Raw genomic sequence first — 224,798 nt, 5'->3', positions numbered from 1 at the left:
TCAATAAGCGAAAGCTGATTGAAATTCAGTAATGACGAATGTTCTCAGATGAAAGGCAGAAATGTCTGGAGTCGAAGAATTATTCACATTACGGCATAACGCGTCAGGTGAAAGACCTGACAAGTCCTTGAGATGACGGCGATATCTTGCAAGAGATGTCAAAGTTATAGGGTCAAGTGACTAAGAGCATGTGGTGGATGCCTTGGCGATTACAGGCGACGAAAGACGTGATAGCCTGCGATAAGCTTCGGGGAGCTGGCAAATAAGCTTTGATCCGGAGATTTCTGAATGGGGAAACCCACCTCGCAAGAGGTATCGCATACTGAATACATAGGTATGCGAGGCGAACCGGGTGAACTGAAACATCTCAGTAGCTCGAGGAAAAGACATCAACCGAGATTCCGAAAGTAGTGGCGAGCGAAATCGGAAGAGCCTTCTAGTGATAGCACGACTGTTAGCAAAACGGAATGGAAAGTCCGGCCATAGCAGGTGATAGCCCTGTATGCGAAAACAGACGTGTGGTACTAAGTTAGAGAAAAGTAGGGCGGGACACGAGAAATCCTGTCTGAATATGGGGGGACCATCCTCCAAGGCTAAATACTCGTAATCGACCGATAGTGAACCAGTACCGTGAGGGAAAGGCGAAAAGAACCCCGGGAGGGGAGTGAAATAGATCCTGAAACCGCATGCTTACAAAAAGTAGGAGCCCGCAAGGGTGACTGCGTACCTTTTGTATAATGGGTCAGCGACTTACATTCAGTGGCAAGGTTAACCGAATAGGGAAGCCGTAGAGAAATCGAGTCCGAATAGGGCGAATCAGTCGCTGGGTGTAGACCCGAAACCAAGTGATCTATCCATGGCCAGGATGAAGGTGCCGTAACAGGTACTGGAGGTCCGAACCCACTAGTGTTGCAAAACTAGGGGATGAGCTGTGGATAGGGGTGAAAGGCTAAACAAACTTGGAAATAGCTGGTTCTCTCCGAAAACTATTTAGGTAGTGCCTCAAGTATTACCTGCGGGGGTAGAGCACTGTTTAGGCTAGGGGGTCATGGCGACTTACCAAACCTATGCAAACTCCGAATACCGCAGAGTACAGCTTGGGAGACAGAGCACCGGGTGCTAACGTCCGGACTCAAGAGGGAAACAACCCAGACCGCCAGCTAAGGTCCCTAAAATTGGCTAAGTGGGAAACGAAGTGGGAAGGCTAAAACAGTCAGGATGTTGGCTTAGAAGCAGCCATCATTTAAAGAAAGCGTAATAGCTCACTGATCGAGTCGTCCTGCGCGGAAGATGTAACGGGGCTAAGCCAGTTACCGAAGCTGCGGATGTGCAATTTATTGCACGTGGTAGGAGAGCGTTCTGTAGGCCTGTGAAGGTGTCTGGTAACGGATGCTGGAGGTATCAGAAGTGCGAATGCTGACATGAGTAGCGTTAAAGGGGGTGAAAAGCCCCCTCGCCGTAAGCGCAAGGTTTTCTACGCAACGTTCATCGGCGTAGAGTGAGTCGGCCCCTAAGGCGAGGCAGAGATGCGTAGCTGATGGGAAACAGGTCAATATTCCTGTACCGATCAATAGTGCGATGTGGGGACGGAGAAGGTTAGCTCAGCCAACTGTTGGATATGTTGGTTCAAGCCTGTAGTCGTGCCTGGTAGGCAAATCCGCCGGGCTTAGATGAGGGGTGATAACGAGTCTGCTTGCAGACGAAGTGAGTGATACCCTGCTTCCAGGAAAAGCCACTAAGCTTCAGCTATTGACGACCGTACCGCAAACCGACACTGGTGCGCGAGATGAGTATTCTAAGGCGCTTGAGAGAACTCAGGAGAAGGAACTCGGCAAATTGATACCGTAACTTCGGGAGAAGGTATGCCCCAAGTAGGTGAACTCGTACGGAGGGAGCCCAAAGGGGTTGCAAAAAATCGGTGGCTGCGACTGTTTAATAAAAACACAGCACTCTGCAAACACGAAAGTGGACGTATAGGGTGTGACGCCTGCCCGGTGCTGGAAGATTAAATGATGGGGTGCAAGCTCTTGATTGAAGTCCCAGTAAACGGCGGCCGTAACTATAACGGTCCTAAGGTAGCGAAATTCCTTGTCGGGTAAGTTCCGACCTGCACGAATGGCGTAACGATGGCCACACTGTCTCCTCCTGAGACTCAGCGAAGTTGAAATGTTTGTGATGATGCAATCTCCCCGCGGAAAGACGGAAAGACCCCATGAACCTTTACTGTAGCTTTGTATTGGACTTTGAACAGATCTGTGTAGGATAGGTGGGAGGCTTTGAAGTGAGGACGCTAGTTCTCATGGAGCCAACGTTGAAATACCACCCTGGTGTGTTTGAGGTTCTAACCTAGGTCCATTATCTGGATCGGGGACAGTGCATGGTAGGCAGTTTGACTGGGGCGGTCTCCTCCCAAAGCGTAACGGAGGAGTTCGAAGGTACGCTAGTTACGGTCGGACATCGTGACGATAGTGCAATGGCATAAGCGTGCTTAACTGCGAGACTGACAAGTCGAGCAGATGCGAAAGCAGGACATAGTGATCCGGTGGTTCTGTATGGAAGGGCCATCGCTCAACGGATAAAAGGTACTCTGGGGATAACAGGCTGATACCGCCCAAGAGTTCATATCGACGGCGGTGTTTGGCACCTCGATGTCGGCTCATCTCATCCTGGGGCTGTAGCCGGTCCCAAGGGTATGGCTGTTCGCCATTTAAAGAGGTACGTGAGCTGGGTTTAAAACGTCGTGAGACAGTTTGGTCCCTATCTTCCGTGGGCGCTGCAGATTTGAGGAAGCCTGCTCCTAGTACGAGAGGACCGGAGTGGACACACCTCTGGTGTATCGGTTGTCACGCCAGTGGCATTGCCGAGTAGCTAAGTGTGGAAGAGATAACCGCTGAAAGCATCTAAGCGGGAAACTCGTTTCAAGATGAGATCTGCCGGGGCCTTGAGCCCCCTAAAGAGTCGTTCAAGACCAGGACGTTGATAGGCTGGGTGTGGAAGCGCAGTAATGCGTTAAGCTAACCAGTACTAATTGCTCGTGCGGCTTGACCCTATAACTTTGATAGCCAATGCACTTCAGTGCAAAAGCTCAAAGTCTGTTATGCCAAGTTAGACGCAGTCAAATACAAAAACCTGATTCCAAACTCTATGAATTCGCCGAGCAGTCCCAAGACTGCTTAGCACCAAGTTATGCCTGATGACCATAGCAAGTTGGTACCACTCCTTCCCATCCCGAACAGGACAGTGAAACGACTTTGCGCCGATGATAGTGCGGGTTCCCGTGTGAAAGTAGGTCATCGTCAGGCTCTTACAGCCCGCATACCCCCCCCTCTCCCTATGGAGTGGGGGGGTTTGTCTTATGGGCCTCTGATATTCACATTCACGTAACGCTTATACCCATAAGCCATCGGATATGCAGTCTATGGATGGGCAACGCCTAACCGATGAGCATTGGATGAAGTTGGCCTTGGCGGAGGCCAACGCTGCAGCGGAACTGGGGGAGGTGCCTGTTGGTGCGGTATTGGTCAAAGATAACCTGCTGCTATCAACTGGTCGCAACACCACTGTCGGGTGCTGCGACCCCGCCGGACATGCAGAAATTAATGCGCTGCGTGCGGGAGCCTTGGTTTTAGGGAATTACAGGCTCACTGAGTGCACCCTCTATGTCACGTTAGAGCCCTGTGCAATGTGTTGTGGTGCTATCCTGAACGCTCGCTTGGGAAGGCTTGTCTTTGGAGCTACCGAGCCCAAAACTGGGGCTGTGGGATCTGTTGTCAATTTGCTCGAAAGTCATCAATTAAATCACCACACTACTGTTTCTAATGGCGTACTTGCTAAGGAGTGCGCTGCGGTATTGAGAGATTTTTTTTTAAACAGGCGTTTCCAGAGCAAAAAGAGCAAAAAGTTTCCGTTGCGTGACGATGCACTCAGAACCCCCGAGCATGCGTTTGTCACTATCCCTGATTTCAGTCATCAATCCTCATACATAAGCGATTTACCTAGCTTGGACGGTTTGCGTATGCATTACGTGGACTCGGGTCCTGAAGAAAATAAATCTGCATGGATATGCTTGCATGGACCTTCAAGCTGGAGTTTTGTTTTTCAGAGTTTCTTGAATTCTATGCCAGAGTCGGAAAGAGTCATTCTTGTCGATATGATTGGCTTTGGAAAGAGTGATAAACCAAAAAGAGAGAAATTTCATCAACTGCAGCAGCATCGTCTTATTTTAAGAGATTTTGTTGAAAGACTGGGTTTGAAGTCAATCAATGTTGTGCTTGAGGGTTGGCATTCAGGATTGTTGATGAGTCTGTGTGAAGGCATATCTCCGTTGATATGCAGCTTTTTGGTGCTTCCTGAGGGGCTGAGTCGTTTGTCTGTTGGTGAGTTCGAGGATGCGATGCAAGCGCCTTTTCCAGATAAAGGCTATAAAGCTGGTGTGCGTGAGTTTTCTCGTTTGTTGCTCGAATTAAAAAAAGAAAAAAATCCAGATTTTTAAAATATTTAATAATATTTCGATATTATTATTTGATGTGTGCTGCTTTTGCTATGCTGGTGCACTTTAATAGTTGTCTAGGAGCTGGTGTTTTGCCAGGGTGCGATGTCTCAATTAAATAGCAAAAATAGTTGCAGCCTTTGTCACGCGGGGGCTAATCATATCTACATTTATTCTCCGGCTGGCACAATCCGTGATAAGGCTGCTTTCAAACGCGGTTTGTCCCGTCTGGAGGCTTTGGGCTACCAGGTCGAAGTGGATATCGATGCCCGTGCAGTTCAGACGCGTTTTGCTGGTGATGATCAAACGCGTTTGGCTGCGATTCATCGTGCTGCCGCTAGTGGCGCCGATGTGGCGCTGATTACGCGTGGTGCCTACGGTTTCACAAGACTGCTGGCGGATATCGACTATAAAAAAGTAGGCGCTGCTATTGCATCAGGCACAAAATTCGTAGGAATAAGTGATTTTACTGCGTTTCAAAACGCGGTCCTCGCAAAAACGGAATCTATCACTTGGGCTGGTCCAGCTTTGATTACGGATTTTGGTGTGGAAGGTGTACCTGACGACATCATGGAGGCTTGCTTCGATGACTTGATGACAGGTCATGGAGAGGGCGCAGGTTGGCGTTTGCCGTATCGCAAAAAAGATGTAGAGAATCAATTTGCGGATCAAGAGATTTATATAGAAGATGCCGTTCTTTGGGGTGGGAATCTTGCAGTATTAGTGGGATTGATTGGAACTCCATATATGCCTCGGATTGAAGGGGGAATTCTCTTTTTGGAGGATGTTGGAGAGCACCCTTACAGAATTGAGCGAATGTTGACGCAGCTCTTGTATGCTGGAATTTTGGCAAAGCAAAAAGCTATTGTGTTGGGTCAGTTTACTGAGTACAGGCTAGCTCCGCACGACAAGGGGTTTAATTTTCAATCCGTTGTTGATTGGATTCGGTCGAAGGTGAATATTCCTGTGTTGACAAACCTGCCTTTTGGGCACGTGCCAACCAAAGTGGTTTTGCCGGTTGGGGCTAAAGTTTCGCTGTCGGTAGAAAAAAGGGATGCTCTTTTATATTGGGGGCACTCGCATACTCATTGAGTAGTTTTAAAGATTTTGCTAAATTTCAAATTAATTAGTCTTGCAATAATATTTAAATCAAAAATTTGAGAGCTTTGCTGAGCAGGGTTAAATTTTTGGCATGAAATCGCGTTGCTGTATTAAACTGTAAGTCATGATTTATTTTGAGCCTGAAAAATCATGACTGTTCTTGCGACGGTCATCTTTGCTGACATTTCTGGCAGTGTTGCGTTGTACGAATCGTTGGGCAATGAGCGTGCAGCGGAAGCGGTTGCTCAACTGACTGATTGGATTGGTACTTGCATCGATAGCCACGCTGGTCGCGTCGTCAAAAAGCTGGGTGACGGCGTGCTCGGGGTTTTTGGAGATGCAGCGAGTGCCACAGCCGCAAGTTCTGCGATGCTTCGGGCGCACGAGCAGCGTCAAGCTCGATGGCCGCATCCCATTCGCATGGATATCCGCGTAGGCATGGCTACGGGCGATATAGTGGAAGTGGACGGTGATTGCTACGGTGATGCCGTCAATGTGGCGGCGCGGCTTTGCGAGCGCTCGGGGCCAGGGGAAATTTGGGCGACAGAAACTTTGGTTTTGCTGGCGGGTGATTCGCCTACGGTATGGTTTAAAAACCTCGGTTCCATGGAGATTCGCGGTAAGGTTGAGCCACTTGTGCTGTATCAAGCCGAGTGGCGGCAGGACCAGGAAAATGAATCGCTTACGGTGCAATCAGGGCTTGCAAGTCAGTTTGCAACGATGGATTCCATCTTGGGGGCCATCCAATTTAGTTGGCATGGAGTGGATGTCACCTTCACGTCCAACGAAGCTCCCATTCATATCGGCCGAGCGACGCATGCTCAGCTATGCATCAATGATCCCAGGGTGTCGCGCCTGCATGCTCGCATTGATTGGCGTAACAGTGGCTTTCTGTTGACCGATCTGAGCAGTTTTGGAACCTGGGTCCGTTTTGAAGGCAGCGAGTCCCCAGTGCGTTTGCGACGGGACGCCTGCATTCTTCATGGCACGGGTGATATCTCGTTGGGTGTTTCGTTCGGTGATCCTCTGGCTCCTATCGTTGGGTTTCAGGTTTCGGGCAATCGCATGTCTTTGCGTTGAATCGATTGGCCAGGCGCCCCAAGCAAAATGCGGTCATGCGAGTTGCTGCTCTCGCCTGAATCACCGCCAGGTTTCCCGGTCTTATTGATTGGCCGTTTCAGAAGATTTCTTCACCATGACCCTACATACCATTCTGAAAATGGGAGACCCTCGCTTGCTTCGCACGGCGAAAGAGGTCACCGAGTTTGATACGGATGCACTGCATTTGCTGGTGCGTGATTTGTGGGAGACGATGCGTGCTGCGAATGGCGCAGGGCTGGCGGCACCACAAATCGGAGTAGACCTGCAGGTGGTGGTGTTTGGTTCAGAGAGCGCCAATCCCCGTTACCCTGATCGGCCATTGGTGCCCAGGACGGTCTTGGTCAATCCAGTGATCACTCCGCTGGGAGTTGAGCAAGAAGATGATTGGGAGGGTTGCCTGTCTGTTCCGGGTCTGAGGGGCAAGGTGCCGCGCTGGACGCGCATTCGGTACACGGGGTTTGATCCCTACGGTGATCCGATTGATCGCGAAGCCGAAGGTTTTCATGCACGGGTGGTGCAGCACGAGTGCGACCACCTTTGGGGAAAGCTGTACCCCATGCGAGTCAAAGATTTCACCCAGTTTGGATATACCGACGTCTTGTTTCCTGGCTTGGATCGCGCGGACGCAGACGACTAGGGATGTCCTTACATGGACGTCTCCAGAAGAGCAAGATTGGGCGGCGTGAAGGTCTGAAGGGTTTGCAGTCTTACATACGGCCTGTCGGTGCAGGGTGTTCGTCCTGCTGGCCCTGATGGCATTCGCGGGTGAGGCTCCTGTCTGCACATCGGGCTTGATGCCCTGTATCCCTATCGGATTGCCCCCACCCCGGTTTAACCTGTTGACCCATCACACAAGCTTCTTGCGTGCTCTCCTTCAAAACGGTTTCCTGGCGTTTGGTGTTCTCAGTTCATTGTGGTGGTCTCAGGCTGCGGCGAGCTCGACCGGATTCCACTTCATCTGGTCAAAGGCCTTGCCTTTGACCAGGACTGCCCAGACTGTTCGGGCCAGCTTGTTGGCCAGCGCCGCGACCACCACGCTGTATGGGCGGCGCAGTAACAGTCTCTCGATCCAGCCGCTTCGCTGACTCCTGGCAATCACGGCGCGAGCGCCATGCATCAGCATGGTCCTCACATAAGGGTCTCCGCGTTTGGAGATCCCCAACTGCCGGGTCTTCCCTCCGGTGCCAGTCTGTCGGGGCGTCAGACCCAACCAGGCAGCGAATTGCCTGCCGGACTCGAAGCTGGACAGGTCGGTTGCAGTAGATACCAAGGCTGTCGCCGTCAACGGACCGATGCCCGGTATGGCTTGCAGTGCCAGCATGTGCTGGTTTTGCTTGACCATCGAGGCCAGCCGTTTGTCCAGCTGATCGATATCGCACTGCAGGCTGTCGATACGACGCAGTTGATCCTGAATGCTGACGACCACCACTTCTGGCAGCCGCTGTTCCTGGGCTTTGGCCAGTGCGTCCTGAACGATCTTGATTAATGCCCGGTGCCCCTCAGGCAGCACGATTCCGAACTCGTAGAGCAACCCGCGCAGCGCGTTGGTTTGCATGATGCGCACCTTCATGAGCTGAGCGCGCATGCGGTGCAGTGTCAGACAGGCTTGCTGCTGCTCGTTCTTGACAGGTACGGCCTTGATGTGAGGTTGCTGGGCCGCTACCCAGATGGCCTGGGCATCACGGGCGTCAGTCTTGTCGCGCAGCACAAAGGCACGAACATGCTTGGCGGGCAGCAGCTTGACCTCATGTCCCAGTGTCTGCAGCGTTCTGGCCCAGTGGTGCGCACCGCCACAAGCCTCCATCGCGACGAGCGACTTCTGACGATTGGCAAAGAAGGTGGTTACTCGATCACGCCTGAGCTTGTGCCGGGTGACCTCGCCTGTCTCGGCATCCACGACGTGCAGCTGGAACACGTGCTTGGCAATATCCATTCCGATGACTGGCAGCGTTGCAGCAAATTGCATGGTGGGGCCTCCGGTTCAAAGGTGGTTGCGACGAACTTCCACTTTGGCACTTTGATGCCGTTACCGCCAGGCCCCACCTTGTATCGGGTAACAGGCCGACGGCGGTGTAGGTGGAGACGTCCATGCCATCTGCATAACTCCCTGCGGTCCGTGATAGCGCGGCCTCGGGCTGTCCGCTGCGTTGCTTTTCTTGCCAATAGCCCGGCTATTGGCTGCAAAAAGACGCCTTGCAGCCTATCCCGATCCGCACTACCACCCGACTCGCGAGGGTTATGCAGGACATCCCTAGTGTCCTGAGTTAGAAATTCGCAGACAAAATCTCTCGATACTCGCCAGGATGTCATCGGCAGACTTGACCCACGCGAACGGTTTGGGATCTGAATTGTTCAACTCCAGGTATTGGTGGATTGCCTGCTCAAGCTGTCTTGTCGATCGGTGTGTGCCGCGACGGATGCACTTCTCGGTCAGGGTTGCAAACCAACGCTCCACCTGATTGAGCCAGGACGCGGAGGTTGGCGTGAAGTGCACGTGGAACCTGGGATGTCTTGCAAACCATGCCTTGACCGCAGGGGTCTTGTGCGTGCCGTAGTTGTCCATCACCAAATGCACATCCAACTGGGCTGGCACATTCGCTTCAATGGAGCGCAGGAACTGCAAAAACTCCGTGCTGCGATGGCGCCGGTGTAACTCTCCAATCACTTGGCCCGTGGCAATGTCCAGTGCCGCAAACAGCGTCGTCGTTCCATGGCGCATGTACTCGTGGGTTCTGCGCTCAGGGATGCCCGGCATCAGCGGCAAGATCGGCTGTGTGCGGTCCAATGCCTGTATTTGACTCTTCTCATCCACGCACAACACCATCGCCTTGAGTGGCGGGTCCATGTACAGGCCGACAATGTCGCGGACCTTTTCGACAAAAAACGGATCACTGGAGAGTTTGAACGTCTCCTGGCGGTGCGGCTGCAAACCGAAAGCCCGCCAGATTCGACTCACAGCCGTCTGTGACATGCCCATTGCGCGGGCCATGGTGCGGCTACTCCAGTGAGTCGCGCCAACTGGCACAGACTCCAGCGTCTTGGCGATCACTGCATCGACGCGCTCATCTTCAATCGTGCGCGGAGCGCCAGGGCGCGGCGCATCCAGCAAACCCTCCAAGCGCAGTTCAACAAAACGGCCCCGCCACTTGGAAACCGTCTGCTGCGTGACCCGCTGGCGCGCTGCCACCACCTTGTTGTCCAGGCCCTCAGCGCACGCGAGCACGATGCGCGCGCGCAGGGCCAAGGCCTGCGCGGTCTTACGGCGCTTGGCCAACGCAATCAATTGCTCTCGCTCCGTTGCGCTCAACACCAATGGAGTCTTTGGTCTTCCGCTCATGGCCACCTCGTCGTGTAACACCCTACACGAATGATTGCCATCAGGGAAAATAATTCAATGAATTTTTAACTCAGGACACTAGTGTGGTGTCTCAAAAGTAATCATCAAATAATGGTACTCGCTGCCCGCGCCACAGATGCCAAGATGGTGTCCGCACTTTTATGCCACACGAACGGCTTGGGATCCTCGTTGTGACGATCAATGTATTCCCGTATGGATTGCTCCAGCTGAGCAACGCTGGTGTGGGCGCTGCGCTTGATCCACTGCTCGCTGATCTGGCTAAAGAAACGCTCGACCAGATTGAGCCAGGACGCTGAGGTGGGCGTGAAGTGAACGTGGTAGCGAGGATGGGCTGCTAGCCAGGCCCGCACTGCCTGCGTCTTGTGCGTGCCGTAGTTGTCCATGATTAGGTGGATGTCTTGTTCGCCAGGCACCGCTGCATCGATGGCTTTGAGGAACTGCAGGAATTCCACACTGCGGTGACGGCGCTTGAGCTGTCCTATGACTTTGCCAGTGGCTACATCCAGCGCTGCAAACAGCGACGTTGTGCCATGGCGCTTGTAATCGTGCGTGCGCGTGCTGGGTTTGCCAAACGTCAGTGGTAACCCTGGTTGGGTGCGATCCAGAGCCTGGATCTGGCTCTTCTCGTCCACGCACAGCACCAAGGCGCGATCGGGTGGTGCCATATACAGCCCCACCACATCCCGTACCTTGTCCACGAAATGGGGATCCGTCGATAGCTTGAAGGTTTCTTGCAGGTGCGGCTTCAGCCCAAAGGCATGCCAGATGCGCTGCACCGTCGCGGGCGATACGCCAGCGTGCCGACTCATCTGGCGCACGCTCCAGTGCGTGGCGTTGTCAGGCTTGCTCTGGCGAACCTTGTCCACAATGAGCTGAACCTGCTCGTCGCCCACACTGCGCGGGCGGCCAGCGCGCGGGGCATCGGTCAAACCCGCCAGACGATACGCCCGGTAGCGCCGCCGCCACTTGGAGACAGTTTGCACCGTCGTGCCCAAGCGTTGGGCAATCATGGTGCCCGACTCCCCATCTGCGCAGCCCAGCACGATTCTCATGCGCAGCTTCTCGTCCTCGGGCGCTTTGCGTACGCGCAGTCGCGCATGCAGCTCTGCGCGCTCGGCATCGGTGATCTGCAGCTTCGTGGCGGGGCGTCCAGGGTGGGCCATCAGCGTAGTCTCCTATAAGGAAGCTGATTCGACCAACACCGGTCAAAATAGTTCTATCTATTTTTGAGACGCTACACTAGCAGATGCTATTTGCTGTGCCCGTCTGGGCTGCAAGCTTTTTGAGCCAGGGCATTCTTGCTGCACACCGAAGCGACGCATCACTATCAAAATATGAGCGGCTGGCGCTTTCTGTACAAGGGCTAGAGGCCGAAAAGGCTTGAAATCCCTTTGAAGAAGGCGAAACGCTGTAATCAGTAGCTGCCGCACACAACCCGCGCGATGGGACTTGCAGCCTTTTGCGCTCGACTACTCAGAGAGCGCCTGCAGCAACTCGGTTTCGATCTGGATTTGCCGCGCGTTGTTTTGCAGCTCTGAGCCCTGCAGCAAGAAGGTGTCTTCCACCCGCTCTCCCAGTGTGCTGACTTTTGCGAGTTGCACGCTCAGATGGTGCTGCGCAAGGATGCGCGCCACCAGATACAGCAAGCCGGCCCGGTCGCTGGCGGAAATACCGAGGAGCCATCGCTGCGCTTTCTCGTCTGGCTGTAGCGACACCCGGGGGGCTATGGGAAAGCTCTTCACTCGCCGCGACACCCTTTTTCGGGCGGGCTCGGGCAGGGGGCCGCCTGCTTCAATGGCACGGACCAAGTCGCTTTCGACCATATGCGTCAGCTCTCGGTAATGGCCTGGCTGCGATGACGCCACGACCTGGAATGAATCCAGCGCGTAGTGGTTGTTGGCGGTATGTACCCTGGCATCCAGAATGCTGAAACCTGCACGGTCGAAGTAACCGCAGATGCGTGCAAACAGGTCGGGCTGATCGGGTGCGTAAACCAGTACCTGCAGGCCTTCTCCTGCCAGCGATTGGCGGGCGCGCACGATAGGTTTGGTGGTGCCGACGTGACGTGACAGGTGGCGCGTATGCCACGCAATGTCTGCGGCCTCGTGCCGCATGAAATAGCTCACGTCCAATGTTTCCCACAGGGCTTTGTGGGCTTCGAACGGAAGGGCGTTGAGGGCCAGCTGCACGAGCGCTTCGCGCTTGCGGGCCTCGATTTCGGCCGCAGCATCTGGTGCGCGGCCGCCCAGGGTTCGGAGGGTGGAACGGTACAGGTCTTCCAGCAGCTTGCCTTTCCATGCATTCCAGACCTTGGGACTGGTGCCGCGGATGTCTGCCACGGTGAGCAGATAGAGGGCGGTCAGATAGCGCTCATTGCGAACCCGCTGAGCAAAGGCAGAGATCACCTCGGGGTCACTGAGGTCTTGCTTTTGCGCGACCCGGCTCATTGTCAAATGCTCGCTGACCAGGAATTCGATGAGCTGTGTGTCCTCCGCGTCAACGCCATGCTGACGGCAGAAGCGCCGGACTTCTTTCGCGCCGATGTGGGAGTGATCGCCCCCTCGGCCTTTGCCGATATCGTGGAACAGCGCCGCAATGTAGAGAATCCAGGGCTTGTCCCAGCCCGCCGCCAGGTGGGAGCAGAACGGGTATTCATGCGCATGTTCTGCCATGAAAAAGCGCCGCATGTTGCGCAGCACCATCAGGATGTGCTGATCCACGGTGTAGACATGGAACAGGTCATGCTGCATTTGCCCCACGATGCCGCGGAACACCCAGAGGTAGCGACCCAGTACAGAAGTCTGGTTCATGAGCCGCATGGCATGGGTGATGCCCGACGGCTGCTGAAGGATGCGCATGAAGGTTTGGCGGTTGACCGGATCGCGCCGGAAGGCGGCATCCATCACCGAACGGGCGTTGTACAGCGCTCGCAAGGTGCGCGCAGACAGGTTTTTCAAGCCCACCGAGGTCTGGTAGAGCAAAAAAGTTTCCAGAATCGCGTGCGGGTCTTTCTGGTACAGATCGTCGCTGGCCACTTCAATGAGGCCGGCTTTTTCAAAAAACCGCTCGTTGATCGGGCGTGGTTCGTGGGTCGATGGGTTCAGCCGCTCTTCAATGTTGAGCAGCAGGATCTGGCTGAGCTGGGACACCGCCTTGGCCGCCCAGTAGTAGCGGCGCATCAGGGTTTCGCTGGCGCGCATCGGCAGACGCGAGCCATCTGGTGCTTGCGAGCGGTAGCCAAACGATTCCGCCACCGTGGTTTGCAGGTCGAACACGAGGCGGTCTTCGTGGCGTCCCGCCGCCTGGTGCAGGCGCGCCCGTATCAGGCAGAGCAGGGCTTCGTTGCGCTCGATCTGTCGCACCTCAAACGGGGTGGCCATGCCACTGGCGGCCAGTTCTTTCCAGCTGCCGCCCAATCCTGCAGCCTTGGCAACCCATAGGATGAGTTGCAGGTCTCGCAAGCCGCCGGGTGACTCCTTGCAGTTGGGTTCCAGCGCGTAAGGCGTGTTGTCGTACTTGGTGTGGCGCTGGCGCATCTCCAGCGTCTTGCCGACCAGGAAGGCCTTGGGATCCATTTGCGCCTGGTACTGGCCCTGGAAGTGTGCAAACAGCACCGCATTCCCGCAGATGAGGCGAGCCTCCAGCAGCGAGGTTTGAACCGTCACATCGGCCGCGCTTTCGGCCAGGCATTCTGAGGTGGTGCGCACGCTGGAACCGATTTCAAGCCCCGCATCCCAGCAGCTACCGATGAAGCCCTCAATGCGCCGGCTCAGTGCGCTGTCTGTGTCCAGCTGCGTGCCTTCTGGCAGCAGCAGCAGCACGTCCACGTCAGAGAACGGAAAAAGCTGTGCCCGGCCATATCCGCCCACCGCCACCAACGCACAGCCAGAAGGCATTTCTGCGCGCTGCCACAGTGTGTGCAGCAAACCGTCGGTCAATGAAGACAGCTTGCGCAGCACTTTGTGAATGCCCCGGGTGGAGGCTACAGAGGCTGCCATGCCCCCCATGACGGCGGCTTTTTCTTGGCGATAGGCGGCACGCAGCGACTGGATTTCGGTCATGGGGCAGGGCTTGGAAGGAAGAGGGGCAAGAACCGGAGCTGGACAGTGCGACAGTGGTGCGCCAACCCGGCTCGCGGTTTCAGTTTGCGCACGCCCTGACTGCAAAGCAAAAGTCGTGCGCAGGCCTCTTGCCGCTGATGTCAGGTGCGCGTGGCAGTCACAAAACTAGGCAGTGGCGGAGACCCCGCCGACAACGTCATCACCTCGTAGCCCGTGGGGGTGACCAGCACGGTGTGTTCCCACTGGGCAGAGAGGCTGTGGTCCTTGGTGACGATGGTCCAGCCGTCGTTGCCATGGTTCTTCACATCGCGTTTGCCTGCGTTGATCATGGGCTCGATGGTGAACACCATGCCGGGTTGCAGCTCTTCCAACGTGCCGGGGCGGCCGTAGTGCAAAACCTGGGGTTCCTCGTGGAATTTCTGGCCGATGCCGTGTCCGCAGAACTCGCGCACCACCGAGAAGCCGTGCCCTTCGGCAAACTTTTGAATGGCGTGGCCAATGTCTCCGAGCCGGGCGCCTGGCTTGACCTGCAGGATGCCGTGCCACATGGCTTCAAAAGTCACTGCCGACAGGCGTTTGGCTGCAATCGAGCACTCGCCAATCAGGTACATGCGGCTGTTGTCGCCGTACCAGCCGTCCTTGGTGATGACGGTCACGTCCACGTTCACGATGTCGCCCTTTTTCAGGGGCTTGTCGTTGGGAATGCCGTGGCACACCACGTGGTTGACCGACGTGCACAGCGACGCAGGGTAGGGTGGGTAGCCAGGGGGCTGGTAGCCCACGGTGGCGGAGATGGTGCCCTGCTGGGCCATGCACTCCGCGCCCAGGCGGTCGATCTCTTTGGTGGTGATGCCGGGCTTGATGTGGGGGGCGATGTAGTCCAGCACTTCCGAGGCCAAACGGCAGGCGTGCCGCATGGCTTCGATGTCTTCGGCGCTTTTGATGTTGATGGTCATGGCCTGAATTATCCCATTGGGCTCCGGGTGGCGCGTAGGCGCCTCACATGCCCGGTAAAATGGCGGGCTTCATGGCGGCCGCCACCGGCCAGCCTGCGAAGCATCCCCACCCCTCACACCCCAACAGGCCGCTACCGTGACCTTGCACATCACCACGCTGGCGGGCGGTAACGCCCTCAGCAACTTCCGCGCTCAGCAACTTCAGCCCGCCTTGGAGGCCATCCACCCCAAGATCACCGCCATTGCGGCGCGGTTTGTTCACCTGGTGGTGACGGATGCACCCCCGTCGGCTGCCGAACAAGAGCGGCTGGCGGCCCTGTTGACCTATGGCGACCCCTACGCCGGGCCGCAAGACGGTGCGGCCATCGTGGTCACGCCTCGCCTGGGCACCTTGTCGCCCTGGGCCTCGAAGGCGACCGACATTGCGCGCAACTGCGGCATTGCCATCCGCCGGGTCGAGCGAATCACGGAATACCGCATCACTCTCAAGGCAGGTCTGCTGGGCAAGGCCCCAGAGCTGACCGCCGAACAAATGGCGCAAGTGGCTGCGCTGCTGCATGACCGCATGACCGAATCGGTGGTGGCTGACCGCAGCGCTGCTGCAGCCCTGTTCACCGAATTGCAGCCCGCGCCGATGGAGCATGTGGACGTGCTGGCTGGGGGCCGCGCTGCGCTGGAAGCTGCAAACACCCGCTTTGGCTTGGCTTTGGCCGATGACGAGATCGACTACCTCGTCAACGCCTTCAACGGCCTCAAGCGCAACCCCACCGATGTGGAACTGATGATGTTCGCCCAGGCCAACAGCGAACACTGCCGCCACAAGATCTTCAACGCCGAATTCACCATTGACGGTGTGGCGCAGGACAAGAGCCTGTTCGGCATGATCCGCAACACCCACCAGCTGGCACCCCAGCACACGGTGGTGGCGTACTCTGACAACGCGTCGATCATGGAAGGCCACCAAGTCGAGCGATTTGTGGCAAAAATGGCCTCTGGCGCTGATGGATCAAGCGCAAGCAGCTATCAAAAAAGTAGCGCAATGCAGCATGTGCTGATGAAGGTGGAAACGCACAACCACCCCACGGCCATCTCTCCCTTCCCCGGCGCCTCCACGGGTGCAGGCGGCGAGATTCGCGACGAAGGCGCCACGGGCCGCGGCTCCAAGCCCAAGGCGGGCCTCACGGGCTTCACGGTTTCCAAGCTCTGGGGCAGCACCGTGGGCAAGCCTGAGCACATTGCCAGCCCGCTGCAGATCATGGTCGAAGGCCCGCTGGGCGGCGCGGCGTTCAACAACGAGTTCGGCCGTCCCAACCTGAACGGCTACTTCCGCGAATACGAGCAGGAAGTTGGCGGCGTGCAGCGCGGTTACCACAAGCCCATCATGATTGCGGGCGGCGTGGGTGTGATCGATGCCGAGTTGACGAAGAAAATTGAATTCCCTGCCGGCTCGCTGCTGATCCAGCTGGGTGGGCCCGGCATGCGCATCGGCATGGGCGGCAGCGCCGCCAGCTCCATGGCCACCGGCACCAATGCGGCCGAGCTGGACTTTGACTCGGTGCAGCGTGGCAACCCCGAGATCGAGCGCCGTGCGCAAGAGGTCATCAACCACTGCTGGGCGCAGGGCAGCAACAACCCCATCCTGGCGATCCACGACGTGGGCGCGGGCGGTCTGTCCAACGCCTTCCCCGAGCTGACCAACGACGCAGGCCGGGGCGCGCGTTTTGACCTGCGCGCCGTGCAGCTTGAAGAGTCCGGCATGAGCCCGAAGGAAATCTGGAGCAACGAGTCGCAAGAGCGCTACGTGTTGGCGATTGCGCCCGAGTCGCTGGGGCAGTTCAAAGCCTTCTGCGAACGCGAGCGCTGCCCGTTTGCCGTGATCGGTACCGCCACGGAAGAACGCCAGCTGGTGCTGCACGACCCCGCCGCCACGGCCGACGACCAGAAGCTGCCCGTGGACATGCCCATGAACGTGCTGCTGGGCAAGCCGCCCAAGATGCACCGCGATGTGAAGACCGTGGTGCGCGAATTCGCGCCCATGGACTTGACCGGCGTGCCGCTGCAAAAAGCCGTCATCGACGTGCTGGCCCACCCCACGGTGGCGTCCAAGCGCTTCCTCATCACCATCGGTGACCGCACGGTGGGTGGCCTGAGCCACCGCGACCAGATGGTCGGCCCCTGGCAAGTGCCCGTGGCCGATTGCGCTGTGACGCTGGCCGATTACAAGGGCTTCGCGGGTGAGGCCATGAGCATGGGCGAGCGCACGCCGCTGGCCGCCATCAACGCACCCGCATCGGGCCGTATGGCGGTGGCCGAGGCCATCACCAACCTGCTGGCCGCGCCCATCGAGCTGCCGCGTGTGAAGCTCAGCGCCAACTGGATGGCAGCCTGTGGCGACCCCGGCGAAGATGCCGCGCTGTACGAAACCGTGAAGGCCGTGGGCATGGAGTTGTGCCCCGCGCTGGGCGTGTCCATCCCCGTGGGCAAGGACAGCCTGTCCATGCGCACGCAGTGGAGCGAAGGTTCGGACAAGAAAAAAGTCACGTCGCCTGTCAGCCTGATCGTGAGTGCGTTTGCCTCGCTGTCCGACGTGCGCGGCACGCTCACGCCCCAGCTCAACGCCACCGAGGCCGACACCACGCTGGTGCTGATCGACCTGGGCAAGGGCCAGAACCGCATGGGCGGCAGCATTTTGGGCCAGACGCTGGACCAAAGCGGTGACGTGGTGCCCGATGTGGACGACCCGAAAGACCTGGTCAACCTCGTCAACGCCGTGAACGCACTGCGCGCCAAGGGCCAGATCCTGGCCTACCACGACCGCAGCGATGGCGGCCTGCTGGCGGCCGCTGCGGAAATGGCCTTTGCGGGCCATGTGGGCGTGGCGCTGAATGTGGATCTACTAGTGACCGAAGGCGATGGCGTGAGCGACAGCCGCATGGACACGGGCGACGCCAAAAACTGGGCGGGCCAGGTCAGTGCCCGCCGAGAAGAACTCACCCTGAAGGCCCTGTTCAACGAAGAGTTGGGTGTGCTGCTGCAAGTGCGCACCGCCGAGCGTAACGACGTGATGCAGACGCTGCGCGAGCACGGCCTGTCCAAGTTCAGCCACTTTGTGGGCAAGACGCGTCCGGTGTCGTCCGAAATCGACGCAGGCAAGGGCGAATTGCAGGTCTGGCGCGATGCCAAGGCCGTGTTCAGCGCGCCGCTGGCGGACTTGCACCAGGTGTGGGACGCGGTGAGCTGGAAGATCTGCCAGCAGCGCGACAACCCCGCCAATGCCGACGGCGAACACGCAGCCGCGGGCGAGCCCACCGACCCAGGTTTGCATGTGCACCTCACGTTCGATGCGGCCGACAACGTGGCCGCGCCATACCTCAACCTTGCCAAACCCAAGGTTGCCATCCTGCGCGAGCAGGGCGTGAACTCGCACATCGAAATGGCCTACGCCTTCACCGAGGCGGGCTTCGAAGCCTTCGACGTGCACATGACCGATCTGCAGACCGGCCGCGTCAAGCTCGAAGACTTCAAGGGCGTGGTCGCCTGTGGCGGCTTCAGCTACGGCGACACGCTGGGCGCGGGCATCGGCTGGGCGCGGTCCATCACCTTCAATCCGGTGCTGGCGGCGCAGTTCCAGGGCTTCTTTGGTCGCACGGATACGTTTGGCCTGGGCGTGTGCAACGGCTGCCAGATGTTTGCCGAGCTGGCCGACATCATCCCCGGCGCACAAGACTGGCCGCGCTTCACCACCAACCAGAGCGAGCGCTTCGAGGCCCGCCTGTCGCTGGTGGAGGTGCTCGAATCCCCCAGCCTGTTCCTGCAAGGCATGGCGGGCAGCCGCCTGCCGATTGCGGTGGCGCACGGCGAGGGCTATGCCAATTTCAAGTACCGGGGCAACGCCGAGAAGGCCATTGCCGCGATGCGCTACGTGGACAACCACGGCCGCGCGACCGAGCAGTACCCGTTCAACCCCAACGGCAGCGCCGGTGGCCTCACGGCAGTGACCACGGCGGACGGCCGCTTCACAGCCATGATGCCGCACCCCGAGCGTGTGTTCCGCAACGTGCAGATGAGCTGGACCAGCGAAGACCAGTCGCAGTACAGCGGCTGGATGCGCATCTGGCGCAATGCGCGCAAGTGGGTGGGGTAGCAGAGGCATCCCCCCCCAAGGCGCTTTGCGCCTTCCCCCTTCTCCTTGATCGCTGGCGCTATTCGGAAGGGAGACGCAGCCACCGCTGCGGGGCGGCCCTTGGGCGGCTGCCCTGGCGCTGTGGCCGCGCGCTTATGGCGGATGGTCGCAGGCGCTGCGCGCCGTGAAGCTTGAAGTTGCACGGATGTGCTTGTTTGCGGTGGGGTGACTTTGAACGGGGCTTCGGCCCCGTTGTTGTTGCGGCCTTGTCTGGCACAGCAACGTCTGGGCGCGTTGCTATAGTCGGCGCTCTTCACCATTTCCAAGGATTTCCCATGGCCGCTGGCAGCCTGCTTGCCCTGCTCGACGACATTGCCACGATCCTCGACGATGTGGCCCTCATCACCAAGGTGGCAGCCAAGAAGAGTGCGGCCATGGCGGATGACGTATCCGTCATGACCAAGGTGGCGGCCCAGAAAACGGCGGGTGTGTTGGGGGATGACCTTGCGCTCAATGCCCAGCAGGTGACCGGTGTGCGCGCCGAGCGAGAGATTCCGGTCGTGTGGGCAGTGGCCAAGGGCTCGTTGATCAACAAGGTGATTCTGGTGCCTGCGGCGCTGCTAATCAGCGCATTTGCCCCCTGGGCGGTGACCCCCTTGCTGATGGTAGGCGGCGCGTTTCTGTGCTTTGAAGGCACAGAAAAACTGGCCCACAAATTTTTGCACCCTCAGGCAGCAGAGACCGAGCAAGAGAGTCTGTTGAAAGCCAATTCCGATCCCGCCGTGGACATGGTGGCCTTTGAAAAGGAAAAGATCAAAGGCGCGGTGCGCACGGACTTCATCCTCTCCGCCGAGATCATCGCGATCACCCTGGGCACCGTTGCAACGGCGCCTTTTGCCCAGCAACTGGCTGTTCTCAGCGGCATTGCGCTCATCATGACGCTGGGGGTGTATGGCTTGGTAGCTGGCATCGTCAAGCTGGATGACCTGGGCCTGTGGCTCCATCGCAAGGGCAGCAGCTTTGCGCAGGCGCTGGGCCGGGGCATTTTGTGGGCCGCCCCCTGGTTGATGAAAGGCCTGTCGGTGGCTGGCACTGCGGCGATGTTCCTGGTGGGGGGCGGTATTTTGGTGCACGGCATCCCGGTCGTTCATCATGCGGTGGAGGCTTGGGCTGCTTCTGCAACCGCATGGCCGGCAGGCTCTTTGTGGTCCGTGGTCGTACCAAACGGCCTCAATGCGATCTTTGGCTTGGCTGTAGGTGCGCTGGTATTGGTTGCCGTGACGTTCATTCAGCGCCTCAGAGGCAGCAGCGCCCACTGAAACGTCCTGGATGCGTAGAACCCACGGCCTCATGCGCGGCGGTGATGACCTTGCGGGTAAACACGGACTATTTGACCTGCAGCAAGGTTGACCATTTCGCTAACAGGCCCAATACATGCACGGGGGTCGTCCCCGTTCAACTGCATTGAGTTCTGTATGAAGAAAAACCTGCTGGCCGTGGCCGTTCTTTGCGCACTGACTTCTGGCGCTGCGTTTGCGCAGCAAGCCGAAGGCCCTTGGCTCGTGCGTGCCCGCGCCGTGAACCTGGATAGCGCCAACAAAGACAGCACTGGTTTGGGTCTGTCGGTGAACGACAAGGTGATTCCTGAAGTCGATGTGTCGTACTTCTTCACCCCCAACATCGCTGCTGAGCTGGTTTTGACTGTGCCCCAAAAGCACGATCTGAGCTCTAGCGTTCTGGGTGGCAAGATCGGTACGCTCAAGCACCTGCCTCCTTCGCTGCTGGTGCAGTACCACTTCAACGCCGCCGGCTTCAAGCCCTATGTGGGCGCTGGTATCAACTACACCCACTTCTCCAGCGTGAAGCTGCCTGCCGGTGTGGATATCGACCGCAACAGCTTTGGTGCTGCGCTGCAAGTCGGCGTGGACATCCCTCTGCAAAAGAACCTGTACCTGAATCTGGACGTGAAGAAGGTCTTCATCAAGACCGACGTCAGCCTCGCTGGCGCCAAGATCGGCACCTTCAAGGTGGATCCCGTTCTGGTGGGCGTGGGTCTCGGCTGGCGCTTCTAATGAGCCAAACGCAACAGCGATGTTGCGTGTATTCCTAGGTGGGGAAAGCCAGCGTATGTGCTGGCTTTTTTTATGGGCCAAAAAAACTGCAAAAAGACGAGGACGGAATGTCGCCGCTCTCATTGCTTCCTAAACGCGCCTTTACGCAGGTCGCTTCGTGAATCTAGGCTTGCTTCCTGACGATCCGATGCCTTCACGATCGTGAAGCGTATGCCCGCCAGTACAAACCCCTGAGGCTTTTCCATTTCAGACAGCCAGGGGGGTATTGGTTCCTTCAATGGGGTTACGGCGTAGTGCATGGCAAAGTCAGCGTGAATCGGGCACCTTCACCGGGCACCGAAGACACCGACAATTCCCCTTGCATCAGCTCTGCCAGAGCCCGGGACAGTGCCAGCCCCAGGCCCGTGCCGCCATGTTCACTGCTGACCTGTGCACTGCCCTGGCGGAATTTCTCAAAAATCAGCTCGTGCAAATGTTCCGGGATTCCGGGGCCGGTGTCGATCACGTGGAAGCGCAGTTGCGCGCCTTGCGGCTCCACCTCCAGCCGAACTTCGCCTTGCTCGGTGAACTTGAGCGCATTGGACAGCAAGTTGTTCAGAATCTGCTTGAGCCGCAGGCCGTCGCAAACGAGCATTTCCGGGGTTTCGTCGGGGACCGAAACGGCCAGTGCCAGCCCTTTCTGTGCCGCTGAGATGGCAAAGAAATCGGCGGTGTTTTGTACAAGTTCGCGAACAGGGTGGGGTGCGAGCACGATGGGCATGGCTCCCGCCTCGACTTTGGCAAGGTCCAGGATCTCGGTCAAAAGCGTATTGAGATGGTCTGCCGCCTGGCGAATGAGCGTGGCAGCTTCGCGAAAAGAGGGTTCTTTGAGCCGCAGCTCCATCAGTTCCGCGAAACCGCGAATGCTGGTCAGTGGTGTGCGCAGCTCATGCGATACGGCGGCCATGAATTCGCTTTTGGCCTGGCTGGCGGATTGGGCTTGTGCTTCGCTCACCGCCAATGCAGCGTGCGACTCCTCAAGTCGGCGAACGCCGCGCAGAAAGCCCACGCCACTGGCCACGATGGCAACCCCCAGCAACAGGGCCACCACCAGGGTGACGTTGCGCATGCCGCGCCATTCCTCCAGCGCGGCCTCGGTCGTGTTGGAGACCAGCATGTTGAGCGGGTATCCGGGCACGCGCCGAAACGCGGTGATTCTTTCCATGTTGTCCACTTCGCTCACGCGGGTGTAGGTGCCTTCGGGTTTGTTGACGTCCAGGAGAGGGTGGTCACTGGCCAGCTTGAGCACCTGGCCCATGCCGGTGGCTTGACCTCCAGAGACACGTGCGCGCAAGGTGTTGTCATCACCCAACAGCGTTACAGCTCCGCCGGGGCCCAAGTCCACATCGCTGAACACCGTTTCGAAGTAATCGGGGTTGACGGAGGCCACCACGACCCCGTGTAAGTGGCCCTTTGGGGAAACGATCGGGCGTGACAGCTGGAGTGTCCATTTACCCGAGACTTTGCCCAGCACGGGTTTGCCGACAAACAGGCCATTGCGCGTGAGCTGTTTGCGCAGGTCGGGGTTGCGCCCAGGCTCGAGGTGGATCTGGATGTGCTCGCGCTCCGAGAGATCCACGGGGCCGGTTTTTTGGCCATCAGGGTCCAGATTGCTGGCCACGAACCGGCCATCTGCTCCGACCAGTGACAACTGGGTCAGGATGTCTGGCACCAGCCCGGTTTCATTGGCCAGCCGAGTGAAGTCTGAGGGCTGGAGGCTGCCGTTGGCCACAGCATCGCGCATGCGCAGCGTGGCTTGGTCGATGGGATGCAGAACCCGCAGCGTTTGCTCTTGCAGCACACGGGCCAGGTTGGCGCTTTGGCGTTCCTGGGCGACCAAGGCATCTTGCCATTTGGTGTAGAGGGCCAGGCCTATCAAGGCGCCCGTCACCATCAGTGCCATGGCGATGAAGCCGATAACCATGGCCTGCAGGCCTTTGGTGCGTGAAGGATGTCTGCGGCCCGCTGGTGCATGGCCAGGGCGGTCGGCTTCTTGAGGCCGAGTGGCCGTGGCGGCTGGTTCCAAGTGAATTCCCATAGATCAGGAGGATGCCACGTTATCGCCCCTCTGCGCAGGGGGATACAGTGGTTTTTAGCAGCGTGTGGGTTGGTTCAATGGGCAGCGAGGGCCCGCACCCTAGCCAGCCAGGATTGGTGTGCAGAGCTCCACCAACGTACCGTCAGGGCACCGGACATACGACACGGTTTGACCCCAGGGCCGGGCCGCCGGAGCTGACAGCTCTGTGGCACCGTGGCGCAACGCTTGTTTGTGGGCAGCGGGAACATCGGGGGTGACCAGCGCGATTTCCATGCCCAGAGGCTTATCTGACGAGTGCGCTGCCACATGACCGCCTGGAAAATTGGCGTGGCCCAGGGCGTGGTCAGCGAAGGCGAGGGTGGTGGCGCCTGTGTCCAGCTCGCCATAGGTGCCCGACTCATGCAAAAACCGAGGAGAAAATCCAAAGGCACGCTCGAAAAAGGCGAGGGATGCGGCCACGTCGGGCACGTAGATGATGGTGTAGCCAAATTGCACGGGGAGCCTTGCGTGAGGAGATCGCCCCATTCTGCCTGACACCTGCTGGCGGTGAGCCGGGCCTCAGCGTCTTGTACGAAGGCGGCCCAAACGCCGCCAGCACGGCACTACAGCAGGGTCACCAATGCCACGATGGCGATGCCGAGCCCCAGATTGGTGGCCACCCAAGTTTTGATCTTCGCCATCCAGCGGCCTGCCTCAGGCCAGTTGCCTGCCTCATTCGCAAGAACGAGCTGTTTGAAAAGCACCAGCCGGATGTAGCCAAAAATGCCCGTCATCACCAAGCCAATGGCGACCATCAAGGCCCAGTCCAATGGCAGGGCAAACTGGCCGCCCGATTGAACCACCTGCCGCGCTGTGCGGCCCAGCATCCAGATACCTGACGCCAGCAGGGCGGCGATGGCCACAGTCACTGCCGTAAAGAAGCGCTGCAGCACACCGCACAGCAGTCCGATGCGCACGGGGGGCTCCAGCTGCTGGGCGGCAGGCCGCAGGCAGAAATGGGCAAAGAACATTCCACCCAGCCAGACCATGGAGGCCAGAACGTGGATGAGTTGGAGAAGGGAGTCAAGCATGGTGGTTCCTGGCGATGCCATGGTGAAGGGGCGGCTGGCACGGCGGAATTTAGGCCATGGGCGCTCGAACATGAACGATGGCCCCAGCGGGCAGCAGGAAATCCACGAGGTACCCAGCCGAGCAGGAGGCAATCCGTGCTTCAGCTCAGCGGCGAGGCGCCATGGCGTTCACCTAGGTTGCCTGGGTGCAAAAACGATTGGTTGCCCCCGCTACGCTTGGCTACGTACATCGCCTCGTCGGCCCGGCTGAGCAAGGCGCTTTCATGCATTCCATGATCGGGGTACAGCGCAATGCCAATGCTGGGCTGAATGCGCAGTGTGGTGCCATGCAGGTCAAAAGGCTGCGAAAACGCCGCCAGCATTTTCTGCGCCATGGGTTGTGGGGATTCGCCCAGGCGAATCCCCTCCAGCAGCACCACGAATTCATCGCCACCGAGCCGTGCCACCGTGTCGCAGCCGCGTACGCAGTCCATCAGGCGTTTGGCAACGCCTTGAAGCAGCAGGTCGCCCATCGCGTGCCCCAGGGTGTCGTTCACTTCCTTGAAGCGGTCCAGGTCGATGAAGAGCAAGGCAAGCTGCGTCTCCTCGCGGTGGGCCCGCGCGACAGCAATCTTGAGCCGGTCATAGAACAGCGCCCGGTTGGGCAGGCCGGTGAGCTGGTCGAACTGTGCCATGCGGTGCAGGCGCTCATGCAGTTGAATGCGTTCGACCACCATCGCAACTTGAGGAGCGACGAACTCAAGCAATGCCTGGGCCGCCTCGACAGGGCTCTCTCGTGTGGACAGTCCTCGCAACGCCAACACGCCCAGGGGGCGGTCGCCTGAGGGCAGGGGGACTCCCAGCCAGTAATGGCGAGGGGTCTCCGGGCCGCCGGATGCGGGCGCTGGCAGAGGCTGGAGCAGCGACGTGCCTTGTTCCAGAACCTGCTGGTACCAAGCCGTTTCGGATGCCTCGGCATCCAGCGCTTGTGGGGCGGGGGCTGTACCGCGTGCGTCGTACACCCGGTGAAATCCACCCTGTGGGGTGGTCAGCGCCACAGAAAACCCGAGGGTGTTGATGCGGGCAGCAAGGATGTGATGGATGCGCTCCAAAAGCACAGGCAAGCTGGAAGCTGCGTGCGCCGCAGCGGAAATGGCATACATCGTGGCGTGCATCGACTCCGTGCGCTTGCGCCGGGTGATGTCGTGGGCGACTGCCAGGCGCAGTTGGCTGTCGGGGAGCCACCGTGCCGTCCAGAGGATGTCCACCAACGCACCATCTTTGCGGATGTAGCGATTTTCAAACTGCAGCTGCAAGCTGCCTTCCATGACGCGGTCCGCCTGTTGCTCGGTGGCCTGGCGGTCTGCGGGGTGGACGAGATCGAACATCTTCAGACCCACGGCCTCTTCGGGGGTGTACCCAAAAATGCGTTCAAATGCCGGGCTCACGTAGACCACCTGGCTGTTGGCATCGACGATACAGACTGCGTCGAGCAGGAGATCCACTACGTTCTGGGCCGATATTCTTTGCATTGGCGATTTCCCGTCTTGCTCACTGGCTGCAAGCCGCCACAGTGGAGTCCATCCATTGCCTGCCGGGTTATCCAGGAAATGACGCCCCATTTTGCCGGTGGAATACCTTCCGTGAGTGCAACTCACACCTGTTGTGAAAAAAGATACGCCACATCAATATTTTCAAAAAATATCCTTCGCTATGTTTTTGATAGCTGCTGGCGCTTTCTGAATAATGGCTGGAGGTCTATTTGATCGTATTTTATGCGCCGCCCCAGCTACCTTGGGATCCAGCAGAATGGGTAGATGCCCGCTTTGACGGGTGAGGGCGTACAGGCCAGACTTGTCCAATCACCCAGATCAATATTCCCCCCGCACGGTTCTCCATGGTGTCCCTTCTATCGCACGGCCGTTATCGCCCCTGGTTGGCGGGCTGCGCCGTTGCGGTGATGGGCTTCATCGTCAGCTATTGGGCGGTGCTTCAGCAACGTGAGTCTGTGGGAATCATCGAGCAGACGCGCTTTACTCAAGAGGCCAAGGCGTTCACAGACGCGCTGGGTCAGCGCGTGGCAGCCAACACCGAGATCGTGTTCGGCTTGCACAGCCTTTTTTCCTTGAATCCATCGCTGGGGCGCGCTGACTTTGATCGGGTGGTGACGGAACTGGACGCGGTGCGGCGCTATCCCGGCGTGCGCAATCTGGCCTTCACCAAGCGCGTGTCGCGCGAGGACAAGGCCGCCTACGAAGAGTCGGTTCGCAACGATCCATCCCTGGCGCCCGCGCACAGAGCCTCATTTGCGATCCGCCCCGCGGGCGAGCGGGACGAGTATTTCGTCGTGCACTACATCTGGCCGATGCGCAGCGATGCCGAGATGCTGGGGCTGGACATCAGCGCCCAGCCCGCCAACCTGGCCTCCATGCATTTCAGCCGGGACAGCGGCCGTCCGGTGGCGTCCGCCCCCTTCGACCTGATTCAAGAGCGCGACCATCGTACGGGCTTTGTCATTCGCATTCCGGTGTTTGGCGCGCCACAGCCAGGCAATGCGGCGCAGCGTCCGTTTCTCGGGGCGGTCGCGGTCACGCTCCGGGTGTATGACATGGTTCGCGCTTTGCAGTCGCAGGGCTACCTGCAGGGGCTGTCGGTGGCGATTGAAGATGCCGGTTCTGTGCGTGTGCCGGCGCAAGAGGGCACCAGCCGCTCGTTGCTGGCGCCCACCGCTGAGGCGCTTGCGGGTGCTCGGCCTTTGACCAGAGAGCTGGAAGTGCACAGCCGCCTGTGGCGACTGACTTTTCTGCCCACCCAGTCCCTGCTGTCGCCCTCAGAACAGCGGCTTCCCTGGGTGGCGGGCGCGGCCGGGGGCATCGTTTCTGTGCTGCTCGGGTTGCTGACCGCCATGCTGGTGCGCCAGCGCACCATCGCCTTGGTCCAGGCCAAAGCATCGGACAACGCCCGCCGCCAAAGCGAGGAGCGTTTTCGCGCCTTGTTCAACCAGGCCGCCGTGGGTGTGGCCCAAGTCGATTCCCACACAGGGATCATCCAGCGCATCAACCAGCGGTACTGCGACATCATCGGATACTCGCCCGCAGAGCTTGAGGGCCGCAGCTTGCGCGAAATCAGCCACCCTGACGACCAGCCTGCGGGGTTCGCGCAAATGGAGCGGCTCAGGGCTGGGGACATCGCAGAGTTCCGTATCGAGAAGCGCTATTTCCACAAAGACGGGCGCGAAGTGTGGGTGGACCTGACGGTGACACCCATGTGGTCGCAGGGCAGTGACCCCGACTATCACATCGCCATGGTGCAAGACATCACCGCGCGCAAGCAGATGGAAGAAACGCTGCGCGGCAACGAGCAGCGGCTGCTGAACATCCTGCAGCGCTTGCCGCTGGGCCTGTGCCTGGTGCAGCGCGATGGGCGCATGAGTTTTCGCAACGAGCGATTTGTGGAGATCTGCGGTTACACCGAGGAAGACATCTCCACGGCAGAACAATGGTGGCTGAAGGCCTACCCTGACGTCGAGCTGCGTGCCCGCCACCGTGCGGCCTGGAGCAGTGCGTTGACGCAGGCGCACAAGTCGGGTGGTGTCATCCAGGCAGCTGAATATTCCATCCAATGCCGGGATGGACAGCAGCGCACGGTCGAGATTGCAGGCGTGCTGGTGGGGGACGACCACCTGCTGACCATGGTGGACCTGAGCCAGCGCAAAGCCGCTGAAGAGGAGATTCGTTACCTCGCCTTCTACGACCCGCTCACGCGCCTGCCCAACCGGCGCCTGCTGATGGATCGCCTTCAACAGGCCCTGGCCACCAGTGCCCGGCATCAGCGCAGTGGTGCCTTGCTGCTGCTTGATCTGGACAACTTCAAGACCCTGAACGAAACCCAGGGCCACGACCGGGGAGACACGTTGCTGCTGCAGGTATCGCACCGCCTGCGCGCCTGCGTGCACGAGGACGACACCGTGGCCCGCCAGGGCGGGGACGAGTTTGTGGTGGTGCTGGAAGACCTGGGCGATACCCGCGAGGAAGCTGCCGCGCGCGCAGAAGAGGCCGCGCAGAAAATTCTGCTGGCACTGCGCGAGCCCTACACGCTGGATGGCGAAACGCACCACAGCTCGCTCAGCGTGGGCATCACCATCTTCAGCGGTATGCGTGAGACGGTGGATGAGTTGCTCAAACGGGCGGATTTGGCCATGTACCAGGCCAAGTCCGCTGGCCGGGATACCCTGCGCTTTTATGACCCCCAGATGCAGGCCGCCGTCAGTGAACGGGCGGCGCTGGAGCTGGACATGCGCGCAGGCCTGGCGCAAGGGCAGTTTGAGCTGTACTACCAGCCCCAGGTGGACAACGGCCGCATTACCGGCGCCGAAGCCCTGTTGCGCTGGCGGCATCCGCGTGATGGCTTTGTGTCGCCCGCCCAGTTCATCCCGCTGGCGGAGGAGTCGGGCCTGATCCTGCCCATCGGTGAATGGGCGCTGCAAGCCGCTTGCGAGCGGCTGGCGCTGTGGGCGCAGCAGCCCGATCTGGCGGGGCTGACCCTGGCGGTGAACGTCAGCCCTCGTCAGTTTCACCAAAGCGGCTTTGTGCCGCAGGTGCTGGCCGCCTTGGCCCGAACGGGGGCAGAAGGCAGTCACCTCAAGTTGGAGATGACGGAAGGTTTGCTGCTGGCCGACGTGGAAGACACCGTTGCCAAGATGGCCACGCTGCGCAGTTACGGGGTGGGCTTCTCGCTGGATGATTTCGGCACCGGCTATTCCTCGCTGGCCTACCTGAAGCGGTTGCCGCTGACCCAGCTCAAAATCGACCAGAGCTTTGTGCGCGACGTGCTGACGGACCCCAATGACGCCGCGATTGCCCGTACGGTGGTGGCACTGGCCAACAGCCTGGGGTTGGGCGTGATTGCAGAGGGCGTGGAGACTGAGGCGCAGCGTGCCTTCCTGGCCCGAAACCATTGCCACAGCTGGCAGGGCTACCTGCTGAGCAAGCCCATCCCTGCTGCAGATTTCGAACAACTGGTGCGCGACTACAACCAGGGCTGATGCCACGGGTAATGGCCGTTCGAGCAGGCGCTTGTGCAAGCGGTATGGCGGATAAGCGCCGTGGCGACGGATAAGGGGAGGGCTAGGGATGTCCTGCATAACTCCCTGCGGTCTGTGATAGCGCGGCCTCGGGCAGTCCACTGTGTTGCTTTTCTTGCCAATAGCCCGGCTATTGGCTGCAAAAAGATGCCTTGTGGCCCATCCCGATCCGCACTATCACCGACTCGCGAGGGTTATGCAGGACATCCCTAGCGTCAGTTTGCCGCAAGCACGTTATGAATAATTATGAATTAAAAACTTTGGGTAAATAGCGCGCGCGCTTTTTCCAGTGTGGGCCGTCTGCTGCGGCGTGTGCCTTGTGCCCCTGGCCTGGATCGTGAGATGAAGGAGACAAACCAATGACCCGCTACGCTGACTTTTACCGCCACTCCATCGACAACCGCGATGCCTTCTGGGGGGAGCAGGCGGCGCTCATTGAATGGAACACCCCGCCCCAGCAGATCTGCGATTACAGCAACCCGCCGTTTGCCAAGTGGTTTGTGGGCGGAACCACCAACCTGTGCCACAACGCGGTAGATCGGCACCTGAAGGCCCGGGCTGACCAGCCAGCACTGGTTGCCATCTCCACCGAAACAGACACTGAGCGCAGCTACAGCTATGCAGAACTGCACGCAGAAGTGCAGCGCATGGCCGCTACCTTGCAGGGCCTGGGTGTGAAGAAGGGCGACCGGGTCCTGATCTACATGCCCATGATTGCCGAGGCCGCTTTTGCCATGCTGGCGTGCGTGCGCATCGGGGCCTTGCATTCGGTGGTGTTTGGCGGCTTCGCCTCGGGCTCACTGGCGTCCCGCATTGAAGACGCAGAGCCCGTGGCGGTGGTCAGTGCCGATGCCGGTTCGCGTGGTGGCAAGGTGGTGCCGTACAAGCCCCTGCTGGACGAAGCCATTGCCCTGTCGGCCCACAAGCCTGCCGCTGTGTTGATGGTCAACCGGGGGCTCGCCCCCATGGACTGGCAAGCCGGGCGCGATCACGACTGGGCCAGCCTGCGAGAACAACATTTGAACGCCAGCGTGCCTTGCGAATGGGTGGAGTCCACGCACCCCAGCTACACGCTGTACACCAGCGGCACCACCGGCAAGCCCAAGGGTGTGCAGCGCGACACCGGCGGATACGCCGTGGCGCTGGCCGCCAGCATGAAGCATATTTTTGATGCGCAGGCCGGCCAGATCTACTTCGCCACCAGCGACATCGGCTGGGTGGTGGGGCACAGCTACATCATCTACGGCCCGCTGATTGCAGGCATGACCACCATCATGTACGAAGGCCTGCCCACTCGCCCCGACGCTGGTGTGTGGTGGAGCATTGTGGAAAAGTACAAGGTCACGCACATGTTCTCGGCCCCCACGGCCGTGCGTGTGCTCAAGAAGCAAGACCCCAGCTGGCTCAAAAAATACGATGTCTCCAGCCTCAAGGCCCTGTGGCTGGCGGGAGAGCCCTTGGACGAGCCCACGGCGCAATGGATCAGCGACGCGCTGGCTGTGCCCATCATCGACAACTACTGGCAGACCGAAACTGGCTGGCCTATTTTGACCCTGGCCAACGGTGTGGAGCAGCAAACCACGCGCTTCGGCAGCCCTGGCAAGGCCATGTACGGCTATGCGGTGAAGATCGTGGATGAGTCCACCGGCGAAGAGCTGACCGGCCCCAACCAGAAGGGCGTCGTGGGCATTGAAGGCCCGCTGCCACCCGGTTGCATGCAGACCGTGTGGCGCGATGACGCACGCTTCGTCAACACCTACTGGAAGAGCATCCCCGGCCGTTTGCTGTACAGCACGTTTGACTGGGGGATTCGCGATGCCGACGGCTACCACTTCATTTTGGGCCGCACGGACGACGTGATCAACGTCGCCGGCCACCGTCTGGGCACCCGCGAAATCGAAGAGAGCATTGCATCCCACCCCAATATTGCCGAGGTGGCGGTGGTGGGCGTGGCCGACCAGCTCAAGGGCCAGGTGGCCATGGCCTTTGCCGTGGCCAAGGATGCCTCGGGGCTCGACTCGGACGCGGCCCGTCTGAAGCTCGAAGGCGAGGTCATGAAGCAGGTGGACCACCAGCTGGGCGCCGTGGCTCGGCCTTCGCGCGTGTACTTTGTGAACGTGCTGCCCAAGACCCGCAGCGGCAAGCTGCTGCGCCGTGCGCTGCAGGCCGTGGCGGAGCGTCGCGACCCGGGGGATCTGACCACGATGGACGACCCCGCCGCGCTGCAACAGGTGAAGGATCTGGTGGGTTGAATCTGCGACCTGGCACGGCGCGCAGAGCGCTGTGCTCAATCGGCCCATTCACTGCGGTGGCCGGGCGACAAAGGCTTGTTGGCCATGCCGTTCAAACCCTGACTGCTCGTAAAAGCGCAGGGTGTTTTCGTCTTTCCGACCAGTCATCAGCATGACTTTGTAGCAGCGCGCCTGCCAGGCATGGGCAAGAGCGTGCTGCAGCAGCGCACGCCCCCAGCCCCGGCCCTGGCCCCTGTAGGCTGATGGCGTCACCACGTTCTCAATGACGCCGAAAGGGCGGCATGCGCGCGTCAGATTCGGGATGATGGTGAGCATGCAAGACGAGATCAATTGGACCCCATCCCATCCGCCAAAGTATTGAATGCGCGGGTTGGCCAGCGCTTCTGCTCACACGGCTTGTATCTCGGGGGCAGAGGGGCGCGGGTCGTCGTGTTCGTGCAGGTGGGTGTAGCGCCCGAGCAGAGGAGCCAGGTCGTCTGCGCGCAGTTCGCGGATGTTCAAAACCAGTATCCCGGAATTGCTGTCTATTTATTTGCTATTAAATTAATAGCTGCTACCGCTTATGGATTGGGCGTTAGGGCGCTATTTTGGCTGGATTTAAACCGGCCGGTTCCGATGCCATCCCGCAGGTGGCTGCCAGGTGCGCGTCCATCCCACAAAGTCTTCAAGCGGCATGGGTTTGCCGATGCAGTAGCCCTGGGCCTGGGGGCAGCCCAGTTGCAGCAGCATCTGGCCTTGCTCGATGGTTTCCACCCCTTCGGCAATGACGCGGTAGCCAAACGAGCGTGCCAGGCCAATCACGCCCTGGACGATGGCCAGATCTCCGGGGTCGTTCATCATGCCGTGCACAAAGCTCTGGTCGATCTTGAGCGTGTCCATGGGCAAGCGCCGCAGGTACGTCAATGACGAGTAGCCGGTGCCAAAGTCGTCCAACGACACCGCCACCCCCAAGGCCCGCAGCGATTCGAGCGTGCCGGTCACAGCGTGCAGGTCATACAGGGCCGCGCTTTCGGTGATTTCGATCTCCACCATGTGCCCCGGCACACCTGGGTGGCGCTGCAGGCACTGCGCCACCCAGGTAGCAAAGTCGTTTTGCTGCAACTGCTGGGCGCCCACGTTGATGCTCATGGGCAGCTCAATGCCCAGCGCTTGCAGCTTTTCAAGCTTGTGCAGGGCGGCTTCGATGACCCACTGGCCGAAAACGATTTCCAGTTCGGTGCCTTCGATGAGCGGCAAGAACTCGCCGGGGGCCAGCACGCCGCGTTCGGGGTGCCTCCAGCGTACCAGCGCTTCGGCACCCACCACGGTGCCCATGCGCATGTCCACCTTGGGCTGCAGGTACAGGGTGAACTGTTCTTCGTCCAGTGCGTTGCGCATGCGCTGGGCCTGCTCGCGCAGCAGCTGCACCGCCCGGTCCTGCACGGCATCGAACAGGTGAAAGCGGTTGCGCCCCGCCTGTTTGGCAGCGTACATGGCCTGATCGGCGTGGCGCAGCAGGGTATCGGCATCGGCGTCGTCCGACGGGAACAGGGTGTAGCCAATGCTGGCGGTGACCACCACGCATTCAGAATCCAGCGGGTAGGGGGCGGCCACGCTTTCCATCACGCGGTGCAAACGGGTTTCGCAGTCGGCCCGTGATTCCAGTCCGGGCAGCAGGAGCACGAATTCATCACCCCCCAGGCGGGCCACGCAGTCGTCCGAGCGCAATGCACGCGACAGGCGCCCAGCCACGGCCATGAGCAGGCGGTCGCCCGCACCGTGGCCGAAGCGGTCGTTGACGGGCTTGAATCCATCCAGATCCAGGTAGGCGACCCCCAGCAGGGTGCCGTGCTGGCGCGCGCGGGTCATGGCCTCTTGCAGCCTGCGCGCCAGCAGCACACGGTTGGGAAGGCCGGTCAGTGCATCGAAGTGGGCCAGCTTTTGCAGCAGCACCTCCTGCTCGCGCTGCGGCGTTACGTCAATGGCCACCCCCAGCATGCGCTGCGGGGTGCCCCGCGCATCAAAGCTCACGATCTTGCCCAGATTGCGCACCCAGCGGGGCTTGTCGCTGTCCGTGCCTTCTAGGCGCCAGGTGGCATCAAACGGTGTGGCTGGGTGGGCAGCGTGGCGTGCGATTTCAGCCGTGATGCGGTCCACATCGTCTGCCGACACGGTCTGCGTCCAGCTCAGGGGCTCTGTGCTGGCAGCGGGGCCGCTGTTGCCCAACAGGGCGCGCCAGCGGCTGTCGCCGGTCACGGTGCCGGCTTGCAAGTCCCAGTCCCACAGTCCCAGCGATGCGGCCGAGATGGTGAGTGAGAGCAGTTCCTCGCGCTCGCGGATTTTCTCTTCGGTGCGCTTGCGGTCGGTGATGTCCTGGACCGAGAACATCCAGCACGGCTCGCCGTCAAAGTCTGTCATGCGCATGGACTGCAGCACCGTGCGCGGCGGGCCGTTCCTGGGGTGGATGATGACTTCGTAGCCGTTGAGCTGGCTGGTGAGTGCGGCCGCCCGGATGAGGTTCTCGCGATCGGCCGGGGTGAGCACGCCCATGTCGATCGAGGTGCGCCCCAGGGCCTCGCTGCGGGGAATGCCGAGCAACTTTTCCCAGGCGGGATTGACTTCCATGTACTGCCCATCGCTGCAGCGCGACAGCCCCATGGGAAATGGCATGAGCTGGAAGATGCGGGAGAAGCGCTCTTCCGACTGGCTCAGGCGCAGGCGCGCGCGGCGGGCTTCGTCAATGTCCTGCGTCACGCCCCGCAGCCGGACGACGCGGCCGTGTTCCACCACCGCCTCGCAGCGGGCCCGGACCCAAAGCTTGCGGCCATCGGCGCGCAGGATTTCCAGATCCATGCTCTGTTCCTGACGATGTGAGACGCAGTCGTGGAGCTTCTGGCGCAACTCGGCCTGGTATTCGGGGGCCACATACTGCACGATGTAGTTTTCTGGCAGTGGGGTTTCCGCGGGCAGACCGTGGATTTCAAAGCACATGTCTGACCAGTACAGCAGCCCCTTGGTCAGGTCGTACTCCCAGGCGCCCAGCCTTGCCAGGCGGCCAGCTTGCTGCAGCAGGCCGTTGCGGGTTTGGAGTTCTTCGCTGATGCGCTCGGCCTCCGTCATGTCGTGGAAGACAAACACAAAGCCTTCTTGCCCGTTGATGTGCACCGGCCGTGCCGAGGTGAGCCCGGACACGGTGCTCCCATCCTGGCGCCGCGCACGCATGGGCAACTGGTGCGCCTGCCCGTTGCGCAGCACGGCGTGCAACAGCCGGGTGTGTTCATGCGGGGTGGCCCACAGGTTCAAGCCTTGCGAAGTGCGGCCCAGCACCTGATGGCGCGGCAGGCCCAGCAGGGCGCACAAGGCGGGGTTGGCTTCCAGCAGGCGCCCGTCGTTCATGCTGGCAATGCCAGCGGGGTCGGGCAGCGTGAGGTAGATGGTGTTTGATTTCGCTTCGGAAGCGCGCAGCGCATCCTCTACCTCGTGGTGGGCGGTAATGTCCACATCCATGCCAGCCAGACGCACCGGGCGGCCTTGGGCGTCGCGCTCGGCCACCGCACCGCGCGACATGATCCAGCGCCACTGCCCGGCGTTGTTTTTGACACGAAACTCGGCTTCGTACGAGTCCTCCAGACCCATGCGCGCGCGGGCGAGGTGGCTGGCCGTGCGTTCCGCATCCGCCGGGTGTCGCCGGGAAAACCAGCGTTCCCACAAGTCAGGGGCACTGGTGTCGTCGATGCCAAATGCGTTGTAGAAATGCCCCTCGCAGCGAAACTCCTTGCGCTGCACCAGCCATTCCCAGCGCCCGCCGTTGAGCGAATCGAGGGTCAGGCGCAGTTGCTCCTCCCGCTGGGCCAGGGCTTCGTGGGCCTCACGCAGGGCGTGCATGGCGTGCACGCGCCCTGCCAGCAGCTGCCGGCCCGTGCCCAGCAGCAAAATGCCCGCCCCGTGGTACCAGGGCAGCCGCACCAACGCATCTTGCAGGGAGGAGGGCGCAGGGGCGGCGCCACTCACTACCAGGCAGGCGTAAGTGACGGGTGGCAGCAGGGCTGCCAGCACCAGCATGCTGACCCACAGGCGCGCGGGGCGGTCGTCTTGCTGCGCATACCAACGTGTAGCAGCGCCCGCTAAGAACGCGCCCGCCAGCACGCTGATCGCTGCGCCCCAGGGCGGCTGGGGGATGGCGAGCTGGGCCGCGAGCGCAATGGCGGCGGAAACCAGGGCCGCCAAAGGCCCGAAGTACAGCCCCAGGAAGGCCGTGGCCGTGGGGTGCACCACCACGCCCATGCTGTCCGAGCCTGAGCGCAAGCTCAGCAGCACCAGAGTAGACACCCCGCCACCGACCACGCCCGCAATCAGCTGGCTGCGCCGGCTGGGGCGCAGCAACTCGCCGGGCTCCAGCCAAGCCAGTGTGATGACAACAAGAACGAGCAGGCCACCAGCCAGCAGCAAAAAAGAAATCATGAAACCGGTGGGCGTAGGCGGGCGTTGAAACCATCCTCTGCCCATGATTCGGGTTTCTGACCACAGATGCCCGCAGGGAAAAACGCAGGCGGCAAGAGGGCCTGTTCAAAAGCGTGGAGGGAATGCACAAGAGCCAGAGCGGGAAGGGAGCAGAGGCGCATTGGACAGCCCATGGCCTGAACTATTGGATGGCGCTGCCGCGCAAAAAAGTGCCTTGCAAGGCGCTGAACCGCATGGCGGGGGCGACACGGGGCGGCGGGGCGCTTCTACAACAAGGCTTCAAACAGGTTCTGGGCACCATCCCCCGAGTTTAGGCGCTCTCCACCCGTTTGGACCGGGGCCACAGCCTTGTGACAAGCCCGGTTGACAAGAGCGTTCCGCCCACGATGACCACCGCGCAGCCCAGCATCCACGGGGTCACGGCTTCGTTCAGGAACAGGCTGCCGTACAGCACGGCAAACAGCGGCGTGATGAAGGTGACTGCCAGGGCGCGGCTGGGGCCAGCGCGTTCAATCAGACGAAAGTACAGGATGTAGGCCAGGGCGGTGCACAGCAGGGCAATGGCCCCGATGGCGGCCCAGGCCCGCAGCCCTGGTGTGTGTGCGGGCCAGAACCACACGGTGGGCAGTGCCAGCGCCAGCGCTGCGCCCAACTGGCTGCCGGTGGCGGTGGCAATCGGCGGGATGCCCATGAGCCTGCGCCGCGCATAGCTGGCCGCAATGCCGTAGCAGCACGAGGCCGCCAGACACGCCGCAATGGCCCAGCCCGCCTGGTCCGACTTGACGCCCACGCCCGCAGGGGCCCGCCATGCCAAAAGCGCCACGCCCACAAAACCCAGCGCCAGGCCCAGCCAGCGCAGCCGGTTGATGCGGTCGCCCAGCCACAGCCAGGCCACCAGCGCGCCAAACAGCGGCACCGTGGCGTTCAGGATCGACGTGAGCCCGGTGGCGATGTGCATGACCGCCCAGGAAAACAGGGCGAACGGAATGGCCGAGTTGACCACCCCCGCAAGCAAGATGGGGCGCCAGTGCTGGCGCAGCGCAGGCCACTGCCCCTGGCGCAGCAGCACGGGCCACAGCAGCGCCGTGGCCATCGCCACCCGCAGGCCTGCCGTGGCGATGGGGCCAAATTCTGCGGCCCCCATGCGCATGAAAAGAAAGGAAGCGCCCCACAAAGAGGCCAGAAAAACGAATTCGCCCAACCATGAAGACATGGGCGCCTGGGAAGTCACTGTCACGCGGGGTGCTTTCTGTGCGGAGGAAGGCCAGCGGGGTGGCTGAGCCCGTTGTGGAGTGGGCCCAGGCACATGCCGCTTTCGCCCTTCAGCGGGGCGAGCCCTGCATTGTCGTGGTTTGCGGGGCGTCTTGTCGGGCTCAAAAGGCGGCTGCCGGTGGGAGCGGCTTTCAAGCCATACCTTGTTCCAGCGCCAGCAGGGCTGCCTTGCGCGGCAGGCCGCCGGCGTAGCCCGTTAGGCTGCCGCCGCTGCCCAGCACCCGGTGGCAGGGCACCACCACGCTGATGGGGTTGCGCCCCACGGCCGCAGCCACGGCACGCACGGCGCTGGGGCGGCCGATGGACTGGCTCAGCGCCGCATACGTGGTGGTGTGCCCGCACGGCAACGCCAGCAGAGCCTGCCACACGGCTTGCTGAAAGGCGGTGCCGGCCGACAGGTCCAGCGGCAAATCAAACCCCCTGCGTTGGCCTTGCAGGTACTGCTGCAATTGGGCTGCGGCTTGCTGCAAGGTGGGGTGCTGCGGCGCGGGTGCCCAGGCAGACTGGCCGAGCAGTGCGGGCGGAAAGTGCTTTTGCCCCTCAAACCACAAGCCCGCCAGGCCCTGCGCAGTGGCGGCCAACCAGACGGGGCCCTGAGAGGTGGTGATGCAGGTCTGGACGGTGTCAGGTGCGTATTTCATAAAATATGAGTCAAAAAGGCATTGAGGCCAATGGCAGTAAGCGCTACCAGCTATTGATTTGATAGTGATTGCGATGCTGGCTGGGGATGTTCGGCCGCGGGCGCGGTTCCTTCCAGAGTGGCCCACGCGCGCACCACGGCATAGCTGCGCCAGGGTTGCCAGCGCAAAGACGCCTCGGTTGCCGCCTTGGCTGGCTGCTTTTGGCCTTGCACCCCCAATGCCTTGTGCAACGCCACGTCGCCCGCCACGAAGGCATCGGGCCAGCGCAGCACCCGCATGGCGATGTACTGCGCCGTCCAGTCGCCAATGCCCGGCAAGGCGCGCAGGGCCTGGGTGGTAGCCAGCACATCGGCGCTGCCGTCCAGCACCAGGTGGCCTTCGTCCACCGCGCGGGCCAGGGCCACGATGGCCGCCTGGCGCTGGCGCACGATGCCCAGTTGCCCCAGCGCGTCGCCCTCGGCCCGCGCCAGCACAGCGGCTGCGGGAAACAGCCGCTGCAGCTCGGGCCAGGGGGTGTCGATGGGCTCGTCAAAGCGCTCCACCAGCCGCTGGCCCAGCGTGCGGGCGGCGGCCACGGTGATCTGCTGGCCCAGCACAGCGCGCACGGCCAGCTCCAGCCCATCCCAGGCGCCGGGCACGCGCAGGCCGTCGCCTTGCGGAAAGTCGCCATGCAGCACGGCGTTGATGGCGCCGGGGTCCGCGTCCAGGTCCAGCAGGGCGCGCACGCGCCGTATCACGGCGGGCAGCGCGGGGTAAAGGCTGTCGCTGGTTTGCAGCAGCACCTGGTGGCGGGGCAGGTCGAACTGCGCCTGCACCCAGCCGGTCAACACGCGCGAGCCTGCTGCTTCGTGGACTGTGAGCCGCACGGTGCGGCGCAGGCAGGGCGCCGCGCCATCGGCCTGGGCCCACTCCACCCCGGCAAACTGCCGCTTGGCAAAGAACGCTAGCAGGGCCTGGGCATCCAGCGGGGGGCGGTAAGCCAGGCGCAGTGTGCCTGTAGCGCCTTCGCCCGCAACGGCACCGCTGCGCCGCAGGGCCGTGGGGCTCAAGCCATAGTGCTGGGCAAACGCGGCATTGAAGCGCCGCACGCTGCCAAAGCCACTGGCCAGCGCCACCTCGGTAACGGGCAAGGGGGTGTCGGTCAGCAGCTGCTTGGCCGTCAGCAACCGGCGGGTTTGCAGGTATTGCAGGGGCGACAAGCCCAGCTGCGCCTCAAACAGGCGCCGCAGGTGCCGGTCGCTCACGCCTAGCCGTTCGGCCAGCGGTAGCGCGCCTTGCAAGGCATCGGGGGCATCTAGCAGGCGCAGTGCGTGCTGCACCAGCAAATGCCCGGCATCTTGCGTGGACCAGATGAGCGAGGCTGGTGACACCTCCGGCCTGCACCGCAGGCAGGGCCTGAAACCGGCTTTTTCCGCCTGGGCCGCCAGGTCAAAGAAGCGGCAGTTCTCGCGCTTGGGCGTGCGCACGGCACACACCGGGCGGCAGTAAATGCCCGTGGAAGTGACGCCTGTGAAAAAGCGCCCGTCAAACCGTGCATCGCGCGCGCACAAGGCCATGTAGCGGCCTTCGTCCTGCTCGGTGGGCGGGGCAGCGTCGGTACGGGCAAGGTGGGGCGCGGTCATGGGGTCATCATAGGCCGCAGGTGCGCAAACACTGGCCGTTTTCGGACATGTGCCTTGGGCGCTACGGGCGGGAGATTCGCTGGCCCTGGTGGGCGCGCCGGCGGCTTTCAGGGGCGGGCACTTGCGCCGCGCACCTACAATCCAGCGGTCTTTTGCCGGGCACCATGGCCGCCCAGCTTCCGGGGCCGGCTTGATCGGTCAGGCCCTGGTTTCCCCGAACTTTTTCCTTGAAAGGCCCTTACGTGCAAACAACGCCCGCCATCTTCAAAGCCTATGACATTCGCGGCATCGTGCCCTCCACCCTGAACGAATCGGTGGCACTGGGCCTGGGCCGGGCGTTTGGCACGGCGGCTCGTGCGCAGGGCGAGCGGGTGGTGGCGGTGGGGCGTGACGGGCGGCTGTCTGGCCCCGGTCTGGCTGCAGCCCTCATCCAAGGCCTGGTGGAAGCGGGCCTGGAAGTGATCGACGTGGGCATGGTCACCACGCCCATGCTGTACTTCGCGGCGCACACGCTGTGCACCAGCGGCATCCAGGTCACGGGCAGCCACAACCCCAAGGACTACAACGGCTTCAAGATGGTGCTGGCAGGCCGCGCCATTTATGGCGAGGAAATCCAGGCCCTGCGCCGCACCATGGAAGAGGAAAGCTGGCAACTGCAGCCCGGTGGCAGCGTGCGTCAGGCCGATGTGCTGAGTGCCTACCGCGAGCGCATCGTGAGCGACGTGAAACTGGCCCGCCCCATGAAGGTGGTGGTGGACTGCGGCAACGGCATTGCGGGTGCATCGGCCCCGGCCATCTTCCGCGCGCTGGGTTGCGAGGTGATTGAATTGTTCTCCGAGGTGGATGGCAATTTCCCCAACCACCACCCCGACCCCAGCAAGCCAGAAAACCTGCGCGACCTGATCGCCGCCTTGCAGGCCAGCGATGCGGAACTGGGCCTGGCGTTTGACGGCGACGGCGACCGGCTGGGCATCGTCACGAAGGACGGCACCAACATCTTCCCCGACCGCCAGATGATGCTGTTTGCGCAAGATGTGCTCTCGCGCGTGCCCGGCGGTGAGATCGTTTTTGACGTGAAGTGCACCCAGCGCCTGGCGCCCGCCATTGCCCAGGCGGGTGGTGTGCCGGTGATGTTCAAGACCGGCCATTCGCTCATCAAGGCCCGCATGAAGGAAACCCACTCGCCCCTGGGTGGCGAGATGAGCGGGCACATTTTCTTCAAGGAACGCTGGTTCGGTTTTGACGACGGCACCTACGCGGGCTGCCGTCTGCTCGAAATCCTGAGCCGCAGCGCAGACCCCAGCGCCGTGCTCAACGCTCTGCCCACCAGCCACTCAACACCCGAACTGAATGTGACCTGCGCCGAGGGCGAGCCGCACCGCCTCACGGCCGAGCTGCAAGCCCTGGCGACCAGCGCCTTTGCCGCACCTGCGCAGATCAACACCATTGACGGCCTGCGCGTGGATTGGCCCGATGGTTTCGGCCTGATCCGCGCCAGCAACACCACGCCCGTGCTGGTGCTGCGTTTTGAAGGCCATACGCCCGAAGCGTTGCACCGTATCGAGGCGGCCATGCTGGCCCTGCTGGAGAAGGTCAAGCCCGGTGCACAGATTGGCGCCGCCAGCCATTGACCTCGGATGGGTTTCGTCTGCATACGGACGAGGCCACTCCGTGCACCCTTTGCTTGTGAATTCCATTTTTTCCCCGTCCCGGCCCAGCCGAGGATTTGCCCGGCGTTGGCTTTGGGTGCGTGAGGCCGTTGCACCATGAGCTTTGCCCGCGCGTTGTACAGCGCCATTACCTGGGGGGCTCAGCCTTTGCTGCGCCGCAAGTTGCGCCGCCGCGCGCGTGCTGAGCCCGGGTACGCCGTGGCCGTGCACGAGCGCTTTGGCCGCTATGCCCGGCCCCTGGACAGCTTGGTGGGGCACAGCGGCATGGATGCGCTGGGGCGCTTTGTGTGGATTCATGCGGTATCTCTGGGCGAAACGCGGGCGGCAGCCATTTTGCTGCGCGAGTTGCGCGCGCAACTGCCGGGCATGCGCCTGCTGCTCACCCATGGCACGGCCACGGGCCGGGCAGAGGGCGAAAAGCTCTTGCAGCCTGGTGATGTGCAGGTATGGCTGCCCTGGGACACGCCCGGCGCCGTGGCGCGCTTTCTGCGGCAGTTTCGCCCCGCCATTGGCGTGCTGATGGAGACGGAGGTCTGGCCGAATCTGATTGCTGCTTGCCAGCGCAGGGGCGTGCCCCTGGTGTTGGCCAACGCCCGCTTGAACGACAAGTCCTGGCGCGGCGCGCGGCGGCTGGCCCCTTTGGCGCTGCCGGCCTACCGGGCACTGACGGCCGTGTGGGCACAGTCGCAGGCCGATGCCGAGCGGCTGCAAGACCTGGGTGCGCCGGTGCGCGGGGTGTTTGGCAACCTGAAATTTGACGTGGTGCCCGAGCCTGCGCAGATCCAGATGGGCCAGCGCTGGCGCATGCTCGCGGGCCGCCCGGTCGTCATGCTGGCCAGCAGCCGCGAGGGCGAGGAAGCCATGTGGCTTGAGTTTTTCAAGTCAAAACGCCCTGTAGGCCAATCAGATCAAGCGCAGGCTGCTTCGAAAAACGTAGCGAACGTTACTTTGCCAGAGGTTCAATGGCTGATCGTTCCGCGCCACCCCAACCGGTTTGACGAAGTGGCGCGGCTGCTGCAGGACGCTGGCCTGCGTGTGGCCCGGCGCAGCGCCTGGCAGGGGGATGTGCCCGTGGCTGCAGACGTGTGGCTGGGCGATTCGATGGGTGAGATGGCCGCCTATTACACGCTGGCCGATGTGGTGCTGCTGGGCGGCAGTTTTGCCCCCCTGGGCGGGCAAAACCTGATCGAGGCGGCCGCCTGCGGCTGCCCGGTGGTGGTGGGGCCGCACACCTTCAACTTCGCCGAAGCGACGGAACTGGCCTGTGAAGCAGGTGCCGCCTGGCGCACCCCTGGGCTGCCTGCTGCGGTAGACAAGGCGCTGGCCCTGGTGCAGCACCCGCACGACCTGGAGAAAGCCCGCGCAGCCGCCACTGCCTTTGCCCAGGCCCACCGGGGTGCTGCGCGCGCCACGGCCCGCCAGGTGGCTGACCTGCTGGGCGTTGCAGCTTCGTCGGCCAAAGACTGAAGGCTGCTGGAGTTGCTGCGGCCGCACCGCAGTGCCAGCCTCGGCGCGCCAACGCAGGTAAGCAGGACCCCCAGGTGCGCCGCAGTACCTAAGCGGTCGCCCAACGGTGCGCTTCTGGGGCGGGGGGGTGGTCTGCAGCATGGTGGCGATGGCAGCCCAGATGGGCTCGCCCGACAAAACAGACGCCCCCAATTCCGTGGTGGGCAGGCGCGCCTCGGCCGCGAGGGCGGCGAAATGCTGCGAAAGGTCATCACTGAGCCTGGAGTTCACCAGCAGCACCTGGGGGATGGAGTACAGCATCGCCGGATGCCGCATGGCGTGCTCGACCAGCCGCAAGTCTTTGCTGGCGGCGTGGTTGCGGGTGAGCAGCACGGCCACTTCCACCTTGCTGAGCAGGGGGTATGACAAGGTGGAGTCCAGCAGATCCAGGGTGATGCCCACCATGCGCACCGCGCCCAGCGGGCCGGCCTCCACATCGACGTAATCGATGGGGAACATGTCCACCTCCCGACCGGTACTGGAGGCCTTGAGGGTTTGCGGATGGCCGCGAAAGCGGGTTGCCGCCTGGCTGAAGATGGGGTTGAACCACAGTAGCGAACTGCTGAACACCGCCACCTGCCGAACTTTGCGGCGCGGCTGCGCTGGCGCGCTGGGCTCGTTGGGGGCAGGCAATGCCGTGCTGGGCATGAGGAAGTACCGAAACAGGTCCGGTATGGCCGCCATGGAGTCCTGTGCGATGAACTGGTGCAAGCGCGCCAGGCGCTGCTGCATGTTTGTGGCGGGGGCAGGGCGCTCGACCACATTGGCGCTCCACTGGGCATAGCGCTGCCGCTTGATGGCCAACGACAGCAGCACGGTGGGGGCTGTGCTGCCCCAAAAGCTGCTGATGTGGTGCACCAGGCTTTGCACCGCAGACCGTTCACCTTCCACCAGATGCAGGTAGTACCCATCAGCCAACGCCAGCAACCCGGTCAGGCCGTGGCTTTGTGCAAGCGCCCGAGCCGACTGGATCAAGTTGCTCAGGGCCTCTGGCTGCGCAGCATCCGTTGGAACCTGGCCGTAGTAGCACACCAGGTAGAAAGGGTTCTTTGCCATGGATGCGAGGTGTTTTTGCGTAACGGTTCCCCGCGATTATGGGTGCCAAAGGCCCATGCAGGCCATAAGGCCTGTTAACAATGTTTTCGCGGGCCTGCCGCTGCCACGGCGGCAGGGCTGTCCGCTCAGGGCTGCTTGGCGGGGGCTAGCAGGCTGTTGATGCGTTGCACGTCTTCCAGGCCCAAGGTGCCTGCCGCCTGGCGCAGCTTGAGCGTGCCCAGCAGCACGTTGTAGCGGGCCTGGGCGAGGTCGCGCTTGGTCTGGTAGAGCTGGCTCTGAGCATTCAGCACGTCAATGTTGATGCGCACGCCCACCTGGTAGCCGAGCTTGTTGGCATCGAGCGCGGTCTGGCTGGAGGCTTCGGCCGCTTCCAGCGCCTGCACCTGGCCTTGGCCAGACTGCACGCCGAAGAAGGCCAAGCGTGTGGCCTGGGCCACATTGCGGCGGGCGGTTTCCAGATCGGCTTCGGCCTTGGTTTCCAGCGCCAGGGTTTCCTTCACGCGGTTTTGCACCGCAAAACCGGCAAACAGCGGCAGGTTGAGCGCCACGCCGATGCTGGCCACGTTGGTGCGGCTGTTCACGCCGAGGGCGGTCAGGGTGCCATTGGGGTTGCGCGTGATGTTATAGCCGGCCTGCAGGTCCACCGTGGGGCGGTGGCCGGTTTCGGCCTTTTTGGTTTCCAGGCGCGCAATGTCGAGTGCGATGGCGGCCTGCCGCACGCCGGGCTGCTGTGCCCGAGCGGTCTCGACCCAGTAATCCACGTTGGCTGGCTCGACCCGGGGCAGGGGCACGGGCTGGGCCAGTGGCACGGGCTGCGCGTTGGTCACGCCCACCAGTTGGTCGAGCGCCAGTTTTTTCACGCGCAGGTCGTTTTCGGCTGCAATTTCTTGCGCAATCACCAGGTCGTAGCGGGCCTGGGCTTCGCGTGAGTCGGTCACGGTGGAGGTGCCTACCTCGAAGTTGCGCTTGGCCGAGGCCAGTTGTTCAGACACTGCGGTTTTCTGGGCCTGCACGAAGGTCAGCGTGTCTTGCGCGGCCAGCACATCAAAGTAGGCCTGGCTCACGCGCACCAGCAGATCCTGGGTGGCCGCGTCCAGTTGCGCCTGGGCCACATCCACGCCGCGTTCGCCCTGTTCCACGGCAATGCGGTTGGCGGGGCGGTACAGCGGCTGCGATGCGTTCACGCCCAGGGTCTGGGTGTTGGCGGTGCGCTCCACGTCGGGGCGGCTGACGTCGGTTTGTGCGCGCGTCACCCCCGAGGTGAGGGCGGCGCTGGGGCGCAGCCCGGCCTGGGCCTGGTCAGCGCGGCGGGCGGCGGCTTCCAGCTGAGCGCGGGCGGCCTGCCACGTGGTGTCATAAGTGCGGGCAGATTCCACCAGCTCCATGAGGCTCTGCGCGTGCACGGGGGCGCACAGCAGGGCGCTCAAGGCGGCGCCGAGCGCCAGGGTCAGGTGAGTGGGCCGAAAAGCGGTCATGAAGGTCCTCAGAGTGTCTGCACAAAAGGGATGAAAACTGCTGGCCCCGGGGCCAAACCATCAGTAGCGGGGCACTGCGGGGTCGACTTCTGCCGACCAGGCATCGATGCCCCCTGAAATATTGGCCAAGTGTTCAAACCCGTGTTGCTCCAGGAAAGCCGCCACGTTCATGCTGCGCATGCCGTGGTGGCACAGGCAGGCAATGGGCTGGTCCTTGGGCAATTCGCCCAGGCGGGCGGGGATTTCTCCCATGGGGATGGCTCTGAGCTCAAACCCCTCGGCCCGCACACTGGCGGTTTGCAGTTCCCAGGGCTCACGCACGTCCAGTACCAGGGGCTGGGTGCCGGCGGCGTTGGCGGCAAACCAGGCAGCGAGTTGGGCTGGGCGGACGCGAGTGATCATGCAGAACTCCGAAGACAGGGTTTAGAACGAGAAGCTTGAAGGCTCGGGGAAGTTCACCAGGCGGGGGGCGATGGTGTCCCAGGGGGAGGTGGTTTCAAACCGGTCGCCCTTGCGCTGGATCACGGTGAAGCGCATCACGGGGTCAGAGCCCACGATGGCGCCCAGGCGGCCGCCGTCGCGCAGCAAGGACAGCAGGTTCTTGGGCACTTGCGCGACCGAGCCGCTCAGCACGATCACATCGAAGGGGCCGTCTGGCACGGCATCACGGGCGCCGTCACCCTGGCGCACTTCGGCGTTCTGGATGCCGGCGTTGCGCAGGTTTTCACGGGCCATGCTGGCCAGTGTGGGGTTGATTTCGAGGGACACCACGCGCTCGGCACGGTGGGCCAGCAGGGCTGCCATGTAGCCGGAGCCTGCGCCAATTTCCAGCACACGGTCGGTGGGCTGAACGCGCAGGTCTTGCAGGATGCGGGCTTCCACGCGGGGCTGCAGCATGCTGTGACCCTGGCGCACGGCCTCCTCCGCATCATTGCCCAGCAGAGGCACTTCGATGTCAGCGAATGCCAGGCTGCGGTAAGCGGCTGGCACAAAGTCTTCGCGGCGCACGACGGACAGCAGCTCCAGCACGTCGGCATCCAGCACGTTCCAGGGCCGGATCTGTTGCTCGATCATGTTGTAGCGGGCCTGGGCGACGGGGTCGCTGATGTTGGCGGACGTGTTCAGTGGCAAATTCATCGAAGGTCTCCAGTGGGAGTGCGGGTCAGGACAAACCCCGAATTTTAGATGGCCCAGAGGTGCTGTGGCCGCGTCCCATCTTGCCAAGGACCCAGCGCGCCAGGTCATCCATGTAGCAATACACCACGGGCACCACCACCAGCGTCAACAGCGAGGAGGTAATGACGCCCCCAATCACCGCCTGGCCCATGGGCGCGCGCTGCTCGGACCCTTCGGAAAGTGCAAACGCCAGGGGCACCATGCCGAAAATCATGGCCAGCGTGGTCATGAGGATGGGGCGCAGTCGCACGCGTGCAGCCAGCAGCAGGGCCTCGGCGCGGGGCAGGCCGGGCACGGTCTGGCCTGCGTCATTGACATGCTCTTCGCGGGCGCGGATGGCGAAGTCCACCAGCAGGATGGCATTTTTGGTGACCAGGCCCATCAGCATCACCACGCCGATGATGGAGAACATGGACAGCGTAGAGCGGAACATGAGCAGCGCCAGCACCACCCCGATGAGCGTGAGGGGCAGCGAGGTCATGAGGGCGAGTGGCTGCAAGAAGCTCTTGAACTGGCTGGCCAGAATCATGTAGATGAAGATGATGGCCATGACCAGGGCCGAGATGGCGTAGCCAAACGACTCGGCCATGTTCTTGGTGGAGCCACCAAACTGGTAGCGGTAGCCTGGGGGGAAGACCACGCTGTCAAGCGCCTTGCGGATGTCTGCCGACACCTCGCCGGCAGAGCGTTGTGCCACGTTGGCATTCACGGCCACCTCGCGCGTCAGGTCCCGCCGGTTGATCTGGTTGGCGCCGGTGGATTCGCTCACCTGGGCCACCTGGTTCAACCGCACGATCCGCGTGGTGCCATCGGCAGCGCTCAGGGCGAAGGGCAGGCGCTCCAGGTTTTGCGGAGCGGTGCGCGACTCAGGTGCCAGGCGCACGTTGACGTCGTAAGTCTGGTCATCGGGCGCGCGCCAGTTGCCCACCGTGGTGCCTGCCACCAGCGTGCGCAGCGACGTGGCCATTTGCGCCACGGAAAGGCCCAGGTCCGAAGCCACGTCGCGCTTGACCTCCAGCGCGATCACGGGCTTGTCGGGCTTGGCACTGCTGTCCAGGTCCACCAGGCCGGGGATGTGGCGGATTTTTTCGCTCACCTCGGCCGTCAGGCGTTCCAGTTCGCGAAGGTCTGGCCCCTGCAGCGAGAACTCAATCTGCTTTTGCCCGCCCACCGGGTCCAGCAGCCCCACATGGGTGACGGTAATGCCGGGCACGCGCTGCAGGCGTTCGCGCAGCACGGTGGACATCGCGTCCACACTGCGGCTGCGGTCCTTGCGGTCTACCAGGCGCACGTAGATGCTGGCGTACATCTTGCCTTGGGTCGAGCCAGTGTTGATGGTGGCCAGCGTGTAGCGCACTTCCGGCAGCTCGCGCAAGATGCCTTCCACCTGCTTGGCTTTGGCCTCGGTGGCCTCCAGCGAGGAGCCCACGGGGGTGTAGAAATTGACGGTGGTCTCGGAAAAGTCGGCTTTGGGCACGAACTCGGTGCCCAGCAGCGGCACCATGAAAATGCTCAACACGAAGATGCCCAGCGCAATGAACAGCGTGGCCAGCTTGTGTACCAGCGACCAGCGCAGAATGCGCTGGTAGCCCTCGGCCAATGCATCGGTCGCGCGGTCAAACCATGCGGTGACCCGGCCAATGGTCTTGTCGTAGAAGGTGACAGGCTCGGTGCGCTGGCCATGAGCGTGGATGCTCGGGTCGTGCCAGACGCTGGAGAGCATGGGGTCGAGCGTGAAGCTCACGAACATCGAGATCATCACCGCGGCCACGATGGTGATGCCGAACTCGTGGAAGAACTTGCCAATGATGCCGCCCATGAAGCCAATCGGCATGAACACTGCCACGATGGACAGGGTGGTGGCCAGCACCGCCAGGCCAATTTCCTGTGTGCCGTCCATGGCTGCCGCGTAAGCGCCTTTGCCCATCTGCACATGTCGCACGATGTTTTCGCGCACCACGATGGCATCGTCGATCAGCAGGCCCACACACAGGCTCAGCGCCATCAGCGTGATCATGTTGATGGTGAAGCCAAACATGTTCATGAACAGGAAGGTGCCGATCAACGCAATCGGCAGCGTCAGCCCCGTGATCACCGTGGAGCGCCAGGAGTTCAGGAACAGGAACACGATGAGCACCGTGAGCACGGCGCCTTCGATCAAGGTTTGGCGCACATTCGTCACCGCCACGCGGATGGGGCGGGAGCTGTCGCTGATCACCTCCAGCCGCACGCCTGGTGGCAGCAGCTTGCGGATGTCCACCACGGCAGCGTTCAGTCCATCCACCACCTCGATGGTGTTGTCGCCCTGGGCCTTCTGCACCGACAGCAGCAGGGTGCGCTGTCCGTTGTAGAGGGCGAGGCTTTCCACCTCCTGCGCGCCATCGTTCACCCGCGCCACCTGGTCGAGGCGGATGGGCGCACTGGGCCCCGCCTGGCCTGCCGACGCAGCACCCTTGCGGGCCACGATGATGCGGCCAAAGTCTTCGGGGCGCTGCATGCGGGCGTCGATCTGCACCACGCGTTCCTGGGCCAGCGAGCGGATGGCGCCCACGGGCAGGTCCTGGTTTTCGTTGCGCACGGCAGAAACCACCTGCTCGGGCGTGACGCCGTAGGTCTCCAGCGCCTGTGGGTTCAGGTAGATGTTGATTTCGCGCTTGGTGGCGCCCACCAGGTTCACCGCGCCCACACCGCGCACGTTTTCCAGGCGTTTTTTCAGCACCTGCTCGGCCCAGGTCGTCAGCTCCACAGCGGAAGGCGCTGCCGTATTGGCGTTTGCACCGGCTTGGTCATCGGGCAGTACGGCGAGGGACCACACGGGGCGGCTGGCTGGGTCAAAGCGCAGAACCCGGGGCTCTTTCACCTCGGTGCGCAGGTTGGGGCGCACGGTAGCCACTTTCTCGCGCACATCTTCGGCGGCCTTGCGTCCATCGATGTGCAGCTGGAACTCGATGATCACGACCGCCGTACCCTCGTAGCTGCGCGAGGTAAGGGCGTTGATGCCTGCGATGGAGTTGACGCCTTCTTCAATCTTCTTGGTGACTTCGCTCTCGACAATCTCGGGGGAGGCGCCGGGGTAGTCCACCGTCACGACCACCACCGGGAAGTCGATGTTGGGAAACTGATCGACCTTGAGGCGTTGGTAAGAAAACAGGCCCAGCACCACGATGGCAAGCATCACCATCGTGGCAAACACGGGGTTCTTCAGGCTGACTTGGGTGAACCACATACCTGGCGCCTGTGCTTATTGCGCTGTGCCAGAGGCCGCGGAGGCGGGGGCTGCTGGTGCCGCCGTCTGTGCAGTCATTGCAGCCACTGCCGTGCCTTCGCGCAATGTTCCCAGCCGCCCCGCCACCACCGCGGTGCCTGCGGGCACGCCTTCAACGGCCACCAGCGTCTGCCCCTGCACCACGGCGCGCATGCCTGGGGTGACGGGCAGATGTGCGATGCGGCCATTCTGAACGGCCTGCACATAGGGGCGGGGCTTGTCCGTGCGCACGGCGTCCAGCTCCACTGCCAGCACCTGCGTTTGGCCGGTGCTCAGCAAGCCCTGCACAAACATCCCCTGGCGCAACTGCGATGCTGATTCGGTATCCACGCGCAGGTACACCGGCACCGTGCGGCTGCCGCCCTGGGCACTGGGGTTGATGCGAGCCACGGTGGCGGTCACGTCCTGGCTGGATCCTTCCAGCTGAAGCCGCGCCTTCTGGCCGACGCGCACGGGCAGCGAATCTGCGGTGCTGAGCAAGGCTTCCAGCTCCAGACGGCTGGGGTCTACCACCTCCAGCACACGCCCATCAACCCCCACACGTTCGCCCGGTTGCGCCAGGCGCTGCGCCACCTGCCCAGAAATGGGGCTGCGCAGCACCGTGTCGTCCAGCGCCTTGCGCGCCACGTCAGCGGCAGCGCGGGCTGCCTGGTAGGTGGCTTGCGCCGCTTGCAGGCTGGCTTGCGAATTGACGAGTGCGGTGACAGAGATAAAGCCCTGGTCTACCAGGGCTTTGTTGTTGTCCAGCTGGCGCTGGTTGATGTCTACCTGCGCCTTGGCAGCATCGGCCTGCTGCTGGGCCTGGCGCAGGCGTGCCTGGGCTTCGGTGGGGTCAATGCGTGCCACCACCTGGCCAGCGCGCACGCTGTCGCCCTCGCGCAGCGTGAGGCTTTGAATCTCTCCCGCCACCCGCGCCTTGATCATGGCCGAATCCACAGCGCGCAGCGCGCCCGAGATGGGAACGCCCAGCTCCAGACTGCGTTGCTGCACCGTGATCATCTCGCCTTCAGCCAGTTGCAGCGGCGCTTGTTCGCGGGGCAAAGTGGCTTCAGCCAGCGCCTGTTTTTCCACTTGCCGTGCGGCCAGCGTGCGCCACACGCCCCAGCCCAGCAGCACAACAACCAGGCCGAGGGCCGTCCAGGTGATCCAGCGTTTCATGGGTTTTGAGAGGGTGGGGGTGTTGCACCAGCGGCAGGGCGAACGCACAGGCCGTGGAGGATGTTGTCGATCTGCGAGCGGATGTACTGTTCGGGCGAAAAGTTTTCGTCGGGCAGCGCGCAGGGGCCCATGGAGTTGTTCCACAGCATGAGGAACATCATGGGCGCCAGCACAATGTAGGTGCCGTATTCCAGATCCATTTGGCGAAACTCTCCGCGCTCCATACCGCGCTGCAGGATGCGCCGGATGAGAGACCGGCCGGGCAGGATCACCTCTTGCTGGTAGAACTGCGCAATCTCCGGGAAGTTCTGCGCCTCGCTGAACATCAGCTTGGTGATGCCGGAAGCCTTGGTGGCGCCAATGCGCTCCCACCACACCTGGTAGCAGTACGCCAGCACCTCGCTGGTGGTGCCGACAAAGGTCTCCAGCTCTGTGTTCCACTCGGCAAAGCGGCCGACGATGTTTTCGCGCACCACGGCCTTGAACAGCTCTTCCTTGCTGGGAAAGTACAGAAACAGCGTGCCCTTGGAGACCCCCGCACGCGCCGCCACATCGTCAACCCGCGTGGCGGCAAAGCCTTTTTCCACGAACAGGTCCAACGCCGCTTCCAGCAATTCGCCGGGGCGCGCTTCTTTGCGCCGGCTGCGCTTGGGGGCCGCTTCGTTGGTCAAGGGAGTGTGGGGTGTGTTGTGTGACATTGTTACTGACTGACTGGTTAGTAATGTAGCAACCAGACCTCCGGCAGTCAATGCGCTAGGGCAAGCAGTGCTGCCCTGCGAACCAGCGTTGTCGTGGGGCGCAGGTCAATTGCACTCGCCCCAAGGGTTATGGTCGCGCGGAATAATGGGCCGCAAAGGAATCAATATCCATGAACTTGCAAACCATCACTTTGGGCGGCGGCTGCTTCTGGTGCACCGAGGCGGTGTTTGACCGTGTGCGCGGCATTACCGACGTGGAAAGTGGCTACACCAATGGCCACACCGTCAATCCCACTTACGAGCAAATCTGCCAGGGCGACACAGGCCATGCCGAGGTCGTGCGCCTGACGTTTGATGCTGACGAAATCAGCCTGGAGGAGATCCTGGAAATCTTCTTCCACACCCACGACCCGACCACCCTGAACCGCCAGGGCAACGATGTGGGCACGCAGTACCGCAGCGGCATCTACTACGACCGGCCCGAGCATGGCGAAGTGGCCAACGCCATGATCCGCCAGATGTCGCAAGACAAAGTGTTCAGCGCCCCCATCACCACCGAAGTGGCGCCACTTTCGAACTACAGCACGGCCGAGGCCTATCACCAGGATTACTTTGCGAACCACCCTCACGCCGGTTACTGCGCATTTGTGGTGGGCCCCAAGGTGGAGAAATTCCGCAAGACGTTTGCGCGCTATCTGAAAGACTGAGGCCTGGCTGGTTTTTGCGCTCACGGAGCGCAGAACAACCGGTTGCCGAGGCTCATGTCCTGCCGTGGGTAGTGGTATGTGCCGCGCGCAAAGGGGCTTGTGGTGACTGGGGGTGTGCATAATGCAACCCATTTGCGTTAGATGCCGTTCAATCCGGCGCTGCAATCCACCATGTCTTCGACAGCCTCCCCCTCTAGTGACCAGCCCCTGGCCTGGGCGTTGCCGCCGGGCATGCGCGCCACCCGGGCCACCCGGGCGCTGGAGCGGCTGTACCACGAGCGCCCCCACGCCGCCTTGTCAGAGGCCGAGGTGGAAGCCGCCCTGGCCGCTGCGGGCGCCCCGGTCAATCGCGTCACGGTGTACCGCATGCTTGACCGTTTTGCCGCAGCAGGCCTGCTGCACAAGCAGGTCGATGCCGCGCGTGTGATGCGCTATGCGTTGGCACCGCAGGGGGAAGAGGGCGCGGCCCCTCGCTTTGAGTGCGACGACTGCCACCAGCAGTTTCGCCTGTCGCAAAGCGCCGCACCGGTGCAGGCGGCCCTGCAAGAAGTGCTGCAGGCGCTGGCCTCGGCCGGGCACGAGGGGCTGGCGGTAGACATTGCGGTGCGTGGCCGTTGCGCGGGTTGCGCCCACCCCAGCACAGGGGCCTCCGCATGATCCGCACCCGGGGCCTGGCCTACCGCTATGGCGCGGGGCCGCAGCTGTCATTTGCCGATGTCGATCTGCCGCAGGGCGGCACCTTGCTGCTGCAGGGGCGATCGGGCACCGGCAAATCCACCTGGCTGGCGCTGGTGGCGGGGCTCCGGGCGGCCACGGGCGGTGATCTGTTTGTGGCCGGCATCCAGTTGGGCACCCAGCGCGGGGCCGAGCTGGACGCCTGGCGTGCGCGCTGCATTGGCTTTTTGCCGCAAAAGCTGCATTTGAGCAGCGCCCTCACGGTGGCCGACAACCTGGCCCTGGCCTACTTTGCCGCAGGCCGCCCGGGCGACGATGCCGCCATAACCCAGGCTTTGGCCCAGGTGGGCGTGGCTGAACTGGCCGGGCGCAAGCCGCACCAGCTCTCGGGCGGGCAGGCGCAGCGCGTGGCCCTGGCCCGCGCGGTGCTGTTGCGGCCCGAGCTGCTGCTGGCCGACGAGCCCACGGCCAGCTTGGACGATGAGGCTGCTGCCGATGCCCTGTCCCTGCTGCAAAGCAGCGCTGCCGCCTGCGGCGCCAGCCTGGTGATTGCCACCCACGACCAGCGTGTGGTGCAGGCGCTGGCTGGCGTGCCGCGCCTGCAGCGGCTGGACCTGAATGCGGGCACCACTGCTGCCGCACTGGGCCATGATTTAAACGAAATTGGCACCCGGCGCTTGCTGGATAAGCGGTGATAGCTATGAAAAATATAGCAAAAACAGCCGCACTGGCATGGCGCTACCTGTGGTCGCGGCCGCTGGCGGCTGCGCTCAACCTGCTGCTGCTCACCCTGGGCTTGGCCGCCATCACGCTGGTGCTGTTGGTGTCCAACCAGCTCGACCGGGCCTTTGAGCGTGACCTGGAAGGCATTGACCTGGTGGTGGGGGCCAAGGGCAGCCCGCTGCAGCTCATCCTGGCGGGGGTGTTCCACATTGATGTGCCTACGGGCAACATCCCCCTGCAAGAGGTGCAGGCGCTAAAGCAAAACCCGCTGGTGGCCCAGGTGGTACCGCTGAGCCTGGGCGACAGCTACCAGGGCTATCGCATCGTGGGCACCACGCCCGATTACGTGGCGCACTACCGCGCCACCCTGGCCGAAGGCGCGCTGTGGCAGCAGCCCATGGACGCTGTGCTGGGCGCCAGCGCAGCGCGCGGCATCGTCAAGCCCGACCATGCCGGCAAGCCCCTCGTGGGGGCCACCTTCATCGGCAGCCATGGGCTGGGCGGGGGTGGGCACGCCCATGGCGACCACCCCTACCGCGTCAGCGGCGTGCTGGCACCCTGCGGCTGTGTGCTCGACCGGCTCATCCTTACCAGCACTGAATCGGTCTGGCAGGTGCACGAAGCCGTCACGGCCGATGACCCCGAAGACCTGGAAATCCTGAAGCAAGAGCGCGAGGTTACCGTGGCCCTGGTGCGCTACCGCACGCCGCTGGCGGCTGTGTCGTTGCCGCGTGCCATCAACGCCAACACCTCGATGCAGGCCGCCGCACCGGCCATTGAAGTGACCCGCCTGCTGCGTCTGCTGGGCGTTGGTGCGGATGTGCTGCGCGCCTTTGGCGGCGTGCTGCTGGCCGTGGCGGCGCTCAGTGTGTTCATCGCGCTGTGGAATGCCGTGCGCGAGCGCCGCTTTGACCTGGCCATGCTGCGCATGCTGGGCGCGCCGCCGGGCCGCGTGGCCGGGCTGGTGCTGTGCGAAGCGCTGTGGCTGGCGGCCCTGGCCTGCGCCCTGGGCCTGCTGCTGGGCCACGGCCTGGCGCATGCCCTGGGCTGGGCGCTGCAGGCGCAGGGGCTGTTGCCCGTGACGGGTGCCGTGTGGTTGCCGCAAGAGGCCGGTGTGCCGCTGCTGGCGGGCCTGGTGGCTGCACTGGCAGCGCTGCTGCCGGCCATGCAGGCCTATCGCACCGATGTGGCCGACCTGCTGGTGCAGCCCTGATGCCGCGCGAGGTGCCGTGTTTGTTTTGTTGTTCGTTGATCTCACCTGAAAGGAATCACCATGAAAAAACTTTGGACCGCCCTGTGCGTTGCCCCCTTGCTGCTGGCCAGCGCTGCCGCCCTGGCACAGGCCCACTCTGACAAGCAGACCAAGGAAGACATCGAGCGCCACCGCGCCATGGCCGCCGCCCATGAAGCCGCTGCCAAGTGCCTGGAAGGCGGCAAGGGCGAAGCCGTGTGCATGAAAGAGCTGCAGGCGGCCTGCAAAAACCTGGCCATCGGAAAATACTGCGGCATGAAGCACGCGCATTGATGCGCGTCCCTCACGCCTGCGCCTCGCTGTCGCCTGATTTTTTCGCTGATTGAAAGAAGAGTCTGCCCATGCCCCGCCTGCTGTCCTGCCCCTATGCCACCAGCCACGCGCCTAGCCTTGGGGCAGCGCGCTGGCGTGCCGTTGTGCTGGCCTGTGCTGTGGTGGTGGGTGGGGCAGGGGCGGCCAGCGTGCAGGCGCAGGCATCAGGCGCGGCAGGCACTCCGGCGCTCAGTTCACCCCTGCCGCCTGGCACCCACGGGCAGCCAGCGGTGGCGGGCAGCGGGGCCGGTTACCACAGCCCCAACAGCCCCATTGCGCCGCTGCCCGTGCGAAGCGATGTGGTGCCCTGGTCGGTGCTGACGGACCTGACCAAGAAAACCACGGCCAACGCCGTGCTGCCTGTGTTCAACGCGCAGCAGCAAGGCATGCACCAGACGGTGCAGCGCATCCAGGGCTTCATGGTGCCCATGGATGCCAAACCCACACAGAAGCACTTTTTGCTCACCTCGGTGCCCTTGACCTGCTCGTTCTGCATTCCCGGCGGGCCTGAGAGCATGGTCGAAGTCAAAGCCAAGACCCCCGTGCGCTATTCGCTGGAACCCGTGGTGGTCGAAGGCAAGTTCAACGTGCTGCCCAACGACCCCTACGGCCTGTTCTACCGGCTGGTAGAGGCAGTGCCTGTGAAGTAACGGGCTGCTGCTGCGCCCCTTTGCCCTGTTTTTGCTGCTGAAATCTCTTCGCCTTTCATCTGCCATGCGCCTGCCTTTGCCACGGCCCCACCAGCGTGTGTGCACCGCCGCGCGCCCGGGTGCCGGTGCGCGCGCATGGCAGGTGGCTTGGCTGGCCTGCCTGCTGCTGGCCCTGGCATGGGTGCCCACCCTGGGCCGGGTGCACCAGGCGCTGCATTCTGGCGACCACCGCGCGGTGCCCATCCAGGGGTTTGCGCATACGGGCCATGCCGCTGATGCAGCGCACCCCCATGCCAGTGCGCAGGCTGCGCCAGCCGCAGCCGGGCTGATCGCAGCCCTGCTGCCCGCCCACACCAGCGGGCTGGATTGCCTGCTGCTGGATCAGTTGGCCCTGGCCGATGGCCTGTTGGCCTCTGCGCCGGGGTTACCTGCCGTCCCCGGCACCCACCACGTCCCGATGGGCTTGTTGCAGCGCGGGTGGGAGCTGCACCGGGCGCTGTTCCAGGCCCGCGCACCGCCCGCAGCCTTGCGGGCCTGACCCACTGCGCTAACCCCCACCGCTTTTGCTGCCGGGGGCTCAGCCCCTGGTGGGCCCTGTGTGTTCTTGGCCCCACGCCAAGCCTGTGCTGTGCCATGGGCTGGTGGGCAGTGTGCTTGTTACTCCTGATTTGATAGCTGCTGGCGCTTGATTGGCGGGCGCTAGCGTGCTTTTTCTTCATCGTTGCAGGGCAGGCGGGTCTGTGCCCGAGTGGGCTGTTGCACGCTGCACGCCGCGCACTGCGGTTGCTGCCCTGTTCGCGTCTGATTTTTTTTGATTTCCAAGGTTCCTCATGACTCATTCCACATTGGCCTCACGCCGCCTTGCCCTGCGCCCCGTGGCCCTGGCCGTTGCTTTGCTGGCTGCAGGGGGCTCGGCGCTGGCCCAGACCCAGGCCGCCGCGCCCGTTGCTGCCGCCGAAGCCAGCCTGCCTTCCGTCACCGTCTCTGCCAGCGGCCTGCAACTGGGCGCGAGCGACATGACCACGCCCGTCACAGTGCTTGAAGGTGACGAACTGGTGCGCCGTCGCGAGGCCACGCTGGGCGAGACGCTCAGCAGCGAGCCCGGCATCACCAGCAGCCACTTTGGCGCCGGGGCCAGCCGCCCCATCATTCGCGGCATGGACGGCCCGCGCGTGCGCGTGCTCAGCGACGGTGCCGAGCTGCACGATGCCTCCACCATCAGCCCCGACCACGCCGTGGTGTCCGAGCCCATGCTCGCCACGCAGATCGAAGTGCTGCGTGGCCCCTCAGCCCTGGTGTACGGCAACGGTGCAGTGGGTGGCGTGGTCAATGTACTGGACGGCAAGGTGCCCACGGCCATTCCACAAAAAGGGTACGAAGGCAGCGCCGAGTTGCGCGCCAACACAGGCGCCCGTGAGGGGGCGGGCGCCTTGTCGCTGACTGGAGGCGCAGGCAACCTGGCGGTGCATGTGGAGGGCGTGGCGCGCGACGCGGGCGACTACCGCGTGGGCAAGGGCTGGGCGCCTGAGGGCGAGGCCACCCGCAAGGTGCCGGGCAGCTTCAACCGCACCGACACGGGCAGCGTGGGGCTGTCGTGGGTGGGTGAGCGCGGCTACCTGGGCGCGGCCTACACGCGCCAGACGGCCAAGTACGGCCTGCCGGGGCACAACCACAGCTTTGAAGGCTGCCACACCCACGGCAATCATCTGCACTGCGGCGCCCATGCGGGCGAAGACGATGGCCACGACCATGAAGATCACGACCATGGCGATGTGCCCGTGGTGGATCTGCGCAGCGAACGCTTTGACGTGCGCGGCGAGCTGCGCAACCCGTTCGCAGGCTTCTCGGCCCTGCGCCTGCGCGCGGGCGTGACCGACTATGCGCACGACGAGGTCGAAGACGGTGCCGTCAGCACCACTTTCAAGAACAAGGCCTATGACACCCGCCTAGAACTGCAGCACGAGCCCGTTGCCGGGTTCAAGGGCGCGGTGGGTTTGCAGACCTCGCAGCGCAAGTTCAGCGCCGAAGGGGAAGAGGCTTACGTTGAGCCCACTGTCACCCGCAAGGTGGGCGTGTTTGTGCTGGAGGAATACCGTCTGGGCGACTGGCGCTTTGAAGGCGCGCTGCGCCACGACCGCCAGACGGCCGAAGCGCAGACCAGCGGCATCGAGCGCAGCCACAACGGCACCTCGGCATCGCTGGGCGCGGTGTGGCGCTTTATGCCGGGCTACCAGGTGGGCGCCTCGTTCAGCCGCGCCAGCCGTGCGCCGTCGGCTGAAGAGCTGTTCGCCCGGGGCCTGCACATGGCCTCCAGCACGTACGAGCGGGGCAATGCCGATCTGCGTTCGGAGACTTCGCAAAACATCGACGTGAGCCTGAAGAAGACCAGTGGCGACACCACCTTTGGCGTGAGCGTGTTCCACAACAAGATCAACAACTACATCTACGGCCGCACGATCGATGCGCTGGATGGCCTGCAACTGCTGCAGTACAGCCAGGCCGACGCCACCTTCACCGGCATTGAGGGCCAGGTGCGCCAGGCCCTCACGCGCCACTTGGGGCTTACGCTGTTTGCCGACACCGTGCGCGCCAAGCTTGACGGTGGCGGCAATCTGCCGCGCATCCCGGCCACCCGCGCTGGCTTGCGGCTGGACGCCAACTGGGCCGCCTGGGAAGGCCAGGTGGAATGGGTGCAGGTGGCCCGCCAAAGCCGCGTGGCCGAGTTTGAAACTGCCACCCCCGGCTACGGCATGCTGAACCTGGGCGCTGCCTACAACGGCAAGCTTGCCAACGGCTCGCCCTGGCAGTTGTACGTGAAGGGCACCAACCTGACCGACCGCTTGGCCTACGCCCACACCTCGTTCATCAAGACCGCTGCGCCGCTGATGGGGCGCAACATCACCGTCGGGGTGAAGGTAGCGTTCTGATAGTGCCCGGGGCCCGTGCTTTGCTCGGGCCCCAGTGGGCTAGGTTTTGTTGACCAGCGCGTGCGTGGGGTGCTGCCCCGCCAGTAGCAAAAACATGGCGAAGACGGGGCCTTGCATGGTGCGCTCGTCGGTTTCGCTTTCCAGGGCTTGCCAGGTGCGTGACTGCACGCCACCCCGGCTGCCCTGTTGTACGGGGTAGCCCATCAGTTCTGCCGCCTGCACTTGGCTCAGGCCTGCGGCGATGCGGGCAACTTTGAGTTCGCCGGCGGTGGGTGCAGGCATGTCCAGGGTGAGAGGGGGGCTTGATGTCATGGGGCAAAAAGGTGAGAGTTCATTGCCTTTGCCCGTCTGAGCGCTCACCCAACTCAGCGAAGCAGCCCTGGGTAACCACGCCAGGGGAGTTTGGTCAGCAGCCCGTGGCAAGGCGTGCAGGCTTTCCATTGTGATGGATGCGGCACCCTTGCCACTTCTTGTTCAGTGCAGTGCCGCAGCCTGGCGCCGCGGCGCAGGCTGCGTGCGTCAGTCGAGCTTGATCTTGGCGGCCGTGACCACGCTGGCCCAGCGTGCCCGTTCCTTGGTAAAGAACTGGTCTTGCTCGGCGGGCGTCATGGTGACCACCTCGGCCCCCTGGCCCGCCAGGCGCGAGCGGATTTCGGGCGCGCGGATGGCGGTGATGAGCGCCTTGTTGAGCTTTTGCACCACGGCTTCAGGCGTACCACGCGGCACCAGCACGCCTTGCCAGGTGCCCGATTCATAGCCCGCGATACCTTGCTCTGCAATGGTGGGCACGTCGCCAATCAGCGGCATGCGCGTGGATTTGGAGACGCCCAGCACCTTGAGCTTGCCGTTTTGCACTTGGGGCAGGGTGGCCAGCATGCCGTTCATCAGCACCTGGGTTTGCCCGGCCACGGTGTCTTGAATGGCGGTGACACCGCCCTTGTAAGGGATGTACTGCCAGCGTGCGCCACTGGCGCGCTCCAGCGCCACGCCTGCCAGGTGCGGTGCGCTGCCTGTGGCCGTGACGGCAAAGTTCAGGTCATTCTTTTTGGAATAGGCGACCAGCTCCTTGAGGTTGTTCACCGGCACCGAGGGGTGCACCACCAGCAGGTGGGGCGAGTAGGCCAGCATGGTCATGCCACGCAGGTCTTTGGACGGGTCGAACGACAGTTTGGTGTACACCGACGGGCTGATGGCCAATGCGCCCACGTCGCACAGCAGCATGGTGTAGCCATCGGGCTCGGCCTTGGCCACCAGGTCGGCGCCCAGGTTGCCGTTGGCGCCTGCCTTGTTTTCCACGATCACGCTTTGCTTGAGCGATTCCGACAGCACCTGGCTGATGGATCGCGCAATGATGTCCGAACTGCCGCCAGGCGGGTAGGGCACGATGATGCGCACCGTCTTGCTGGGCCACTCGGCCGCGTTCTGCGCAAAGGCGCTGGCCGTGGCCAGCAGGGCAAGCCGGCCAGTACGGTGGAGCGGCGAACGATGGTCATTGTTGTTGTACGACAACATGTAACCAATCGAAGTGAAGGCATCTTCCCGTGCACTGCCCCTTTCGGGGGATCAATGCGAAAGCGCCGCAGGCTTTGTTTTTGGTTGCCTGTGTCAGTAGCGAGGGTGGCTAGGTGCGCCTGGCGAGCGCCTTTTCGTCACTCAGCCATATCGCTGTGGCAGAGTAGCGCCCCGCACTCCACAAACACGTCTGGCTTTCGCTGGGCGTGGGTTTTTGTTTTACGCGCCATGTCTGTCACACCAAGTCCGTCCACATCCCCCGCTACACCTGCCACTCCCCGGGAGGTGTTCTGGGTGTTCCTGCGCCTGGGGTTGACCTCGTTTGGCGGGCCTGTGGCCCACCTGGGCTACTTCCGTGATGAATTCGTGGTGCGCCGCCGTTGGCTCACGGAGCACAGCTACGCAGACCTGGTGGCGCTGTGCCAGTTCTTGCCGGGCCCCGCCAGCAGCCAGGTGGGGATGGCGCTGGGGCTGATGCGTAGTGGCTGGGGCGGTGCGCTGGCGGCTTGGGTGGGTTTCACGCTGCCATCTGCCTTGGCGCTGGCGTTGTTGGGCCTGGGGTTTTCGGCAGGCGGGCTGGGCATGCCCGCAGGGCTGGTGCAGGGCCTCAAGGTGGTGGCCGTGGCCGTGGTGGCCCAGGCGGTGTGGGGTATGGCCCGTGGGCTGTGCGCCACGGCCGGGCGGGCAGCGTTGATGCTGGCTGCCTGCGCCATTACCTTGGTGCAACCGGGTGTGGTGGGCCAATTGGCGGTGATGCTGGGGGCGGGAGTGCTGGGGTGGTGGGTTTGGGGCCGCAAGCAGGCCCCGGCTGGTGCCGCACTAGGTGCAACGGCCGACGCGTCGGACGCCTGGGCTGTGCCTCTTTCGCGCCGCGGGGGGCTGGTGCTGTTGGCGGTGTTCGCCGCCTTGCTGGTGGTGCTGCCGTGGTCGGTGGCCGTGGCGTCCGCCGCAGACGGCACAGCTTCTGCGCTCGCGGTGGTGGATGCGTTTTACCGCGCCGGTGCGCTGGTGTTTGGCGGCGGCCATGTGGTGCTGCCCCTGCTGCAGTCGGCCGTGGTGGAGCCCGGCTGGGTATCTGCCGACGCGTTTTTGGCGGGCTATGGGGCAGCTCAGGCCGTGCCGGGGCCGTTGTTCACGTTTGCTGCGTTTTTAGGCGCTGCGATGGCGCCGGGCTGGGCCGGGGCGGGCTTGGCGCTGCTGGCCATTCTGGGTATTTTTCTTCCGGCGTTCTTGCTGGTGGCGGGCGCGTTGCCCTGGTGGGCGCCGCTGCGCCAGCGGGCCTGGGCGCGGGGTGTGCTGGCCGGGGTGAATGCAGCGGTTGTGGGCTTGCTGCTGGCCGCGCTGTACCAGCCGGTGGCCACCAGTGCGCTGCACAGCGCGGCGGATGTGGCCCTTGCGCTGGTGGCGCTGGCTGCGCTGCTGCGGTGGCGTGTGCCACCCTGGGCGGTGGTGGTGGCCACCGCGTTGACGGGCTGGGGGCTGCAGGTCTTGCTGCCGAGTTTGATATGAAAATCGGCCCTAGCGCTTATTTATAAAGCGGAAGCAGCTATTAAATTAATAGCGTTTCTGCGCTGACTCTGTTGTTCCCGTCCTTGTTCTTTTGTTCTTCTGGCGTGCTGTCTTGAATTCTCCCGTCATTGCTTCCCTGGTTCCCGTGGTGCTTTTCATTGCCATCGGCTTTTTGGCGGGCCGCCAAGAATGGATCCGCGCCAGCGCGGTGAAAGACCTGTCCAACCTCGTCTTCATGGTGCTGTCGCCCGCGTTGCTGTTTCGCACCATGAGCACCGTGCACATCGAAGACCTGAACTTCGGCCCGGTGGGCATCTACTTCGCCGCGTTCGGTCTGCTGTATTTCGCCACCCTGGCCTGGCAAGGCTTCAACCGTCTCGCGGCAGCGCGGGCCCTGGCCAACACGTTCAGCAACACACTGATGATTGGTGTGCCCCTGGTCGGGCTGGTGTTTGGCGACGCGGGGCTGGTCACCCTGTTCACCCTGATTTCAGTGCACTCGCTCATCTTGCTGACTGCCGCCACCGTGGTGTTCGAACTGGCCGCCGCGCGTGAACATGCAGGCCAGTCAGAGGCTGCGCAACCCCCCATGTGGCGCACTGTGCTGGGCGCTGTGCGCAATGGCGTGTTGCACCCGGTGCCACTGCCCATCGTGGCCGGCCTGTTGTTTGCGCAGACCGGGCTGGTACTGCCCCCGGTGGTCGACAAACCCCTGCAGTTGCTGGGTCAGGCCCTGGGCCCGTTGGCCCTGCTGCTGGTGGGGGTCACGCTGGTGTTCACCCGCGTGGGTCACCATTTCAAGGGCGCGCTGCGCATCGCCGTGGCCAAGTGCATCGTTCACCCGCTGCTGCTCGCCGCCATGGCCTGGGCCCTGGGCCTGTCTGGCCTGCCCCTCGCCGTGATGATCGTGGCCGCATCGCTGCCCGTGGGGGCCAACGTGTTCCTGTTTGCTCAGCGCTACGAAGTGGCACAGGACGAGGTCACTGCCAGCGTGGCGGTGTCCACCATGTTGGCGCTGGTGACGATGCCGGTGGTGATTTTGTTGACTACGCGGTTTGTGGTTTGAGCGGGGCGGGCGCTGCGAAGCGGGGGCATCAGTCCAGCTGAAATTGGGCGTCAGCTATGAGCAGGGTTGGACAGCCGTCTTCTACCCGATGTAGTCATTTGTCCACAAGCCGTAATCAGCCGACCAGGATTCGTCCGGTGCTAGCAGGGGTTGCTCTTCATACTGGCGACTCGCCGCTGGACTGTTCTGCCGATAGATAGCAATCAATAGCAGTTGAGCTTACTTTTTTGTGAAACCTGTTCAAGGCCCCAGCTTGATGCTGTACAGGTTTTGATTTGAAATGACTGTGGAGGTGTTACGCGGCTTTGTTTATCTGTCGACTGCCTCCGTTAGCATTCTCCATCTTGCGGGATATGTCTAAGATTCGTTAGGCGTCAGAACATCACCCTTACTCGCATCCGCGGAGAAACTTCCTTGTCAACCCTTTACGCTCATGGCCCGCAGCAATGCCGCCTGTGTTTCGACGGCCACGCAGCAACTCTCTCACTCGGTGAATGGCGTCTCCATAACAACCCCGGCTACTACGGAAGTGCGACACCGAGCACACTTATCCTGGGATTCTCCAAGGGGGCAAACCAGAATCGAGCGGCTGAGGCCGGGCACTTCGACAGAATTGCGTTTGCAGGGGCACGCCATCGTCTGCAGGCAGTCTTGGTCACGCTTGGGCTGATGCCTAACGACAGGTCGATCGATCATCTCATGACTGCCCACGAGCGGGATTTCGGCGTCGCATCGCTAGTTCGTTGTAGCTTCTGCAAGATGAAGAACGGAGAGTGCAAAACAAGCGGAGACGTCATACCTTCTGCCTTTACCGACGCTGACACACTGGCAATCATCGAGCGTTGCGTAGCCACTCATCTCAAGACTCTGCCGCCCAGTGTGAAGCGGGTCGTTTTGCTCGGTACCGCTGACGCCTACATCAAGAAGACCCGAACAATCTTCGGTCGCTTGTACTCGAACTACACCCAAGTCAATGAGGCGGCGTTTCGTGCGGGTGACGCACTCTGGGTCTATGCAGCCCACCCTTCACCGGGCAATGGTCACTTCGAGTCTTGGATATCGGGCCCCCCAGAGAATGTCTCGGCCCGTAAGAGGTTGCTTGCACAACTTGCGCTTGCCGACGCCTAAACGACAACCAACCGTTTCTGACCGTCTTCAGCCGTTCACAGTCCCGGCTGACCCCACCCCCAGCAACTGATGCAGACGCGTACTGCTGGTGGTGTATTGCAGCGCCACAGGCTTGCCGCTGAGCGCTTCCGCCGCAGCAAAGGCGGCCAGCGTAGCTTCGTGAAAGCCGCAGACGATCAGCTTGCGCTTGCCTGGGTAGGTGTTGATGTCTCCCACCGCGTAGATGCCGGGCACGCTGGTGGCGAAGGTGGCGGTGTCTACCACCAGTTGTTTGCGCTCCATCGCCAGGCCCCAGTCGGCAATCGGACCTAGCTTGGGTGACACCCCAAGCGCTACCACCAGCACATCCAGTGGCAGCGGTAGGGTGGTGTCTTGCGGGGTGGTGATGTGCAGCGCGGTCAGCCGCTCGCCGGCGCTGTCCATGCCGGTGGGTTGACCCACGACCACCTGGATGCGGCCGGCATTGCGCAGGGCCTGCAACTGGGCCAGCACTTCGGGCGTGGCGTTGAAGACATCGCGCCGGTACAGCAACGTCACGCTGACGGCTTGCCCGGCAGTTGCGGCTTCTAATGCGCAGGCCACGGCGGCATCGTCGCCGCCGTGCACCACCAGCCGCTGGTCTTTGAGCGATGCCGTGGCGGGGAGCCGTGTGTAATGCAGTTGGGTCCCCACAAACCGGTCGATGCCTTCCAGCTTGAGGGCCTTGGGCACGAACGCGCCCACGCCCGCTGCGATGAACACTGCGCGGGCACTCAAGGTAGCGCCTTGTGTGGTGGTGACTTGAAAGCGCCCGGTATCTGCCTGCGATTGCAGAGCAGCCACCTGCGTGTTCAGGTGCCATCGGGGCTGGAAGGGGGCGACTTGCTGCAGCAGCAGGGCAGCCAATTCGCGCCCGGTGCACACGGGCACGCCGGGAATGTCGTAGATGGGCTTGTCGCCATACAGCTCCACGCATTGGCCGCCCGCGTAGGGCAGCGCGTCAATGATGTGGGCTGACAAGCCTTGCAGGCCCAGCTGGAACACCTGGAACAGGCCCACCGGGCCTGCACCGATGACGACGGCATCGGTTTCTTGAATCATGGGCGGGGCAGAGGATGCTGGAACCCGCTGGAAGATGGCACTGCCGAGTCATGCCGCTGCGCCATTGCCATGCTCTGGCAAGGGGCGGTGCAGCGGCGGGCAGCGCCAGCGGGCATTACTTGATCAGGTCGGCGATCTTGCCGGGCTTGCCGTTCCACTCGTCGGCGTCGGGCAATGCGGGCTTGCGCTTGGTGATGCTCTTCCAACCATCGGCAAAGGCCAGTTCGGCGTTGATCTTGATGAAGGCGATCTGGTCGGCCGGCAGGTCTTCTTCGGCAAAGATGGCGTTGGCAGGGCACTCGGGAATGCACACGGCGCAGTCGATGCACTCGTCAGGGTCGATGACGAGCATGTTCGGGCCTTCGCGGAAGCAGTCCACGGGGCACACGTCCACACAATCGGTGTACTTGCACTTGATGCAGTTTTCGGAAACGACGTGGGTCATGGCAGAGGGTGTGTGGGTCGGTCGGTGAAAACCCGCGATTTTAAGGCTTTCACCGCGCGGGTTGAGAGGGCCCCTGAGCCCGCAAGGGGGACTCAGGGCATTTTTTGTTGCGCTGGGTCAGTTCACCAGCACCGCGCCAGCGGTCTTGTGGCTGGCGGTGTCCACCAGGATCAGCGAGCCCAGCACGCGGGCCTGGGTGAACGGCGCAGCGGGAATGGCCTCTTGCAGCAGCAGTTCCACATGGCCGATGGCGTTGGGGTCGAGCTGCGTGGCGGCTTCTTCGGCCAGCGTGTTGATGTTGAGCTTGTGCACCACAGCCTTGACTTTGGCCTTGACCCAGCGGTGGCCATGCAGCGCCCAGTACACGCGGCCCGCGACCAGCGGCTCGTCGTCCATCCAGGCGATGGTGGTACGCAGCTCGCGGCTGGCAGGCCAAGCCGGGGTGGCTGCGGGCGTGTCGCCAAAGTCGTCGTCAGCAGCAGGGGCCGCGGCTGCTGTGGGCGCGGCCAGAATCCAGTCGCCGCGCGAGACGTCCACCTCGCGGTCGAGGATGATGCCGGCGCTGGTGCCTGCGGGCACGTCCTTGGGGCGGCGGGCGTGGTCCAGTACCTGGGCCACCGTGGCCAGCTGGCCGCTGGGGAAGATCTGCACTGCCGTGCCGGGCGCAAAGCTGCCTGCGGCCACCCGGCCCCAGAACACGCGGCGGCCCTGGCTGGTGTCGGATGAGGACGAGAACTTTTCTACCCACTGCACCGGGAAGGCGGGTGCCAGCGCCGTGTCGGCGGGGGTGTTGGGCAACTCTTCCAGCACTTGCAGCAGGGTGGGGCCGTTGTAGCCGCACCAGCCCGCATGGGCATCGACCACATTCCAGCCCTTGAGGGCGGACACCGGCACCGTGGCGCGCACGGTGATGCCTGCCGCCTGCGCAAAGGACTGCAGCGCGCCCTGGATGTGCTTCCAGGCCAGCGCGGGGTCTTCCACCGCGTCGAGCTTGTTCACGGCAAACACCAGCGAATGCACGCGCAGCAGGTGCACCAGCAGGCTGTGGCGGCGGGTTTGCGGCAGCAAGGCGAGGTCGGCGTTCTTCCAGTCGAGCTTGGTCGCATCGACCAGCACCACGGCGGCGTCGGCGCTGCTCGCGGCCGTGACCATGTTGCGGGTGTACTGCTCGTGGCCGGGTGCGTCGCCGATGATGAACTTGCGCTCTTCGGTGGCGAAGTAGCGGTAGGCCACGTCGATGGTGATGCCTTGCTCGCGCTCGGCACTGAGGCCGTCGGTCAGCAGGGCCAGGTCAGTTTCGCCCTGGCGCTGCACGCCGGCCAGGTGGTCTTGCAACACGGCCTTGCTGTCTACCAGGAGGCGGCCGATCAGCGTGCTCTTGCCGTCATCCACGCTGCCGCAGGTGATGAACTTGAGGGCGGAGATATGGTCATTTGGGGCTTCAGCGCTTTCTGGATAAGCGCTAGCAGCTATTGAATTAGTAGTGTTTGTCATCAGAAATAACCGTCCTTCTTGCGCTTTTCCATCGACGCGTCGCTCGTCTTATCGTCCATGCGCGTGGCGCCGCGCTCGCTCACGTCGGCGGCCAGGGTCTCGATGACGATCTCGGCCGGGGTGGCGGCGGTGCTCTCCACCGGTGCGGTGCAGGTGATGTCGCCCACGGTGCGGAAGCGCACGTCGCGCGTTTCCACCACGTCGCCTTCGCGCGCGGGGGTCAGCTCGGTCACGGGCATCAGCAGGCCCTTCTTGTCCACCACCTGGCGCTTGTGCGTGTAGTAGATGCTGGGCAGGCCGATCTGCTCGCGGTCGATGTACTGCCACACGTCCAGCTCGGTCCAGTTGCTGATGGGGAACACGCGGAAGTGCTCGCCGGGCTGCAGGCGGGTGTTGAACAGCGTCCACAGCTCAGGGCGCTGGGCCTTGGGCTGCCATTGGCCGAAGCTGTCGCGGTGGCTGAAGATGCGCTCCTTGGCGCGGGCCTTTTCTTCATCGCGGCGGGCGCCGCCAATCAGCGCGTCAAAGCGGAATTCCTCAATCGCTTCGAGCAGCGTGACGGACTGGTGCACGTTGCGCGATTCGCCAGGGTGCGCCAGGCGCACGGTGCCGCGCGCCATCGAATCCTCCACGCTGCGCACGATGAGTTCGGCGCCCAGTTCCTTGGCGCGGAAGTCGCGGAAGTCCGTCACTTCAGGGAAGTTGTGGCCCGTGTCGATCATCAAGAGCGGGTAGGGAATGCGGCCCGCGCCGAAGGCCTTCTCGGCGCACTTGAGCATGACCAGCGAATCCTTGCCGCCCGAGAACAGCAGGGCGGGGCGCTCAAAGGCGGCGGCGACTTCGCGCAGGATGAAGATGGTTTCTTCTTCCAGGGCGTCGAGGTGCGAGTTGTTGAGGTGGTAGCTCATATCGTTGGTTTTCTCAAGCAGCGCTGAGTCGGTGCGGGCGTTCATGGGGGTGTCCGGGTTCAGTGGGCCAGATGCAGGCCGCATTCGCGGTTGTCTTCGCCCTTGGTCGGGTCCACGTAGTCGAAGTTGTTGGGCAGGCCGTGCTTCACGCAGTATTCGTGCAGGTCTTTGGACGACCAGTGCAGCAGCGGCGCCACTTTGATGAGCCCGTCGGGGTTGATGCTCACGGGGTCCATCTGTGCGCGCACGGCGGTGTCGGTGGCACGCAGGGCGGTGAACCAGACCTCGGGCGCGGTCTCGCGCAGGGCGCGGGCAAAGGGCTCCAGCTTCACTTCAGCGGTGAATGCGGCGTGGCGTGGGTCGTCCAGCGCGGGCGTGGGGCCTTCCACGGCTTCGCGGTGGGCGCGCGAGCGCAGGGGCAGGTAGATTTTCAGGTTCAGGCTCAGCTGCTTGGTCACCTCGTCGGCAAAGCGGTAGGTGGCTTCGGTGTTGTAGCCGTTGTCCATCCACACCACGGGCACCTTGGGGTTCACCTGCGTGACCATGTGCAGGATCACGGCTTCAAAAGGCCGGAAGTTGGTGGTGACGATGCTGGTCTTGCCCAGGCCCAGGGCCCATTGCACGAGGCCCTGGGCGTTGTGGCCGAGTTCGGCATTGATGCGTTCGAGATCGATTTTGCTCATGGTGAGGGGCTCGTGTTGCGGTGCTGCGGGCGCGTGGGCGGTGCGCCTGTCAGGCGACCTTGGCGGCAAACAGGGGTTGGGGGTTCACGGCGTCGGCCTGGTAGAAGCCGGGGAAGCGTTCGAACTGGCGCTGCGCATCGGCAGCGTCCACGCCTTCGCGCAGCACAGCGCTGGAAAAGCCCGTGCGCTGCATCTGCACCAGCTGGTCGATCAGCACATCGCCGGTGGCGCGGATCTCGCCTGTAAAGCCACGGCGGCGGCGCAGCAGGAAGGCCTGGCTGAACGCACGGCCATCGGTGAAGTGGGGGAAGTGCAGGTCTACACGTTCCACGCCGTCGAGCGTGAGGGCCATGGCGTCGGCATCGTTGGGCAGGGCCACGGTGCGGGTGTCGCCCTCGGCGGGCGGCTGGTGGTCTTGGGCAGAGAGTAGTTTCAGCATCGTCATGTCTTGGTGGCTTGCAAGGCGCTGCCGTTCAGGCGGCGGCAGTCTCGGCTTCCTTGTGGCGGGCCTGCTTGGCAGCTTCCTTGAACGGGTCGAGGCCGGTGCGGCGCACGGTGTTCTGGAAGGTCTCGCCGCTTTCGCGCAGGTCGCGGTAGGTGTTCAGCACGGCCTCGATCACGTCCGGCACTTCGGCGGCCGAGAACGAGGGGCCAATCACCTTGCCGGCCACGGCAGCGCCCGACAGGTCGGAGCCGTCGGAGCCGCCCAGCGTCACCTGGTACCACTCCTTGCCGTCTTTATCGACACCCAGGATGCCAATATGGCCGCTGTGGTGGTGCCCGCAGCTGTTGATGCAGCCGCTGATGTGCAGGTCGATCTCGCCAATGTCGTCCAGCTCGTCCAGGTCTTGATAGCGCTGGGTGATGGCCTCGGCAATCGGCAGCGAGCGGGCGTTAGCCAGCGCGCAGAAGTCGCCGCCGGGGCAGGCGATCATGTCGGTCAGCAGTTGCACGTTGGCGCTGGCCAGGCCCAGGGCTTTGGCTTCTTGCCACAGCGCGAACAGGCGGCTGGCGTGCACCCAGGGCAGCAGCACGTTCTGGTCGTGGGTCACGCGGGCTTCACCGGCGGAATACTTGTCCACCAGATCGGCCAGGGCGATGAGCTGGTCGCTGGTGGCGTCGCCGGGCGACTGGCCGGGGCGCTTGAATGACAGCGTCACGGCGCGCAGCTGCGGGTTCTGGTGCGGGTGCACATTGCGCTGCAGCCAGCGGCCAAACATCACGTGTTCTGCGGCCTGGGCGTCCAGCTGTGCTTGCAGGGCTTCGGGCGCCACGTCGGCAATGTCAGCCAACTTTGGTGCCACAAAGCAGGCGGCCACGCGGTCGAACTCGGCCTGCGGGATGGTGTGGGGGCCGCCGTCGATCTCCAGAATCTGGCGGTATTCGGCTTCCACATCGTCGATGTACTGCTGGCCTTCAGACTTCACCAGAATCTTGATGCGGGCCTTGTACTTGTTGTCGCGGCGGCCATGCTCGTTGTACACGCGCACGATGGCCTCGATGTAATTCATGATCTGGTTCCAGGGCAGGAACTCGCGAATCACGGTGCCAATCACCGGCGTGCGGCCCATGCCGCCGCCCACAAACACCTTGAAGCCAATCTCACCCGCATCGTTCTTGACCAAGTGCAGGCCCACGTCGTGCCAGCCGGTGGCAGCGCGGTCTTCCTTGGCGCCGGTGATCGCGATTTTGAACTTGCGGGGCAAAAATGCGAACTCGGGGTGCAGCGTGGACCACTGGCGGATCAGCTCGGCATAGGGGCGGGGGTCCACGATCTCGTCCACAGCGATGCCTGCCAGGGCGTCGGTGGTGGTGTTGCGGATGCAGTTGCCGCTGGTCTGAATGCCGTGCAAGTTCACACTGGCCAGCAGGTCCATCACGTCCGCACTTTTCGACAGCGGAATCCAGTTGAACTGCACGTTGGTGCGGGTGGTGAAGTGGGCGCAGTTCTTAGGCAAAAAGGTGGTGCCCAGCTTGCCCTGGCCTTCCATGGCGGCCTTGAAGACCGCCGCTTCGGGCTCGTCGTATTCGCGGGCAATCTGTGCCAGCACGCGCAGCTGGCGGCTGGCGATTTCGCCGTAGGGCACGGCCACGCGCAGCATCGGGGCGTAGCGTTGCACATACCAACCGTTTTGCAGGCGCAGCGGGCGAAAGTCGTCTTCGCTCAGCTTGCCCGCCTGCCAGCGGTTGAGCTGGTCACGGAACTGCGCTGCGCGTTGCTTGACGAACTCGGTGTCGAAAGCGGTGTATTGGTACATAGAGAAGACTCAGATCAGAATCAGTTTGAAGCCCGCCCAGGCGAGCAACAGAGAAAGGGCCGAGCGGATGAGGCGCTCAGGGGTGCGGGTGACCAGGCGCGAGCCCAGCCAGATGCCGGGCAGCGAGCCCGCCAGCAATTGTGCAAGCAAAGGCCAGTCCACCGAGCCGAGCGATGCATGTCCCAGACCGGCCACGAGGGTCAATGGCACGGCATAGGCGATGTCGGCACCGATGATGCGGGGCAGCGGCAGCATGGGGTAGACCAGCAGCAGCACGGTGACGCCGATGGCGCCTGCGCCCACCGAGGTGAACGTGACCAGCGTGCCGATGACGGCGCCCAGCAGCACGGGCAGGCTCCAGTGGCGTGGGCGGGTGACGTCACCCGTGTGGGCCTTGCGTGCGGCGTTTTGAGCGGCCTGGCGCTGGGCAGAAAAAACAATCGCCTTGTAGAGCGTGGCAGCGGCTGTGAGCAGCAGGGCAAAGCCCAGCGTGGTGGTCATGATGCGCTGCGCGGTGGCGCTGGCCGGGCCCAGGGTGCGCAGCGCCCACAGCGCCAGCAGGGCGGCCGGAATGCTGCCTGCGCACAGTTGGCCCACCACTTTCCAGGGCACCAGGCGCTGGCGGGCCAGGCTGACGGTGCCGCCCATCTTGGTGAAAGCCGCAAACAGCAAATCGGTGCCCACGGCCATGTGGGGCTTGATGCCGAAAAAGAAGATGAGGATGGGCGTCATCAGCGAGCCACCGCCCACGCCCGTGAGTCCGACGATCAGACCCACCGCGAAACCCGCAAAGACAAACGCCAATTCATGCATGGCGGCGAATGTAGAGGGGCTTCTTATGGAAGCAAACTATTATTTTGTGCTTCTAATATGCAAATATAGATATAAAGACGTGTTGTAAGAGGTGCCAAGCTGGTGGCCAATCAGTTTTCCGGCAGTCCACACAGCGTTTTTACATCCGCTCGCTCGCCAGTGCGCGGGCCAGTTTGGCGTCCAGCGGCAGGGGTTCGCCGTTCAGGCGGGCGGCCAGCAATTCGCCGCACAGCAGGGCCAGAGTCAGCCCCCGCGCGCCCATGGCGGTGCACACCCACAGGCCGGGCAGCGTGGCGGCATCCACCGGCCCCACGATGGGCAAGCGGTCGGGGGCGGTGCAGCGCACGGCGGCCCAGTGTTCCACCGAGGCGGCCGCGCCATCGGCCTGCTCGCCAGCCGCCAGCCGGGCTTCGAAACGGGGCGCCAGGGCGCGGGCGGCGGTGGGCATCAGGGTTTGCAGCTTGTTCCATTGCCCCTGGTGGGCGGCGAGCTGGTCTGGTGCGCTGGCAGGTAGTTCGGTCACGTTACGCTCGAATGTCGAGCCCATGATCCAGCCGCGTTCCGTAGCCGGTTCTGCCGGTTCCGCAGGGTTGTGGGTCTGCCCCACACCAAACGACGGCACCACGTTGCCATGCCCATTGGCTGGGAAGGGCGCGGGTGGCGGCAGGTGCGCGGCATAGCGGCCCCAGGACACCTGCCCGCGCACGGGTTGCAGGGGCCAGCGCTCGGCCAGCAGGGGGGGCTGCCTGCGCCTGCGGCAATCACCACCACAGGGGCCTGGGCCAACACTTGGCCTTGCGCATCCAGCGCTTGCCATTCGGTGGGGGCGGCGGCATCAGCACCCGGCGTGGGGCGCATGCTGGCCACGGCGCACTGGCCACGCCAGGTCACGCCAGGCTCGCGCAGCAGGGCTCGCACCAGCTGGGGTGGGCGAATCCAGCCTGCCCGGTTGTGCCAGCAGGCCACGGCATCCGGCGGCAGGCCCGCTTGTTCGCGGGCTGATTCGGGGGCGAGAATGGTCCAGTCGGCGCCTGGCCCTGCGTGCCAGTCGGCGGGCAAGCCGGGGGTGCCGTCGGTGCGGTGTTCCAGCACGCCGGTGGGGCCCCAGTCTTGCCCGGCCTGCAGGCGTTGGCTGGCTTGCTGCAAGGTGGTGCGCACGCCGCTGCGCGACAGGCGCGAGAGCACGGCATCGTCGGGCGACACATGGGGCGCAAACACACCCGCTGGCAGGCCCGATGCGCCCGCAGCGGGTTCGGCTGCCTGGTCTAGCACTTGCACCTGCCAGCCCCGGCGGGCCAGACTGGCGGCAGCGGCGGCACCTGCCAGCCCGCCACCAATCACCAGGCAATGCGGGTGCTGCGCGCTGGCTTGGGGGGCTACGTCGGGCAGCGTGGCCGTGCGGGCACGGGGTTCCCAGCGGGGGTTGTAGGTGGCGTGCAGGTTGTCGCGTTTGGGGGGCACGCCGGGCACGCGCTGCACTTCAAAACCGCACTCGGCCAGCGCATCGCGCACGGCGCGGGCAATGGTCCAGGTGGCCAGCTGCGTGCCCCGGCGGCAGCAGCGCGCCACGGCTTTGAGGGTGTGGGCGCTCCAGATATCGGGGTTGACGGAGGGGCTGAAGCCGTCGAGGTACACCGAGTCGGCGGTGGGCGCCTGCTGGCGCAGCATCTCTTGCGCATCGCCCACATACAGCGTGAGCAGCACGCGGCCGTCTTCAAACGCCAGGCGGTGCACGCCGGGCAGCAGGCCCCACCACTGGGCGTGCAGTTGCTCGGCCAGGGGCGCGAGGTCGGGGTGGGCGGCGGTGCCACGCAGCAGGTCGGCAGCGCTCACGGGCCAGGCTTCGGTGGAGATGAAGTGCAGCAGGCGCGGGCGTTGCGGGTCGGCGCGCCATGCAGCCCAGGTGACGAGAAAGTTCAGCCCAAAGCCAAAGCCCGTTTCCAGCACCCGCCACTGGGGCTGCCCAGCCCAGGCCGCAGGCAGGCCGCAGCCTTGCAGAAACACGCGGCGTGCCTGGTCCAGCCCCCCGTTTTCACTGTGGTAGCGGTCGCCAAAGCGGGGGCTGTAGGGGGTGCCGTCGGGCAGCCAGTCGATGGGCTCGGACATGGGGTATGCAAGTGCTGAACACCGGGCCCGTGCACGCCTTGCGCGCGGCCCAGAAAAACAAAGGGCGCCACAAGGGCGCCGTGCTGGGTTTGGTTTGTACCCGAAGCGGGATCTGTCGCTATTGCGTTAGATCACTCACTCACTGGCTGGGCGGGACGTAGCCCGCCGCGGCGTCTGCGCCGCCACCAAAGAAGTGATTTTGGCGAAACCACTTCTTGCAGCACTGCACTTCGCTTTGCTCCGTTACGCGCTGGGCGGGACATAGCCCGCCGCGGCGTCTGCGCCGCCGCCGAAGAAGTGGTTTTGGCGAAACCATTTCTTGCAGCGCTGCACTTCGCTTTGCTGCGTTACGCGCTGGGCGGGACGTAGCCCGCTGCGGCGTCTGCGTCGCCGCCAAAGAAGTGATTTTGGCGAAACCACTTTTTGCAGCGCTGCACTTCGCTTTGCTGCGTTACGCGCTGGGCGGGACGTAGCCCGCCGCGGCGTCTGCGCCGCCGCCAAAGAAGTGGTTTTCCATCTGCCTGGCCAAATACTGGCGGGCGCGGGCGTCGGCCAGGTTCAGGCGGTTTTCATTGACCAGCATGGTCTGGTGCTTGAGCCAGTCAGCCCAGGCTTGCTTGCTGACGTTTTCCCAGATGCGCTTGCCCAGCTCGCCGGGGTAGGGCGGAAAGTCCAGGCCTTCTGCCTCTTGGCCGAGTTTGATGCATTGGACGGTGCGTGCCATGGTGTTTCCTTCTTGTGATGGGGTGGGTACGAAGGCTGCGCGGGGCAGTCTTCAGATGTTTTGGGTATTAAGAACTGAAATCTTATTGGTTCCAGTTTTTAAGAGGGCCTTCCAGAATGCGTTTCATCGGTGTTTTGCACCGCCCACATTCAAAACCGAGGACCCCCATGAACTTTCGCCGCGACTTTATCAAGTTTCCATTGGCCGCAACCTTTGCAGGCGCTTTGGCGTTGACCGCATTGCCGTCGTTTGCACAGTCTGTGACGCTGCTCAATGTGTCCTACGACCCGACCCGCGAGCTGTACGTGGATTTCAACCAGGCCTTTGCCAAGCACTGGAAGGCCAAAACCGGCCAGGACGTGACCATCAAGCAAAGCCACGGTGGCTCAGGCAAGCAGGCGCGCTCCATCATCGACGGGCTAGAAGCCGATGTGGCCACGCTGGCCCTGGCGGGTGACACCGATGCGCTGCACACCAACGGCGGCTGGATTCCGAAAGACTGGCAAAAGCGCCTTCCGCACAACAGCTCGCCCTACACCTCCACCATCGTGCTGGTGGTGCGCCAGGGCAACCCCAAGGGCATCAAGGACTGGGACGACCTGGTGCGCCCCGATGTGAAGGTGATCACGCCCAACCCCAAGACCTCGGGCGGCGCGCGCTGGAACTACCTGGCTGCCTGGGAATTCGCCAAGCGCAAATATGGCGGTGACGCTAAGGCCAAGGACTTCGTGGCCAAGCTGTACGGCAACGTTCCCGTGCTGGACACCGGCGCGCGCGGCTCCACCATCACCTTTGCGCAGCGCAACCAGGGCGATGTGCTGATCGCCTGGGAGAACGAGGCCTACCTGCTGGAGAAAGAGTTCGGCGCCAAGTTCGACGTGATTGCGCCTTCGATCTCCATCCTGGCCGAGCCCGCCGTCGCGGTGGTGGACAAGAACGTGGACAAGAAGGGCACCCGTGCCGTGGCCGAGGCCTATCTGCAGTACCTCTACACCGAAGAAGGCCAGGACATTGCGGGCAAGTATTTCTACCGCCCTGCGGTGTCTGACAAAGCCAAGGCCAAGTACGCCAAGCAGTTCCCCAAGCTGAACCTGTTCACCATCAACGACGCGTTTGGTGGCTGGGACAAGGCGGCCAAAGACCACTTTGCCGACAACGCCAGCTTCGACCAGATCTACACCAAGAAGTAAACCGGCAGGCCCGCCCCGCACCCCTTCAAACGCCTGGGCACCGCCCAGGCCCGAAGAACCCGCCCAACCCGGCGGGCAGGGCGGAGCCTTGTCTTTTGAATAAAAAAATGGCTCTTCTAGCGAATGCTAGTGATGCACTCGATAAATGTCGTACGTCGAAATTGCCGTCTACAGACGTACGGCGATTTCCATCACTACTATTCGCTAGAAGAGCCTAAAAAGTGCCCCTGGCGCTTTCTGATAAAGCGCAAGCAGCTATCAAAATAATAGTGAAGGAACGCCATGTCCGCCTTGTTGATTGCCGGCAGCCCCTCCGAGCGCTCCCGCTCTGCCGCCTTGCTCGATGCCGTATCGCAGCGCCTGCACGCCCGGGGCGCCCTGGCGGACCGCATCCACATCCGCAACCTGTCGCCCCAGGCCCTGCTGCTGGCCGACTTTGGCCACCCCACCGTGGTGGCCGCTACCGACCAGGTGGCCAAGGCCCGCGTGCTGGTGGTGGCCACTCCGGTCTACAAGGCGGCCTATAGCGGCGTGCTCAAGGTGTTTCTGGATTTGTTGCCGCAAACGGCGCTCAAGGGCAAAACCGTGCTGCCGCTGGCCACGGGCGGCAGCCCGCACCACATGCTGGCGCTGGATTACGCGCTGCGGCCCGTGCTGCAGTCGCTGGGGGCCAAGCACATCCTTCCCGGCATTTACGCCACCGATTCGCAGGTCACCCTCTCGCCCGAAGGCAGCTATGACGTGCACAGCGACGTGGCCGTGCGGCTGGATGACGCTGTGAACCTGATCATCACCGAGACCCTGCGGCCCACGCCGCCCGTGGCCGGGCGCTTTGAGCCCGTGGCCTTCTCGCAGGTGCGATGTAGCGTGTAGGGCGCAACCGGGCCTGCAGCACCAGCCGCAGGCCCCGCCCAACCCCCCCTCCATTTTTTGAACCCTTCAGAGATGCCTTTTTTGCAGGGCAGGGCGCAGCTTTGCCCGGCCGTACCCCCAGGCACTGCAACCCTTTTACCGAGAACATCGCATGACACACCGTTTTTCCCCATCCCGCCGCCAGGTCCTTGCCACCGGTATCGCATCGGGCTTGCTCGCCACCGGCCTGGCTGCCCCCGCATGGGCCCAAACCAGCGCAGGCGACGTGCTGCGGGTGGGCCACCAAAAAGGCTGGCTCTCCATCATCAAAGCCCGTGGCACGCTGGAAAAGCGCCTGGCACCGCTGGGCGTGAAAGTGACCTGGACGGAATTCAACGCCGGCCCCGTGCAGCTCGAAGCGCTCAACGTTGGTTCCATCGACTTTGGTGATGTGGGCGAGGCCCCGCCCATCTTTGCCCAGGCCGCCGGTGCGCCGCTGGTGTACGCCGGGGCTACCGTGCCACGCCCCGCGCTGGAAGCCGTGATCGTGCCCAGCGGCTCCGCCATCCGCAGCGTGGCGGACTTGAAGGGCAAACGCGTGGCCTACAACAAGGGCTCCAACGTGCATTACTTCCTGGTCAAGCTGCTGGAAAAGCACGGCCTGAAGTACGCCGATGTGCAGTCCGTCTTCCTGGCCCCGGCCGATGCGCGCGCCGCCTTTGAAAAAGGCGCGGTCGATGCCTGGATCATCTGGGACCCCTTTCTCGCCTCGGCCCAGAAAACGCTGGGCGCGCGCATCCTGGCCGACGCCACGGGCGTGGTGAACAACCGGGCGTACTACTTCAGCTCGCGCGACTTTGCCAGCCGCCACCCCGAAGTGCTGCGCATTGCCGTGGAAGAGATCAACGCCATCGACCGCTGGGCGTCGAAGAACAAAGATGCCGCGTCCACCGAGCTGTCTGCCGTGCTGGGGCTCGATACCGCCATCACCCGCCTGTACTTGGACCGCGCCCAGTTCGGCACCGCACCCGTCACCCGCGAGATCCTGGCTGAGCAGCAAGCCATTGCCGATGCGTTCTTCGACCTGAAGCTCATCCCCAAAAAGCTCAACCTGCTGCACGCCGCGCCCGTGGGGCTGTAAGGCCCGGGCTGCGCACACCCCAAAAAGGAGTCCCCCATGACCCGACCTACCTTGAGCCCCCAGCGCCGCCGCGCGCTGCAACTGCTGGGCGTCACCGCCTTTCACTGGACCTTGGCCAGCCGCTACACCCAGGCCCAAAGCCCTGCCGTGCCAGGCCCCGAGCAACTGCGCATCGGCTACCAGAAGTCCGCCGTCAACCTCGTCATCCTCAAGCAGCAGGGCGTGCTGGAAAAGCGCTTCCCCGGCACGCGGGTGAGCTGGCTGGAATTCCCGGCCGGGCCGCAACTGCTCGAAGCCCTGTCGGTCGGCAGCCTGGAATTCGGCCTGACCGGGGACTCGCCCCCCGTGTTCGCCCAGGCCGCGGGCAAAGACCTGCTCTACGTGGGCGCCGAGCCGCCCAAGCCCGACAGCTCGGCCCTGCTGGTGCTGAAAGATTCGCCCCTGCGCACCCTGGCCGACCTGAAGGGCCGCCGCATTGCCGTGCAAAAGGGCAGCAGCGCGCACTACCTGCTGGTCAAGGCGGTAGAGCGGGCGGGTCTGCAGTGGGCTGACATCCAGCCCGTGTACCTGGCCCCGGCCGATGCCCGCGCCGCGTTCGAGCGCAAGAGCGTGGACGCCTGGGCGATCTGGGACCCGTTCTACGCCGCCACCGAACTCGCCATCCAGCCCCGTGTCCTCGCGACTGGCCGCGACCTGGCGAGCAGCAACAACTCGTTCTACCTGGCCGCCCGCCCGTTTGTGCAGGCCCACCCGCAGGTGCTGCGCGTGTTGTTTGACGAACTCAGCCGTGCCGACCGCCTGGCGCAAGAGGCGCGCAAAGACGCCATCAAGCTCATTGCCGACTTCAGCGGGCTGGACGCGGGCGTGGTGAGCCTGTTCATCCAGCGCCGCCCGTCATCGCCTGTGGACGTGCTCGGCCCCACCACCGTGGCCGATCAGCAGCGTGTGGCCGATGCGTTTTTCAAGCTCGGTCTCATCCCCAAGCCGGTGAACGTAGCCGACATCGTTTGGCGGCCCGCCGCCCGGTCCTGATTTTTTGCTCTACCTACCGTCTCAGAGGTCTTCATGAAAATTTTCTGGTTCATCCCCACCCACGGCGACAGCCGCTACCTTGGCACTTCCAAAGGCGCCCGCCAGCTCAACCACGACTACCTCAAGCAAGTGGCCGTAGCGGCCGACAGCCTGGGCTATGAGGGCGTGCTCATCCCCACCGGCCGCTCGTGCGAAGACCCGTGGGTGGTGGCGGCCAGCCTGCTGCCTGTCACGCGCAACCTCAAGTTTCTGGTGGCCGTGCGCCCCGGCCTGCACCAGCCCGCGCTGGCGGCGCGCATGGCGGCCACGTTTGATCGCCTCTCGGGCGGGCGGCTGCTCATCAACCTGGTGACGGGCGGCGACCAGGCCGAGCTGGAGGGCGACGGCGTGTTCCTCGACCACGCCACGCGCTATGAACAATCGGCCGAGTTCATCCGCATCTGGCGCGAGATCCTCGCGCGCAGCCACAGCGGTGAATCGTTCGACTACGACGGCCAGCACCTCAGCGTGAAGGGCGCCAAGCTGCTGTTTCCGCCCCTACAGCAGCCGCACCCGCCGGTGTACTTTGGCGGCTCATCCCCCGCCGCGCACGACCTGGCAGCCGAGCAGGTCGAGACGTATCTGACCTGGGGCGAACCCCCGGCCGAGGTCGCCAAGAAAGTGGCCGATGTGCGTGCCCGTGCCGCCAAGCACGGCCGCACCGTGAAGTTCGGCATTCGCCTGCACGTCATCGTGCGCGAGACGGACGAGCAGGCCTGGGCCGCCGCCGAAGAGCTCATCAGCCACGTCAGCGACGACACCGTGGTGCGTGCCCAGGCCGTGTTTGCACGCATGGATTCCGAAGGCCAGCGCCGCATGGCTGCCCTGCACGCTGGTGGTGCCAAACGCAGCCGCAAAGACCTGGAAATCAGCCCCAACCTGTGGGCGGGCGTGGGTCTGGTGCGCGGCGGCGCGGGCACCGCCTTGGTGGGTGACCCGCAAACGGTGGCGGCACGCATTGAGGAATACGCGGCGCTCGGGCTGGACACGTTTGTGCTCTCGGGCTACCCGCACCTGGACGAGGCTTACCGCTTTGCCGAGCTGGTTTTCCCGCTGCTGCCCCTGCCGCTGCGCCAGCAGCTTTCCAGCGGCAACCCTTTGTTTGGTAACCCTCTGGGCGGCACACCGCTGGGGCCGTTTGGCGAAACCGTGGCCAATGACTTTGTGCCGCGCGCATCGCAAAGCTGACCTCATCAAAACAGGACGCAACGCATGACACACACCGCCAAAGAACCGCCCGTGGCATCCCTGGCCGATGCCGTGGACCTGCCCCTCAAAGCGCCCGTGCTACCCGCCGCCGTGCTGCACTTTGCCCGGCAATTTGCGCAGCGCCTGCTGCCCTGGGCCGTGCCGGTGGGCCTGATTGCGCTGTGGCAGGTGGCCTCGTCGCAAGGCTGGCTGTCTACCCGCGTGCTGCCCGCGCCGCTCGATGTGATCAAGGCCGCCTGGGCCCTGGCCGCCTCGGGCGAGCTGTGGACGCATGTGCGCGTCAGCGCTGGCAGGGCCTTGACCGGTCTGGCCATTGGCGGCGGCCTGGGGCTGCTGCTGGGCCTGCTCACCGGCTCGGTGCGGCTGTTTGAAACGCTGCTCGACTCCACCATTCAGATGGTGCGCAACATCCCCGCGCTGGCGCTCATCCCGCTGGTCATCCTGTGGTTTGGCATTGATGAATCGGCCAAGCTGTTCCTCATCAGCGTGTCGGTGTTCTTCCCCATCTACCTCAACACCTTCCACGGCATCCGCAATGTGGACCCAGGCTTGATCGAGATGGGCCGCACCTATGGCCTGAGCCGCTGGCAGCTGTACCGGCAAATCATCCTGCCCGGGGCGCTGTCCAGCATTCTGGTGGGGCTGCGATTTTCGCTGGGGCTGATGTGGGTGATTTTGATCGTGGCCGAAACCATCTCGGCGCAGGCCGGTATTGGTTACCTGACCATGAATGCGCGCGAGTTTCTGCAGACCGACATCGTGCTCGTGGGCATCTTGCTGTACGCCTTGTTAGGGCAATGCTGAACAAGTAACGTCATATCCATCGCACAGCCATTTGAATGCCAAATGGCCCGCAAAGATACTGTGCTTTGCCCCACAGGGCCTGTTTCGGGAGCCTTTGAGCCCCCTTCGGACCCTTACGGGCGCACCTGTCCCTGCAGGCGCCCTCGGGCAAGGTAGATGTTGGCCAGCGCCAAGGCCGTGAACGCACGCGTGGCGTTCTTTTGCAGCCCGCGATAGCGCACCTTGGTGAATCCCCACAGGCGCTTGACCACCGCAAAGACATGCTCGACCCGAGCGCGCACCCGTGACTTGTTGCGGTTCTTGGCCCGCTGAACTTCGTCCACCTCGCCCGCACGGCGGGTGCGCTGGTTGGTGAAGTCCTTGGCCCTGGGGGCCTTGCTCGCTATCAGTGCTTTCTGGCTGGCATAGGCCGAGTCGCCGTACACACGCCGCTCATTGCCATGCAGCAGATTGGGCAGAGGGTGTTTGTCATGCACGTTGGCCGCCGTCACCACGGCGCTGTGCGCCAGCCCGCTTTGGCTGTCCACGTCAATGTGCAGCTTCATGCCGAAATACCATTGCTGGCCTTTGCGGGTCTGGTGCATGTCGGGGTCGCGCGCCTTGTCGGCGTTCTTGGTAGAACTGGGCGCGGCGATGATGGTGGCATCCACGATGGTGCCGGTATTGACCTTGAAGCCGCGCTCCTGCAATTGCTGGCCTACCTGGGCAAACAGGGCTTCGCCCAGTTTGTGCTCATTGAGCAGTTTGCGAAACTTCAGCAGCGTGGTGGCGTCGGGCACGCGTTCGCGGCCCAGGTCAATCCCCACAAAGCGGCGCAGGCTGGCACTGTCATACAGAGCCTCCTCGCACGCCAGATCGGCCAGGTTGAACCAGTGCTGCAGGAAATGGATGCGCAGCATGCGCTCTAGGCCAATGGGCGGGCGGCCGTTGCCTGCCTTGGGGTAGTGCGGCTCTATCACCTGACACAGAGCGGCCCATGGCACTATTGTCTGCATGGTCCGCAAGAACTCTTCGCGTCGGGTGGGTTTGCGCGAATGCTCGAATCCGTTGTCTTGATCTGCGGCCATTGCCAGGGTCTGCTGCTTCATCTGCGGATAACGTTTGCCCCCCCTCAACGGTGGACCTTAATCAGCGTTGCCTTAATCGGTTCTTTTGAACCGGTTCGATTTTGCGAGAGCACTCCCGATGACAAGATGAGTGAATCATTGCGTTTCGAGGCGGTGATGGCCGAAGTCACGGCCCGGCAGGCGCGCCCGCTAGAGCCGATATACCCCGTGGTGTTCTTCGACGCGCTGCGCGTGAAGATCAAGGAGGACGCGGGCGTGCTGGTCGACGGCAGCCGCGACTTCCTGGGCCTGTGAATCGAAGGCACCGAGGCCGCCAAGTTCTGAATGAAGGTGTTCAGCGTGCCTGAAGCGCTGGGCGCGGTGTTCCCCGCCACCACGCATGCAAACATGCATCGCGTGCCGGCATTGATGCTCGACGCCCCCGCGTGCACGGCCTGGAACTTAGTGTGCCCGAGCGCGTCGGTACCGGCGCGCACAGAGGTACAACTGCAGCTGTGCGAGCTTCGACCTCGAAGAAGCTTCACTTGTGTTCAACCCACAGGCGAGCAATTCCATGACCCAGTCCCCTCGCGAAGGACTTGAACAAAAATGTCCCGTTTCGCGGGACATTCCCTTAAACCCGGCCTGCAGATTTTTTACACCGAGTAGACAGGCGGTTTTTCAAAATTCCTCTGGCTGGCGAAGGCCAGCCAGAGGAATTAGAAGCTGTGGCGCAGACCGATGTCCAGCCCGCTGGACGAGCTGCCCAAGCCGGTGCTGGAGCCGTTCAATGCCACGCGCGCGGCGGCGTTATTCTTCAGGCGAGCATACGTCGTGTATACGGCAGTGCGCTTGGACAGGTTGTGCGTGTAGCCGATAGCCAACTTCTTGGATTCCGGGGTGCCAGCTAGGTCGGTCTCGTAGACAGAGTAGGCCGCGCGGATTTCGCCGGCGCCGACCGGGATCCGGCTGCCGACCATCCAGCCCTTGCCGTCCAGCGTGCCGTTCCTGGCGCGCTCGATCTGGAACATGGCCCTGGCGACGCCGAAGTCCCACTGACCAGCAAGGTTGGTTCTACGCGTGTCGCCGGCAGCGTAGTCAGCGCGGTGGGTACCGATGGCCACATCGACGGGACCGCCAGCGTAGCCCAGGCGGATGCCCATGCCACGGCCGTCGTTTTCCGTCGCCGCGCCATTCTGACTGTTCTCGCCCATGTGGTACTGGACACTGCCGTAGAAGCCGCCCAAATTGCGCGGGAGGAAGTAGGTGACGCCGTTGGAAGAACGCTGGGCGACCGGGCCACCGACAGCATCGGAGCTGCCGATTTGGTGGAGCAGGGTGCCGCCGACTCCAATCACACTGAACGGGTCGAACCTGATCGTGTTCTCGTATGGCGGAATGTAGTCGCGACCCAAGCGTACTTCGCCCCAGTGGCCGGCGAGGCTGACTGTGGAACGACGGTTGAAGGTCAGACCCTGCGTGCCGGCCGTTGCATTGGAAGTGCCAGTGGTCTGGTTGTTGCTGTTGGTACTGTCGCCAAGACCGGTGTCGGCGAAAAATTGGGCTTCGAGCCAGAAGGAAGCGGACATGCCGCCGCCCAGGTCTTCCGTGCCGCGGAAGCCAATACGGGAGGTGCTCAACCCCCCGCTGCCCAGCCGGGTCATGTCGGACACCGTGCCGCGGCCGAACTGCAGGGTGGCGTCAACGATGCCGAAGATTGTGACGGAAGATTGGGCAGAAGCCGCGCCGGCAGCAGCCAGAACAGCCAGAGCAATCAAAGACTTTTTCATGCAAGTTTCTCCAAGGTTAAACATCGGTGCTCCGCTTGCGAAAGGCTCACGAAATGCAGGCACTCTTGTGCTCCCGCCGAGTCCCGGGGCCAACCTCCCTTTGGGAAGTTGTCGTTATTGCACCAGAAGACTGGAAGGGGAGCAAATATTTGACGCTCAGCAGTATGATTTGCGTGGCGAACGAACAACAGGACGACTCTTAGAGCTTTGACGCGCTGTTGGCTAAGCGAGACATCCGGGCGAAGAAGTGATCCAATGACATCAACAGGATCATTTTCAGCGAAACTCCCCCGTCCTTCCGGCTCGAGCGTCTAAGCGGAAGTGTGTACGCCCTTCGACAAAGTGGCCCCCAACGACCACAGTTGAGCCGATCACGTCCATGTTCCAATAGATTCGTCTCCTTTGATTGGTCGAGGGGCGTGACTGTTTGCGCGAGTTGAAATGCTGACTCTGATTTCGGAAGTGCTTTATACCGTTAGGGAGGCTGAACACGGACGGGTTCATCTATCAGTGCCACCGTCGGAGATCTTTGCACAGCTCGTAGAACACGGCGCGCGAGGAAACGCTTATGCGAACTTTGTGTTGGGACGGGCACAGGTCGGCGCAAGTTGCGGACATATTGCACCGCTCCAACTGGTCCCCAAGCTGAACTACCGGGAGGGGTACACCCGCTTGCTCCGTGCCGCTCACGGGGGAGAGGCCGAGGCTTGGTTCGAGCTATACAGAGCCTGCGCCAACTATCGATCGGTCCTCGCAAACCGATCCGCTGCAATTTTTTTCTTGAGCAAGCTGCTAGCCAAGGTGTGCAGCTTGCCAAAACGAGCTTGGGCGTCTTCACTCTTCTCCATGCGCAGGACGTTGAAGCCGTCGTCGCCGGTCAACGGTGGTTAGTCGAGGCGGCAATGTGTGGAGAAGAATCGGCTTTCACGGTGCTTTCAACCTTTCTTGTGCCCAACGATTCTTCATCCGAGACTGAAGAAAGTGTCACGAATGTATTGGCACAAGTTGCTGCAGACGCAGAACTTTCCCTTGCTTTGCGACTGTCACGTACTTTTCGATTGACTAGGACGTGTTGAGAATCAGCGAGAGTTGATAACCCCAGCTGCGAGATAGATCATCGCTGCGAAGCTGCTATCCGTCTTGTCGCTGCGCATTGCGATACGTTTGAACTCCTTGAGCTTGCAAAAGAAGTTCTCGATCAAGTGGCGCCATTTGTAGACCTCCAGGTCAATCTCCAGTGGCGCTCTCCTTCGCGGCATCTGTGAGATCACCACCTGCGCCCCGCGCTTGTCCAACTCCTGGATCAGCCAATTCACATCGAAGGCCTTGTCGGCGAGCAAGGCTTCAAAGCGCACATCAGCGATCAGCTCTCTGACCCCTTTGGTGTCATGGCGCTGCCCTGGCATCAAGACGAACTTCACCAGATTGCCCAATGCATCTGTCAGCGCCAGGATCTTCGTGGTCATGCCGCCCCTCGAGTGGCCTATGGCCTGGCCCGAAGTCCCCCTTTTGCCCCCTGGCCGTGCCGATGCACTTTCACAATCGTGGCATCCACCATCGCATATTCCATGTCCGGCTGCTCGCTCACTGCATCGAACAGACGTTGGAACACATCGGCCTTAACCCAGTCTCTAAAGCGTTTGAACACCGTGTTCCACTTGCCGAACTCTGGCGGCAGGTCTCGCCAGGGGCTGCCTGTGCGGGCAATCCACAGCACTGCCTCAACGAAGCGGCGGTTGTCTGTGCCGCTGCGTCCAGGATCACTTGGCTTGCCAAGGCATTGAGGCTCCATCTTGGCCCATTGCTCGTCTGTCAGTACCCATCGAATGCTCATGCGCCTATTGCATCACAGCCCTCCGAGCCGTTGTGCTTGATTCTCAACAGCCCCTAGGCTGGAGGCAGCTCGAATTCCTTTGTTTAGAGCCACCAGACGCAGCCTAATAATTAAGGCAACGCTGATTAAGGTCCACCGTTGAGGGGGGTCAAACGTTATCCGCAGATGAAGCAGCAGACCCTGGCAATGGCCGCAGATCAAGACAACGGATTCGAGCATTCGCGCAAACCCACCCGACGCGAAGAGTTCTTGCGGACCATGCAGACAATAGTGCCATGGGCCGCTCTGTGTCAGGTGATAGAGCCGCACTACCCCAAGGCAGGCAACGGCCGCCCGCCCATTGGCCTAGAGCGCATGCTGCGCATCCACTTCCTGCAGCACTGGTTCAACCTGGCCGATCTGGCGTGCGAGGAGGCTCTGTATGACAGTGCCAGTCTGCGCCGCTTTGCGGGCATTGACCTGGGTCGTGAACGGGTGCCCGATGCCACCACGCTGCTGAAGTTTCGCAAACTGCTCAATGAGCACAAACTGGGCGAAGCCCTGTTTGCCAAGGTAGGCCAGCAATTGCAGGAGCGCGGCTTGAAGGTCAATACCGGCACCATCGTGGATGCCACCATCATCGCCGCGCCCAGTTCTACCAAGAACGCCGACAAGGCGCGCGACCCCGACATGCACCAGACCCGCAAAGGCCAGCAATGGTATTTCGGCATGAAGCTGCACATTGGGGTGGACAGCCAAAGCGGGCTGGCGCACAGCGCCGTGGTGACGGCGGCCAACGTGCACGACAAACACCCACTGCCCGATCTGCTGCATGGCAATGAGCGACGCGTGTACGGCGACTCGGCCTATGCCAGCCAGAAAACACTGATAGCGAGCAAAGCCCCCAGGGCCAAGGACTTCACCAACCAGCGCACCCGCCGTGCGGGCGAGGTGGACGAAGTTCAGCGGGCCAAGAACCGCAACAAGTCACGGGTGCGCGCTCGGGTCGAGCATGTCTTTGCGGTGGTAAAGCGCCTGTGGGGATTCACCAAGGTGCGCTATCGCGGGCTGCAAAAGAACGCCACGCGTGCGTTCACGGCCTTGGCGCTGGCCAACATCTACCTTGCCCGAGGGCGCCTGCAGGGACAGGTGCGCCCGTAAGGGTCCGAAGGGGGCTCAAAGGCTCCCGAAACAGGCCCTGTGGGGCAAAGCACAGTATCTTTGCGGGCCATTTGGCATTCAAATGGCTGTGCGATGGATATGACGTTACTTGTTCAGCATTGCCTTATTGATCCGGCAGGCTTTATTCGTAAACCTTGCTCGGGCTGAGGTGTCGAAGCCCCTCGACGGGCTCAAGTTGAACGGCATCTGGACTCTGCAATAAACCGTGCCGGATCAATAGGCAAGCTGGCGGATGTGTTTGCCAAGGGCCTCGAACGCTACTGGCTGAGATGGCACCCCGGCTATCAGGCCTGATGCTCCAACGTTTCAAAGCTCACATTTTTATAGCTGCTAGCGCTTGCTACATAAGCGCGGGAGGGCATTTTGACTAATCATTCATCTTCACAACCCCAAGGCGTGCGCCTGGAAGTGCGTGGCGTGGACAAGCGCTACGGCACACGCACTGTGCTCAAAAAGGCCGACCTGGTGATCGAGCCGGGCGAATTCGTCGCCATCGTGGGCCGCAGCGGCTGCGGCAAGAGCACGCTGCTGCGCCTGGTGGCGGGGCTGGAATCGGTATCGAGCGGCACCATCCGCATCGACGGCGAGGGCGTGAGCGGCCTGAGCGACACCACCCGCATCATGTTTCAGGACTCGCGCCTGCTGCCCTGGAAGCGCGTGGCTGACAACGTGGCCCTGGGCCTGCCGCCCGCGCAGCGCGGCGCGGCGGCCGATGTGCTGGGCCGCGTGGGCCTGGGTGACCGGCTGCACGAATGGCCCGCGCGCCTGTCCGGCGGCCAGCGCCAGCGCGTGGCCCTGGCCCGTGCCCTGGTGCACAACCCGCGCATGCTGCTGCTCGATGAACCGCTGGGCGCGCTCGATGCGCTCACCCGCATCGAAATGCACCGCCTGATTGAAGGCCTGTGGCGCAGCACCGGCTTTACCGCGCTGCTCGTCACCCACGACGTGCAAGAGGCCGTGGCCCTGGCCGACCGCGTGGTGCTGATCGAAGACGGCCAGATCGCGCTGGACCAGCGCATTGACCTGCCACGACCCCGCGTGCACGGCGATACGGCGTTTGCGCAGCTTGAAAAACGCATCCTCGACCGCGTGCTGCAAAAGCCCGACCGCGACCCCGAACCCGCAGCCCCCGCAGGCTGGCCCGGCGTGCCCGCCCACGGCCTGCGCTGGGCGGTCTGAACCCCTTTCACTTTTTCCCCATCCACGGACTTTTCAAGGAGAAAACCATGTCCATCCAAGCCATCAACGTACGCAACCAGTTCAAGGGCAAAGTGCGCGAAATCATTCGCGGCGATGTCGTCTCGGAAGTCGATGTCGAAACGCCCTGGGGCGTCGTCACCTCTGTCATCACCACCCGCTCGGTGGACGACCTGGGCCTGGTCGTCGGCTCTGACGTGGTGGCGCTGGTCAAGTCGACCGAGGTGTCCATCGCCAAACTGTAAATCGGCTTGATATAAAAATAGCTACCAGCGCTCGCCTATCAAGCGCTGGTAGCTATCTATTTGGTAGCGGCAGGCGTTGTGGCGCTGGCGGGCAGGCAGCCCGCAAAGCCCTGCGGCCCGGGGGCAGACACCTCGGTCAGCGCCAGCTCGTCCATGCGGTCGTTCTGGCCCGGTATCTTGGTCAGCCGCTGCCCGTTTTGCCAGCGCCACTGCTGGCCGTCGAAGCTGTAGACGAAGGTGTGCGTGCGGTTGGAAAGCAGGTGCGCCGGGGTGAGGGTGATGGCCTGGGCTTCCGCCTCTGTCGCAGCGGTGGCGCGTGCCTCGTTGTCCTTGATGACGATCTTGCCGACAAACGGCGTCACGGCCGATTCAGTGGCCATCACTTCCGGCTGCACCTGGGCCGGGCTGTAACCCGTTTTCGTCCAGACGCTATTCCCCGCAATGTCGGCCTTGCCCACATGTGGCGTGCGGGCCGCCACACACTGCGTGCAGGCTTGCGCCAATGTGGCAAAGCTCTCATTGGCTTGCTGCGTGGCCGCGGCCGGCTGCTGGGGGGCAGACTGCGGCTTGCACGCGGCCAGTGCGGCGCAGGCGGCTGCCAGGCACAGGGCCGTGCGCAGGCGCGTAGCGGGGTGTTGGTGGTGCACAGCGGGTTGTAGGTGCAGAGACTGGTGCCTCATGGTGCCAGCCGCTCGCGCACCCAGTCGGTGCCGTCCAGCCGGTAGCGCAGGCGGTCGTGCAGGCGGCTCTTGCGGCCTTGCCAAAACTCCCACTGGTCGGGCTTCAGGCGGTAGCCGCCCCAGTGCGGTGGGCGCGGGGGCTTCAGCATGAACTGCGCGCCGTATTTGGCCGCATTGGCCACCAGCACGCCGCGCCCCGCAATCACCTGGCTTTGCGGGCTGGCCCAGGCGCCAATGCGCGAATCGAGCGGGCGGCTGTGGAAGTATTCGTCGCTTTCCTCGTCGCTCACCTTTTCCACCACGCCTTCAATGCGCACCACGCGCTCCAGCTCCACCCAATGGAACTGGATGGCGGCGTAGGGGTTGCCCGCCAGTTGGCGGCCCTTGCGGCTGTCGTAATTGGTAAACCAGACAATGCCGCGCTCGTCATAGCCCTTGATGAGCACGATGCGCGTGCTGGGGCGCATATCGCTGCCCACCGTGGCCAGCGTCATGGCGTTGGGCTCCGGCACTTCGGCGCTGATGGCTTCTTTCAGCCACTGGTCAAACTGTTGCAGGGGGGCGGCGTGCGAAGCGTCTTCGTTCAGCTCGGCACGCTCGTAGCTCTTGCGAAGGTCTGCGATGGATGTGGTCATTCCGCCATTGTGCAATGCACGCGCCAGCCCCGCGCTGCGCTGGGGCAAGAGCAGGGCAGGGAATGGACCCTACGCAATCTCGACTGCCAGCAGAAAAACGCTGGTTGGGATTTAATCCCGCCACTATTTTGCTGCCCAGCCGCATGGCTGCGAGCTGATCCCCCACCGGAGAACCTCACGATGCCCACCTTGAACATCAACGGCAAAGATACTGCCGTCAACGCCGACGACTCCACCCCCATCCTCTGGGCCCTGCGCGACACGCTGGGCATGACCGGCACCAAGTTTGGCTGCGGCCAGGCCCTGTGCGGGGCCTGCACCGTGCACCTGAACGGCGCGCCCGTTCGCTCGTGCGTCACGCCCATCTCGGCCGCTGCGGGCCAGAAGATCACCACCATCGAAGCCATTGCCGCCGATGACAAGGTGGGCAAGGCCGTGCACGCCGCCTGGGTCAAGCATGACGTGGCCCAGTGCGGCTACTGCCAAAGCGGCCAGATCATGAGCGCCACCGCGCTGCTCAAGGGCAAGAAGAAACCCACCGACGCCGACATCGACGCCGCCATGGCAGGCAATGTGTGCCGCTGCGGCACCTATGTGCGCATACGCGCCGCCATCCACGACGCCGCCAAGTCTTTGGCCTGATCGGTTCAAAAAAACTCTTCTGGCGTCGTTGCTGCGTCTTGTCGTACTGGTAGTACTGCCTGCGACACAGCGCCTAGCCAGAACCGCTTCGCTGAGTTTTTTTGCCCCGCTCTCCACATCCAACCCCCTCCCAAGAACACCGAGCAGGAGAACACCATGCATTTCGACGCTCACACCGCCCGCGCCCACATGCCAAAAGGCCTGGTAGCGCTGATGGATCAAGCGCAAGGCGCTATCAATATCGAAGCGAATGCCGCCGCCACCGAAGGCGTGGCACGCCGCACCTTCCTCAAGGCCGCAGCCGCATCCGGCTTTGCGCTGGGGGCTTACCCGCTGGTGGCCACCGCTAAAGGTGCAGGCACAGCGCCTGCCGGGCTCAAGCCTTTCGAGCAGCCCTCGGCCTTTGTTCGCATTGACACCGATGGCACCGTCACCGTCACCATCAACCGCCTGGACTTTGGCCAGGGCGTGCAAACCGGGCTGCCCATGATCCTGGCCGAAGAGCTGGACGCCGACTGGGCCAAGGTGCGCAGCGTGCACGGCGACGCCAACCCCGCCTATGCCGACCCGGCCTTTGGCATGCACCTCACGGGCGGCTCCAACTCCCTGAAAAACTCGTACACCCAGTACCGCGAGCTGGGTGCCCGCACCCGCGCCATGCTGGTGTCTGCCGCCGCTGCGCAGTGGGGTGTAGACGCATCCACCCTGCGCACCAACGCTGGCTTTGTGGTGGGCCCTGGCGGCAAAAAATTAAGCTACGGCGCGCTGGCCGAGGCCGCCATGCAGCAGCCCGTGCCCGAGAAAGTCACCCTCAAAGACCCCCAGCAGTTCCGCATCATCGGCAAGCCCACGGGCCGCCTCGATGCCAAGGCCAAATCCAGCGGCCAGCAGGACTACGGCATTGACGTGCGCCTGCCCGGAATGCTGACGGCCGTGGTGGCCCGCCCACCCGTGTTTGGTGCCAAGCTCAAGTTGCTGGACGACAGCGCAGCCAAGGCCGTGAAGGGCGTAAAAGCCGTGCTGCGCGTGCCCACCGACCGCGGCGGCGAAGGCGTGGCCATCATTGCCGAAGGCTACTGGCCCGCAAAGCTTGGGCGCGATGCGCTCAAGGTGGAATGGGACACCGCCAGCGTCGAAAGGCCCGACACCGCCCAGTTGCTAACCCAATACCGCGCCCTGGCGCAAAAAACCGGCGCCATCGCCATCCCTGCCGATGTGGCCCCGCTGGCCAATGCGCCGCAAAAGATCAGCGCCGAGTTCACCTTCCCCTACCTGGCCCACGCGCCCATGGAGCCGCTGAACTGCACCGTCAAACTCGATGGCGACAAGGCAGAGTTGTGGATGGGCACCCAAATGCCCGGCCTGGACGCCATGGCCGCCGCCAAGGTGCTGGGCCTGCAGCCGCAAAACGTGAAGGTGCACACCCAGATGGCCGGTGGCGGCTTTGGCCGCCGTGCCATCCCTACCAGCGACTACGTGGTCGAAGCCTGCGGCGTGGCCAAGGCCGCCCGCACCGCAGGCATCAACGCCCCGGTGCGCACCCTGTGGAGCCGCGAAGACGACATCAAGGGCGGCTACTACCGCCCCATGCACGTGCACCGCGCCGAGATCGGCTTCGACGCCCAGGGCAACATCCTGGCGTGGGACCACGTCATCGTCGGCCAGTCCATCGTCAAAGGCACGCCGTTTGAAGGTTTCATGGTCAAAAACGGGGTGGATTCCACCGCAGTGGAGGGCATGAAAGAGCCCTACAACATCCCCATGCGCCTCTCGGTACACCACCCGCAGGTCAACGTGCCCGTGCTGTGGTGGCGCAGCGTGGGCAGCACCCACACCGCCTACGCCATGGAAACCCTGCTCGACGAAGTGGCCCGCGCCACTAAGCAAGACCCCGTGGCCTACCGCCTGCGCCTGATGGGCGACAAGCACCCGCGCCACAAGGCGGCGCTGCAACTGGCGGTGGACCAGTCCGGCTACGGCAAAAAGAAACTCGCCGCAGGCCGCGCCTGGGGCGTGGCGGTGCACGAGTCGTTCAGCTCGGTGGTGGCGTATGTGGTGGAAGCCTCCGTCAGCAAGGACGGCACCCCCAAGCTGCACAGCGTGACCGCTGGCGTGCACTGCAACCTGGCCGTCAACCCCAAGAGCGTGGAAGCCCAGGTGCAGGGCGGGGCGCTGATGGGCCTGTCGATGTGCCTGCCCGGTGCCGCCATCACCCTGAAGGACGGCGTGGTGGAGCAAAGCAACTTCGGCGACTTCCCCGTGCCCCGCATCACCGACATGCCCCAAGTGGCCGTGCACATCGTGCCCAGCGCCGAGCCTCCTACGGGGATGGGCGAGCCCGGACTGCCACCGCTGGCACCAGCGTTTGCGAATGCTGTGGCAAGGTTGACGGGCAAGACGCCGCGCGAGCTGCCGTTCAAGCTGGCTTGATCGGGTTGGATGGAAGTAGAGCGCCGGGTTTGGAAAAGCCCGGCGCTTTTTTATGGCTCATTCGGTTGCGCCAGTTCGGCGTGCGGGGAGTTGCTGTGGCGGTGTTTGGCAGCCAGCTTGGGGCATGGTTCCAGCGGTAGCGAATGTGGTGAAGCTGCCTACTCAGACCGTCACGACTACCTTGCCTATATGCTGGTTGCTTTCCAAGTAGCGATGGGCCTCGACGATGTCATCGAAGGCGAAGACCTTGTCAATGACCGGGTGCAGGGCGCCTGACGACAGACCTTCGAGGATGAAGCGCTTGGCTGCGGCAAACTTCGCGGGGTTTTCCACAGTCTCGGTGAAGACATAGCCCCGCATCGTCAGACTCTTGCGCAGAGCCAGCCGCAGCGGGAACGGCGTGGCTGCCGGATCGAGCATGCCGTGCGACACAATGACGCCGCCCGGTGCCATGGCGGCGGCGATTGCCTCGACCTGAGGGCCGCCGACGGCGTCGAAAGCGCGTTGCAGGCCATCCGGGCCGACTATCTTCAGCAACTCCTCGCCCAGGTCCTCCTCGCGTGTCGCGATGACATGGGCCGGGCCGAGCGCAAGTACCGCGTCCTTCTTGGAGCGATCCAGCGTGGTTGCAAGCGGGATGGCGCCGACGCTCCGCGCAATCTGAATTGCCGCCAAGCCCACGCTGCTGGAGGCCGCCGTAATCAGCACGTGCTCGCCCTGGCGCAGACCACCCGCTTCGATCAGGCCGCCGTAGGCAGTCAGATACTGCATCCAGGCCGAAGCCGCCAGCTCAAAGCTGAGCGACTCCGGTTTGGGAGCAACAAAGCGTGCGGGCACAACGATGGATTCGCCATAGGTGCCATAGCGACCCAGCCCTATCGGGGGGATGACGCTGACGGCCTGGCCCTGTTGAAACTCTATGACCTCTGTGCCGACCTCCTCAATCAGCCCAGAAGCTTCGTAGCCGAGTCGAGAAGGAAGCACGGCCTTCTCGATGTACGTACCACGTCGGAACATGACGTCGGCACGGTTCAGCCCCAGGGCTTTGACCGTGATGCGCACCTCGTCCGCAGCAAGTGGCTCGCTGCGGGACTCTTCTTCGATGCGGAGAACCTCAGGCCCCCCTAGCTCGTGAAAGCGGACAACGCGTGCCATGGTGATCAGGCCGCGACGTCGATGACGACCTTGACTGCCGCGCCGCCCTGTTCAACCAGGGCATGGGCGGCCATTGCGCTGTCCAGGGTGAAGCGGCGCTCATCGACGATGGGCTTCACGCGGCCGGCTTCCACCAGCTCCGTCACCTGACGAAGAATGTCTCCATGATGGGCGCGCAGTTCGCCACTCAGCATGGGCAGCAGCACGAAGACGCCGGACAGTGTGGCGCAGCGCAGCGACCCCGTCGCAAGCGCATGGTTCCCGAAGGCGGCGCAGCTGACGACATGGCCATAGTGAGCGATGGCTTCAAAGGCCGCATCCAGAACCGGACCGCCGACGGTGTCGTAGATCACATCGAAGCCCTTGCCATCGGTGTACTTGGCGACGTACTCGGCCACCGTGGTCGTGCCCACGTTAATCGGCGTCGCGCCCAGGCTCCTCACGATGTCAGCGCCGTTGTTGCGAACGGTGGCATAGACCTCGGCACCACGGGCAAGCGCCAACTGGACCGCCAGGTGTCCCACGCCGCCGGAACCGCCGGTGACCAACACCTTTTGTCCGGGGCGTACGGCAGCGCGGTCGATCAGACCTTCCCAGGCGGTCAGTGCCACCAGCGGCAGTGCCGCAGCATCGCGCATGGACAGGTTCTTCGGTTTGAGCGCCAGCAAGCGCGCATCGACGGCGGCGAATTCGGCCAGCGAGCCTTGGAGGCCGCGCACACCGCCAGTCAAACCATAGACCTCGTCACCCACCTTGAAGGCGCCGACACCTTCGCCGACGGCCTCGACCACGCCGGCGAGGTCCGTACCCAGCACGGCGGGAAGTGCCGGCATGGCATAGAGTGCTTTGCCGGTGCGGATTTTGTAGTCGATGGGGTTCACGCCGCTGGCCTTGATGCGAACCAGCACTTCGCCGGCCTTCGGCGCAGGGATGTCGATCTGGGCGCTGCGGAACTGGGCGACCTCATAGTCGTCGAGGATGAGTGCGCGCATGCTGCTTAGGGTCGTGTTCATGATTGAATTCATTCTTTGTTGGATTTCATGGCCTGCCGGACCCTCTCGCGATTGCGAAGCCGTTGACGGCCGAATACTGGCACATCGGCGAGACCACGAGGCGGTTGCGCGCCCGGAGGCCGCGCAACGCGACAGGACTGAACAGGGTGGACTAGGCCATGGCTTAGAAGTCTTGAACGGTCGGGCGCAGCACGATTTCGTTGATGTCCACGTCGGCCGGCTGCTCAATCGCATAGGCGATGGCTCTGGCCACCGAGTCAGCGGGAATCTGGTTGGCCTGATAGAAGGCCTGGACACCGGCCGAGCTGTCGGCATCGCTGCTACCCAGCTTCAGTTCGGACTCCACAGCACCGGGCGAAACAATGGTGGTGCGTACGCCAGCAGGTGCTTCAGCACGCAAGCCCTCGGACAGGACGCGCACGGCGAACTTGGTTGCGCTGTAGACGGTTCCGAAGGGCGTAAACAGCTTGTGGCCTGCGACGGAGGCGATGTTGATGATGTGGCCATCCGCTTGCGCCGTCATGGTCGGCAGCACGGCAGCAACGCCATGCAGCACGCCCTTGATGTTCACGTCGATCATGCGGCTCCACTCGTCGACCTTGAGCTTGGCCAGAGGTGCCAGCGGCATGATGCCTGCGTTGTTGATCAGAACGTCGATGCGAGCAAAGCGCTTCAACGTGGCGTCAGCCAGGGCTTGGACCTGGGCCATGTCCGTCACATCGGTGGCCTGAACCAGGACGTCTGTACCTGCGGCCGACAGTTCGGCGGCCAAAGCCTGCAGTTTGTCAGTGCGGCGGGCCGCCAGCACCAGCTTGGCTCCGCGAGCCGCCAAATAGCGGGCAGTCGCCTCGCCGAGACCACTGCTGGCACCGGTAATGATGACCACTTTGCCGGTCAGAGACTGAATTTGAGCGTTCGACATATGCGTACCGTTGAGAAGAATTTGAAGGAAATCGGGCCATCCCGACGAGGAATGACCAAATTTTGGGCTTTTCAACCAATCTAATAAAGATCACAATTTCGACAACGCTTATGAATTGATTTCACAAATGTAAGGTGCTGAGCTGGCTGAGTTGTCGATCTTTCTGACCGTTGCCCACTTGCGCAGCTTCAGCAAGGCGGCGGTGGAGCGCGGTGTGGCCCCCTCGGCAATCAGCCATGCCATTCGCAAGCTGGAACAGCGAGTCGGTGTGCGTTTGTTTCATCGCACCACCCGTAGTGTGGCGTTGACCGATGCCGGTGAACGTTTCCTTGCTGATCTCACCCCAGCGTTTGGGCAGATCGGCGCTGCGCTAGATGGCTTGAACGCTTTCCGTGACACCCCGTTTGGCACCGTGCGCATCAACCTTCCCAGTGCCATTGCACCTTTTGTTTTGAAGGACGTGATGGGTCCGCTACTGGCTCAGAACCCAGGATTGCATTTGGATGTGGTGGCAACGGACCGCCTGATCGACATTGTCGAAGAGGGTTTCGATGCCGGAATTCGCTTTGGGGAGCGGTTGTCGCAGGACATGGTGGCTGTGCGCATCAAGCCAAGCCTTCGGTTTGCCGTAGTGGGCGCGCCGAATTACTTTGCGCGAACAGGGCTTCTCCCGCCAAAGTCGCCTGAGGACTTAAAGCAGCACGAGTGCATCCGCTACCGTTTCCCAAGCGGCGCCATTTTCAATTGGGAGTTCTCCCGCAAGGGAGAGTCCTTGGAGGTGGATGTGGATGGCCCGCTCACGCTGGATGGTCAGGAGTTGATGGTTGAGGCCGCCTTGCAGGGCTGCGGATTGGCGTACGTATGGGATAACCGCATCATGAAGCACTTGAAAGATGGGACCCTGATTCGTTGCTTGGACGATTGGTGCGCACCAGACGACGGACTGCACCTGTACTACCCTAGTCACCGCCATCTTTCCGCAGGACTGAAGGCGTTGATCAATGTCCTTCGAGCGTGAGGCCGGATGTCCGCTTTCTGCATCAGCGGACTTTGGCAAAGAAAAAATGACCGGCTGCTGTCAGCCTAAGAGCGGCTAACAAAACTCAGCGAAGCGGTTCTGGCTAGGCGCTGTGTCGTCGGCAGTACGAGCGGTACGACAAGACACAGCAACGACGCCAGAAGAGTTTTGTTAGCCGCTCTAAAGCAGCTTCCCATCTCTCTCCACATCTTCCCGATCTGAAAACAAAAACGTTTTCGCTGCCTCATGTGGACATCAAGCAAATCGGTGCACTACCGATTTTTTTAGATTACAGAGATGATTTTGACGACCAAGGCCTGTTGTGGGCATTCGCCAATGGATGGTGCCGCGCAGTAGGCTTTGCGGCGCTTAATCCTTGAGGTCCACCCCCAGATCCGCCAGCTTTTTCGCAAACGAGTCCCTGCGTTTTTCGGCCTTGGCCGCTGTTTCAGTAGCGGCTTGGATGGCCTTGGGGCCTTTATGGGCAGCCGCTTTAATCAGCCCAAATTTGTGGGCAGCATCTGCCTCGGTCCGCTTGAATGTGGCGATGAGTTCAGCATGAGCAATGGAGGGGTTCACATCGGCTCCTTGATTGATCAGCGCCGTCACGCTTCCAATTTGACGTTGGTGCGAAGCAAGGCGGTTCTCAATTCGCGAGTGGCGGGTTTGGCAATATCCACCTTTTGCACCGCCAGGTCGAATGAAGAGCCGGGCTTGATGCTGGTGGGCAGTATCTTTTTGGCGGGCAGCTTGGCAGGGTAGGTGCCCTTAGCCGGACACATGCGAACGGAAAACCCGAATTCTTCGAGCAGGCCTTTCGCATACAGCTCCGCCAATTGGTGAAACGATACGAAGGTGGAGCGTTTCACGTCTTTGAATCCGGGCTGGCTGACGTCGCGAACGAGCTCGAATTTGCCCAGCGAATCGCGCTGGGTATCGGTAAAAGGGTGCAGCAAGAAAGTCTGGCGAACGCCATCCTTTTTGGACACCACAGTGTGCTCGACGGCTATATCGGTTAACAGCATATTTTTTCTATCTCCGCGAGTTGCAGTTTGCACGGCCACAGCAGCCGATGTACCACCCGAAGGGCGAGGACTGTAACTGAAGGGCCGCCAGTGACCGATCCCTGCGGCGCGGCAACAAAATCGCTGCGGACCGAAACTGTCGATCCATGGTAGTCGAGCACAAGTCTGACATCAGACCGAGGCCATCCATTGCTCTGCAAACCATCCTGTTGCATGGAAATGGCTGCTAGCGCTTTCTGGATAAGCGCAAGCAGCTATCAATTTTGAAGTTCGCTAGCGGGGTATGTTCGCTGCCATCGCCTCATTTCACACTGCGCTGATGGCGCTTTGCTCCCTATCATTAGCCGTCCTCAGGCGCAAAGATGTCCGGCTGGACGCGGTGCAGTTTGCCGGCCATGGCCCAGCCGCTGCCGCGCAGTGATGCCATGATCTGACTGGCCTTCCAACCCAGACTTTCCTCATTCACTCCATGCCCCTCAACCCACCCACCGTCCTCATCCTCGCCTCTGGCCGTGGCGAGCGCTTCAAAGCGTCGGGCGGCAGCGTTCACAAATTGCAGGCCTTGCTGGCGGGCAAGCCCGTGTTGCAACACACGCTGGACGCCGTGCGCGCCAGTGGCTTGCCTTGGCATGTGGAGGATGCGGGCCATCCTGGCATGGGCGATTCGATTGCGGCTGCGGTGCGTCACACGTCTAACGCTGCGGGCTGGTTGGTGTTGCCGGGCGATTTGCCGCTGGTGCAGCCCGCGACGTTGCAGGCCATGGCGCAGGTGCTGCGGGAAGAGCAGGCCGTGGTGGCGTGGCCGGAGTTGGCTGGCGAGCGAGGGCACCCTGTGGCGTTTGGGCGCGCCTGTTTGCCCGACTTGCTGGCCCTGCAAGGCGAAAAGGGCGCCGCGCCCGTGGTGCGCAAGTGGGCAGAGCAGGGGCGGGGGCTGGCGGTGCCGGTGCAGGACGAAGGTGTGGTGACAGACATTGACACCGTGGATGCGCTGGCGCGGGCCGAGGCGCTTTGGCGCCAGCGCCAGGCTGCTGGGTGATGAGCACCCACGTCATGGCCGGCGCTGCGGTCGTCGTGCCCCTGGCCCCATGAAAAAGCCGCAGTGTTCGCAGCGGCTTCTTGTTTTATGGGGCAGTAGCGTGGCCCAAAGGCCGTTGCTCTGCGCAGAGCGCGCTGGGCTTATTTGACAGTAATGACCGCACAAGCCAGGCGGGGCCCGGCATTGCCTGTGGGCTGGGTGGTGTAGTCATCGGGGTCGCGGTGCACGATGAGGCCCTTGCCCACAATGTCATTGGCCGTGCTGCCCACGCGAATGCTGCGCGATTCAAAGTTGAAGCTGACCGTGCCGTTGGCGTCCGCTTTCAGGCTGGGCAGATCGCCGGTGTGGTGTTCGCCCTTGCCGTGGTGGCCGTGGGGCTTGCCGCCGGGGTTGAAGTGGCCGCCAGCGCTCATGCCGTCGCCGCTGCTGCAGTCGCCTTTTTCGTGGATGTGAAAGCCATGCTCGGCACCGGGTTTGAGGCCGGTGATGGTGCCTGACACCTTCACCACATCACCCGTTTGCGCAAACTGCACGGTGCCTGCGGTGGTGTTGCCCCGGGTGGGCTGCAACTGCGCGGTGGCAGTGGGGCCTGCGGTGTAGCTGGCACAACCTGCCAGCGTGGCTACGGCGACAGCCGCCAAGACAAAGCGAAGATTCATCACATGCTCCTGGAGTGAAAGAAAGGGTGGGCCGCCACTGGCGCAATTCAAAAAGTGCTGGGCAGCCGCAAAGCCATGTTACGCACGGCTGGTGCGTTGTGGGTGGGCCCAGGGCCACAAAGTCTGGTGCAAGAGGTGTGGAAATGTTTAAATACTGTATAAAAATACAGTTATTATGCGATGCACGAAGCACCGTTGATCCACCCACCATACGAGCCGCCGCCATGTCTGCCTTGTCTTTTGCACCCCCGCGCGGTGCGCCAGCCAAAGGCCCTGTGCATTTGCAGGGTGTGTGGCTGGGCCACCAGTTGTGCGATGCCGCTTCGGCCCCCACCCAGCCCACGGGGCACAGCGCGCTGGATGCGCAGTTGCCCGGTGGCGGCTGGCCCATTGGTGCGCTGACCGAGGTGCTGCAGCCCGACCCCAGCCGCCATGCCTGGCAACTGCTGCAGCCCGCGCTGGCGCAGGCCACGGCGGCCCGGCCGGGGGCCGTGGTGCTGGTGGCCCCGCCGTTCGAACCCTTTGCCCCCGCCTTGCAGGCTGCAGGGCTGCCACCTGCACGATTGTGCAAGGTGAAGCCGGGGGCTGCAGCTACCGGCAAAGCCGCCACCGCCGCGCTGTGGGCTGCCGAGCAGGCGCTGCGCTGCCGCGATGTACTGGCCGTGGTGGCCTGGCTGCCCCAGGCGCTGCCCGAGCAACTGCGCCGCCTGCACCTGGCCGCCGCGCAAATGGGGCAGTTGCTGTGGGTGTTTCGCCCGGCAGGGGTGCGCCAGCAGGCATCGCCTGCGCCGCTGCGCCTGTGGGTGCAAGAAGACGTGACCCAACCCCTGGCCATGCAGGTGCAGGTGCTCAAGCGCAAGGGGCCGCCGCTGGCGCAGCCTTTGGTGTTGCCGGCGGGGTCAGCCCGGCTGGCGCAGGTGCTGGCAGCAGGCGCCCTGCGCAGCCAGCAGCGGCGAGGGCAGGGCGCTGTTGCGCCTGTAACGCCTGTGCGGTCATTGCCCGTTTCTGCTGCGCCTGCGGCATTGCCCGCATTGGCGCTGGCCACTGCGTTCGGGATGCGAGAGGGTGGTGCTGCGCTGGGTGGTTTGCAAGAGCCTGCCGGTGGGTGGAAGGGGGTGGCACATGCACTGGATCGCCTGGCCGTGCCCGCAACCCGTTGAACCCCGCCCACCCAGCGCCCACGCCCCTGGGGCAGCGGGTGCTGAGCCCAGCCTGCACGCGCACGCACCGTCGGGCGGTGTGCCCGGTGCTACGCCCACATGGCAAACGGTACAAGGTGCCGAGGCCTGGTGGGCGCTGCGCTTTACCCCCAGGGTGGCGCGTGTGGATGAGGCACTGCTGCTGGAGGTGTCTACGACTGAGCGCCTGTGGGGCGGCCGCGCGGCGCTGCTGGCCCAGCTGCAAGCCAGTGCGCCTGCGATGGAAACCGGCGTTGCGCCCGAACCTGCACCAGTGGCCGAGCTGGCGTCTCCATCGCCCCGTGTACAGCCACCGCCCGCGCCTTTTGCCCAGGGCGCTACATCGTTCCAGGCCCTGGCACTGCTGCGGCTGCAGCAGGCAGGGCTGCGCCCACCCCGGCGCGTGCCGCACGATTTGCCCCTGCACACCCTGACAGCGCTGCGCCCCCATGTGGCCAGCCTGGCGCGCATGGGCTGCAACACCTGGGGCCAGTTGCGCGCCTTGCCGCGCGATGGGGTGGCGCGGCGGCTGGGCGCCGCGGCCTTGCATGCGCTGGACTGTGCCTTTGGCGATGCCCCCCACACGCACACCTGGCTGGAGCTGCCCGAAACCTTCGCCCTGGCGGCCGAGCTGCCCGCGCTGGCCACCTCGGCCGATGCGCTGCTGTGGTCGGCCCACGCCTTGCTGCAAGCACTGCAGGCCTGGCTGCAGGCGCGCCAGCAGGGCGTGCTGGCGCTGGAACTGGCCTGGCACCACGACCTGCGCAAGGTGGACGGCAAGCCCGTGCCCCCCTGGCAGGCGCTGCCCGTGCGCACCGCCCAGCCCACGCAGGCCCTGGCCCACCTGCGCCGCCTGCTGGCCGAGCACCTGGCCCGCACGCCGCTGGCCGCACCCGTCAACCAGATTGCCCTGCGCGCCCTGCAAACTGTGCCCATGCCCCAGGCCAGCGCCAGCCTTCTCCCCCCTGCAGGCGTGGTGGGCCGCAGCGCCGAAGACCACGCCCGCAGTGAAAGCTGGCACCAGCTGGTAGAGCGCCTGTCGGCCCGCCTGGGGCCCGAGCAGGTGCAAGGCGTGGCGCTGGTGGCAGACCACCGGCCCGAACGCATGCAGCATTGGCAACCCGCCAGCCACGCGCTGCAAGCGGGTGGGGCAGGCCCTGCCAAAGCCCCAGCATCTCAAGTCTTGCCTCATGGTTTGCCCGACGCCAGCCTGTGGCCCACCTGGCTCCTGCGCCCGCCGCAACGCCTGGCGGTGCAGGGCAGCCGCCCTTGCTACCAGGGGCCACTGCGCCTGCTGGCGGGCCCCCACCGGCTGGAAGCGGCGTGGTGGGAAGCTGCCGAAGCCCCCGAATCTCCCCCCAATGCCTGCGGTGCCGACCCCGCCCCCGGCCTGGTGGTGCGTGACTACTTTGTGGCCCACAACGAGCGCGCCGGGCATGTGTGGGTGTTTCGTGAGCGGACACCATCGGCCCCGCCCAGCGCCGAAGGCGGCTCACCCATCCGGCAGCACCGCTGGTTTTTGCACGGCATTTATGGCTGAAGGCACCGCACCCGCCCGCCCGGCCATGCTGGCGCTGCCCGACTATGCCGAGCTGCACTGCGTCTCCAACTTCAGCTTTCAGCGCGGCGCATCGCACCCGCACGAGCTGGTGGAGCGCGCCGCCGCCCTGGGCTACCGCGCGCTGGCGCTGACGGACGAATGTTCGGTGGCAGGCGTGGTGCGCGCCCATGTGCGGGCCAAGGCGCTGGGGCTGCACCTCATCGTGGGCAGCGAGTTTGCGTACCCCGGCTTCCGGCTGGTGGCGCTGGCGCGCAATGCGCAGGGCTGGGGCAATCTGTGCCAGTTCATCACCGCCGCGCGGCGCAGTGCGGCCAAGGGCAGTTACCAGATGGGGCCTTTGAGCGATGTGCAGCAGCTGCAAGGCTGCGAACTGCTGCTGGTGCCCGAGCGCACGGTACAAAACGCTACTGATTTTGTAGCTGTTAGCGCTTTATTAGCAAGCGCTAGAGCCCAATTTGGCTTGAATTTTTGGCTGGTCGCCGAGCTGCTGCTGGAGCCCGACGACGACCTGTGGCTGGCCACTTTGCAGCAGGCGGGCGCGGCGGTGGGTGTGCCGCTGGTGGCTGCGGGCGATGTGCATATGCACGTGCGCTCGCGCAAGCCGCTGCAAGACGTGATTACCGCCGTGCGCCTGGGCCTGCCGGTGGCGCAATGCGGCTTTGCGCTGCAGCCGCATGCCGAGCGGCACCTGCGCCAGCGCGTGCGGCTGGCAGGCATCTACCCGCCCGAGCTGTTGCAGGCCACGGTACAGATTGCGCAACGCTGCACCTTCCACCTCGACGAAATCAAATACCAATACCCGCAAGAGGCCGTGCCCCCTGGCATGACGCCCGCTCAGGGCCTGGCCTGGCTCACCTACGAAGGCGCAGCCAGCCGCTACCCCCAGGGCGTGCCGCCTGCGGTGCACACCCAGCTGCAGCGCGAACTGGCATTGATTGCCGAGTGCCAGTACGAGATGTATTTCCTCACGGTGCACGACATCGTGCGCTATGCGCGCAGCCAGGGCATCTTGTGCCAGGGGCGTGGCTCGGCGGCCAATTCGGCGGTGTGCTTTTGCCTGGGCATTACCGAGGTGGACCCCACCCGGTCCCACCTGCTGTTTGAGCGCTTCATCAGCAAAGACCGCCAGGAGCCGCCCGACATTGATGTGGACTTTGAGCACGACAGGCGCGAAGAGGTTATCCAGTACATCTACAGCAAATACGGACGCGACCGCGCCGCTATTGCCGCCGTGGTCACCACCTACCGCACCCGCAGCGTGCTGCGTGACGTGGGCAAGGCCCTGGGCGTGCCACCCGCAGTGGTGGACGCGTTTGCCAAAGAGCACCACTGGTTTGACGAAGACCTGGCCAGCCACAAGCTGCAGGCCCTGGCCGAATCATTGGGCCAGCCCCTGGCGACGCACACCGCCCGCCTGTGGCTGGAACTGGCGGGCGAGCTGCACGGCTTTCCGCGCCACTTGAGCCAGCATGTGGGCGGCTTTGTGCTCACGCAGGGGCCGCTGTCGCGGCTGGTGCCGATTGAAAACGCGGCCATGGCAGACCGCTCCATCATCCAGTGGGACAAGGACGACCTGGACGAGATGGGCCTGATGAAAGTGGACGTGCTGGCGCTGGGCATGCTCAGCGCGCTGCGCCGCTGCCTGGATCTGCGCGCCGCGCTGCGGGGCGCGCGCTGGCGGCTGGCCGACATCCCCGCCGAAGACCCGCACACCTACGACATGATTTGCGCCGCCGACACCGTGGGTGTTTTCCAGATCGAAAGTCGCGCCCAGATGAGCATGCTGCCGCGCCTGCAGCCGCGTGTGTTTTACGACCTGGTGGTGCAAGTGGCCATCGTGCGGCCCGGCCCCATCCAGGGCGGCATGGTGCACCCCTACCTGCAAGCGCGCGAGCGGCGCAGGAGGGGTGAAAAACTGTTGCTGGAAAAGCCCGAGCTGGAAGATGCGCTGGCGCGCACGCTGGGCGTGCCGATTTTTCAGGAACAGGTGATGCAGATCGCCATGATCGCCGCCAAGTTCTCGGCCGCCGAGGCCGATGCGCTGCGCCGCTCCATGGCCGCCTGGAAGCGCACGGGCGGCGTGCACAAGTTCGAAAAGCGCCTGATCGACGGCATGGTGGACAACGGCTACGAACTGCCCTTTGCCCAGGCCATCTTCCAGCAGATGCTGGGCTTTGGCGAATATGGCTTTCCAGAAAGCCATGCCTACAGCTTTGCGCTGCTGGCCTACAGCAGCAGCTGGCTCAAGTGCCACGAGCCCGCGTGCTTTCTCGCGGCACTGCTCAACTCCTTGCCCATGGGCTTTTACAGCGCATCGCAACTGGTGCAGGATGCCCGCCGCCACGGCGTGCGCGTGCTGCCGATTGATGTGAACCACAGCGACTGGGACTGCACCCTGGAAGGGCCCGCGCAGCTGCTGCAGCCGCCCCGGCCCCTGCCGGGCGTGCGGCCCGCCGCCTTGCCCCAGCCTGCCGTGCGCCTGGGGCTGCGGCTGGTCAGCGGGCTGCATACCGATGCAGCGCAGCGCTTGCTGCAGGCCCGATCGCAGGCGCCGCACCACCGCTTTGCCAGCACGGAAGACCTGGCCCTGCGCGCCGCGCTGGATCGGCACGACCTGCAGGCCCTGGCCGCTGCCGATGCGCTGGCCGCCTTGTCAGGCCACCGCCGCCAGCAAATGTGGGACGCCGCCGCCCAGCACCGCGCCCCTGCGCTGCTGCGCCACGCCCCGGTCAACGAAGCGCCGCTGGAGCTGCCCCAGGCGCCCGAAGGGGAAGAAATCGTCTTTGACTACGCCGCCACGGGCCTGACCCTGCGCCGCCACCCGCTGGCCCTGCTGCGCCCGCGCCTGCAGCGCTGGCGGCTGCTCACGGCCTTGCAGTTGCAAGCCGTGCCCCATGGCCGCACCGTGCGCGCCTGCGGCATCGTCACCTTGCGCCAGCGGCCCGGCACCGCCAAAGGCACCATGTTTGTGACGCTGGAGGACGAAACCGGCCCGGTCAACGTCATCGTCTGGCCGGGGTTGATCGAGACGTGGCGCGATGCGCTGCTCAGATCACAACTGCTGGCCGTGCAGGGCCTGTGGCAGTGCGCTACCGGGCCGGTGCCGCCATCGGCCGGGGGGCAGGGCGCAGCGCCTGGGGTGCCCGCCGTGCGCCACCTGGTCGCCCAGCGCTTCAAAGACCTGACCCCGCTGCTGGGCCGCCTGGGCGGGGCGCTGCACAGCAGCCGGGATTTTCATTAGGCGACCCGGCAGGCGCCGCCTCAATCATCCCGTTTGGGTGCCAGCGCCAGCAAGCGGGCCAGCGCCCGGTCGTGGATGCCCATCTTCACCAAGCCCTCGTGCGTGGCCCTGGCGTAGTCGTGCGTGGTGCCGTACCGCCCCCGGGCCTGGGCAAAGATGCGGGTGTATTCATGGTCTGGCAGCACGCCGGTGTGGTTGGGGCTTTTGCGCGACAGGGTGAACGCCAGCGCCTTCACCGTGCCGTGCGGCGTCTGGCAGGGCAGCCAGCGCGGGTCGTACACGGCGTTGACCATCTCGCGGTCCCACAGCGGGGGCATCACGTCCAGCACCCGCTGCCGTTCGATACGAAACACCATGCCCCGGCAGCTGCCCCCGGTCAGCAGCGCAAACACCAGGCCGGGGCATTCGGGCGTGCCCCGGTTCACGCGGCTCCACATCTTCAGCGCCCGGTGCCAGCCGTGCACCTTGGCGGGGCGCTGCTCGGCGTAGTCAAAGTCGGGTCGCCAGATAAGCGAGCCGTAGCCAAACAGCCAGAGGTCTTGGTGGGGGTCCCACTGCGCCAGCGTCTGGGCCAGCATGGCAGCGGGGTCGCGGGGCTGGGGTGTGAGGGTGGGCAGGGGCGTCATGCCGTGGGGTGGCGGTGTCGGGTCTGAACAGGGGGGCTGGGATGAATGCCGAGCCGCAATTATTGGCGCCCCCAAGGGGATTTGCTGACCGGGGCGGTGAAACCTCGGGCAGCGGTGGGTTGGATAAACGCTCATATTTTGATAGCTGGTGGCGCTTGTCTGTCAAGCGCCAGAGGCCAATTTGGCTGAATATTGGCAGCCAACATGCTGCGTCGCAGCATCGAGCGGGCCCGGCGCGGCGGCGGGTGCCACGCTCAGAGGCAGGCCGCCCCTTGGGGCGCGGTATCATCCGGGCCTGCCCAGGTCGCCTGCAGCTTCCTGGGCGATTTGCGTTGTTGTTCGCTGTTGTCCTTGCTCCACGCTCCCTCCGCCTGACCCGTGCGTCTTACCTCCATCAAGCTCTCCGGCTTCAAGTCGTTCGCTGAACCCACCAACTTCATGCTGCCAGGGCAACTGGTGGGCGTGGTGGGGCCGAACGGCTGCGGCAAATCCAACATCATGGATGCGGTGCGCTGGGTGCTGGGCGAGAGCAAGGCCAGCGAGCTGCGCGGCGAGAGCATGCAGGACGTGATCTTCAGCGGCACCACCACCCGCAAGCAGGCCAGCCGCGCCAGCGTGGAGCTGGTGTTTGACAACTCCGACCACCGCGCAGGTGGCCAGTGGGGCCAATACGGCGAGGTGGCCGTGCGCCGCGTGCTCACGCGCGACGGCACCAGCAGCTACTTTCTGAACAACCAGCCCGTGCGCCGCCGCGACGTGCAGGACGTGTTTCTGGGCACCGGCCTGGGGCCACGGGCCTACGCCATCATTGGGCAGGGCACCATCAGCCGCATCATCGAATCGCGCCCCGAAGAGCTGCGCCTGTTCCTCGAAGAGGCGGCCGGGGTCTCCAAATACAAAGAGCGCCGCCGCGAGACGGAAAACCGCCTGGCCGACACGCGCGAAAACCTCACGCGGGTGGAAGACATCCTGCGCGAGCTGAACGCCAACCTCGAAAAGCTGGAAAAGCAGGCCGAGGTGGCCGCCAAGTACAACGCGCTGAACGCCGACGCCACCCTCAAGCAGCACCAGCTGTGGTTCTTGAAGCGCGCCGACGCCGAGGCCGAGCAGACCAAGGTGCGCCTGGAAGGCCTGCAGGCCGTGAACGACCTCGAATCGCGCATGGCCGACCTGCGCGCTGTGGAGTCTGACTTGGAAACCATCCGCCAGGCGCACTACGCGGCGGGTGACCAAGTCAACCAGGCCCAGGGCAAGCTGTACGAGGCCACGGCCGAAGTGGGGCGGCTGGAAGCCGAAATCCGCTACGTGGTGGAAGGCCGCGTGCGCGTGGAGCAGCGCCTGTCCACCCTGGCCGAGCAGATCGCCCAGTGGCAGGCCCGCAAGGAAGAAGCCGACATCGAGCTGGAAAACCTGGCCGGTGCGGGCGTGGACGCCGAAGAGCGTGCCGAACTGCTGGCGGCCCAGCTCGAAGAGCAGGCCATGCAGCTGCCCGACCTGGAAGACGCCCTGCGCCAGGCGCAGACCCGCGCCAGCGAGCAGCGCGCCAGCGTGGTGCAGGTGCAGCAGCAAATTGGCGTGCTGGCCGCCGAGCAGCGCAGCCTGGACGAGCAAAGCCGCCAGCTCGACACCCGCTACGAGCGCCTGCGCGCTGACCGCAACGCTCTGGCCGCGCCCGACGAAGCCCGCCTGAACAACCTGCGCAGCCAGTTGGAAGCCGCGCAAGAGCAGGCCGAAACCACCGAAGCCCGCCTGGCCGAGCTGCAAGACACCGTGCCCCAGCTGGACGAAGACCGCCGCGCCCGCCAGCAGGACGTGAACACCGAGAGCGCCCGCCAGACCGACCTGTCGGCCCGCATGGAAGCCCTGAAGGCGCTGCAGGAAAAGGTCAAGACCGACGGCAAGCTGCGCCCCTGGCTGGCCAAGCACGGGCTGGATGGCATGCAGGGCCTGTGGAGCCGCATCCACATTGAACCCGGCTGGGAAAACGCCTTGGAAGCAGCCCTGCGCGAACGCCTGGGCGCGCTGGAAGTGGGGCGCCTGGACATGGTGCGTGGCTTTTTGGGCTCGAACGAAAACGACGCGCCTCCCGCACGTCTGGCTTTCTACAGCGCCCCCGCCGCAGGAGTGCCCGAGCCCACGGGCGCACACACCCGGCTGGCAGACCTGCTGCGCATCCACGACGCCAGCCTGCGTGCCGTGCTGACCGACTGGCTGCAGGGCTGCAGCATTGCCCAGACGCTGGACGAAGCCCTGAACCGCCGCGCCAGCCTGCAGCCGGGCGAAGTGATCTACGTGCCCACCGGCCACGCCGTCAGCAGCCACAGCGTGAGCTTTTACGCGCAAGATTCCGAACAGTCGGGCCTGCTGGCGCGTGCGCAAGAAATTGAGCACCTGGAAAAAGAACTGCGCGCCCAGGCGCTGATTGCCGACGAATCGCGCACCGCGCTGGTCCGCGCGGAAGCGGCTTATGCCGACGCTTCGCAGCGCCTGGTAGCCGCCCGCCGCGAGGCCACCGAGGCCCAAAGCCGCGCCCACGAGCTGCAGGTCGAAACCCTGCGCCTGACGCAGTTGGCCGAGCAGACCCGTGCGCGCAGCGAGCAGATTGACGCCGACCTGGGTGAGGTCGAGGCCCAACTGGCCGACCTGCAAGAACGCCGCGTGGCCGCCGAGGCCCGCTTTGAAGAGCTGGACATGCAACTGGCCGACAGCCAGGAGCGCGAAGCCCAGCTGGGCGACCGTGTGATCGAGACCGAGCGCAAGCTGAATGCCTGCCGTGAGCAGCAGCGCATGCTGGAGCGCCAGGTGCAGGAGGCCACCTTCTCGCAACGCAGCCTGGACGCCCGCCGCGCCGAGCTGAACCGCTCCATCGAAACCGCCACCCAGCAGGCCACGGCCCTCACCGACGAGCAGCAGCGCGCCCGCGACGAACTGGCCCGCCTGTCAGACGCCGCGGCGCAGGGCGGCTTGCAACAGGCGCTGGACTTGAAGATGGATCGGGAAAAGGCCCTGGCCGCCCAGCGCAGCGAATACGACGACCTGACGGCCAAGCTGCGCGCCAGCGACGAGCGCCGCATGCAGCTGGAGCGGGCGCTGGACCCGCTGCGCCAGCGCATCACCGAATTCCAGCTCAAGGAACAGGCCGCGCGCCTGGGCCTGGAGCAGTACACCACGCTGCTGACCGACGCGCAGGCCGACCTGGAGGCCGTGGAGAAATCCATTGCCGATGGCAACGTGCGCGTGCAGGGCCTGCAGGGCGAAATTGACCGCCTGCACCGCGAAATTGCAGCGCTGGGTGCAGTCAACCTGGCTGCGCTCGATGAACTGAACCTGGCGCGTGAACGCAAGGTGTTTTTGGACGCGCAAACCGCCGATTTGACCGAAGCCATGAACACGCTGGAAGACGCGATCCGCAAGATCGACGGCGAAACGCGCCAGCTGTTGTCGGGCACGTTTGAGACGGTGAACGGGCACTTCGGCCGCATGTTCCCCGAGTTGTTCGGGGGCGGGCAGGCCAAGCTCATCATCACCGGCGACGAAATTCTGGATTCAGGCGTGCAGGTGATGGCGCAGCCACCCGGCAAGAAGAACCAGACCATTCACCTGCTCTCGGGTGGCGAGAAGGCCCTCACGGCCATTGCGCTGGTGTTTGCCATCTTCCAGCTCAACCCCGCACCGTTTTGCCTGCTGGACGAGGTAGACGCACCGCTGGACGACGCCAACACCGAGCGCTACGCCAAGCTGGTGGCCAGCATGAGCAAGGAAACCCAGTTCCTGTTCATCAGCCACAACAAGATCGCCATGGAAATGGCCGAGCAACTGATCGGCGTGACCATGCAGGAACAAGGTGTGTCGCGCATCGTGGCGGTGGACATGGAGTCCGCCCTGTCCATGGCCGACGCTTGATTTGAACTGACCCCCCATGAACTCATCTCTGTTACTGAGTCTGGCAATCACCGGCGGGCTGGTGCTGGCGGCCATCGTGGCCTACAACGCCTGGATCCTGCACCGCAACGCTCCCAAAAAGGCTTTGCCCCCCGACCCGGACCGCCCGGCCCCCGTCGCAGGCGATCCCTTGCTTGAACCCACCCTGCGCCAGGAACCTTCGCTCGACGCCGACCTGGGCCCGAGCAACGCCGCCAGCCATGCGAACCTGGACCTGGGTGCAGAGCCGCACGAACACACGGTGGATGCGGGCGATGCCCTGCGCATGCCGGTGCCCACGCCCAGCCTGGAACGCCGCCCTGGGCTGGACCCGCTGATCGATGTGATCGCATCCCTGCAGCCTGAAGGCATCGTCTCTGGCGACGCGGCCCTGGCCGCCTTGCCACCCACGCGCCGCGCCGGCAGCAAGCCCTTTGCCATCGAAGGGCTGAACGACGCCACACAGCAGTGGGAGACCCCTGCACCCGGCCAGCGCTACCGCAGCTTCCAGGCCGGGGTGCAACTGGCCAACCGCATGGGCGCGCTCAACGAGATCGAGTTCTCTGAATTCGTGATGAAGGCGCAGGGCTTTGCCGACGCCATCAACGCCGCCCCGGACTTCCCCGACATGCTGCAGGAAGTGGCCCGCGCCCGCGAGCTGGACCAGTTCGCCAGCGACCATGACGCGCAGCTTTTGTTCATGCTGCGCGCCCGCCAGGCCGCCTGGAGCCCCGGCTACCTGCTGCAAAACGCTGCCCGCGTGGGCTTTGTGGTGGGCGCCATGCCCGGCCGCCTGGTGCTGCCCGCCAGCGCACCCGGCCTGCCGCCCGTGCTCACCCTGGGTTACGACACGCAGGCCGCCTTGGCCGATGACCCAGACCAGTCCGCCATCCGCGACATCAGCCTGAGCCTCGACGTGGCCCAGGTGCACCGGACCGAGCAGCCCTTTGCCCGCCTGCGCGAAGTGGGCGCAGCCCTGGCAGAGGCCATGGACGGCGTGCTGTGCGACCAGAACGGCCAACCCTTGCCCGCCATGGCCATGGACCCGATTGCCGCAGACCTGGAGCTGCTGTATGACCAGCTTGATGCGCGTGATTTGTCGGCCGGTTCAGTGCTGGCCCGGCGCCTGTTTAGCTAGAACGTGCAGCCCCTTTTGAGCCGTTTTCGGCGTATTCTTCCCTGCGGGGAACGGCGCCCCCTCTGCGGGGCGGCCTTTGCTCGGTGTTCCTGGCGCCAGCCTTGCCCTTTGCAGGCAACGCGCCTCGTGTCTGTCGATGCCGATCACAACCCATGACCGCAAATTTAGACCTTTTTTCGGCTCCAGCGCCCGAAAATAAAGCGCAAGCAGCTATCGATTTGGAAGCAAAAGCTGCTGCATTGCGCGCCCAATTGAATCAGTGGGCGCACCAGTACTACGTGCTGGACGAGCCCACCGTGCCGGATGCCGAATACGACCGCGTGTTCCGCGAGCTGCAGGCGCTGGAAGCGGCGCACCCGCATTTGCTCACCCCCGATTCGCCCACGCAGCGCGTGATTGGCGCGGTGATGGAAGGGCTGGCCCCGGTGCGCCATGTGGTGCCCATGCTCAGCATCCACACTGAAACCGACACTGAAGCCACGGGCGCGCAAGCGTTTGACGCCCGCGTGCGGCGCGAGCTGGGGCTGAGCGATGCCGACCCCGCCATTGAATACGTGGCCGAGCCCAAGTTTGACGGCCTGGCCATGAGTCTGCGCTACGAGCGCGGCCGCCTGGTGCAGGCCGCCACGCGGGGCGACGGCGAGGTGGGCGAGGACGTGACGCACAACATCCGCACCATTCGGCAAATCCCGCTGACCTTGCCTGAGGGCGTACCCCCAGTGCTGGAAGTGCGTGGCGAGGTGTACATGCGCCGGGCCGACTTTGATGCGCTCAACGAACGCCAGCGCGAGCAGGGCGGCAAGACCTTTGTGAACCCGCGCAACGCCGCAGCGGGGGCCGTGCGCCAGCTCGATTCGAACATCACCGCCCAGCGCCCGCTGAGCTTTTTTGCCTACGGCCTGGGGGCCATCACGCCGCCCGCTGAAGGCGGGCCGGTGTTTCGCACGCATTACGAGATGCTGCAGACCCTGAAGTCTTGGGGTTTTCCGGTGGCAGCGCAGGTGCAGATTGCGCGAGGTGCTACGGAATTAGTAGCGTTTCACCAGCAAGTGGGCGCCAGTCGCGATGCGCTGCCCTACGACATTGATGGCGTGGTCTACAAGGTCAACTCGCTGCAGTTGCAGCGCGACCTGGGCTTCAAGACCCGCGAGCCGCGCTGGGCTGTGGCGCACAAGTACCCCGCGCAGGAGATGGCGACCAAGGTCGAAGGCATCGACATCCAGGTGGGCCGCACGGGCAAGCTCACGCCTGTGGCGCGCTTGGCCCCCGTGTTTGTGGGCGGCGTCACGGTAACCAATGCCACGTTGCACAACCTGTTCGAAATCCGCAAGAAAGGCGTGCGTGTGGGCGACCAGGTGATCGTGCGGCGCGCAGGCGATGTGATTCCCGAAGTGGTGGGCGTGATGGCTTCCGGCCCGCGCCCGGCCTACGTCCAGAACTTCCGCATGCCGCGCCAGTGCCCCATTTGCGGCAGCGAGGTGGTGCGTGAAAAGGGCGAGGCCAACCACCGCTGCACGGGCGGCCTGTTCTGCGCGGCGCAGCGCAAGGAAGCCATCCTGCACTTTGCCGCCCGCCGCGCCATGGACATCGAGGGCCTGGGCGACAAACTCGTGGACCAGTTGGTGGATGCCAACGTGATCCGCACGCTGCCCGACCTGTACCGCCTGGGCCTGAGCGCCCTGGTGATGCTGGAGCGCATGGGCGACCGCTCGGCCCTGAACCTGCTGGCTGCGCTGGAAAAGTCCAAGCAAACCACGCTGCCGCGCTTTTTGTTTGCGCTGGGCATCCGGCATGTGGGCGAGTCCACGGCCAAAGATCTGGCCAAGCACTTTGGCACGCTCGATGCACTGATGGGCGTGGACGCCGAATCTGCCGCCACCGAAGAGCAACTGCTGCAGGTGCCCGACGTGGGCCCCATCGTGGCGCGCAGCGTGCACACCTTCTTCCAGCAGCCCCACAACCGCGAGGTGGTGGAGCAACTGCGCGCCTGCGGTGTGACCTGGCCCGAGGGCGCACCCACCGAACGTGGCCCGCAGGTGCTGGCGGGCAAGACCATTGTGCTGACGGGCACCCTGCCCACGCTCAGCCGCGATGCGGCCAAAGACATGCTCGAAGCCGCTGGTGCCAAGGTGTCGGGCTCGGTCAGCAAAAAAACCAGCTATGTGGTGGCTGGTGAAGACGCGGGCAGCAAGCTGGCCAAGGCCGAAGAACTGGGTGTGCCCGTGCTGGACGAGGCAGGCATGTTGGCGCTGCTGGCGGGCGAGGGCGGTGCCGCGTGAGCATGGTGTGGTGCCATGTCCCCCGCCTTGCCATGGGCGCCACCAGGCCGGTTGACCCATTCACTGAGCAGCCCCAGCCCGGGCTGAACTGAACCCATGCTCCGTTTACTCTCCACTTTGCGCACGGGCCTGATGGCTGGGGCGCGCCGGGTGCTGCAAACCCTGCGCACTGTGCCCGCCCTTTGGGGGCGCTTGCAGCCCCGCAGCTGGCGCACCTGGCTGCTGCTGGTGCTGGCCCTGCCAGCGCTGCTGGCGGTGTACACGCTGCTGCTCATCCCGTTCACCCCGTCGATTGCCGACATCACCAAAGCCAAGACCGAGCGGCCCGCGCAGCTGCTGTCGGTGGACGGTAAGGTGCTGGCCGAGTACCGCTGGGCCAACCGCGAGTGGGTGGCGCTGAACCGCATCTCGCCCCATGTGGTCAACGCCCTCATCGCCACGGAGGACCACCGCTTTTACGAGCACTCGGGCATGGACTTCAGGCGCACTGCGTCGTCGGTGGTGCACACGCTGCGCGGCGATCCGCAGGGCGGCTCCACCATCACGCAGCAGCTGGCGCGCAACCTGTTCCTGGAAGAAATTGGCCGCTCGCGCACCATCACCCGCAAGCTCAAGGAAGACATCACCGCCTTCAAGATCGAGTGGACGTACTCCAAGGATGAAATCCTGGAGACCTACCTCAACACCGTGCCGTTTCTGTACAACGCCTACGGCATCGAGATGGCCGCGCGCACGTATTTCGACAAGTCGGCCGACAAGCTCAACCTGCTGGAAAGTGCCACGCTGATTGGCATGCTCAAGGGCACGGCCTACTACAACCCCGTGACCCAGCCCGAGCGCTCGCAGGCGCGGCGCAACATCGTGCTGGCGCAAATGGTCAAGCGCGGCAAGCTGGAAGAGTCCAAGCTGGCGGCCCTGCAAAAGCGCCCGCTGCGCATTGACTTTGAACGCCAGACCGAAGCCATGGGCCTGGCCCCGCACTTTGCGCAGCAACTGCGCAAGCAGCTCATCGCCTGGGCCGATGCCAATGGCTACAGCCTGCACGCCGATGGCCTCATCGTGCGCACCACCATCGACTCGCGCCTGCAGGCCATGGCCAACCAGGCCGTGGCACGGCAGGGCCGCCAGTTGCAGGGCATTGCCGACAACGCCTGGTCGGCCCGCAACGGCTGGAACCCCAAGAGCGAACTGGTGCAAGCACTGGTGCGCGAAACCCCGCAATACCGCGAGGCGGTGGCCAAGGGCGAGCCTGCGGATGAAGTGCTGAAATCCCTGCTGGCCGACACCCGCTTCATGACCGCGCTGAAGCAGGAAAAAACCCGCGTGCAGGCGGGCTTCATGGCCATGGACCCCGTCACCGGCCATGTGCTGGCCTGGGTGGGCAGCCGCGACTTTGCGGCCGACCCGTTCGACCATGTGCAGGCCGCCCGCCGCCAGCCGGGCTCCACCTTCAAGCCGTTTGTGTACGGCGCCGCCTTCATGCAGGGGGCGCTGCCGTCTGACGAGCTGATGGACGAGGCGGTAGAGATTCCGCTGGGCGGCAACCAGGTGTGGCGCCCCACCGATGGCGGTGCGCCCAGCAACGCCCCCATGACGCTGGCCGACGGCCTGGCGTTTTCCAAGAACACCATCACCGCCCAGGTCATGCAGAAGGTGGGCCCGGCCCGTGTGGCGGACCTGGCCCGCGCCATGGGCGTGCGCGAGAGCAAACTGGAAGAGGTGCCATCGCTGGCCCTGGGCACCAGCCCCGTCACCCTGCGCGAAATGGTCACTGCCTACAGCACCATCGCCAACGCAGGCCGCTATGTCGAGCCCATCCTCATCACCAGCATTGAAGACCGGCACGGCAAGGTGCTGCAAACCTTTGCGCCGCAAGCGCCCGAGCAGGCCATGCCCCTGCAGGCCGCACAAACCCTGCGCAACGCCATGCGCGGCACCATCGACCGGGGCACCGGCTCTGCACTGCGTGGCCGCTACGGCCTGCGGGCCGACCTGGCGGGCAAAACCGGCACCACGCAAGACAACACCGACGGCTGGTTCATTGCCTTGCACCCGCGTGTGGTGGCGGGTGCGTGGGTGGGCTTCAACGATGGGCGCATCACCCTGCGCAGCGATTACTGGGGCCAGGGTGCCCACAGCGCGCTGCCCATGGTGGGCGACTTTTTGCAGCAGGCCTTCCGCACCAACACCCTGGACGGCCGCGACCGGTTTGTGGACGAAGAAACCCCCAGTTTGCTGGGCGATGCCATGAACGGTGTGCGCACCTGGGTGCGTGATCTGTTTGGCCGGGATGTTCCCCCGCCGCCCGAGGTAGGCGCGGACCCGCTGCCACCACCTGTGCCGCCAGGCTCGCTCCCACCCGTGATTCGCGATGCGGACCCTCCGCCACCCGGCGCCCAAGGGGGGCAGGGCGGGGCGGTGTTTGGGGGCAGCCCCGTGCCCCTGACACCTGCAGAAGCTGCAGCCACCCCGGTGCCGGGTGTGGTGGTGCCATCGCAGACCGACAGGCCCGTGCGGGATGGGGAACCGTGAAGTGAAGCCGCCTGACCGCAAACACCGCCAGCCATGCAAAGTCTTTCGCAGGCTTGGGGTGCTACCGGCGGGTCACTGGATATCCACGCAATGCAGCCCGAATGCCCCGGCCTTGCGGTCGGCAAAGTAGGCTTCCAGGGTTTCCTTCACCGTGCGGAAGGCGATCTCGTCCCAGGGCACTTCGGCTTCGGTGAACAGGCGCGCTTCGATGGTTTCAAAGCCGGGGTTGAATTTTTCACTGAGCACGCTGGCCAGATAGAAAAAGTGCACCTGCCCCACGCGCGGCACGTTGAGCACGCTGAACAGTGGGCCCATCTGGATTTGCGCCCCGGCCTCTTCATCGGTTTCGCGGGCTGCGCCTTGCGAGGTGGTTTCGTCCAGTTCCATGAAGCCTGCGGGCAGCGTCCACTTGCCCCAGCGCGGTTCAATGTTGCGCTTGCACAGCAGCACCCGTCCGTCGGGCGTGGTGGGCACGGTGCCAACGACGTTCAGCGGGTTTTCGTAGTGCACCGTGTTGCAGACGGGGCAGACGGCGCGCAGCTTGGTATCGCCATCGTCAGGCAGGCGGTACACCACGGCGTTGCCGCAGTTGCGGCAGTGTTTGATGGGGCTGCGGTAGGTCATGCAGAAGTTTGAGTCAAATCGGCTTGTAGCGCTTGATGGATAAGCGCTGCAAGCTATCAAAATAGTAGTGAATATGGCAGGCGTTGCTGGCGCGGTGGGCGGGGGCAACGATGCACCCCCGCCGCGCGGCGCATTACACCAGCTTGAGACGAATGCTGCCCAGCCCGTCCACGCCGCCTTCCAGCACGTCGCCAGTCACCACAGCGCTCACGCCTTCGGGGGTGCCGGTGTAGATCAGGTCGCCGGGCTGCAATTCCCAGGCGGCCGAGAGGTGCTCGATGGTTTCGGCAATGTTCCAGATCAACTGGGCAACATTGCTGCGCTGGCGGTCCACCCCGTTGACCTGCAGCCAGATGCCAGCCTTGCCCACATCGCCCGCCTGCGCTGCGGGGGTGATGGGGCCAATGGGCGCGCTGTGGTCAAAGCCCTTGCCAATGCTCCAGGGGCGGCCCTGCTTTTTCATGTCGTTTTGCAGGTCACGGCGGGTCATGTCCAGGCCCACGGCGTAGCCGTAGATGTGCGAGAGCGCATCGGCCGCCGCAATGTTCTTGCCCCCCTTGCCAATGGCCACCACCAGCTCGATCTCGTGGTGCAGGTTGGTCGTGAGGGACGGGTAGGGCAGCGGGGTGGTGGCGCCGGGAGGGGCGACCACGATGGCATCGGCTGGCTTCATGAAGAAGAAGGGTGGCTCGCGCCCTGTGAAGCCCATCTCCTTGGCGTGCTCTTCATAGTTACGGCCCACGCAATAGATGCGGTGTACTGGAAATTGCGCTTCAGTGCCCACCACAGGAACGCTGGGGGTGGGGGCGGGGGGGAACACGTAGCTCATGTCTGCCTTTCGTTGTGGTGTGGCTGCTGTGCGCAGCCCAAAAACAGTGCCGCGCCCGCGAGCGAAGCAGGCTAAGCCGTGGGCGCATGAAGCGCAGTGTGCCACGGGCATGGGCTGTTGGCAGGGGGCGCTACACTCGCGCCCATGCCCAAGAGCTTCGATTTACACACCGCGCCGGGCCACCTGGTTCGGCGAGCGCACCAGCGCTCGGTGGCGCTTTTCATGGAAGAAGCCGCCGACTTTGAGGTGACGCCCGTGCAGTTCGCCATCTTGCACGCGCTGCTGGAACAGCCGGGCGAGGACCAGGTGACTTTGGCCACCCGTGTGGCGTTTGATGCCGCCACGTCGGGCTCGGTCATCGGGCGCCTGGAGGCGCGCGGCTGGGTGCGGCGTGAGCCCGATACCCAGGACCGGCGCCGCAAACTCCTGTGGATCACCCCCGAAGGCGAAGCCGCCGTGCTGCGCATGCGCCCGGCCGCCCAGCGCGTGCAGGAAAGGCTGGTCGCCCCCCTGACGCCGCAGGAACAAGCCCAGCTCAACGCCTTGCTGACCAAACTGGTGTTCAGCACCGGCACCGAAAGCCACGGGCGCTGAGGTGTTGGGGGCGTCCCCATCTCTGCGTCAGAACCCCCGTTATCCGCTTTGCGCTTGACCATGAAGCTCTACAACTATTTCCGATCCTCGGCCTCTTTTCGCGTGCGCATCGCGCTCAACATCAAGGGCCTGCCTTATGAGTACCTGCCGGTGCACCTGCTGCGTGGCGAGCACCGCGACCCGGCCTACGCCAACCTGGTAGGCGACGCCCTGGTACCCGCCCTGGTCACCGACGAGGGGGCCGTTCTGCCGCAATCCATGGCCATCATGGAATATCTGGAAGAGCTGCAACCCACCCCCGCGCTGTTGCCCGCCACGCCTTTGGCCCGCGCCCGGGTGCGCGCGCTGGCACAAATGGTGGCTTGCGAAATCCACCCGCTGAACAACCCCCGTGTGCTCAAGTACCTCACCGGTACCCTGCACGCCGATGAAGACGCGAAAAATGCCTGGTACCACCACTGGGTGCGCCAGGGCCTGGAGGCCTTTGAGCGCCAGCTGGCACTGCTGGCCGCCGAGCGGCAGGCGCAGGGGCTGGCCACTTCGGTGTATTGCTGGGGTGACACCCCCACGCTGGCAGATTGCTGCCTGGTGCCGCAAATCTTCAACGGCAAGCGCTTTGGCGTGAACCTCGATGGCCTGCCGCTTACCATGGCTGCATTCGATGCCTGCATGGCCCTGCCTGCATTCGCCCAGGCCCAGCCCTCGGCGTGTCCGGACGACGCGCCGTGAGCGGCGGCGTGGACGCTGCGCTGCCCGCAGATTGGCTGGTGCCCGACTGGCCTGCCCCGGCGGGCGTGCAGGCCCTGTGCACCACGCGCGCTGGCGGCGTCAGCCAGGGGCCCTATGCCAGCATGAACCTGGGCACGCATGTGGGTGACGACCCGCAGGCGGTACAAACCAACCGCGCCCGCCTGCAGGTGACCCTGGGTCAATCCACACCGGGCGCCCGCCCTGTGTTTTTAAGCCAGGTGCATGGCACGGGCGTGGCTGCATTGACCGCCTCCACCCCCGACAACACCGAGGCAGATGCCTGTGTGGCGACCGAGGCTGGCGCGGTGTGCACCATCATGGTGGCCGATTGCCTGCCGGTGTTGCTTGCCCACACCAGTGGCGCCGTGGTGGGTGCAGCTCATGCGGGCTGGCGGGGCCTGGCAGGCCAGGGCGGGGTGGGTGTGCTGGAATCAGCCATGCGTGCGTTGTTTGAGCGATTTCAGGCTCTAGCGCTTGTCAATAAAGCGCAAGCAGCTATAAAAAATGTAGCAAACAACGCAGAAAGTTTTGAAGCGGTAGCTCGCGGCACCTTGGCCTGGCTGGGGCCTTGCATCGGCTCGCAGGCTTTTGAGGTGGGCCCGGAAGTGCGCGAGGCGTTTTGCGCTTCTGGCCCCCAATACAGCGCCTGCTTTGTTCCATCACCCACCCAGCAGGGCAAATGGCTGGCCGATTTGGCGGGCCTGGCCCGTTTGCGCCTGCAAGCCATGGGCGTCACGCGCATTTATGGCAATGACAGCAGCGCAGCGTGGTGCACGGTCACCCAGTCAGCCCTGTTCTTTTCCCATCGGCGCGACACGGCATTGCTCGGCGGCAGCGGGCGTCTGGCCGCCTGCATCTGGCGCGGTTGAGGCGGGCGCCGCCGCAGCCTGTGCTTGTGCTTCTTCGTAGGCGGCCCGCTCGGCCATCTCGCGCGCCTTGATGGCGCGTTTGCGTGATGGGGTGCCCAGGATGTAGCCCACGATGCCCATCGGCAGCAAGCCATACAGCACAAACGTCATGACAGCGCCCAGTACGGTGCCCATGGGGCTGGTGGCCTCGGCCACTGCCATCATCAAAGTGACGTAAAGCCATGCAATCAGGACAAGGTACATTGGTGTGTATGTAGGTTAAACGCTCCATCATGGTTGCCATGCCCCAGCGGGCTGGGCAACAATGAACAAGAGCGGGTGAAACCCCCTGCAGCCCGCCCGACGGACCACACTTTGAGGAACGCAGCATGAATTCTGAAGCACTCTGGGCCCAAGGTGCCCAGCAATTCCAACAGATATTTGGAGACAGCTGGGCCAAAGCGCTGCAATCCTTCCAGAACCTGGACCTGGGTGGCCCCCCGGGCAAGGTGCCTGCGGTGCAGTTGTCTCCCGCCAAGCTGCAGGCCCTGCAAGAGCAGTACCTCAAGGAGGCGCAGGCCCTGTGGTCACAAAGCCTGCAAGGTACGCCCGAGGTGAAAGACCGCCGTTTCAGCGGCGACGGTTGGGCCTCCAACCCCGTGGCTGCTTTCTCTGCGGCCGCCTACCTGCTCAACGCCCGCACCCTCATGGGCCTGGCCGATGCGGTGGAGGGCGACGAAAAAACCCGTGCCCGCATCCGCTTTGGCGTGGAGCAGTGGATGGCCGCCATGGCCCCGAGCAACTTTCTGGCCTTCAACGCCGAGGCGCAGAAAAAAGCCATCGAGACCAAGGGTGAGAGCATTGCCAAGGGCATGCAAAACCTGCTGCACGACATTCGCCAGGGCCATGTGTCGATGACCGACGAGAGCCTGTTCGAGGTGGGCCGCAACGTGGCCACCACCGAGGGTGCGGTGGTGTATGAGAACGAGCTGTTCCAGTTGCTCGAATACAAGCCCCTCACCACCAAGGTGTACGAACGGCCCTTTTTGCTGGTGCCGCCTTGCATCAACAAGTTCTACATCCTTGATTTGCAGCCCGACAACTCCTTCATCCGCTACGCGGTGGAGCAGGGGCACCGCACCTTTGTGGTGAGCTGGCGCAATCCGCACGAAGACTTGGCCCACAAAACCTGGGACGACTATGTGGAAGACGGCGCCATGGCGGCCATTGACGTGGTGCAGAGCATCACGGGCGCTGACCAAATCAATGCCCTGGGCTTTTGCGTGGGCGGCACCATCCTGAGCAATGCCCTGGCGGTGATGGCTGCGCGCGGGCAAGAGCCCGTGGCCAGCGCCACCTTCCTCACCACGCTCATCGACTTTGCCGACACCGGCATTCTGGACGTGTTCATTGATGAGGCGTTCGTGCAGTTCCGCGAGTTGCAAATGGGCAAGGGCGGGCTGATGAAGGGGCAAGACCTGGCCTCGACCTTCAGCTTTCTGCGTCCCAATGACCTGGTGTGGAACTACGTGGTGGGCAACTACCTCAAGGGCGAAACGCCGCCCCCGTTCGACCTGCTGTACTGGAACAGCGACAGCACCAATCTGCCCGGCCCCTTCTACGCCTGGTATCTGCGCAACTTCTATCTTGAAAACAACCTGGTGCAGCCGGGCAAGCTCACCGTCTGTGGCGAGAAGCTGGACCTAGGGCAGCTCACCCTGCCCGTGTACATCTACGGCTCGCGCGAAGACCACATCGTGCCCATCAACGCCGCGTACGCGTCCACCCAGGTGCTGCCTGGAAAAAAGCGGTTTGTCATGGGGGCCTCGGGCCATATTGCCGGGGTGATCAACCCCCCCGCCAAGAACAAACGTAGCCACTGGATTCGCGCCGACGGCAAGCTGCCCGCCACCCTCGAGCAATGGCTTGAAGGGGCCACAGAACATGCTGGCAGCTGGTGGACCGACTGGTCCCACTGGTTGAAGGCCCACGCTGGCAAACAGATTGCTGCCCCCAAGACCTATGGCAAGGGCGCCAAGTTCAAGGCCATTGAGCCAGCTCCTGGCAGCTACGTTAAGCAAAAGTCCTGACTTGCAGGACTGAGAGAATGTTTAGGTTCGCCCTTCAAAGCGCATGGTGATGCGCCGCCGGGCAAAAGAGATTCACACTGAAAGGACTTTCATGGAAGACATCGTTATTGTTTCTGCCGCCCGCACTGCGGTGGGCAAGTTTGGTGGTTCGCTGGCCAAGACCCCGGCAACCGAGCTGGGCGCCGTGGTGATCCGTGAAGCCATCGCGCGTGCGGGTCTGGCGTCTGACCAGATCGGTGAAGTCATCATGGGCCAAGTGCTGGCTGCTGGCGTAGGCCAGAACCCAGCCCGCCAGGCCATGATGAAGGCTGGCGTAGCCCAGGAAACCCCCGCGTTGACCATCAATGCCGTGTGTGGCTCCGGCCTCAAGGCCGTGATGCTCGCCGCCCAGGCCGTGGCCTGGGGTGACAGCGAAATCGTGGTGGCGGGTGGCCAGGAAAACATGAGCCTCTCGCCCCACGTGCTCAATGGCTCGCGTGACGGCCAGCGCATGGGCGACTGGAAGATGGTGGACACCATGATTGTGGACGGCCTGTGGGACGTCTACAACCAGTACCACATGGGCATCACGGCCGAGAACGTCGCCAAGCAATACGGCATTACCCGTGACATGCAAGACGCGCTGGCCCTGGCCAGCCAGCAAAAAGCTGCAGCCGCCCAGGATGCGGGCAAGTTTGTGGACGAAATCGTGGGTGTGAGCATTCCCCAGAAAAAAGGCGACCCGGTTGTCTTCAACGTGGACGAGTACCTCAACCGCAAGACCAGTGCTGAAGCCCTGGCTGGCTTGCGCCCAGCGTTCGACAAGGCCGGCAGCGTGACGGCCGGCAATGCCTCGGGCATCAACGACGGCGCCGCTGCCGTGGTGGTGATGAGCGCCAAGAAGGCCGCAGCGCTGGGCCTCAAGCCCCTGGCGCGCATTGCGGCCTTTGGCACCAGCGGCCTGGACCCCGCCACGATGGGCATGGGCCCCGTGCCTGCTTCCCGCAAGGCTCTGCAATGCGCTGGCTGGAACGCCGCCGATGTGGACTTGTTCGAGTTGAACGAAGCGTTTGCGGCGCAAGCCTGCGCAGTGAACAAAGAGTTGGCCATTGATCCCGCCAAGGTCAACGTCAACGGCGGTGCCATTGCGATTGGCCACCCCATTGGTGCGTCGGGCTGCCGCATCTTGGTGACCTTGCTGCACGAAATGCAGCGCCGTGATGCCAAGAAGGGCTTGGCTGCCTTGTGCATTGGCGGTGGCATGGGCGTTTCGCTGGCGCTTGAGCGCTGAGCCAACTGCTTTCGAGTTATTGCGAGGCCGCGCAGATGCGCGGCCTTTTTCATGCCCGTTGCACCCGTGCGACGGTCTGCGTGTTTCGTTACTTTTTTTAGAAAAGACCGCACGCCCCAGTGTTTACCTGCACAGCCAGCTCACAAATCTTCGGTAGAGTGGTGCGAGGCAGATTACTTACACAAGGAGAAATAGCATGAGCCAAAAAGTAGCGTATGTAACCGGTGGCATGGGTGGCATTGGTACCGCTATCTGCCAGCGTTTGCACAAAGATGGTTTCAAGGTCATCGTCGGCTGTGGCCCCACGCGTGACCACGCCAAGTGGCTGGCAGAACAAAAAGCCCTGGGCTTCACCTTTTACGCATCGGTGGGCAACGTGGGCGACTGGGATTCGACCGTCGAGGCATTCACCCAGGCCAAGGCTGAGCATGGCACCATTGATGTGCTGGTGAACAACGCCGGTATCACCCGCGACCGCATGTTCCTGAAGATGTCCCGCGAAGACTGGGACGCTGTGATCGAAACCAATCTGAACAGCATGTTCAATGTGACCAAGCAAGTGGTTGCCGACATGGTGGAAAAGGGCTGGGGCCGCATCATCAACATCAGCAGCGTGAACGGCGAAAAAGGCCAGGCGGGCCAGACCAACTACTCTGCTGCCAAGGCTGGCATGCACGGTTTCTCCATGGCTTTGGCGCAAGAGCTGGCCACCAAAGGCGTGACCGTCAACACCGTGAGCCCCGGCTACATCGGCACCGACATGGTCAAGGCCATCCGCCCTGACGTGCTGGAAAAGATCGTGGCCACCGTTCCCGTCAAACGCCTGGGCGAGCCCAGCGAGATCGCTTCCATCATTGCGTGGCTGGCGTCGGACGAAGGCGGCTACGCGACCGGCGCTGACTTCTCTGTGAACGGTGGCTTGCACATGGGCTGACCGCCGTACTGGCGCTGGAGACCTGCCTGTCCAGGTGTGAGCCTTCATCGCCAATGTGCGGATTGCGCGGAAATTCTTTTCCGAGCAACTCCTCAAAGCAAAAAGGGAGCGTGCTTGGCAGGCTCCCTTTTTGTTTCAGTGTGGGTTGTGGCTTGAGTGAACAAGAACCTGGTGGCTTGTAGCAGTTTGCGCAACTTCAATAGACCGTCATATCCTGCCCATGAGCAGCAAGATGACCAGTATCAGCACCACCAGACCGATCCCCCCGCTGGGGCCGTACCCCCAAGAGCGGCTGTGACCCCATGTGGGCAGAGCGCCAATCAGGATCAAGATCAGGACGATTAGGAGAATCAGGGAAAGGGACATGGCGCTTCCTCGGTGTGTTGAGATGAAGTGCATTGTGGGAGGGCCAGTCAATGCCCCGTGCAGGTAGCGAACCTGCTGCGGGGTCAGGGATTTCCCACAGATACCGAGCGACTATCCGCCACTAGCCCCTGTGCCTGCCAACCAAATTTGGAGACCCCAGGGAAGTGCAAATCATGCACTTCCCTGCGTATCGCTCGTGGGCAGCCTATGCCTTAGGCGCCGCGTGTGATGGGCACGCCCGCGTCGCGGCCGTAGCTGCCGTACTTGCCCAGCTCCCACTTGGCAATGGCGTTGCGGTGCACTTCGTCCGGGCCGTCTGCAAAGCGCAGGGTGCGCGCACCGGCGTAGGCGTAGGCCAGGGGGAAGTCGTCGCACATGCCGCCGCCGCCGTGGGCCTGCATGGCCCAGTCGATCACCTGGCAGGCCATGCTGGGGGCTACCACCTTGATCATGGCGATCTCGGTCTTGGCCACCTTGTTGCCTGCCACGTCCATCAGCCAGGCGGCTTTCAGGGTCAGCAGGCGGGCCATGTCGATCTTGCAGCGGGCTTCAGCAATGCGCTCTTGCGTCACGGTTTGCTGGGCCACGGTCTTGCCAAAGGCTACGCGGCTGCTGGCGCGCTTGCACATCAGCTCCAGCGCGCGCTCGGCCAGGCCAATGAGGCGCATGCAGTGGTGGATGCGCCCGGGGCCCAGACGCCCTTGGGCGATCTCGAAGCCACGGCCTTCGCCCAGCAGGATGTTGGAGACGGGCACGCGCACGTTTTCAAACGTCATCTCCACATGGCCGTGGGGGGCGTCGTCGTAGCCAAACACGTTGAGCGGGCGAATGATCTTGATGCCGGGGGTGTCAGCGGGCACCAGCACCATGCTTTGCTGCGAGTGCTTGGGCGCCTCGGGGTCGCTCTTGCCCATGGTGATGAACACAGCGCAACGTGGGTCGGCCGCGCCCGAAATCCACCACTTGCGGCCGTTGATGACGTATTCGTCGCCCTGGCGTTCAATGCGGGTTTCGATGTTGGTGGCGTCGCTCGAAGCCACGGCCGGTTCAGTCATGGCGAAGGCAGAGCGAATCTTGCCTTCGAGCAATGGCTTGAGCCAGCGGGCCTTGTTCTCTTCACTGCCGTAGCGGGCAATGGTTTCCATGTTGCCGGTGTCAGGTGCCGAGCAGTTGAACACTTCGCTGGCCCATGGCACACGGCCCATGATTTCGGCCAGGGGAGCGTATTCCTGGTTGGTGAGGCCTGCGCCGGTGTAGCCTGAGGCGGCAGCACTGTCCACGGGCAGAAACAGGTTCCACAGGCCTGCCGCCTGGGCTTTGGGTTTGAGGTTCTCGATGGTGTTCAGCGCACTCCAGCGTTTGCCAGCGGCCGTGTTGGCCTGCAGCTCGGCCGTGTAGTCGGCTTCGGCTGGGTAGATGTGCTCATCCATGAACTGGAGCAGTTTGGCCTGCAGTTCCTTGGTTTTGGGGGAGTAGTCAAAGTCCATGGGGTTCTCCGTGAAAAATTGGTCGTGTGGTTCTGTGGGGCAGGGTTAGCCGCGCTGGGCAAAAGACCAGGCCAGTTGCGCCATGGGACGGGCCGTTTCGCCCGAGGCCTTGGCCTGCGCGCTGGAGGCGGTGCCTGCCTCCACCCGCTTGGCAATGCCCTGCAAGATGGCCGCGATGCGGAACATGTTGTAGGCCATGTAGAAGTTCCAGTCGGCCCGCAGTGCTTCGGGCGTGGCAATGCCTGTGCGCTCGCAGTAGCTGCGGATGTAGCTGTCTTCGTCCGGAATGCCCAGTGCGGCCAGGTCTTGCCCTGCAATGCCGCGCCCCAGTGCCGCCGGGATGTGCCAGCTCATGCAGTGGTAGCTGAAGTCAGCCAGGGGGTGGCCCAGGGTGGACAGCTCCCAGTCCAGCACGGCAATCACGCGGGGCTCGGTGGGGTGGAACATGAGGTTGTCCAGTCGGAAGTCGCCATGCACGATGGAGACCTGGCTCTCATCCCTGGCGCTCGCGGGCATGTGTGCGGGCAGCCATTCCATCAGCCGGTCCATTTCTTCGATGGGCTGGGTGATGGAGGCGACGTATTGCTTGCTCCAGCGGCCAATCTGGCGGTCAAAGTAATTGCCGGGCTTGCCATAGTTGGCCAGGCCCCGATCAGCAAACTTCACGGTGTGCAGCGCGGCAATCACGCGGTTCATCTCGTCGTAGATGGCGCCGCGCTCGGTCGGCGTCATGCCGGGCAGGGATTGGTCCCACAGCACGCGGCCTTGCATGCACTCCATCACGTAGAAGGCGCGGCCAATCACCGATTCGTCTTCGCACAGCACATGCATGCGTGGCACGGGTACATCGGTGCCTTGCAGGCCGCTCATCACGGCGAATTCGCGCTCGATGGCATGGGCCGAAGGCAGCAGCTTGGCCACTGGGCCGGGCTTGGCACGCATCACGTAGCTGGCGCTGGGCGTGATGAGCTTGTAGGTGGGGTTGGACTGCCCGCCTTTGAACATCTCGACGGTCAGGGGCCCTTCAAAGCCTGGCATGTGGCGACCGAGCCAGCTGGTGAGCGCAGCAACATCGAAAGCGTGTTGTTCGGACACAGGGCGTGTGCCCACAAAGTGGTCAAAGTTGCTCATGTGAGGTTGGGTGTGTAGACGTGGCAAGGCTTTGCGGACGTGCAGCGCGCCGCATGCGGTGAGATGGGAGGGGCGAGCCCGCCGCTGCAGGTGCGGCAGTTTCAGGGTGCGCAGGGTTTGCGCATGGCGGGCAACGTGCAGAGCAAAGGTAAAGATTCAGATGTCTGCTTCGGAAATGCGCATCAGTGCTTCGCGGTTGCGCACCACCAAGCCACCCGGCTCGATGCGAATCGCATCCTCGCGTTCCATGGCTTTGAGTTCCTGGTTGACCCGCTGGCGCGATGCGCCCAGCAGCTGCGCCAGCTCTTCCTGGGCCAGTTGCAGGCCAATGCGCATCTCGCTGCCGTCCGACAGACTGGGAATGCCATAGCTGCGCACCAAGTGCACGAGCTGCTTGGCCAAGCGCGCCCGCAGGGGCAGGGTGTTGAGGTCTTCCACCAGCCCATACAGCTGCCGGATGCGGCGTGCATGCAGGCGCAGCATGGCTTCGTAGAACTCGGTGTGCGCGGCCAGAATTTTCTTGAAGTCTGCCTTGGCCACGCAAAGAATGGTGGTGTCGCCGTGCGCGTAGGCATCGTGCGTGCGCCGGTCTCCGTCGAAGATGGCTACGTCCCCAAACCAGATGCCTGGCTCCACATAGGTCAGCGTGATCTGCTTGCCCGAGATGGAGGTTGAGCTGACCCGCACCGCGCCGCGCGCGCAGGCAATCCACTCCTCGGGCGGATCGCCCCGGGCGGCTATGAGGCCGCCGTCCTTGAAGCGTTTGACGTATGCACATCGGAGGATGTCGTGTCGCAATGACGGAGAAAGGGATGAGAACCAGCGACCGGAATTGATCGCTTCACGTTCTTCGATGGTAAGAATCGGGTCGTCCATGGTCTGTCTTTTGGGTGACTGGAAACAGCTTCATTGTCGCGTGAGGGACCAGGCTATTCGCTCAGTGTTGTCACCTGTGTGTCTGTGCCTTGGGCGTTCAGCCTGCGACGTGCAGAAGAAAAAATGCCCTGGGCCGAGAGGGCGCAGGGCACAGGCCTTCACCAGCCTTGACAGGCTGGAGAAGGCGGCTGGAGAACGCGTTCACTCGTAGCGCGGCGCGCGCTTTTCCAGAAACGCCGCAATCCCTTCCCCCGCGTTCGGGTGGTGCAGGTTTTTCACGAAGTGATCGCGTTCACTGTCGAGATGCTGGCTCAGCGTTTGGTGGGCGGCATCGCTCAGCAGTTCCTTGATGCTGGCCAAAGCGTTGGGCGCACGTTGGTTCAGGCGATCTGCCAGTTGCAGCGCTGTGCCCAGAGCGTCGCCCGGATTGCTCAGGCGGTTGACCAGGCCCAATGCATGCAGCCGCTCGGCGGTGATCTTGTCGCCACACATCAACAGCTCGGTGGCCAAAGGGCGGGGAAGGGTGTGTGCCAGGCTCCAACTGGCGCCTCCGTCGGGCGACAGGGCCACATTGCTGTATGCCATCAAAAACACCGCATCGCGTGCTGCGACCACCATGTCGCACGCCAGGGCCAGCGAAAAGCCTGCGCCAGCCGCAGCGCCTTCCACCGCCGCGATGATGGGCTTGGGGTAGGTGCGGACGGTCTCGATCCATTGGTGCAGGCCTTCAATGCGCTGGGCTTGCACTTCGGGGGGCTGCTGGCGGTTGGCCTGCAGGCTTTGCAGGTTGCCGCCCGAGCAGAACATGCCGCCCGCGCCGGTGATGACCACGCTGCGTACATCGGGGCTGCGCTCGGCCACGATGAGTGCTTCGATGCAAGCCGCGCCCATGGAGGGCTCCATTGCATTGCGCAGACCGGGGTTGCTCAGGGTCAGAACCAGCGTCTGACCTTCACTGGTGCTCAGGAGTTGGGCGGGCATGGATTCAGCTTTCTTCGACGTGGGTCAGGCTCAGGCCGATGGCGCCTCGCCGGCGCAGCCAGGGGCTGGGGCGGTAACGGGTGTCGCCGTACACGGTCTGCATGTTGAACAGCACTTCCAGGATATTGGTGGGCCCCCAGCGGTCGCCCATGGCCAAAGGCCCCAGTGGGTAGCCCAGGCCCAGGGTGACGGCGGTTTCCAGATCCTTGGGTGAGCAAATGCCTTGCTGGCAAATATCTGTCGCGATGTTGATGATGGTGGCCACCACGCGCTGGGTGACAAAGCCGCCGCTGTCACGGATCACGCTCACGGGCTTGCCATCGCGGGCAAACAGGGCGTGCGCGGCGTTGCGAATGTCCACGCGCGTGGCCGGGTTGGTGGCCAGTACGCGCCGCTTGGTGGCGGCTTCTTCCACCAGCATGTCGATGCCAATGGTGCGGGCCGGGTCCAGCCGTTCGACCACTGCCACGGTGGTCACGTCAAACCCCAGGGGGGCGACCAAGGTGATGGCTGTGGGTGAGGGCGATGCACCGGTCTCGATGGCGGCGCCCAGGTCCTTGAGTAACTGGTACAGCTCCATGCGTCGCGATGCTCGGGGCGAGACCCACACGGGCGGTATGTCTTGCACCACCGGGACAGGCGGCTCTGCGGGCACCTGGGCCACACCGTTTTCGTAGCGATAGAAGCCATCTCCCACTTTCTTGCCCAGCACCCCGCCTGCCAGCCGTTGTGCCGTGATGACGCTGGGGCGAAAGCGCGGCTCTTCGTAATACTGGTGGTAAATGGATTCCATCACGGGGTGCGACACGTCCAGTGCCGTCAGGTCCATCAACTCGAAGGGCCCGAGCTTGAAACCCACCTGGTCGCGCAGGATGCGGTCGATGGTGGCGAAGTCGGCCACGCCCTCGCTGACGATACGCAATGCCTCGGTGCCAAAACCACGCCCGGCGTGGTTGACGATGAAGCCCGGTGTGTCTTGCGCCTGCACCGGGGTGTGCCCCATTTCGCGGGCGTAGGCTGTGAGGGCTTGGCACAGGGCTGGATCGGTCTTGAGGCCTGCCACCACCTCTACCACCTTCATCAGCGGCACGGGGTTGAAGAAATGGAAACCGGCCAGTCGTTCGGGTTGCTGCAACGCGGCTGCAATGGCCGTCACAGACAGGGAAGAAGTGTTGGTTGCCCACACCACGTTGGCTGGCAGGGTGCGCTCCAACTCTGCGAAGAGTGCTTGCTTGACCTCAAGACGCTCCACCACCGCCTCAATCACCAGTTGGCAAGACCCGAGATCAGCCAAAGTGTTGGCAATTTGCAACTGTTGACTCCAGGCTTGGACTTGCTCTTCTGTCACGCGGCCTTTGGCGGCGAGTTTGGCCCATTGCTGCTGGATGGCTTGCTTGGCTTTGTCTGCTGCGCCGGGCTTGGAATCAAGCAACCAGACGTGACTGCCCGCTTGTGCCGCAATCTGCGCTATGCCTTGGCCCATGGCCCCCGCGCCCACCACGGCGATGCTGGAAAAATGAATTTTCATAGCGCGATTATGGCTGCGGCCCTGCGTTGCCACTTATGTGCAAGAATCCAACGAGCCAAGAACAAAATTAATTGTGAAACTCCGTAACAACATCCTTGGAGCCGGTCTGTGGGCTATCGCAGCCGGTGCTTCAGCGCTTTCCCTTGGGGCAAGCAGGGGAGCTGTGGTCCTGGGTAGTTCGCTCGACCTCACTTTTGATGTGCAGCCAGATACTGGCTCGGACGTGGCTTCTTCTTGTGTTGCTGCTACGGTGAAGTCGGGCGATGCGCAATTGAGCGAATCAAAGGTCTTCGTCACGCCCTTGCCAGAAACCAGCGGACGTAGCGGCGTTCGTGTGCAAGCCTCTGTCGCTATCGACGAGCCCATCGTCCAGGTCACCCTGACAGCGGGCTGTGCGGGCCGGGTGGCCCGTACCTACATTTTCTTTGCAGACCCTCCGCAGACGGCACCGCGCAGCGTTGCAGTTCCTGGGCCGCAAGCGACGGTGACCACTGCATCGCGCATCACAGCACCGACAGCGGTGGATGTGCCCGTCTCAAATTCCGCTCCACAGGGTAGCAGCGCCACCGTTCCGCGCCCTGCGCCCCCCAAGGCGGCATCTGCGCCCGCTGTGGCGCGCAAAGAAGCGCGTGTTTCCCCGCGTCCATCGGTAGTCAAGCAGGCTGCGCCCCGGGAGCCTGCGCGCTCACGGCTGGTGATGGAGCCTTTGGATGCGTGGCTTGAAATGCCGCTGGCCCTGCGCACCACGCCGGAACTGCCACAAGCCCCCGCATCAGAAACTTCACCCCAACGGGAGCAAGCGGCTGCGTTGTGGCGTGCCTTGAATCAGGATCCCCAGACTTTGGCGCAGCAGGAAGCAGCTCTGCGTAAGCTGGAAACCGAATTGACCCAGTTTCGCGCCAGCGCGAGCCGTAACCAGGCCGCGACCGCTGAGTTGCAAAGGCAGGTGCATGAGATGGAGGCTGATCGCCTTCCCTCGTGGATGGTCTACGGCTTGGGAGGTGCGCTGGCCGTGGCTCTGGGCTTGTGCGGATGGTTGTGGCGCCGCTCTGACCGGGCGGCATCCAAGTCCGAACGTTCATGGCGTGAGGCCGTGGCGGTCAGCAGTCGAAGGGCTGACGAGCCAAGCGTGGTTGATCTGGAACCTGTGGAAGAGGTGGTTGCACCGCCCACAGACCGCTGGGGTCGTCCTCTGACGCCAGCTGCGACCCCGCCCGGGGCTGCGCCCATGCCTGTGGTGCAGGCGGTAGCGGCAGAAAGTGCGGCCGAGCCCGGTGAAGTCTCGCTGGAGGACGCTGGTTTTGAACCGGTCCCCACGGCTGCACCAGCAGCGCAGGCACCACTGCACCACATCATCAATCCAGAAGAGCTGTTCGATATTCAGCAGCAGGCAGAGTTTTTCGTGTCCGTGGGTGAACACGACCAGGCCGTGGAGGTGTTGCGCCAGCACATTGCCCAGCACGAGGAAACCTCACCGGTGGCGTACCTCGATTTGCTGCGCCTGTACCGTACCTTGAGCCGTGCTGCAGATTTCAACGCCCTGCGCCAGCAGTTCATGCGCCATTTCAATGCGCATGTGCCGGAGTTCTCGGCGTTTGACCGCCTAGGTAAGCCGCTGGATCAGTACCTGGACGCGCTGGCTGAAATCGAGGCCGAGTGGAGCTCTCCCAACGTGCTACATGTGCTGGAGAAGCATATGTTCTACCGGCCCGGTGACACGCGCAAGGCGCCTTTCGACCTGGCAGCTTTTGATGATTTGCTGTTGCTGTTGGCGATTGCGCAGACGACTCCATCTAGCGCGCGGGGCGCACCACCTCCGCGCAAGCGGACCACGCCGCAGCCACAGTCTTTTGAGGCCGCAGCCGCGCATGCCTTGAGTTCACTGACACCGCTGGATCGCACGCCAGATTTCCCTCTGGACTCGCTGGCAGCGGCCCTGGAGTTTGGTTTTGAGCCGCCCGCACCGCGTGCGGAAGCTGCGGTGGACGAGAGCAAGTTGGCTCCTCAGGAGTCCAAGCCGGTAGCGCAGCCTCCTGCATCAGCTTCTGCTGTCGGTTCGGCAGGTACAAAGTACCAATCGTCCGTCACGCTGGACATCGATTTGTCCGAGCCCGTCCCCATCACCATCAGTGATTTGCCAGCTGTTCCGGTAACGCCGCCTCCAGCCCCTGGCACACCGATTGGGTTCGGGTCTTCCAACGATCTGATGGAGTTGAGCTTGGAGCTGGAGCCGCTCAAGCCTACCGATAAGAAGCCCTGAGCGGGTTGTTGGAGGGGTTGCGCAACCCAGCTTTCCGATGCCGCAGCAGTAGCCTTGCAGTGACGCAGGCGGAAACATCAACAACTTCGCCTGCAGATCACTCAACCTTGCATTGCCGCCATCAGGCTCGCTGCAGCTTTTTCAGGCTGGTCGGCATTGACCAGGGCGCGCACTACCGCGATGGAGCCGACCCCGGTGGCCAATACCTCGGCAAATTGTTCTTGCCCTATCCCGCCGATGGCAACTTGGGGGTAGCTCTTCATGAGCTTGGCATAAGCCGCCAGCCGCCCCAGCCCTTGCGGAGCCGTCGCCATTTTTTTCAGCGTCGTGGGGAACACGGCGCCCATGGCGATGTAGCTGGGGCCCACCGCATCGGCGCGCACCATCTCGGCATACCCATGGGTGCTGACGCCCAGCCGCAGGCCTGAATCGCGCAGGGTCTGCAGTTCTTCGGGGGTGAGCGCATCCAGGTCTTCCTGCCCCAGGTGCACACCGTAGGCCCCGGCGGCAATGGCTTCCCGCCAGTGGTCGTTGATGAACAGCAGGGCGGGGGTGCCCGCGACTGCAGCCACGGCTTTGCGCACTTCCTGGGCAATCGCTACAGCGTCATCCGACTTGTAGCGCAGCTGTACCGTGGGCACGCCCGCACGCGCCATGCGGCCCACCCAGTCGGCATCGGGCAACACGGCATACAAGCCGAGTGTCTGGGGGCAGGTGACAAAGGCACTGGCCCGTGGTGTAGTTTGCAAGCCGAAGTCGCGTGGATCACTGGGCCAGAGTGCTGCGTCGAACTGACCGGTGCGCGTGGATTGAGCAAGCCAGGCACGGGCCAGGCACTCTGCGTCGTGGGCGATGAAGCCTAGCTGGCTGCAGGCGTGCAAAGCGGCCAGGTAGACAGGGTCGTTGCTTGTGGGCGCTGGGGGCTGTAGCGGTTCAAAGCCCGAAAACGTTGCTGCGTGCAGGTTCTGGATGGATTGGGCCATGGCGGCCGTGGTGGCATCAAGCATGTTGGTCGTGGTGCCAGAAGGGTGTGCCCAGCACTGGGGTGCTCGGCTGGGCGGAGTCTTGTGCGGTCATCGCGCCTGCGCGGTAGGCGGCGCGGCCAGCCTGCACCGCATCGGCGAAAGCACCGGCCATGGCCACAGGGTCTTGCGCCAGGGCCACGGCCGTGTTCAGCAGCACGCCGTCGTAGCCCCACTCCATGACCTGGCAAGCGTGCGATGGCAGGCCCAGGCCTGCATCCACCAGCAGTGGCACGCTCAGCCGCTCACGCAGGGTTTGCAGCGCGTAGGGGTTCACAGGGCCGCGACCGGTGCCAATGGGCGCAGCCCAGGGCATGACGGCCTGGCAGCCGACATCGACCAGGCGTTGGCACAGCACCAGGTCTTCGGTGCAGTAGGGCAGCACCTGAAAGCCTTCCTTGATGAGGTGCTCGGCTGTGCTCACCAGGTTCAGCGTGTCGGGCTGCAGGGTGTAGTCGTCGCCGATCAGTTCCAGCTTGATCCACGGGGTGTTGAACACCTCGCGCGCCATCTGGGCGGTGGTGATGGCTTCCTGGGCGCTGTGGCAGCCCGCGGTGTTGGGCAGCACGGGCACATTGAGCTTGCGCAGCAGCTCCCAGAAACTGGCGCCGCTTTCGGCTGGGTTGCTGCCCTGGCGGCGCAGCGAGGCGGTGACCATGGCGGGCTGGGCGCGTTCGACGGCGGCCTCAAGCACAGCAGGCGAGGGGTACCGGGAGGTGCCCAGCAGCAGGCGGCTGGCGAAGGTGTGGCCGTAAAGGACCAGCGAATCTGGAGAGGTAAGAGCGGTCATGGGTTGATGGGGCGTCAGCCGCCCGTCACGGGGGAGATGATTTCTACGCGGTCGCCCGGCTGCAAAGTGTGTGCTGCGTAGCGCGTGTTGGGCACAAAGCTGGTGTTGACAGCGACAGCGAAGGGCGGCCGGGCCTGGATGGCGGCCACGGCATCGGTCACACTGGCGCCTTCCGGCAGTTCGTAAGGATGGTTGTTGATGAAAATCTTCATGCCAATGCGCTGGCTGCCTGAACGGCGGGGGCCGGTTGCCCCAGCAGTTCAAGCCGCAGATCAAATCGTTTTGAAAGCTGCGATTGTCCTGTGTTCAGAATTTCCAGGGTGACGTCCAGCATTGCCGGCGAAATCATGAAGCCGTGCCGGTACATGCCATTGACCTCCAGCACACGCGGCTGGGGCTGGCGAATGGCGGGCAGGTTGTCGGGCAGGGTGGGGCGGCACTGGGTACGAATTTCGAGAATGCGCGCCTCGGCAAAGCCAGGGTGCACGGCATACGCTGCGCTCAGCAGCTCCAGCGTCGATCGCACGCTGGCTGGCGACAGGTCGTCGGACTCGATCTCGGTGGCGCCAATCACAAACACATGGTCTTGTTTGGGCGCCAGGTAGATGGGGTAGCGGGGGTGCACGAGGCGGGTGGGGCGCTGCAGGGTGACGTCGGGCGCGTACAGGCGCACCACCTCGCCTCGCACGCCGCGCAGGTCCTTCCAGTCCTGGCGGGCGCCCAGGCCTCGGCAGTCCAGCACCCAGTCGGGTTGCCCTGGCGTGCCCGGTGCAAAGGCCTCGGGCGTGCGCGGTGCATTCCAGTGCATCTGCACACCCAGCCGTGTCATTTCAGCGAGCAGGCTGGTCAGCAACTGGCGGTTGTCCAGCTGGCCTTCGCCCGGCAGATACAGGCCGTGGTTGAAGCGCTCTGCCAGCGTGGGCTCTGCTTGTGCCAGAGCAGCACTGTCCAGCTTTTGCAGTGGCGGCAGTTCCGGGGTGGTTTGCTGGTTGGCTTCCAGCACGCGCGTAAAGCGTTGGGCTTCTGCAGCGTCTTGGCGGTGCCAGACGATCAAGGTGCCCGCTTGCTGAAAGAACACCGGTTCGGTCAGCGACGCAATCAACTGCTGCCAGCGCGGCAGCGCGTAGTGGCCCATGCGCACCACGCCTGGCTCGGTGATGGCGGATTCGGCCAGCGGTGCCAGCATGGCAGCGGCCACCGTGGCGGCCGATTGTTCCGCCTGAGGGCTGCCTGCGTCGTAAATCTCAACCCGGTGGCCCTGGCGTGCCAGTTCTACGGCGAGCAGGCGGCCCATGAGGCCGGCGCCCAGAATTGCGAAGGATGAAGGGGAAAGTGACATAGGGGTCCGTCTGGCGTCCGTCTGTAGAAAGGCAACAGTGGACAAAACGGAGGGCGCAGCGCCGTTGGTGGAAACTCCCCACGCCAGCATGACCTGGATCGGGTAGCGGGGCGCAGTGCAGCGTGGCTGCGGGCCCCAGGGTATTTCTCAGTCACACACCGTTGAAGCGGCGGGACACCCCTGTTTCGTCCGGAAAAAACAATTACAGCACATCCCCTTTTGGTGCGGCTTGACCTGGCGCATAGGCCATAATTTTTGCCATGACTTCCTCTTCTACAGGGCTCCACGCGGGCCGTCCACACGCACGCGTGTTGCCCAGTGACGCACGCGTGTCATCCCGTTACGCACGCGTGTTGTCGATTGCCGGCTCAGACAGCGGCGGCGGCGCAGGCATCCAGGCCGATCTCAAAACCTTCAGCGCGCTGGGCTGCTACGGCATGACGGCCATCACCGCCATCACGGCGCAAAACACCTGCGGCGTCACGGGTATCCATGGCGTGCCACCCGACAATCTCAAGGCCCAGATCGACGCTGTGGTTCAAGACATTGGCGTGGATGCGGTCAAGATCGGCATGCTGCATTCGCCCGACGTGGTGCGCGTGGTGGCCGATGCCATTCGCGCCTACCAGTTGCCCCATGTGGTGCTGGACCCGGTGATGGTGGCCACCAGTGGCGACCGCCTGATTGCGCAGGAGACCGTGGGCGTGCTGGTGAGTGAGCTGTTCCCGCTGGCCGAGGTGATCACGCCCAACCTGGACGAAGCGGGCTGGCTGCTGGGCCGCAGCCTGCAAGACGCCGATGCGCTGGAAGCCGCCGCGCAAGACCTGCGTGCGCTGGGCGCGCAGGCGGTGTTGCTCAAAGGCGGGCATTTGCCCGGCGATTGGGTGGTGGATGTGCTGTCTATGCCCGGTGCGCCGAAAGCGTACAAGCTTCAGTCGCCGCGCATTGCCACGCACAACGGGCATGGCACCGGGTGCACGCTGTCGTCGGCCATCGCGGCCCACTTGGCGCTGGGGCTGCCGCTGCAGCAGGCGGTGGAGCAAGCCCGCAGCTACATCCTGGGTGCGATTGCCGCCGGGGCCGATGTGACCACGGGGCGCGGCCATGGGCCGCTGAACCATGGCTACGCGCCGGTGGCGCAGCGGGTGCTTGCCGGTTCTTAATGAGTTTGGCCGCTAGCGCTTATGGATAAAGCGCTGGCAGCTCATATTTTGATAGCAATCACCGCGCCTTGGGCCGGGTGGCCCAGGCCAGCGCAAAGCTGAATGCCAGTGCGGGCAAGGCCGATCCAGCCCCCGGCAACACCTTGGGCGTCAGGTGGTACACCGCAATGCCCGCCAGCCACAGGGCGACGGGCAAGGCGTTCACCACCCGGGCCTGCGCCAGCAGCGTGGGGGCGTGGGTGCCAAAGGCCAGGCGGCCCAGGATGACGCCGAACAACGGCACGAACACCGAGCTGAGCAGCAGCAGGAACGGCTCCAGGCTGTGCATGGGCAGCACCAGGGCCAGGCCCGTGCACAGGGCGGCTACCGAAAGGCCCCAGCGGCGAATGCTCCAGCGCGGCAGCAGGCTGTGGGCCGATACGGCGCCCGAATATGCATCGCCGTAGGCGTTGTCCACCTCGTCGATCAGGATCAGCGACAGCGCAATGAGTCCGCCCTGCGCCAGCAGCAGCGCTTGCACCAGGTCAGTGGAAGGCAACGTCAACGCCACCAGCACGCCCAGGCTATAGCACCACATGTTGGCCAGCGCATAGCCCAGCCAGGTGCCGCGCAGCGCAGCGCCGCCGCTTTTGCCGTGGCGGGCGTAGTCGGCCACCAGCGGCAGCCACGAAATGGGCATGGCGATGACCAGGTCCAGCGCGGGCAGCACGCCCATGCCGCCAGCGCCCTGCCGGTTCCACAGCGCACTCAAGCCTTGGGCTTGTGCCAGCGACACAAACTGCCAGCTCAGCCACAGCAGCGACAGCACCACCAGGGGCAGTGCCACGCGGGCGATCAGCTTGCGCACCAGTTGCACCATCGACCCGCTGATGAGCAGCATCACCACACCGCCCCACAGAAGCGTGGCCAGCACGGGCCACTGGGCCCCTTGCAGGCTGCCTGACTGCTGCCCAATCGCCACGGTGGCGTCGCGCATCACCACCAGCTCAAACGTGCCCCAGCCCACCAGTTGCACGATGTTCAGCACGATGGGCAGGCTGGCAAAGCCCCGGCCATACACCGCGTGCATCAGCCCCGCGCTGGCCAGGCCGCTGTCGCATCCCAACTTGGCGACCCAGCCCAGCAGCCCGGCGCCCAGCAGCGAGCCCGCCACAATCGCCCACAAGGCCTCCTGGGTGCCCAGGGCTGGCATCAGGTAGGCGCCAACCTGCATCACCAGCAGGCCCACGCCCAGGCTGAACCACAGCGAGGCGTGGTCGTGCCACTGGAAGACGCGGCGCTCGGCAGACACGGGCACCAGGGCCTCGTTGACTGCCGATGGGGCAGGGTGGTGGGATGACGTCATGCAAAAGCTCCGCAGCAGTCTGTTCAATCAGATAACAACAGCGCAAGGGAGCGACGCCCGCCCTGGCGCTGCCCGGTGCAGGCATGGCTGTGGCGTGACGGCTTCCCTGCGCGAGGATGATCTCGGGCCCCGGTCTTGGTGACTGGGGCGCAATCAGGTTCAAAGGGACTCTCTCAGCCTGCGGCTTGCGCTGCAGACACCCCTAGCTTCCAACGGTGACAAAGGCGCACCGTGGGCGGGTTGGATTGTAGGTCTATGCCGCCACTGGCGTGGTGGTGGCGTCGGCCACTGGCCACTGCAGGCGCAGTCGGCTTTCAAAGTGGCGCTCCAGCCCGGTCAGCGGGTCGGTAAAGCGCAGCGACCGGGCCAGCAGCTGCAAAGGGCGCGAGTAGTCGCCTTCGGGCGGGTCGTTCACCTCGGGGTAGAACGGGTCGTTGCGCAGCGGCAGGCCCAGCGCGGCCATGTGCACGCGCAGCTGGTGGCGTTTGCCGCTGATGGGCTCCAGCCGGTACAGCGCCCAGGGGCCTTGCACGGCCTGCACGGCCATGCGCGTGTGGCTGTTGGGCTCGCCGGGCACCTCTTGCATGCGAAAGAACTGGGGGGATTCCTCCATGCGGCTGCGGTGTTCACGCGGAAAGGTGATGTCGGCATTCCAGGGCGCCACGGCGTCGTAGGTCTTGGCCATGCTGCGCTCTCTGAACAAGGCCTGGTACGCGCCCCGCGTGCGCGGCTGCACCGAGAACAGCACCAGCCCCGCTGTGTCACGGTCGATGCGGTGCAGGGGCGATAGATCCGGCAGGCCCAGTTGCCGCTTCAGCCGCACCAAGAGCGACTGCTGCACATAGCGCCCCGTGGGCGTGACGGGCATGAAATGCGGCTTGTCGGCCACCAGCAGGTGCTCGTCCTGGTACAGCACCTGGTGTTCAAAGGGCAGCTCGGGCTCGTTCGGCAAGTGGCGGTAATAGAACAGGCGCACGCTGCCTTTGACCACCTGCTCGGGGTGCACAGGCAGGCCCAGCGCATCCACCACATCACCCGCCAGCATGCGCGCCAGCCATTCATCGCGGCCCACTACGGGCAGGTGGGTAGCCAGCCTGTCGAGCAATGGGGCTGCATGGTGTGCGGGCAGCACCACGCAACTGGGGCTCACGCCATTGCGCATGGGCAGGGGTGTTTCGGTGGGGCGAGGGGGGCTCAAAGCGTTAAGGGTGCCGGGGGAGGGACGAGCAGGGAAGCCCAAAAAGCATAGCACTGGGACTCACCCGCTGCCTGTGTGCTGAGGGCTGAGTACGGGTTGTTAATCATTGTGAATTGTTGGGTTACTACCAATTGTTTTTTTTGTAAAAAATATAACCTCTCGATCTTTTTGAGTACGATCAAGTCATTTTCTTGAATCTTGGTGTAATAAGTTATTGCTAATTGATGAATTTGGTAATAAATTTGATAAAAACATATTCATCAAGGATGGTCATGTCTAACGTATCTCAGCGCTCCGTCGCTTTCAAGCTTTCCCTGGCAGCGCTGGTGAGCCTGTTGTTGGTTTTGCTCACCACCATGACCCTGGTGAGTCTGTTTATCTGGCGGGACTTTGGTGCGGTGTCGCGCCACGATGCCCACCAATATGTGACCCAGATGCGTACCCTGGTGCAGAGCTTTGATGAAACCGCTCAAGAGCAAGCCAAGCGGGACTTTGTGCTGTTCAAGTCGCGCTTTGCGGGTGACTTCAGCGTGCAAGAGCAGCCCGGTGCAGACGGCAAGCCCGAAGCCGTGCTGAGTTTTCAGGGGGCGCCCCTGAACGGCAACTTTGAGGGGGTGGATCGCTTCACCAAAGACAGTGCAGGCGCCATTGCCACCATTTTTGCGCGCACGGGTGATGACTTCATTCGCGTGACCACATCCCTCAAAAAGCAGGATGGTGAGCGCGCCTACAAAACCCTGCTGGACCGCAACCACCCAGCCTATCCGCTGATGCAGGAGGGCAAGACCTACATTGGCCGCGCCAGCCTGTTTGGCAAGGAATACATGACGGTGTACGAGCCCATCCGCGAGGGCAACCGCACCATTGGCATTTTGTTCATCGGCACCGACATGGGCGCCATCCTGGGCAAGCTGGCCCAGGTCATGGGTTCGCAAAAGCTGTTTGAAACCGGGGCGGTGTATGCGGTAAACGTGTCCACCGGCCCTGCGCGGGGTCGCACATCGGGCCTGGCCAATGCCTTGGTGGTGGATGAAAAAACCGAAGACGGTAAAGCCTGGCTGGCCAAGCTGACCGAGAAAGACCAGACCGGCGAGTTTGAGGTGGCCTGGTCGCCCCGCCTGGGCGCTGGCGCGCAGCAGCGCCAGTTTGTGGCCACCGAACGCTACAAGCCCTGGAACTGGGTGATCGTGGCCGAGGCGCCCCTGTCTGAAATGATGATGAGCGCCCGCTCCGTCCTGATCTGGCTGTGGGTGGGTGTGCTCGCCGCGCTGGTCATCCTGACGGTGGTGCTGGTCTATGCCACGCGCCGACTGGTGGGCAAGCCGGTGCAGCAGCTCAGCGCTGCGCTGGGGCTTCTGTCCCAAGGCGACTTGACGCGGTCGGTGGACATTCGATCCAACGACGAGATTGGCGCCCTGGGCCAGGCCATGGAAGGCTTTCGCCAGCGCCTGGCGCAAAGCCTGGGCACGGTGCGCCGCAGTGCCGAGAGCGTGTCTTCCGCCAGTTATGAAATTGCCCAGGGCAACCACGACCTCTCAGCCCGCACCGAAACCCAGGCCAGCTCGCTGGAGGAAACGGCCGCCAGCATGGAGGAGCTGGGCTCCACCATTCGCCACAATGCCGACAACGCCTCGCAAGCCAGCCGCCTGGCGGCCAGCGCCAGCCAGGTGGCCGCGCAAGGTGGCGACGTGGTGGCGCAGGTGGTCAGCACCATGCACAACATCAATGGCAGCAGCCAGAAGATTGCCGACATCATTGGCGTGATCGACGGCATCGCGTTTCAGACCAATATCCTGGCCTTGAACGCCGCCGTGGAAGCCGCCCGCGCGGGCGAGCAAGGCCGAGGCTTTGCCGTGGTGGCCAGCGAGGTGCGCAACCTGGCGCAGCGCACGGCAACCGGGGCCAAGGCCATCAAAGAGCTGATCGGCGCCAGCAGCGCCATGGTGCAAGAGGGCTCGGTGCTGGCCGACAAGGCGGGCACCACCATGGGCGAGGTGGTCAGCGCCATCCAGCGCGTGGCCGACATCGTCTCGGAAATCAGCGCCGCCACGGGCGAGCAAAGCGCCGGGGTGGGCCAGGTGGGGCAGGCGGTCACGCAACTCGATCAGGCCACCCAGCAAAACGCGGCCCTGGTGGAAGAAATGGCGGCCGCCGCCAGCAGCCTGCGCACCCAGGCCGAGCAGATGGTGGAGGCCGTGGCCCAGTTCAAGCTGGGGCAGGAGCCAGGGCAGGCGCTGCAACTGGGGCGCTGAGTGTCAATGCTTTTGCTATTAAGTTAATAGCTGCTAGCGCTTGATAGGTAAGCGCTAGAGGCCAAAAAAGCTCTTATGCGGTAGCCGTGCCAGGGCCTGGGCCAGCTGATGTGTGCAGTGCTCGCACATGCTGCGCCAGCCGCTGCACGGTCAAGGGGGCGCAGCCCTCGGCATGGTTGCTGATGGTGATGTAGGCGTTCTGGCCCCTGCCGGTGATGCCGACGATCACCCTGGCCAGGGCTTCGTGTGTGGCGGGGTCCAGGTCGTGCAGCCGGTCGTAGGGGGCGTAGCGCTTTTCCGCGTCTTCGTGGCCGTAGGGGCCGTGCACTTCGTTCAAGTTCCAGCGGCACACCAGGGGCGTGGGCCACAGCGCCCGCAGCAGCGGCAATTGGTCTGCCAGTGGTGGCAGCTTGGGATGCAGACCCAGGCAGTAGGTGGCGCCGGCGTTGCGCAGCACGGCGGCAAATTCGGGGGTGAGCCACTCTGGGTTACGCACCTCCACGGCAATCACCCCATCAGGTGCCCGGCTGGCCAGGGCTGGCAGGGCCTGCAGCAGCGTGCGCAGCTTCTCCAGCACCTGCGGCATGCGGTCCAGCAGCGCCATCGGCAAGGGGCTGATCTGGAACACCAGTGCGCCGACTTTGCTGCCCAGGCCTTCCAGTGCAGGCTCTACAAATTCGCGCAGCGCCAGTTCGGGGTTCAGAAACGCGGGGTTGGGCTCGCGGCCCCGGCCGTCTTCGGTGCGCACCAGCGCGTCTGTCACCAGGCTGGGGGCTTTGACCACAAAGCGGAAGTCCTCGGGCACCTGCTCGGCGTAGCGCTGGTATTGGCTGACGGTGAGCGGCCGGTAAAAGTTGCGGTCCAGGCTCACCGTGCGCAGCAAGGGGTGGGCGGCGTAGGCCGCCAAGCCTTGCTTGGACAGCTGCGGCGCCTCGTATACCGCATCCCACACCAGGCCATTCCAGGCTGGGTAAGTCCATGACGACGTGCCCATGCGCAGCTGCGGCGGCAGCGCCTGGGCCAAGGCATGCAGCGCATCATCCTGCGGTGCCGGGCGCACTTTCAGCCCCTGGCCGCGTTTGGCGGGGGCGGCATCGGCGGGGCCGGAGGCAGGCGGCGGCGCAGGTGGGGCGGGCGGTGCGCCAAACAGGTCGTCTTGCAAGGGCAAAGCAGTTAACAACAGGGGAAGGGGTGGGGATGTTAGAGCCTGTTTACGATCTCTCAGGGGTCGCGCAGCGGTCTTGGCGGGCTGGTATGCAGGGCGCGGGGCGCCGCCAATAGCGTGGCTATTGGCAAGCGCCGCAACGCCGCAGACCACTCGCCAGGCCCACTGCCCGAAGGGTTGGAGCGAAATCGGGTGATTGAATGCTCCGGCTGCTTGCATGGGCAGTAGCCCATGCGGCGCATACGAAGCATCCACTCATTCCGATTGCGCTCCAACGCGATCCCCTGCGAGATCGTAAACAGGCTCTTAGCCCCGCTCAGGCCTGTGGCAAACTCCCGCGCTTCGCGTTTTGTTCGTTTGAGTATCAGAGAGTTTGCCCACACATGCAGCAGATCATTCGGCAACTGGCCGCAGAAATCAAAGTAGGGGAGCAGCAGGTACGCGCTGCCGTCGAGTTGCTGGACGGTGGTGCCACGGTGCCCTTCATTGCGCGTTACCGCAAGGAAGTGACTGGCGGCCTGGACGATATCCAGTTGCGCGAGCTGGAAGCCCGCCTGTCGTACCTGCGCGAACTGGACGAGCGCCGCGCCGCCGTGCTCAAGAGCATTGATGAACAAGGCAAGCTGACCGATGCCCTGCGCGCCGCCATTGCTGCCGCGCCCACCAAGCAGGAGCTGGAAGACATCTACCTGCCCTTCAAGCAAAAGCGGCGCACCAAGGGCCAGATGGCCCGCGAATTCGGTATTGAGCCGCTGGCCGACAAGCTGTTTGCCGACCCCACGCTCGACCCCGCCGCAGAAGCAATGGCCTTCATCCGGCCGCCTGAAGTGCTGGACGACGGCAAGACCGGCGCCGATTTCTCGACCGTGCCTGCCGTGCTCGACGGCGTGCGCGACATCTTGAGCGAGCGCTGGGCCGAAGACGCCGCCCTGGTGCAAAACCTGCGCGAGTGGCTGTGGGCCGAAGGCCTGCTGCGCTCCAAAAAGGTGGAGGGCAAGAACGAGAACGACCCTGAAGTCTCGAAATTCCGTGACTATTTTGAATACGACGAGCCCATTGGCCGCGTGCCTTCGCACCGGGCGCTGGCCGTGTTCCGCGGTCGTGGTCTGGAGATTCTGGAAGCCAAGCTGGTGCAACCGGTGGAGCCAGAGCCCGGCAAGCCCAGCCTGGCTGAAGGCAAGATTGCGCTGCACCTGGGCTGGAGCCACCAGGGCCGCAAGGCCGATGACCTGATCCGCAAGTGCGTGGCCTGGACCTGGCGCGTGAAGCTGAGCCTCTCGACCGAGCGCGACCTGTTCACCCGCCTGCGCGACGAGGCTGAAAAAGTGGCCATCAAGGTGTTTGCCGACAACCTGCGCGACCTGCTGCTGGCTGCACCCGCAGGCCCGCGTGTGGTGATGGGGCTGGACCCCGGGATTCGCACCGGCGTGAAAGTGGCGGTGGTGGATGCCACCGGCAAGCTGGTGGACACCGCCACGGTGTACCCGCACGAGCCCAAACGCGACTGGGATGGCTCGCTGTTCACGCTGGCCAAGCTGTGCGAAAAGCACGGCGTGAACCTGATCGCCATTGGCAACGGCACGGCCAGCCGCGAAACCGACAAGCTGGCCGCCGACCTGATCAAGATGGCCGCCAAGGCCGACCGCGCCATCGAGAAGGTGGTGGTGAGCGAGGCGGGCGCCTCGGTCTATTCCGCCAGCGAATACGCTTCTCAAGAGATGCCCGATGTGGACGTGAGCCTGCGCGGCGCGGCCTCCATCGCCCGCCGCCTGCAGGATCCGCTGGCCGAGCTGGTGAAGATCGACCCCAAGAGCATTGGCGTGGGCCAGTACCAACACGATGTGAACCAGAGCGAGCTGGCCCGCACCCTGGGCACCGTGGTGGAAGACTGCGTGAACTCGGTGGGCGTGGACCTGAACACGGCAAGCGTGCCGCTGCTCAGCCGTGTGTCGGGCCTGTCGGCCAGTGTGGCCAAGGCCGTGGTGCGCTGGCGCGAGGCCAATGGCGCGTTCAAAAACCGCAAGCAGCTCATGGACGTGGCTGGCCTGGGCGCCAAAACTTTTGAGCAGAGCGCGGGCTTTCTGCGCATTCGTGGGGGTGACAACCCGCTCGACATGACCGGCGTGCACCCCGAAACCTACCCCGTGGTCGAGCAGATCATGGAAAAGACGGGCAAGCCCGTGGCCGAGCTGATGGGCCGGGCTGACATGCTCAAGACCCTGAAGCCCGAGCTGTTCGCCAATGAGAGGTTTGGCGTCATCACCGTCAAGGACATTCTGGGCGAGCTGGAAAAGCCCGGCCGCGACCCGCGCCCCGACTTCAAGGTGGCCCGCTTCAACGACGGCGTGGAAGACATCAAGGACCTGAAGGAAGGGATGATTCTGGAAGGTACCGTGAGCAACGTGGCCCAGTTTGGCGCGTTTGTGGACCTGGGTGTGCACCAGGATGGCCTGGTCCACGTGAGCCAGCTCGCGCACAAGTTTGTGAACGACGCCCGTGAAGTGGTCAAGACCGGCGACATCGTCCGCGTCAAGGTCATGGAAGTGGATGTGGAGCGCAAGCGCATCGGCCTGTCGATGAAGCTCGATGCCGCCCCCCGCCAGTCGGGCGACCGCGGCCAGCGCGACAACCGCTTTGAAGGTGCAGGGCGCGGCTACCAGCAGCCCCAGCGCCGGGCGCCAGAGCCCGCGCAGCCATCGGCCATGGCCTCGGCGTTTGCCAAATTGCAACAGGCCAAGGGGCGCTGAAGGCGCGGCGGGCGTTTCGCTCACCGCTGCCGGGGTGGCGCGGCCATAATCGCCGCAACCACCACCGACGCGCCCCCTGAACCATGGAGCTGAACGCACTGCTAGGCCAACCCGTGGCGCTGCCAAGCCTGCCGCGCACGGTGGCGTTGCTGATGAACGAGCTGGCGCAGCGCGAGCCCAGTTTGCGTCGGCTGAATCTGCTTTTTGGTTCAGACCCGGTGCTCGCCGCCCGCCTGCTGGAGCTGGCCAACGCACCCGCGCACCAGCTGACCCGCCAGGTGGCGGGCATTTCTGAAGCCCTGGTGCTGCTGGGTAGCGCCCCGCTGCAAACACTGGTGTCGTCTGCCACGCTGGGCACGGCGGCGCGTGCGGTGCAGGGTATCAACCTGCAGCAGTTCTGGCGCTACAGCCTGCACACCGCCAAACTGGCCCGTTCACTGGCCGGTGTGGTGTTCCAGAACCCCACGGCCGCTTACACCGCTGGCTTGCTGCATGGTTTGGGCGAATTGCTCATTCACCTGGGCAACCCGCAAAAGGCGCAGTCGATGAACACCTTGGTGCTACCGCTGGACATGCGCCGGGGCAAGATCGAGCAACGCATCCTGGGCTACAGCTACAGCCATGTTTCTGCGGCGCTGGCTCAGCGCTGGCTGCTGCCCCAGGTGGTGGTGGATGCCTTGCAGTACCAGGCCGCGCCTTTTGATAACACGGCCTACGAGCCACTGGCTGGAGTGATCCACCTGGCGGCCTGGCGCGTGCGGGGCCGCGAGGCAGGGCTGTCTGAACGCGAACTGGCAGTGTCTTTTCCGGGCGAGATCGGCTTGATGCTGGGCCTGGACATTGACATGGTGCTGCAGCAAGACCCCATCGACTGGACGGTGCGCCCCGACGCCGCAGACTATCTGGTCTGACGCTGGTGCCCGCCGCGTGCGGGCTGCTGCGCTGCGACAATCGGCGCGATGAAAGCACTGCGAATCCACGCCGGGCCACTGGCCTACCAACACCTGGCCCAGCGCGGCCTGCAGCCGTCTGATGTCGGGGTGGTGCCCGCCGCAGCCGGCGGGCCCAAGGGGCTCATCCTGGGGCCGCTTGACCGGTTTTTGTTTGGCCAGTGGTTGCCGCAATCTGCCCAGCCGGTGCATCTGGTGGGTGCGTCGATTGGCGCGTGGCGCATGGCCACCGCTTGTCTCAATGACCCGGTGGCTGCCCTGCAGCGCCTGGAAGACGCCTACGTGCGCCAGCACTACGAGGTGCCGCCGGGCAAAAAGCGCCCCCCTGCATCGCAGGTGAGCGAGCAGTTTGGGCAAAACCTGCAAAGCTTTTATGCCGGGCGGGTGGACGAGGTGCTGCAGCACCCCCGCTACCACCTGCATGTGATTGCAGCGCGTGGCCGCCATGTGCTGGGACGGGAGCACCCGGTGGCTACGCCGCTGGGCTACCTGGGCGCATTTTTCAGCAACACCGTGCACCGCAAGGCACTGGGCGCCTGGCTGGAGCGGGTGGTGTTTTCCTCGCCCTTGGGGGGTAGGCCTGCGGGCGCACCGCTGCCCGCACCGCTGCCATTCGGCACGCACGACTTTCGCACCCGGCAGGTGCGCCTCACGCCTGCCAACTTCATGGATGCCTTGCAGGCGAGCTGCTCCATTCCGTTCGTGTTGCAGGCGGTGCACCACATTGAGGGCGCGCCCCCAGGCGCCTACTGGGATGGCGGGCTGACCGACTACCACATGCATCTGGCCTACCATCAGCCGCAGGTTGCTATCAATAAAATAGCTGCTGGCGCTTATTCAGAAAGCGCTACAGGTCGATTTGACTCTCAATCTACCGTGGGCGGATCTGAAGCATCGCAGGGCGCAGGCCTGGTGCTGTACCCGCACTTTCAGCACCAAGTGGTTCCGGGCTGGCTGGACAAGGCGCTGCGCTGGCGCCACAAAGCCACCCCTGCGCTCGACTCGATGGTGGTGCTGTCGCCTGACCCGCAATGGGTGAAGACTTTGCCCAACGCCAAGCTGCCCGACCGCCAGGATTTCACCCACTACGGGCCCGACACCGCTGCGCGCAGCAAGGCCTGGCTGGCCGCCACAGGGGCAGCACAGCAATTGGCTGATGAGCTGGCCCAGTGGCTGCAGCGGCCCGACATGGGGGCGGTGCACCGGTTGTAGGGCGGGCTTGGCGGGGCCAGCCGCAGGGCACCACGTTCTTACAAGCTCTGGTGCAGCATTTCCCGGTATTGCTCAGGCGTGGCAACGCGCGGGTTGGTCTTGTGGCAGTGGTCGGCCATGGCGCCTTTGATGACATCGTCAAACACATCGGGCGTGACACCCATGGCCGCCAGGCCCGTGGGCAGGCCCAGGCGCGCGTTCATGTCGCGAATTGCCTCGGGGATGTCGCTGGCGGATGCCAAGCCCATGGCGTGGGCCATGCGCTCCAGGCGGTGCTCTTTTTGTACCGACTCTGCTTGCGCGTTGAACCGCACCACCGCAGGCAAGAACATGGCGTTGAGCGTGCCGTGGTGCAGGCGCGGGTTCACGCCGCCCAGGCTGTGGCTGAGCGAATGCACCGCCCCCAGCCCTTTCTGGAAGGCCATGGCCCCTTGCATGCTGGCGCTCATCATGTTCAGGCGTGCTTCGCGGTCGCTGCCGTTGCGGGTGGCGTTTTCGATGGCAGCCCAGCCACGTTCCAGGCCGTCCAGTGCAATGCCATCGGCCGGCGGGTTGAAGGCGGCAGACATGAAGGTTTCCATGCAGTGCGCAATGGCGTCCATACCCGTGGCGGCCGTGAGCATGGGGGGCAGACCCAGGGTGAGTTCGGGGTCGCAGATGGCGGCCTTGGGTACCAGGCTCCACGAGTGAAAGCCCAGCTTGCGGTGGTCGTCCACGATGATGATGGCGCCGCGCGCCACCTCGCTGCCCGTGCCGCTGGTGGTGGGCACGGCAATGACCGGTGCCGTGCGCTCGCTGATGCGCGGGGAGCCGCCTTCAATCGTGGCGTAGTGGGTGAGGGGGCCTTCGTGGGTGGCTGCAATCGCAATGCCCTTGGCGCAATCGATGGCCGAACCGCCACCCACGGCAATCAGGCCATCGCAGCCCTGGGCCTGGTACACCGCCACGGCCGCGCGCACGGCGGCTTCGGTGGGGTTGGCCGGGGTCTGGTCGAAAACGGCCAGTGGCAGGCCGGGCAGGGCGTCCAGCGCTTTTTGCAGAACCCCGGCGGCTTTCACGCCGGGGTCGGTCACGATCAGGGGGCGGGTGATGCCGACCCGATCGCATTCCTGGCGCAGCAGTTGCACCGCGCCAAACTCGAACTGGATCTGGGTCACGTAGTTGATGAAAGCCATGGTGTGAGATGGATGTGAAGAAGAACGCCAGCGATTACGATAGCCGCCAGCCCGCAAAGGCCCACTTTATAAGGAGGAGACGCACATGCCTACGAAGCAAACCCTGATGACTGTTTTGCTGGCCGTCACTTGCGCGACAAGCGCCAGCGCCCATTGCCTGAGCGATGCACAGGTGTCTGACCTGGTCGCCAATTACGTGGCCAAAAAGCCCGCCGCCAACATCGAAGGCTTGTCAGACGCCGACGGCGCCTGCACCCGCGCCAAGGTCAACAGCCTGCTCGCGCAGCGCTTGGGCAAAGTGGTGGGCTACAAGGCCGGGCTCACCAACCCTGCGGTGCAACAACGCTTCAACACCGACAAGCCCGTGTGGGGCAAGCTTTACGAAGGTATGGTGCTGGCCAACGGCGCGGCGGTGGATGCAGGCTTTGGTGCCCGCCCACTGTTCGAGGCCGACATGCTGGTGCGCGTGAAAAGCGCCCAGATCAACCAGGCCAAGACGCCCCTGCAGGTGTTGGAGTCGATTGACCAGGTCATTCCGTTCATTGAGCTGCCCGACCTGCTGGTGCAGGCGCCGCCCAAGCTCAACGGGGCTGGCGTCAGCGCCATCAACGTGGGAGCCCGTCTGGGCGTGGCCGGTGCGCCGCTGGCCGTGCCAGCCTACCGTGCAGAGCGCTATGCGTTCCTGCAGGCTCTGGCCGACATGCAGGTCAGCCTGACCGATGGCGCTGGCACCCGGCTGGGTGGCGGCAAGGGCAGCGACATCCTGGAGCACCCACTCAACGCCGTGGTGTGGCTGGCGCAAGCCCTGGCGCAAGAAGGGCTGGCAATGCAGCCGGGCGACCTGATCAGCCTGGGCTCTTTCTCGCCCCTGCTGCCACCCAAGGCCGGCTTGTCGGTCACGGCCACATTCGAAGGCCTGCCAGGTGCCGAGCCTGTGCGGGTGAGCTTCAAGTAAGCGCCGCACCGATTTTTGACCGCAACCCACGGAGTTTTGTGTTTTGACCGACTTGCACATCCACCACACCCGCCTGACCCCGCAAATGCGCGGCGTGCTGCAAGGCATGGCCCGCGCTGGGCACCCGCCGCTGCACACGCGCACCCCCGAAGATGCGCGCAAGGCCTACGAGGCTGGCGCAGGTGTGCTGGAAGTGCCCAAGGCGGCACTGCCCCGGGTGGAAGACTTTCACATCCCCGCGCGCGACGGCTACCGCATGCCTGCGCGGCTCTACGCACCTGTCGAGGCGGGGGGCGCCGCGCTGCCGCTGCTGCTGTACCTGCACGGCGGCGGCTTCACCATTGGCAGCATTGCCACGCACGACGTACTGTGCCGCGAGCTGGCGCGTCTTTCGGGGGCGATAGCGGTGTCGCTGGAATACCGGCTGGCGCCGGAGCACCGGTTTCCCACAGCCAGCAATGACGCGTGGGACGCGCTGGCCTGGCTGGCCCAGCACGCTGCCACGCTGGGCGCAGACCCCGCCCGCCTGGCGGTGGGGGGCGACAGCGCCGGGGGCACCCTGGCGGCAGTCAACGCCATCCTGGCGCGCGATGCGGGGCTGCCGCTGGCTTTGCAGCTACTGTTTTATCCAGGCTGCGCGGCGCACCAGGACACCCCCTCGCACGCCACCTACTCACGCGGCCTGGTGCTGGAAGAGCCCGCCATCAGCTGGTTCTTTGGGCACTATGTGCAAAGCCGGGCCGAGCGGGAGGACTGGCGGTTTGCCCCTCTGCACGCGCCCGATGTCGAAGGCGTGGCCCCTGCTTGGATCGGCCTGGCCGAGTGTGACCCGCTGGTGGACGAAGGCGTGGACTACGCCGACAAATTGCGCGCCAGCGGCGTGGCGGTCGATCTGGAAATCTACCGTGGCGTGACGCATGAATTCATCAAGATGGGCCGCGCGGTGCCCGAGGCGCTGAAAGCCCACGCCGACGCAGCCCGCGCGATGCGCCAAGCTTTTGGAATGGAGTGACACCGAATGCAACGCCAGAACTTCCGTTGTATGCACCGCCTGCGCGTGCGCTGGGCTGAAGTGGACATGCAGAAAATCGTGTTCAACGCCCACTACCTCATGTACATCGACACTGCCATGTCGGAGTACTGGCGCGCGCTGGCGCTGCCCTACGAGGCCAGCATGCACATCCTGGGCGGCGAGATGTATGTGAAAAAGGCCACGGTGGAATACCACGCCTCGGCCAAGCTGGATGACACGCTGGACGTGGGCATGCGTTGCGCTCGCATTGGCAACTCGTCCTGTGTGTTTGAAGCGGCCATTTACTGTGGCGACCGGCTGCTGGTCACTGGCGAGCTGATCTACGTGTTTGCAGACCCCGCCACCCAGACATCCACCCCCGTGCCTGCCGCTCTACGGGCGATCCTGGAGGGGTACGAGGCCGGTGCAGAGATGGTCGAAGTGCGCACGGGTGACTGGAATGCCCTGGGACGCGACGCCGCCCGCCTGCGCACGGCGGTGTTTGTGCGCGAACAGGGCATACCGGCCGATGCGGAGGCCGACGCGCTGGATACCAGCGCGCGCCACGCGGTGCTCTACAACCGCCTGGGGCAGCCGGTGGCAACTGGGCGGCTGCTGCAGCAGGCGCCTGGCGTGGGCCGCATCGGGCGCATGGCGGTAGACCGGTCCGTGCGCGGTGCCCAGTGGGGCCGCGTGCTTCTGGCTGCGTTGGTTGAGGCCGCGCGCGCCCGGGGCGACACGCAGGTGCAACTGCACGCGCAGTGCAGCGCACAAGGGTTCTATGAGCGGGCGGGGTTCACGGTGGCGGGCGCGCCCTATGAGGAAGCCGGGCTGGCCCATGTGCTGATGACCCAGGCGCTTTGAGCGCAAATTCAAAGCGTGCTTGCGCCTCGGTAGGGCCAGTGCCCGCAGGCGCTCTAAATATCTTCCAGCAGCGGGTAGGGCAGGGCTTGCAATTGCAAGGCCACGCCGCCGGCTGCGCCCACCTGCAACGGTTGTTCGGTGGCCGCGATCTGCAGGGAGACCAGCGCATCCACGCCCCCTTGCGGCGACGGCGCAGTCTGCACCACCGTGCCGCAAGGCTGCTCGAGGTCATCGGCCGCGAAGACCTCGCTACCCACGGCAATGTCGCTGCTGGCGTGCGCCAGATAGGTACGGCGCTTGAGTGTGCCCCGGAATTGGCTGCGCGCCACCACTTCCTGGCCGGGGTAGCAGCCCTTCTTGAAGTTCACGCCGCCCACGGATTCATAGTTGAGCATTTGCGGCACGAACGCGTCTACCAGCGGTGCGGTGAGTGTGGCAACACCGCTTTGCACCTCACTCCACAGCCAGATTGATGGGTCGAGCTGCGGGCCCTGCGGTGCGGGGCTGCCCTGGGGGGCGATCCAGAGCGCGCGCGGCTGGCCTGCGGCCGGGTAGAGGTGGATGATCGTGTTTTGATCAAAATCGGCCTTGGACCAGGCGGGTAAAGCGTCACCAGCTATTGTTTTGATAGTGTCACCCGCCAGCCCGTAGAGTGCGAAGTCCGCCGTCGCATCGCTGAGTTTGGCCTTGGCGCGCAGCACAAACATCGACAGGCGCTTGAGCGTGGGTGCCAGCAAGTCCAGGCTGCACACCAGCAGCACTTCGGTGGCGCTGCGCTTGAAGCCGATGAAGCTGGCTTGCATTCGGCCCTTGGCCGACAAAAAGGCCGCCAGCCGGGCGTGCTGCATGTCCAGCAGCGCAAAGTCCTGCGTCAACTGGCCGTGAAGGAATTTCGCGGCGTCTTCGCCTTCCACGCGAATCACGCCGAGGTGGGACAGGGGGGCAATACCGTTCAAAAGCTGCGTCATGGCTGAATTATGATGCCCCCTCCTTTTCACACAGGCAGCAGGGTTGTGCGACGTTTACTGGCATGGGTGTTTGTTTTATTGATCGCCAGCGGCGCCGCTGCCGCATGGTGGTTGCACGAGCCCCTGGCCACAGGTGCCGAGCCGCTGGAGCTGGCGATCGAGCCCGGCACCACCCCGCGCGGCGTGGCCCGTGATGTGGTGGCTGCGGGTGCGCAGACCAACGCGCAGCTGCTCTACGCGTGGTTTCGCCTGTCTGGCCAAGACCGCCTGATCAAGGCGGGCAACTACGAGATTCCTGCTGGCACCACACCACGCAGTTTGCTGCGCATGCTGGTGCGCGGCGAGGAAGCCTTGCGCACCTTGACTCTGGTGGAGGGCTGGACCTTCCGGCAGGTGCGCCAGGCGCTGGCCAAGGAAGACCAGATCAAGCAGGACACAGCCCAGCTGACGGCTGAGCAAATCATGGCCCAGCTGGGCCGCCCGGGTGTGCACCCGGAAGGGCGGTTTTTTCCTGACACCTATTCGTATGCCAAGGGTTCGAGCGACCTGGCGCTGCTGCGCCGGGCCCTGCACGCCATGGACCGTCGGTTGGAGGCCGCGTGGGCTGCACGGGCGTCGGACGTGCCGCTGAAGTCACCGGACGAGGCGCTGATTCTGGCCAGCATTGTTGAAAAAGAAACCGGCCGGCCCAGCGACCGGGCACAAATTGCCGGGGTGTTTGCCAACCGCCTGCGGGTGGGCATGCTGCTGCAGACTGACCCCACCGTTATCTACGGCCTGGGCGAGAAGTTTGACGGCAACCTGCGCCGCCGCGACCTGCAGACCGATACCCCCTGGAACACCTACACCCGCCCCGGCTTGCCGCCCACGCCCATCGCCATGCCGGGCAAGGCGGCCCTGCTGGCCGCGGTGCAGCCAGCGTCCACCCGTGCGCTGTACTTTGTGGCCAAGGGCGATGGCTCCAGCCATTTCAGCACCAGTCTGGATGAACACAATCGCGCGGTGAATCGCTACCAGCGGGGGCAATCGCAGTAACTGGCGTGCGTGCGGTAGATGGCGGTTGATCGACTTGAGGGGGCACGGCCTCAACACTGAAGGGTTCCATGTCACGTTCTGGCTTATTCATCTCGTTCGAAGGCATCGATGGTGCAGGCAAGTCCTCGCACATCGACGGCTTGGCACAAGCCTTTCGGGCCCAGGGGCGCAATGTCACGCTCAGCCGGGAGCCCGGCGGCACCCCGCTGGCCGAAAAGCTGCGCGCGCTGGTGTTGAATGACCCCATGGATGCGCTGACTGAAGCCCTGTTGATCTTCGCGGCCCGGCGCGACCATTTGTGCCAGGTGATCGAACCGGCCCTGGCGCGCGGCGATGTGGTGCTGTGCGACCGCTTCACCGATGCCACTTTTGCCTACCAGGGCGCTGGGCGCGGGTTTGATACAAATTTGCTATCTATTTTGGAGCGCATGGCGCAGACTGGTGTTGCGCCAGAGCCTGATTTGATGCGTGAACCCGATTTGACCGTGTGGTTTGATTTGGCCCCTGAAGTAGCGGCCGAGCGGCTGGCCGGTGCGCGTGTGCCTGACCGGTTCGAGTCCCAGCCCGTGGAGTTCTTCCGGCGCGTAGCCCAGGGCTACGCCGACCGGGCGGCTGCCGCGCCCCAGCGCTTCGCCCGCATCGATGCCGCACAGGACCGCCACCGCGTTTGGCAGCAGCTCACCAGCGTGTTTGTGCGCAAGGGGTGGTTGTCCATCATGGTGCCCACGCCAGGAGCTGTCGCTTGAGCAATCTGCCTTCCAATGATTCCCCCGCACTGGCACCGTGGATTGCGGCGCAGCGCACCACCTTGCTCGCGCAACGTGGCCACGCGTGGCTGCTGCAAGGCCCCTCAGGCATGGGGCAGTACGCCCTGGGCCTGGAGCTGGTGCGCGCCTGGTTGTGCGATGCACCCACCACCCACGGAGCGTGCGGCCAGTGCGCCAGTTGCCACGCCATCGAGGTGCGCACCCATGCCGACCTGTGCGTGCTGATGCCCGAGGTGCAGATGATGGAGCTGGGCTGGCCCTTGTCGGAAAAAGCCCAGGCCGAAATCGACGACAAGAAGCGCAAACCCAGCCGCGAAATTCGCGTGGAAGCCATGCGCGATGCGGTGGAGTTTTCGCAGCGCACCTCTGCCCGCGGGCGCGGCAAGGCGGTGCTGGTTTACCCCGCAGAGCAGATGAACCACGTCACGGCCAATGCGCTGCTCAAGACGCTGGAAGAGCCGCCGGGCGACGTGCGTTTTGTGCTGGCCAGTGAGGCTGCGCACCAGTTGCTGCCCACCATTCGCAGCCGTTGCCTGGGCCATACCATGACGTGGCCTGCGCAGGCCGATATGTTGCAGTGGTTGCAATCGCAAGGGCTGGCCGCCGATGCGGCCACCGCCTTTTTGCGTGCAGCGGGCGGTCGGCCTGATGATGCGCTGGCGGTGGCCCGTTCAGGGCGCAGCCCCCAGGCCTGGGCATCGCTGCCGCAGGCGGTGGCGCGTGGCGATGTCACCGCGCTGGGCGACTGGACGCCCGCGCAGGCCATCGAGGCCTTGCAAAAGCTCTGCCATGACTTGCTGGCCGTGGCGGTAGGAGCCGCGCCGCGTTACTTTGCTGCGGCTGATCTACCCAAGCCGCCACCCTTGGCCGCGCTCACCCGCTGGTCCAAGGCGCTGGCCCAGGAGGCACGCACGGCAGACCATCCCTTCAATGCCGGACTCATGCTGGAAGCGCTTGTCGCCCAGGCGCGAAACACCCTACACTCCAGACAACCAACGCATTCCTCACCATGAGCACTCCGTCCAATGCCCCCCGTCCCAGCGTCATGCAGCTGGCCATCAAGGAAAAGGGCGCTTTGTATGCTGCGTACATTCCCTTTTTTGTAGAAGGCGGCATTTTTGTCCCCACCCAGCGCGACTACAAGCTGGGCGACGATGTCTATGTGCTGCTGACCTTGCCCGAAGATACCCAGCGCTACCCGGTGGCGGGGCGCGTGGCTTGGGTGACGCCTGCGCGTGCGGCCGGTAATCGCACACAGGGGGTGGGCATCCAGTTTCCGAAAGACGAAAAGTCCCGTCTGCTCAAGCTCAAGATCGAAGAAATCTTGGGAACTGCCCTGGGCTCGGAGCGTCCTACCCAGACCATTTGATGGCGCCGTTGCGCCCTGTGCCGACCTGCGCTGGCTGGTCGGCTTTTTTATTTTGATGCCGCATGTTTATTGACTCGCACTGCCATCTCTCGTTTCCCGAACTAGTGAGCCAAATGCCGGCCATCCGCCAGGCGATGGCTGATGCCCGTGTGGACCGGGCCCTGTGTATCTGCACCACCATGGAAGAGTTTGGTGACGTGCACGCCCTGGCACTGGCCTACGACAACTTCTGGAGCACCGTGGGTGTGCACCCCGACAACGAGGGCGTGCAGGAACCCTCTGTGGACGACTTGCTGGCCAAAGCCGCGTTGCCCCGTGTGGTGGCGATTGGCGAAACCGGCCTGGACTATTACGGCATGGAAGACCGCAAGGGCGGGCGCAGTGTGGCTGATCTGGAGTGGCAACGCGACCGTTTCCGTACTCATATCCGCGCGGCGCGCGCCTGCGCCAAACCGTTGATCATCCACACCCGCAGCGCGTCGGACGACACATTGGCCATCCTCAGGGAAGAAGGGGAAGATGGGGCAGGCAACATCGCGGGCGGTGTCTTTCATTGCTTCACCGAATCCATGCAGGTGGCCCGGGCTGCGCTGGACCTGGGGTACTACCTCTCGTTCTCCGGCATCATCACCTTCAAGAACGCGCAGGACTTGCGTGACGTGGTGGCATTCACTCCGCTGGATCGAATCTTGATCGAGACCGACAGCCCGTATCTGGCGCCGGTACCGTACCGAGGGAAAACCAATAATCCTTCCTTTGTGCCCTATGTGGCCCAGCAGGTGGCGCAGTGCAAAGGCATTGCGGTGGAAGAGGTGGGACACGCCACCAGCCGCAACTTTGAAACGCTGTTCAAAGGGGTGACGCCATGATCCATCGCCGCAACGTGCTGTTCGCTGCAGGTGTGGCAGTAGCCAGCCCTCTGGCTTGGGCAGGCTCGTACGAAGATTTTTTCACGGCCATTTTGCGGGACGACCCTGCCACCATCACTTCCTTGCTGCGCCGGGGTTTCGATCCCAACACACGCGATGCCAAAGGGCAGGTGGGTTTGGTCATTGCCTTGAAACAAGAGTCTGACAAAGCCTTCGACGCTTTGCTGGCCGCGCGCAACACGCAGGTGGAAGCACGCAACGCACAGGACGAAAGCCCGCTGATGATGGCGGCCATCAAGGGCAATGTGGAAGCGGTGCGCAAGCTGATCGCTCGCGATGCAGATGTCAACAAGACAGGCTGGGCGCCGCTGCACTACGCTGCGTCTGGTGGCACTGAGCAGCATTTGCGCATTGCTGCGCTGTTGCTGGAGAACCATGCCTATATCGACGCTGCTTCTCCCAATGGCACTACGCCTTTGATGATGGCCGCGCAGTATGGCTCCGCAGAGATGGTGAAGTTCTTGCTGGATGAAGGGGCGGACCCCACCCTGAAAAACCAGCTGGGTTTGACCGCTGTGAATTTTGCGCAGCGGGTCAGCCGTAGCGAATTGGCTACGCAGCTTTCGGCAGCGATTCGCAAGCGCCAGCCCAACGCTGGCTCCTGGTGATTGACGTTAGCTGGTGCGCGTAGCGGCGCGCCCTCAACACCTCAAAGCTCTGCGGGCGTGCCCGTGCGGCTCTGCAAGCGGGCGTAGAGGCCGCCCGAAGCCATCAGTTGCGCGTGGGTGCCTTGCTCCACGATGCTCCCGCGCTCCATGACGACCACGCGGTCGGCGTGCTCAATGGTCGAGAGCCTGTGGGCAATCACCAGCGTGGTTCTTCCTTGCATCAGCCGCTGCAAGGCGTCTTGAACCAGGCGCTCTGATTCGGTGTCTAGCGCTGATGTCGCTTCGTCCAATATCAGGATGGGCGCGTTTTTATACAGCGCACGGGCAATGGCCAAGCGTTGCCGTTGCCCCCCAGACAGTTGCGCTGCATTGTGGCCTGCCACGGTATGAATGCCCTGCGGCAGCGCCGCAATGTGCTCGGCCAGATTGGCTGCCGCCAGACATTCATGCACCCGCTTTTCATCCATGGCACTGCCCAGCGCCACATTGGCCGCGATGGTGTCGTTGAACATCACCACGTCCTGGCTCACCATGGCAAATTGGCTGCGCAGGGAGGCCAGGTTCCAGGTGCTCAGCTCATGCCCGTCGAGCGTAATCTGGCCTTCGCTGCTGTTGACGAAACGTGGCAGCAGGTTGACCAGAGTTGTTTTGCCCGCGCCCGAGGGGCCCACCAGCGCCACGATCTCGCCCGGTGCCACACGCAGGCTGACGTTGTTGAGCGCTGGCGCCTGCTCTGCGCCGAAAGAGACGCTGACTTGATTCAGCACAATCTCCCCCCGCACCCGGTCTGCAGTGTGCGTGCCTTCCGACTCTGCCCCGGTGTCACCCAGTAACGATAAACCGCGTTCCAGCGCAGCAACGCCACGCGTGATGGGGTTGGCCACATCCGCCAGCCTGCGTATCGGGGCAATCAGCATCAACATCGCGGTGATGAACGAGACAAACCCGCCGACCGTGACGTCTTTGGAGTCCACCACCCCACGGCTTTGCCACAGGGCGATGCAGATCACCACCGACAAGGCTGCGGCGGCCAACAATTGGGTCAGCGGCGTCATGGCGGCTGAGGCGATGGTGGATTTGATCGCCAGGCGTCGCAGGCTCTGGCTCAGCGCGCCAAAACGGCTTGCCTGGCTTTGCTGGGCACCGTGCAGGCGCACCATGCGGTGGGCCAGTACGTTTTCTTCCACCACGTAGGCGAGTTCATCGGTGGCTTGCTGGCTGAACTTGGTGAGCTTGTACAGACGGCGTGACAAGGTCTTCATGATCCAGGCCACACCCGGCACTACCACGGCCACGATCAGCGTCAGTTGCCAGTTCAGGTACAGCAGGTATCCCAGCAGGGCAATCAATGTGAAGCCATCCCGAGAGAGGCCCAGAAGCGCTTGCACCAGCAGGTTGGAGCCGTTCTGTACTTCGTACACCACCGTGTTCGAAAGCGCGCTGGCCGACTGGCGGCCAAACAGCCCCATTTCCGCTGCCAGCAAACGCTCAAACAGAGCCTTGCGCAACAGCAGCATGCCCTCGTTGGCAATCTTGGCCAGCGCGTATTGGCCTATGAATTGAGCCAGACCCCTGATCAGGAAGACCCCCATGATGGCCAGCGGAACCGTCCACAGCTGCAGGGTGCCTTGGGTGAATCCTTTGTCCAGCAACGGCTGCAAAAGGGCGGGAATCATGGGCTCGGTCACAGCGCCGACCAAGGTCGCGGCAATCGCCAAGCCCCACGCAAGCCGCTGGTGCCCGAAGTAGACCGCCAGCCGTGCTAGTCTGGTCATTAAGGGAAGGCTGGAGGTGGCGCGCTGCTCGCCTTGCGATTCATTTGCTTGCATGTGACGCGGATTCTACGGTTGCGGCATTGCACTTCGGGTTGAAGTGGGCCGGGCAGAGCAACCACTGCGTGTGCCAAAGTTGCATGCGCGCTTGGACTACGCGTTGTTGGCAGGTTCTCTGGCCCCGTTCACGCCTGAAGACGCGTGGAATCCATGGGTGCCTGAAAGTCGCAAAAAGTGCCTTTCCCTGTGAGGGACGCCGAACAGTTTGTCACAGGGGGTGCTTTCCAGTGTGTAACATTGAAGGTTGTCTTCCGCCAGACTGCGATAGTTCGGCTATTTCTGAACGCCAATGACCATCGAACACCACTCACACCAAATTCTCGCTGCGGCCAAGCCGCTCCATCACCGCCGAAATGTGCTGGCTGCCTTGGCCGCGACCTCGGTAGCGCCGGCCATGGCGCAGTTTCGTGTCGAAGTAACCGGCGTGGGCTTGACGCAATTGCCGATTGCCATCGCTCCGTTTCGTGGCGATGCCCAGGCTCCCCAGAAGATTGCTGCAATTGTTCAGGCAGACTTGGAGCGCAGTGGTCAGTTTCGCTCTATCGATGCCTCGGGCGCTGCACTGGACGAATCGTCGCGCCCCGACGTGGCAATGTGGCGGCAAAAAAGCGCCGATTCTCTGGCGACCGGCAGTATCACCCGGGTGGCCGATGGCCGGTATGACGTGCGCTTCAGGCTCTGGGACGTAGTTCGGGGCCAAGATTTGGGCGGGCAAAGCTTTGTTGTGACGCAAGGTGATTTGCGTCTGGTGGCGCACCGTATCGCCGACTTCATCTACGAAAAGCTCACGGGCGAGCGAGGCGTGTTTTCCACACGCATCACTTACGTGACCAAGACGGGTTCTCGCTACAGCCTCTGGGTGGCGGATGCGGATGGAGAGAACGCTCAGTCCGCGCTCTCCAGCCCCGAGCCCATCATTTCGCCTGCGTGGTCTCCGAGCGGTGGGCAGATCGCTTACGTGTCTTTCGAATCGCGCAAGCCCGTGGTGTATGTGCACGACGTGGCCACGGGGCGTCGCCGTTTGATTGCGAATTTCCGTGGCTCCAACAGTGCTCCTGCCTGGGCTCCAGATGGCCGCACTTTGGCGGTCACCCTCAGCCGTGACGGCGGCTCGCAGCTCTACACCATTGACGCCAATGGAGGAGAGCCGCGTCGTCTTATGCAGAGTTCTGGTATCGACACGGAGCCGGTGTTTTCGAGCGATGGTCGCACGATTTACTTCGTGAGCGATCGTGGTGGCGCGCCCCAGATTTATCGTGTTCCCGTTGGCGGCGGTAGTGCTGAGCGAGTGACCTTCTCTGGAAACTACAACATCTCCCCCAGCATCAGCCCTGATGGCAAGTGGCTTGCCTTCATCTCTCGGGTGGGTGGGGCCTTCAAGCTGCACGTCATGGATCTCGCTTCCGGCGCAGTCAATGCCATTACAGACACGACAGCGGATGAGAGTCCAAGCTTTGCACCCAACAGCCGACTGCTGGTGTACGCGACTCAGCAGCAGGGGCGTGAGGCTCTGATGACAACAACGCTGGACGGAAAAATCAAGGCACGCTTGGCAGGACAAGCAGGGGACATTCGAGAGCCTGACTGGGGCTCGTTCCAAAAACAATGAACTTTTGACTCTTTTTAGCAATCCGTAATTTCTGGAGATTTTTTGATGATCAAACACGCAACCCTCGCCCTTTCCCTCGTCGCACTTCTTGCCGCAGGCTGCAGCTCTGGCGTCAAGCTCGACGATGTGCCCGTTGAAGACAAAACAGGCTCTACTTCTACCACTGGTAACGGTGCCAACTCCGGTAGCACCAGCCAAAGCGGCGTGGCTGGGGTAGATCTGGGACAGTCGGCTCGCGATGCTGCCGGCCCGGTGGGTGTGAGCCGTATCGTGTACTTTGACTATGACAGCTACGTCATCAAGCCAGAATTCCAATCTTTGATTGAGGCACATGCCCGTTTCATCAAAGCTGGCGGTAACCGCAAGCTAATGGTGGAAGGCCACACCGACGAGCGCGGTGGCCGCGAATACAACCTGGCTCTGGGCCAAAAGCGCGCTGAAGCCGTTCGTCGCGCCCTGGCATTGCTGGGGGTGTCGGATGCACAGGTGGAGGCTGTGAGCTTTGGCAAGGAAAAGCCTGCTGCCCAAGGTGGCACGGAAGAAGTGCACGCGAAAAATCGCCGTGCTGAACTGTCGTACCGCTAATGCACACCGGTGTGATCGCCAAACCCGTGAAATCCCTGCTGGCCCTTGTGCTGGCGGGGCTTTTTGCTTCGGCCAGCAACGCCGCCATTTTTGAAGATGGTGAAGCACGTCGTGCCATCCTTGAGCTTCGCCAGCGTGTGGATTCCATGCAGGCAGCCCAGCAAAAGGCGGCGGACGAGCACCGCCAAGATACCGAGCAACTGCGCCGCATCCTGCTGGATCTGCAAAACCAGATCGAGGTGCTGCGGGTAGAGCAGGCGAAATTGCGCGGCCAAAATGAGCAGCTCGTCAGGGACGTTGCGGACCTGCAGCGCCGTCAAAAAGACATCGCCCAAGGGGTGGACGAAAGGCTGAGCAAGTTCGAGCCGGTCAAGGTGACGCTGGACGGACAGGAGTTCCAGGCTGACCCTGCTGAGAAGCGTGATTTCGAAGCCGCCCTGGCGGTCTTCCGTTCCGGCAAGTTTGCCGAGGCCAACACGGCTTTCGCATCCTTCATGCGTCAATACCCCCGAAGCGGTTATGGCCCATCTGCCCGTTTTTGGTTGGGTAATGCACAGTATGCGCAGCGCGACTACAAAGAAGCGATTGGCAATTTCAAGCAGTTGCTTTCGGATGCTCCTTCGCACGCACGTGCACCTGAGGCGGCGCTCTCGATTGCCAATTGCCAGTTGGAACTCAAAGACAACCGTGCAGCCCGAAAAACGCTGGAAGATTTGGTGCGCGTCTACCCGCAATCTGAAGCCGCCGCCGCTGCCAAAGAACGACTTGTGCGCTTGAAGTGACATCCAATTCTTTGTCTGCGTCAAATACCGCTGAAGTCACGCTGCTGCCGGATGAGGTCACCCAGCGCCGATTCGGCGGTCTGGAGCGGCTGTACGGAGTGGGCGGGGCTCAGCGCATCCGTGATGCTCATGTCGTTGTCGTGGGTGTGGGCGGAGTTGGTTCCTGGACTGCGGAAGCCTTGGCTCGCAGTGGTGTCGGTCAACTGACCTTGGTGGACCTGGACCATGTGGCTGAGTCCAACATCAACCGCCAAATCCATGCTGTCTCTACCACGGTGGGGCAGGCCAAGGTGCTTGCCATGTGTGACCGGGTCGCGTTGATCAATCCAGGTTGCGTGGTTCATTGCATCGAAGACTTTGTCGAGCCTGAGAACTGGCCGGAGCTGCTCGGCGGCGTGAAAGTGTCTGCAGTGGTAGACGCCTGCGATCAAGTGCGAGCGAAGACTGCCATGGCTGCTTGGGCCCTTGCCAACAAGCAGTTGTTGATTTCGGTAGGTGCCGCAGGCGGCAAGCGCCAGGCCCACAAGGTGGATATCGATGACCTGTCTGCCACGACGCATGACCCTCTGTTGGCGCAGCTTCGTTACCGCCTCAGAAAACACCACCGTGCTGCACGAGACGGTAAAAAAATCGGTGTCTCCTGCGTTTTTAGCCGTGAGTCCGTGGCGCCGCCCGATGCTTCATGCGCGGTGGAAAGTGGGGGTGACGGATCGCTCAACTGCCATGGCTATGGATCGGTGGTGGCGGTGACGGCGACTTTCGGTCAATGTGCGGCAGGCTGGGTGCTCGACAAAATTGCCGGGGTTTCTTCTCGGTCCTGAAATTCAGGCTATAATTTGAGTCTTTACAGAAATGTAAAGAGATAGGTTGGGACGTTAGCTCAGTTGGTAGAGCAGCGGACTTTTAATCCGTTGGTCACAAGTTCGAATCTTGTACGTCCTACCACCCAATTTAGCCAATCGGCTTTGAACCCGCTGCTTGAAAAAGCCGCGGGTTTTGTTTTTTGGCTCTCGTGAATTACCTAACAGGGTAGCCGCCCATGGTTGCAACAGGCGGCCACCCGAGACTCATGCTGCGACAGTCTCGTTATTTTTTGACGCTGGCGCGTTTGGACTGGGGCTTTGCAGTTCGCTTGTGACTTGTTGGTTTCGCCTTGCCGCGGCTGGCGGTGTGGGATGGCTTCAATTGTGAGCTTTTTTGTACAGCGTGTACTTTCGGGCTGTGGTGAAGCCCCTTGGCCATGATGGCTGGAGACAGTGCGAGAGAGAGGGCAAGAATGAGAATTTTTTTCATGTTGTGATTACTCTTGGGTGCCGAGATTGGCGCAGCGATGATGCGTGAACTCGGGCTTCTTGACAATCAATCACAGGGTATTTCCTCCCCCTGGATATTGCGTACATAGAGCCTGCTTCGGAGCAGCCAAGTAGCCCTCGCGGGGCGACTCGCCAAATCAACGAAAATATGCGGTTGCCGGTGTCCTTCTTCCCTTAGGGTGCAAGACATCTGCATAACGCACATCAATGACCAAACAAGGCGCCTGAGCGCGCTACAACACAAAGAAAGAGAAGCACCATGGGCGCGCAGTGGAAAGCAAAGGGCAAGGCACTGGTGGCTGATGCCAAAGGCAAGCTGTTTGGCAAGCTGGTCAAGGAAATCACTGTGGCTGCGCGTGGTGGGGCAGACCCTGCTACCAATTCTCGCTTGCGCTTGGTGGTGGAGCAGGCCCGCAAGGCTTCCATGCCCAAGGACACGCTGGAGCGTGCTATCAAGAAGGGTTCTGGTACGGGCGCTGATGCGGTGAACTACGAGCGTGTAATTTACGAAGGATTCGCTCCGCACCAAGTGGCCGTGATGGTGGAATGCCTGACGGACAACGTGAACCGCACCGCGCCTGAAATGCGGGTGTTGTTTCGCAAAGGGCAGCTGGGTACCTCGGGTTCCGTGGCGTGGGATTTCAACCATGTGGGCATGATTGAGGCTGAGCCCGCCCGTCCTGACGCCGACCCTGAGCTTGCAGCGATTGAAGCGGGAGCCCAGGACTTTGAAGCCGGTGACGAAGAGGGCGTCACCATGTTCTGGACGGATCCCACGGATCTGGATTTGGTCAGCCGTGCACTGCCAGCCCAAGGCTTCACCGTGTTGTCTGCCAAGCTGGGCTACAAGCCCAAGAACCCTGTCAATCCAGCGAATCTCACGGCAGAGCAGCTGGAAGAGGTGGAGAGCTTTCTGGCTGCCATTGATGCCAATGACGACGTGCAAAACGTCTTTGTCAGCCTGGCGGGCTGATTCCAGCTTTTTTCAAGTTTCCGGGTTTTCAAGAGGCTACGCCGAGCACTTGATTTCAAGTGTGCGGACCCCATTTTTCGCCCGGAGCAACAGCGCCTGATGAGTGCGCGCGATGTGCTCCAGGGCCTAAAGCAACCGTCCTGGGTATTCACACAGATAGAACCATGACCGATCACTACTCTGCTTTGGGGCTGGCGGCCCATGCTTCGTTGGCAGATATCAAAAAAGCCTTTCGGCAGAAAGCCTCTTTCTATCACCCAGACAGGAACGATGCCCCAGATGCCGCTCAGCGCTTCGCTGCCGTGCAAAAGGCTTATGAGGTGCTCTCGGATGAGGCCGCTCGCCAAGCCTATGACGATAACCGCCGCCGCAACCTGCTAGACGACCCTCTGCAGACCGCCCAGGAAATCTGGCAAACCTACACCCACAACATTCTTGCCCCGTGAAAATTTCTCCTTTTTTCCATGACTTGCGCTCGGCTTATCAGGCCGAGATTGATGACCTGACCCAAGACTCCGAAGGCAAGGATGTGCTGCGCAAGCGGCTGGCCCAAAAGCGTTCGGAGATCGGCTTCTTGGTCAAGATGATGGAGCTGGCCCCGGAGATGGTGGCTGTGGTCTTCCACCAAGGTTTTCGCTTCACCCGCGCTGCTCCGCTGGAACAGGCGCTCGCCGTGGGGCAAGACCATCTGCCATCGTGGGAAAGCCTGAGCACTTGCGTCTTCCTGGAGCCCTGGGCAGCAGCGCTGGCCAAGACCGTGCTTGCGGAGCCAGGTGGCGACCGTTTCATGGTGATAGCTGCCGGTTTGGAGTATTTGCAGCAGTCCAGGTTTGCGGGTTCGGCTGTGGGTGGCGAGGCAGATGCTGAAGGTGATGAGGCAGATGCTGAAGGTGATGAGGAAGATGCTGAAGGTGATGAGGAAGATGCTGAAGGTGATGAGGAAGATGCGGACGACCGCGAGCACGACGATGACTACGACGCACTGAGTGCCGACGATGTCGTGGAACCACACGACAGCCGCAGCCGCGAAGAGGCCAGTGCGAACTGGCTGGCCGACGTGGGCTTTGAGCGCAAAGACTGATCCATCCCCCAACCACTGCACCGACATCCATGAGCAATCACCTGGCCCTCATCACCAAAACTACCAGTCTCATTGCTGCAGGCGACATCGTGGGCGCTGAGTCTGCCCTGGCTGAGTTGGCAGACACCGAAGGCGACAACGCCCTGATGGTCGTGCTGGATCAGCTGGAGCCCAAAGACATCTTGGCCGTCATGCGCGAATACGACGACTCCAAGGCCTCCGTAGTGAACCTGCTGGTCACCCCTGAGCAATTCGCGCGGGCCATGGTGCTTGAAAAGCAATACAAGGACCTGACCCACACGCACCTGCGCAACATGGTCAACGCCGTGGTGTTTCGCGACGATGCAGACCCGGTGGAGTTTTTGAACGCGATTGGCAATCTGGAGGGTGGGGCCGAGGCCCTGGCCAATTACTTCGCAGAGAAGTGGAGCCGACTGGAAGCCTTTGCCCGCACCGGCACGTTTGATGCCACCGAGGACTATGGCCCCACGCTGAGCGATGACGAGCTCCTGGCGTCGGGTTATGTGCAGCCCCGCGTGGAGCTAGACGAAGTGGCCGATGGCGACTGGATGCAAATGGCCTGGTTGCTGCGTTACGAATGCCGCGACCTGTTCATTGAAACCTTGCTGGTGCTGCGGGCCAAGGCGCGGGCCTTTGATCTGGGGTTGGACGACGCCGAAGAGCCTGCGGAAGAAGACGACGGCAAGTTTGAGACCAGCGAGACCGACCGCGGCAAGGCCACACCCGCAGCCCACGTGTCTGATGAAGAATCTGCCATTTGAACGGGCCTGCGAACCAAGCCATGCCTGAAACCACCGATCCTAGCGCTGTGCCAGCGGGCAACGCACTGCAACTGCACGACGCACGCCCGTTCTTCGACAAGGTGCTGGCCCACGGCGTACGACGCGGCATCATCGACGCAGAGCGGCTTGCCACCATCAATGCCGATGCGCCCAAGGGCATCGTGCAGATCGCCCGGTACTTTGGCAGCGAGTTTCTGCGCCCCGAGCTTGAAAAAGCGCGGGACCGCATGGTCAACATGATCAGCCTGTTCCTGCTGGAGACCACGGGCGGCGATCTGGACAAGGCCGCTGTGTCGCTGCGCGACAACTCGTTGCTGTCGCGGTCCAAAGGCGGGTCCGACATGCTCAAAAAGCTGATCGCCATGCCCGAGAGCAGCAATTTCGGCATGGCGGGCTACGACGATGCACAGACAGCGCTGCTGGCCGTCTGGACGCTTCGCAGCCATGCGGAATACCAGGCCGAACTGGCGCGGCGCAGCCAGATGGCCCAGGCCATCACGGCAGCCCAGTGGCTGGCTGAACAGTTTGACCTGGACACGGACGAGCTGGAGTCTGCGGGGGCGGATGCAGAGGCTGTCATCCGCACCGGTCTCTTGATGCAGGCCCTGGCCCCCAGCGCGATGGCTGCTGGCGAATGGCCGCACACGGTAGGTTTCGAAAAACTGGTGACAGCACTGCGCAAGAAAAAGCAGCCAGCACCCACCGCGCTGCGTTTGCCCCCAGGCCTGCCTGCAGACATGCGCCCGGTGGTTCAGGCACAGTGTCCGGCAGTGCTGGCCGACTTGCCCAAGCTCCTGGATGCGGCTGTGCCGCTGCGCAATTTGCTGCGTCCCATGGGGGCCTTTCGCGCGCGGTACTTTCTGCTGGACGACCCCTTGGCCGAGGTCGATAGCTACCACCGCAGCCTGGATGCACTGGACGAAGCTGCAGAGCCACCGCAGCCCGCCAGCAAGCTATGGACCAAGACCACACAAGGCAACGACGATGAGCATTCGCTGCTCACGCTGTTCTTGTGCGTGGCTGCTGGGGTTCCGAAGAAGACGCTGCTCACCGAAAAAGCTGCAGCCAGCCTGGTGCGCCGCATTCGCAAGCATGGGTGGCAGCCCCCATTGGCGGCTGAGTTCATTCAGGCCCACGCGCCTGGCGTGTACCAAGACGATTACCTGGCGCTGTGGAACGGTTTTGTTCAAGAGGCGACCAGGACCTTGACCAGCGATATGGACTACCAACTGCACGACGCACTGGCGCTGTTGCGTCGGGAGTGCCACGTCGCTGGCTGACGGCGTGGTCGTGTGCTGTGCCGCGTTGTGGTCGCAGACCTGACGCTTCGGTGTCTGGTTCGCGCCACTGCGCAGGGTATAAAAATCTCTGTGCCGTGCTTTGGTATGTAGCCGGGCAGGTTAACATTTAAAAGTCATTTCGGCGGCATGTTCTGAAAAACCTGTCGGCGGTTTGTTGGTGGTGGCTGTTCTACTCCCGGCTACACGCCAGCGGTTTTTGCTACTTCGCTCGCTCCCAAACCGGCGCCTCACGCCCTCCTGCAGTGCACAGTCCCACCCTTATTGCCCTTGCCGCCATCCTCGCGGCGCTGGTCACCGCTGTGCTGCATTTGGTGTGGCGGTTCAACAGGCACATTCCTGGGCTGGGTTTTTGGGTGCTTTCATTTTTGAGTGCCTCCGTTTTTGGTGCCAGCCTGCTGGTGCGCGAGCACATGCCCTTGGTGCTCTCTGTGGTGGTGGCCCAGGCAGGCATTGCAGTGGCGGCGTATTGCTGCTTTCTGGGCGGCCGCGCCTACCTGGGGCTGCGGCTGCCACACCATGGATATGCAACGGCAGCGATTGTTGCGGTGGTGGCGTTGGCGGTTTATTTCACCGTGGGGCATCCCCATCCGGTAGCGCGCTTTGTGCTTTCGGGTTTGGTGGGTGGGGTGTACTTCCTGCTCACAGCGGTCACCTTGGCGCGGGGTGGCTTCAACAAGGTACCCGCCCGTTATATTTTTGCGGCCATGGTGGGTTTTCATGGCGCATTTCTGCTGCTCCGCCCGGCGCTTTTTGGTCTGGTCAGCGCGGCGGAGGCCGGGTCCGACATGGCGCAGCGGATTTCGCAGTATGTGGCGCTGGAATCGACCGTGGCCTTGGTGATGATCGCCTTTGGGACCTTGCTGCTGACCAACGAACACGTCACCACAGAACTGCGCCACCTGGCGGAAATGGACTCGCTGACCAACGTGTTCAATCGCCGCGCCTACCTCACGCTGCTGGACAAGGCCATCAGCAACGCCCAGCGCATGCGCCAGGGGCTGCCCGTGCTGGCGCTGGACCTCGATCACTTCAAGAAAATCAATGACACCTGTGGGCATAGCGGGGGGGACGATGTGCTGCGCCAGTTTGTGGCCCTGGCCCAGCAGTGCCTACGGAAGGAAGATGTGATGGGCAGGCTGGGCGGGGAGGAATTCGCCATTTTTCTGCCCAACGCCGATGGGCCGGGCGCCGAAGCGGTAGCCGAGCGCCTGCGAGCCCTGGTGGAAAGCCAGCCTTTGCGTGCGGACCACCACACCATTCCCGTCACGGTGAGCATTGGGGTAGCCCTGTGCACGCGCGGTGATTCCGCCGAGACAGTGCTCAAGCGTGCGGATGCGGCCATGTACTTGGCCAAGCAAAACGGGCGCAATCGCGTCGAAGTGGCGGAGTCTCCAGTGCCAATTTAGGGCGCTTGCGAACGAGGCGCCTCGCAGTGGGAGGGGCGGTGGAGTCGCCTTTCTCTTTTTGCTATTAAAAATGTAGCTAGTGACGCTTTTCTATAGAGGGCGGATTCAAGTCCAAGTGCAACATTTATTGTTGTTGCTCAGTGCACAGACTCAGGCAGCTGGCTCAAGCGATGCAGGTGCTGGGCATAGACCTCCAAGGGCGTGCTGTAACCCAGGGTCATCCTGGGCCGCCCGTTGAGTTCATCGGCCACCGCATCAAGCTGCTCCTGGGTGTAGCCACTGAGGTCCGTACCCTTGGGGAAGTACTGGCGCAGCAGCCCATTGGTATTCTCGTTGCTACCCCGCTGCCAAGGGCTGTAGGGGTCACAGAAGTACACCTTCATGCCTGTGTTCTGGGTGAGTCTGGCGTGCTCGGCCATCTCGCGGCCCCTGTCGTAGGTCAGGCTCTGGCGCATCGGGCTGGCAACGCCATTGAGCTTGTCGCTGAATGCCTGCAGCACATGCGCGGCTGTCGCTGGATTGGGATGGGGTAGCTTGACCAGCAATACCAGGCGCGTGGTGCGCTCGACCAGGGTGCCAATGGCGCTGGCGTTGTTCGCCCCCTTGATGAGGTCGCCCTCCCAGTGGCCTGGAAGCCGACGGTCCTCTATTTCCGGTGGGCGCACATGGATGCTCAGCAAGTCCTGGATTTCCCCACGCCGGTCCTTGCCCTTGGAGCGGGGCCAGCGCTTGGCGTGGGCCATGCGCAGACAGGCCACCAATTCCTTCTTGAGCTCTCCCCGGGGCTGGGCATAGATGCAGGTGTAAATGCTCTCGTGTGACACTCGCTGGCGCCTGTCGTAGGGATGAAGTTTCTTCAGTTGCCCGGCAATTTGCTGGGGCGACCAATGCTGGCGCAGATACTCGCACACCTGCTTGAACAAGACGCCTGAGCGCAGTAGTTTGGGCTGGGGGCGGCTATGGATGCGGCGAATACGGCAGCGCTGATGGGCAAAGCGGCTGACGTAGCCTTTGCCTCCTGCATTGCGCAGGATCTCGCGGCTGATGGTGCTGGGGCTGCGGCCTAGAGCGCGGGCAATGGCCCGCAGGCTTTGCTTTTGCTGCAGGCCCAGCGCTATGGCGTGGCGCTCCGATTCTGTGATCTGCTCGTAGGTTCTTTTGCTCATGGAGGCCTCTATTCTGAAGGGGGTGTTGCACTTCAGATTTGAGGTCGCCGAGCGCTAGAGCCCATTTTGATGTGTATAGCCACTGCCTGGTGCCGCCAAGCTGTTTCTTCACTCCAGGCCCCATGAGCATTGACGCAGGTCAACTGATACGCGCCCCGCTCCCTGGCCTGTCATGCGGATGGCATAGCATTGACTGCTTCAAGGCTTCACCCGATGCGTGTTCTTGCGCACTGGCCCAGCGGCGTGCGGTGAAGACCATAAGGAGGAAGCATGAACAAGAAGCTCAAGACCTTTGCTGCCGCAGTGGTGCTGCTGGCGGCACTGGCTGCAGGGCTGGTGTATTGGGCACCCTGGAAGACCCAGGGGCCCGGCGAGGGATTTGTCAGCGGTAACGGCCGCATTGAAGCCACGGAGGTGGCCGTCGCTACCAAGCAAGCGGGCAGGGTCATCGACATCCTGGTGGGTGAGGGTGACTTTGTCACGGCTGGCCAGCCGGTGGCCCGCATGCAGATCGACAGCCTGCAGGCGCAGCGCGACGAGGCCATGGCCCGCCTGCAGCAGGCGCAATTGGCCGTGAGCAGTGCTCAGGTGCAGGTGGCCCAGCGCGAAAGCGACTACCAGTCGGCCCTGGCGGTGGTAGCGCAGCGCGACAGCGACCTCGACACCGCCAAGCGGCGTCTGCCGCGCTCTGAACAACTGGCGCGGGACGGCTTCTTCTCCACCCAGTTGCTCGATGACGACCGCGCCAAGGTGCGCAGCCTGCAAGCCGCCCTGACGGCAGCCCAGTCGCAGGCCAAGGCCGCGCAGGCGGGCATCAGCGCTGCCCGCACCCAGGTGACCAGTGCCGAGGCCAATGTGCGCGCGCTGCAGGCCACACTGGCCCGCATCGACGTGGAGCTGGCCGACAGCGAGCTGAAGGCCCCGCGCGATGGCCGCGTGCAGTTCCGCGTGGTGCAGCCCGGCGAGGTGGTGGGCGCAGGTGCCCGCGTGCTGCAGCTGGCCGATTTGACCGACGTGTACATGACCTTTTTTCTGCCCGAAACGGTGGCAGGACGCGTGGCGCTGGGCAGCGAAGTGCGCATCGTGCTCGACGCCGCGCCGGACTTTGTGATTCCCGCCAGCGTATCGTTTGTGGCCAGCACCGCGCAGTTCACCCCCAAGACAGTGGAGACCGCCAGCGAGCGGCAAAAGCTCATGTTCCGCGTGCGCGCGCAAATCCCCAAGAAGCTGTTGGTACGCCACCGCGAGCAGGTCAAGACTGGCCTTCCCGGCGTGGCGTGGCTGCGCATTGACCCGAACGCCACCTGGCCCCAGCAGCTCGCGGTGAAGGAAAGCCTGCAAACCGCAGCCCCCAAGGCCGCGCAGTGACTGCACCGGTCGTCACCCTCACGGGCGTCAGCCAGCGCTACGGCGCCACGTTGGCGCTGCAAGGCATCGACCTGCAGGTGCCTGCGGCCTGCATGGTTGGCCTGATCGGGCCAGACGGGGTGGGCAAATCGAGCCTGATGGCGCTGGTGGCCGGGGCCCGTGCCGTGCAGCAAGGGCAGGTGCAGGTGCTGGGCGGTGATATGGCCGATGGCCGCCACCGCGATGCCGTGTGCCCGCGCATTGCCTACATGCCGCAGGGCCTGGGCAAGAACCTGTACCCCACGCTGTCGGTGGAAGAGAACCTGCAGTTCTTTGGCCGCCTGTTTGGCCACGATACGGCCGAGCGTCGCCGCCGCATTGACGACCTGACCCGCAGCACCGGGCTTTATCCGTTTCTGGCTCGGCCTGCGGGCAAGCTCTCGGGCGGCATGAAGCAGAAGCTGGCCCTGTGCTGCGCGCTCATCCACGACCCGGACCTGCTCATCCTGGACGAGCCCACCACCGGCGTGGACCCGCTGGCCCGCGCCCAGTTCTGGGATCTGATTGCCCGCATCCGCTCCGGGCGCCCCGGCATGAGCGTGCTGGTGGCCACGGCCTACATGGAAGAAGCCCAGCGTTTTGACTGGCTGGTGGCCATGGACGAAGGCTGTATCCTGGCCACGGGCACGCCCGCCGAGCTGATGCAGCGCACCGGCCACGCCAGCCTGGAAGCCGCCTTTGTGGCCCTGCTGCCCGAGGCCAAGCGGCGCGGGCACCAGCCCGTGGTCATCACCCCCCTGCAAGCCGATGCGGCGGCAGAAATCGCCATCGAGGCCCAGGGCCTGACCATGCAGTTTGGCGACTTTGTGGCGGTGGACCATGTGAGCTTTCGCATCCAGCGCGGCGAGATTTTTGGTTTTTTGGGCAGCAATGGGTGCGGCAAGTCCACCACCATGAAGATGCTCACCGGCCTGCTGCCCGCCACAGACGGCAAGGCCTGGTTGTTTGGCCAGCCGGTAGACCCCAAGGACATGGCCACGCGCCGCCGTGTGGGCTATATGTCGCAGGCGTTCTCGCTGTACAGCGAGTTGTCGGTAGAGCAAAACCTGGTGCTGCACGCCCGCCTGTTCCATGTGCCGGAGGCCGAGGTGCCCCAGCGCGTGCAGACCATGCTGGAGCGGTTTGACCTGCAGGCCGCACGCAGCACGCTGCCCATGCAGTTGCCGCTGGGCATGCGCCAGCGGCTGTCGCTGGCCGTGGCCATGGTGCACCAGCCCGAGCTGCTGATCCTGGACGAGCCCACCTCGGGCGTGGACCCGATTGCGCGAGACAACTTTTGGCGGCTGATGGTAGAGCTGGCGCGGCGCGACAAGGTCACCATCTTCATCTCCACCCATTTCATGAACGAGGCCGAGCGCTGCGACCGTATCTCGCTCATGCATGCAGGCCGGGTGCTCACCAGTGCGGCCCCGGCAGACATCGTGGCCCAGCGTGGGGCGGCCACGCTGGAAGAAGCCTTCATTGGCTACCTGCAAGAGGCTGCAGGCAGCCCAAGCCTGGCAGAGCAGGGGGCTGATGCGCCAACGCTGGCGGCCGCTGCAGCAACGCCTGTGTTGCATAGTGCGCCCGCCCGTGCTGGCTGGGCCACCCGCTTGCGCCACAGCCTGGTGCGCATCCACAGCACGCAGTGGCGCGAGGCTCTGGAGCTGCGGCGTGACCCGGTGCGCAGCGCCCTGGCTCTGCTGGGCTCGCTGCTGCTGATGTTTGTGATGGGCTACGGCATCAGCATGGATGTGGAGAGCCTGCGCTTTGCCGTGCTGGACCGCGACCAGACGGCCACCAGCCGCGCCTATGCGCTCAACCTGTCGGGTTCGCGCTATTTTGTAGAGCGCCCACCGCTGGTCGAATACGCCGAGCTGGACCGGCGCATGCGCTCGGGCGAGCTGTCGCTGGCCATCGAGATCCCGCCTGGCTTTGGCCGCGATGTAGAGCGGGGCAAGCCTGTGCAGATTGCCGCCTGGGTAGACGGTGCCATGCCCCAGCGCGCACAGACCGTGCTGGGCTACGTGCAGGGCATGCACCAGCAGTGGCTGGTCGATGCGGTGCGCAGCCGCACCGGCGTGGCCCCCACGGCCTTGCTGGAGGTAGAAACCCGCTACCGCTACAACCCCGATGTGCGCAGCCTGCCCGCCATGGTGCCTGCGGTCATCCCGCTGCTGCTGCTCATGCTGCCCGCCATGCTCACTGCCTTGGCGGTGGTGCGTGAGAAGGAAATGGGCTCCATCATCAACCTGTACGTCACGCCCACCACGCGCACCGAATTCATGCTGGGCAAGCAGTTGCCCTATGTGGCGCTGGCCATGCTCAACTTTGGGCTCATGGCGCTGGCGGCCGTCACAGTGTTTGGCACGCCCATCACGGGCAGCTTTGCCACGCTGACGGGGGCGGCGCTGTTGTTCAGTCTGTGCTCCACGGGCATGGGGCTGCTGGCGTCCACCGTCACGCGCAGCCAGATTGCGGCCATGTTTTTTGCCATGGTGGGCACACTGATCCCGGCGGTGCAGTTTGCGGGGCTCATCAACCCGGTGTCGTCGCTGGTGGGCGTGGCCCGGTGGATTGGAGAGGTCTACCCCGCCAGCCACATGTTCACCATCAGCCGGGGCGTGTTCAGCAAGGCGCTGTCGCTGCAAGACCTGCAGCCCGAGTTCTGGGCGCTAGGCATCTCGGCCCCGGTCATCATCGGCACCGCGATTGCGCTGCTGCGCAAACAGGAGAGCTGACATGCCCGTAAGCCCTTCGTCTGCACCTTCACACGCCCGCAGCCGCACGGCCACGCTGTGGGCGCGCTGCGCCACCATCTTCCGTCTGGGCATCAAAGAGCTGTGGAGCCTGTGGCGCGACCCGATGATGCTGGTCCTCATCGTCTACACCACCACGCTGGCGGTCTACAGTGCAGGCAAGGCCCAGCCAGAGACGCTGAACCACGTGCCCATCGCCATCGTGGACGAGGATGTTTCCACCCTCTCGCAGCGCATTGCCACCGCCTTTTTTGCGCCGCAGTTTGTGGGGCCAGACCTGATCGCCCCGCAAGACGTAGACCCCGGCCTGGACGCGGGCCGCTACACGCTGGTGCTGCACATACCGCCCAACTTTCAGCGCGACGTGCTGGCGGGCAAGGTGCCCCGCGTGCAGCTCAACATGGACGCCACGCGCATGATGCAGGCCTTTACCTCCAACGGCGCGGTGCAGCAGATCGTGCAGCTGGAGGTGGCCGAGTTCGTGCAGCGCTACCGGGCGGTGCCTGCGCCTGCCATTGATCTGGTCGTGCGCGCCCGGTTCAACCCGGCGCTCACGCCCGCATGGTTTGGCTCGGTGATGGAGCTGATCAACATCGTCACCATGCTCTCCATCATCCTCACCGGCGCGGCGCTGATCCGCGAGCGCGAGCACGGCACCGTGGAGCACTTGCTCGTCATGCCCGTGACACCGGCCGAGATCATGCTAGCCAAGGTGTGGGCCATGGCGCTGGTGGTGCTGGTGGCCACCTGGGGGTCGCTCACTGTGGTGATCCAGTGGGCGATTGGCGTGCCCATCGAGGGCTCGGTATCGCTGTTTTTGCTGGGCACGGTGCTGCACCTGTTTGCCACCACCTCCATGGGCATCTACATGGCCACCCTGGCGCGCAGCATGCCGCAGTTTGGCCTGCTGATGGTGCTGACCATGATGCCGCTGGAGATGCTGTCGGGCGGCATCACCCCGCGCGAGAGCATGCCGCTGTGGGTGCAGTACGTGATGTCGCTGGCCCCCACCACGCATTTCACCGAGCTGTCTCAGGCCATCCTGTACCGGGGCGCGGGGTTGTCGGTGGTGTGGTCGTCGCTGGTGTGGCTGCTGGCGATTGGCGCTGTGCTGTTTGCCCTGGCGCTGGCGCGCTTTCGCAAGACTATCTCGCAGATGGCTTGATCTTGCGCGCCAGTTGCTATGGGGTTTGCTATTGATTTGGTAGCTGCTTGCGCTTTCTAGATAAGCGCTGGAGCCGCTTTTTACATAAAGTCCACGTTACCGGGCCGCCCAGGCAGGTTTAATGCCGCCGTGGGCGCCGGCTGGCTCGCCACGCGCTGGCCGCGCCGCCAGACGCCCAGGCGCGCGGCCCGCAGGCGAATGGCTTCTGCCGGGTTGCGCGCATGCAGCAGCACAAAGTCCGCGTGGCAGCCGGGGGCCAGGCCGTAGCCCTCCAAGCCCAGCAGGCGGGCAGGGTTCACGGTCACCGCATCAAAGCACTGGCGCATGCCCGCCTGGCTGGTCATTTGGCCCACATGCAGGCCCATGTGCGCGGCTTCCAGCATGTCGCCGCTGCCGCCGCTGTACCAGGGGTCGAGCACGCAGTCGTGGCCAAAGGCCACCGTCAGGCCGGCGGCCATCAGCTCGGGCACGCGGGTCATGCCCCGGCGCTTGGGGTAGGTGTCGTGGCGGCCTTGCAGGGTGATGTTGATGAGCGGGTTGGCCACCACGCCCAGGTCGGCCTCACACATCAACGGGATGAGTTTGCTCACGTAGTAGTTGTCCATGCTGTGCATGGAGGTGAGGTGCGAGCCCGTCACGCGGCCGTGCAGGCCCAGGCGCTGGGTTTCGAACGCCAGGGTTTCGACGTGGCGGGAGTGCGGGTCGTCGGATTCGTCGCAGTGCATGTCCACGCGCTTGCCGCGCTCGGCGGCCAGCTCGCAGAGGATCTTCACGCTCTCGGCCCCTTGGGCCATGGTGCGCTCGAAGTGCGGAATGCCGCCCACCACATCCACGCCCATGTCTAGCGCACGTTTCAGGTTGTCGAGCCCCCCGGGCGCACGCAGCACACCGTCTTGCGGAAAGGCCACCAGCTGCAAATCCAGGTACGGCGCCACACGCTGCTTCACATCCAGCAGCGCCTCCACCGGTAGCAAGCTGGGGTGGCTGGTGTCCACATGGCTGCGGATGGCCAGCAGCCCGCGTGCCACGGCCATGTCGCAATATTGCAGCGCGCGCTGCACGATGGCGTCGTGGGTCAGCGTGGGCTTGAGTTCGCCCCACAGCGCAATGCCTTCGAGCAGCGTACCGCTCTCGTTCACGTGCGGCTGGCCGTAGCTCAGGGTCGAGTCCATGTGGAAATGCGCGTCCACAAACGGCGGGCTCACCAGCAGGCCGCCTGCGTCCACCGTTTCATGCGCTGGGGCTTGCAGGCCTTCGGTCACTTCGGTGATGCGGCCGCCTTGCACGGCAATCGACATGTTCTGGCGCCCGTCGGGCAGGGTGGCGTGGGTGATGAGCAGGTCAAGCATGGGGTGAGAGGGGCAGGACGGGTTTTGCTCAGGATACGTGGTTTTTGCGATCTGCAGAGGTGCTGGGCTTCACCGTTGGGCGCGGGAGATATGCGCTTGCATTGTTGTCGCGGAGGCAGGTGTGGCTCTTGGTGTCATGGTGATGAAAACGTCACGCAGAATCGGGCCACCTGAACCAAATGGGTATCTAACATGAATCATTGATAGGTATCAAAGCGCTGCCGGTTTGGCTGACAAAGAATGCCTCTGAGCCTGCCGAACCCCAGTCGTCGCAGCCCGCGGCGGGCCTATTGGAGGGATGGAGATTGAGCCATCTTGGGCCGCGACATACAAGGAGTCCCCATGACAACCCGAAAGCTGGCGCGCCTTGCGGCCCTGGCACTGTCCACCCTGGCTCTTACGGCGTATGCCGAAGACAAGAAGAGCGTGACACCCGCCGAGATGAACTACCAGGCAGGCGCGTCCCCTTTGGCCAATCAGCCGATGTACCAAAGCACGAACCCCGCTGCGCCAAAGATGACGCAAGCCGAGTTCGACCGCGCGCGCCAGACGTACTTTGAGCGTTGCGCAGGCTGCCACGGCGTGCTGCGCAAAGGTGCCACGGGCAAGCCGCTGACACCGGATGTGACGCTGCCCAAGGGCACGGACTACCTTAAGGTGTTCATCGCCTACGGTTCGCCAGCCGGCATGCCCAACTGGCAGACTTCCGGCGAAATGAGCGAGGCCGATGTCGACATGATGGCCCGCTACATCCAGCAGGATCCTCCCATGCCCCCCGAGTGGAGCATGGCGGACATGAAGAAGACCTGGAAGGTGATGGTGCCCCCGAAGGATCGCCCCACCAAGAAGATGAACGATTACAACATCGCCAACATCTTCTCGACCACGCTGCGTGACACGGGCGAAGTGGCGCTGATTGACGGTGACACCAAGCAGATCATCAACATCGTCAAGACCGGCTACGCGGTGCACATTTCGCGCACTTCGGCATCGGGCCGCTACCTGTTCGTGATTGGCCGCGACGGCCGCGTGAACATGATCGACCTGTGGATGGCCAAGCCTGACAACGTTGCTGAAATCCGCATTGGTCTGGAAGCCCGCTCGGTGGATACCTCCAAGTACAAGGGCAAGGAAGGCGACTTCACGGACAAGCTGGCCATCGCCGGCGCTTACTGGCCCCCTCAGTTCGTCATCATGAATGGTGACACGCTGGAGCCCATGAAGATCGTCTCGACCCGTGGCATGACGGTGGATACCCAGGAATACCACCCCGAGCCCCGCGTGGCATCCATCGTGGCATCGCACTTCAAGCCTGAGTTCATCGTGAACGTGAAGGAAACCGGCAAGACCCTGATGGTGGACTACAAGGACGTGGACGCCCTCAAGATCACCGAGCTGGGTTCAGCCCGTTACCTGCACGACGGCGGCTGGGATTCGACCAAGCGCTACTTCATGGTGGCAGCGAATAACAGCAACAAGATCGGCGTGGTGGATGCCAAGGAAGGCAAGCTGCAAGCCGTGGTGGACGTGGGCAAGATACCTCACCCCGGCCGTGGCGCCAACTTTGTGCACCCTAAATTTGGCCCTGTGTGGTCCACCGGCCACTTGGGTGACGAAACCATCTCGCTGATCGGCACCGACCCCAAGAAGCACGCCCAGTATGCGTTCAAGGAAGTCGCCAAGCTCAAGGGCCCAGGCGGCGGTGCGCTGTTCATCAAGAGCCACCCCAAGTCGCAGCACTTGTATTCGGACGCTCCGCTGAATCCTGATCCAAAGATCTCGCAGTCGGTGGTGGTGTACGACATCAAGAACCTGGACAAGGGCTACACCGTGTTGCCAATCGCCGAGTGGGCTGGTTTGCCTGACGACGGCGGTGCCAAGCGCGTGGTGCAGCCAGAGTTCAACAAGGCTGGCGATGAAGTGTGGTTTGCCGTCTGGTCTGCCAAGGACAAGCAATCTGCCCTCGTGGTGGTGGACGACAAGACCCTCAAGCTCAAGGCTGTGATCAAGGACCCACGTCTGATCACCCCCACGGGTCACTTCAACATCAACAACACGCAGCACGACGTGTATTGATGGCCCAAGGCACTGTGCGGCTTGCCCGCACAGTGGGTAGAGGTATCAGCGCCTCGGCTTGAAAACCGGGGCACAAAAAAACGCCGCAGGGTTTTGTACCCTGCGGCGTTTTTTTTGCCTGCGCAACGCCTGCGGTGTAGGCGCAGGGCTTTCGCCTTACTTGGTGCCGAAGATGCGGTCGCCTGCGTCACCCAGGCCGGGCAGGATGTAGCCGTGGTCGTTGAGTTCGCGGTCGATGGCGGCGGTGAAAATCGGCACATCGGGGTGGGCCTTTTGCAGCGTGGCCACGCCTTCAGGCGCAGCCAGCAGGCACACGAACTTGATGGAGCGGGGCTTGAGCTGCTTGAGCCGGTCTACGCAGGCCGCAGCCGAATTGCCGGTGGCCAGCATGGGGTCCACCACGATGATGTCGCGCTCTTCCATCTCGGAAGGCATCTTGAAGTAGTACTCGACCGGCTGCAGCGTGTTGGGGTCGCGGTACAGGCCGATGTGGCCCACACGGGCGCCGGGCACCACGTTGAGCATGCCGTCCAGAAAACCATTGCCCGCGCGCAGGATGGACACCAGCACCAGCTTCTTGCCGTCGATCATCTTGCCGGTCATGGTCTCCAGCGGCGTCTCGATCTGCACGTCCTGCAGCGGCATGTCGCGCGTCACCTCGTAAGCCATCAGCGTGGACAGCTCGCCCAGCAGGCGGCGGAAGCTGTTGGTGCTGGCGTCCTTCTCGCGCATCAGCGTGAGCTTGTGCTGGACGAGGGGGTGGGTGATGACGGTGACGTTGCTCATGAAAAACCTGAATTAGCGAATAGATGACTTGGAAAACAATCGGTATTTTCCACCAACCGGTAAAAGTCGCAGTGCAAAAGGCGGGCCTTCACTCTGCAAGAAAGCGTGCATAGCGCGGCAAGTCCACATTGCCACCGCTGATGAGCACGCCCACCCGCTTGCCACGCACATCCACACTGCCATTGCGTGCGCCGGCAAATGCCAGCGCACCCGTGGGCTCCACCACGATCTTCATGCGCTCGGCAAAAAACCGCAGCGCCTGCACCAGTTGCTCGTCGGTCGCGGTCACCATGTCTTCCACGCCTTGGGCAATGATGGGGAAGGTGAGCTGGCCCAGTGCCTGTGTTTGCGCGCCGTCGGCAATGGTGTGGGGTGTGGGTATCTGCACGATGTGCCCGGCCTTGAACGACTGCTGGCCGTCATTGCCCGCTTCAGGCTCCACGCCCACCAGGCGGCACCCCGGCGCCATAGCCTGCGCGGCCAACGTGCTGCCCGCCAGCAGGCCGCCACCGCCCACGCAGACGAACAGGTAATCCAGCCCTGGCACTTCTTCCAGCAGTTCCATGGCGGCCGTGCCCTGGCCCGCGATCACGTGCGGGTGGTCAAACGGCGGCACCAGCGTCATGCCGCGTTCTTGCGCCAAGCGGCGGCTGATGGCTTCGCGGTCTTCGGTGTAGCGGTTGTAGGTCACCACTTGCGCGCCGTATTCGCGCGTGGCAGCCATCTTGGTCGCGGGGGCGTCTTCCGGCATCACGATCACGGCAGGCATGTCAAGCAGGCGTGCCGAAAGCGCAATGGCCTGTGCGTGGTTGCCCGCAGAAAAGGCCAGCACGCCACGCTCGCGCTGCTCAGGAGTGAACTGGGCCAGCGTGTTGTAGGCGCCGCGGAACTTGAACGCCCCCGTGCGCTGCAGGTTCTCACACTTGAAAAACACTTGCGCCCCGGTGCTCTCGTCGGCGCTGGTGGAACGCAGCACGGGCGTGCGGTGCGCAATGCCTTGCAGCCGCTGCGCCGCCGCACGCAGGTCATCAAAGGTGGGTGCAGGCAGGGCGGCTGGGTTCATGAAAGGCTCCGCAATCAATCAGGAAATGCCTTGCATCATAGGCACTGCCATGCCTCAACGCAAAAGCGGCCCAGGGGCCGCTTCGCTCGTAGTGTCTCTGTGTGGCCTGCTGTTTTGCGTCAGCCCAGATCTGCAAAGCGTTGCAGCGGCGTGAGTGCGGGGAAGTCACCTGCGCGCTTTTGCTTCATGGCAGTGACAGATTCGCGCACATGCTGGTTGCTCCAGATGGCGCCCTGCAGCCAACCCATTTGGCGCAGGCTGTCTTCCACCGAATGGTCGCGGGCGTAGTGGATGGCTTGTTTGGTGCCCCAGATGGCGATGGGCGGCTTGCTGGCAATCTCTTGTGCGCATTGCAGGGCCGCAGCCACCATGGCTTCTTGCGTATCAAATACTTCGTTGACCAGGCCATAACCGAGCGCCTTGGCCGCGCCCAGGCGTCGCCCGGTGTAGGCCAGTTCTTTGACGATGCCCAGCGGAATGAGCTTGGGCAGGCGCTGCAGGGTGCCCACGTCAGCCACCATGCCGATGTTGATCTCCTGGATGCAGAAGAACGCATCTTGTGTGGCGTAACGGATGCAGGCAGCCGTCACCATATCCACCGCACCGCCGATGCAGCCGCCGTGGATGGCTGCAATGACGGGAATGCGCAGGTTTTCCAGCCGCGTGAAGGTGGCCTGCATGTCGGTCAGCAGGTCGAAGATGGCGGCCCGGCCCTCGGGGCTCTGGTCGTCCATAGTGATGGCGCCGCCAAAGGTCTCCAGTGCCATGCCTGCGCTGAAATGTTTGCCGGTGCTGCTGATGACCAGCGCCCGCGCCTCGCCCGCCTGGTGCAGCTGGGCCAGCACCGTGTCCAGCTCGCGCCAGAAGGTGGGGTGCATGGTGTTCATGGCCTCGGGTCTGTTCAGAACCAGATGGGCCACGTGGTCAGTGATGCTGAGGGAAAAGCAGGTGAGGGTGTTCATGGGGTGCCACTGTAGACCGGTGGGCACAGGCGCAGTCGTCGCCTGGGTGACTGGGCGTGATTTCAGGTAATTTTGGCTGTAAGCGCCAGTGCATCAAGCCTCGTTAGCTATCAAAAAGAGAGTGATTGGGGCTGGCTTTGTGCCGCCAGCGGGGGCGGTTGGGTGGGTGGACCAGGCGCTCAGTCCCCGCCGCCACCACAACCGCCGCCGTCGCCCCCGCCATCCCCGCCGCCGTCACTGCCGGCATCCGAACTCTCGGCGCCGCCAAAGTCGCCCGAGCTGCCGCTGTAGCTGCCGTCCGAAAAACTGGTGCCGCAGTAGCTGTCGCCGCCGCTGCCTCCGGCGTCGCTCTTGCGCGCGATGTCGGAGCAATCGGGCACGTAGCTGAAGCCCCCGGCAATCGCGAACTTGGCGTCCAGTGCAAACAGCAGCGGCAGGCGGCTGGGCGCCTTGGGGTCGATGGACTCTTCCTTGCACACCCAGTACCAGCAGCGGCGCAGGCCGTCGTTGTGGCGCGCCTTGTGGCCCAGCGCCTCGGCGGGTGTGTGGTGCAAGAAGAAACCCAGTGCGTTCTGGCACCACAGTTTGTACGCCTGCGTGTGCAGGATGAATTCGTGCCACAGCGCATCGACCGCCTTGGAGGGCATGGCCACAAACTGCTGGTTGCTGCGCAGGCAGGCCATGAAGAACTGGCGCAGGCCGCGTTCAACCAGCTCACAGTCGCGGGTGCTCAGGTGGGGATCGGTCTCGCGCAGCTTGCGCTGCAGAAAGCGGGGCAGGGGAGCCTCGCGGATGTAGCGCTGGCGCACCGCGTTGGTCCACTGGATCACCAGCGCCGTGAATATCACGGTGGCAATGAAGTACAGGACCCAAGGCCAGCGCAGGCGCCAGGCGCCTGCAAAGATCCCGAGGATGGCTGCCACCCACACCCCAATGGCCAGCAGCATGACCTTGCCGCCCCAGCGCAGCAGAACGTTTTCAATTCGTGTCATCGTCCCTCCTTCTTTTTGTTGTTGTGTGGCGATTTCACGGCAGCCATGTGACTGATTTGTGACGACTTGCAGGGTGTCGTCAAACCGTCACAGGCGCTGTGAGATGCGCTTTGGCAGGGGAGGCAAGCCGCCGGGGGCGGGAGACGCACCGGTTGATGGCGCCGGGCGCCATGCCGTCGGTGTCAACGGCGCTTGCTGCCCCCGCCAAAAATGCTGCCCAGCACGCCACGCAAAATCTCCTTTCCGATCGTGGTGCCCATGGTGCGCACGGCGGACTTGGCCATGGTCTGCGCCAGGCCGTCACGTTTGCCGCCGCGCGGCCCGGTGCTGCCAAACAGCACGTCGTTCAGCCCGCCCAGCAGGCCGCCGCCTTCTTCGGCGGGCGCACCGGTGGCCACCTTGCCGTTGCCTCCGCCCGCTGAGTTACCCGCCTGCCCGCCGGCTTCGGCGGCGCGGCCCTTGAGCTTTTCGTAGGCCGACTCGCGGTCCACCACCTTTTCATACACGCCCGCGACCAGAGAATTGGCCATCAGGGCCTGGCGCTGCTGCGGGGTGATGGGGCCCAATTGGCTGGCGGGGGGCAGCACAAAGACGCGCTCTGTCACGCTGGGTCGGCCCTTGGCGTCCAGAAAGCTCACCAGGGCTTCGCCCACGGCCAGTTCGGTGATGGCGGTTTCGATGTCCAGCCCAGGCTTTTGGCGCATGGTGGTGGCGGTGGCCTTCACTGCCTTCTGGTCGCGCGGAGTGAAGGCCCGCAGCGCGTGCTGCACGCGGTTGCCCAGCTGGGCCAGTACGCTGTCAGGGATGTCGAGCGGGTTCTGCGTGACGAAATATACGCCCACGCCCTTGGAGCGCACCAGGCGCACCACCAGTTCGATGCGCTCGATGAGCACCTTGGGCACCTCGTTGAACAGCAGGTGGGCCTCGTCGAAGAAGAAGACCAGCTTGGGCTTTTCAGGGTCGCCAATTTCGGGGAGGGTTTCGAACAGCTCGGACAGCATCCACAGCAAAAAGGTGGCGTACAGGCGCGGCGAATTCATGAGCTTGTCGGCCGCCAGGATGTTGATGACGCCTTGGCCGTCCACCGTCTGCATGAAATCCTGGATGTTGAGCATGGGCTCGCCAAAGAACTTGTCGCCGCCTTGCTGCTCGATTTGCAGCAGGCCGCGCTGGATGGCCCCCACGCTGGCCGAGCTGATGTTGCCGTACTCGGTGGTGAAATCCTTGGCGTTGTCGCCTACGTACTGCAGCATGGCCCGCAGGTCTTTCAGGTCCAGCAGCAGCAGGCCGTTGTCGTCGGCAATCTTGAACACCAGGTTCAGCACGCCCAGCTGGGTCTCGTTGAGATTGAGCATGCGCCCCAGTAGAAGCGGGCCCATGTCCGAGATGGTGGCGCGCACCGGGTGGCCTTGCTCGCCAAACACGTCCCACAGCGTGGTGGGGCAGGCTTGGGGCGTGGGCAAGTCGAGCCCGCGCTCTTTGAGCACGCCTGCCAGCTTGTCACCGATCTTGCCGGGCTGGCTGGCGCCCGTCAGGTCGCCTTTGATGTCGGCCATGAACACAGGCACCCCGATGCGCGAGAAGTTTTCTGCCAGGGTCTGCAGGGTCACGGTTTTGCCTGTACCCGTGGCGCCGGTGATGAGGCCGTGGCGGTTGGCCAGGCCCGGCAACAGGTGGCATTCGGTGGCGGCGTGTTTGGCGATCAGCATGGGGTCAGCCATTTGGGGTTTCCTCGGGGTACGGTGTCTGGCAAAAAGTAAAATCAGCGGGCTAGATTAAATCAATACCAAAGGATCTCTCGTGGCAGGACACAGTAAATGGGCGAATATCCAGCACCGCAAAGGGCGCCAGGATGAAAAACGCGGCAAGATCTGGACCCGCATCATTCGTGAAATCACTGTGGCAGCCCGCGCCGGTGGCGGCGACCTGTCTGCCAACCCCCGCCTGCGCCTGGCGGTGGATAAGGCCAAGGCGGCCAACATGCCCGCCGACCGCATCAAGTACAACATCGACAAGGCCACTGGCAACGCCGAAGGCCTGACCTATGAAGAAATCCGCTACGAAGGCTACGGCATCGGTGGCGCAGCCATCATCATCGACACCATGACCGACAACCGCGTGCGCACCGTGGCCGAGGTGCGCCACGCGTTCAGCAAGCACGGTGGCAGCATGGGCACCGAAGGTTCGGTGGTGTTCCAGTTCAAGCACTGTGGCCAGCTGATTTTTGCACCTGGCACGAGCGAAGACAAGGTGATGGAAGTGGCGCTGGAAGCGGGCGCAGACGATGTCATCACCGATGAAGACGGTGCGGTGGAGGTATTGACCAGCCCGGCTGAATTTGAAGCCGTGAAGAACGCCCTGGAAGCTGCGGGCCTGACGCCCGAAGTGGCTGGCGTGACCATGCGGCCCGAGAACACGATTGAGCTGACGGGCGACGATGCCGCCAAGATGCAAAAGCTGCTGGATGTGCTGGAAGACCTGGACGACGCCCAGGAGGTCTATCACAACGCAGCGCTCTGATCCGGCGGCTTTTTTCTTGCGCGAGCAGGTTTTTCGACTGATATTTCTCTGAGTTCCTCGGGTGGCGTCTAAAAAAGCGCCTGCAGGACTCACCAAAGGTTCCTATGAAAGTACTCGTGATTGGTGGCGGCGGCCGTGAACACGCAATGGCCTGGAAGCTGAGCCAGTCGCCCAAGGTGACGAAGGTGTACGTGGCCCCAGGCAATGGCGGCACGGCGCTCAACCCCAAGCTCGAAAACGTGGCCATTTCTGACGTGCGTGAACTGCGCGTCTGGGCCCAGGCCGAGAAGATCGCCCTCACGGTGGTTGGCCCAGAAGCCCCGCTGGCTGCAGGGGTGGTGGACGAGTTTCGCGCCAACGGCCTGCGTATCTTTGGCCCCACCAAGGCTGCCGCGCAGCTGGAAAGCTCCAAGGCGTTCAGCAAGGCCTTCATGCGCCGCCACGGCATTCCCACGGCCGATTACGACACCTTTACCGACCCCGCTGCAGCCCACGCCTTCATTGACCGCCTGGGCGCGCCCATCGTCATCAAGGCCGACGGCTTGGCGGCGGGCAAGGGCGTGGTCGTGGCGATGACGCTGCAGGAAGCCCACGATGCTGTGGACTTTATGCTGGTGGACAACAAATACGGCGTGACGCACAACGAAGGCGGTGCGCGCGTGGTGATCGAGCAGTTCCTGGAAGGCGAAGAAGCCAGCTTCATCGTGCTGTGCGATGGCAAGAACGTGCTGGCACTGGCCACCAGCCAGGACCACAAGCGCCTGAAAGACGGCGACGAAGGTCCCAACACTGGCGGCATGGGCGCGTATTCGCCCGCGCCCGTGGTCACTGCCGATGTGCACGCCCGCGCCATGCGCGAGATCATCCTGCCCACCATTCGCGGCATGGAAAAAGACGGTATTCCCTACACCGGCTTCCTGTACGCCGGCCTGATGATCGACGCCAAGGGCCATCCCAAGACGCTCGAATTCAACTGCCGCATGGGCGACCCCGAAACACAACCCATCCTCATGCGCCTCAAGAGCGATCTGGTGGACGTGCTGGGCGCAGCGGTGGACGGCAAGCTCGACCAGATCGAGCTGCAGTGGGATCGCCGCACCGCGCTGGGCGTGGTGATGGCCGCCCACGGCTACCCCGAAAGCCCGCGCAAGGGCGACCCCATCACCGGCCTGCCCGCCGAGGCGGGCGATGCGGTGGTGTTCCACGCCGGCACGCAGTTAAAAGACGGCGTGGTCAGCGTGACGGGCGGCCGTGTGCTGTGCGTGACCGTGCTGGCCGACAGCGTCAAGCAGGCGCAGCAGCGTGCTTACGACGTGGCGCGCGGCATTCACTTCGAAGGTGCGCAGTACCGCCGTGACATTGGCTTCCGGGCCATCAAAAACTGATGGCTGAAGCACAAGTTCTGAACACGGCAGACACCGTGGCCCGCGTGCGCGGCTACCTGGTAGGCCTGCAGGCCCGTATCACCGACGCGCTGGAGGCTGTGGAAGGCGAGGGCGGTGCCCGCTTCCTGGCCGATGCCTGGAGCAAACCGCCCGGCGAGCCGCTGCAGGGCGATGGCATCACCAAAATCATGGAAGGTGGCCAGGTGTTTGAGCGCGCGGGCTGTGGCTTCAGCCATGTGCGTGGCCCACAGCTGCCGCCTTCGGCCACGCAGCACCGGCCTGAGCTGGCAGGTGCGCCGTTTGAGGCCATGGGCGTGTCGCTGGTGTTCCACCCGCGCAACCCCTACGCGCCCACGGTGCACATGAACGTGCGCATGATTGCCGCCGGGCACCCTGGTCAGGCTCCTACTTGCTGGTTTGGTGGCGGCATGGACCTCACGCCGTATTACGGCTTTGAGGAAGACGCCGTGCATTTCCACCGCACATGCCGCGACGCGCTGGCGCCCTTTGGCGAAGACAAATACCCGCGCTTCAAACAATGGTGCGACGAATATTTTTTCCTGAAACACCGAAACGAGCAGCGCGGCGTGGGCGGTGTGTTCTTCGACGATTTTTCAGAACTGGGCTTTGAGCAAAGCCTGGCCATGACGCAATCGGTGGGCGATGCCTTTTTGAGCGCATACCTGCCCATCGTTGAGCGCCGCCAGGCCACGCCTTACGGCGAACGCGAACGCGACTTCCAGCTCTACCGCCGGGGCCGCTATGTCGAGTTCAATCTGGTGTGGGACCGGGGCACGCACTTCGGCCTGCAGTCGGGTGGGCGCACCGAATCGATCCTGCTGTCCATGCCGCCGCTGGTGTCCTGGTCGTACCAGCGTTCTGCCGAACCAGGCTCGCCTGAGGCCGCACTGATGCAGCAGTTTCTGGTGCGGCGCGAATGGCTGTAAGCGCCACGCGACACCACTAAACACAAGGGCTGGGGGCAGTTGCCAGCCAGCCCTTGCCACCCCCAAAGGCCCAAAAGCTATAATTTCAATAGCTGGCAGCGCTTGATTCATGAGCGCAAGAGGCCAAAAACACCGTAAAACGCCTCTGCGCCCGTGCGCAACACCCAAGGCGTAGCCCCTCTGGCTGTGCGCCGCGTTGCGCGCTATATTGATTCCATTCCTATCTATTTCACTGCCTGATGACCACATCCACCAAATCGGAAACCGCGGCCAAAAAAGACGTTACCAAACTCCAGCGAGCCATCGTTGATGGCCTGGAAGACGTGAAGGCGCAAGACATCCAGGTCTTCAACACAGAGCATCTGTCGCCGCTGTTTGAACGGGTGATCGTGGCATCGGGCACCTCCAACCGCCAGACCAAAGCGCTGGCTTCCAGCGTGCGCGATGCCGTCAAGGAAGCAGGCTTTCCCAAGCCGCGGATTGAAGGCGAAGACAACGGCGAGTGGATCATTGTGGACTGCGGCTCGGCCGTGGCGCACATCATGCAGCCCGCCATTCGCCAGTACTACCGCCTGGAAGAGCTGTGGGGTGACACGCCAGTGCGCTTGAAGCTGGGTGCCGCCAAGCCGTCTTCGACGGCTGCCGCCGATCTGGCTGACAAAAAGTCTGCCCAGAAGGCCGCCAAGTCGGATGCGAAGACTGCAGCCAAGAAGGCTCCGGCCAAAAAAGCGGCCGCTGCCCCTTCGGCACCCGCCCGCTCTGGCAAGGCCACGGTGAAGGCTGTGGCAAAGACTGCTGCCAAAGCAGCCCCCAAGGCTGCACCCGCAAAAACTGCGGCGGCCAAACCGGCTGCGAAAACCACCGCCGCCAAACCTGCCAGCAAAACCGCTGGCACTGCCGCCGCCAAGAAGCCCGCAGCCGCCAAGACTCCCGTGAAGACCGTGGTCGTCAAGCCGGTTGGCGCCAAGAAGCCTGCAGCCAAGAAGTCTCCTGCCGCCAAGACTCCAGCACGCGCAGCCGCCAAGCCTGCTGCCAAAGCTGCCCCCAAGGCTGCGGCCAAGCCCGCTGCCAAGAAGGCACCGGCCCGCAAGGGCTGATGGCACTGCCGCTGCGTACCCACCGCGTGGGTGCGCAGTGCGTTGGCATCTCACACATTCAGGTTGACCCATGAAGCTGCTGATTGTTGCCGTGGGGCAGCGGGTGCCCGACTGGGCGCAAACTGCCTACGACGACTACGCCAAGCGTTTTCCGCCGGAACTCAAGGTCGAGCTCAAAGCCGTCAAAACCGAGCCGCGCGGCTCCAAGACGCTGGAGACCTTGTACGCCGCTGAACGCGAGCGCATCGAGGCCGCCATTCCCCGCGGCACCCGCGTGGTGGCGCTGGATGAGCGTGGCACCAACCTCACCACCAAGGCCCTGGCCGACCGGCTCAAAGGCTGGCAACTGGGCGGCGATGATGTGGCTTTGGTCATCGGCGGGCCTGATGGCCTGGATCCGGCCTTTCGCCAGGCGGCGCACGAGCGCATTCGCCTGTCAGACCTGACACTGCCCCATGCCATGGTGCGCGTGCTACTGATTGAACAGCTGTACCGGGCCTGGTCGGTGAACGCAGGGCACCCCTATCACCGTGAGTGACTTGCCCATGCCCTGCAGTGGCCCGTCATTTGCTCTACTATTGATAGCTACTAGCGCTTGATGGATAAGCGCTGGAGCCGATTTTCTTCAAAATCCCTTCATGCCTGACTTCATCTACCTTGCCTCCCAAAGCCCGCGCCGTCGCCAGTTGCTGGAGCAGCTGGGCGTGCGCAATGAATTGCTGCTGCCCAATGTGGATGGGGATGTCGCCGAAGACGCCGAAGGCATCGAAGCCGTGCTGCCCGGCGAAAGCCCGGACGACTACGTAGCCCGCGTCACCGGCCTGAAGCTCGACGCGGCTGTGGCGCGGTGCGCTCGGCGTGGGCTGCCAGTGGCCCCCATCTTGTGTTCAGACACCACGGTGGCCCTCGGGAGCACCATCTACGGCAAGCCGGACGACGCCCTGCATGCCCAGCGCATGCTGGCCGAGCTGGCGGGTCAAACCCACCGGGTGCTAACCGCAGTGGCCATCCAGGTGGGTGCTGGCGCGGGTGCACAACGGCTGCAGGCGCTTTCGGTGTCGGAAGTGACATTTGCGCCGCTCACGGCTGAGCAGATCGCCGCCTATGTGGCCACTGGCGAGCCCATGGGCAAGGCGGGGGCGTACGGCATTCAGGGGCGCGCGGCCGCGTTCATTCCGGTGCTGCATGGCAGCTATTCGGGCATCATGGGCCTGCCGATGTACGAGACAGCCCAGTTGCTGCGTGCCATCGGCTTCTCTGTGTGAGATTCAACGCATATCTGCCATGGCCGCTATCCAACAAGACATTCTGATCAACTGGTCGCCCCAGGAAACCCGCGTGGCCGTCGTGGAACACGGGGCGGTGCAGGAGCTGCATATCGAGCGCACGCTGGAGCGTGGGCTGGTGGGCAACGTGTACCTGGGCAAGGTTTCGCGCGTGCTGCCGGGCATGCAGTCGGCGTTCATCGACATCGGGCTGGAGCGTGCGGCTTTTTTGCATGTGGCCGATGTGTGGCACCGCCAGCCTGATGGGGAGCCACCCGCCTTTGCCCGCAAGACCGAGCCGCAATTACCCATTGAAAAGCAGGTGTTTGAAGGCCAGTCGCTGATGGTGCAGGTCATCAAGGACCCCATTGGCACCAAGGGTGCGCGCCTGTCCACGCAGATCAGCATTGCAGGCCGCCTGCTGGTGTTTTTGCCGCAGGACGACCATGTGGGCGTGTCGCAGAAGATTCCCCCGGCCGAGCGTGATGCGCTGCGGGCACGGCTACAGGCGCTGGTGGGCGATAAATCCGCGGGCGGCGGCGGTGGCTTCATTTTGCGCACCAACGGAGAAGACTCGACCGATGCCGAGCTGGCCGAAGACATTGCCTACCTGCGCAAGACCTGGGCGCGCATCAAGGAGGCTTCCGTCAAGCTGCCGGCAGGGTCGTTGCTGCACCAGGACCTGGACTTGCTGCAGCGCGTGTTGCGCGACCTGGTGAGCGACCATACGCAGACCATCCGGCTCGATTCGATGGAGCAGTTTCACCGGCTGCGTGCCTTTGGGCAGGAGTTCATGCCGGCGGCTGCGGGCAAGCTGCAGCACTACAAAGGCGAGCGCCCGATCTTTGACCTGTATTCGATTGACGAAGAAGTGGCCAAGGCGCTGGGGCGGCGGGTGGAGCTGAAATCGGGCGGCTACCTCATCGTGGACCAGACCGAGGCGCTGACCACCATCGACGTGAACACAGGCGGCTACGTGGGTGCGCGCAATTTTGACGACACGATCTTCAAGACCAACCTGGAAGCCGCCCAGGCCATCGCCCGCCAGCTGCGCTTGCGCAACCTGGGCGGCATCATCATCGTGGACTTCATCGACATGGTGCGTGAAGACCACCAGCAGGCCGTGCTGTCGGAGTTTAAGAAGCAACTGGCGCGCGACCGGGTCAAGACCATGTCGTCCGGCACTTTCTCGCAACTGGGCCTGGTAGAGATGACGCGCAAGCGCACCCGTGAATCTTTGGCCCACATGCTGTGCGAGCCCTGCGAAGCCTGCCAGGGCAAAGGCAGCGTGAAGACGGCGCGCAGCGTGTGTTACGACATCCTGCGCGAAATCTTGCGCGAGGCCCGCCAGTTCAACCCGCGCGAGTTTCGCGTGGTGGCCTCTGCCCGGGTGGTGGAGCTGTTTCTGGACGAGGAAAGCCAGCACTTGGCGGGCCTGTCGGACTTCATCGGCAAACCCATTTCCCTGCAGGCGGAAAGCGCCATGGGGCAAGAGCAGTACGACATTGTGCTGCTGTAGATACCGCCCATTTCACGGCACAAACCGATACCCGATACCCGCCTCGGTCCGCAAATGCCGGGGCATGGATGCGTTGTCCTCCACCTTCTTGCGCAGGTTGGCCATGTGCACGCGCACGTAGTGGGTGTCCTCGGCATGGCCTGGGCCCCATACGGCCTTGAGTAGCTGGGCGTGGGTGATGACGCGGTCGGGCTGGGAGGCCAGGTGGGTGAGCAGCTTGTATTCGATGGGCGTGAGGTGCAGGGTTTCGCTGCCATCCTCTGAGGTGCGACGCTCTACCGTGCGGCGGGCCAGGTCTATGGAGATGGGCCCGAACTGGATCACGGGCGAGGCCTCAGCGCCAGGTGCCCGCTGGCTGCGCCGCAGCTGGGCGCGCACCCGGGCCATCAGCTCGCCCGAGCCAAAGGGCTTGACCAGGTAGTCGTCGGCCCCCGCGTCCAGCGCGGCGATCTTGCTGGCTTCGGCGCTGCGGGCCGAGAGCACGATGATGGGCATGGCCGACCAGGTGCGCAGGTCTCGGATCAAGTCCACGCCATCCCCGTCGGGCAGACCCAGGTCCAGCACCACCAGGTCGGGGCGGCGGGTACCGGCCTCGATCAAGCCGCGCTGCAGGGTGGCGGCCTCGTGCACGGTGTGGCCTTCGGTCTCCAGCGTCAGGCGCACAAAGCGGCGAATATCGGCTTCGTCTTCAACAATGAGGATGTGCGTGGGCAGGTCGGTCATGGCATGGATGCAAGGGTGTCAGGCGTCGGTGTCATCGCCCAAGTCGGTGGGCGGTGTGCCGCGTGGCAGCAGCAGCGTAAAGCGCGCACCTGCAGGCTGGCCCTGTACGTTGTGGATCGTATCGCCCCGGATGCTGCCGCCATGCGCCTGCACGATGGCGCGGCAAATCGCCAGCCCCAGGCCCACACCGGGCGTGGCGCTTTCGCGGGCGCCGCGCTCGAACTTTTCAAACAGCAGCTCTTCGCGGCCTTTGGGCAGGCCGGGGCCTTCGTCGGTGAGGGTCAGTGCCACCGCGTCGCTTTGGGGCTGCGCGCTGATGTGGAGGGTGGTGTCTGCGGGTGTGTACTTAGCGGCGTTTTCCAGCAGGTTGACCAGCACGCGTTCCATCAGCACAGTGTCGATTTGCAGCAGCGGAAGGTTGTCGGGCAGCGTCACCTCGACCCGGTGCGTTGCTATGGCCGGTGCGCTGGCGGCCAGGGCGCTGCCCACCACTTCTTCCAGCGGCTGCCAGGTCTTGTTGAGTTGTACGGCCCCAGCCTCCAGGCGGGCCATGTCCAGCAGGTTGTTGACCAGTGCGCTCATGCGTTGGGCGGATTGCTGGATCGCGCCGGTCAGCTCTTGTTGATGGGCAGGCAGGGGCGGCTGCACCATGGCCAGTGATTCGGCCAGGCCGACCAGTGAGGCCAGCGGCGTGCGCAAATCGTGCGAGATGGCCGAGAGCAGCGAGTTGCGCAGCCGCTCGGACTCGATTTGTACCGTGCTTTTTTGCGCCACATCGATGTAGTGGATGCGTTCGAGCGAAATGGCGAGCAGCGAGGCGCAGGTTTGCAACAGGCGGCGCGGTTCTACACCGGGTACCTGGCCTTGTGGCATAGCCACTACCAGCACGCCACGGATGCGCATGGGCGCCTTGAGCGGCACCACCAGTGTGGGGCTGGAGTGCAAGGTGTCTGTGCCCCGGCCTGCGGGCTCGCCGCGCTCAAACGCCCATTGCGCCAATGCCATGTCCACGGGGGCGGTGCCACCGGGCAGCACCTGCAGGCGGTTGTCATCGTCGGCCACCACCAGCGTGCTGCCTGCGCTGAACTCGCCCGTGATAAAGCGTGCGCCAATCTCGGCCACCTGCTCGGGCAGCAGGGCGGCAGACAGGTCCCGTGCCATGTCGTACAGGCTGCGCACGCGGTGCTCGCGCTCGGTGGCGGCCTCGGCCTGCACCTTGAGCCCGGCGGTGAGCTGGCCCACCACCAGGGCCACCACCAGCATCACAGCAAAGGTGACGATGTACTGCGCGTCGCTCACCGCAAAGTTGAAGCGGGGCGGCACAAAGAAAAAGTCAAAGAACCCCACGCCTAAAAACGCTGCCATGATGGCCGGGCCGCGCCCGAAGCGCAGGGCCACGCCCACCACCACCAGCAGAAACAGCATGACGATGTTGGTCAGCTCCAGCACGTTGGCCAGTGGTGTGGCGATGACGGCTGCGATGCAGCAGGCCAGCGCGGCGGCAAGGTAGCCGGGCCAGAAGGGAGTGTGATGGGGGGAGACTTTGGCGACGGCAGCTTTGCCCGCCGCAGGGGCGGGGCGGCTGGGTGGTGAGCCCACCTGCAGCAAGTCAAGGTCGCTGGCGCGCTCTGCAATCTGCTCGGCCAGTGTGGCTTGCCAGGGCCAGCGGCGGGCGCTGCGGCCCATCACCACACGCACCAGGTTGTGCTCGCGCGCATACCGCACCAGGGCCTGCGCAGGCTGGGCGGCGGGCAGCACGGCGCAGGCGGCGGCACCCAGTTGCTGGGCAATCTTCAGCGTGCGCTCTACCTGCGGGTGCAGGGTGGCCGACTGGCCTTGCTGCTCGGGCGTTTCCACATGCACGGCGTGCCAGGGCAGGTCGAGCTGGGCGGCCAGGCGGGCGCAGCTGCGCACCACTTTTTCGGCGTTGTCGCCCGTGCCCACGCAGGCCAGCAGGGCCTCGCGGTTGGGCCACACGGCTTGTGGCGTGGTGGTACTGGCGCGGCGGTAGGCGCGCATTTCGTCGTCCACCCGGTCGGCGGTGCGGCGCAGGGCCAGCTCGCGCAGGGCCAGCAGGTTGCCTTTGCGAAAAAAGTTGGCGGCCGCGCGCTCGGCCTGTTGGGGCAGGTAGACCTTGCCAGCCTTCAGGCGCGCCAGCAGCTCGTCGGGCGGCAGGTCCACCACCACCACTTCGTCGGCGGCGTCAAAAAACTGGTCGGGCACCGTCTCCCACACGCGGATGCCGGTGATGCCGCTCACGATGTCGTTCAGGCTCTCCAGGTGCTGCACGTTCATGGTGGACCACACGTCGATGCCTGCGGCCAGCAGTTCCTCGGCGTCTTGCCAGCGCTTGGGGTGGCGCGAGCCCGGTGCGTTGCTGTGGGCCAGCTCATCCAGCAGCACCAGGCCCTCGGGGTGCTCCGCGCCCCAGGCCAGGGCAGCGTCCAGGTCAAATTCGGGCAGCGTGCGGTCTTTGTAGGGCAGGGCGCGCAGCGGCAGGCGCGGCAGGTGGGCGGTCTGCGCGTCGGTGTCGGCGCGGCCATGCGTCTCGACCACGCCAATGGTGACTGGCGTGCCTTGCGCTTGTGCCGCCCGGGCGGCGGACAGCATGGCAAAGGTCTTGCCCACCCCCGCGCAGGCACCAAAGAACACCTTGAGCCGCCCGCGCTGCTGCTGGGCTTGCTCTTGCTGGATGCGCTGCAGCAGCGCGTCGGGGTCGGGGCGATCCTGCATAGCTGCAGAGTATCCATCAATTTGTATTCAAATTGGCCTCTAGCGCTTATTCATCAAGCGCAAGCAGCTATTGTTTTGGTAGCGTATCGAGCGCCAGGTTCAAGGCCAGCACGTTCACACGCGGCTCGCCCAGCAGGCCCAGCCAGGGGTATTCGGTGTGCTGTTGCACCAGGGCCCGCACCTGTGCCAGCGGCAGGCTGCGAGCGCGGGCCACACGCTCGGCTTGGTAGGCGGCGGCTGCGGGGCTGATGTGCGGGTCGAGCCCGCTGGCCGAGGCGGTGACCAGATCCACGGGCACGGGTTGTGTGTTGCCGGGGTCGGCAGCGCGCAGGGCTTCAATGCGCGCCTTGACGGCATCGGTCAACGCCGGGTTGGTGGGGCCCAGGTTGGAGCCACCCGAGGCCGATGCGTTGTACGGCATGGGGGCGGTGGCCGAAGGGCGGCCCCAGAAGTGGCCGGGCTCGGTGAATGACTGGCCGATGAGCTCGGAGCCCACGGCCTTGCCACCCTGGGTGATGAGGCTGCCATTGGCTTGGTGCGTAAAGGCGGTTTGCGCCACGCCGGTCACGGCCAGGGGGTACAGCAGACCGGTGACGAGGGACAGCACGACAAACAGCGTGAGGGCGGGGCGCAGCAGGCCGCCAGTGCTGGCAGGCAAGTCGTCGCGGGGGATACGGATAGGCATACGGTTTTCCTTGTGGATGGAGTTGGGGAGCTGGGTGTTGGGTAGGGCTCCAGGCGATCAAGCCACGCCCATGGCAGCCAACACCATGTCAATCAGCTTGATGCCAATGAATGGCACCACCATGCCCCCCAGCCCGTAGATGGCCAGGTTGCGGCGCAGCAGCGCGGCTGCACCCACGGCGCGGTAGGCCACGCCCCTCAGGGCCAGCGGGATCAAAAAGATGATGATCAGCGCGTTGAACACCACGGCGGACAGAATGGCCGACGAGGGGCTGGCCAGGTGCATGAAGTTCAGGGCAGACAGCTGCGGGTAGGTGGTGACGAACGCCGCCGGGATGATGGCGAAGTACTTGGCGATGTCGTTGGCGATGCTGAAGGTGGTGAGCGAGCCGCGCGTCATCAGCATCTGCTTGCCGGTTTCCACAATCTCGATGAGCTTGGTGGGGTTGCTGTCCAGGTCCACCATGTTGCCCGCCTCCTTGGCGGCCTGGGTGCCGGTGTTCATGGCCACGGCCACATCGGCCTGGGCCAGAGCAGGGGCGTCGTTGGTGCCGTCGCCCGTCATGGCCACCAGCTGGCCGTTGGCCTGGTAGCTGCGGATGAGCTGCAGCTTGGCCTCGGGCGTGGCCTCGGCCAGAAAGTCGTCCACACCGGCTTCTGCCGCGATCGCTGCGGCCGTGAGTCGGTTGTCGCCCGTCACCATCACGGTCTTGATGCCCATGCGGCGCAGTTCGGCAAAGCGCTCTTTGATGCCGCCCTTGACCACGTCTTTGAGCTCCACCACGCCCAGCACCTGCGCGCCATCGGCCACCACCAGCGGCGTGCTGCCACGGCGCGATACATCGTCCACCGCCGTCTGCACGGCGGTAGGAAAGCGCCCGCCCAGGGCCTCCACATGCTTGCGGATGGCATCGGCCGCACCCTTGCGCAGCAGGCGCGGGCCGGGCAAGTCCACGCCGCTCATGCGCGTTTGCGCAGTGAAGGGCACAAACTGGGCCTGCAGGCTGGAGAGGTCGCGCTCACGCAGGTTGAACTTCTGCTTGGCAAGCACCACGATGCTGCGGCCTTCGGGCGTTTCGTCGGCGAGCGACGCCAGTTGCGCCGCGCCTGCCAGAGCGGCCTCGGGCACCCCGGCGGATGGCAAGAAGGCGCTGGCCTGGCGGTTGCCCAGGGTGATGGTGCCGGTCTTGTCCAGCAGCAGCACGTCCACGTCACCCGCCGCCTCCACCGCGCGGCCCGAGGTGGCGATCACATTGGCCTGCATCATGCGGCTCATGCCCGCCACGCCAATGGCGCTGAGCAAGCCTGCAATGGTGGTGGGGATCAGGCACACCAGCAGGGCCACCAGCACCACCAGGCTTACAGGCTCGCCCGCGCCGCTGGCCTGCACGCTGAACAGCGAGAAGGGCAGCAGCGTGACCACCACGCCCAGGAACACGATGGTCAGCGCCACCAGCAGGATGGTCAGCGCGATCTCGTTGGGGGTCTTGTGGCGCTTGGCGTTCTCCACCATGGCGATCATGCGGTCCACAAAGGTCTCGCCGGGGTTCACGGCCACGCGCACCACGATCCAGTCGGACAGCACGCGGGTGCCACCTGTCACGGCCGAGAAGTCGCCGCCCGATTCGCGGATCACCGGGGCCGACTCGCCCGTGATGGCGCTCTCATCTACCGAGGCCACGCCGTCGATCACCTCACCATCGGCAGGGATGGTGTCACCGGCTTCCACCAGCACCACATCGCCTTTGCGCAGGTGGGCGGCTTCCAGGGGCAGCCAGGTCATGGCGGTGCGTGGGGTGGTGCGGTCAAACTGGCCGTCGAGCTTCTTGGCCCAGGTTTGCTTTTTCAGCCCACGCAGCGAGGCCGCCTGGGCCTTGCTGCGGCCTTCGGCCATGGCCTCGGCAAAGTTGGCGAACAGCACGGTGAACCATAGCCACAGCGCCACGGCGGCGGTGAAGCCCTCGGGCTTGCTGGCGGCCAGTGCAGTGGTGAAGGCGCTGCCCACGTACACCACAAACATCACCGGGTTGCGCCATTGCACGCGCGGGTCCAGCTTTTTGAATGCCTCCAGCAGCGCGGGGCGCACCAGGGCGGGGTCGAACAGTGTCAATGTTTTGCGAGTCATCACAATCTCCGTGCCATTTCTTCAGCGTGTGGTCAGCACTAGGTGCTCGACTACCGGGCCCAGCGCGAGGGCTGGCACATAGTTCAGCAAGCCCACCAGCAGCACCACGCCTGCCAGCAGCGCCACAAACAGCGGGCCGTGGGTGGGCAAGGTGCCATCGGTGGCCGTGGCGCGCTTCTTGGCGGCGAGGGACCCGGCCATGGCCAGCACCGGCACGATCACGCCAAAGCGGCCCAGCCACATGGCTATGGCCAGCAGCACGTTGTAGAAGGGTGTGTTGGCCGACAGGCCCGCAAAGGCGCTGCCGTTGTTGTTGGCGGCAGAAGACAGCGCATACAGCACCTGGCTGAACCCATGCGCGCCCGGGTTGGCCAGGCCAGCGCGGCCTGCCTCGCTCATCACCGCCACGGCGGTGCCCAGCAGCACCAGCAGCGGGGTGATGAGGATCGCAATGGACACAAGCTTCATCTCGTGTGCCTCGATCTTCTTGCCCAGGTATTCGGGCGTGCGGCCAATCATCAGCCCGGCAATGAACACCGCCATGATGGCGAACACCAGCATGCCGTACAGGCCCGAGCCGACACCGCCAAACACCACCTCGCCCATCTGCATCAGCACCATGGGCACCATGCCGCCGAGGGGGGTGAAGCTGTCGTGCATCGCAATCACCGCGCCGCAGCTGGCGGCTGTGGTGATCACTGCGAACAGGGCCGAGGTGGCAATGCCAAAGCGCGTTTCCTTGCCTTCCATGTTGCCGCCTGCCTGCAGGGCGCTGGCGGCCTGGTCCACACCCAGCGATGCCAGCAGCGGGTTGCCTTGCTGCTCGAAAGCGGTGGTTGCCACTACTGCGACCACGAAGAGCAGGCTCATCGTGGCCAGAATCGTCCAGCCCTGGCGCTCATCGCCCACCATGCGGCCAAACACCAGGCACAGCGCGGCGGGGATGAGGAAGATCGCTAGCATCTGCAACAGGTTGCTGGCGGCCGAGGGGTTCTCGAACGGGTGGGCCGAGTTGGCGTTGAAGAAGCCACCGCCGTTGGTGCCCAGCATCTTGATGGCCAGTTGCGAGGCCACGGGGCCCATGCCCAGGGTTTGGGTGCTTTGCGTGACGGGCTCGGTGACCGGGGCGCCCTTTGTGTCCAGCACAGGCTGCCCGGCAGCATCCAGCTTGGGGGCTTCGTAGTGCACGGGCTCCAGCGTCTGCACTTCGGTATAGGGCGATAAGTTCTGGATCACGCCCTGGCCTGCAAACACCACGGCCAGCACCAGCGACAGGGGCAGCAGCACCCACAGCGTGGCACGGGTCAGGTCGGCCCACACATTGCCGATGGATTGTGCAGAGTGCCTTGAAAACCCGCGCACAAGCGCGATGACCACCACCAAGCCCGTCGCGGCAGACAGAAAGTTCTGCACCGTCAGCGCCAGCATCTGCGTGAGGTAGCTCATGGTGCTCTCGCCGCCGTAGCCTTGCCAGTTGGTGTTGGTGACAAAACTGATGGCCGTGTTGAAGGCCGAGTCCGGAGCTACCGCAGCCATGCCCTGCGGGTTGAGCGGCAGCACCGCTTGCCAGCGCTGCAGCGCATACACGGCCAGCACGCCCAGGCCGTTGAACACCAGCAGGCCCAGCGCGTAGCGCAGCCAGCCGGTTTCTTCATCGGGCTGCACGCCTGCCAGTCGGAACAGCGGCCCTTCCAGCCGCCGCCCCAGGGCAAAGCGTCCCGCCATCACCGTGTCGATGTAGCGCGCCAGCGGCCAAGCCAGCGCCAGCAGCAGTGCCAAAAACACTGCCAGTTGCAGCCAGGCACCGGTGCTCATGAAAAGTCCTCCGGCCGCAGCAGCACCGCGATCAGGTAAACCAAGAGGCCTGCAGCCAGCACGGCCGCCAGAATCATCCAGCCGCTGGTCATGACCGCCCCCCTTGCGCCTGCTTTTGCAGCCGTGCGCAGCCTTTGGCTAAGCCATAAGCGGCTAGCCACAGCGCGCCGCCGATTGCCATAAAAACCCAGTCCATGTGCTTCTCCTTGATACATGGACCGATGCTAGGAATGCCCGCATCAAGATGGGTTTAAGAGGTGCGAAGGCGGTATCAAGAAAGCATCAAGACAGGCGGGGTTTCAGATGGCGCTGAAATCGGGAATTTCAAAAATAATAGCTGTCTGCGCTTGATTCATAAGCGCTGCAGTCAATTTTTATATGTAGTGGGAAATCAGAGCTTGCGCAGGCGCTCCAGCGCGGCGCGCAGGGTTTCGTCTTTTTTTGCAAAGCAAAAGCGCACCACGCGCTGGTCAAACCCATCGGCGTAGAAAGCCGAGAGGGGAATGGCAGCCACGCCCACCTCACGGGTGAGCCACTGGCAGAAATCGGCTTCGCCCAGATCGCTCACGTCTGAAATATCGACGCACTGGAAGTAGCTTCCGGTGCTGGGCAGCAGCTTGAAGCGCGAGCCTTGCAACCCCTGGCGGAACAGGTCGCGTTTGGCCTGGTAGAACGCAGGCAACTGCAGGTAGGGCGTGGGGTCTTGCAGGTAGGCGGCCAGGCCATGCTGCATGGGGGTGTTGACGGTGAACACGTTGAACTGGTGCACCTTGCGGAATTCGGCCGTCAGTGCTGCCGGTGCCGCCACGGTGCCCACTTTCCAGCCCGTGACGTGGAAGGTCTTGCCAAAGCTGGACACGATGAATGCGCGGGCGGCCAGGCCTGCAAAGCGTGCGGCGCTTTGGTGTTCGGCACCGTCAAACACCATGTGTTCGTACACCTCATCGCTGATGAGCAGGATGTCGGTGGGCGCGAGCAGGGCTTCGAGCTGGCGCATTTCCTCAGCCGTCCAGATGGTGGCGCTGGGGTTGTGCGGGCTGTTGATGATGATGGCCCGTGTGCGTGGCGTGATGGCAGCGCTGATCTTGGCAAAGTCGGGGCGGAAGGTGCCGGGCGTGAGGGGCACGCGCACGGCCTTGCCGCCTGCCAGCTCGATGTTGGGCACGTAGCTGTCGTAGCAGGGGTCGAGCACGATCACCTCATCACCCGCGTGCACGATGGCCAGGATAGCGGTGATGATGGCCTGCGTGGCCCCGGCGGTGATGGTGATTTCTGTGCCGGGGTGGTAGGCGCGGCCATGCAGTGCCTCGATCTTGCGTGCCACGGCTTCGCGCAGTGCGGGCACGCCGGGCATGGGCGGGTATTGGTTGTGGCCGGCCTTCATGGCCTGGGTGACGGCGTCCACCAGTTCAGGGGCGCATTCAAAGTCTGGAAAGCCTTGCCCCAGGTTGACGGCGTTGTACTCGGTGGCCAGGGCGGACATCACCGTGAAGATGGTGGTGCCCACATTGGGCAGCTTGCTGGGAAAGGCGGGCGTGCGGGCGGCAGAAGTGGCGTTGGTCATGGTGGGGCGGGTCAGAATTCGTAGTCGTTCACATGGCCGGTCATGGCCCGGGCGATCAGTTCACGGCTCAGGCGGTCGCTGAGCAGTTCGGCAAATTTATAGACGAAATTGCGCAGGTATGCGCCGCGCTTGAAGGCCACGCGGGCCACGCTTTGCCCAAACAGATGGCCCACGGGGCGCACCACCAGGTCGCCCAGCGGGTCGTCGCGCATGGCCATCTCGGCCACGATGCCAATGCCCAGGCCCAGGCGCACGTAGGTCTTGATCACGTCGGAGTCAATCGCCTCCAGCACGATGCGGGGCATGAGCTTGCGCGCGGCAAAGGCATGGTCGATCTTGCCGCGCCCGGTGAAGGAGGGGTGGTAGGTGATGAGGGCCTCGTGCGCCAGGTCGTCCAGGCCGATGCGTTCTTTCTGTGCCAGCGGGTGGCCGTTGGGGACCACCAGCACGTGCTGCCATTCATAGCAGGGCAGGGTGACGAGCTCGGGGTAGTCGGCCAGGGATTCGGTGGCCATGCCGATTTCGGCCACCTCGTCAATGATCATGCGGGCTACTTCGTGCGGTGTGGCTTGGTGCAGGCTGATATTGACCTTGGGGTAGGACTCGCGCAGGCGGGCCACGGGCACGGGCAGCACGTAGCGGGCCTGGGTGTGGGTGGTGGCAATGCTCAGGGTACCGCTGTCCTGGGCGCTGAACTGCTCACCGATGCGCTTGAGGTTGCCCACCTCGCGCATGATGATTTCGATGCTCTGCAGCACATGCTGGCCGGGCTCGGTGATGCGCTTGAGGCGCTTGCCGTGGCGGGCAAAGATGTCCACGCCCAGCTCTTCTTCTAGCTCAATGATGGCCTTGGACACGCCCGGCTGGGAGGTGTGCAGGGCTTTGGCAGCTTCGGTCAGATTGAGATTGCGGCGGGCGGCTTCTTGCACGAAGCGGAATTGGTGCAGGTTCATATCTGATGAAGGCTAAAGATTTGCATCATTATGCTTCATTCATCTAAAGAACTGACGCGGATTCGCCCAAGAGCGCAACCTGTAGCGCTGGCCGTATTGCGTTTCAGGCAGCGGGGCGTTCGCAGGCAATGTCGGCCATCAAGGCCGTCATGCGCGGGTCTTCGCCAATGGCGGGTTGCACATGAATGGCCACCTGGGGGTGGTTGTCCCGCAGTTGCTGCACCAGGACGGGCAGGTCTTCGCGGGCGTGCTTGCCGGTGCCCAGGAACATGGGCACCACGGTGACATGGGTTGCGCCTGCCTCTACCAGGCCTGCCACCGCTTGTGCCAATGGAGGCTCGCTCAGTTCCAGATAGGCGCAAACCACCGGGCGCGCTGGGTGGTCTGCCTTGATGCGCGCAGCCACTGCTTCAATGGGCGCGCGCCAGAGGGGATCGCGAGAGCCGTGCGAAAAAAGAACGACAGCAGAAGTGGGCTCGGTCATGGATGTGGAATCAAAGAATTAGCGCGCCAAAATGGGCTGCGCCTGGCTAGCGCCTTAGCACCAGCCAGCCAAAGGCGGCCAGTGACAACACAGAGTAAATGAGCCCCGGCGCGGCAGCGGTGAGCCAGGGAGACCAGTTTTGCAGGTTGCCGGCGTAGCCAAACACGTTGTTGAGCAAAAAGAAGCTGATGCCCGCCATGACGCCCCCGAAAACATAGCCTGCAATGCTGCCTGAGCGAAAGTGCAGGTATGCGAAGGGCAGCGCCAAAACCACCATGACCAGGCAGCTCAAGGGGTAGAAGACCTTGCGCCAAAACTCGATTTCATAACGCTGCGCGGACTGCCCGTTGTCGTCCAGATGGCGGATGTACTGGAACAGATCAAACGTCGCCATGCGGTCAGGCTTGAGCAGCGATGCGGCAATCATGTCGGCACTGATGTTGGTGGGCCAGCGCCACTCTGGCAGTTTTTGGTGCTCTACCTGGGCTTCATCCGCCGCGCGTTGGTGAAAGACGCTGCGCTGCACATCGCGCAGCACCCAGGCGGCGTCGTCCGAACCCTGCACTTGTCCTGTTGCTGCACGGGTTTGCGAGGCGATCTTGCCCTGCTCGTCAAACTCAAAGATGCGCACGTCGATCAGCCCGCCATCGGCGCCGATGGCACGCACGTTGACGGCGAAGGAGTGGTCGTCCTGGCGCGCCTTGAGCCACGCCCCGGTGGCACCCGAGCTGAGTTTGCCCAGGTGGCGCACCTTGATCAGCTGGGCCGCTTTGTCGGTGAGCGGAGCAAGGTAGTCACCCACAGCAAAGGTCAGCAGCACAAAGAAGCCACCCAGTGTGAGCAGCGTGCGCAATGCCAGCCAGGGGCCCATGCCGCTGGTGCGCATGATGGTGAATTCAGAGCTCTGCGCCAGGCGCGCCATCACAAAAATGGTGCCGATGAGCACGGTGATGGGCAGCAACTCATACAAATGGCTGGGAATGCTGAGCGCGACAAACAGCAGGGCATGGGACAGCTGGTAGCCGTCTGACCCCGTGCGGCCAATCCAGCGCAGTTCATCGACCAAATCGAAGAAAAAGAACAGGGCCAGAAAGCCCATCGTGACAAACGCAACCGCGAACACGGCTTCGCGGTGAATCATGCGGCGCAGGGTATTCAAGCGGGGCTCCTTTGTGCCCAAAGGCGGCGGGGCGTCCATTGGTTGTGCCGTATCGCCAACAAAAGCATGCCTGCTCCTAGCGTGCCGCCATGCAGCAGAGCCATGAACGGCACCAGACCCATGCGCCCAGAGCCCACCCAGCTTTGGCCCAGCGTCATGAGGTTGTAGTAAACAATGAAGGCAAACAGTGCCAGCACCATGCTGGTGCTGCGCGCGGCACGGGGGTTGGCGCTGGCCAGGGCCAGCCCCAGCACGACGAAATTGAGCGCAGCCAGTGCCAGCCCTACGCGCCAGCCCAACTCTGCCATGTGCACAGGCACGGGTTGCGCCAGCAGGGCAGGGGTCGAGCGGGTTTTGACAGAAAACTCTTCCGCTGCACCGGGCGGGGCTGAGCCGATGCGGGTCGAATATTCCTCAAATTCGCTGATCTTCAACCCCGGCTGGTTGCGGGTGGTTTCCAGCCGCTGGCCGTTACTGAGCACGGCAATCCGGTCTTCCCCACGAATTTCCATGCGGGCGCTGCGGGCGCTGGTCACGGTCTCTTTGTCACCCGTCGAGGTCGCGATGAAGATGTTGTTGCCCGCTTGTTCATCAGGAGTGTCCTTGTCGATGAAGAACACCCTGGTGCCGTTGGCCGATTCCTGGAATTCACCCGGGGCAATACGGTCAATGTCGCTGCGCCGCTCGTAACGTGTCTTCAGCTCCTGAATCTGTGTGTTGGACCAGGGCCATACCGCCAGCGACAGCACAGCGATGACAGCCATGACAGGCCAGGCGAATCGCAGCAAGGGGCGCAGCAAGCTGGCCAGGCCGCGCCCACTGGCAAACCAGATGACCATTTCGCTGTCGCGGTACATTCTGGAAAGGGTGCTGACCACCGCAACGAACAGGCTCAGGCTGAGAATGATGGGCAGCTGGCCGAGCACGGTGAACCCCATCACCAACATGACGTCTGAGGGATTGACGCTGCCACGGGAGGCCTGCCCGAGGGTGCGGATCAGCATCATGGTCATCACGACTGTGACCAGCACCACCAGCGTCGCGCCGAAGCTGCGCGCCAGCTCCTTGCGAATAGATGAATCGAATAACATTGGCTCGAAGGAAAACACCGATTATGAACTTTGATCTGAAGAAACTGGATTTGGAAGCGGCCGCCATCGAAAAATGCGACTTGCTGGCTATTTTGGTGCCAGAGGAGTTCAAGCCTGGCCGGGATGCGTTGTCGGCCCTGGTGGCGCAGGCGACCAAGCAGGGGGACTTCAGCGCCAAGGTTGGCAAACACCTGCAGTGCTACGGGACCCCGGCAGCGGCTGCAAAGCGCGTGGTGTTTCTCGGAACGGGTGACGGCTCGGCGCGCGCTGCGCGGCAAGCGGTGCTGTCTTTGTCTGGTTTGCTCAAAGGGCCTCAGATCAAGCGCATGGTGGTGGTGTCTGCATCGCCGCTGGCAGCTTCCCACGTCAGCATTGCGGTGCAGGCGGTGGCAGAGGCTAGCTATGTCTACACCACCACCAAGTCCAAAGCCGAAGCGCGCGCGCTGACCCGCTGTGTGGTGGGGGTAGCCGATGTGGCTGCAGCCCGTGCGGAATTTGATGCCGGAGTTGCGTTGGTCGCAGGTATTGAACTGGCCCGCGAATGGGGAAACCGGCCCGCCAATTACGCCACCCCCACCATGCTGGCCGATGCGGCCAAGGCTTTGGCCAAGCAACCCCGTGTGCAGTGCAAGGTGTACGGTCCGGCGGAAGTGGCCAAGCTGGGCATGGGCGCTTTCATGGCGGTTGCCCAAGGCACCGAACAACCCCTGCGCTTCATTGAACTGCACTACCGTGGTGCCGACAAGGATGTGCCTGCCGTCGTTTTAGTGGGCAAAGGCATTACCTTTGACACGGGCGGTATCTCCATCAAGCCTGCGGGCGAAATGGACGAGATGAAGTTTGATATGTGCGGGGCGGCCAGTGTGTTGGGGGTGTTCAAGGCACTGGCCGAGCTACAGCCCACATTGAACGTGGTGGGTTTGATCCCGGCGTGCGAAAACATGCCCGACGGCCGTGCAGTGAAGCCCGGTGACGTGGTCACCAGCATGAGCGGACAGACCATCGAGATTCTCAATACCGATGCCGAAGGACGCTTGGTGCTGTGCGATGCGCTCACCTATGCGGCGCGCTTCAAGCCTGCAGCGATCGTGGACATTGCGACGTTGACTGGCGCCTGTGTGATTGCGCTGGGCGGGGTGCGCAGCGGCTTGTATGCCAACCGTGATGAGCTGGCGCAAGCGCTGCACCAAGCCGGTGAAGCGTCTCTCGACCCGTGCTGGCGCATGCCCCTCGACGATGAATACGCCGAGGGACTCAAGAGCAATTTTGCCGACATGGGCAACGTGGCAGGGCGGGCTGGTGGCTCCATCACTGCTGCCAAGTTCCTGCAGAAATTTGTGGGCGACTTGCCTTGGGCACACTTGGATATCGCAGGCACGGCCTGGAAGGGCGGCGCAGCCAAGGGCTCCACGGGGCGCCCTGTGGGGCTGCTGCTGCAGTACCTGCTCGCTCACGCCAGCAACGCTGCTGCCACTGCCAAGTCCAAGCCTGCCGCCACAGTGCGCGCCAAGGCTGTCAAAACCGTGCGGCGGGCACCTTCTGCCAAGTAAGAAGAGATGACAGAGATTGCCTTCCACTTCAACGCCCCGGACAAGCTCGCCTATGCGTGCCGCTTTGCACGCAAGGCCCAGCGCGCGGGCGCCCGGTTGGTGATCCTTGCCCCACGGCCTGTGCTGACTGAGCTGGACCGCATGCTCTGGTCTTTTTCGCCGCAGGACTTTGTCGCCCATTGCTTTGCCGATGCTGATGAAGACCAACTTGCCGCCACCCCGGTCGTGCTGGCCAGCGAGCTGCACCAGGTTCCGCACCACGAAGTGCTTTTGAATCTGGATAGCCAGGTGCCGGCCGGTTTCGAGCGTTTCTTGCGTTTGATCGAGGTGGTGAGTTCGGTCGATGAGCAGGATCGGGGGCATGCTCGATTGCGTTGGAAGCAATACGCCTCTCGCGGCTATGCCATTGCCCGACATGACTTGGTGCTGAAAGGAGGTTGATATGGCAACCTCTACTCCGCGGGTGCCTCCGAAGTTTGTTCCAACCCTCACCGAAGTGGTGCAAGCACCTGTGGCTGGTGCCCCACGGCCTGCGGCTGCACCGGTCATGCCTCCAGCCTCCCCGGGGCCTGCAACCCGCCCTATAGCGCCAGTGCGGGCAGCCCCGGCCAGTGTGGTTGAGAGACCGCCAGTAATGCCCGCTGCAGTCCCTTCACCGGCGGCCACAAGCCCGCTGCCGCCCGCCCAGCGCATGCCGGATGGCGTCGAGGAATACATGATTCATCGCGTCATGCAGCGCGTGGATGTAGTGCTTGACCAAAGGTTGCGCGAGGCGATCGCCACGGTGGTGCAGGAGCAAACCAGATCGGTGCTTCCGCGGCTGCGCGAAGAAATCGAATCGGTGGTGCGCCACGCCGTATATGAAGCCGTTGCAGACGAGCTGGCATCGGGTCAAAAGTGACTTGGCGCAACGGTAACAGGGTAATCCCCTGTGGTTTCGCACTGCATTTAATCGTGTTCCCTAATGAGCTGGCCTGTAAATTGCGATATGTTCCACTGCGTTGAGACACAAGAACAATTCTCAGCGTTTACCTTTACTGGAGATTGATATGCAATTGAAGTTGAAACTGACCGTGGTTGCTGCTATCGCAGCTGTTGCCGGCGTTGCCTCTGCACAAGAGCAGGTGGTCAAGATCGGTCACGTGGCTCCTGTTTCCGGCGCCCAGGCTCACTACGGCAAAGACAACGAAAATGGCGCCCGCATGGCCATTGAAGAGTTGAACGCACAAGGTGTCACCATCGGCGGCAAGAAGATCAAGTTTGAACTGGTTGCTGAAGACGACGCTGCTGATCCGAAGCAAGGCACTGCCGCCGCTCAGAAACTGTGCGATGCCAAGGTTGCTGGCGTTGTGGGCCACTTGAACTCCGGTACCACCATCCCCGCATCCAAGGTTTATAACGACTGCGGCATTCCTCACATCACCGGCGCGGCCACCAACCCCAACCTGACCAAGCCCGGTTACAAGACCACCTTCCGTATCATTGCCAACGACAACGCACTGGGCGCTGGTCTGGCTTTCTACGCTGCCGACACCCTGAAGCTCAAGACTGTCGCCATCGTGGACGACCGTACTGCGTACGGCCAAGGCGTTGCTGACGTGTTCAAGAAGACCGCTGCAGCCAAGGGCATGAAAGTGGTTGACGAGCAGTTCACCACCGACAAGGCTACAGACTTCATGGCCATTCTGACTGCCATCAAGTCCAAGAACCCAGACGCCATTTTCTTCGGCGGTATGGATCCACAGGCTGGCCCTATGCTGCGCCAAATGGAACAGCTGGGTATGGGCAACGTCAAGTACTTTGGTGGTGACGGCGTCTGCACGTCCGAAATCGCCAAGCTCGCAGCGGGCGCCAAGACACTGGCCAACGTGGTTTGCGCCGAAGGCGGCTCTTCGCTGGACAAGATGCCCGGTGGCAAGGCTTGGAAGGCCAAGTACGATGCCAAGTACCCCAACCAGTTCCAGGTGTACAGCCCCTACACCTATGACGCGACCTTCCTGCTGGTTGACGCTATGAAGCGCGCCAACTCTTGGGACCCCAAGGTCTACACCCCTGAGTTGCTGAAGGCCAACTTCAAGGGCGTGACTTCCACGATCCAGTTTGAACCCAACGGCGAAATGAAGAACCCTGCCATCACCCTGTATGTTTACAAGGATGGCAAGAAGACTCCTCTGAACTAAAGCCTGTTCAGCGGTCTCGCTAAAAAGGCCTTCTGCTTGATGAAAGCAGAAGGCCTTTGTTCTTTGCGTTAACTGGTTTCAGTCCGCCACGCAGTGCCTCAGTAGCAGGGCATTTATCGGCGGACTTGCAAAGCCCCAGGGTTGACGATGTTGGTGGGCGTTCCCTTGATGAAGTTCACGACGTTGTCAAAAGCAGCGCCAAAGTACAACTCATAGCTGTCCTGCTCAACGTAGCCGATGTGCGGCGTGCAAATGCAGTTCTCCAGCCTGAGCAGCGCATGGCCTTGCAAAATGGGTTCGCTCTCAAAGACGTCCACGGCGGCCATGCCCGGGCGTCCTCGGTTCAGTGCCGCAATCAGGGCATCGGGCTCAATGAGTTCAGCGCGTGATGTATTCACCAGCAAAGACGTGGGCTTCATGCATGAGAGATCTTCGAGCGAGACGATGTTGCGGGTGTCATCATTCAAGCGCAGATGCAGGGAAATAACATCGCACTGGGCAAAAAACTCCTCACGGGTGCTGGCTGCTTGGTAACCATCGGTCAGCGCTTTCGCCCTCGAGGCTTCGCGCCCCCAGATTCGGACGTTCATACCAAACGCTCGCCCGTAGCCAGCCACCAGCTGTCCGATACGGCCGTAGCCCCAAATCCCCAGGGTCTTGCCTCGTAATACGCAGCCAATCCCAAAGTTGGGCGGCATAGACGCTGTTTTGAGGCCGGATTGCTGCCATGCGCCATGTTTGAGACTGGCAATGTAATGGGGTAGGCGGCGGCTGGCAGCCATGACCAGAGCCCAGGTCAGCTCGGCAGGCGCTACTGGCGAGCCCACACCTTCAGCGACCGCAATACCTCGCTCGGTGCAAGCCGTGACATCCACATGACTGCCGATCTTCCCGGTCTGGGCGATCAGCTTGAGTCGAGGGAGTTTCTCTATCAGCTGCCGGGTGATTTGGGTTCGCTCCCGGATCAGCACAATGATGTCTGCGTCCTTCAGCCGTACCGAAAGTTGGCCCAGTCCTTTGACGGTGTTGGTGTAGACCTTGGCTGTGTAGGCGTCTAACCGCGAGGCGCAATGCAGCTTGCGTACCGCGTCTTGGTAGTCGTCCAGGATAACGATATTCATCCCGATATTGTGCCTTGTTGAGCCCGCCGATTCCTTGCACGATGTCGCTTCGCAAACTCCATATGCAACGCGATGTAGCGGGTTGGCGGGCCATGGCCGCGTGCTCAGTCAGCGAGCTTGAATCATCCGTACGCCAGAGCGGCTTCTCTGGCCGCCATACGGTCCAGTTCAGCGCATACGTCTGCCATTCGTCCGGAGATCACTAGCTTGCCTTCATCTTTGCCGCCGCGTGAGTGAACGATTCGAAGAGGCTTGAGGGTCTGCTTTGAGCCTGCAGGGGCATCTTGCTCCGAAGGAGTGGCGAAGAGGTCTGCAGTCTCGCCTTTTTGAATCGGTTTGCTCGCCGCAACATACAAATGCCGACCTTTGCGTGTCGAAGTTTGCTTGCGGCGAGACACGGTGGTAGCCACAGCGTCTTGGTTGGCCAGGGTTAAGTGCACTTCCGTACGACTGGTGGCGAGTGTGGGCAATGGCTTGGGTGGCGCATCGCCATCGATCTCCTTGGAAGCGATGCCGATGTGCCTTTTGCTGCCCTTGAGCGACGACAACAAGCGCGTCACTGCGGCCAGCGGCTTATGGATGGATGAAAGGGGCGTGGTTCCATTTCCCATGTGAATTCTCCGAAACTCGGTGGACGAACATAGGCAGGATTGAAAACAACAGAATGTTCCAGGGATGGCGCAAGCAAACTTGCTGCGCCAAACGCCCGCCACCTGGAACCTGTGCACTGACCTTGTGCGTTACATCAGCATGGTGTTGCGAATCAGACCTACCGCCAGCCCCTCAATTTCAAACACTTCGCCCGGCTGGACTGTGATGACGGGGTAATCTGGGTTTTCAGGCAGCAGTTCAATGCCTTTGGTGGTGCGCTTGAGCCTTTTCACGGTGACTTCGTCGCCCAGACGCGCCACCACGATTTGACCGTTGCGCGCCTCTTTGGTCGCTTGAACAGCGAGCAGATCGCCGTCCATGATCCCCGCATCGCGCATCGACATGCCTCTGACTTTGAGGAGATAGTCAGGCTTGTGCTGGAACAGGCTGTTTTCCACGCAATAAGTTTGGTCCACATGTTCCTGCGCGAGAATGGGCGAGCCTGCGGCGACGCGTCCGATCAAGGGCAAAAACAATTGGGTTGCCTGCTGCAGGGGGTTGGCAAAGTGTTGCCCACGGGCGGCGTTGATGGCCCTGACGGTGTCATTGCGCAGGCGGATACCACGGGAGGTTCCACTGAGCAGTTCAATGACGCCTTTTCGGGCCAATGCTTGCAAATGCTCTTCAGCAGCGTTTGCGGATTTGAATCCTAGCTCTGTCGCAATTTCTGCCCGTGTGGGTGGGGCACCGGTTCGCGCTATTGCGTGCTGGATCAAGTCCAGAATCTGCTGCTGCCGGGCCGTGAGTTTGGGGTTGTCGAGCATGGCGGTGTGGGTAAGGGCGGGGTGGTTGATTACTGTTTTTTAATCCAGTAACTGTATTTTTGACCAGTTTTTTGGAGTGCGCAAGTGAGTAAGCAAAAAATCGTCGTTTTTGGCACGGGTGGCACGATTGCCGGCAAGGCGGCTTCCATGTCTGACAACGTGGGCTACAAAGCTGGTGAGGTCGCCATAGGCGAGTTGTTGGCGAATATTCCTGGCATGCAGGCGGCGTTGCGAGGCCACGAACTGGTTGCACAACAAGTTGCGCAGATTGATAGCAAGGACATGGATTTTGACGTGTGGCGTGCACTGGCAATGGGCTGCCGGGATGCGATGGCAGACCCCGAGGTGCGCGGTATTGTCATTACCCATGGCACAGACACGCTCGAAGAAACTGCTTGGTTTCTGCAGTGCATCTTGAGCCCCCAGAAACCCGTGGTGTTGACCAGCGCCATGCGTCCTGCCACGGCTTTGTCGCCCGATGGGCCGCAAAACTTGCTGGACGCTGTGGCTGTCGCCTTGGAGCCAGATGCCAGGGACGTGCTGGCTGTGGCTGCAGGCGCTATCCATGAAGCGCGCTGGGTTCACAAGGCGTTTCCCTACCGGGTCGATGCGTTCAGCTCTGGTGAGGCAGGGCCTTGCGGGTGGGTAGAAGAAGGCCAGGTGCGCTGGGTACGGCGCCCCTCAACGCAGGCCAATTCAACCCACACAGCACTGTTGAATGATCTGCCTGCGGCGCAGGGTTGGCCTTGGGTTGAGGTGGTGCTGAGCGCCGCGGGCGCAAGTGGCCGTGCGGTAGATGCCTTGGTAGACGCGCAGGTAAACGGCCTGGTGGTGGCTTCCACGGGCAATGGATCACTGCACCATGAATTGAAGGACGCGTTGCTGCGCGCGAGCGAGCGTGGTGTTCGCGTTGTCAAGGCAACCCGTTGCGGCCAGGGTCAGTCCTTGGTGGGGGATTTGGGGGACTTCCCCAGCTATGCCGGGCTCTCGCCCATCAAGGCAAGGGTGGCACTGTTGCTTGACTTGCTTGCAGAGCGGGGCGCTCAGAATTCCGGCGTTTGATCTCTGTCGTCACAGGCTGTGCTATCTCGCTACCGCCTTGTATCTACTGCTTTGACAGCGCAGACTTCTGAGGGCAAGAGCGCACCCCAATTGGGGCGACTGAACGTAAAAAGCCCCGGCAGGCTGGGTGCCTACTGGGGCTTTTGAGGGACGCCGTCCAGAGCAATGTGCAGAAGTGCCTGCTGCATCACCCCGGATGGCATGGCAGAACTCAGCTGCTCAGCGCTTCCAGCGCGCGCGCCGTGATCTCTTCGACGCTGCCGGTGCCGCTGATGGCACGGTACTTGGGAGCCTGCGATGGTTCGCTCTTGGCCCAGTTGCTGTAGTAGTCCACCAGAGGGCGGGTCTGGTCGCTGTACACCTGCAGGCGCTTCTTGACGGTTTCTTCCTTGTCGTCTTCGCGCTGGATCAGGTCTTCACCGGTCACGTCGTCTTTGCCTTCCACCTTCGGAGGGTTGAACTTGACGTGGTAGGTGCGGCCACTGGCGGGGTGGGAACGGCGGCCGCTCATGCGTTCGATGATGGCTTCGAACGGCACATCAATTTCCAGCACGTAGTCCAGTTTGACGCCGGCAGCCTTCATGGCATCGGCCTGGGGAATCGTGCGGGGGAAGCCGTCGAAGAGGAAACCCTTGGCGCAGTCGGGCTGGGCAATGCGCTCTTTCACCAGGTTGATGATCAGTTCATCGCTGACCAAGGCGCCTGCCTTCATCACGGCATCGGCCTGCAGGCCCAGTGGTGTACCTGCCTTGACTGCTGCGCGAAGCATATCGCCGGTAGAGATTTGCGGGATGCCGTACTTCTGGCAGATGAAGGTGGCTTGCGTGCCCTTTCCGGCGCCCGGCGCGCCCAGCAGAATCAGTCTCATGGAGGTCCTCAAGGTTAGAAATCGTGTGGCACGGCTAGCAGGGGCGCGGTGCAGCGTCCAGGATGCCGTGCTCTTGTGGCGGGCAAGGATAGCATGTGACAGCTTGGCTCTGGCTTACGCTTGGCACTTGCGCCACCCCTTGCACGCGGCTCAGTGGGCTTGGCCCTGCAATGCCAAAATAGCGCGGACTTTTTCGAGGTCTTCGGGGGTGTCCACGCCGGGGCCAGGGGCCGTGGCGGCAATGTGGACGGCAATGCGATGGCCGTGCCACAGGGCCCTGAGCTGCTCCAGAGCCTCGACGGTTTCAGTTGGGGCGGGAGATAACTGCGGGAACTGCCTCAGAAAACCAGCCCGGTAGCTGTAGATGCCAACATGGCGTAGCGGCGCAAAGCCCGCACAGGCGCTGCGCGTGGCAGGCGCCATCTGTTCGTCATGCCACCAGGCCATATCGGAATGGTCTCTGGACCACGGTATGGGCGCGCGGCTGAAATAGTGCGCCATGTTGCGGGCGTCCAGCACCACCTTCACCACGTTCGGGTTCAGGTAGTCGGCTTGCGAGGCGATGGGATGGGCGGCCGTGCCCATGCTGGCGTCGGTGTGTGCAGGCAGCAGCGCAGCCACTTCGTCAATCAACGCAGGGTCCATCAGAGGTTCGTCGCCTTGCACGTTGACGACGATGTCGTCACCCTGCAAGCCCAGCTGGGCGCAGGCCTGGGCGAGGCGGTCGCTGCCGCTGGCGTGGTCTTTGTCCGTCAGCAGGGCTTGCACGCCATGCTGCTGGCAGGCTTGCAGGATGAGTTCGTCGTCTGCCGCCACGACCACGCGCTCGGCCTTGCTTTGCTGTGCGCGTTGTGCCACACGCACCACCATGGGCAGGCCGGCAATGTCTGCCAGGGGTTTGTTGGGCAGGCGCGTCGATGCCAAGCGTGCCGGAATCAGCACGGTGAAAGCCGATGGACTGCTGGATGCGGGCGGCTGGACGCCGTGGCTCATGCCTCCAGCTCCTCGTCAGTCAGGGTGCGTGCCTCGTTTTCTAGCAACACGGGAATGCCATCGCGCACAGGGTAGGCCAGACGCGCGCTGCGGGAGATCAACTCTTGGGTCTCCTTGGCATAGGTCAATGGGCCTTTGGTGACTGGGCATACCAACAGTTCGAGCAGCTTGGGGTCCATGGCGGGCAATTCAGAGTCAGATTCGGGGCCGTGCGCTCAGCGCGCAGGCGGGGTGGTCGATGATAGCGGCGCCGCAAGCGCCAGCAATTGATCTTTCAGGCCCTGCAAAAAACGCGCGTCCAGCGCTAACTCCAGCGGTACTGCCAGTGCGTCGGGGTGCTTTTTCCACAGTTTGACGGCGTCTTTTTCGGTGCAAATCAGCACTTCAGCATTGCTGGGCAAGCGCGACCAGCTATCAAAATCATAGTGATCTGGCAGGGCTTCTGCCTGCGCCAGCGTCAGGCCGGCTTCCTCCAGCATGGCAAAAAAGGCACCCGGTTGGCCAATCGCTGCCACCGCATGCAGGGGGCGGCCACGCAGGGTGCTCAGTGCCACGGCTGTGCCGTCTGCCGCCACAGCGTGGTCGGCCAGGCGGCGATTGACGGCAAAGGCTGGAGCCTTTGAGCCGCCCTTGTTGCCACCAGTGGCGGCAGGCGGGTGAGGCGTGTCGCCCGCGTAAAGCACCCAGTCCACGGGGCGCGGCCAGGGTTCGCGCAGCGGGCCTGCGGGCAGTAAAAAGCCATTGCCTGTGCCTTGTGCGTTGAAGATGCAAATGTCGATGTCGCGTGCCAGTGCCAGGTGCTGCAGGCCGTCGTCACACACCAGCACGTTGGTGTCCGGGTGCTGCGCCAGCAGCGCACGCGCTGCCTCGATGCGCTGGCGGGCCACGTACACCGGCACTTGGCATTGGGTAGCGATCAGCAAGGGTTCATCACCGACTTCACTGGCCACAGCATGGGGCTGCACCGCGCGGCAGTCCGTGGTGGTACGGCCGTAGCCGCGCGATATGACGCCGGGGCGTAGCCCCTGACTCTGGAGATAGCGCACCAGCGCCATCACCACCGGGGTTTTGCCCGACCCTCCCGCCACCACATTGCCTACTACGATGACCGGCTTGCCGGGATGCAGGGAGCTAAGCACGCCTATCTTGTAGAGCGCTGCCCGCAATGCGATCAGGGCGCGGTAGAGCTGGGAGACGGGCCACAGCGCCCAGCTGCGCGGGTTGCGGCGCAGCCACATCGCTGGCCAGCCCTGCGGAGCACTGCCGGTGGCCTTGGTCTGCGCGGCCTGCCCAGGGGAAGGGGGCAAGGGCGGCTGCGTTGCCATGCCGCTCAGCGGCTGCCCGCGCGAGCGCCCGCGGTGGATTGCGTGGCGAAGGTGATCTGGGTCAGCCCTACGCGCCGGGCGGCTTCCATCACGGTGACCACGGACTGGTGGGGGGCCGTGGCATCTGCGCTGATGATCACGACGCTGTCTTTGCCGGCACTGGCAGCGCTGCGCAGCGCCAGGGCCACGGCGTCCACGCTTTTGCCTTCGACGCCGGTTTTGTTCACGGCGTAGCGGCCATCGGCCGCCACCGCCACGATGACTTCCTTGGGGTGGTCGCGCTGCTGCTCGGCATCGGCCACGGGCAGGGTCAGCTGCAGTTCGGTGAATTTGCTGTAAGTGGTGGTCAGCATCAGAAAGATGAGGATCACCAGCAGCACGTCGATGAACGGGATCAGGTTGATCTCGGGCTCATCCTTCGCACGGGGGCGGAAGTTCATGGGCATACCCCGCGCTGCTTACTTGCGGTGGCGCAGGATGTGGCGCACAAACTGCTCAGACGCCAGCTCCAGGGTCAGCAGGTAGGCATCCACGCGGCCACGGAAGTAGCGCCAGAAGATCAGCGCAGGGATGGCGACAATCAGACCGAAGGCGGTGTTGTACAGGGCAATGGAGATACCGTGCGCCAGCTGCGCAGGGTTGCCGCTGCCCATGGCACCGGTTCCGCCCGTTTGCGAGCCAAAAATCTCGATCATGCCGATGACGGTGCCCAGCAAGCCCAGCAAAGGCGCTGCAGAGGCGATGGTGCCCAGCGCGCTCAGGTACTTTTCAAGCCGGTGGGCCACGGCGCGGCCGCTGCCTTCCATGGTGGCGCGCAGGTCGGCTTCGCTGCACTGGGGGTTGTTGTTGAGCGCGCGCAGCCCGGAAGCCAGCACCTCACCCAGCGCAGAGCTTTGGGCCAGCTGGTTCACCACGTCGGGCGTGGGCAGCGAACGCGACGAAACGGTGATGGCTTCATCCAGCAGCTTCGGGGGCGCGATGCGCGCTGTTTTCAGAGAGATGAAGCGCTCGCAAATCAAGGCCAGCGCCAGGACAGAGCAGGCAATAAGGGGCCAGATGGGCCAGCCTGCGGCTTGTATGATGGACAGCAATTCTCTCTCCGCTCAGGTGTAGTCAGCCGGCAATTATGGCCCACGTGGCTCGCGCTTTGAGGTCACAAACCGTTACGAGAAATCTGCCAGTCTGGCATGCGCTACTCGCTCACAAAATCTGTGGATAACTTTGTGGGTAAGCGGGTGGGTATCCCACTTGAACCCGCGCCAATCCGTGCTTGGAACAGATTGCTGAAAAATTGAACAGCAAAAATGCCTTATAAATCAATAACTTGTACGTGCCTTCTTGTTTTGCGCGGTGTGGGTGTCTCGGGTCCATGTTGCACTGCCGCACGCCCCGAGCTGTGGAGTACAGACCCTGCAGGCGTTCTGTCAACCCCAGGGCTGGACGATGTTTGAGTCGCCACAGCCCGCAGCGGCGCCGCGTATCTGGGAAGTTGGCGCGCTGTGCCGCGCCATTGCTGATGCGCTGGAGGCCCGGTTCAACCCTGTCGCGGTGCGCGGCGAGATCACCGGCTTCTCACGCGCATCCAGCGGGCATTGCTACTTCTCGATCAAGGACGCCAACGGCCAGTTGCGCTGCGCCATGTTCCGCCGGGCGGCAGGCCTGCTTGACTTTTCGCCGCGCGACGGGGAACTGGTGGAAGTGCGCGGGCGCCTGGGGGTGTACGAGGCCCGGGGCGATCTGCAGTTCATCGTTGAAAGCATGCAGCGCGCGGGGCAGGGCGCTTTGTTTGAGCAGTTCCTGCGCCTCAAAGCCCAGCTCGAAGGTGAAGGCCTGTTCGACCCGCGGCGCAAACGCCCGTTGCCGGTGCAGCCACGGGGCATCGGTTTGATCACCTCGCTGGGCGCAGCCGCCTTGCACGATGTGGTGACAGCCCTGCGGCGCCGCGTGCCGCACATCCCCGTGGTGCTCATCCCTGCGCAGGTGCAGGGCGCTGCAGCGCCCCAATCCATGGTGACGGCACTGCGGCAGATGTACGCATTGGCCGAAGGCGAAGCCTCGGCAGACGGCGGAACAACGCCTGTGGTGGACGTGATCTTGCTGGTGCGCGGCGGTGGGTCGATGGAGGACTTGTGGGCCTTCAACGACGAGCAACTGGCGCGCACCATTGTGCAAAGCCCGGTGCCGCTGGTCAGCGGGGTGGGGCACGAGACCGATTTCACCATTGCCGACTTTTGCGCCGATCTGCGCGCGCCCACTCCCACGGCCGCCGCCGAACTGGTGGCCCAGCCCCGCGAGGTGTGGCTGGGCGCCCTCGATTTGCTGGCCGACCGGCTGGAGAGCGCCGTGCAGCGCCAGATTGACCTGCGCCACCAGCGCCTGGACCAGGCTGCGCAGCGGCTGGGGCGCCCATCGGGCCTGGCTGCGCGCGAGCAGTTGCGCCTGGCCCGCTGCGCGCAGCGCCTGCGGCACGGAATGCTATTGAATTTGGAGCGCCTTGCGCTGAAGAATAAAGCGCTGGAGGCCGATTTTGCTCAGAAAACGGCGCGCCACATCGCCCTGCAGTCAGACCGGCTGGAACGCGCCCGCATGCAGTTGGAGCTGCTGAACCCGCACCTGGTGCTGCAGCGCGGCTATGCGCTGCTGACCGACAGCCACGGCCACGCGGTGACCAGTGTGGGCCAGGCCCGCCTGGGCGATGCCTTGCGCGCCACGCTGGCAGACGGGGTGCTGGACGTGACCGTGGACCACCCCCGCCTGCTGTAACGCGCTGCAGCCTTGATTGCGCCGTGCTTGACGGGGGAATGACAGTCGCCTGATCGCCACTTCGCTGCACAGGGCTATGGATCTTTCTACAATGCTCCGTCGCGTCAAATTGCGCGCCAGCGCGGCGACCCGCTGCCCATCAGACGGCTGCCGCTCTTCCTGCATTGCAAACCACGAGGAATCACCACCATGGAACATACCCTTCCCCCGCTGCCCTACGCCATCGACGCACTGGCCCCTCACTACAGCCAGGAAACGCTGGAGTTCCACCACGGCAAGCACCACAACGCCTATGTGGTGAACCTGAACAACCTGCAAAAGGGCACCGAGTTTGAATCGATGACTCTGGAAGAGATCATCAAGAAGTCCTCCGGCGGCATCTACAACAACGCAGCCCAGATCTGGAACCACACCTTCTTCTGGAACTGCATGGCCCCCAACGGTGGCGGTGAACCTACAGGCGCCCTGGCTGCAGCCATCAACGCCAAGTTCGGCTCTTACGCCGCGTTCAAGGAAGCCTTCGTCAAGAGCGCCGTGGGCAACTTCGGCTCTGGCTGGACATGGCTGGTGAAGAAGGCCGACGGCAGCGTGGACATCGTCAACACCGGCGCTGCTGGCACGCCCCTGACCACCGCCGACAAGGCCCTGCTGACCGTGGACGTGTGGGAACACGCCTACTACATCGACTACCGCAACCTGCGTCCCAAGTTTGTGGAAACCTTCCTGGACAAGCTGGTCAACTGGAAGTTTGCTGAAGCCAACTTCGCCTGATGACTGGTTTCACCAGAGCATAAAAAAACGGCCGCAAGGCCGTTTTTTTATGGGCGCAGGCTTTGTCGCCTGCTCACTTCCTGGCGTTGAACACCGCCGCATTCACCAGCTTGCTGCCCGGCTTGATACCCTTTTGCGCAAACCAGCCCTGGTTCATCTCCAGCACATAGCGCACCGGCTTGGCGGAGCAGTGCGAGTCTTCGGTTTGTGGCTTCATGTCGGCCAGGTTCACGATGGTGCCGTCATCGGCCACAAAGGCAGCCGTCAGCGGCAGCAGCGTGTTCTTCATCCAGAAGCACTGCGTGGCGGGCTGTTCAAACACAAACAGCATGCCCTCATGGGCGGGCATTTCCTTGCGGTGCATCAGCCCGGTTTGGCGCTCCTGGGGCGATGCAGCCACCTGCGCCTCAATGCGGTGCATGCCTGCCGTGATTTCGATGCGCGGCAAGTTCATTTGAGGTTGGCCTTGGGCGGCGGCGGGGGTTGTGCTGGCCAGGGCAATCAGGCCGGTGGCAAGCAGCCGGGCGGTGGCAGATGAAAAGCGGGGCATGGTGGCTTTCAGGAAAGGTTGCTGGGTTGCGCGCTGCGCGACTGGCCCGCATTTTCATCGAACTCTGGCAGGCGCCGCCGCGCGTTGGGAGGCTTGTGTTTGGAGGCTTACCTGGGGCGCAGGTTCCGCGTTGCGCGCCAGGCGGGCACTTGGGCGAAGGGCGGAACAACAAGCCCTAAAATGAAAACGTTTGCCGCCTGGCCGAGCGCTTGCCGCCCGCAGGCCATCCCGCTAACCCCTGATTCACCGGTTGAACCCTGTTTAGCCGCTACGGAGACCCTTGCCCATGACCACTTTCCAGCACATCCAGGTTCCTGCCGAGGGGCAGAAGATCACCGTCAACGCCGACATGTCGCTGAACGTGCCCGATCAGCCCATCATCCCGTTCATCGAGGGCGATGGCGTAGGCCGCGACATCACGCCCGTGATGATCAAGGTGGTGGATGCTGCCGTGGCCAAGGCCTACGGCGGCAAGCGCAAGATCCAGTGGATGGAAGTGTTCGCGGGCGAGAAGGCCACCCGCATCTACGGCCCTGATGTCTGGTTGCCCGACGAAACCCTGCAGGCCGTGCGCGACTACGTGGTGTCCATCAAAGGCCCGCTCACCACGCCCGTGGGCGGCGGCATCCGCTCGCTGAACGTGGCCCTGCGTCAGGAGCTGGATTTGTACGTGTGCCTGCGCCCCGTGCAGTACTTCAAGGGCGTGCCATCGCCGCTGAAAGAGCCTGAAAAGACCAACATGGTCATCTTCCGCGAGAACTCGGAAGACATCTACGCGGGCATTGAATTCCCCGCCGAGTCCGACAAGGCCAAGAAGCTCATCGCGTTCTTGCAGAACGAACTGGGCGCCACCAAGATCCGCTTCCCCAACACCTCGGGCATTGGCGTCAAGCCCGTCTCGCGCGAAGGCACCGAGCGCCTGATCCGCAAGGCCATCCAGTACGCCATTGACCACAACAAGCCCAGCGTGACCATCGTGCACAAGGGCAACATCATGAAGTACACCGAAGGCAGCTTCCGCGACTGGGCCTACGCCCTGGCGCAAAAGGAGTTTGGCGCCGAGCTGATCGACGGCGGCCCATGGTGCAAGTTTGCCAACCCCAAGACGGGCAAGGAAATCATCATCAAGGACAGCATTGCCGATGCCTTCCTGCAGCAGATCTTGCTGCGCCCCGCCGAGTATTCGGTGGTGGCCACGCTCAACCTCAATGGCGACTACATCTCCGACGCGCTGGCCGCACAGGTGGGCGGCATCGGCATCGCGCCGGGCGCCAACATGTCCGACTCGGTGGCCTGCTTTGAAGCCACCCACGGCACCGCGCCCAAGTACGCGGGCAAGGACTATGTGAACCCCGGCTCCGAGATCCTCTCGGCCGAGATGATGCTGCGCCACATGGGCTGGAAGGAAGCGGCTGACCTGATCCTGACTTCACTGGAAAAAGCCATTGGCAGCAAGAAGGTGACTTACGACTTTGCCCGCCTGATGGACGGTGCCACGCAGGTGAGTTGCTCGGGCTTTGGGCAGGTGATGATTGACCAGATGTGACGCAGGCCGCGGCCCGTGGGGGTGGGGCACATACCCCACCTGCCTGACTGCTGGGGCGGCTCGCGGGGCTTGAATCAAAAATAGCTGCTAGCGCTTGATTCGTGAGCGCTAGCAGCTATTTTTTTGATAGTGAGCGTGAATAGTGGGCGTCAGCCTGCCGCACCGTGCGAGCCCGAGGGGCTTACTTCAATACCGTCTTGATGATGCTGGAGAAGTCCAGCGCACCATTGCCGGCGATCGAGTGCATGGCATACAGGTTGCGCGCCAAGCCGCCCAGTGGGGTGCTGGCCTTCACTGCTGCAGCGTTCTCTTGCGCCAGGCCCAGGTCCTTGAGCATCAGATCGGTGCCAAACCCGCCCGCGTAGCCCTTGCTGGCGGGGGCCGTTTCCATCACGCCGGGGAAGGGGTTGTACTTCTCCAGCGCCCAGTTGCCGCCCGAGCTGCGGCGCATGATTTCGCTCAGCACCTTGGGGTCCAGGCCGTTGGCGACGCCCAGAGCAATCGCTTCGCTGGTGCCTGCCATCAAGATACCCAGCAGCATGTTGTTGCAGATCTTGGCCGTTTGGCCTGCGCCCACGCTGCCTGCGTGGAAGATGTTGGCGCCCATTTTTTCGAGGATGGGGCGGGCGCGTTCCAGGTCGGCCGCTTCGCCACCCACCATGAAGGTGAGGGTGCCTGCAATGGCACCGCCGGTGCCGCCGGACACGGGCGCGTCGATAAAGGCCACGCCCTTGGCTTGGGCGGCCTCGGCCACTTTGCGGGAGGTGGCGGCTGCGATGGTGGAGCAGTCGATGATCAGCGTGCCTGCGGGCAACTGGGCCAGCAGGTCGCCCGCGCCCAAGAACAAGCCTTCCACATGCTGGCTGGCGGGCAGCATGCTGATGACGACTTCGGCGCCTGCGACTGCCGCTTTGGCATCAGCGGCGATGGGCACGCCGTCTGCGGCCAGCTTGTCGCGGGCGGGTTGGGAGAGGTCAAACGCGCGCACTTCGTGGCCTGCCTTGTGCAGGTTGTGTGCCATGGGGCCGCCCATGTTGCCGAGGCCGATGAATGCGATTTTCATGTATTGTCTCCTGTGGTCGGTCTGAGGTGAAAGGTGTTTGGCTATTGTTTTTGCTATTGAATTGGTAGCTGCTTGCGCTTGATAGATAAGCGCTAGAGGCATTTTTGACTGTGATTGCTCTGCCTCAATCGTCCTCGTCAAAAATGCTGTGCCGTTTGCCTGCGTTGCCTGCTTTTCCTGATGGCCGCTTCAGCGTGGGGGCTGACTTTTTGGCCGTTGCCTTGGGCGCCGTATTCGCCACTGTGTTGGCTGCCGTGGGCTTACGGCGTGGAGATGCCTTGGCCCGCGGGTTGTAGGCCAGGGCTTCGTCCAGCCAGAAGCGCCACTGCGCGCGGGTGGCGTAGCCGTTGGGCTCTACCCAGAAGTAGCCTTGCATGCCTCCGCCGGGCGAGAGTTCCCGGGTGTTCTGCATCTCTTGAAATTCGCCATGGCGATCTGGCGGCAGGCGCACCAGCAACTCTTCGCCCTTCACGCCCATGCACAGCTTGCCGTCTACAAAGAAGCAGTAGCAGCCAAACATGGTGCGCTCGTCCACATCGCTGCGCTGCGCCAGGGCCGTGCGCAGGGCGCCGATGAGGTGCAGGGTTTCGTCGCTGAGTGGGCGGGTGGCCATGGCCTTGAGTGAAATAGGCCGCTAGCGCTTGATGGGTAAGCGCAGGCAGCTATCAAAAACAGAGCGTTTTGGCGAGCGCTGGGGCATCAGCGAATCACCTCCGGCGCATCGCCATCGAGCATGCGGCGGGCGATGATGACGCGCATGATTTCGTTGGTGCCTTCCAGAATCTGGTGCACACGGGCGTCGCGCAGCAGGCGCTCCAGCGGGTATTCGCGGATGTAGCCGTAGCCGCCGTGCAGTTGCAGGGCCTCGTTCACCACGTTAAAGCCTGCATCGGTGGCAAAGCGCTTGGCCATGGCGCAGTAGGTGGTGGCGTCACGGGCACCCGCGTCGAGCTTGCTGGCGGCCAGGCGGACCATCTGGCGGGCGGCGACCAGTTCGGTCGCCATGTCGGCCAGCTTGAACTGCAGCGCCTGGAAGCTGGCGATGCTTTTGCCAAACTGCTTGCGGTCTTGCATGTATTGCTGCGCCTGGGCGAGGGCACCTTGCGCTGCGCCGACGGAGCAGGTGGCAATGTTGATGCGCCCGCCGTCCAGGCCCTTCATCGCGATCTTGAAGCCTTCGCCTTCTTGCCCCAGCAGGTGGTTGGCAGGGATGCGCACGTTGTCAAAGCTGATGGTGCGGGTGGGCTGGCTGTTCCAGCCCATCTTCTGTTCCTTCTTGCCGTAGCTGATGCCGGGCGTGTCGGCGGGCACGACAAAGGCGCTGATGCCGCTGGCGCCCGATTGCGCATCGCCCGTGCGGGCCATGAGCACCAGCACGTCGGTGCTGCCTGCGCCGCTGATGAAGGCCTTGGCGCCGTTGATGACGTATTCGTTGCCGACCAGCTCGGCACGCGTCTTCAGCGATGCGGCGTCAGAGCCCGCGCCGGGCTCGGTCAGGCAGTAGCTGGCGAGCTTTTGCCCGGTGGTGAGCAGCGGCCCCCAGTGGTCGCGCACGGCAGGCAGCGCCCAGGTGCCCAGCATCCAGGTGGCCATGTTGTGGATGGTGATGAAGGCGGTGGTGCTAGGGTCTACCGCTGCCATTTCTTCAAACACCAGCGTGGCGTCCAGCCGGGGCAGGGCGAGGCCGCCTGCGGCTTCAGGGGCGTACAGGCCGCAAAAGCCCAGCTCGCCCGCCTTGGCGATGGCGTCTTTGGGGAAGATGCCTTCGGCGTCCCACTCGGCTGCATGCGGGGCCAGTTCGGCCAGGGCAAAGTCGCGGGCGGTTTGGGCAAAGGCGCGTTGTTCTTCGGTCAGCTCAAAGTCCATGGCGTTGTCTCTTGTGTTGTTGTGGGGCTTTGGGTGAATGGGGCGTCAAGGCTTCAGGGCTTGGCCGGGCTGTCGTTGCTCAGCCAGCGCATCAGGCCTTTGCGCCGCTCTTGCGTCTTGCGCGTGAGGCACTGGTGGTACAGGCGCGGGCCTTCGGGCTGGGTTTCTGCCGCCTGCGTTTCGCGTTTGCATTGCACCGTGCGCTCGCGCACCCAGGCGGAATGTTCTTGCCGCAGTTGCGGGCGTTCGTGGGCCGAGAGGGCGCGCATCACGTCTTCGTACAGGATCTGGTTGGTGGTGTCTGCCGCTTGAAAGTCTTGCACCGCACAGGCGTTGACCTCGGCCACAGTGCCCGTGGGCTTGCAGGCGGCACCGGCCTGGGCGTGGGCCAGGGTGCCCATCTGCATCACGCACGCAGTACTGAAGACCATGGCCCATTTCCGCATCGTTGTCTGAAAAGTTTGCATGCCCTGCTTTTACCACCGCCTGCTACCGCCGAAACCGGCGCGGCGCGAGGCCAGTGCCACCGTGCAAGGGCCGCCATCTCACGGTTCAGGCACGGGTGGCGTCCCCCTTCCCGCGCAAAGCGCGAGAGAAGGGGGAAGGCGCGCAGCGCCTCAGGGGGATGTCACTTCAGACTGATCGTGGTGTTCACACCCTGGCTCACGGTGCTGTCGTCAAACCAGCGTGCAGTCACCGTCTTGGTCTGTGTGTAGAACATCACGACTTGCTTGCCGTAGGGGCCCAGGTCGCCCAGCTTGGAAGCGCGCGAGCCGGTGAACGAGAAGATGGGCACAGGCACAGGGATTGGCACGTTGATGCCGACCTGGCCGACATCGATCTCTTCCTGGAACTTGCGCGCCGCCGCGCCGCTTTGGGTGAAGATGGCCGTGCCGTTGCCGTTGGGGTTGGCGTTGATGAACTCGATGGCTTCG

The 224,798-nt window shown here is 63.4% G+C and carries 189 protein-coding genes, 1 tRNA gene, 2 rRNA genes and 4 pseudogenes (1 of these 196 cut by a window edge); 97 read left to right on the top strand and 99 right to left on the bottom strand.

Features of this window, described 5'->3' with window-relative positions:
• Positions 1 to 170: 170 nt before the first annotated feature.
• From PQV96_RS10155 to def, 6 genes are all read left to right on the top strand, one after another.
• Positions 171 to 3,049 (top strand): 23S ribosomal RNA (locus PQV96_RS10155).
• Between the two features lie 140 nt (positions 3,050 to 3,189).
• Positions 3,190 to 3,302, top strand: a 5S ribosomal RNA gene (rrf, locus tag PQV96_RS10150).
• 116 nt (positions 3,303 to 3,418) lie between these two features.
• Entirely contained in the window at positions 3,419 to 4,492 is a 1,074-nt protein-coding gene (tadA, locus tag PQV96_RS10145) for a tRNA adenosine(34) deaminase TadA (protein WP_273625173.1), read from the top strand.
• A gap of 102 nt (positions 4,493 to 4,594) precedes the next feature.
• Positions 4,595 to 5,581: an LD-carboxypeptidase gene (locus tag PQV96_RS10140; RefSeq protein ID WP_207375568.1), complete on the top strand. Its 987-nt coding sequence runs from the start codon at positions 4,595 to 4,597 to the stop codon at positions 5,579 to 5,581.
• Positions 5,582 to 5,740: 159 nt separating this feature from the next.
• On the top strand, positions 5,741 to 6,670 hold the full coding sequence (locus PQV96_RS10135) for an adenylate/guanylate cyclase domain-containing protein (RefSeq protein ID WP_207375567.1): 930 nt from the start codon (positions 5,741 to 5,743) through the stop codon (positions 6,668 to 6,670).
• A 115-nt stretch (positions 6,671 to 6,785) separates the two neighbouring features.
• The gene (gene def, locus PQV96_RS10130; RefSeq protein ID WP_207375566.1) at positions 6,786 to 7,328 is read left to right on the top strand and encodes a peptide deformylase; all 543 of its coding nucleotides are present in this window, start codon (positions 6,786 to 6,788) and stop codon (positions 7,326 to 7,328) included.
• 285 nt (positions 7,329 to 7,613) lie between these two features.
• Here the strand turns inward: def and PQV96_RS10125 are convergent, their stop codons facing one another.
• From PQV96_RS10125 to map, 5 genes are all read right to left on the bottom strand, one after another.
• Positions 7,614 to 8,657, bottom strand: coding sequence for an IS110 family RNA-guided transposase (locus tag PQV96_RS10125; RefSeq protein WP_273625172.1), 1,044 nt, complete (start codon positions 8,655 to 8,657; stop codon positions 7,614 to 7,616).
• Between the two features lie 285 nt (positions 8,658 to 8,942).
• Entirely contained in the window at positions 8,943 to 10,028 is a 1,086-nt protein-coding gene (locus tag PQV96_RS10120) for an IS630 family transposase (RefSeq protein WP_207375751.1), read from the bottom strand.
• Between the two features lie 104 nt (positions 10,029 to 10,132).
• Positions 10,133 to 11,212 carry an IS630 family transposase gene (locus tag PQV96_RS10115; RefSeq protein ID WP_005801445.1) on the bottom strand — a complete coding sequence of 360 codons (1,080 nt, stop codon included), beginning with the start codon at positions 11,210 to 11,212 and terminating at the stop codon, positions 10,133 to 10,135.
• Between the two features lie 306 nt (positions 11,213 to 11,518).
• Positions 11,519 to 14,110 carry a [protein-PII] uridylyltransferase gene (locus tag PQV96_RS10110; protein ID WP_207374722.1) on the bottom strand — a complete coding sequence of 864 codons (2,592 nt, stop codon included), beginning with the start codon at positions 14,108 to 14,110 and terminating at the stop codon, positions 11,519 to 11,521.
• 140 nt (positions 14,111 to 14,250) lie between these two features.
• Positions 14,251 to 15,066, bottom strand: a complete 816-nt coding sequence (gene map / locus PQV96_RS10105) for a type I methionyl aminopeptidase (protein ID WP_044399680.1) — start codon at positions 15,064 to 15,066, stop codon at positions 14,251 to 14,253.
• Between the two features lie 136 nt (positions 15,067 to 15,202).
• Here map and purL point away from each other — a divergent pair, with 136 nt between their 5' ends.
• From purL to PQV96_RS10090, 3 genes are all read left to right on the top strand, one after another.
• The gene (gene purL / locus PQV96_RS10100; RefSeq protein ID WP_273625171.1) at positions 15,203 to 19,210 is read left to right on the top strand and encodes a phosphoribosylformylglycinamidine synthase; all 4,008 of its coding nucleotides are present in this window, start codon (positions 15,203 to 15,205) and stop codon (positions 19,208 to 19,210) included.
• 314 nt (positions 19,211 to 19,524) lie between these two features.
• Positions 19,525 to 20,508: a DUF808 domain-containing protein gene (locus PQV96_RS10095; protein ID WP_273625170.1), complete on the top strand. Its 984-nt coding sequence runs from the start codon at positions 19,525 to 19,527 to the stop codon at positions 20,506 to 20,508.
• Between the two features lie 156 nt (positions 20,509 to 20,664).
• Positions 20,665 to 21,261, top strand: a complete 597-nt coding sequence (locus PQV96_RS10090; protein WP_273625169.1) for an OmpW/AlkL family protein — start codon at positions 20,665 to 20,667, stop codon at positions 21,259 to 21,261.
• Between the two features lie 283 nt (positions 21,262 to 21,544).
• On the opposite strand, the gene PQV96_RS10085 is transcribed toward PQV96_RS10090, so the two are convergent.
• The 4 genes from PQV96_RS10085 to PQV96_RS10070 form a co-directional block, all read right to left on the bottom strand.
• A complete protein-coding gene (locus tag PQV96_RS10085; RefSeq protein WP_420482206.1) occupies positions 21,545 to 23,224 on the bottom strand; it encodes a sensor histidine kinase in 1,680 nt (559 codons plus the stop codon).
• A gap of 213 nt (positions 23,225 to 23,437) precedes the next feature.
• A complete protein-coding gene (locus PQV96_RS10080; protein WP_273625167.1) occupies positions 23,438 to 23,833 on the bottom strand; it encodes a VOC family protein in 396 nt (131 codons plus the stop codon).
• A 107-nt stretch (positions 23,834 to 23,940) separates the two neighbouring features.
• Positions 23,941 to 24,408 (bottom strand): CopD family protein, encoded by a 468-nt coding sequence (locus tag PQV96_RS10075; RefSeq protein ID WP_273625166.1) that lies wholly within the window; start codon positions 24,406 to 24,408, stop codon positions 23,941 to 23,943.
• Positions 24,409 to 24,548: 140 nt separating this feature from the next.
• Positions 24,549 to 25,919, bottom strand: a complete 1,371-nt coding sequence (locus PQV96_RS10070) for a sensor domain-containing protein (RefSeq protein ID WP_273625165.1) — start codon at positions 25,917 to 25,919, stop codon at positions 24,549 to 24,551.
• A gap of 365 nt (positions 25,920 to 26,284) precedes the next feature.
• On the opposite strand from PQV96_RS10070, the gene PQV96_RS10065 reads away from it, so the two are divergent.
• Positions 26,285 to 29,431: a bifunctional diguanylate cyclase/phosphodiesterase gene (locus PQV96_RS10065; protein WP_273625164.1), complete on the top strand. Its 3,147-nt coding sequence runs from the start codon at positions 26,285 to 26,287 to the stop codon at positions 29,429 to 29,431.
• Positions 29,432 to 29,829: 398 nt separating this feature from the next.
• The gene (locus PQV96_RS10060; RefSeq protein WP_273625163.1) at positions 29,830 to 31,722 is read left to right on the top strand and encodes a propionate--CoA ligase; all 1,893 of its coding nucleotides are present in this window, start codon (positions 29,830 to 29,832) and stop codon (positions 31,720 to 31,722) included.
• A 48-nt stretch (positions 31,723 to 31,770) separates the two neighbouring features.
• Here PQV96_RS10060 and PQV96_RS10055 read toward each other — a convergent pair whose 3' ends face one another.
• The 5 genes from PQV96_RS10055 to PQV96_RS10035 all read right to left on the bottom strand — a co-directional run bounded on the left by PQV96_RS10055 (position 31,771) and on the right by PQV96_RS10035 (position 39,697).
• Entirely contained in the window at positions 31,771 to 32,085 is a 315-nt protein-coding gene (locus PQV96_RS10055) for a GNAT family N-acetyltransferase (protein ID WP_273625248.1), read from the bottom strand.
• Positions 32,086 to 32,319: 234 nt separating this feature from the next.
• Positions 32,320 to 36,162 (bottom strand): EAL domain-containing protein, encoded by a 3,843-nt coding sequence (locus PQV96_RS10050; RefSeq protein WP_273625162.1) that lies wholly within the window; start codon positions 36,160 to 36,162, stop codon positions 32,320 to 32,322.
• 310 nt (positions 36,163 to 36,472) lie between these two features.
• On the bottom strand, positions 36,473 to 37,375 hold the full coding sequence (locus PQV96_RS10045; RefSeq protein WP_273625161.1) for a DMT family transporter: 903 nt from the start codon (positions 37,373 to 37,375) through the stop codon (positions 36,473 to 36,475).
• A gap of 190 nt (positions 37,376 to 37,565) precedes the next feature.
• Positions 37,566 to 38,075: a methylated-DNA--[protein]-cysteine S-methyltransferase gene (locus PQV96_RS10040; RefSeq protein ID WP_273625160.1), complete on the bottom strand. Its 510-nt coding sequence runs from the start codon at positions 38,073 to 38,075 to the stop codon at positions 37,566 to 37,568.
• A gap of 50 nt (positions 38,076 to 38,125) precedes the next feature.
• On the bottom strand, positions 38,126 to 39,697 hold the full coding sequence (locus PQV96_RS10035) for a DNA-3-methyladenine glycosylase 2 family protein (RefSeq protein WP_273625159.1): 1,572 nt from the start codon (positions 39,695 to 39,697) through the stop codon (positions 38,126 to 38,128).
• 242 nt (positions 39,698 to 39,939) lie between these two features.
• Between PQV96_RS10035 and PQV96_RS10030 the strand changes: the two genes are divergently transcribed.
• The 3 genes from PQV96_RS10030 (at position 39,940) to PQV96_RS10020 (ending at position 43,318) form a co-directional block, all read left to right on the top strand.
• Positions 39,940 to 41,328: a phosphomannomutase/phosphoglucomutase gene (locus PQV96_RS10030; protein ID WP_066691026.1), complete on the top strand. Its 1,389-nt coding sequence runs from the start codon at positions 39,940 to 39,942 to the stop codon at positions 41,326 to 41,328.
• 135 nt (positions 41,329 to 41,463) lie between these two features.
• On the top strand, positions 41,464 to 42,834 hold the full coding sequence (locus PQV96_RS10025; RefSeq protein ID WP_273625158.1) for a 3-deoxy-D-manno-octulosonic acid transferase: 1,371 nt from the start codon (positions 41,464 to 41,466) through the stop codon (positions 42,832 to 42,834).
• A 148-nt stretch (positions 42,835 to 42,982) separates the two neighbouring features.
• A complete protein-coding gene (locus PQV96_RS10020; RefSeq protein WP_273625157.1) occupies positions 42,983 to 43,318 on the top strand; it encodes a hypothetical protein in 336 nt (111 codons plus the stop codon).
• A 335-nt stretch (positions 43,319 to 43,653) separates the two neighbouring features.
• Here PQV96_RS10020 and PQV96_RS22350 read toward each other — a convergent pair.
• The 7 genes and pseudogenes from PQV96_RS22350 to PQV96_RS09990 form a co-directional block, all read right to left on the bottom strand.
• Positions 43,654 to 43,929: pseudogene (locus PQV96_RS22350) on the bottom strand (BLUF domain-containing protein); the annotation flags it as partial.
• 125 nt (positions 43,930 to 44,054) lie between these two features.
• A complete protein-coding gene (locus tag PQV96_RS10015; RefSeq protein WP_273625156.1) occupies positions 44,055 to 45,404 on the bottom strand; it encodes a TolC family outer membrane protein in 1,350 nt (449 codons plus the stop codon).
• A gap of 60 nt (positions 45,405 to 45,464) precedes the next feature.
• Complete coding sequence (locus PQV96_RS10010; protein WP_044402582.1) at positions 45,465 to 45,806, bottom strand: rhodanese-like domain-containing protein; 342 nt, start codon at positions 45,804 to 45,806, stop codon at positions 45,465 to 45,467.
• Between the two features lie 21 nt (positions 45,807 to 45,827).
• On the bottom strand, positions 45,828 to 46,541 hold the full coding sequence (locus PQV96_RS10005) for a protein-L-isoaspartate O-methyltransferase family protein (RefSeq protein ID WP_198847324.1): 714 nt from the start codon (positions 46,539 to 46,541) through the stop codon (positions 45,828 to 45,830).
• 25 nt (positions 46,542 to 46,566) lie between these two features.
• Entirely contained in the window at positions 46,567 to 49,806 is a 3,240-nt protein-coding gene (locus PQV96_RS10000) for an efflux RND transporter permease subunit (protein ID WP_273625155.1), read from the bottom strand.
• Positions 49,807 to 49,821: 15 nt separating this feature from the next.
• A complete protein-coding gene (locus tag PQV96_RS09995; protein WP_273625154.1) occupies positions 49,822 to 51,003 on the bottom strand; it encodes an efflux RND transporter periplasmic adaptor subunit in 1,182 nt (393 codons plus the stop codon).
• Positions 51,000 to 51,701 (bottom strand): TetR/AcrR family transcriptional regulator, encoded by a 702-nt coding sequence (locus PQV96_RS09990; RefSeq protein WP_420482197.1) that lies wholly within the window; start codon positions 51,699 to 51,701, stop codon positions 51,000 to 51,002. Before PQV96_RS09990 ends, PQV96_RS09995 begins: the two co-directional genes overlap by 4 nt.
• Before the next feature lie 170 nt (positions 51,702 to 51,871).
• Here PQV96_RS09990 and msrA point away from each other — a divergent pair, with 170 nt between their 5' ends.
• The 8 genes from msrA to PQV96_RS09950 all read left to right on the top strand — a co-directional run bounded on the left by msrA (position 51,872) and on the right by PQV96_RS09950 (position 58,947).
• The gene (msrA, locus tag PQV96_RS09985; RefSeq protein ID WP_273625152.1) at positions 51,872 to 52,408 is read left to right on the top strand and encodes a peptide-methionine (S)-S-oxide reductase MsrA; all 537 of its coding nucleotides are present in this window, start codon (positions 51,872 to 51,874) and stop codon (positions 52,406 to 52,408) included.
• A gap of 231 nt (positions 52,409 to 52,639) precedes the next feature.
• Positions 52,640 to 53,065: a Fur family transcriptional regulator gene (locus PQV96_RS09980; RefSeq protein WP_273625247.1), complete on the top strand. Its 426-nt coding sequence runs from the start codon at positions 52,640 to 52,642 to the stop codon at positions 53,063 to 53,065.
• A complete protein-coding gene (locus PQV96_RS09975) occupies positions 53,062 to 53,778 on the top strand; it encodes an ABC transporter ATP-binding protein (protein ID WP_273625151.1) in 717 nt (238 codons plus the stop codon). The genes PQV96_RS09980 and PQV96_RS09975 overlap by 4 nt, the downstream gene beginning before the upstream one ends.
• 5 nt (positions 53,779 to 53,783) lie before the next feature.
• Complete coding sequence (locus PQV96_RS09970; protein ID WP_207374998.1) at positions 53,784 to 55,019, top strand: FtsX-like permease family protein; 1,236 nt, start codon at positions 53,784 to 53,786, stop codon at positions 55,017 to 55,019.
• 60 nt (positions 55,020 to 55,079) lie between these two features.
• A complete protein-coding gene (locus PQV96_RS09965) occupies positions 55,080 to 55,331 on the top strand; it encodes a hypothetical protein (RefSeq protein WP_044400623.1) in 252 nt (83 codons plus the stop codon).
• Positions 55,332 to 55,399: 68 nt separating this feature from the next.
• Positions 55,400 to 56,020, top strand: coding sequence for a DUF3299 domain-containing protein (locus PQV96_RS09960; protein ID WP_242638291.1), 621 nt, complete (start codon positions 55,400 to 55,402; stop codon positions 56,018 to 56,020).
• Between the two features lie 64 nt (positions 56,021 to 56,084).
• Positions 56,085 to 56,558: a hypothetical protein gene (locus tag PQV96_RS09955; protein ID WP_207374999.1), complete on the top strand. Its 474-nt coding sequence runs from the start codon at positions 56,085 to 56,087 to the stop codon at positions 56,556 to 56,558.
• A 292-nt stretch (positions 56,559 to 56,850) separates the two neighbouring features.
• Positions 56,851 to 58,947, top strand: coding sequence for a TonB-dependent receptor domain-containing protein (locus tag PQV96_RS09950; protein WP_207375000.1), 2,097 nt, complete (start codon positions 56,851 to 56,853; stop codon positions 58,945 to 58,947).
• Between the two features lie 39 nt (positions 58,948 to 58,986).
• On the opposite strand, the gene PQV96_RS09945 is transcribed toward PQV96_RS09950, so the two are convergent.
• Together PQV96_RS09945 and PQV96_RS09940 are read right to left on the bottom strand one after the other, a co-directional pair.
• Positions 58,987 to 59,259 (bottom strand): helix-turn-helix domain-containing protein, encoded by a 273-nt coding sequence (locus PQV96_RS09945; RefSeq protein ID WP_273625150.1) that lies wholly within the window; start codon positions 59,257 to 59,259, stop codon positions 58,987 to 58,989.
• A 207-nt stretch (positions 59,260 to 59,466) separates the two neighbouring features.
• Positions 59,467 to 60,459, bottom strand: coding sequence for a Bug family tripartite tricarboxylate transporter substrate binding protein (locus tag PQV96_RS09940; RefSeq protein WP_273625149.1), 993 nt, complete (start codon positions 60,457 to 60,459; stop codon positions 59,467 to 59,469).
• Between the two features lie 228 nt (positions 60,460 to 60,687).
• On the opposite strand from PQV96_RS09940, the gene chrA reads away from it, so the two are divergent.
• The 3 genes from chrA to PQV96_RS09925 all read left to right on the top strand — a co-directional run bounded on the left by chrA (position 60,688) and on the right by PQV96_RS09925 (position 64,162).
• Positions 60,688 to 61,968 carry a chromate efflux transporter gene (gene chrA / locus PQV96_RS09935; RefSeq protein ID WP_207375003.1) on the top strand — a complete coding sequence of 427 codons (1,281 nt, stop codon included), beginning with the start codon at positions 60,688 to 60,690 and terminating at the stop codon, positions 61,966 to 61,968.
• Between the two features lie 112 nt (positions 61,969 to 62,080).
• The gene (locus PQV96_RS09930; RefSeq protein WP_207375004.1) at positions 62,081 to 63,034 is read left to right on the top strand and encodes an AEC family transporter; all 954 of its coding nucleotides are present in this window, start codon (positions 62,081 to 62,083) and stop codon (positions 63,032 to 63,034) included.
• 414 nt (positions 63,035 to 63,448) lie between these two features.
• Positions 63,449 to 64,162 (top strand): hypothetical protein, encoded by a 714-nt coding sequence (locus tag PQV96_RS09925; RefSeq protein WP_207375005.1) that lies wholly within the window; start codon positions 63,449 to 63,451, stop codon positions 64,160 to 64,162.
• 27 nt (positions 64,163 to 64,189) lie between these two features.
• Here PQV96_RS09925 and PQV96_RS09920 read toward each other — a convergent pair whose 3' ends face one another.
• The 10 genes and pseudogenes from PQV96_RS09920 to PQV96_RS09875 form a co-directional block, all read right to left on the bottom strand.
• Positions 64,190 to 65,242, bottom strand: a complete 1,053-nt coding sequence (locus PQV96_RS09920; RefSeq protein WP_273625148.1) for an NAD(P)/FAD-dependent oxidoreductase — start codon at positions 65,240 to 65,242, stop codon at positions 64,190 to 64,192.
• Positions 65,243 to 65,357: 115 nt separating this feature from the next.
• The gene (gene fdxA / locus PQV96_RS09915) at positions 65,358 to 65,687 is read right to left on the bottom strand and encodes a ferredoxin FdxA (RefSeq protein ID WP_066784953.1); all 330 of its coding nucleotides are present in this window, start codon (positions 65,685 to 65,687) and stop codon (positions 65,358 to 65,360) included.
• 117 nt (positions 65,688 to 65,804) lie between these two features.
• Positions 65,805 to 67,181, bottom strand: a complete 1,377-nt coding sequence (locus tag PQV96_RS09910; protein WP_273625147.1) for a sulfate adenylyltransferase subunit 1 — start codon at positions 67,179 to 67,181, stop codon at positions 65,805 to 65,807.
• Entirely contained in the window at positions 67,181 to 68,134 is a 954-nt protein-coding gene (gene cysD / locus PQV96_RS09905) for a sulfate adenylyltransferase subunit CysD (protein ID WP_066690705.1), read from the bottom strand. Before cysD ends, PQV96_RS09910 begins: the two co-directional genes overlap by 1 nt.
• Before the next feature lie 14 nt (positions 68,135 to 68,148).
• Positions 68,149 to 68,772: a phosphoadenosine phosphosulfate reductase domain-containing protein gene (locus tag PQV96_RS09900; RefSeq protein WP_273625145.1), complete on the bottom strand. Its 624-nt coding sequence runs from the start codon at positions 68,770 to 68,772 to the stop codon at positions 68,149 to 68,151.
• 49 nt (positions 68,773 to 68,821) lie between these two features.
• Positions 68,822 to 69,211: a DUF934 domain-containing protein gene (locus tag PQV96_RS09895; protein WP_420482196.1), complete on the bottom strand. Its 390-nt coding sequence runs from the start codon at positions 69,209 to 69,211 to the stop codon at positions 68,822 to 68,824.
• 34 nt (positions 69,212 to 69,245) lie between these two features.
• Positions 69,246 to 71,030, bottom strand: a complete 1,785-nt coding sequence (locus PQV96_RS09890; protein WP_273625144.1) for a nitrite/sulfite reductase — start codon at positions 71,028 to 71,030, stop codon at positions 69,246 to 69,248.
• A gap of 9 nt (positions 71,031 to 71,039) precedes the next feature.
• Positions 71,040 to 71,843 carry a sulfite exporter TauE/SafE family protein gene (locus PQV96_RS09885; RefSeq protein WP_273625143.1) on the bottom strand — a complete coding sequence of 268 codons (804 nt, stop codon included), beginning with the start codon at positions 71,841 to 71,843 and terminating at the stop codon, positions 71,040 to 71,042.
• A gap of 139 nt (positions 71,844 to 71,982) precedes the next feature.
• Positions 71,983 to 73,949: pseudogene (gene mnmC / locus PQV96_RS09880) on the bottom strand (bifunctional tRNA (5-methylaminomethyl-2-thiouridine)(34)-methyltransferase MnmC2/FAD-dependent 5-carboxymethylaminomethyl-2-thiouridine(34) oxidoreductase MnmC1).
• A gap of 451 nt (positions 73,950 to 74,400) precedes the next feature.
• Positions 74,401 to 74,673 (bottom strand): oxidative damage protection protein, encoded by a 273-nt coding sequence (locus tag PQV96_RS09875; protein ID WP_044400580.1) that lies wholly within the window; start codon positions 74,671 to 74,673, stop codon positions 74,401 to 74,403.
• A gap of 167 nt (positions 74,674 to 74,840) precedes the next feature.
• Between PQV96_RS09875 and PQV96_RS09870 the strand changes: the two genes are divergently transcribed.
• The 6 genes from PQV96_RS09870 to ssuC all read left to right on the top strand — a co-directional run bounded on the left by PQV96_RS09870 (position 74,841) and on the right by ssuC (position 80,940).
• Positions 74,841 to 75,863, top strand: a complete 1,023-nt coding sequence (locus PQV96_RS09870; RefSeq protein ID WP_273625142.1) for a sulfate ABC transporter substrate-binding protein — start codon at positions 74,841 to 74,843, stop codon at positions 75,861 to 75,863.
• A 282-nt stretch (positions 75,864 to 76,145) separates the two neighbouring features.
• Positions 76,146 to 76,736, top strand: coding sequence for an NADPH-dependent FMN reductase (gene ssuE, locus PQV96_RS09865; protein WP_273625141.1), 591 nt, complete (start codon positions 76,146 to 76,148; stop codon positions 76,734 to 76,736).
• Positions 76,737 to 76,887: 151 nt separating this feature from the next.
• Positions 76,888 to 77,856: a sulfonate ABC transporter substrate-binding protein gene (locus PQV96_RS09860; protein ID WP_273625140.1), complete on the top strand. Its 969-nt coding sequence runs from the start codon at positions 76,888 to 76,890 to the stop codon at positions 77,854 to 77,856.
• Between the two features lie 36 nt (positions 77,857 to 77,892).
• Positions 77,893 to 78,888, top strand: coding sequence for a sulfonate ABC transporter substrate-binding protein (locus PQV96_RS09855; protein ID WP_273625139.1), 996 nt, complete (start codon positions 77,893 to 77,895; stop codon positions 78,886 to 78,888).
• A gap of 33 nt (positions 78,889 to 78,921) precedes the next feature.
• The gene (gene ssuD / locus PQV96_RS09850) at positions 78,922 to 80,115 is read left to right on the top strand and encodes an FMNH2-dependent alkanesulfonate monooxygenase (protein WP_207375727.1); all 1,194 of its coding nucleotides are present in this window, start codon (positions 78,922 to 78,924) and stop codon (positions 80,113 to 80,115) included.
• 24 nt (positions 80,116 to 80,139) lie between these two features.
• The gene (gene ssuC, locus PQV96_RS09845; RefSeq protein ID WP_273625138.1) at positions 80,140 to 80,940 is read left to right on the top strand and encodes an aliphatic sulfonate ABC transporter permease SsuC; all 801 of its coding nucleotides are present in this window, start codon (positions 80,140 to 80,142) and stop codon (positions 80,938 to 80,940) included.
• A 113-nt stretch (positions 80,941 to 81,053) separates the two neighbouring features.
• Here the strand turns inward: ssuC and PQV96_RS09840 are convergent, their stop codons facing one another.
• Entirely contained in the window at positions 81,054 to 82,028 is a 975-nt protein-coding gene (locus PQV96_RS09840) for an IS5 family transposase (RefSeq protein WP_273625137.1), read from the bottom strand.
• A gap of 126 nt (positions 82,029 to 82,154) precedes the next feature.
• Between PQV96_RS09840 and PQV96_RS22345 the strand changes: the two are divergent.
• A pseudogene (locus PQV96_RS22345) lies at positions 82,155 to 82,401 on the top strand (transposase); the annotation flags it as partial.
• A gap of 304 nt (positions 82,402 to 82,705) precedes the next feature.
• Here PQV96_RS22345 and PQV96_RS09830 read toward each other — a convergent pair.
• Both PQV96_RS09830 and PQV96_RS09825 read right to left on the bottom strand, forming a co-directional pair.
• Positions 82,706 to 83,776 carry a porin gene (locus PQV96_RS09830; protein ID WP_207375648.1) on the bottom strand — a complete coding sequence of 357 codons (1,071 nt, stop codon included), beginning with the start codon at positions 83,774 to 83,776 and terminating at the stop codon, positions 82,706 to 82,708.
• Between the two features lie 1,079 nt (positions 83,777 to 84,855).
• Positions 84,856 to 85,568 (bottom strand): annotated as a pseudogene (locus tag PQV96_RS09825) (IS5 family transposase).
• A 207-nt stretch (positions 85,569 to 85,775) separates the two neighbouring features.
• Between PQV96_RS09825 and PQV96_RS09820 the strand changes: the two are divergent.
• From PQV96_RS09820 to PQV96_RS09810, 3 genes are all read left to right on the top strand, one after another.
• Complete coding sequence (locus tag PQV96_RS09820; RefSeq protein ID WP_273625136.1) at positions 85,776 to 86,750, top strand: IS5 family transposase; 975 nt, start codon at positions 85,776 to 85,778, stop codon at positions 86,748 to 86,750.
• 384 nt (positions 86,751 to 87,134) lie between these two features.
• The gene (locus tag PQV96_RS09815) at positions 87,135 to 87,950 is read left to right on the top strand and encodes an ATP-binding cassette domain-containing protein (protein ID WP_420482195.1); all 816 of its coding nucleotides are present in this window, start codon (positions 87,135 to 87,137) and stop codon (positions 87,948 to 87,950) included.
• A 47-nt stretch (positions 87,951 to 87,997) separates the two neighbouring features.
• Positions 87,998 to 88,213 (top strand): TOBE domain-containing protein, encoded by a 216-nt coding sequence (locus tag PQV96_RS09810; protein ID WP_010461298.1) that lies wholly within the window; start codon positions 87,998 to 88,000, stop codon positions 88,211 to 88,213.
• Positions 88,214 to 88,269: 56 nt separating this feature from the next.
• Here PQV96_RS09810 and PQV96_RS09805 read toward each other — a convergent pair whose 3' ends face one another.
• Positions 88,270 to 88,893 carry a hypothetical protein gene (locus PQV96_RS09805; RefSeq protein ID WP_273625135.1) on the bottom strand — a complete coding sequence of 208 codons (624 nt, stop codon included), beginning with the start codon at positions 88,891 to 88,893 and terminating at the stop codon, positions 88,270 to 88,272.
• Positions 88,890 to 89,528 carry a pyridoxamine 5'-phosphate oxidase gene (pdxH, locus tag PQV96_RS09800; RefSeq protein ID WP_066694213.1) on the bottom strand — a complete coding sequence of 213 codons (639 nt, stop codon included), beginning with the start codon at positions 89,526 to 89,528 and terminating at the stop codon, positions 88,890 to 88,892. The genes PQV96_RS09805 and pdxH overlap by 4 nt, the downstream gene beginning before the upstream one ends.
• 180 nt (positions 89,529 to 89,708) lie before the next feature.
• On the opposite strand from pdxH, the gene PQV96_RS09795 reads away from it, so the two are divergent.
• Both PQV96_RS09795 and PQV96_RS09790 read left to right on the top strand, forming a co-directional pair.
• Positions 89,709 to 90,170, top strand: coding sequence for a (2Fe-2S)-binding protein (locus PQV96_RS09795; RefSeq protein ID WP_207375136.1), 462 nt, complete (start codon positions 89,709 to 89,711; stop codon positions 90,168 to 90,170).
• 156 nt (positions 90,171 to 90,326) lie between these two features.
• Entirely contained in the window at positions 90,327 to 92,600 is a 2,274-nt protein-coding gene (locus PQV96_RS09790; RefSeq protein ID WP_273625134.1) for a xanthine dehydrogenase family protein molybdopterin-binding subunit, read from the top strand.
• A 162-nt stretch (positions 92,601 to 92,762) separates the two neighbouring features.
• On the opposite strand, the gene PQV96_RS09785 is transcribed toward PQV96_RS09790, so the two are convergent.
• The 3 genes from PQV96_RS09785 to PQV96_RS09775 all read right to left on the bottom strand — a co-directional run bounded on the left by PQV96_RS09785 (position 92,763) and on the right by PQV96_RS09775 (position 95,690).
• The gene (locus PQV96_RS09785) at positions 92,763 to 93,755 is read right to left on the bottom strand and encodes a zinc-dependent alcohol dehydrogenase family protein (protein WP_207375134.1); all 993 of its coding nucleotides are present in this window, start codon (positions 93,753 to 93,755) and stop codon (positions 92,763 to 92,765) included.
• Positions 93,756 to 93,760: 5 nt separating this feature from the next.
• Positions 93,761 to 94,768: a zinc-dependent alcohol dehydrogenase family protein gene (locus PQV96_RS09780; protein WP_242638308.1), complete on the bottom strand. Its 1,008-nt coding sequence runs from the start codon at positions 94,766 to 94,768 to the stop codon at positions 93,761 to 93,763.
• Positions 94,769 to 94,931: 163 nt separating this feature from the next.
• A complete protein-coding gene (locus PQV96_RS09775; RefSeq protein WP_207375133.1) occupies positions 94,932 to 95,690 on the bottom strand; it encodes an SDR family oxidoreductase in 759 nt (252 codons plus the stop codon).
• 151 nt (positions 95,691 to 95,841) lie between these two features.
• On the opposite strand from PQV96_RS09775, the gene PQV96_RS09770 reads away from it, so the two are divergent.
• Positions 95,842 to 96,708: a LysR family transcriptional regulator gene (locus PQV96_RS09770; protein WP_337931935.1), complete on the top strand. Its 867-nt coding sequence runs from the start codon at positions 95,842 to 95,844 to the stop codon at positions 96,706 to 96,708.
• 369 nt (positions 96,709 to 97,077) lie between these two features.
• Here PQV96_RS09770 and PQV96_RS09765 read toward each other — a convergent pair whose 3' ends face one another.
• The 3 genes from PQV96_RS09765 to PQV96_RS09755 form a co-directional block, all read right to left on the bottom strand.
• Positions 97,078 to 97,317: a hypothetical protein gene (locus PQV96_RS09765; RefSeq protein ID WP_337931934.1), complete on the bottom strand. Its 240-nt coding sequence runs from the start codon at positions 97,315 to 97,317 to the stop codon at positions 97,078 to 97,080.
• A complete protein-coding gene (locus PQV96_RS09760; RefSeq protein WP_207375132.1) occupies positions 97,314 to 97,733 on the bottom strand; it encodes a hypothetical protein in 420 nt (139 codons plus the stop codon). Before PQV96_RS09760 ends, PQV96_RS09765 begins: the two co-directional genes overlap by 4 nt.
• A 340-nt stretch (positions 97,734 to 98,073) precedes the next feature.
• Positions 98,074 to 98,199, bottom strand: coding sequence for a hypothetical protein (locus PQV96_RS09755; RefSeq protein WP_273625133.1), 126 nt, complete (start codon positions 98,197 to 98,199; stop codon positions 98,074 to 98,076).
• Between the two features lie 3 nt (positions 98,200 to 98,202).
• Between PQV96_RS09755 and PQV96_RS09750 the strand changes: the two genes are divergently transcribed.
• Complete coding sequence (locus PQV96_RS09750) at positions 98,203 to 98,769, top strand: nucleotidyltransferase family protein (RefSeq protein WP_273625132.1); 567 nt, start codon at positions 98,203 to 98,205, stop codon at positions 98,767 to 98,769.
• 140 nt (positions 98,770 to 98,909) lie between these two features.
• Here the strand turns inward: PQV96_RS09750 and PQV96_RS09745 are convergent, their stop codons facing one another.
• Positions 98,910 to 99,428 (bottom strand): superoxide dismutase family protein, encoded by a 519-nt coding sequence (locus tag PQV96_RS09745; RefSeq protein ID WP_273625131.1) that lies wholly within the window; start codon positions 99,426 to 99,428, stop codon positions 98,910 to 98,912.
• A gap of 224 nt (positions 99,429 to 99,652) precedes the next feature.
• On the opposite strand from PQV96_RS09745, the gene imuA reads away from it, so the two are divergent.
• From imuA to PQV96_RS09730, 3 genes are read left to right on the top strand one after another with little or no spacing between them, the layout of a single operon-like run.
• Positions 99,653 to 100,588 (top strand): translesion DNA synthesis-associated protein ImuA, encoded by a 936-nt coding sequence (imuA, locus tag PQV96_RS09740; RefSeq protein ID WP_273625130.1) that lies wholly within the window; start codon positions 99,653 to 99,655, stop codon positions 100,586 to 100,588.
• Positions 100,551 to 102,146, top strand: coding sequence for a DNA polymerase Y subunit UmuC family protein (locus PQV96_RS09735; protein WP_273625129.1), 1,596 nt, complete (start codon positions 100,551 to 100,553; stop codon positions 102,144 to 102,146). The genes imuA and PQV96_RS09735 overlap by 38 nt, the downstream gene beginning before the upstream one ends.
• Entirely contained in the window at positions 102,139 to 105,408 is a 3,270-nt protein-coding gene (locus PQV96_RS09730) for an error-prone DNA polymerase (protein WP_273625128.1), read from the top strand. Before PQV96_RS09735 ends, PQV96_RS09730 begins: the two co-directional genes overlap by 8 nt.
• 20 nt (positions 105,409 to 105,428) lie before the next feature.
• On the opposite strand, the gene PQV96_RS09725 is transcribed toward PQV96_RS09730, so the two are convergent.
• The gene (locus tag PQV96_RS09725) at positions 105,429 to 106,034 is read right to left on the bottom strand and encodes a gamma-glutamylcyclotransferase (protein WP_273625127.1); all 606 of its coding nucleotides are present in this window, start codon (positions 106,032 to 106,034) and stop codon (positions 105,429 to 105,431) included.
• Positions 106,035 to 106,412: 378 nt separating this feature from the next.
• On the opposite strand from PQV96_RS09725, the gene smc reads away from it, so the two are divergent.
• The 4 genes from smc to PQV96_RS09705 all read left to right on the top strand — a co-directional run bounded on the left by smc (position 106,413) and on the right by PQV96_RS09705 (position 115,904).
• On the top strand, positions 106,413 to 109,937 hold the full coding sequence (gene smc, locus PQV96_RS09720) for a chromosome segregation protein SMC (RefSeq protein ID WP_273625126.1): 3,525 nt from the start codon (positions 106,413 to 106,415) through the stop codon (positions 109,935 to 109,937).
• 16 nt (positions 109,938 to 109,953) lie between these two features.
• On the top strand, positions 109,954 to 111,093 hold the full coding sequence (locus PQV96_RS09715; protein ID WP_273625125.1) for a cell division protein FtsZ: 1,140 nt from the start codon (positions 109,954 to 109,956) through the stop codon (positions 111,091 to 111,093).
• 152 nt (positions 111,094 to 111,245) lie between these two features.
• Positions 111,246 to 113,372, top strand: a complete 2,127-nt coding sequence (ligA, locus tag PQV96_RS09710; protein WP_273625124.1) for an NAD-dependent DNA ligase LigA — start codon at positions 111,246 to 111,248, stop codon at positions 113,370 to 113,372.
• Positions 113,373 to 113,504: 132 nt separating this feature from the next.
• Entirely contained in the window at positions 113,505 to 115,904 is a 2,400-nt protein-coding gene (locus PQV96_RS09705; RefSeq protein WP_420482205.1) for a penicillin-binding protein 1A, read from the top strand.
• 72 nt (positions 115,905 to 115,976) lie between these two features.
• Here the strand turns inward: PQV96_RS09705 and PQV96_RS09700 are convergent, their stop codons facing one another.
• Both PQV96_RS09700 and PQV96_RS09695 read right to left on the bottom strand, forming a co-directional pair.
• On the bottom strand, positions 115,977 to 116,528 hold the full coding sequence (locus PQV96_RS09700; RefSeq protein WP_273625122.1) for an NUDIX hydrolase: 552 nt from the start codon (positions 116,526 to 116,528) through the stop codon (positions 115,977 to 115,979).
• Between the two features lie 133 nt (positions 116,529 to 116,661).
• A complete protein-coding gene (locus PQV96_RS09695) occupies positions 116,662 to 117,357 on the bottom strand; it encodes a fumarylacetoacetate hydrolase family protein (protein WP_273625121.1) in 696 nt (231 codons plus the stop codon).
• 144 nt (positions 117,358 to 117,501) lie between these two features.
• Here PQV96_RS09695 and PQV96_RS09690 point away from each other — a divergent pair, with 144 nt between their 5' ends.
• Genes PQV96_RS09690 through PQV96_RS09680 form a run of 3 tightly spaced genes read left to right on the top strand, consistent with a single transcriptional unit; the run spans position 117,502 to position 119,570 of the window.
• Positions 117,502 to 117,951 carry a MarR family winged helix-turn-helix transcriptional regulator gene (locus tag PQV96_RS09690; protein WP_207375018.1) on the top strand — a complete coding sequence of 150 codons (450 nt, stop codon included), beginning with the start codon at positions 117,502 to 117,504 and terminating at the stop codon, positions 117,949 to 117,951.
• A gap of 60 nt (positions 117,952 to 118,011) precedes the next feature.
• Entirely contained in the window at positions 118,012 to 118,680 is a 669-nt protein-coding gene (gene maiA / locus PQV96_RS09685) for a maleylacetoacetate isomerase (protein ID WP_273625120.1), read from the top strand.
• Positions 118,659 to 119,570, top strand: coding sequence for a purine nucleoside phosphorylase YfiH/LACC1 family protein (locus PQV96_RS09680; protein WP_273625119.1), 912 nt, complete (start codon positions 118,659 to 118,661; stop codon positions 119,568 to 119,570). The genes maiA and PQV96_RS09680 overlap by 22 nt, the downstream gene beginning before the upstream one ends.
• Here the strand turns inward: PQV96_RS09680 and PQV96_RS09675 are convergent.
• Positions 119,487 to 119,813, bottom strand: coding sequence for a hypothetical protein (locus PQV96_RS09675; RefSeq protein ID WP_273625118.1), 327 nt, complete (start codon positions 119,811 to 119,813; stop codon positions 119,487 to 119,489). The two genes, PQV96_RS09680 and PQV96_RS09675, sit on opposite strands and share 84 nt — an antisense overlap.
• A 125-nt stretch (positions 119,814 to 119,938) precedes the next feature.
• On the opposite strand from PQV96_RS09675, the gene PQV96_RS09670 reads away from it, so the two are divergent.
• From PQV96_RS09670 to phbB, 3 genes are all read left to right on the top strand, one after another.
• The gene (locus PQV96_RS09670) at positions 119,939 to 121,639 is read left to right on the top strand and encodes a PHA/PHB synthase family protein (protein WP_066782761.1); all 1,701 of its coding nucleotides are present in this window, start codon (positions 119,939 to 119,941) and stop codon (positions 121,637 to 121,639) included.
• A 91-nt stretch (positions 121,640 to 121,730) separates the two neighbouring features.
• Complete coding sequence (locus tag PQV96_RS09665) at positions 121,731 to 122,909, top strand: acetyl-CoA C-acetyltransferase (protein ID WP_273625117.1); 1,179 nt, start codon at positions 121,731 to 121,733, stop codon at positions 122,907 to 122,909.
• 196 nt (positions 122,910 to 123,105) lie between these two features.
• Positions 123,106 to 123,843, top strand: a complete 738-nt coding sequence (gene phbB, locus PQV96_RS09660) for an acetoacetyl-CoA reductase (protein ID WP_273625116.1) — start codon at positions 123,106 to 123,108, stop codon at positions 123,841 to 123,843.
• 207 nt (positions 123,844 to 124,050) lie between these two features.
• On the opposite strand, the gene PQV96_RS09655 is transcribed toward phbB, so the two are convergent.
• The 6 genes from PQV96_RS09655 to PQV96_RS09630 all read right to left on the bottom strand — a co-directional run bounded on the left by PQV96_RS09655 (position 124,051) and on the right by PQV96_RS09630 (position 130,212).
• The gene (locus PQV96_RS09655; RefSeq protein ID WP_015014216.1) at positions 124,051 to 124,209 is read right to left on the bottom strand and encodes a DUF3309 family protein; all 159 of its coding nucleotides are present in this window, start codon (positions 124,207 to 124,209) and stop codon (positions 124,051 to 124,053) included.
• Positions 124,210 to 124,421: 212 nt separating this feature from the next.
• A complete protein-coding gene (locus PQV96_RS09650; protein WP_066782766.1) occupies positions 124,422 to 125,696 on the bottom strand; it encodes an acyl-CoA dehydrogenase family protein in 1,275 nt (424 codons plus the stop codon).
• A 45-nt stretch (positions 125,697 to 125,741) separates the two neighbouring features.
• The gene (locus tag PQV96_RS09645) at positions 125,742 to 126,827 is read right to left on the bottom strand and encodes a phosphotransferase (protein ID WP_142080703.1); all 1,086 of its coding nucleotides are present in this window, start codon (positions 126,825 to 126,827) and stop codon (positions 125,742 to 125,744) included.
• A 156-nt stretch (positions 126,828 to 126,983) separates the two neighbouring features.
• On the bottom strand, positions 126,984 to 127,703 hold the full coding sequence (locus PQV96_RS09640; protein ID WP_273625115.1) for a Crp/Fnr family transcriptional regulator: 720 nt from the start codon (positions 127,701 to 127,703) through the stop codon (positions 126,984 to 126,986).
• 201 nt (positions 127,704 to 127,904) lie between these two features.
• Complete coding sequence (locus tag PQV96_RS09635) at positions 127,905 to 128,684, bottom strand: oxepin-CoA hydrolase, alternative type (protein ID WP_273625114.1); 780 nt, start codon at positions 128,682 to 128,684, stop codon at positions 127,905 to 127,907.
• Between the two features lie 4 nt (positions 128,685 to 128,688).
• Positions 128,689 to 130,212 carry a 3-hydroxyacyl-CoA dehydrogenase gene (locus PQV96_RS09630; RefSeq protein WP_273625113.1) on the bottom strand — a complete coding sequence of 508 codons (1,524 nt, stop codon included), beginning with the start codon at positions 130,210 to 130,212 and terminating at the stop codon, positions 128,689 to 128,691.
• Between the two features lie 163 nt (positions 130,213 to 130,375).
• Here PQV96_RS09630 and PQV96_RS09625 point away from each other — a divergent pair, with 163 nt between their 5' ends.
• On the top strand, positions 130,376 to 132,472 hold the full coding sequence (locus PQV96_RS09625; protein ID WP_273625112.1) for a type IV pilus assembly protein FimV: 2,097 nt from the start codon (positions 130,376 to 130,378) through the stop codon (positions 132,470 to 132,472).
• A gap of 101 nt (positions 132,473 to 132,573) precedes the next feature.
• On the opposite strand, the gene PQV96_RS09620 is transcribed toward PQV96_RS09625, so the two are convergent.
• The 4 genes from PQV96_RS09620 to thiO are packed head-to-tail and all read right to left on the bottom strand — an operon-like array spanning position 132,574 to position 135,623.
• Positions 132,574 to 133,479, bottom strand: coding sequence for a thiamine phosphate synthase (locus tag PQV96_RS09620; RefSeq protein ID WP_273625111.1), 906 nt, complete (start codon positions 133,477 to 133,479; stop codon positions 132,574 to 132,576).
• Entirely contained in the window at positions 133,472 to 134,284 is an 813-nt protein-coding gene (locus tag PQV96_RS09615; protein ID WP_273625110.1) for a thiazole synthase, read from the bottom strand. Before PQV96_RS09615 ends, PQV96_RS09620 begins: the two co-directional genes overlap by 8 nt.
• 14 nt (positions 134,285 to 134,298) lie before the next feature.
• A complete protein-coding gene (gene thiS, locus PQV96_RS09610; protein WP_273625109.1) occupies positions 134,299 to 134,496 on the bottom strand; it encodes a sulfur carrier protein ThiS in 198 nt (65 codons plus the stop codon).
• Positions 134,493 to 135,623, bottom strand: coding sequence for a glycine oxidase ThiO (thiO, locus tag PQV96_RS09605; protein ID WP_273625108.1), 1,131 nt, complete (start codon positions 135,621 to 135,623; stop codon positions 134,493 to 134,495). The genes thiS and thiO overlap by 4 nt, the downstream gene beginning before the upstream one ends.
• Before the next feature lie 260 nt (positions 135,624 to 135,883).
• Between thiO and thiD the strand changes: the two genes are divergently transcribed.
• A complete protein-coding gene (gene thiD / locus PQV96_RS09600; protein WP_273625107.1) occupies positions 135,884 to 136,786 on the top strand; it encodes a bifunctional hydroxymethylpyrimidine kinase/phosphomethylpyrimidine kinase in 903 nt (300 codons plus the stop codon).
• A gap of 58 nt (positions 136,787 to 136,844) precedes the next feature.
• Here the strand turns inward: thiD and PQV96_RS09595 are convergent, their stop codons facing one another.
• Together PQV96_RS09595 and PQV96_RS09590 are read right to left on the bottom strand one after the other, a co-directional pair.
• On the bottom strand, positions 136,845 to 138,131 hold the full coding sequence (locus PQV96_RS09595) for a purine-cytosine permease family protein (RefSeq protein ID WP_273625106.1): 1,287 nt from the start codon (positions 138,129 to 138,131) through the stop codon (positions 136,845 to 136,847).
• A 253-nt stretch (positions 138,132 to 138,384) separates the two neighbouring features.
• Positions 138,385 to 139,293 carry a pseudouridine synthase gene (locus PQV96_RS09590; protein ID WP_273625243.1) on the bottom strand — a complete coding sequence of 303 codons (909 nt, stop codon included), beginning with the start codon at positions 139,291 to 139,293 and terminating at the stop codon, positions 138,385 to 138,387.
• A gap of 308 nt (positions 139,294 to 139,601) precedes the next feature.
• Between PQV96_RS09590 and PQV96_RS09585 the strand changes: the two genes are divergently transcribed.
• A complete protein-coding gene (locus tag PQV96_RS09585; protein ID WP_273625105.1) occupies positions 139,602 to 141,581 on the top strand; it encodes a methyl-accepting chemotaxis protein in 1,980 nt (659 codons plus the stop codon).
• Positions 141,582 to 141,654: 73 nt separating this feature from the next.
• Here the strand turns inward: PQV96_RS09585 and PQV96_RS09580 are convergent, their stop codons facing one another.
• Positions 141,655 to 142,743, bottom strand: a complete 1,089-nt coding sequence (locus PQV96_RS09580; protein ID WP_273625242.1) for a DUF72 domain-containing protein — start codon at positions 142,741 to 142,743, stop codon at positions 141,655 to 141,657.
• Between the two features lie 386 nt (positions 142,744 to 143,129).
• Between PQV96_RS09580 and PQV96_RS09575 the strand changes: the two genes are divergently transcribed.
• From PQV96_RS09575 to PQV96_RS09565, 3 genes are all read left to right on the top strand, one after another.
• Positions 143,130 to 145,493 carry a Tex family protein gene (locus PQV96_RS09575; RefSeq protein WP_273625104.1) on the top strand — a complete coding sequence of 788 codons (2,364 nt, stop codon included), beginning with the start codon at positions 143,130 to 143,132 and terminating at the stop codon, positions 145,491 to 145,493.
• Positions 145,494 to 145,576: 83 nt separating this feature from the next.
• On the top strand, positions 145,577 to 146,404 hold the full coding sequence (locus tag PQV96_RS09570) for an HDOD domain-containing protein (protein ID WP_273625103.1): 828 nt from the start codon (positions 145,577 to 145,579) through the stop codon (positions 146,402 to 146,404).
• 48 nt (positions 146,405 to 146,452) lie between these two features.
• On the top strand, positions 146,453 to 147,655 hold the full coding sequence (locus PQV96_RS09565) for a patatin-like phospholipase family protein (protein WP_207374653.1): 1,203 nt from the start codon (positions 146,453 to 146,455) through the stop codon (positions 147,653 to 147,655).
• Between the two features lie 38 nt (positions 147,656 to 147,693).
• On the opposite strand, the gene PQV96_RS09560 is transcribed toward PQV96_RS09565, so the two are convergent.
• Complete coding sequence (locus PQV96_RS09560) at positions 147,694 to 148,830, bottom strand: iron-containing alcohol dehydrogenase (protein WP_207374652.1); 1,137 nt, start codon at positions 148,828 to 148,830, stop codon at positions 147,694 to 147,696.
• A gap of 85 nt (positions 148,831 to 148,915) precedes the next feature.
• Here PQV96_RS09560 and PQV96_RS09555 point away from each other — a divergent pair, with 85 nt between their 5' ends.
• Genes PQV96_RS09555 through PQV96_RS09545 form a run of 3 tightly spaced genes read left to right on the top strand, consistent with a single transcriptional unit; the run spans position 148,916 to position 151,661 of the window.
• A complete protein-coding gene (locus tag PQV96_RS09555) occupies positions 148,916 to 149,785 on the top strand; it encodes a 2-keto-4-pentenoate hydratase (RefSeq protein ID WP_207374651.1) in 870 nt (289 codons plus the stop codon).
• Positions 149,786 to 149,828: 43 nt separating this feature from the next.
• Positions 149,829 to 150,797: an alpha/beta hydrolase gene (locus tag PQV96_RS09550; protein ID WP_420482194.1), complete on the top strand. Its 969-nt coding sequence runs from the start codon at positions 149,829 to 149,831 to the stop codon at positions 150,795 to 150,797.
• A gap of 6 nt (positions 150,798 to 150,803) precedes the next feature.
• Positions 150,804 to 151,661 carry a YbgC/FadM family acyl-CoA thioesterase gene (locus tag PQV96_RS09545; RefSeq protein WP_066697031.1) on the top strand — a complete coding sequence of 286 codons (858 nt, stop codon included), beginning with the start codon at positions 150,804 to 150,806 and terminating at the stop codon, positions 151,659 to 151,661.
• A gap of 53 nt (positions 151,662 to 151,714) precedes the next feature.
• On the opposite strand, the gene ygfZ is transcribed toward PQV96_RS09545, so the two are convergent.
• Complete coding sequence (gene ygfZ / locus PQV96_RS09540) at positions 151,715 to 152,629, bottom strand: CAF17-like 4Fe-4S cluster assembly/insertion protein YgfZ (RefSeq protein WP_066697021.1); 915 nt, start codon at positions 152,627 to 152,629, stop codon at positions 151,715 to 151,717.
• A gap of 45 nt (positions 152,630 to 152,674) precedes the next feature.
• Here ygfZ and mltG point away from each other — a divergent pair, with 45 nt between their 5' ends.
• The 6 genes from mltG (at position 152,675) to PQV96_RS09510 (ending at position 157,337) form a co-directional block, all read left to right on the top strand.
• The gene (gene mltG, locus PQV96_RS09535) at positions 152,675 to 153,664 is read left to right on the top strand and encodes an endolytic transglycosylase MltG (protein WP_066697019.1); all 990 of its coding nucleotides are present in this window, start codon (positions 152,675 to 152,677) and stop codon (positions 153,662 to 153,664) included.
• A 68-nt stretch (positions 153,665 to 153,732) separates the two neighbouring features.
• The gene (gene tmk / locus PQV96_RS09530) at positions 153,733 to 154,410 is read left to right on the top strand and encodes a dTMP kinase (protein ID WP_066697017.1); all 678 of its coding nucleotides are present in this window, start codon (positions 153,733 to 153,735) and stop codon (positions 154,408 to 154,410) included.
• Entirely contained in the window at positions 154,407 to 155,444 is a 1,038-nt protein-coding gene (locus PQV96_RS09525) for a DNA polymerase III subunit delta' (RefSeq protein ID WP_273625102.1), read from the top strand. Before tmk ends, PQV96_RS09525 begins: the two co-directional genes overlap by 4 nt.
• Positions 155,441 to 155,800: a PilZ domain-containing protein gene (locus PQV96_RS09520; protein WP_044394620.1), complete on the top strand. Its 360-nt coding sequence runs from the start codon at positions 155,441 to 155,443 to the stop codon at positions 155,798 to 155,800. Before PQV96_RS09525 ends, PQV96_RS09520 begins: the two co-directional genes overlap by 4 nt.
• A gap of 62 nt (positions 155,801 to 155,862) precedes the next feature.
• Positions 155,863 to 156,669 (top strand): TatD family hydrolase, encoded by an 807-nt coding sequence (locus PQV96_RS09515; protein WP_207374647.1) that lies wholly within the window; start codon positions 155,863 to 155,865, stop codon positions 156,667 to 156,669.
• Positions 156,666 to 157,337 (top strand): ankyrin repeat domain-containing protein, encoded by a 672-nt coding sequence (locus PQV96_RS09510; RefSeq protein ID WP_273625101.1) that lies wholly within the window; start codon positions 156,666 to 156,668, stop codon positions 157,335 to 157,337. The genes PQV96_RS09515 and PQV96_RS09510 overlap by 4 nt, the downstream gene beginning before the upstream one ends.
• Positions 157,338 to 157,378: 41 nt before the next feature.
• Here PQV96_RS09510 and msbA read toward each other — a convergent pair whose 3' ends face one another.
• Positions 157,379 to 159,166, bottom strand: a complete 1,788-nt coding sequence (msbA, locus tag PQV96_RS09505; RefSeq protein ID WP_273625100.1) for a lipid A export permease/ATP-binding protein MsbA — start codon at positions 159,164 to 159,166, stop codon at positions 157,379 to 157,381.
• A gap of 292 nt (positions 159,167 to 159,458) precedes the next feature.
• Between msbA and tolB the strand changes: the two genes are divergently transcribed.
• From tolB to PQV96_RS09480, 5 genes are all read left to right on the top strand, one after another.
• Positions 159,459 to 160,778, top strand: a complete 1,320-nt coding sequence (gene tolB / locus PQV96_RS09500) for a Tol-Pal system beta propeller repeat protein TolB (protein ID WP_207374645.1) — start codon at positions 159,459 to 159,461, stop codon at positions 160,776 to 160,778.
• 45 nt (positions 160,779 to 160,823) lie between these two features.
• On the top strand, positions 160,824 to 161,363 hold the full coding sequence (pal, locus tag PQV96_RS09495) for a peptidoglycan-associated lipoprotein Pal (RefSeq protein ID WP_207374644.1): 540 nt from the start codon (positions 160,824 to 160,826) through the stop codon (positions 161,361 to 161,363).
• Positions 161,364 to 161,374: 11 nt separating this feature from the next.
• Positions 161,375 to 162,145 (top strand): tol-pal system protein YbgF, encoded by a 771-nt coding sequence (gene ybgF / locus PQV96_RS09490; protein ID WP_420482193.1) that lies wholly within the window; start codon positions 161,375 to 161,377, stop codon positions 162,143 to 162,145.
• 11 nt (positions 162,146 to 162,156) lie between these two features.
• Complete coding sequence (locus PQV96_RS09485) at positions 162,157 to 162,966, top strand: tRNA threonylcarbamoyladenosine dehydratase (protein ID WP_273625241.1); 810 nt, start codon at positions 162,157 to 162,159, stop codon at positions 162,964 to 162,966.
• Positions 162,967 to 163,014: 48 nt separating this feature from the next.
• Positions 163,015 to 163,090: transfer RNA gene (locus tag PQV96_RS09480), tRNA-Lys, on the top strand.
• 141 nt (positions 163,091 to 163,231) lie between these two features.
• Here PQV96_RS09480 and PQV96_RS09475 read toward each other — a convergent pair.
• Positions 163,232 to 163,438, bottom strand: a complete 207-nt coding sequence (locus tag PQV96_RS09475) for a hypothetical protein (RefSeq protein ID WP_273625098.1) — start codon at positions 163,436 to 163,438, stop codon at positions 163,232 to 163,234.
• Between the two features lie 279 nt (positions 163,439 to 163,717).
• Here PQV96_RS09475 and PQV96_RS09470 point away from each other — a divergent pair, with 279 nt between their 5' ends.
• The 6 genes from PQV96_RS09470 (at position 163,718) to PQV96_RS09445 (ending at position 169,022) form a co-directional block, all read left to right on the top strand.
• A complete protein-coding gene (locus PQV96_RS09470) occupies positions 163,718 to 164,431 on the top strand; it encodes a YebC/PmpR family DNA-binding transcriptional regulator (RefSeq protein WP_044394863.1) in 714 nt (237 codons plus the stop codon).
• Between the two features lie 164 nt (positions 164,432 to 164,595).
• Positions 164,596 to 164,877 carry a DnaJ domain-containing protein gene (locus PQV96_RS09465; protein ID WP_066786088.1) on the top strand — a complete coding sequence of 94 codons (282 nt, stop codon included), beginning with the start codon at positions 164,596 to 164,598 and terminating at the stop codon, positions 164,875 to 164,877.
• A complete protein-coding gene (locus tag PQV96_RS09460) occupies positions 164,874 to 165,512 on the top strand; it encodes a hypothetical protein (protein ID WP_273625097.1) in 639 nt (212 codons plus the stop codon). The genes PQV96_RS09465 and PQV96_RS09460 overlap by 4 nt, the downstream gene beginning before the upstream one ends.
• Before the next feature lie 29 nt (positions 165,513 to 165,541).
• The gene (locus tag PQV96_RS09455; RefSeq protein ID WP_066694498.1) at positions 165,542 to 166,294 is read left to right on the top strand and encodes a hypothetical protein; all 753 of its coding nucleotides are present in this window, start codon (positions 165,542 to 165,544) and stop codon (positions 166,292 to 166,294) included.
• Positions 166,295 to 166,314: 20 nt separating this feature from the next.
• Entirely contained in the window at positions 166,315 to 167,595 is a 1,281-nt protein-coding gene (locus PQV96_RS09450; protein ID WP_273625096.1) for a hypothetical protein, read from the top strand.
• Between the two features lie 263 nt (positions 167,596 to 167,858).
• Positions 167,859 to 169,022 (top strand): GGDEF domain-containing protein, encoded by a 1,164-nt coding sequence (locus PQV96_RS09445; protein WP_273625095.1) that lies wholly within the window; start codon positions 167,859 to 167,861, stop codon positions 169,020 to 169,022.
• 137 nt (positions 169,023 to 169,159) lie between these two features.
• Here PQV96_RS09445 and PQV96_RS09440 read toward each other — a convergent pair whose 3' ends face one another.
• Entirely contained in the window at positions 169,160 to 170,188 is a 1,029-nt protein-coding gene (locus PQV96_RS09440; RefSeq protein WP_273625094.1) for an IS30 family transposase, read from the bottom strand.
• Between the two features lie 270 nt (positions 170,189 to 170,458).
• Between PQV96_RS09440 and PQV96_RS09435 the strand changes: the two genes are divergently transcribed.
• From PQV96_RS09435 to PQV96_RS09425, 3 genes are read left to right on the top strand one after another with little or no spacing between them, the layout of a single operon-like run.
• Positions 170,459 to 171,556 (top strand): HlyD family secretion protein, encoded by a 1,098-nt coding sequence (locus PQV96_RS09435; RefSeq protein WP_273625093.1) that lies wholly within the window; start codon positions 170,459 to 170,461, stop codon positions 171,554 to 171,556.
• A complete protein-coding gene (gene rbbA, locus PQV96_RS09430; RefSeq protein WP_273625092.1) occupies positions 171,553 to 174,315 on the top strand; it encodes a ribosome-associated ATPase/putative transporter RbbA in 2,763 nt (920 codons plus the stop codon). Before PQV96_RS09435 ends, rbbA begins: the two co-directional genes overlap by 4 nt.
• A 1-nt stretch (position 174,316) precedes the next feature.
• Positions 174,317 to 175,498, top strand: a complete 1,182-nt coding sequence (locus PQV96_RS09425; protein WP_207375660.1) for an ABC transporter permease — start codon at positions 174,317 to 174,319, stop codon at positions 175,496 to 175,498.
• Positions 175,499 to 175,578: 80 nt separating this feature from the next.
• On the opposite strand, the gene PQV96_RS09420 is transcribed toward PQV96_RS09425, so the two are convergent.
• Positions 175,579 to 176,847: an amidohydrolase family protein gene (locus PQV96_RS09420; RefSeq protein ID WP_273625091.1), complete on the bottom strand. Its 1,269-nt coding sequence runs from the start codon at positions 176,845 to 176,847 to the stop codon at positions 175,579 to 175,581.
• 342 nt (positions 176,848 to 177,189) lie between these two features.
• Here PQV96_RS09420 and PQV96_RS09415 point away from each other — a divergent pair, with 342 nt between their 5' ends.
• Complete coding sequence (locus tag PQV96_RS09415; RefSeq protein WP_066694509.1) at positions 177,190 to 178,923, top strand: nitrite reductase; 1,734 nt, start codon at positions 177,190 to 177,192, stop codon at positions 178,921 to 178,923.
• 156 nt (positions 178,924 to 179,079) lie between these two features.
• Here PQV96_RS09415 and upp read toward each other — a convergent pair whose 3' ends face one another.
• The 5 genes from upp to PQV96_RS09390 form a co-directional block, all read right to left on the bottom strand.
• Positions 179,080 to 179,709, bottom strand: a complete 630-nt coding sequence (gene upp / locus PQV96_RS09410; RefSeq protein WP_066694515.1) for a uracil phosphoribosyltransferase — start codon at positions 179,707 to 179,709, stop codon at positions 179,080 to 179,082.
• 88 nt (positions 179,710 to 179,797) lie between these two features.
• Positions 179,798 to 180,772, bottom strand: a complete 975-nt coding sequence (locus PQV96_RS09405) for a threo-3-hydroxy-L-aspartate ammonia-lyase (protein ID WP_066786113.1) — start codon at positions 180,770 to 180,772, stop codon at positions 179,798 to 179,800.
• Positions 180,773 to 180,891: 119 nt separating this feature from the next.
• Positions 180,892 to 181,734 carry an enoyl-CoA hydratase-related protein gene (locus PQV96_RS09400; protein ID WP_066694523.1) on the bottom strand — a complete coding sequence of 281 codons (843 nt, stop codon included), beginning with the start codon at positions 181,732 to 181,734 and terminating at the stop codon, positions 180,892 to 180,894.
• Positions 181,735 to 181,913: 179 nt separating this feature from the next.
• Positions 181,914 to 182,726 carry a glycine-rich domain-containing protein gene (locus tag PQV96_RS09395; protein ID WP_273625090.1) on the bottom strand — a complete coding sequence of 271 codons (813 nt, stop codon included), beginning with the start codon at positions 182,724 to 182,726 and terminating at the stop codon, positions 181,914 to 181,916.
• A 182-nt stretch (positions 182,727 to 182,908) separates the two neighbouring features.
• Positions 182,909 to 184,447, bottom strand: a complete 1,539-nt coding sequence (locus PQV96_RS09390; protein WP_273625089.1) for a helicase HerA-like domain-containing protein — start codon at positions 184,445 to 184,447, stop codon at positions 182,909 to 182,911.
• Between the two features lie 79 nt (positions 184,448 to 184,526).
• Between PQV96_RS09390 and PQV96_RS09385 the strand changes: the two genes are divergently transcribed.
• From PQV96_RS09385 to rng, 7 genes are all read left to right on the top strand, one after another.
• Positions 184,527 to 185,246, top strand: coding sequence for a YebC/PmpR family DNA-binding transcriptional regulator (locus tag PQV96_RS09385; protein WP_066690248.1), 720 nt, complete (start codon positions 184,527 to 184,529; stop codon positions 185,244 to 185,246).
• Between the two features lie 104 nt (positions 185,247 to 185,350).
• Positions 185,351 to 186,631, top strand: a complete 1,281-nt coding sequence (purD, locus tag PQV96_RS09380) for a phosphoribosylamine--glycine ligase (RefSeq protein WP_273625088.1) — start codon at positions 185,351 to 185,353, stop codon at positions 186,629 to 186,631.
• A complete protein-coding gene (gene hemF / locus PQV96_RS09375) occupies positions 186,631 to 187,578 on the top strand; it encodes an oxygen-dependent coproporphyrinogen oxidase (protein WP_273625087.1) in 948 nt (315 codons plus the stop codon). Before purD ends, hemF begins: the two co-directional genes overlap by 1 nt.
• A 239-nt stretch (positions 187,579 to 187,817) precedes the next feature.
• Positions 187,818 to 188,675 carry a ribosome silencing factor gene (gene rsfS, locus PQV96_RS09370; protein ID WP_273625086.1) on the top strand — a complete coding sequence of 286 codons (858 nt, stop codon included), beginning with the start codon at positions 187,818 to 187,820 and terminating at the stop codon, positions 188,673 to 188,675.
• Between the two features lie 70 nt (positions 188,676 to 188,745).
• The gene (gene rlmH / locus PQV96_RS09365) at positions 188,746 to 189,213 is read left to right on the top strand and encodes a 23S rRNA (pseudouridine(1915)-N(3))-methyltransferase RlmH (RefSeq protein ID WP_066690244.1); all 468 of its coding nucleotides are present in this window, start codon (positions 188,746 to 188,748) and stop codon (positions 189,211 to 189,213) included.
• Between the two features lie 100 nt (positions 189,214 to 189,313).
• Positions 189,314 to 189,940: a Maf family protein gene (locus tag PQV96_RS09360; RefSeq protein ID WP_273625085.1), complete on the top strand. Its 627-nt coding sequence runs from the start codon at positions 189,314 to 189,316 to the stop codon at positions 189,938 to 189,940.
• Between the two features lie 28 nt (positions 189,941 to 189,968).
• Positions 189,969 to 191,459, top strand: coding sequence for a ribonuclease G (gene rng, locus PQV96_RS09355; RefSeq protein WP_066786164.1), 1,491 nt, complete (start codon positions 189,969 to 189,971; stop codon positions 191,457 to 191,459).
• Positions 191,460 to 191,471: 12 nt separating this feature from the next.
• Here rng and PQV96_RS09350 read toward each other — a convergent pair whose 3' ends face one another.
• The 11 genes from PQV96_RS09350 to lptF all read right to left on the bottom strand — a co-directional run bounded on the left by PQV96_RS09350 (position 191,472) and on the right by lptF (position 204,790).
• Positions 191,472 to 192,182 carry a response regulator gene (locus PQV96_RS09350; RefSeq protein WP_066694286.1) on the bottom strand — a complete coding sequence of 237 codons (711 nt, stop codon included), beginning with the start codon at positions 192,180 to 192,182 and terminating at the stop codon, positions 191,472 to 191,474.
• A gap of 18 nt (positions 192,183 to 192,200) precedes the next feature.
• Positions 192,201 to 194,915: a sensor histidine kinase gene (locus PQV96_RS09345; RefSeq protein ID WP_273625084.1), complete on the bottom strand. Its 2,715-nt coding sequence runs from the start codon at positions 194,913 to 194,915 to the stop codon at positions 192,201 to 192,203.
• Positions 194,916 to 194,982: 67 nt separating this feature from the next.
• Positions 194,983 to 195,600 (bottom strand): potassium-transporting ATPase subunit KdpC, encoded by a 618-nt coding sequence (kdpC, locus tag PQV96_RS09340; protein ID WP_066694298.1) that lies wholly within the window; start codon positions 195,598 to 195,600, stop codon positions 194,983 to 194,985.
• A gap of 57 nt (positions 195,601 to 195,657) precedes the next feature.
• Positions 195,658 to 197,724: a potassium-transporting ATPase subunit KdpB gene (gene kdpB / locus PQV96_RS09335; protein WP_066694302.1), complete on the bottom strand. Its 2,067-nt coding sequence runs from the start codon at positions 197,722 to 197,724 to the stop codon at positions 195,658 to 195,660.
• 21 nt (positions 197,725 to 197,745) lie between these two features.
• Complete coding sequence (gene kdpA / locus PQV96_RS09330; protein ID WP_207374104.1) at positions 197,746 to 199,539, bottom strand: potassium-transporting ATPase subunit KdpA; 1,794 nt, start codon at positions 199,537 to 199,539, stop codon at positions 197,746 to 197,748.
• The gene (kdpF, locus tag PQV96_RS09325) at positions 199,536 to 199,631 is read right to left on the bottom strand and encodes a K(+)-transporting ATPase subunit F (RefSeq protein ID WP_043565393.1); all 96 of its coding nucleotides are present in this window, start codon (positions 199,629 to 199,631) and stop codon (positions 199,536 to 199,538) included. Before kdpF ends, kdpA begins: the two co-directional genes overlap by 4 nt.
• A 299-nt stretch (positions 199,632 to 199,930) precedes the next feature.
• Positions 199,931 to 201,103 (bottom strand): pyridoxal phosphate-dependent aminotransferase, encoded by a 1,173-nt coding sequence (locus PQV96_RS09320; protein WP_207374105.1) that lies wholly within the window; start codon positions 201,101 to 201,103, stop codon positions 199,931 to 199,933.
• A gap of 11 nt (positions 201,104 to 201,114) precedes the next feature.
• Positions 201,115 to 202,056, bottom strand: a complete 942-nt coding sequence (locus tag PQV96_RS09315) for a CysB family HTH-type transcriptional regulator (protein WP_207374106.1) — start codon at positions 202,054 to 202,056, stop codon at positions 201,115 to 201,117.
• A gap of 103 nt (positions 202,057 to 202,159) precedes the next feature.
• Positions 202,160 to 202,540, bottom strand: a complete 381-nt coding sequence (locus PQV96_RS09310; protein ID WP_198845661.1) for a sirohydrochlorin chelatase — start codon at positions 202,538 to 202,540, stop codon at positions 202,160 to 202,162.
• Positions 202,541 to 202,586: 46 nt separating this feature from the next.
• Entirely contained in the window at positions 202,587 to 203,699 is a 1,113-nt protein-coding gene (gene lptG, locus PQV96_RS09305; protein ID WP_066694328.1) for an LPS export ABC transporter permease LptG, read from the bottom strand.
• Positions 203,696 to 204,790: an LPS export ABC transporter permease LptF gene (gene lptF, locus PQV96_RS09300; RefSeq protein ID WP_044394807.1), complete on the bottom strand. Its 1,095-nt coding sequence runs from the start codon at positions 204,788 to 204,790 to the stop codon at positions 203,696 to 203,698. The genes lptG and lptF overlap by 4 nt, the downstream gene beginning before the upstream one ends.
• Positions 204,791 to 204,813: 23 nt before the next feature.
• Here lptF and PQV96_RS09295 point away from each other — a divergent pair, with 23 nt between their 5' ends.
• From PQV96_RS09295 to PQV96_RS09280, 4 genes are all read left to right on the top strand, one after another.
• Positions 204,814 to 206,340 carry a leucyl aminopeptidase gene (locus PQV96_RS09295; RefSeq protein ID WP_207374109.1) on the top strand — a complete coding sequence of 509 codons (1,527 nt, stop codon included), beginning with the start codon at positions 204,814 to 204,816 and terminating at the stop codon, positions 206,338 to 206,340.
• 6 nt (positions 206,341 to 206,346) lie between these two features.
• Entirely contained in the window at positions 206,347 to 206,781 is a 435-nt protein-coding gene (locus tag PQV96_RS09290; RefSeq protein ID WP_207374110.1) for a DNA polymerase III subunit chi, read from the top strand.
• 193 nt (positions 206,782 to 206,974) lie between these two features.
• Positions 206,975 to 207,241: a hypothetical protein gene (locus PQV96_RS22320; RefSeq protein ID WP_337931933.1), complete on the top strand. Its 267-nt coding sequence runs from the start codon at positions 206,975 to 206,977 to the stop codon at positions 207,239 to 207,241.
• 148 nt (positions 207,242 to 207,389) lie between these two features.
• Positions 207,390 to 208,520, top strand: coding sequence for a branched-chain amino acid ABC transporter substrate-binding protein (locus tag PQV96_RS09280; protein ID WP_207374112.1), 1,131 nt, complete (start codon positions 207,390 to 207,392; stop codon positions 208,518 to 208,520).
• 113 nt (positions 208,521 to 208,633) lie between these two features.
• Here the strand turns inward: PQV96_RS09280 and PQV96_RS09275 are convergent, their stop codons facing one another.
• The 3 genes from PQV96_RS09275 to lexA form a co-directional block, all read right to left on the bottom strand.
• On the bottom strand, positions 208,634 to 209,641 hold the full coding sequence (locus tag PQV96_RS09275) for a D-2-hydroxyacid dehydrogenase family protein (protein ID WP_207374113.1): 1,008 nt from the start codon (positions 209,639 to 209,641) through the stop codon (positions 208,634 to 208,636).
• Positions 209,642 to 209,763: 122 nt separating this feature from the next.
• Positions 209,764 to 210,252 carry a hypothetical protein gene (locus PQV96_RS09270; RefSeq protein WP_207374134.1) on the bottom strand — a complete coding sequence of 163 codons (489 nt, stop codon included), beginning with the start codon at positions 210,250 to 210,252 and terminating at the stop codon, positions 209,764 to 209,766.
• 129 nt (positions 210,253 to 210,381) lie between these two features.
• Positions 210,382 to 211,056: a transcriptional repressor LexA gene (gene lexA, locus PQV96_RS09265; RefSeq protein ID WP_044394796.1), complete on the bottom strand. Its 675-nt coding sequence runs from the start codon at positions 211,054 to 211,056 to the stop codon at positions 210,382 to 210,384.
• 84 nt (positions 211,057 to 211,140) lie between these two features.
• Here lexA and PQV96_RS09260 point away from each other — a divergent pair, with 84 nt between their 5' ends.
• Positions 211,141 to 212,118, top strand: a complete 978-nt coding sequence (locus tag PQV96_RS09260) for an asparaginase (RefSeq protein ID WP_207374114.1) — start codon at positions 211,141 to 211,143, stop codon at positions 212,116 to 212,118.
• 211 nt (positions 212,119 to 212,329) lie between these two features.
• On the opposite strand, the gene adk is transcribed toward PQV96_RS09260, so the two are convergent.
• The 6 genes from adk to PQV96_RS09230 form a co-directional block, all read right to left on the bottom strand.
• A complete protein-coding gene (adk, locus tag PQV96_RS09255) occupies positions 212,330 to 212,986 on the bottom strand; it encodes an adenylate kinase (RefSeq protein WP_207374115.1) in 657 nt (218 codons plus the stop codon).
• Positions 212,987 to 213,136: 150 nt separating this feature from the next.
• On the bottom strand, positions 213,137 to 213,979 hold the full coding sequence (gene kdsB, locus PQV96_RS09250) for a 3-deoxy-manno-octulosonate cytidylyltransferase (RefSeq protein WP_273625082.1): 843 nt from the start codon (positions 213,977 to 213,979) through the stop codon (positions 213,137 to 213,139).
• Complete coding sequence (locus tag PQV96_RS09245) at positions 213,976 to 214,158, bottom strand: Trm112 family protein (protein WP_044394786.1); 183 nt, start codon at positions 214,156 to 214,158, stop codon at positions 213,976 to 213,978. The genes kdsB and PQV96_RS09245 overlap by 4 nt, the downstream gene beginning before the upstream one ends.
• Before the next feature lie 36 nt (positions 214,159 to 214,194).
• Entirely contained in the window at positions 214,195 to 215,217 is a 1,023-nt protein-coding gene (gene lpxK, locus PQV96_RS09240; RefSeq protein WP_207374133.1) for a tetraacyldisaccharide 4'-kinase, read from the bottom strand.
• A gap of 92 nt (positions 215,218 to 215,309) precedes the next feature.
• Positions 215,310 to 215,744 carry an ExbD/TolR family protein gene (locus PQV96_RS09235; protein ID WP_066783920.1) on the bottom strand — a complete coding sequence of 145 codons (435 nt, stop codon included), beginning with the start codon at positions 215,742 to 215,744 and terminating at the stop codon, positions 215,310 to 215,312.
• Between the two features lie 18 nt (positions 215,745 to 215,762).
• Entirely contained in the window at positions 215,763 to 216,395 is a 633-nt protein-coding gene (locus tag PQV96_RS09230) for a MotA/TolQ/ExbB proton channel family protein (RefSeq protein WP_044394778.1), read from the bottom strand.
• Between the two features lie 352 nt (positions 216,396 to 216,747).
• Between PQV96_RS09230 and xseA the strand changes: the two genes are divergently transcribed.
• On the top strand, positions 216,748 to 218,067 hold the full coding sequence (gene xseA, locus PQV96_RS09225; protein WP_273625081.1) for an exodeoxyribonuclease VII large subunit: 1,320 nt from the start codon (positions 216,748 to 216,750) through the stop codon (positions 218,065 to 218,067).
• A gap of 189 nt (positions 218,068 to 218,256) precedes the next feature.
• Positions 218,257 to 218,838 (top strand): superoxide dismutase, encoded by a 582-nt coding sequence (locus PQV96_RS09220; protein ID WP_207374118.1) that lies wholly within the window; start codon positions 218,257 to 218,259, stop codon positions 218,836 to 218,838.
• 73 nt (positions 218,839 to 218,911) lie between these two features.
• Here PQV96_RS09220 and PQV96_RS09215 read toward each other — a convergent pair whose 3' ends face one another.
• On the bottom strand, positions 218,912 to 219,388 hold the full coding sequence (locus tag PQV96_RS09215; protein ID WP_273625080.1) for a DUF192 domain-containing protein: 477 nt from the start codon (positions 219,386 to 219,388) through the stop codon (positions 218,912 to 218,914).
• A gap of 286 nt (positions 219,389 to 219,674) precedes the next feature.
• Between PQV96_RS09215 and icd the strand changes: the two genes are divergently transcribed.
• Positions 219,675 to 220,934, top strand: coding sequence for an NADP-dependent isocitrate dehydrogenase (gene icd, locus PQV96_RS09210; protein ID WP_273625079.1), 1,260 nt, complete (start codon positions 219,675 to 219,677; stop codon positions 220,932 to 220,934).
• A gap of 181 nt (positions 220,935 to 221,115) precedes the next feature.
• On the opposite strand, the gene mmsB is transcribed toward icd, so the two are convergent.
• From mmsB to PQV96_RS09185, 5 genes are all read right to left on the bottom strand, one after another.
• Complete coding sequence (mmsB, locus tag PQV96_RS09205) at positions 221,116 to 222,099, bottom strand: 3-hydroxyisobutyrate dehydrogenase (RefSeq protein ID WP_273625078.1); 984 nt, start codon at positions 222,097 to 222,099, stop codon at positions 221,116 to 221,118.
• A 22-nt stretch (positions 222,100 to 222,121) separates the two neighbouring features.
• Positions 222,122 to 222,610, bottom strand: a complete 489-nt coding sequence (locus tag PQV96_RS09200) for a TfoX/Sxy family protein (RefSeq protein ID WP_273625077.1) — start codon at positions 222,608 to 222,610, stop codon at positions 222,122 to 222,124.
• An 86-nt stretch (positions 222,611 to 222,696) separates the two neighbouring features.
• Entirely contained in the window at positions 222,697 to 223,863 is a 1,167-nt protein-coding gene (locus PQV96_RS09195) for an acyl-CoA dehydrogenase family protein (RefSeq protein ID WP_273625075.1), read from the bottom strand.
• A gap of 53 nt (positions 223,864 to 223,916) precedes the next feature.
• Entirely contained in the window at positions 223,917 to 224,294 is a 378-nt protein-coding gene (locus PQV96_RS09190; protein ID WP_273625074.1) for a lysozyme inhibitor LprI family protein, read from the bottom strand.
• Between the two features lie 197 nt (positions 224,295 to 224,491).
• Positions 224,492 to 224,798 carry the 3' portion of a CoA-acylating methylmalonate-semialdehyde dehydrogenase gene (locus PQV96_RS09185; RefSeq protein WP_273625073.1) on the bottom strand. It continues 1,217 nt past the right edge of the window, so 307 of the gene's 1,524 nt are visible here — the last part of the coding sequence; the start codon falls outside the window, past its right edge — the gene reads right to left on this strand; the stop codon is at positions 224,492 to 224,494.

It is taken from the genome of Acidovorax temperans (assembly GCF_028596105.1).
Lineage (GTDB): Bacteria > Pseudomonadota > Gammaproteobacteria > Burkholderiales > Burkholderiaceae_C > Acidovorax > Acidovorax temperans.
This window is presented reverse-complemented; position numbering and strand designations above follow the sequence as displayed.

Coding starts and splice junctions, on each gene's coding strand:
- tadA (WP_273625173.1), top strand. CDS start 3,419: ATGGATGGGCAACGCCTAACCGATGAGCATTGGATGAAGTTGGCCTTG.
- PQV96_RS10140 (WP_207375568.1), top strand. CDS start 4,595: ATGTCTCAATTAAATAGCAAAAATAGTTGCAGCCTTTGTCACGCGGGG.
- PQV96_RS10135 (WP_207375567.1), top strand. CDS start 5,741: ATGACTGTTCTTGCGACGGTCATCTTTGCTGACATTTCTGGCAGTGTT.
- def (WP_207375566.1), top strand. CDS start 6,786: ATGACCCTACATACCATTCTGAAAATGGGAGACCCTCGCTTGCTTCGC.
- PQV96_RS10125 (WP_273625172.1), bottom strand. CDS start 8,657: ATGCAATTTGCTGCAACGCTGCCAGTCATCGGAATGGATATTGCCAAG.
- PQV96_RS10120 (WP_207375751.1), bottom strand. CDS start 10,028: ATGAGCGGAAGACCAAAGACTCCATTGGTGTTGAGCGCAACGGAGCGA.
- PQV96_RS10115 (WP_005801445.1), bottom strand. CDS start 11,212: ATGGCCCACCCTGGACGCCCCGCCACGAAGCTGCAGATCACCGATGCC.
- PQV96_RS10110 (WP_207374722.1), bottom strand. CDS start 14,110: ATGACCGAAATCCAGTCGCTGCGTGCCGCCTATCGCCAAGAAAAAGCC.
- map (WP_044399680.1), bottom strand. CDS start 15,066: ATGACCATCAACATCAAAAGCGCCGAAGACATCGAAGCCATGCGGCAC.
- PQV96_RS10095 (WP_273625170.1), top strand. CDS start 19,525: ATGGCCGCTGGCAGCCTGCTTGCCCTGCTCGACGACATTGCCACGATC.
- PQV96_RS10090 (WP_273625169.1), top strand. CDS start 20,665: ATGAAGAAAAACCTGCTGGCCGTGGCCGTTCTTTGCGCACTGACTTCT.
- PQV96_RS10085 (WP_420482206.1), bottom strand. CDS start 23,224: ATGGTTATCGGCTTCATCGCCATGGCACTGATGGTGACGGGCGCCTTG.
- PQV96_RS10075 (WP_273625166.1), bottom strand. CDS start 24,408: ATGCTTGACTCCCTTCTCCAACTCATCCACGTTCTGGCCTCCATGGTC.
- PQV96_RS10070 (WP_273625165.1), bottom strand. CDS start 25,919: ATGCAAAGAATATCGGCCCAGAACGTAGTGGATCTCCTGCTCGACGCA.
- PQV96_RS10065 (WP_273625164.1), top strand. CDS start 26,285: ATGGTGTCCCTTCTATCGCACGGCCGTTATCGCCCCTGGTTGGCGGGC.
- PQV96_RS10060 (WP_273625163.1), top strand. CDS start 29,830: ATGACCCGCTACGCTGACTTTTACCGCCACTCCATCGACAACCGCGAT.
- PQV96_RS10050 (WP_273625162.1), bottom strand. CDS start 36,162: ATGATTTCTTTTTTGCTGCTGGCTGGTGGCCTGCTCGTTCTTGTTGTC.
- PQV96_RS10045 (WP_273625161.1), bottom strand. CDS start 37,375: ATGTCTTCATGGTTGGGCGAATTCGTTTTTCTGGCCTCTTTGTGGGGC.
- PQV96_RS10040 (WP_273625160.1), bottom strand. CDS start 38,075: ATGAAATACGCACCTGACACCGTCCAGACCTGCATCACCACCTCTCAG.
- PQV96_RS10035 (WP_273625159.1), bottom strand. CDS start 39,697: ATGACCGCGCCCCACCTTGCCCGTACCGACGCTGCCCCGCCCACCGAG.
- PQV96_RS10025 (WP_273625158.1), top strand. CDS start 41,464: ATGAGCTTTGCCCGCGCGTTGTACAGCGCCATTACCTGGGGGGCTCAG.
- PQV96_RS10020 (WP_273625157.1), top strand. CDS start 42,983: ATGGCAGCCCAGATGGGCTCGCCCGACAAAACAGACGCCCCCAATTCC.
- PQV96_RS10015 (WP_273625156.1), bottom strand. CDS start 45,404: ATGACCGCTTTTCGGCCCACTCACCTGACCCTGGCGCTCGGCGCCGCC.
- PQV96_RS10010 (WP_044402582.1), bottom strand. CDS start 45,806: ATGATCACTCGCGTCCGCCCAGCCCAACTCGCTGCCTGGTTTGCCGCC.
- PQV96_RS10005 (WP_198847324.1), bottom strand. CDS start 46,541: ATGAATTTGCCACTGAACACGTCCGCCAACATCAGCGACCCCGTCGCC.
- PQV96_RS10000 (WP_273625155.1), bottom strand. CDS start 49,806: ATGTGGTTCACCCAAGTCAGCCTGAAGAACCCCGTGTTTGCCACGATG.
- PQV96_RS09995 (WP_273625154.1), bottom strand. CDS start 51,003: ATGAAACGCTGGATCACCTGGACGGCCCTCGGCCTGGTTGTTGTGCTG.
- PQV96_RS09990 (WP_420482197.1), bottom strand. CDS start 51,701: ATGTCACACAACACACCCCACACTCCCTTGACCAACGAAGCGGCCCCC.
- msrA (WP_273625152.1), top strand. CDS start 51,872: ATGAACTTGCAAACCATCACTTTGGGCGGCGGCTGCTTCTGGTGCACC.
- PQV96_RS09980 (WP_273625247.1), top strand. CDS start 52,640: ATGCGCGCCACCCGGGCCACCCGGGCGCTGGAGCGGCTGTACCACGAG.
- PQV96_RS09975 (WP_273625151.1), top strand. CDS start 53,062: ATGATCCGCACCCGGGGCCTGGCCTACCGCTATGGCGCGGGGCCGCAG.
- PQV96_RS09970 (WP_207374998.1), top strand. CDS start 53,784: ATGAAAAATATAGCAAAAACAGCCGCACTGGCATGGCGCTACCTGTGG.
- PQV96_RS09965 (WP_044400623.1), top strand. CDS start 55,080: ATGAAAAAACTTTGGACCGCCCTGTGCGTTGCCCCCTTGCTGCTGGCC.
- PQV96_RS09960 (WP_242638291.1), top strand. CDS start 55,400: ATGCCCCGCCTGCTGTCCTGCCCCTATGCCACCAGCCACGCGCCTAGC.
- PQV96_RS09955 (WP_207374999.1), top strand. CDS start 56,085: ATGCGCCTGCCTTTGCCACGGCCCCACCAGCGTGTGTGCACCGCCGCG.
- PQV96_RS09950 (WP_207375000.1), top strand. CDS start 56,851: ATGACTCATTCCACATTGGCCTCACGCCGCCTTGCCCTGCGCCCCGTG.
- PQV96_RS09945 (WP_273625150.1), bottom strand. CDS start 59,259: ATGACATCAAGCCCCCCTCTCACCCTGGACATGCCTGCACCCACCGCC.
- PQV96_RS09940 (WP_273625149.1), bottom strand. CDS start 60,459: ATGTTGTCGTACAACAACAATGACCATCGTTCGCCGCTCCACCGTACT.
- chrA (WP_207375003.1), top strand. CDS start 60,688: ATGTCTGTCACACCAAGTCCGTCCACATCCCCCGCTACACCTGCCACT.
- PQV96_RS09920 (WP_273625148.1), bottom strand. CDS start 65,242: ATGATTCAAGAAACCGATGCCGTCGTCATCGGTGCAGGCCCGGTGGGC.
- fdxA (WP_066784953.1), bottom strand. CDS start 65,687: ATGACCCACGTCGTTTCCGAAAACTGCATCAAGTGCAAGTACACCGAT.
- PQV96_RS09910 (WP_273625147.1), bottom strand. CDS start 67,181: ATGACAAACACTACTAATTCAATAGCTGCTAGCGCTTATCCAGAAAGC.
- cysD (WP_066690705.1), bottom strand. CDS start 68,134: ATGAACGCCCGCACCGACTCAGCGCTGCTTGAGAAAACCAACGATATG.
- PQV96_RS09900 (WP_273625145.1), bottom strand. CDS start 68,772: ATGAGCAAAATCGATCTCGAACGCATCAATGCCGAACTCGGCCACAAC.
- PQV96_RS09895 (WP_420482196.1), bottom strand. CDS start 69,211: ATGCTGAAACTACTCTCTGCCCAAGACCACCAGCCGCCCGCCGAGGGC.
- PQV96_RS09890 (WP_273625144.1), bottom strand. CDS start 71,030: ATGTACCAATACACCGCTTTCGACACCGAGTTCGTCAAGCAACGCGCA.
- PQV96_RS09885 (WP_273625143.1), bottom strand. CDS start 71,843: ATGCATGAATTGGCGTTTGTCTTTGCGGGTTTCGCGGTGGGTCTGATC.
- PQV96_RS09875 (WP_044400580.1), bottom strand. CDS start 74,673: ATGGCACGCACCGTCCAATGCATCAAACTCGGCCAAGAGGCAGAAGGC.
- PQV96_RS09870 (WP_273625142.1), top strand. CDS start 74,841: ATGAACTTTCGCCGCGACTTTATCAAGTTTCCATTGGCCGCAACCTTT.
- ssuE (WP_273625141.1), top strand. CDS start 76,146: ATGTCCGCCTTGTTGATTGCCGGCAGCCCCTCCGAGCGCTCCCGCTCT.
- PQV96_RS09860 (WP_273625140.1), top strand. CDS start 76,888: ATGACACACCGTTTTTCCCCATCCCGCCGCCAGGTCCTTGCCACCGGT.
- PQV96_RS09855 (WP_273625139.1), top strand. CDS start 77,893: ATGACCCGACCTACCTTGAGCCCCCAGCGCCGCCGCGCGCTGCAACTG.
- ssuD (WP_207375727.1), top strand. CDS start 78,922: ATGAAAATTTTCTGGTTCATCCCCACCCACGGCGACAGCCGCTACCTT.
- ssuC (WP_273625138.1), top strand. CDS start 80,140: ATGACACACACCGCCAAAGAACCGCCCGTGGCATCCCTGGCCGATGCC.
- PQV96_RS09840 (WP_273625137.1), bottom strand. CDS start 82,028: ATGAAGCAGCAGACCCTGGCAATGGCCGCAGATCAAGACAACGGATTC.
- PQV96_RS09830 (WP_207375648.1), bottom strand. CDS start 83,776: ATGAAAAAGTCTTTGATTGCTCTGGCTGTTCTGGCTGCTGCCGGCGCG.
- PQV96_RS09820 (WP_273625136.1), top strand. CDS start 85,776: ATGAAGCAGCAGACCCTGGCAATGGCCGCAGATCAAGACAACGGATTC.
- PQV96_RS09810 (WP_010461298.1), top strand. CDS start 87,998: ATGTCCATCCAAGCCATCAACGTACGCAACCAGTTCAAGGGCAAAGTG.
- PQV96_RS09805 (WP_273625135.1), bottom strand. CDS start 88,893: ATGAGGCACCAGTCTCTGCACCTACAACCCGCTGTGCACCACCAACAC.
- pdxH (WP_066694213.1), bottom strand. CDS start 89,528: ATGACCACATCCATCGCAGACCTTCGCAAGAGCTACGAGCGTGCCGAG.
- PQV96_RS09795 (WP_207375136.1), top strand. CDS start 89,709: ATGCCCACCTTGAACATCAACGGCAAAGATACTGCCGTCAACGCCGAC.
- PQV96_RS09790 (WP_273625134.1), top strand. CDS start 90,327: ATGCATTTCGACGCTCACACCGCCCGCGCCCACATGCCAAAAGGCCTG.
- PQV96_RS09785 (WP_207375134.1), bottom strand. CDS start 93,755: ATGGCACGCGTTGTCCGCTTTCACGAGCTAGGGGGGCCTGAGGTTCTC.
- PQV96_RS09780 (WP_242638308.1), bottom strand. CDS start 94,768: ATGAACACGACCCTAAGCAGCATGCGCGCACTCATCCTCGACGACTAT.
- PQV96_RS09775 (WP_207375133.1), bottom strand. CDS start 95,690: ATGTCGAACGCTCAAATTCAGTCTCTGACCGGCAAAGTGGTCATCATT.
- PQV96_RS09760 (WP_207375132.1), bottom strand. CDS start 97,733: ATGCTGTTAACCGATATAGCCGTCGAGCACACTGTGGTGTCCAAAAAG.
- PQV96_RS09750 (WP_273625132.1), top strand. CDS start 98,203: ATGCCCCTCAACCCACCCACCGTCCTCATCCTCGCCTCTGGCCGTGGC.
- PQV96_RS09745 (WP_273625131.1), bottom strand. CDS start 99,428: ATGAATCTTCGCTTTGTCTTGGCGGCTGTCGCCGTAGCCACGCTGGCA.
- imuA (WP_273625130.1), top strand. CDS start 99,653: ATGTCTGCCTTGTCTTTTGCACCCCCGCGCGGTGCGCCAGCCAAAGGC.
- PQV96_RS09735 (WP_273625129.1), top strand. CDS start 100,551: ATGCACTGGATCGCCTGGCCGTGCCCGCAACCCGTTGAACCCCGCCCA.
- PQV96_RS09730 (WP_273625128.1), top strand. CDS start 102,139: ATGGCTGAAGGCACCGCACCCGCCCGCCCGGCCATGCTGGCGCTGCCC.
- PQV96_RS09725 (WP_273625127.1), bottom strand. CDS start 106,034: ATGACGCCCCTGCCCACCCTCACACCCCAGCCCCGCGACCCCGCTGCC.
- PQV96_RS09715 (WP_273625125.1), top strand. CDS start 109,954: ATGAACTCATCTCTGTTACTGAGTCTGGCAATCACCGGCGGGCTGGTG.
- ligA (WP_273625124.1), top strand. CDS start 111,246: ATGACCGCAAATTTAGACCTTTTTTCGGCTCCAGCGCCCGAAAATAAA.
- PQV96_RS09705 (WP_420482205.1), top strand. CDS start 113,505: ATGGCTGGGGCGCGCCGGGTGCTGCAAACCCTGCGCACTGTGCCCGCC.
- PQV96_RS09700 (WP_273625122.1), bottom strand. CDS start 116,528: ATGACCTACCGCAGCCCCATCAAACACTGCCGCAACTGCGGCAACGCC.
- PQV96_RS09695 (WP_273625121.1), bottom strand. CDS start 117,357: ATGAGCTACGTGTTCCCCCCCGCCCCCACCCCCAGCGTTCCTGTGGTG.
- PQV96_RS09690 (WP_207375018.1), top strand. CDS start 117,502: ATGCCCAAGAGCTTCGATTTACACACCGCGCCGGGCCACCTGGTTCGG.
- maiA (WP_273625120.1), top strand. CDS start 118,012: ATGAAGCTCTACAACTATTTCCGATCCTCGGCCTCTTTTCGCGTGCGC.
- PQV96_RS09675 (WP_273625118.1), bottom strand. CDS start 119,813: ATGTACCTTGTCCTGATTGCATGGCTTTACGTCACTTTGATGATGGCA.
- PQV96_RS09670 (WP_066782761.1), top strand. CDS start 119,939: ATGAATTCTGAAGCACTCTGGGCCCAAGGTGCCCAGCAATTCCAACAG.
- PQV96_RS09665 (WP_273625117.1), top strand. CDS start 121,731: ATGGAAGACATCGTTATTGTTTCTGCCGCCCGCACTGCGGTGGGCAAG.
- phbB (WP_273625116.1), top strand. CDS start 123,106: ATGAGCCAAAAAGTAGCGTATGTAACCGGTGGCATGGGTGGCATTGGT.
- PQV96_RS09655 (WP_015014216.1), bottom strand. CDS start 124,209: ATGTCCCTTTCCCTGATTCTCCTAATCGTCCTGATCTTGATCCTGATT.
- PQV96_RS09650 (WP_066782766.1), bottom strand. CDS start 125,696: ATGGACTTTGACTACTCCCCCAAAACCAAGGAACTGCAGGCCAAACTG.
- PQV96_RS09645 (WP_142080703.1), bottom strand. CDS start 126,827: ATGAGCAACTTTGACCACTTTGTGGGCACACGCCCTGTGTCCGAACAA.
- PQV96_RS09640 (WP_273625115.1), bottom strand. CDS start 127,703: ATGGACGACCCGATTCTTACCATCGAAGAACGTGAAGCGATCAATTCC.
- PQV96_RS09635 (WP_273625114.1), bottom strand. CDS start 128,684: ATGCCCGCCCAACTCCTGAGCACCAGTGAAGGTCAGACGCTGGTTCTG.
- PQV96_RS09630 (WP_273625113.1), bottom strand. CDS start 130,212: ATGAAAATTCATTTTTCCAGCATCGCCGTGGTGGGCGCGGGGGCCATG.
- PQV96_RS09620 (WP_273625111.1), bottom strand. CDS start 133,479: ATGCTTGATGCCACCACGGCCGCCATGGCCCAATCCATCCAGAACCTG.
- PQV96_RS09615 (WP_273625110.1), bottom strand. CDS start 134,284: ATGACCGCTCTTACCTCTCCAGATTCGCTGGTCCTTTACGGCCACACC.
- thiS (WP_273625109.1), bottom strand. CDS start 134,496: ATGAAGATTTTCATCAACAACCATCCTTACGAACTGCCGGAAGGCGCC.
- thiO (WP_273625108.1), bottom strand. CDS start 135,623: ATGTCACTTTCCCCTTCATCCTTCGCAATTCTGGGCGCCGGCCTCATG.
- thiD (WP_273625107.1), top strand. CDS start 135,884: ATGACTTCCTCTTCTACAGGGCTCCACGCGGGCCGTCCACACGCACGC.
- PQV96_RS09595 (WP_273625106.1), bottom strand. CDS start 138,131: ATGACGTCATCCCACCACCCTGCCCCATCGGCAGTCAACGAGGCCCTG.
- PQV96_RS09590 (WP_273625243.1), bottom strand. CDS start 139,293: ATGCGCAATGGCGTGAGCCCCAGTTGCGTGGTGCTGCCCGCACACCAT.
- PQV96_RS09585 (WP_273625105.1), top strand. CDS start 139,602: ATGTCTAACGTATCTCAGCGCTCCGTCGCTTTCAAGCTTTCCCTGGCA.
- PQV96_RS09575 (WP_273625104.1), top strand. CDS start 143,130: ATGCAGCAGATCATTCGGCAACTGGCCGCAGAAATCAAAGTAGGGGAG.
- PQV96_RS09570 (WP_273625103.1), top strand. CDS start 145,577: ATGGAGCTGAACGCACTGCTAGGCCAACCCGTGGCGCTGCCAAGCCTG.
- PQV96_RS09565 (WP_207374653.1), top strand. CDS start 146,453: ATGAAAGCACTGCGAATCCACGCCGGGCCACTGGCCTACCAACACCTG.
- PQV96_RS09560 (WP_207374652.1), bottom strand. CDS start 148,830: ATGGCTTTCATCAACTACGTGACCCAGATCCAGTTCGAGTTTGGCGCG.
- PQV96_RS09555 (WP_207374651.1), top strand. CDS start 148,916: ATGCCTACGAAGCAAACCCTGATGACTGTTTTGCTGGCCGTCACTTGC.
- PQV96_RS09545 (WP_066697031.1), top strand. CDS start 150,804: ATGCAACGCCAGAACTTCCGTTGTATGCACCGCCTGCGCGTGCGCTGG.
- ygfZ (WP_066697021.1), bottom strand. CDS start 152,629: ATGACGCAGCTTTTGAACGGTATTGCCCCCCTGTCCCACCTCGGCGTG.
- tmk (WP_066697017.1), top strand. CDS start 153,733: ATGTCACGTTCTGGCTTATTCATCTCGTTCGAAGGCATCGATGGTGCA.
- PQV96_RS09520 (WP_044394620.1), top strand. CDS start 155,441: ATGAGCACTCCGTCCAATGCCCCCCGTCCCAGCGTCATGCAGCTGGCC.
- PQV96_RS09515 (WP_207374647.1), top strand. CDS start 155,863: ATGTTTATTGACTCGCACTGCCATCTCTCGTTTCCCGAACTAGTGAGC.
- PQV96_RS09510 (WP_273625101.1), top strand. CDS start 156,666: ATGATCCATCGCCGCAACGTGCTGTTCGCTGCAGGTGTGGCAGTAGCC.
- msbA (WP_273625100.1), bottom strand. CDS start 159,166: ATGCAAGCAAATGAATCGCAAGGCGAGCAGCGCGCCACCTCCAGCCTT.
- tolB (WP_207374645.1), top strand. CDS start 159,459: ATGACCATCGAACACCACTCACACCAAATTCTCGCTGCGGCCAAGCCG.
- pal (WP_207374644.1), top strand. CDS start 160,824: ATGATCAAACACGCAACCCTCGCCCTTTCCCTCGTCGCACTTCTTGCC.
- PQV96_RS09475 (WP_273625098.1), bottom strand. CDS start 163,438: ATGAAAAAAATTCTCATTCTTGCCCTCTCTCTCGCACTGTCTCCAGCC.
- PQV96_RS09470 (WP_044394863.1), top strand. CDS start 163,718: ATGGGCGCGCAGTGGAAAGCAAAGGGCAAGGCACTGGTGGCTGATGCC.
- PQV96_RS09465 (WP_066786088.1), top strand. CDS start 164,596: ATGACCGATCACTACTCTGCTTTGGGGCTGGCGGCCCATGCTTCGTTG.
- PQV96_RS09455 (WP_066694498.1), top strand. CDS start 165,542: ATGAGCAATCACCTGGCCCTCATCACCAAAACTACCAGTCTCATTGCT.
- PQV96_RS09450 (WP_273625096.1), top strand. CDS start 166,315: ATGCCTGAAACCACCGATCCTAGCGCTGTGCCAGCGGGCAACGCACTG.
- PQV96_RS09440 (WP_273625094.1), bottom strand. CDS start 170,188: ATGAGCAAAAGAACCTACGAGCAGATCACAGAATCGGAGCGCCACGCC.
- PQV96_RS09435 (WP_273625093.1), top strand. CDS start 170,459: ATGAACAAGAAGCTCAAGACCTTTGCTGCCGCAGTGGTGCTGCTGGCG.
- PQV96_RS09425 (WP_207375660.1), top strand. CDS start 174,317: ATGCCCGTAAGCCCTTCGTCTGCACCTTCACACGCCCGCAGCCGCACG.
- PQV96_RS09420 (WP_273625091.1), bottom strand. CDS start 176,847: ATGCTTGACCTGCTCATCACCCACGCCACCCTGCCCGACGGGCGCCAG.
- PQV96_RS09415 (WP_066694509.1), top strand. CDS start 177,190: ATGACAACCCGAAAGCTGGCGCGCCTTGCGGCCCTGGCACTGTCCACC.
- upp (WP_066694515.1), bottom strand. CDS start 179,709: ATGAGCAACGTCACCGTCATCACCCACCCCCTCGTCCAGCACAAGCTC.
- PQV96_RS09405 (WP_066786113.1), bottom strand. CDS start 180,772: ATGAACCCAGCCGCCCTGCCTGCACCCACCTTTGATGACCTGCGTGCG.
- PQV96_RS09400 (WP_066694523.1), bottom strand. CDS start 181,734: ATGAACACCCTCACCTGCTTTTCCCTCAGCATCACTGACCACGTGGCC.
- PQV96_RS09395 (WP_273625090.1), bottom strand. CDS start 182,726: ATGACACGAATTGAAAACGTTCTGCTGCGCTGGGGCGGCAAGGTCATG.
- PQV96_RS09390 (WP_273625089.1), bottom strand. CDS start 184,447: ATGGCTGACCCCATGCTGATCGCCAAACACGCCGCCACCGAATGCCAC.
- purD (WP_273625088.1), top strand. CDS start 185,351: ATGAAAGTACTCGTGATTGGTGGCGGCGGCCGTGAACACGCAATGGCC.
- hemF (WP_273625087.1), top strand. CDS start 186,631: ATGGCTGAAGCACAAGTTCTGAACACGGCAGACACCGTGGCCCGCGTG.
- rsfS (WP_273625086.1), top strand. CDS start 187,818: ATGACCACATCCACCAAATCGGAAACCGCGGCCAAAAAAGACGTTACC.
- rlmH (WP_066690244.1), top strand. CDS start 188,746: ATGAAGCTGCTGATTGTTGCCGTGGGGCAGCGGGTGCCCGACTGGGCG.
- PQV96_RS09360 (WP_273625085.1), top strand. CDS start 189,314: ATGCCTGACTTCATCTACCTTGCCTCCCAAAGCCCGCGCCGTCGCCAG.
- PQV96_RS09350 (WP_066694286.1), bottom strand. CDS start 192,182: ATGACCGACCTGCCCACGCACATCCTCATTGTTGAAGACGAAGCCGAT.
- PQV96_RS09345 (WP_273625084.1), bottom strand. CDS start 194,915: ATGCAGGATCGCCCCGACCCCGACGCGCTGCTGCAGCGCATCCAGCAA.
- kdpC (WP_066694298.1), bottom strand. CDS start 195,600: ATGCCTATCCGTATCCCCCGCGACGACTTGCCTGCCAGCACTGGCGGC.
- kdpB (WP_066694302.1), bottom strand. CDS start 197,724: ATGACTCGCAAAACATTGACACTGTTCGACCCCGCCCTGGTGCGCCCC.
- kdpA (WP_207374104.1), bottom strand. CDS start 199,539: ATGAGCACCGGTGCCTGGCTGCAACTGGCAGTGTTTTTGGCACTGCTG.
- kdpF (WP_043565393.1), bottom strand. CDS start 199,631: ATGACCAGCGGCTGGATGATTCTGGCGGCCGTGCTGGCTGCAGGCCTC.
- PQV96_RS09320 (WP_207374105.1), bottom strand. CDS start 201,103: ATGACCAACGCCACTTCTGCCGCCCGCACGCCCGCCTTTCCCAGCAAG.
- PQV96_RS09315 (WP_207374106.1), bottom strand. CDS start 202,056: ATGAACCTGCACCAATTCCGCTTCGTGCAAGAAGCCGCCCGCCGCAAT.
- PQV96_RS09310 (WP_198845661.1), bottom strand. CDS start 202,540: ATGACCGAGCCCACTTCTGCTGTCGTTCTTTTTTCGCACGGCTCTCGC.
- lptF (WP_044394807.1), bottom strand. CDS start 204,790: ATGTTATTCGATTCATCTATTCGCAAGGAGCTGGCGCGCAGCTTCGGC.
- PQV96_RS09295 (WP_207374109.1), top strand. CDS start 204,814: ATGAACTTTGATCTGAAGAAACTGGATTTGGAAGCGGCCGCCATCGAA.
- PQV96_RS09290 (WP_207374110.1), top strand. CDS start 206,347: ATGACAGAGATTGCCTTCCACTTCAACGCCCCGGACAAGCTCGCCTAT.
- PQV96_RS22320 (WP_337931933.1), top strand. CDS start 206,975: ATGCCCGCTGCAGTCCCTTCACCGGCGGCCACAAGCCCGCTGCCGCCC.
- PQV96_RS09280 (WP_207374112.1), top strand. CDS start 207,390: ATGCAATTGAAGTTGAAACTGACCGTGGTTGCTGCTATCGCAGCTGTT.
- PQV96_RS09275 (WP_207374113.1), bottom strand. CDS start 209,641: ATGAATATCGTTATCCTGGACGACTACCAAGACGCGGTACGCAAGCTG.
- PQV96_RS09270 (WP_207374134.1), bottom strand. CDS start 210,252: ATGGGAAATGGAACCACGCCCCTTTCATCCATCCATAAGCCGCTGGCC.
- lexA (WP_044394796.1), bottom strand. CDS start 211,056: ATGCTCGACAACCCCAAACTCACGGCCCGGCAGCAGCAGATTCTGGAC.
- adk (WP_207374115.1), bottom strand. CDS start 212,986: ATGAGACTGATTCTGCTGGGCGCGCCGGGCGCCGGAAAGGGCACGCAA.
- kdsB (WP_273625082.1), bottom strand. CDS start 213,979: ATGAGCCACGGCGTCCAGCCGCCCGCATCCAGCAGTCCATCGGCTTTC.
- PQV96_RS09245 (WP_044394786.1), bottom strand. CDS start 214,158: ATGGACCCCAAGCTGCTCGAACTGTTGGTATGCCCAGTCACCAAAGGC.
- lpxK (WP_207374133.1), bottom strand. CDS start 215,217: ATGTGGCTGCGCCGCAACCCGCGCAGCTGGGCGCTGTGGCCCGTCTCC.
- PQV96_RS09235 (WP_066783920.1), bottom strand. CDS start 215,744: ATGAACTTCCGCCCCCGTGCGAAGGATGAGCCCGAGATCAACCTGATC.
- xseA (WP_273625081.1), top strand. CDS start 216,748: ATGTTTGAGTCGCCACAGCCCGCAGCGGCGCCGCGTATCTGGGAAGTT.
- PQV96_RS09220 (WP_207374118.1), top strand. CDS start 218,257: ATGGAACATACCCTTCCCCCGCTGCCCTACGCCATCGACGCACTGGCC.
- PQV96_RS09215 (WP_273625080.1), bottom strand. CDS start 219,388: ATGCCCCGCTTTTCATCTGCCACCGCCCGGCTGCTTGCCACCGGCCTG.
- icd (WP_273625079.1), top strand. CDS start 219,675: ATGACCACTTTCCAGCACATCCAGGTTCCTGCCGAGGGGCAGAAGATC.
- mmsB (WP_273625078.1), bottom strand. CDS start 222,099: ATGCCTCTAGCGCTTATCTATCAAGCGCAAGCAGCTACCAATTCAATA.
- PQV96_RS09200 (WP_273625077.1), bottom strand. CDS start 222,610: ATGGCCACCCGCCCACTCAGCGACGAAACCCTGCACCTCATCGGCGCC.
- PQV96_RS09195 (WP_273625075.1), bottom strand. CDS start 223,863: ATGGACTTTGAGCTGACCGAAGAACAACGCGCCTTTGCCCAAACCGCC.
- PQV96_RS09190 (WP_273625074.1), bottom strand. CDS start 224,294: ATGGTCTTCAGTACTGCGTGCGTGATGCAGATGGGCACCCTGGCCCAC.